This is a genomic window from Bacillus testis, from assembly GCF_001243895.1.
GTDB classification, from domain to species: domain Bacteria; phylum Bacillota; class Bacilli; order Bacillales; family DSM-1321; genus Bacillus_AD; species Bacillus_AD testis.
This window is the reverse complement of the sequence record NZ_LN851186.1, coordinates 2,676,924-2,907,609: the sequence shown is the minus strand read 5'-3', so window position 1 is coordinate 2,907,609 and position 230,686 is coordinate 2,676,924. Positions and strand designations below refer to the sequence as shown.

General features: G+C 43.6%; 223 protein-coding genes, 1 pseudogene, 3 riboswitches and 2 other annotated features. Of the genes and pseudogenes, 175 read left to right on the top strand and 49 right to left on the bottom strand.

Annotated elements, in window-relative coordinates:
- The first annotated feature begins 18 nt into the window (after window positions 1-18).
- From BN1765_RS19360 to cccA, 11 genes are all read left to right on the top strand, one after another.
- Window positions 19-162: a YqzL family protein gene (locus BN1765_RS19360; RefSeq protein ID WP_069203037.1), complete on the top strand. Its 144-nt coding sequence runs from the start codon at window positions 19-21 to the stop codon at window positions 160-162.
- A gap of 32 nt (window positions 163-194) precedes the next feature.
- Window positions 195-947, top strand: a complete 753-nt coding sequence (gene recO, locus BN1765_RS14530) for a DNA repair protein RecO (RefSeq protein WP_050615810.1) — start codon at window positions 195-197, stop codon at window positions 945-947.
- 402 nt (window positions 948-1,349) lie between these two features.
- The gene (gene glyQ, locus BN1765_RS14525; RefSeq protein WP_050615809.1) at window positions 1,350-2,240 is read left to right on the top strand and encodes a glycine--tRNA ligase subunit alpha; all 891 of its coding nucleotides are present in this window, start codon (window positions 1,350-1,352) and stop codon (window positions 2,238-2,240) included.
- On the top strand, window positions 2,233-4,305 hold the full coding sequence (gene glyS, locus BN1765_RS14520; protein ID WP_050615808.1) for a glycine--tRNA ligase subunit beta: 2,073 nt from the start codon (window positions 2,233-2,235) through the stop codon (window positions 4,303-4,305). The genes glyQ and glyS overlap by 8 nt, the downstream gene beginning before the upstream one ends.
- 396 nt (window positions 4,306-4,701) lie before the next feature.
- Complete coding sequence (locus tag BN1765_RS14515; protein ID WP_187119454.1) at window positions 4,702-5,337, top strand: transcriptional regulator CcpN; 636 nt, start codon at window positions 4,702-4,704, stop codon at window positions 5,335-5,337.
- A gap of 21 nt (window positions 5,338-5,358) precedes the next feature.
- A complete protein-coding gene (locus tag BN1765_RS14510; RefSeq protein WP_050615806.1) occupies window positions 5,359-6,174 on the top strand; it encodes a pyruvate, water dikinase regulatory protein in 816 nt (271 codons plus the stop codon).
- 288 nt (window positions 6,175-6,462) lie between these two features.
- A complete protein-coding gene (locus BN1765_RS14505) occupies window positions 6,463-6,921 on the top strand; it encodes a YaiI/YqxD family protein (protein WP_050615805.1) in 459 nt (152 codons plus the stop codon).
- 50 nt (window positions 6,922-6,971) lie between these two features.
- Window positions 6,972-8,786, top strand: a complete 1,815-nt coding sequence (dnaG, locus tag BN1765_RS14500; RefSeq protein ID WP_050615804.1) for a DNA primase — start codon at window positions 6,972-6,974, stop codon at window positions 8,784-8,786.
- A gap of 45 nt (window positions 8,787-8,831) precedes the next feature.
- Window positions 8,832-9,956, top strand: coding sequence for an RNA polymerase sigma factor RpoD (rpoD, locus tag BN1765_RS14495; RefSeq protein ID WP_050615803.1), 1,125 nt, complete (start codon window positions 8,832-8,834; stop codon window positions 9,954-9,956).
- Window positions 9,957-10,164: 208 nt separating this feature from the next.
- Window positions 10,165-10,701, top strand: a complete 537-nt coding sequence (locus BN1765_RS14490) for a hypothetical protein (RefSeq protein ID WP_050615802.1) — start codon at window positions 10,165-10,167, stop codon at window positions 10,699-10,701.
- A 154-nt stretch (window positions 10,702-10,855) separates the two neighbouring features.
- The gene (gene cccA, locus BN1765_RS14485) at window positions 10,856-11,233 is read left to right on the top strand and encodes a cytochrome c550 (protein ID WP_050615801.1); all 378 of its coding nucleotides are present in this window, start codon (window positions 10,856-10,858) and stop codon (window positions 11,231-11,233) included.
- 54 nt (window positions 11,234-11,287) lie between these two features.
- Here the strand turns inward: cccA and fosB are convergent, their stop codons facing one another.
- The gene (gene fosB / locus BN1765_RS14480) at window positions 11,288-11,704 is read right to left on the bottom strand and encodes a metallothiol transferase FosB (RefSeq protein ID WP_050615800.1); all 417 of its coding nucleotides are present in this window, start codon (window positions 11,702-11,704) and stop codon (window positions 11,288-11,290) included.
- A 154-nt stretch (window positions 11,705-11,858) separates the two neighbouring features.
- Here fosB and BN1765_RS14475 point away from each other — a divergent pair, with 154 nt between their 5' ends.
- On the top strand, window positions 11,859-12,566 hold the full coding sequence (locus BN1765_RS14475) for a tRNA (adenine(22)-N(1))-methyltransferase (protein WP_050615799.1): 708 nt from the start codon (window positions 11,859-11,861) through the stop codon (window positions 12,564-12,566).
- The gene (locus tag BN1765_RS14470; RefSeq protein WP_050615798.1) at window positions 12,563-13,681 is read left to right on the top strand and encodes a Nif3-like dinuclear metal center hexameric protein; all 1,119 of its coding nucleotides are present in this window, start codon (window positions 12,563-12,565) and stop codon (window positions 13,679-13,681) included. Before BN1765_RS14475 ends, BN1765_RS14470 begins: the two co-directional genes overlap by 4 nt.
- Window positions 13,682-13,857: 176 nt before the next feature.
- Here BN1765_RS14470 and BN1765_RS14465 read toward each other — a convergent pair whose 3' ends face one another.
- Complete coding sequence (locus tag BN1765_RS14465; RefSeq protein ID WP_050615797.1) at window positions 13,858-14,817, bottom strand: 4-hydroxy-3-methylbut-2-enyl diphosphate reductase; 960 nt, start codon at window positions 14,815-14,817, stop codon at window positions 13,858-13,860.
- A 113-nt stretch (window positions 14,818-14,930) separates the two neighbouring features.
- A complete protein-coding gene (vrrA, locus tag BN1765_RS14460) occupies window positions 14,931-15,737 on the bottom strand; it encodes a VrrA/YqfQ family protein (RefSeq protein WP_187119453.1) in 807 nt (268 codons plus the stop codon).
- A gap of 271 nt (window positions 15,738-16,008) precedes the next feature.
- Between vrrA and BN1765_RS14455 the strand changes: the two genes are divergently transcribed.
- Window positions 16,009-17,325 (top strand): DEAD/DEAH box helicase, encoded by a 1,317-nt coding sequence (locus BN1765_RS14455; protein ID WP_050615795.1) that lies wholly within the window; start codon window positions 16,009-16,011, stop codon window positions 17,323-17,325.
- Between the two features lie 17 nt (window positions 17,326-17,342).
- Window positions 17,343-18,236 (top strand): deoxyribonuclease IV, encoded by an 894-nt coding sequence (locus BN1765_RS14450; protein ID WP_050615794.1) that lies wholly within the window; start codon window positions 17,343-17,345, stop codon window positions 18,234-18,236.
- A gap of 147 nt (window positions 18,237-18,383) precedes the next feature.
- On the opposite strand, the gene BN1765_RS14445 is transcribed toward BN1765_RS14450, so the two are convergent.
- The gene (locus BN1765_RS14445; RefSeq protein ID WP_050615793.1) at window positions 18,384-18,641 is read right to left on the bottom strand and encodes a DUF2624 family protein; all 258 of its coding nucleotides are present in this window, start codon (window positions 18,639-18,641) and stop codon (window positions 18,384-18,386) included.
- A gap of 152 nt (window positions 18,642-18,793) precedes the next feature.
- Here BN1765_RS14445 and BN1765_RS14440 point away from each other — a divergent pair, with 152 nt between their 5' ends.
- From BN1765_RS14440 to BN1765_RS14430, 3 genes are read left to right on the top strand one after another with little or no spacing between them, the layout of a single operon-like run.
- Window positions 18,794-19,543, top strand: coding sequence for a metal ABC transporter ATP-binding protein (locus tag BN1765_RS14440; protein ID WP_390621208.1), 750 nt, complete (start codon window positions 18,794-18,796; stop codon window positions 19,541-19,543).
- Between the two features lie 34 nt (window positions 19,544-19,577).
- The gene (locus tag BN1765_RS14435) at window positions 19,578-20,420 is read left to right on the top strand and encodes a metal ABC transporter permease (protein ID WP_050615791.1); all 843 of its coding nucleotides are present in this window, start codon (window positions 19,578-19,580) and stop codon (window positions 20,418-20,420) included.
- Window positions 20,421-20,445: 25 nt separating this feature from the next.
- The gene (locus BN1765_RS14430) at window positions 20,446-20,856 is read left to right on the top strand and encodes a zinc uptake transcriptional repressor Zur (protein WP_050615790.1); all 411 of its coding nucleotides are present in this window, start codon (window positions 20,446-20,448) and stop codon (window positions 20,854-20,856) included.
- 42 nt (window positions 20,857-20,898) lie between these two features.
- Here the strand turns inward: BN1765_RS14430 and BN1765_RS14425 are convergent, their stop codons facing one another.
- Window positions 20,899-21,474 (bottom strand): 5' nucleotidase, NT5C type, encoded by a 576-nt coding sequence (locus BN1765_RS14425; RefSeq protein WP_050615789.1) that lies wholly within the window; start codon window positions 21,472-21,474, stop codon window positions 20,899-20,901.
- Between the two features lie 227 nt (window positions 21,475-21,701).
- Here BN1765_RS14425 and BN1765_RS14420 point away from each other — a divergent pair, with 227 nt between their 5' ends.
- Window positions 21,702-21,977, top strand: a complete 276-nt coding sequence (locus BN1765_RS14420) for a hypothetical protein (protein WP_050615788.1) — start codon at window positions 21,702-21,704, stop codon at window positions 21,975-21,977.
- 66 nt (window positions 21,978-22,043) lie between these two features.
- Here BN1765_RS14420 and ispG read toward each other — a convergent pair whose 3' ends face one another.
- From ispG to BN1765_RS14405, 3 genes are all read right to left on the bottom strand, one after another.
- On the bottom strand, window positions 22,044-23,168 hold the full coding sequence (gene ispG / locus BN1765_RS14415; protein WP_050615787.1) for a flavodoxin-dependent (E)-4-hydroxy-3-methylbut-2-enyl-diphosphate synthase: 1,125 nt from the start codon (window positions 23,166-23,168) through the stop codon (window positions 22,044-22,046).
- 173 nt (window positions 23,169-23,341) lie between these two features.
- Entirely contained in the window at window positions 23,342-23,650 is a 309-nt protein-coding gene (locus tag BN1765_RS14410) for a LysM peptidoglycan-binding domain-containing protein (RefSeq protein WP_050615786.1), read from the bottom strand.
- 428 nt (window positions 23,651-24,078) lie between these two features.
- Window positions 24,079-24,867: a DUF1189 domain-containing protein gene (locus BN1765_RS14405; protein ID WP_069203094.1), complete on the bottom strand. Its 789-nt coding sequence runs from the start codon at window positions 24,865-24,867 to the stop codon at window positions 24,079-24,081.
- Between the two features lie 262 nt (window positions 24,868-25,129).
- On the opposite strand from BN1765_RS14405, the gene BN1765_RS14400 reads away from it, so the two are divergent.
- From BN1765_RS14400 to BN1765_RS14350, 11 genes are all read left to right on the top strand, one after another.
- Window positions 25,130-26,773 carry a Na/Pi cotransporter family protein gene (locus BN1765_RS14400; protein WP_187119452.1) on the top strand — a complete coding sequence of 548 codons (1,644 nt, stop codon included), beginning with the start codon at window positions 25,130-25,132 and terminating at the stop codon, window positions 26,771-26,773.
- A gap of 141 nt (window positions 26,774-26,914) precedes the next feature.
- Window positions 26,915-27,397, top strand: a complete 483-nt coding sequence (locus BN1765_RS14395) for a DUF456 domain-containing protein (RefSeq protein WP_050616793.1) — start codon at window positions 26,915-26,917, stop codon at window positions 27,395-27,397.
- Between the two features lie 157 nt (window positions 27,398-27,554).
- Window positions 27,555-28,163, top strand: coding sequence for a superoxide dismutase (locus tag BN1765_RS14390; RefSeq protein WP_050615784.1), 609 nt, complete (start codon window positions 27,555-27,557; stop codon window positions 28,161-28,163).
- Window positions 28,164-28,339: 176 nt separating this feature from the next.
- Window positions 28,340-29,596 carry an MFS transporter gene (locus BN1765_RS14385; protein WP_050615783.1) on the top strand — a complete coding sequence of 419 codons (1,257 nt, stop codon included), beginning with the start codon at window positions 28,340-28,342 and terminating at the stop codon, window positions 29,594-29,596.
- Between the two features lie 314 nt (window positions 29,597-29,910).
- The gene (locus BN1765_RS14380) at window positions 29,911-32,007 is read left to right on the top strand and encodes a peptidoglycan D,D-transpeptidase FtsI family protein (protein ID WP_050616792.1); all 2,097 of its coding nucleotides are present in this window, start codon (window positions 29,911-29,913) and stop codon (window positions 32,005-32,007) included.
- A 195-nt stretch (window positions 32,008-32,202) separates the two neighbouring features.
- Window positions 32,203-33,162: a PstS family phosphate ABC transporter substrate-binding protein gene (locus tag BN1765_RS14375; protein WP_050615782.1), complete on the top strand. Its 960-nt coding sequence runs from the start codon at window positions 32,203-32,205 to the stop codon at window positions 33,160-33,162.
- 86 nt (window positions 33,163-33,248) lie between these two features.
- Entirely contained in the window at window positions 33,249-34,193 is a 945-nt protein-coding gene (pstC, locus tag BN1765_RS14370; protein WP_050615781.1) for a phosphate ABC transporter permease subunit PstC, read from the top strand.
- A gap of 1 nt (window position 34,194) precedes the next feature.
- Window positions 34,195-35,073, top strand: coding sequence for a phosphate ABC transporter permease PstA (pstA, locus tag BN1765_RS14365; protein ID WP_050615780.1), 879 nt, complete (start codon window positions 34,195-34,197; stop codon window positions 35,071-35,073).
- Window positions 35,074-35,140: 67 nt separating this feature from the next.
- Window positions 35,141-35,920 carry a phosphate ABC transporter ATP-binding protein PstB gene (gene pstB / locus BN1765_RS14360; RefSeq protein WP_230199592.1) on the top strand — a complete coding sequence of 260 codons (780 nt, stop codon included), beginning with the start codon at window positions 35,141-35,143 and terminating at the stop codon, window positions 35,918-35,920.
- A 477-nt stretch (window positions 35,921-36,397) separates the two neighbouring features.
- A complete protein-coding gene (locus tag BN1765_RS14355) occupies window positions 36,398-37,321 on the top strand; it encodes an ABC transporter ATP-binding protein (protein ID WP_050615779.1) in 924 nt (307 codons plus the stop codon).
- Window positions 37,318-38,262: an ABC transporter permease gene (locus BN1765_RS14350; protein ID WP_050615778.1), complete on the top strand. Its 945-nt coding sequence runs from the start codon at window positions 37,318-37,320 to the stop codon at window positions 38,260-38,262. Before BN1765_RS14355 ends, BN1765_RS14350 begins: the two co-directional genes overlap by 4 nt.
- Window positions 38,263-38,308: 46 nt before the next feature.
- Here BN1765_RS14350 and BN1765_RS20500 read toward each other — a convergent pair whose 3' ends face one another.
- Window positions 38,309-38,764 (bottom strand): endolytic transglycosylase MltG, encoded by a 456-nt coding sequence (locus BN1765_RS20500; protein ID WP_050615777.1) that lies wholly within the window; start codon window positions 38,762-38,764, stop codon window positions 38,309-38,311.
- Complete coding sequence (locus BN1765_RS14340) at window positions 38,764-39,123, bottom strand: hypothetical protein (RefSeq protein ID WP_050615776.1); 360 nt, start codon at window positions 39,121-39,123, stop codon at window positions 38,764-38,766. Before BN1765_RS14340 ends, BN1765_RS20500 begins: the two co-directional genes overlap by 1 nt.
- Before the next feature lie 434 nt (window positions 39,124-39,557).
- Here BN1765_RS14340 and BN1765_RS14335 point away from each other — a divergent pair, with 434 nt between their 5' ends.
- The 14 genes from BN1765_RS14335 (at window position 39,558) to BN1765_RS14275 (ending at window position 54,877) form a co-directional block, all read left to right on the top strand.
- The gene (locus tag BN1765_RS14335) at window positions 39,558-40,190 is read left to right on the top strand and encodes a hypothetical protein (protein ID WP_050615775.1); all 633 of its coding nucleotides are present in this window, start codon (window positions 39,558-39,560) and stop codon (window positions 40,188-40,190) included.
- Window positions 40,191-40,381: 191 nt separating this feature from the next.
- Complete coding sequence (gene rpmG, locus BN1765_RS19620) at window positions 40,382-40,531, top strand: 50S ribosomal protein L33 (protein ID WP_075050813.1); 150 nt, start codon at window positions 40,382-40,384, stop codon at window positions 40,529-40,531.
- 170 nt (window positions 40,532-40,701) lie between these two features.
- Window positions 40,702-41,274 (top strand): 5-formyltetrahydrofolate cyclo-ligase, encoded by a 573-nt coding sequence (locus BN1765_RS14330; protein ID WP_050615774.1) that lies wholly within the window; start codon window positions 40,702-40,704, stop codon window positions 41,272-41,274.
- Complete coding sequence (locus BN1765_RS14325) at window positions 41,261-42,049, top strand: DUF92 domain-containing protein (RefSeq protein ID WP_050615773.1); 789 nt, start codon at window positions 41,261-41,263, stop codon at window positions 42,047-42,049. The genes BN1765_RS14330 and BN1765_RS14325 overlap by 14 nt, the downstream gene beginning before the upstream one ends.
- 186 nt (window positions 42,050-42,235) lie before the next feature.
- A complete protein-coding gene (locus tag BN1765_RS14320; protein WP_050615772.1) occupies window positions 42,236-43,186 on the top strand; it encodes an L-lactate dehydrogenase in 951 nt (316 codons plus the stop codon).
- Between the two features lie 90 nt (window positions 43,187-43,276).
- On the top strand, window positions 43,277-43,456 hold the full coding sequence (locus tag BN1765_RS14315; protein ID WP_050615771.1) for a hypothetical protein: 180 nt from the start codon (window positions 43,277-43,279) through the stop codon (window positions 43,454-43,456).
- A 295-nt stretch (window positions 43,457-43,751) separates the two neighbouring features.
- Window positions 43,752-45,290, top strand: a complete 1,539-nt coding sequence (locus BN1765_RS14310) for a rhomboid family intramembrane serine protease (RefSeq protein ID WP_050615770.1) — start codon at window positions 43,752-43,754, stop codon at window positions 45,288-45,290.
- 93 nt (window positions 45,291-45,383) lie between these two features.
- Window positions 45,384-46,877: a spore germination protein gene (locus tag BN1765_RS14305; protein WP_050615769.1), complete on the top strand. Its 1,494-nt coding sequence runs from the start codon at window positions 45,384-45,386 to the stop codon at window positions 46,875-46,877.
- Between the two features lie 195 nt (window positions 46,878-47,072).
- Window positions 47,073-47,276: a YqgQ family protein gene (locus BN1765_RS14300; protein WP_050616790.1), complete on the top strand. Its 204-nt coding sequence runs from the start codon at window positions 47,073-47,075 to the stop codon at window positions 47,274-47,276.
- A gap of 13 nt (window positions 47,277-47,289) precedes the next feature.
- Entirely contained in the window at window positions 47,290-48,255 is a 966-nt protein-coding gene (locus BN1765_RS14295; protein WP_050615768.1) for an ROK family glucokinase, read from the top strand.
- A 334-nt stretch (window positions 48,256-48,589) separates the two neighbouring features.
- Window positions 48,590-50,482, top strand: a complete 1,893-nt coding sequence (locus BN1765_RS14290; RefSeq protein ID WP_230199533.1) for an LTA synthase family protein — start codon at window positions 48,590-48,592, stop codon at window positions 50,480-50,482.
- A gap of 289 nt (window positions 50,483-50,771) precedes the next feature.
- Window positions 50,772-51,038 (top strand) — a binding site (T-box leader).
- A 61-nt stretch (window positions 51,039-51,099) separates the two neighbouring features.
- Window positions 51,100-52,311 carry an MFS transporter gene (locus BN1765_RS14285; RefSeq protein ID WP_050615767.1) on the top strand — a complete coding sequence of 404 codons (1,212 nt, stop codon included), beginning with the start codon at window positions 51,100-51,102 and terminating at the stop codon, window positions 52,309-52,311.
- A gap of 470 nt (window positions 52,312-52,781) precedes the next feature.
- On the top strand, window positions 52,782-53,639 hold the full coding sequence (locus BN1765_RS14280; RefSeq protein WP_050615766.1) for a M14 family zinc carboxypeptidase: 858 nt from the start codon (window positions 52,782-52,784) through the stop codon (window positions 53,637-53,639).
- Window positions 53,640-53,773: 134 nt separating this feature from the next.
- Window positions 53,774-54,877 carry a YqgU-like beta propeller domain-containing protein gene (locus BN1765_RS14275; RefSeq protein WP_050615765.1) on the top strand — a complete coding sequence of 368 codons (1,104 nt, stop codon included), beginning with the start codon at window positions 53,774-53,776 and terminating at the stop codon, window positions 54,875-54,877.
- Between the two features lie 25 nt (window positions 54,878-54,902).
- Here BN1765_RS14275 and BN1765_RS19355 read toward each other — a convergent pair whose 3' ends face one another.
- A complete protein-coding gene (locus BN1765_RS19355; protein WP_069203036.1) occupies window positions 54,903-55,076 on the bottom strand; it encodes a DUF2759 domain-containing protein in 174 nt (57 codons plus the stop codon).
- 213 nt (window positions 55,077-55,289) lie between these two features.
- Here BN1765_RS19355 and BN1765_RS14270 point away from each other — a divergent pair, with 213 nt between their 5' ends.
- Together BN1765_RS14270 and BN1765_RS14265 are read left to right on the top strand one after the other, a co-directional pair.
- On the top strand, window positions 55,290-55,925 hold the full coding sequence (locus BN1765_RS14270; protein ID WP_050615764.1) for an MBL fold metallo-hydrolase: 636 nt from the start codon (window positions 55,290-55,292) through the stop codon (window positions 55,923-55,925).
- A gap of 152 nt (window positions 55,926-56,077) precedes the next feature.
- Window positions 56,078-57,199, top strand: a complete 1,122-nt coding sequence (locus BN1765_RS14265) for a class I SAM-dependent methyltransferase (RefSeq protein ID WP_050615763.1) — start codon at window positions 56,078-56,080, stop codon at window positions 57,197-57,199.
- Between the two features lie 107 nt (window positions 57,200-57,306).
- On the opposite strand, the gene BN1765_RS14260 is transcribed toward BN1765_RS14265, so the two are convergent.
- Both BN1765_RS14260 and BN1765_RS14255 read right to left on the bottom strand, forming a co-directional pair.
- The gene (locus tag BN1765_RS14260) at window positions 57,307-57,552 is read right to left on the bottom strand and encodes a DUF2626 domain-containing protein (protein WP_050615762.1); all 246 of its coding nucleotides are present in this window, start codon (window positions 57,550-57,552) and stop codon (window positions 57,307-57,309) included.
- An 86-nt stretch (window positions 57,553-57,638) separates the two neighbouring features.
- Window positions 57,639-58,340, bottom strand: a complete 702-nt coding sequence (locus tag BN1765_RS14255; RefSeq protein WP_050615761.1) for a helix-turn-helix transcriptional regulator — start codon at window positions 58,338-58,340, stop codon at window positions 57,639-57,641.
- 289 nt (window positions 58,341-58,629) lie between these two features.
- Between BN1765_RS14255 and comGA the strand changes: the two genes are divergently transcribed.
- The 14 genes from comGA to opp4A all read left to right on the top strand — a co-directional run bounded on the left by comGA (window position 58,630) and on the right by opp4A (window position 69,655).
- On the top strand, window positions 58,630-59,691 hold the full coding sequence (gene comGA / locus BN1765_RS14250; protein WP_050615760.1) for a competence type IV pilus ATPase ComGA: 1,062 nt from the start codon (window positions 58,630-58,632) through the stop codon (window positions 59,689-59,691).
- A complete protein-coding gene (gene comGB / locus BN1765_RS14245) occupies window positions 59,594-60,718 on the top strand; it encodes a competence type IV pilus assembly protein ComGB (protein WP_082195488.1) in 1,125 nt (374 codons plus the stop codon). The genes comGA and comGB overlap by 98 nt, the downstream gene beginning before the upstream one ends.
- A gap of 24 nt (window positions 60,719-60,742) precedes the next feature.
- Complete coding sequence (comGC, locus tag BN1765_RS14240; protein WP_050615758.1) at window positions 60,743-61,048, top strand: competence type IV pilus major pilin ComGC; 306 nt, start codon at window positions 60,743-60,745, stop codon at window positions 61,046-61,048.
- Window positions 61,008-61,481: a competence type IV pilus minor pilin ComGD gene (gene comGD / locus BN1765_RS14235; protein WP_082195487.1), complete on the top strand. Its 474-nt coding sequence runs from the start codon at window positions 61,008-61,010 to the stop codon at window positions 61,479-61,481. Before comGC ends, comGD begins: the two co-directional genes overlap by 41 nt.
- On the top strand, window positions 61,471-61,785 hold the full coding sequence (locus tag BN1765_RS14230) for a hypothetical protein (RefSeq protein WP_050615756.1): 315 nt from the start codon (window positions 61,471-61,473) through the stop codon (window positions 61,783-61,785). The genes comGD and BN1765_RS14230 overlap by 11 nt, the downstream gene beginning before the upstream one ends.
- Entirely contained in the window at window positions 61,760-62,221 is a 462-nt protein-coding gene (comGF, locus tag BN1765_RS14225; protein WP_147554207.1) for a competence type IV pilus minor pilin ComGF, read from the top strand. The genes BN1765_RS14230 and comGF overlap by 26 nt, the downstream gene beginning before the upstream one ends.
- Before the next feature lie 131 nt (window positions 62,222-62,352).
- Entirely contained in the window at window positions 62,353-62,736 is a 384-nt protein-coding gene (gene comGG / locus BN1765_RS14220) for a competence type IV pilus minor pilin ComGG (protein WP_082195486.1), read from the top strand.
- A 43-nt stretch (window positions 62,737-62,779) separates the two neighbouring features.
- Window positions 62,780-63,253, top strand: a complete 474-nt coding sequence (locus tag BN1765_RS14215) for a shikimate kinase (RefSeq protein ID WP_261797574.1) — start codon at window positions 62,780-62,782, stop codon at window positions 63,251-63,253.
- Window positions 63,254-63,282: 29 nt separating this feature from the next.
- A complete protein-coding gene (locus tag BN1765_RS14210) occupies window positions 63,283-63,462 on the top strand; it encodes a YqzE family protein (RefSeq protein ID WP_050615752.1) in 180 nt (59 codons plus the stop codon).
- A gap of 525 nt (window positions 63,463-63,987) precedes the next feature.
- Window positions 63,988-64,995 carry an ABC transporter ATP-binding protein gene (locus tag BN1765_RS14205; RefSeq protein ID WP_050615751.1) on the top strand — a complete coding sequence of 336 codons (1,008 nt, stop codon included), beginning with the start codon at window positions 63,988-63,990 and terminating at the stop codon, window positions 64,993-64,995.
- A 1-nt stretch (window position 64,996) separates the two neighbouring features.
- Complete coding sequence (locus BN1765_RS14200) at window positions 64,997-65,944, top strand: ATP-binding cassette domain-containing protein (protein WP_050615750.1); 948 nt, start codon at window positions 64,997-64,999, stop codon at window positions 65,942-65,944.
- A 1-nt stretch (window position 65,945) separates the two neighbouring features.
- On the top strand, window positions 65,946-66,908 hold the full coding sequence (gene opp4B, locus BN1765_RS14195) for an oligopeptide ABC transporter permease (protein ID WP_050615749.1): 963 nt from the start codon (window positions 65,946-65,948) through the stop codon (window positions 66,906-66,908).
- Between the two features lie 24 nt (window positions 66,909-66,932).
- Window positions 66,933-67,850, top strand: a complete 918-nt coding sequence (locus BN1765_RS14190; protein WP_050615748.1) for an ABC transporter permease — start codon at window positions 66,933-66,935, stop codon at window positions 67,848-67,850.
- A 14-nt stretch (window positions 67,851-67,864) separates the two neighbouring features.
- Window positions 67,865-69,655, top strand: coding sequence for an oligopeptide ABC transporter substrate-binding protein (gene opp4A / locus BN1765_RS14185; protein WP_050615747.1), 1,791 nt, complete (start codon window positions 67,865-67,867; stop codon window positions 69,653-69,655).
- Between the two features lie 50 nt (window positions 69,656-69,705).
- Here the strand turns inward: opp4A and BN1765_RS14180 are convergent, their stop codons facing one another.
- Both BN1765_RS14180 and BN1765_RS14175 read right to left on the bottom strand, forming a co-directional pair.
- Complete coding sequence (locus BN1765_RS14180; RefSeq protein ID WP_050615746.1) at window positions 69,706-70,500, bottom strand: YqhG family protein; 795 nt, start codon at window positions 70,498-70,500, stop codon at window positions 69,706-69,708.
- Complete coding sequence (locus tag BN1765_RS14175; RefSeq protein ID WP_050615745.1) at window positions 70,487-72,160, bottom strand: DEAD/DEAH box helicase; 1,674 nt, start codon at window positions 72,158-72,160, stop codon at window positions 70,487-70,489. The genes BN1765_RS14180 and BN1765_RS14175 overlap by 14 nt, the downstream gene beginning before the upstream one ends.
- A 275-nt stretch (window positions 72,161-72,435) precedes the next feature.
- Window positions 72,436-72,529, top strand: a riboswitch (glycine riboswitch).
- 3 nt (window positions 72,530-72,532) lie between these two features.
- Window positions 72,533-72,608, top strand: a riboswitch (glycine riboswitch).
- Between the two features lie 105 nt (window positions 72,609-72,713).
- On the opposite strand from BN1765_RS14175, the gene gcvT reads away from it, so the two are divergent.
- From gcvT to gcvPB, 3 genes are read left to right on the top strand one after another with little or no spacing between them, the layout of a single operon-like run.
- Window positions 72,714-73,814: a glycine cleavage system aminomethyltransferase GcvT gene (gene gcvT, locus BN1765_RS14170; protein ID WP_050615744.1), complete on the top strand. Its 1,101-nt coding sequence runs from the start codon at window positions 72,714-72,716 to the stop codon at window positions 73,812-73,814.
- Window positions 73,815-73,831: 17 nt separating this feature from the next.
- Window positions 73,832-75,178: an aminomethyl-transferring glycine dehydrogenase subunit GcvPA gene (gcvPA, locus tag BN1765_RS14165; RefSeq protein ID WP_050616788.1), complete on the top strand. Its 1,347-nt coding sequence runs from the start codon at window positions 73,832-73,834 to the stop codon at window positions 75,176-75,178.
- Window positions 75,171-76,634 (top strand): aminomethyl-transferring glycine dehydrogenase subunit GcvPB, encoded by a 1,464-nt coding sequence (gene gcvPB, locus BN1765_RS14160; protein ID WP_050615743.1) that lies wholly within the window; start codon window positions 75,171-75,173, stop codon window positions 76,632-76,634. The genes gcvPA and gcvPB overlap by 8 nt, the downstream gene beginning before the upstream one ends.
- A 62-nt stretch (window positions 76,635-76,696) precedes the next feature.
- On the opposite strand, the gene BN1765_RS14155 is transcribed toward gcvPB, so the two are convergent.
- A complete protein-coding gene (locus tag BN1765_RS14155) occupies window positions 76,697-77,038 on the bottom strand; it encodes a rhodanese-like domain-containing protein (protein ID WP_050616787.1) in 342 nt (113 codons plus the stop codon).
- A 361-nt stretch (window positions 77,039-77,399) separates the two neighbouring features.
- Here BN1765_RS14155 and BN1765_RS14150 point away from each other — a divergent pair, with 361 nt between their 5' ends.
- From BN1765_RS14150 to BN1765_RS14140, 3 genes are all read left to right on the top strand, one after another.
- Complete coding sequence (locus BN1765_RS14150) at window positions 77,400-78,236, top strand: lipoate--protein ligase family protein (protein WP_050615742.1); 837 nt, start codon at window positions 77,400-77,402, stop codon at window positions 78,234-78,236.
- Window positions 78,237-78,370: 134 nt separating this feature from the next.
- Window positions 78,371-79,396, top strand: a complete 1,026-nt coding sequence (gene splB, locus BN1765_RS14145) for a spore photoproduct lyase (RefSeq protein WP_050615741.1) — start codon at window positions 78,371-78,373, stop codon at window positions 79,394-79,396.
- Between the two features lie 281 nt (window positions 79,397-79,677).
- Window positions 79,678-80,556 carry a patatin-like phospholipase family protein gene (locus BN1765_RS14140; protein WP_050615740.1) on the top strand — a complete coding sequence of 293 codons (879 nt, stop codon included), beginning with the start codon at window positions 79,678-79,680 and terminating at the stop codon, window positions 80,554-80,556.
- 67 nt (window positions 80,557-80,623) lie between these two features.
- Here the strand turns inward: BN1765_RS14140 and BN1765_RS14135 are convergent, their stop codons facing one another.
- Together BN1765_RS14135 and BN1765_RS14130 are read right to left on the bottom strand one after the other, a co-directional pair.
- On the bottom strand, window positions 80,624-80,989 hold the full coding sequence (locus tag BN1765_RS14135; RefSeq protein WP_050615739.1) for an SA1362 family protein: 366 nt from the start codon (window positions 80,987-80,989) through the stop codon (window positions 80,624-80,626).
- Window positions 80,990-81,121: 132 nt separating this feature from the next.
- Window positions 81,122-82,069 carry a DUF1385 domain-containing protein gene (locus tag BN1765_RS14130; RefSeq protein WP_050615738.1) on the bottom strand — a complete coding sequence of 316 codons (948 nt, stop codon included), beginning with the start codon at window positions 82,067-82,069 and terminating at the stop codon, window positions 81,122-81,124.
- Window positions 82,070-82,294: 225 nt separating this feature from the next.
- On the opposite strand from BN1765_RS14130, the gene BN1765_RS14125 reads away from it, so the two are divergent.
- From BN1765_RS14125 to corA, 14 genes are all read left to right on the top strand, one after another.
- Entirely contained in the window at window positions 82,295-82,819 is a 525-nt protein-coding gene (locus BN1765_RS14125) for a YqhR family membrane protein (protein WP_050615737.1), read from the top strand.
- 149 nt (window positions 82,820-82,968) lie between these two features.
- Entirely contained in the window at window positions 82,969-83,415 is a 447-nt protein-coding gene (aroQ, locus tag BN1765_RS14120) for a type II 3-dehydroquinate dehydratase (protein ID WP_050615736.1), read from the top strand.
- Between the two features lie 2 nt (window positions 83,416-83,417).
- Window positions 83,418-84,479, top strand: coding sequence for a M24 family metallopeptidase (locus BN1765_RS14115; RefSeq protein WP_050615735.1), 1,062 nt, complete (start codon window positions 83,418-83,420; stop codon window positions 84,477-84,479).
- 18 nt (window positions 84,480-84,497) lie between these two features.
- Window positions 84,498-85,055, top strand: a complete 558-nt coding sequence (gene efp, locus BN1765_RS14110; protein WP_050615734.1) for an elongation factor P — start codon at window positions 84,498-84,500, stop codon at window positions 85,053-85,055.
- 210 nt (window positions 85,056-85,265) lie between these two features.
- Window positions 85,266-86,192, top strand: coding sequence for a stage III sporulation protein AA (gene spoIIIAA / locus BN1765_RS14105; protein WP_050615733.1), 927 nt, complete (start codon window positions 85,266-85,268; stop codon window positions 86,190-86,192).
- A complete protein-coding gene (gene spoIIIAB, locus BN1765_RS14100; protein WP_050615732.1) occupies window positions 86,189-86,704 on the top strand; it encodes a stage III sporulation protein SpoIIIAB in 516 nt (171 codons plus the stop codon). The genes spoIIIAA and spoIIIAB overlap by 4 nt, the downstream gene beginning before the upstream one ends.
- A 23-nt stretch (window positions 86,705-86,727) precedes the next feature.
- Window positions 86,728-86,931 (top strand): stage III sporulation protein AC, encoded by a 204-nt coding sequence (gene spoIIIAC / locus BN1765_RS14095; protein WP_050615731.1) that lies wholly within the window; start codon window positions 86,728-86,730, stop codon window positions 86,929-86,931.
- 21 nt (window positions 86,932-86,952) lie between these two features.
- Window positions 86,953-87,336, top strand: coding sequence for a stage III sporulation protein AD (spoIIIAD, locus tag BN1765_RS14090; protein ID WP_075050812.1), 384 nt, complete (start codon window positions 86,953-86,955; stop codon window positions 87,334-87,336).
- 23 nt (window positions 87,337-87,359) lie between these two features.
- On the top strand, window positions 87,360-88,628 hold the full coding sequence (gene spoIIIAE, locus BN1765_RS14085; protein ID WP_050615729.1) for a stage III sporulation protein AE: 1,269 nt from the start codon (window positions 87,360-87,362) through the stop codon (window positions 88,626-88,628).
- A 14-nt stretch (window positions 88,629-88,642) separates the two neighbouring features.
- The gene (spoIIIAF, locus tag BN1765_RS14080) at window positions 88,643-89,251 is read left to right on the top strand and encodes a stage III sporulation protein AF (protein ID WP_050615728.1); all 609 of its coding nucleotides are present in this window, start codon (window positions 88,643-88,645) and stop codon (window positions 89,249-89,251) included.
- Between the two features lies 1 nt (window position 89,252).
- Entirely contained in the window at window positions 89,253-89,921 is a 669-nt protein-coding gene (spoIIIAG, locus tag BN1765_RS14075; RefSeq protein ID WP_050615727.1) for a stage III sporulation protein AG, read from the top strand.
- Between the two features lie 12 nt (window positions 89,922-89,933).
- Window positions 89,934-90,506, top strand: coding sequence for a SpoIIIAH-like family protein (locus BN1765_RS14070; protein WP_050615726.1), 573 nt, complete (start codon window positions 89,934-89,936; stop codon window positions 90,504-90,506).
- A gap of 318 nt (window positions 90,507-90,824) precedes the next feature.
- Entirely contained in the window at window positions 90,825-92,003 is a 1,179-nt protein-coding gene (locus tag BN1765_RS14065; RefSeq protein WP_050615725.1) for an MFS transporter, read from the top strand.
- Between the two features lie 80 nt (window positions 92,004-92,083).
- Window positions 92,084-92,246: riboswitch (M-box (ykoK) riboswitch) on the top strand.
- A 216-nt stretch (window positions 92,247-92,462) separates the two neighbouring features.
- Complete coding sequence (corA, locus tag BN1765_RS14055; protein ID WP_050615723.1) at window positions 92,463-93,434, top strand: magnesium/cobalt transporter CorA; 972 nt, start codon at window positions 92,463-92,465, stop codon at window positions 93,432-93,434.
- 336 nt (window positions 93,435-93,770) lie between these two features.
- Here corA and BN1765_RS20805 read toward each other — a convergent pair whose 3' ends face one another.
- The gene (locus BN1765_RS20805; protein WP_390621206.1) at window positions 93,771-94,517 is read right to left on the bottom strand and encodes a methyl-accepting chemotaxis protein; all 747 of its coding nucleotides are present in this window, start codon (window positions 94,515-94,517) and stop codon (window positions 93,771-93,773) included.
- A gap of 985 nt (window positions 94,518-95,502) precedes the next feature.
- Between BN1765_RS20805 and accB the strand changes: the two genes are divergently transcribed.
- The 16 genes and pseudogenes from accB to BN1765_RS13960 all read left to right on the top strand — a co-directional run bounded on the left by accB (window position 95,503) and on the right by BN1765_RS13960 (window position 112,194).
- Entirely contained in the window at window positions 95,503-96,009 is a 507-nt protein-coding gene (gene accB, locus BN1765_RS14040) for an acetyl-CoA carboxylase biotin carboxyl carrier protein (RefSeq protein WP_050615720.1), read from the top strand.
- 13 nt (window positions 96,010-96,022) lie between these two features.
- A complete protein-coding gene (gene accC / locus BN1765_RS14035; RefSeq protein ID WP_050615719.1) occupies window positions 96,023-97,378 on the top strand; it encodes an acetyl-CoA carboxylase biotin carboxylase subunit in 1,356 nt (451 codons plus the stop codon).
- Window positions 97,379-97,402: 24 nt separating this feature from the next.
- Entirely contained in the window at window positions 97,403-97,813 is a 411-nt protein-coding gene (locus BN1765_RS14030; protein ID WP_050615718.1) for an Asp23/Gls24 family envelope stress response protein, read from the top strand.
- 461 nt (window positions 97,814-98,274) lie between these two features.
- A complete protein-coding gene (nusB, locus tag BN1765_RS14025; protein ID WP_050615717.1) occupies window positions 98,275-98,667 on the top strand; it encodes a transcription antitermination factor NusB in 393 nt (130 codons plus the stop codon).
- A 177-nt stretch (window positions 98,668-98,844) separates the two neighbouring features.
- Complete coding sequence (folD, locus tag BN1765_RS14020) at window positions 98,845-99,699, top strand: bifunctional methylenetetrahydrofolate dehydrogenase/methenyltetrahydrofolate cyclohydrolase FolD (RefSeq protein ID WP_050615716.1); 855 nt, start codon at window positions 98,845-98,847, stop codon at window positions 99,697-99,699.
- Between the two features lie 179 nt (window positions 99,700-99,878).
- Complete coding sequence (gene xseA / locus BN1765_RS14015) at window positions 99,879-101,234, top strand: exodeoxyribonuclease VII large subunit (RefSeq protein ID WP_050615715.1); 1,356 nt, start codon at window positions 99,879-99,881, stop codon at window positions 101,232-101,234.
- Window positions 101,227-101,460, top strand: a complete 234-nt coding sequence (gene xseB / locus BN1765_RS14010; RefSeq protein ID WP_050615714.1) for an exodeoxyribonuclease VII small subunit — start codon at window positions 101,227-101,229, stop codon at window positions 101,458-101,460. The genes xseA and xseB overlap by 8 nt, the downstream gene beginning before the upstream one ends.
- 6 nt (window positions 101,461-101,466) lie before the next feature.
- Complete coding sequence (locus BN1765_RS14005; protein ID WP_050615713.1) at window positions 101,467-102,360, top strand: polyprenyl synthetase family protein; 894 nt, start codon at window positions 101,467-101,469, stop codon at window positions 102,358-102,360.
- Window positions 102,361-102,650: 290 nt separating this feature from the next.
- Window positions 102,651-104,545: pseudogene (gene dxs, locus BN1765_RS14000) on the top strand (1-deoxy-D-xylulose-5-phosphate synthase); the annotation flags it as partial.
- Window positions 104,546-105,373, top strand: a complete 828-nt coding sequence (locus tag BN1765_RS13995; RefSeq protein ID WP_050615711.1) for a TlyA family RNA methyltransferase — start codon at window positions 104,546-104,548, stop codon at window positions 105,371-105,373.
- A 381-nt stretch (window positions 105,374-105,754) separates the two neighbouring features.
- Entirely contained in the window at window positions 105,755-106,204 is a 450-nt protein-coding gene (gene ahrC, locus BN1765_RS13985; protein WP_050615709.1) for a transcriptional regulator AhrC/ArgR, read from the top strand.
- A 19-nt stretch (window positions 106,205-106,223) separates the two neighbouring features.
- On the top strand, window positions 106,224-107,930 hold the full coding sequence (recN, locus tag BN1765_RS13980) for a DNA repair protein RecN (protein WP_050615708.1): 1,707 nt from the start codon (window positions 106,224-106,226) through the stop codon (window positions 107,928-107,930).
- A gap of 134 nt (window positions 107,931-108,064) precedes the next feature.
- Complete coding sequence (gene spoIVB / locus BN1765_RS13975) at window positions 108,065-109,357, top strand: SpoIVB peptidase (protein ID WP_050615707.1); 1,293 nt, start codon at window positions 108,065-108,067, stop codon at window positions 109,355-109,357.
- 260 nt (window positions 109,358-109,617) lie between these two features.
- Complete coding sequence (gene spo0A / locus BN1765_RS13970) at window positions 109,618-110,412, top strand: sporulation transcription factor Spo0A (RefSeq protein WP_050615706.1); 795 nt, start codon at window positions 109,618-109,620, stop codon at window positions 110,410-110,412.
- A 200-nt stretch (window positions 110,413-110,612) separates the two neighbouring features.
- Window positions 110,613-111,377 (top strand): hypothetical protein, encoded by a 765-nt coding sequence (locus BN1765_RS13965; RefSeq protein WP_050615705.1) that lies wholly within the window; start codon window positions 110,613-110,615, stop codon window positions 111,375-111,377.
- Window positions 111,378-111,465: 88 nt separating this feature from the next.
- A complete protein-coding gene (locus BN1765_RS13960) occupies window positions 111,466-112,194 on the top strand; it encodes a glycerophosphodiester phosphodiesterase (protein WP_050615704.1) in 729 nt (242 codons plus the stop codon).
- 98 nt (window positions 112,195-112,292) lie between these two features.
- Here the strand turns inward: BN1765_RS13960 and BN1765_RS13955 are convergent, their stop codons facing one another.
- Entirely contained in the window at window positions 112,293-112,538 is a 246-nt protein-coding gene (locus tag BN1765_RS13955) for a DUF2627 domain-containing protein (RefSeq protein WP_050615703.1), read from the bottom strand.
- 173 nt (window positions 112,539-112,711) lie between these two features.
- Here BN1765_RS13955 and BN1765_RS13950 point away from each other — a divergent pair, with 173 nt between their 5' ends.
- From BN1765_RS13950 to BN1765_RS13915, 8 genes are all read left to right on the top strand, one after another.
- The gene (locus BN1765_RS13950; RefSeq protein WP_050615702.1) at window positions 112,712-114,784 is read left to right on the top strand and encodes a sigma-54 interaction domain-containing protein; all 2,073 of its coding nucleotides are present in this window, start codon (window positions 112,712-112,714) and stop codon (window positions 114,782-114,784) included.
- Window positions 114,785-114,944: 160 nt separating this feature from the next.
- Window positions 114,945-115,850: a phosphate butyryltransferase gene (yqiS, locus tag BN1765_RS13945; RefSeq protein ID WP_050615701.1), complete on the top strand. Its 906-nt coding sequence runs from the start codon at window positions 114,945-114,947 to the stop codon at window positions 115,848-115,850.
- A gap of 82 nt (window positions 115,851-115,932) precedes the next feature.
- Window positions 115,933-117,030, top strand: coding sequence for a branched-chain amino acid dehydrogenase (gene bcd, locus BN1765_RS13940; RefSeq protein WP_050615700.1), 1,098 nt, complete (start codon window positions 115,933-115,935; stop codon window positions 117,028-117,030).
- Between the two features lie 128 nt (window positions 117,031-117,158).
- A complete protein-coding gene (gene buk, locus BN1765_RS13935) occupies window positions 117,159-118,244 on the top strand; it encodes a butyrate kinase (RefSeq protein WP_050615699.1) in 1,086 nt (361 codons plus the stop codon).
- 147 nt (window positions 118,245-118,391) lie between these two features.
- A complete protein-coding gene (gene lpdA / locus BN1765_RS13930; RefSeq protein ID WP_050615698.1) occupies window positions 118,392-119,813 on the top strand; it encodes a dihydrolipoyl dehydrogenase in 1,422 nt (473 codons plus the stop codon).
- 31 nt (window positions 119,814-119,844) lie between these two features.
- The gene (locus BN1765_RS13925; RefSeq protein WP_050615697.1) at window positions 119,845-120,837 is read left to right on the top strand and encodes a thiamine pyrophosphate-dependent dehydrogenase E1 component subunit alpha; all 993 of its coding nucleotides are present in this window, start codon (window positions 119,845-119,847) and stop codon (window positions 120,835-120,837) included.
- 12 nt (window positions 120,838-120,849) lie between these two features.
- A complete protein-coding gene (locus tag BN1765_RS13920) occupies window positions 120,850-121,833 on the top strand; it encodes an alpha-ketoacid dehydrogenase subunit beta (protein WP_050615696.1) in 984 nt (327 codons plus the stop codon).
- A 21-nt stretch (window positions 121,834-121,854) separates the two neighbouring features.
- Entirely contained in the window at window positions 121,855-123,159 is a 1,305-nt protein-coding gene (locus BN1765_RS13915; protein ID WP_050615695.1) for a dihydrolipoamide acetyltransferase family protein, read from the top strand.
- A gap of 316 nt (window positions 123,160-123,475) precedes the next feature.
- Here BN1765_RS13915 and BN1765_RS13910 read toward each other — a convergent pair whose 3' ends face one another.
- Genes BN1765_RS13910 through BN1765_RS13900 form a run of 3 tightly spaced genes read right to left on the bottom strand, consistent with a single transcriptional unit; the run spans window position 123,476 to window position 126,389 of the window.
- Window positions 123,476-124,321, bottom strand: coding sequence for an ABC transporter ATP-binding protein (locus BN1765_RS13910; protein WP_147554205.1), 846 nt, complete (start codon window positions 124,319-124,321; stop codon window positions 123,476-123,478).
- 11 nt (window positions 124,322-124,332) lie between these two features.
- Window positions 124,333-125,388 carry a FecCD family ABC transporter permease gene (locus BN1765_RS13905; protein ID WP_050615694.1) on the bottom strand — a complete coding sequence of 352 codons (1,056 nt, stop codon included), beginning with the start codon at window positions 125,386-125,388 and terminating at the stop codon, window positions 124,333-124,335.
- Window positions 125,388-126,389 carry a FecCD family ABC transporter permease gene (locus tag BN1765_RS13900; RefSeq protein ID WP_050615693.1) on the bottom strand — a complete coding sequence of 334 codons (1,002 nt, stop codon included), beginning with the start codon at window positions 126,387-126,389 and terminating at the stop codon, window positions 125,388-125,390. Before BN1765_RS13900 ends, BN1765_RS13905 begins: the two co-directional genes overlap by 1 nt.
- 322 nt (window positions 126,390-126,711) lie before the next feature.
- On the opposite strand from BN1765_RS13900, the gene BN1765_RS13895 reads away from it, so the two are divergent.
- From BN1765_RS13895 to BN1765_RS13875, 5 genes are all read left to right on the top strand, one after another.
- A complete protein-coding gene (locus tag BN1765_RS13895) occupies window positions 126,712-127,689 on the top strand; it encodes an ABC transporter substrate-binding protein (RefSeq protein WP_050615692.1) in 978 nt (325 codons plus the stop codon).
- Between the two features lie 473 nt (window positions 127,690-128,162).
- The gene (locus tag BN1765_RS13890) at window positions 128,163-130,031 is read left to right on the top strand and encodes a methylmalonyl-CoA mutase family protein (protein WP_050615691.1); all 1,869 of its coding nucleotides are present in this window, start codon (window positions 128,163-128,165) and stop codon (window positions 130,029-130,031) included.
- Window positions 130,032-130,100: 69 nt separating this feature from the next.
- Window positions 130,101-132,200 carry a methylmalonyl-CoA mutase gene (scpA, locus tag BN1765_RS13885; protein WP_082195570.1) on the top strand — a complete coding sequence of 700 codons (2,100 nt, stop codon included), beginning with the start codon at window positions 130,101-130,103 and terminating at the stop codon, window positions 132,198-132,200.
- Complete coding sequence (gene meaB / locus BN1765_RS13880; protein ID WP_050615689.1) at window positions 132,200-133,225, top strand: methylmalonyl Co-A mutase-associated GTPase MeaB; 1,026 nt, start codon at window positions 132,200-132,202, stop codon at window positions 133,223-133,225. The genes scpA and meaB overlap by 1 nt, the downstream gene beginning before the upstream one ends.
- A gap of 188 nt (window positions 133,226-133,413) precedes the next feature.
- Window positions 133,414-133,851: a BrxA/BrxB family bacilliredoxin gene (locus tag BN1765_RS13875; protein ID WP_050615688.1), complete on the top strand. Its 438-nt coding sequence runs from the start codon at window positions 133,414-133,416 to the stop codon at window positions 133,849-133,851.
- A gap of 49 nt (window positions 133,852-133,900) precedes the next feature.
- On the opposite strand, the gene BN1765_RS13870 is transcribed toward BN1765_RS13875, so the two are convergent.
- A complete protein-coding gene (locus BN1765_RS13870) occupies window positions 133,901-134,518 on the bottom strand; it encodes a zinc dependent phospholipase C family protein (protein ID WP_050615687.1) in 618 nt (205 codons plus the stop codon).
- Between the two features lie 212 nt (window positions 134,519-134,730).
- Here BN1765_RS13870 and BN1765_RS13865 point away from each other — a divergent pair, with 212 nt between their 5' ends.
- Window positions 134,731-135,717 (top strand): aromatic acid exporter family protein, encoded by a 987-nt coding sequence (locus tag BN1765_RS13865; RefSeq protein ID WP_050615686.1) that lies wholly within the window; start codon window positions 134,731-134,733, stop codon window positions 135,715-135,717.
- A gap of 32 nt (window positions 135,718-135,749) precedes the next feature.
- Complete coding sequence (locus BN1765_RS13860; protein ID WP_050615685.1) at window positions 135,750-136,262, top strand: L,D-transpeptidase; 513 nt, start codon at window positions 135,750-135,752, stop codon at window positions 136,260-136,262.
- Between the two features lie 193 nt (window positions 136,263-136,455).
- Here BN1765_RS13860 and prli42 read toward each other — a convergent pair whose 3' ends face one another.
- Complete coding sequence (prli42, locus tag BN1765_RS20595) at window positions 136,456-136,548, bottom strand: stressosome-associated protein Prli42 (protein ID WP_147554204.1); 93 nt, start codon at window positions 136,546-136,548, stop codon at window positions 136,456-136,458.
- Between the two features lie 269 nt (window positions 136,549-136,817).
- Between prli42 and mce the strand changes: the two genes are divergently transcribed.
- Both mce and BN1765_RS13850 read left to right on the top strand, forming a co-directional pair.
- Complete coding sequence (gene mce / locus BN1765_RS13855; protein WP_050615684.1) at window positions 136,818-137,240, top strand: methylmalonyl-CoA epimerase; 423 nt, start codon at window positions 136,818-136,820, stop codon at window positions 137,238-137,240.
- The gene (locus BN1765_RS13850; RefSeq protein WP_050615683.1) at window positions 137,237-138,787 is read left to right on the top strand and encodes an acyl-CoA carboxylase subunit beta; all 1,551 of its coding nucleotides are present in this window, start codon (window positions 137,237-137,239) and stop codon (window positions 138,785-138,787) included. The genes mce and BN1765_RS13850 overlap by 4 nt, the downstream gene beginning before the upstream one ends.
- 103 nt (window positions 138,788-138,890) lie before the next feature.
- On the opposite strand, the gene BN1765_RS13845 is transcribed toward BN1765_RS13850, so the two are convergent.
- The gene (locus BN1765_RS13845) at window positions 138,891-139,601 is read right to left on the bottom strand and encodes a hypothetical protein (protein ID WP_050615682.1); all 711 of its coding nucleotides are present in this window, start codon (window positions 139,599-139,601) and stop codon (window positions 138,891-138,893) included.
- 380 nt (window positions 139,602-139,981) lie between these two features.
- Between BN1765_RS13845 and BN1765_RS13840 the strand changes: the two genes are divergently transcribed.
- Window positions 139,982-141,100, top strand: coding sequence for a M20/M25/M40 family metallo-hydrolase (locus BN1765_RS13840; protein ID WP_050616785.1), 1,119 nt, complete (start codon window positions 139,982-139,984; stop codon window positions 141,098-141,100).
- Between the two features lie 396 nt (window positions 141,101-141,496).
- Window positions 141,497-143,203 (top strand): methyl-accepting chemotaxis protein, encoded by a 1,707-nt coding sequence (locus BN1765_RS13835; protein WP_390621204.1) that lies wholly within the window; start codon window positions 141,497-141,499, stop codon window positions 143,201-143,203.
- 54 nt (window positions 143,204-143,257) lie between these two features.
- Here the strand turns inward: BN1765_RS13835 and BN1765_RS13830 are convergent, their stop codons facing one another.
- The gene (locus BN1765_RS13830) at window positions 143,258-145,057 is read right to left on the bottom strand and encodes a S9 family peptidase (RefSeq protein ID WP_050615680.1); all 1,800 of its coding nucleotides are present in this window, start codon (window positions 145,055-145,057) and stop codon (window positions 143,258-143,260) included.
- Window positions 145,058-145,486: 429 nt separating this feature from the next.
- Between BN1765_RS13830 and BN1765_RS13825 the strand changes: the two genes are divergently transcribed.
- The 7 genes from BN1765_RS13825 to BN1765_RS13800 all read left to right on the top strand — a co-directional run bounded on the left by BN1765_RS13825 (window position 145,487) and on the right by BN1765_RS13800 (window position 151,268).
- The gene (locus BN1765_RS13825) at window positions 145,487-146,746 is read left to right on the top strand and encodes a DNA polymerase IV (RefSeq protein WP_050615679.1); all 1,260 of its coding nucleotides are present in this window, start codon (window positions 145,487-145,489) and stop codon (window positions 146,744-146,746) included.
- A 141-nt stretch (window positions 146,747-146,887) separates the two neighbouring features.
- Window positions 146,888-148,291 (top strand): NADP-dependent phosphogluconate dehydrogenase, encoded by a 1,404-nt coding sequence (gene gndA / locus BN1765_RS13820; RefSeq protein WP_050615678.1) that lies wholly within the window; start codon window positions 146,888-146,890, stop codon window positions 148,289-148,291.
- A 170-nt stretch (window positions 148,292-148,461) separates the two neighbouring features.
- Window positions 148,462-148,836, top strand: coding sequence for a hypothetical protein (locus BN1765_RS13815; protein WP_050615677.1), 375 nt, complete (start codon window positions 148,462-148,464; stop codon window positions 148,834-148,836).
- A 12-nt stretch (window positions 148,837-148,848) separates the two neighbouring features.
- Window positions 148,849-149,490, top strand: a complete 642-nt coding sequence (locus tag BN1765_RS13810) for a cobalamin B12-binding domain-containing protein (RefSeq protein ID WP_050615676.1) — start codon at window positions 148,849-148,851, stop codon at window positions 149,488-149,490.
- Window positions 149,483-150,235 (top strand): STAS domain-containing protein, encoded by a 753-nt coding sequence (locus BN1765_RS13805; protein ID WP_050615675.1) that lies wholly within the window; start codon window positions 149,483-149,485, stop codon window positions 150,233-150,235. The genes BN1765_RS13810 and BN1765_RS13805 overlap by 8 nt, the downstream gene beginning before the upstream one ends.
- Before the next feature lie 114 nt (window positions 150,236-150,349).
- Window positions 150,350-150,496, top strand: coding sequence for a hypothetical protein (locus tag BN1765_RS20125; RefSeq protein ID WP_154666092.1), 147 nt, complete (start codon window positions 150,350-150,352; stop codon window positions 150,494-150,496).
- A 160-nt stretch (window positions 150,497-150,656) separates the two neighbouring features.
- Window positions 150,657-151,268: a class I SAM-dependent methyltransferase gene (locus tag BN1765_RS13800; protein ID WP_050615674.1), complete on the top strand. Its 612-nt coding sequence runs from the start codon at window positions 150,657-150,659 to the stop codon at window positions 151,266-151,268.
- A gap of 61 nt (window positions 151,269-151,329) precedes the next feature.
- Here BN1765_RS13800 and zwf read toward each other — a convergent pair whose 3' ends face one another.
- Window positions 151,330-152,835 (bottom strand): glucose-6-phosphate dehydrogenase, encoded by a 1,506-nt coding sequence (gene zwf, locus BN1765_RS13795; protein WP_050615673.1) that lies wholly within the window; start codon window positions 152,833-152,835, stop codon window positions 151,330-151,332.
- Between the two features lie 264 nt (window positions 152,836-153,099).
- On the opposite strand from zwf, the gene rnz reads away from it, so the two are divergent.
- Complete coding sequence (gene rnz / locus BN1765_RS13790) at window positions 153,100-154,029, top strand: ribonuclease Z (protein ID WP_050615672.1); 930 nt, start codon at window positions 153,100-153,102, stop codon at window positions 154,027-154,029.
- Window positions 154,030-154,071: 42 nt separating this feature from the next.
- Here the strand turns inward: rnz and hemH are convergent, their stop codons facing one another.
- A complete protein-coding gene (gene hemH / locus BN1765_RS13785) occupies window positions 154,072-155,028 on the bottom strand; it encodes a ferrochelatase (protein WP_050615671.1) in 957 nt (318 codons plus the stop codon).
- A gap of 145 nt (window positions 155,029-155,173) precedes the next feature.
- Window positions 155,174-156,625: an N-acetylmuramoyl-L-alanine amidase gene (locus BN1765_RS13780; RefSeq protein WP_050615670.1), complete on the bottom strand. Its 1,452-nt coding sequence runs from the start codon at window positions 156,623-156,625 to the stop codon at window positions 155,174-155,176.
- A gap of 316 nt (window positions 156,626-156,941) precedes the next feature.
- On the opposite strand from BN1765_RS13780, the gene BN1765_RS13775 reads away from it, so the two are divergent.
- Window positions 156,942-157,427: a prolyl-tRNA synthetase associated domain-containing protein gene (locus tag BN1765_RS13775; protein WP_050615669.1), complete on the top strand. Its 486-nt coding sequence runs from the start codon at window positions 156,942-156,944 to the stop codon at window positions 157,425-157,427.
- A 176-nt stretch (window positions 157,428-157,603) separates the two neighbouring features.
- On the opposite strand, the gene namA is transcribed toward BN1765_RS13775, so the two are convergent.
- Both namA and proC read right to left on the bottom strand, forming a co-directional pair.
- Entirely contained in the window at window positions 157,604-158,620 is a 1,017-nt protein-coding gene (gene namA / locus BN1765_RS13770; RefSeq protein ID WP_050615668.1) for an NADPH dehydrogenase NamA, read from the bottom strand.
- A 187-nt stretch (window positions 158,621-158,807) separates the two neighbouring features.
- Complete coding sequence (gene proC / locus BN1765_RS13765) at window positions 158,808-159,650, bottom strand: pyrroline-5-carboxylate reductase (protein WP_050615667.1); 843 nt, start codon at window positions 159,648-159,650, stop codon at window positions 158,808-158,810.
- A gap of 106 nt (window positions 159,651-159,756) precedes the next feature.
- Window positions 159,757-159,978, bottom strand: a binding site (T-box leader).
- A gap of 212 nt (window positions 159,979-160,190) precedes the next feature.
- On the opposite strand from proC, the gene BN1765_RS13760 reads away from it, so the two are divergent.
- The 12 genes from BN1765_RS13760 (at window position 160,191) to BN1765_RS13705 (ending at window position 171,887) form a co-directional block, all read left to right on the top strand.
- The gene (locus BN1765_RS13760; protein WP_050615666.1) at window positions 160,191-161,156 is read left to right on the top strand and encodes an MBL fold metallo-hydrolase; all 966 of its coding nucleotides are present in this window, start codon (window positions 160,191-160,193) and stop codon (window positions 161,154-161,156) included.
- A gap of 225 nt (window positions 161,157-161,381) precedes the next feature.
- Window positions 161,382-162,176, top strand: a complete 795-nt coding sequence (locus BN1765_RS13755) for an SDR family NAD(P)-dependent oxidoreductase (protein WP_050615665.1) — start codon at window positions 161,382-161,384, stop codon at window positions 162,174-162,176.
- 49 nt (window positions 162,177-162,225) lie between these two features.
- On the top strand, window positions 162,226-162,732 hold the full coding sequence (locus BN1765_RS13750) for a hypothetical protein (RefSeq protein WP_050615664.1): 507 nt from the start codon (window positions 162,226-162,228) through the stop codon (window positions 162,730-162,732).
- 250 nt (window positions 162,733-162,982) lie between these two features.
- Window positions 162,983-164,704, top strand: a complete 1,722-nt coding sequence (locus BN1765_RS13745) for a pyruvate oxidase (RefSeq protein WP_050615663.1) — start codon at window positions 162,983-162,985, stop codon at window positions 164,702-164,704.
- A gap of 155 nt (window positions 164,705-164,859) precedes the next feature.
- Window positions 164,860-165,402, top strand: coding sequence for an RNA polymerase sigma factor (locus BN1765_RS13740; RefSeq protein WP_050615662.1), 543 nt, complete (start codon window positions 164,860-164,862; stop codon window positions 165,400-165,402).
- Window positions 165,378-166,694 carry a DUF4179 domain-containing protein gene (locus tag BN1765_RS13735; RefSeq protein WP_050615661.1) on the top strand — a complete coding sequence of 439 codons (1,317 nt, stop codon included), beginning with the start codon at window positions 165,378-165,380 and terminating at the stop codon, window positions 166,692-166,694. The genes BN1765_RS13740 and BN1765_RS13735 overlap by 25 nt, the downstream gene beginning before the upstream one ends.
- A gap of 250 nt (window positions 166,695-166,944) precedes the next feature.
- Window positions 166,945-167,700, top strand: a complete 756-nt coding sequence (locus tag BN1765_RS13730) for a threonine/serine exporter family protein (RefSeq protein ID WP_050615660.1) — start codon at window positions 166,945-166,947, stop codon at window positions 167,698-167,700.
- A 14-nt stretch (window positions 167,701-167,714) separates the two neighbouring features.
- Complete coding sequence (locus BN1765_RS13725; protein WP_050615659.1) at window positions 167,715-168,170, top strand: threonine/serine exporter family protein; 456 nt, start codon at window positions 167,715-167,717, stop codon at window positions 168,168-168,170.
- A 184-nt stretch (window positions 168,171-168,354) separates the two neighbouring features.
- A complete protein-coding gene (locus BN1765_RS13720) occupies window positions 168,355-169,551 on the top strand; it encodes a M20 metallopeptidase family protein (protein WP_050615658.1) in 1,197 nt (398 codons plus the stop codon).
- A 205-nt stretch (window positions 169,552-169,756) separates the two neighbouring features.
- Window positions 169,757-170,602 (top strand): aldose epimerase family protein, encoded by an 846-nt coding sequence (locus BN1765_RS13715; protein WP_050615657.1) that lies wholly within the window; start codon window positions 169,757-169,759, stop codon window positions 170,600-170,602.
- Window positions 170,603-170,874: 272 nt separating this feature from the next.
- Window positions 170,875-171,330 (top strand): helix-turn-helix transcriptional regulator, encoded by a 456-nt coding sequence (locus BN1765_RS13710; protein WP_050615656.1) that lies wholly within the window; start codon window positions 170,875-170,877, stop codon window positions 171,328-171,330.
- A gap of 44 nt (window positions 171,331-171,374) precedes the next feature.
- Window positions 171,375-171,887 (top strand): hypothetical protein, encoded by a 513-nt coding sequence (locus BN1765_RS13705; RefSeq protein WP_050616784.1) that lies wholly within the window; start codon window positions 171,375-171,377, stop codon window positions 171,885-171,887.
- Between the two features lie 112 nt (window positions 171,888-171,999).
- Here BN1765_RS13705 and BN1765_RS13700 read toward each other — a convergent pair whose 3' ends face one another.
- Together BN1765_RS13700 and BN1765_RS13695 are read right to left on the bottom strand one after the other, a co-directional pair.
- On the bottom strand, window positions 172,000-172,803 hold the full coding sequence (locus BN1765_RS13700) for a DUF6944 family repetitive protein (protein ID WP_050615655.1): 804 nt from the start codon (window positions 172,801-172,803) through the stop codon (window positions 172,000-172,002).
- 664 nt (window positions 172,804-173,467) lie between these two features.
- Window positions 173,468-174,952, bottom strand: coding sequence for an aldehyde dehydrogenase family protein (locus BN1765_RS13695; protein WP_050615654.1), 1,485 nt, complete (start codon window positions 174,950-174,952; stop codon window positions 173,468-173,470).
- Between the two features lie 238 nt (window positions 174,953-175,190).
- On the opposite strand from BN1765_RS13695, the gene BN1765_RS13690 reads away from it, so the two are divergent.
- The 5 genes from BN1765_RS13690 (at window position 175,191) to BN1765_RS13670 (ending at window position 180,586) form a co-directional block, all read left to right on the top strand.
- Complete coding sequence (locus tag BN1765_RS13690) at window positions 175,191-176,393, top strand: MFS transporter (RefSeq protein ID WP_050615653.1); 1,203 nt, start codon at window positions 175,191-175,193, stop codon at window positions 176,391-176,393.
- Between the two features lie 138 nt (window positions 176,394-176,531).
- Window positions 176,532-177,092 (top strand): GNAT family N-acetyltransferase, encoded by a 561-nt coding sequence (locus BN1765_RS13685; protein WP_082195483.1) that lies wholly within the window; start codon window positions 176,532-176,534, stop codon window positions 177,090-177,092.
- 312 nt (window positions 177,093-177,404) lie between these two features.
- Entirely contained in the window at window positions 177,405-178,661 is a 1,257-nt protein-coding gene (locus tag BN1765_RS13680) for a Y-family DNA polymerase (protein WP_050615652.1), read from the top strand.
- Between the two features lie 35 nt (window positions 178,662-178,696).
- Complete coding sequence (locus BN1765_RS13675) at window positions 178,697-179,026, top strand: YolD-like family protein (protein WP_050615651.1); 330 nt, start codon at window positions 178,697-178,699, stop codon at window positions 179,024-179,026.
- Between the two features lie 327 nt (window positions 179,027-179,353).
- Complete coding sequence (locus BN1765_RS13670) at window positions 179,354-180,586, top strand: GNAT family N-acetyltransferase (protein WP_082195482.1); 1,233 nt, start codon at window positions 179,354-179,356, stop codon at window positions 180,584-180,586.
- A 123-nt stretch (window positions 180,587-180,709) separates the two neighbouring features.
- On the opposite strand, the gene BN1765_RS13665 is transcribed toward BN1765_RS13670, so the two are convergent.
- Window positions 180,710-180,922 (bottom strand): CDGSH iron-sulfur domain-containing protein, encoded by a 213-nt coding sequence (locus BN1765_RS13665; RefSeq protein WP_050615649.1) that lies wholly within the window; start codon window positions 180,920-180,922, stop codon window positions 180,710-180,712.
- 400 nt (window positions 180,923-181,322) lie between these two features.
- Window positions 181,323-183,053 (bottom strand): ABC transporter ATP-binding protein, encoded by a 1,731-nt coding sequence (locus BN1765_RS20680; protein ID WP_050615648.1) that lies wholly within the window; start codon window positions 183,051-183,053, stop codon window positions 181,323-181,325.
- 214 nt (window positions 183,054-183,267) lie between these two features.
- On the opposite strand from BN1765_RS20680, the gene BN1765_RS13655 reads away from it, so the two are divergent.
- Genes BN1765_RS13655 through BN1765_RS13645 form a run of 3 tightly spaced genes read left to right on the top strand, consistent with a single transcriptional unit; the run spans window position 183,268 to window position 188,065 of the window.
- Window positions 183,268-184,716 (top strand): ABC transporter permease, encoded by a 1,449-nt coding sequence (locus tag BN1765_RS13655; protein WP_230199530.1) that lies wholly within the window; start codon window positions 183,268-183,270, stop codon window positions 184,714-184,716.
- Between the two features lie 14 nt (window positions 184,717-184,730).
- Window positions 184,731-186,206, top strand: a complete 1,476-nt coding sequence (locus BN1765_RS13650) for an ABC transporter permease (RefSeq protein ID WP_187119451.1) — start codon at window positions 184,731-184,733, stop codon at window positions 186,204-186,206.
- 50 nt (window positions 186,207-186,256) lie between these two features.
- Complete coding sequence (locus tag BN1765_RS13645) at window positions 186,257-188,065, top strand: ABC transporter substrate-binding protein (protein WP_050615646.1); 1,809 nt, start codon at window positions 186,257-186,259, stop codon at window positions 188,063-188,065.
- Between the two features lie 100 nt (window positions 188,066-188,165).
- Here the strand turns inward: BN1765_RS13645 and BN1765_RS13640 are convergent, their stop codons facing one another.
- The 3 genes from BN1765_RS13640 to BN1765_RS13635 form a co-directional block, all read right to left on the bottom strand.
- Window positions 188,166-189,521 carry a DHA2 family efflux MFS transporter permease subunit gene (locus tag BN1765_RS13640; protein ID WP_050616781.1) on the bottom strand — a complete coding sequence of 452 codons (1,356 nt, stop codon included), beginning with the start codon at window positions 189,519-189,521 and terminating at the stop codon, window positions 188,166-188,168.
- 33 nt (window positions 189,522-189,554) lie between these two features.
- Window positions 189,555-189,740 carry an LmrA/YxaF family transcription factor gene (locus BN1765_RS20800; RefSeq protein WP_390621202.1) on the bottom strand — a complete coding sequence of 62 codons (186 nt, stop codon included), beginning with the start codon at window positions 189,738-189,740 and terminating at the stop codon, window positions 189,555-189,557.
- Between the two features lie 785 nt (window positions 189,741-190,525).
- Complete coding sequence (locus BN1765_RS13635; RefSeq protein ID WP_050615645.1) at window positions 190,526-191,443, bottom strand: alpha/beta hydrolase; 918 nt, start codon at window positions 191,441-191,443, stop codon at window positions 190,526-190,528.
- 82 nt (window positions 191,444-191,525) lie between these two features.
- Between BN1765_RS13635 and BN1765_RS13630 the strand changes: the two genes are divergently transcribed.
- Window positions 191,526-191,774 (top strand): YqkE family protein, encoded by a 249-nt coding sequence (locus BN1765_RS13630; RefSeq protein ID WP_050615644.1) that lies wholly within the window; start codon window positions 191,526-191,528, stop codon window positions 191,772-191,774.
- A gap of 453 nt (window positions 191,775-192,227) precedes the next feature.
- On the opposite strand, the gene BN1765_RS13625 is transcribed toward BN1765_RS13630, so the two are convergent.
- Both BN1765_RS13625 and mciZ read right to left on the bottom strand, forming a co-directional pair.
- Window positions 192,228-193,148, bottom strand: coding sequence for an aldo/keto reductase (locus BN1765_RS13625; protein ID WP_050615643.1), 921 nt, complete (start codon window positions 193,146-193,148; stop codon window positions 192,228-192,230).
- A 59-nt stretch (window positions 193,149-193,207) separates the two neighbouring features.
- On the bottom strand, window positions 193,208-193,363 hold the full coding sequence (mciZ, locus tag BN1765_RS19615; protein ID WP_315969836.1) for a Z-ring formation inhibitor MciZ: 156 nt from the start codon (window positions 193,361-193,363) through the stop codon (window positions 193,208-193,210).
- A gap of 73 nt (window positions 193,364-193,436) precedes the next feature.
- On the opposite strand from mciZ, the gene BN1765_RS13620 reads away from it, so the two are divergent.
- Window positions 193,437-193,994, top strand: a complete 558-nt coding sequence (locus BN1765_RS13620) for an NUDIX hydrolase (protein ID WP_050615642.1) — start codon at window positions 193,437-193,439, stop codon at window positions 193,992-193,994.
- A gap of 55 nt (window positions 193,995-194,049) precedes the next feature.
- Here the strand turns inward: BN1765_RS13620 and BN1765_RS13615 are convergent, their stop codons facing one another.
- Both BN1765_RS13615 and BN1765_RS13610 read right to left on the bottom strand, forming a co-directional pair.
- Window positions 194,050-195,594 (bottom strand): solute symporter family protein, encoded by a 1,545-nt coding sequence (locus BN1765_RS13615; protein WP_050615641.1) that lies wholly within the window; start codon window positions 195,592-195,594, stop codon window positions 194,050-194,052.
- Window positions 195,595-195,597: 3 nt separating this feature from the next.
- Window positions 195,598-195,936, bottom strand: coding sequence for a DUF485 domain-containing protein (locus tag BN1765_RS13610; RefSeq protein ID WP_082195479.1), 339 nt, complete (start codon window positions 195,934-195,936; stop codon window positions 195,598-195,600).
- Between the two features lie 286 nt (window positions 195,937-196,222).
- Here BN1765_RS13610 and spoIIM point away from each other — a divergent pair, with 286 nt between their 5' ends.
- From spoIIM to BN1765_RS13550, 12 genes are all read left to right on the top strand, one after another.
- A complete protein-coding gene (gene spoIIM / locus BN1765_RS13605) occupies window positions 196,223-196,864 on the top strand; it encodes a stage II sporulation protein M (RefSeq protein ID WP_050615640.1) in 642 nt (213 codons plus the stop codon).
- 118 nt (window positions 196,865-196,982) lie between these two features.
- Window positions 196,983-197,462, top strand: a complete 480-nt coding sequence (gene fur, locus BN1765_RS13600; protein WP_050615639.1) for a ferric iron uptake transcriptional regulator — start codon at window positions 196,983-196,985, stop codon at window positions 197,460-197,462.
- 123 nt (window positions 197,463-197,585) lie between these two features.
- Entirely contained in the window at window positions 197,586-197,816 is a 231-nt protein-coding gene (locus BN1765_RS13595; RefSeq protein ID WP_050615638.1) for a YqzK family protein, read from the top strand.
- A gap of 6 nt (window positions 197,817-197,822) precedes the next feature.
- Window positions 197,823-198,716 carry a site-specific tyrosine recombinase XerD gene (gene xerD, locus BN1765_RS13590; RefSeq protein ID WP_050615637.1) on the top strand — a complete coding sequence of 298 codons (894 nt, stop codon included), beginning with the start codon at window positions 197,823-197,825 and terminating at the stop codon, window positions 198,714-198,716.
- Window positions 198,717-198,969: 253 nt separating this feature from the next.
- Window positions 198,970-200,157, top strand: coding sequence for a phosphopentomutase (gene deoB, locus BN1765_RS13585; RefSeq protein WP_050615636.1), 1,188 nt, complete (start codon window positions 198,970-198,972; stop codon window positions 200,155-200,157).
- A 14-nt stretch (window positions 200,158-200,171) separates the two neighbouring features.
- Window positions 200,172-200,984, top strand: a complete 813-nt coding sequence (locus tag BN1765_RS13580; RefSeq protein WP_050615635.1) for a purine-nucleoside phosphorylase — start codon at window positions 200,172-200,174, stop codon at window positions 200,982-200,984.
- Window positions 200,985-200,999: 15 nt separating this feature from the next.
- Window positions 201,000-202,304 carry a pyrimidine-nucleoside phosphorylase gene (locus tag BN1765_RS13575; protein WP_050615634.1) on the top strand — a complete coding sequence of 435 codons (1,305 nt, stop codon included), beginning with the start codon at window positions 201,000-201,002 and terminating at the stop codon, window positions 202,302-202,304.
- A 139-nt stretch (window positions 202,305-202,443) separates the two neighbouring features.
- The gene (locus BN1765_RS13570; RefSeq protein WP_050615633.1) at window positions 202,444-203,373 is read left to right on the top strand and encodes a LacI family DNA-binding transcriptional regulator; all 930 of its coding nucleotides are present in this window, start codon (window positions 202,444-202,446) and stop codon (window positions 203,371-203,373) included.
- Between the two features lie 195 nt (window positions 203,374-203,568).
- On the top strand, window positions 203,569-203,871 hold the full coding sequence (locus BN1765_RS13565; protein ID WP_050615632.1) for a PTS sugar transporter subunit IIB: 303 nt from the start codon (window positions 203,569-203,571) through the stop codon (window positions 203,869-203,871).
- 42 nt (window positions 203,872-203,913) lie between these two features.
- A complete protein-coding gene (celB, locus tag BN1765_RS13560) occupies window positions 203,914-205,200 on the top strand; it encodes a PTS cellobiose transporter subunit IIC (protein WP_050615631.1) in 1,287 nt (428 codons plus the stop codon).
- A gap of 32 nt (window positions 205,201-205,232) precedes the next feature.
- The gene (locus tag BN1765_RS13555) at window positions 205,233-205,532 is read left to right on the top strand and encodes a PTS lactose/cellobiose transporter subunit IIA (RefSeq protein ID WP_050615630.1); all 300 of its coding nucleotides are present in this window, start codon (window positions 205,233-205,235) and stop codon (window positions 205,530-205,532) included.
- A gap of 87 nt (window positions 205,533-205,619) precedes the next feature.
- On the top strand, window positions 205,620-206,708 hold the full coding sequence (locus BN1765_RS13550) for a DUF871 domain-containing protein (protein ID WP_050615629.1): 1,089 nt from the start codon (window positions 205,620-205,622) through the stop codon (window positions 206,706-206,708).
- 79 nt (window positions 206,709-206,787) lie between these two features.
- Here BN1765_RS13550 and BN1765_RS13545 read toward each other — a convergent pair whose 3' ends face one another.
- The gene (locus BN1765_RS13545) at window positions 206,788-207,195 is read right to left on the bottom strand and encodes a hypothetical protein (RefSeq protein ID WP_050615628.1); all 408 of its coding nucleotides are present in this window, start codon (window positions 207,193-207,195) and stop codon (window positions 206,788-206,790) included.
- 166 nt (window positions 207,196-207,361) lie between these two features.
- Here BN1765_RS13545 and BN1765_RS13540 point away from each other — a divergent pair, with 166 nt between their 5' ends.
- The 9 genes from BN1765_RS13540 to BN1765_RS13500 all read left to right on the top strand — a co-directional run bounded on the left by BN1765_RS13540 (window position 207,362) and on the right by BN1765_RS13500 (window position 218,031).
- A complete protein-coding gene (locus tag BN1765_RS13540) occupies window positions 207,362-208,534 on the top strand; it encodes a D-alanyl-D-alanine carboxypeptidase family protein (protein ID WP_050615627.1) in 1,173 nt (390 codons plus the stop codon).
- Window positions 208,535-208,647: 113 nt separating this feature from the next.
- On the top strand, window positions 208,648-208,998 hold the full coding sequence (gene spoIIAA / locus BN1765_RS13535; RefSeq protein WP_050615626.1) for an anti-sigma F factor antagonist: 351 nt from the start codon (window positions 208,648-208,650) through the stop codon (window positions 208,996-208,998).
- Window positions 208,999-209,000: 2 nt separating this feature from the next.
- The gene (spoIIAB, locus tag BN1765_RS13530; protein WP_050616779.1) at window positions 209,001-209,441 is read left to right on the top strand and encodes an anti-sigma F factor; all 441 of its coding nucleotides are present in this window, start codon (window positions 209,001-209,003) and stop codon (window positions 209,439-209,441) included.
- Window positions 209,442-209,453: 12 nt separating this feature from the next.
- Entirely contained in the window at window positions 209,454-210,212 is a 759-nt protein-coding gene (gene sigF / locus BN1765_RS13525) for an RNA polymerase sporulation sigma factor SigF (protein ID WP_050615625.1), read from the top strand.
- Window positions 210,213-210,427: 215 nt separating this feature from the next.
- The gene (locus BN1765_RS13520) at window positions 210,428-211,720 is read left to right on the top strand and encodes an NCS2 family permease (protein ID WP_050616778.1); all 1,293 of its coding nucleotides are present in this window, start codon (window positions 210,428-210,430) and stop codon (window positions 211,718-211,720) included.
- 135 nt (window positions 211,721-211,855) lie between these two features.
- A complete protein-coding gene (locus tag BN1765_RS13515; protein WP_050615624.1) occupies window positions 211,856-213,001 on the top strand; it encodes a GAF domain-containing sensor histidine kinase in 1,146 nt (381 codons plus the stop codon).
- On the top strand, window positions 212,998-213,627 hold the full coding sequence (locus BN1765_RS13510; RefSeq protein ID WP_050615623.1) for a response regulator: 630 nt from the start codon (window positions 212,998-213,000) through the stop codon (window positions 213,625-213,627). Before BN1765_RS13515 ends, BN1765_RS13510 begins: the two co-directional genes overlap by 4 nt.
- Window positions 213,628-213,752: 125 nt before the next feature.
- Window positions 213,753-215,021 carry an MFS transporter gene (locus BN1765_RS13505; protein ID WP_050615622.1) on the top strand — a complete coding sequence of 423 codons (1,269 nt, stop codon included), beginning with the start codon at window positions 213,753-213,755 and terminating at the stop codon, window positions 215,019-215,021.
- Window positions 215,022-215,277: 256 nt separating this feature from the next.
- Complete coding sequence (locus BN1765_RS13500) at window positions 215,278-218,031, top strand: dynamin family protein (protein ID WP_050615621.1); 2,754 nt, start codon at window positions 215,278-215,280, stop codon at window positions 218,029-218,031.
- A gap of 43 nt (window positions 218,032-218,074) precedes the next feature.
- On the opposite strand, the gene BN1765_RS13495 is transcribed toward BN1765_RS13500, so the two are convergent.
- Window positions 218,075-218,929: a manganese catalase family protein gene (locus tag BN1765_RS13495; RefSeq protein ID WP_050615620.1), complete on the bottom strand. Its 855-nt coding sequence runs from the start codon at window positions 218,927-218,929 to the stop codon at window positions 218,075-218,077.
- Window positions 218,930-219,191: 262 nt separating this feature from the next.
- Between BN1765_RS13495 and BN1765_RS13490 the strand changes: the two genes are divergently transcribed.
- Window positions 219,192-219,710 (top strand): DUF3231 family protein, encoded by a 519-nt coding sequence (locus BN1765_RS13490; protein ID WP_050615619.1) that lies wholly within the window; start codon window positions 219,192-219,194, stop codon window positions 219,708-219,710.
- A 202-nt stretch (window positions 219,711-219,912) separates the two neighbouring features.
- Here BN1765_RS13490 and BN1765_RS13485 read toward each other — a convergent pair whose 3' ends face one another.
- Together BN1765_RS13485 and BN1765_RS13480 are read right to left on the bottom strand one after the other, a co-directional pair.
- Window positions 219,913-220,791, bottom strand: coding sequence for a LysR family transcriptional regulator (locus tag BN1765_RS13485; protein ID WP_050615618.1), 879 nt, complete (start codon window positions 220,789-220,791; stop codon window positions 219,913-219,915).
- Window positions 220,792-221,535: 744 nt separating this feature from the next.
- Window positions 221,536-222,060, bottom strand: coding sequence for a metal-dependent hydrolase (locus BN1765_RS13480; protein WP_050615617.1), 525 nt, complete (start codon window positions 222,058-222,060; stop codon window positions 221,536-221,538).
- 252 nt (window positions 222,061-222,312) lie between these two features.
- Between BN1765_RS13480 and BN1765_RS13475 the strand changes: the two genes are divergently transcribed.
- The gene (locus BN1765_RS13475) at window positions 222,313-223,401 is read left to right on the top strand and encodes a citrate synthase/methylcitrate synthase (RefSeq protein ID WP_050615616.1); all 1,089 of its coding nucleotides are present in this window, start codon (window positions 222,313-222,315) and stop codon (window positions 223,399-223,401) included.
- A 167-nt stretch (window positions 223,402-223,568) separates the two neighbouring features.
- Window positions 223,569-224,300 carry a YqcI/YcgG family protein gene (locus tag BN1765_RS13470; protein ID WP_050615615.1) on the top strand — a complete coding sequence of 244 codons (732 nt, stop codon included), beginning with the start codon at window positions 223,569-223,571 and terminating at the stop codon, window positions 224,298-224,300.
- A gap of 37 nt (window positions 224,301-224,337) precedes the next feature.
- Here the strand turns inward: BN1765_RS13470 and arfA are convergent, their stop codons facing one another.
- On the bottom strand, window positions 224,338-224,490 hold the full coding sequence (arfA, locus tag BN1765_RS20120; protein WP_147554199.1) for an alternative ribosome rescue factor ArfA: 153 nt from the start codon (window positions 224,488-224,490) through the stop codon (window positions 224,338-224,340).
- 81 nt (window positions 224,491-224,571) lie between these two features.
- On the opposite strand from arfA, the gene BN1765_RS13465 reads away from it, so the two are divergent.
- The 5 genes from BN1765_RS13465 to lysA all read left to right on the top strand — a co-directional run bounded on the left by BN1765_RS13465 (window position 224,572) and on the right by lysA (window position 229,371).
- Entirely contained in the window at window positions 224,572-225,387 is an 816-nt protein-coding gene (locus tag BN1765_RS13465) for a stage V sporulation protein AA (RefSeq protein ID WP_315969835.1), read from the top strand.
- Window positions 225,368-225,790 carry a stage V sporulation protein AB gene (locus tag BN1765_RS13460; protein ID WP_050615614.1) on the top strand — a complete coding sequence of 141 codons (423 nt, stop codon included), beginning with the start codon at window positions 225,368-225,370 and terminating at the stop codon, window positions 225,788-225,790. Before BN1765_RS13465 ends, BN1765_RS13460 begins: the two co-directional genes overlap by 20 nt.
- A 21-nt stretch (window positions 225,791-225,811) precedes the next feature.
- Window positions 225,812-226,429, top strand: coding sequence for a stage V sporulation protein SpoVABEA (locus BN1765_RS13455; RefSeq protein ID WP_050615613.1), 618 nt, complete (start codon window positions 225,812-225,814; stop codon window positions 226,427-226,429).
- Window positions 226,374-227,855, top strand: coding sequence for a spore germination protein (locus tag BN1765_RS13450; protein WP_050615612.1), 1,482 nt, complete (start codon window positions 226,374-226,376; stop codon window positions 227,853-227,855). Before BN1765_RS13455 ends, BN1765_RS13450 begins: the two co-directional genes overlap by 56 nt.
- Window positions 227,856-228,051: 196 nt before the next feature.
- Window positions 228,052-229,371: a diaminopimelate decarboxylase gene (gene lysA / locus BN1765_RS13445; protein WP_050615611.1), complete on the top strand. Its 1,320-nt coding sequence runs from the start codon at window positions 228,052-228,054 to the stop codon at window positions 229,369-229,371.
- A 108-nt stretch (window positions 229,372-229,479) separates the two neighbouring features.
- Here lysA and BN1765_RS13440 read toward each other — a convergent pair whose 3' ends face one another.
- Window positions 229,480-230,355, bottom strand: a complete 876-nt coding sequence (locus BN1765_RS13440; protein ID WP_050615610.1) for a DUF1002 domain-containing protein — start codon at window positions 230,353-230,355, stop codon at window positions 229,480-229,482.
- Window positions 230,356-230,686: the final 331 nt, after the last annotated feature.

The window sequence follows — 230,686 nt, the reverse complement described above, 5'->3', positions numbered from 1 at the left end:
GATAAGGTGGGATTTGGTATGTTGGATTTTACCTGGAATATGTTTAAAGAGACGGGCAGTATTGATATGTATCTTCTGTTTAAAGAGATTCAGATTGATCATCATGGTCCTGTCGAAGAAGTTGCTGAAGATCTAGCAGATGTGAATTTTCCGATTTCCTGAGGTTCTTGACCGTCCGAAGAAGGTGACTTGTCTTGATGCAAAAATGTGAGGGCATTGTCATTCGCCGGATTGATTACGGGGAAAATAATAAAATTATCACCCTTTACACCCGTGAATGGGGAAAAATAGGTGTAATGGCCAGAGGAGCCAATAAAGCTAACAGCCGCTTTTCAGCAGTCACCCAGCTTTTTTACTATGGCTATTTCTTGGTACAGACATCTTCGGGGCTTGGAAGCCTGTCGCAGGGTGAATCGATTTCGTCGTTCCGCCACATCCGTGAAGACTTGGTGGCAACGGCCTATGCTTCTTATATTGTTGAATTGCTTGATAAGGGAACGGATGAAAAGAAGGTGAATCCTTATCTTTTCGAATTGCTTTATCAGGTGCTGAACCATATTGATGAAGGCTATGACCCTGAAGTAATTACCATGGTTTTTGAATGGAAAATGCTAGGGGTCTTAGGCATCCCCCCCATACTGGACCGCTGTGTGAATTGTGGGGAAACGGAAGGGGAATTTTCCTTTTCTGTCCGTGAAGGCGGTTTTTTATGCCATCGTTGCAGCCATATCGATCCATACCGGCTGCCCCTTTCGGCGAATGTGGTGAAACTTCTCCGCCTCTTTTATTATTTTGATCTTGCGAAGCTTGGAAAAATATCATTAAAAGAGGAAACGAAGCAGGAGCTCCGCCGCCTCATCGATTTATATTATGATACCTATTCAGGGATTACACTTAAGTCAAAAAAATTCCTGAAGCAGCTGAACAAGCTTGACGGGCTTATCTAAAAGCTTTGGATTAAGCTTGTTTTGCTTTCTACATAGAACATGCAATCTTTTTTAATATGACGCTGCCTTATTGACAACAGGGTTCTTTTTTGGATAAAATGCTAATATTAAAAAGTGTAATATTGCCGAGATGGAAAGTAGTATTTGTCTCCCTTTATAAAAAGCGAACCCGGGATAGTGGAAGCCGGGCTGTAAATAGGCGAAGAAGGCGTTCCGGAGCAAGCGTACTGTAACTAAAAGAGGCTGTTTCATCAGTGGAACGGCAATTAGGGTGGAACCGCGGGTTAACTCTCGTCCCTATGCTGACAGGCATAGAGGCGGGAGTTTTTTGTGTTTTCAGAAGGCTTTTAAAGCCTGCCCTAAAAAGTCAGCAATCGTTTTTATACTAATTGGAGGTGCACGATGAATATTCAAAATATGATTGTCACATTACAAAAGCATTGGTCTAATCAGGGCTGCATTTTGATGAATGCCTATGATACCGAAAAGGGTGCAGGAACGATGAGCCCCTATACATTCTTGAGAGCTATTGGGCCTGAGCCGTGGAGCGTGGCCTATGTAGAGCCTTCACGCCGTCCTGCCGATGGCCGCTATGGAGAAAACCCGAACCGGCTTTACCAGCATCATCAATTCCAAGTAATTATGAAGCCTTCGCCGGATAATATCCAAGAGCTTTACTTGGAATCATTGGCGGCGCTTGGAATCGACCCATTGAAGCATGATATCCGTTTTGTTGAAGATAACTGGGAAAACCCTTCATTGGGCTGTGCCGGTCTCGGCTGGGAAGTTTGGCTAGACGGAATGGAAATCACCCAGTTCACTTATTTCCAACAAGTAGGCGGATTGGAGTGTAAGCCGGTTTCTGTAGAGATCACTTATGGAATCGAGCGTCTTGCTTCTTATATCCAGGACAAAGAAAATGTATTCGACCTGGAATGGACAGAAGGCTTCACAGTAAGGGATATTTTTGGCCAACCAGAATATGAACATTCGAAATATACGTTCCAGACAAGCAACACTGAAATGTTGTTTGAACTCTTTAATATGTATGAAAAAGAAGCGCATGCGCAAATGGAACAGGGTCTTGTACATCCTGCCTATGATTATGTATTGAAATGCTCACATACCTTTAACTTGCTGGATGCAAAAGGGGCCATCTCGGTCACTGAGCGGACCGGATATATTGCACGATGCCGGAATCTGGCACGAAAAGTCGCTAAAACATTCTATGAAGAACGTGAAAAGCTAGGATTCCCAATCTTAAAAGGGAAGGGAGAAAACACTCATGAATAAACAAGACTTATTATTAGAAATCGGATTAGAAGAGCTGCCGGCCCGTTTTGTCACTGACAGCATCAAGCAATTGAAGGATAAGATCGAAAGCTGGCTGCAGGAACAAAATATTGCCTATGAAGAAGCGAAAATGTATTCTACTCCCCGCCGATTGGCGGTTCTCGTTACTGGCGTGAATGAAATGCAGGAAGACATGCATGAGGAAGCGAAGGGCCCTGCCAAGAAAATCGCCATGGACGCTGAAGGGAACTGGTCCAAAGCGGCTATGGGATTTGCGCGCGGCCAAGGCGCTACTGTCGAGGATATCTATTTCAAAGAAATCAAAGGCGTTGAGTACGCTCACGTTCAAAAATTCACGAAAGGCCAACAGGTGAAAGACCTGCTTGTCCACTTAAAAGAAATCATTCTTTCCTTATCTTTCCCAAAAAATATGCGTTGGGGCAATCATGATCTTCGTTTTGTCCGTCCGATTAAATGGATGGTGGCGCTATTCGGAAAAGAGGTTATCCCATTTTCAATTACTGACGTGGAAACAGGCAAAACAACCAGAGGCCATCGCTTCCTTGGAAAAGAGGTTACCATTGAAGAGCCATCCAGCTATGAGGATAAACTAAGAGAACAATATGTAATCGCGGATGCTAGCCTGCGCAAAGAAATGATCCTCTCTCAATTGAAAAAATTGGAAGAAGAAAATAATTGGGTCATCCCTGTAGATGAAGACTTGTTGGAAGAAGTCAATAATTTGGTCGAGTATCCAACCGCATTGTTTGGCTCGTTCGAACAGGAATTCCTGGAGTTGCCGGACCGTGTCCTGATTACCAGCATGAAGGAACATCAACGCTACTTCCCGGTCATGGACAATGAAGGGAAGCTGCTTCCTCATTTCATTACAGTACGCAATGGAAATGAAGATGGAATTGAAACGGTTGCCCGGGGTAATGAAAAAGTTCTGCGCGCACGTCTAGCAGACGCTGCCTTCTTCTATCGTGAAGATCAAACGAAAGATATCGACAGTTACTTGAAAAAGCTTGAGACGATTGTATACCATGAAGAAATCGGCACGCTTGCTGAAAAAGTAGGGCGTGTTAGACAATTGACGAATGATTTGGCAATTGCATTGAACGAAGACCAAGAAACAACGGCGCTTGCTGACCGGACTGCGCAAATCGCCAAATTCGACCTTGTCACTAATATGGTTTACGAATTCCCTGAATTACAGGGGTATATGGGGGAACGCTATGCGCGCATCATGAATGAAGATGAACGGGTGGCAGTTGCAATCAATGAACATTATATGCCGCGCCATGCAGATGATTCAGTGCCGGCAAGCACAATCGGAGCACTGGTCAGTGTTGCGGAAAAAATGGATACAATCGCTTCTTGCTTTGCAATCGGCATTATTCCAACAGGCTCTCAGGACCCATATGCACTAAGAAGACAAGCAAGCGGTATCGTCCAAATTCTGTTGGATAAAGACTGGGCTATCAAATTGGAAGAGTTAGTGGATATGTCTCTTGGACTTGTAGTGAAACAAGGCATCAATAAGAAAGAGGCAAGCGAAATCCGCGAAGATATGCTTACATTCTTTACTGCGCGAGTGAAGCATCTATTGGCTGATAAAGAAATCCGCCATGATTTAGTGGATGCAGTTCTATCCGGAGAAATCGGCAACGTTTCTGCTGTCGTTCATCGTGCGGAAGTTCTGGAGGAGGAAAAAGATCGCCCAGGATTCAAAGAAAGCATGGAAGCTCTAAGCCGCGTGATGAATATTGCGGTGAAGCTTGAAGGCGAACCGTCCATCAAACCTGAGTTGTTTGAGAATGACTTTGAAAAAGCGCTGTATGACAAATTTGTTTCCGTAAAAGAAGAATACCATTCAGAAAGCGATGCGCAGAAGCAATTCAATCTGCTTGCATCAATGAAACAGGAAATCCAGCCTTATTTCGATCATACAATGGTAATGGCGGAAGACCAAGAGGTCCGGAATAACCGCCTTTCTTTGATGAAGGAAATGAGCGATTTGATCGGCAGCTTTGCTTATATGAATAAGGTACTGTCTTTATAATTTTTTGAGATCAAGGGAAACTTTGAACGGCGGGGTTTTTAATCAATCCCTGCCGCTCATTAGTTGAACCCATCAGATTTTTGCTGGCATTTGATCTCCCGCTAACACTTTTTCGTTTCGCGCATCAGTTGAAGCGGGAATCTTTGGGCTAGTTAGAATGGGATAAAACCATAAAATACGCAGAAGATAAAGTGGATTTTGCGCGGTAGGGAGTTCATTCATCCTCCGCCTACCCCTCTTCGTCTTCTCTTCCGTGTTAAAGTGGGCGTCTCAGCGGCAGTTAGAACGTGATAAAAGTAAGATGTACAATTGTATGTCTTACTTTTTATTAGCTTATAAGTAAGTTATAATATTCACATATAGTATGTCTTACTTTTTGTATAATCTAGTAAGGTGGTGAGTACAATCGAACTGAATAAACGCCAAGAGACCATTCTTCAAATCGTTAAAGAAAACGGGCCGATTACAGGGGAGCATATAGCTGAACGGTTAAATTTGACTAGGGCTACACTACGCCCTGATTTAGCAATCCTGACGATGGCAGGTTTTCTTGAAGCCCGGCCGCGGGTAGGTTATTTTTATAGCGGCAAATCAGGAACACAGCTTCTTACGGATAATTTGGCGAAACTTTATGTGAAAGATTACCAATCGATACCGGTTGTTGTAAATGATAGTATTTCTGTATATGATGCCATCTGTATGATGTTCTTGGAGGATGTGGGGACCATGTTTGTAACCGACCAACAGTCATTGCTTGTCGGTGTCCTTTCCAGAAAAGACCTCCTGCGTGCCAGCATTGGGGGAAAAGACTTAAGCTCAATCCCTGTGAATATCATTATGACACGTATGCCGAACATCGCTATGTGCACAAAGGATGACCAATTAATAGAAGTAGCCAAAAAGCTTATTGAAAAGCAAATTGATGCTCTTCCTGTCGTAAAAGAGACAGAAGGCGGATTTGAAGTAGTTGGCAGAATCACCAAAACCAATATAACCAAAGCGCTTGTTTCACTGGCGACTGAAGAGTTATAAAGCCGTAGGGGGAGGGCATTTATGAGTGCATCTATTATTTATGTTGTTTCTGATTCTGTCGGCGAGACGGCGGAGCTTGTGACAAAGGCTGCTGTCAGCCAATTCATGAATTCAAATATAAACGTAAAAATAAAAAGAATACCTTATGTCGAAAATCCTGAACATATCGATGAAGTCATATCACTGGCTAAGTTGAATCAAGGAATTATTGCTTTCACATTAGTAAGGCCTTTAGACCGCGAGTATATGATCAAACGAGCAAAAGAAGAAGGGATTATCTACTACGATATCATCGGTCCGTTGATTGATATGCTTCAGGAAAAGTTCCAACTGGATCCGGTTTATGAACCTGGCCTTGTCCGGAAGTTGGATGAGGATTACTTCAAAAGAGTTGAAGCGATTGAATTTGCTGTTAAATACGATGATGGACGTGACCCAAGAGGAATTCTGCGCGCGGACATCGTTTTGGTAGGAGTTTCTAGAACGTGCAAGACGCCATTATCCCAGTATTTGGCCCATAAGCGCTATAAAGTGGCGAACGTTCCACTTGTCCCAGAAGTGGAGCCTCCGGAAGAATTGTTCCTAGTGGCACCTGAGAAATGCATCGGTTTAAAAATAAGCCCGGAAAAACTCAATAACATCAGGAAAGAGCGTTTGAAGACATTGGGGCTAGGCGACCATGCCATTTATGCGAATCTAGAGCGCATTAAGGAAGAATTGGCATATTTCGAAAAAATCGTTCATAAATTGAAATGTCCTGTTATTGATGTGACCAATAAAGCAATAGAAGAAACGGCTAATAACATCATGGATACAATCAAACGGAATAAAAAGTAAATGCTTTACGCTCAAAAGCACTTAGTGAGTGCTTTTTTAGCGTAGGAATTGTCCGTAGATTGTTGAAGTTAAACAAGATCGTCTATGGATTTTTGCTTTTTAATGTACTATAATGAAAAATTGTGATAAAAAGAATAAACAATAGGTTTAGACTAGCTCCAGAAGGAATAAACTATAATTATAAGAAAGTCAAGCGCGTTTTGTAAAAAAATTCGACATATGGCTGCTCTTTTGAAAGTAATTGAAGCAGAAGCAGGAAATTGAGGGAAAATGGAGAAATAAGAAGATATGATCAATAAACCATCTGTCTTTATAGATGCCGATGCCTGTCCGGTCAAAGACGAATGCATGTCGGTTGCACAAGAGCTGGGTGTGGCTCTTACCTTCGTAGCGAGCATTAAAAATAAGGTGAACGATGAAAAACATGCGAATTGGGTGTATGTTGATTGGGGCAAAGAAGCCGCCGATCTTCATATCATGAATTCCGCAGAGAAAGGGGATCTTGCCGTAACAGCAGATATCGGCCTGGCGGCAGCCCTTATCGGAAAAGGTGTATGTGTCCTTTCGCCTAAAGGCATTCTTTATGACGAAGGCAATATCGACAGGCTGCTCCTAATGAGGCATGAAGCTGCCAAAAAACGGAGAAACGGTGTATACTCAAAAGGGCCTAAAGCCTTTACGAAGGCAGACCGAAAAAACTTTCGTGAAGCGTTATTCAAAAATTTGTCGAAACTTGCAGGAAAATAAAAAGATCTATCGAATTATAGATTATCACCTAAAAGAAAAGGTGTAGTCAGATGTCAAATACCAGATTATCCGAAGAACAATTGAATAGTATCAGAAGTTCTGTAGATATCGTTGATGTCATCAGCGATTACGTACAGCTTAAGAAGCAGGGCCGCAATTATTTCGGACTTTGCCCTTTTCATGGTGAGAACACGCCTTCTTTTTCCGTGTCAGCTGATAAGCAGATTTTCCATTGCTTTGGCTGTGGGGCGGGAGGAAATGTTTTTACCTTTTTAATGGATATAGAAGGATATTCTTTTTTGGAGGCGGCCAAAGACCTTGCTGAGCGCGGCAATATCGCTTTGGACATTCAAAGCCCGGACACAGCCAGTCAAAGCCCGCAGCAGAGCGCTTCCAAAAAAATGATTGAAGCACATGAGTTATTAACTAAATTCTACCATCATTTGCTTGCAAATACAAAAGAAGGTGAGCCGGCTTTACACTATTTGCAGGAAAGAGGCTTTTCGAAAGAGTCCATTGAAAAGTTCTCCATCGGCTATTCCTTAAATTCCTGGGACTTTGTCCAGACGTTCCTGGGGAAAAGAGGTTTCGATGACGATATTCTCGATCAGTCAGGGATTATCGTTAGCCGGGATGATGGCAAAAGATTTGACCGTTTCCGCAACAGGGTGATGTTTCCGATAAAGGACCATCACGGGGACGTTGTTGCGTTTTCCGGAAGGGCTTTGGGAAATGACGAGCCTAAGTACTTAAACAGCCCGGAAACAGCTATCTTCAATAAAAGCAAGTTGCTGTTTAACTTCCATCAGGCAAGGGCGGCCATACGGAAGAAGCAACAGGCTGTATTATTCGAGGGGTTTGCCGATGTCATCTCATCTGCAGAAGCGGGGGTCGACAACGGAGTGGCTACTATGGGGACTTCCCTTACAGAGGAACATCTAAGCATCCTGAAGAGGAACTGTGAGGAAGTGCTGATATGCTATGACTCCGACAATGCAGGTTTTGAAGCTGCCAACAGGGCGGCTGAAATGATTGTGAAAAGTGGCCTCACTGTGAAAGTAGCGATTATGCCTGACGGCTTGGACCCTGATGAATATATCAAAAAATATGGGGCCAATAGTTTTATGCATGATGTGATTGGCGACAGCCATACTTATTTGTCCTTTAAGATGAAATACCTGCGCAAAGGCCGAAACATGAAGAATGAAGGCGACAGGATTTCATATATCGAGGAAGTCCTTAAAGAAATCGCCAAATTGCCCAATGCTGTTGAAAGAGAGCATTATTTGCGCCAAATTTCTTCTGAGTTTTCTTTATCGATGGACGCTCTCACCGAGCAGCAGAAGACCATTTTCCGGTCCGAGAAGAAAAGAGGAAATTTGCCGCAGACAAATCATCGCAATCAAGTGAGCGGCTTGGCCTTGCAGTATACGCAGCAAAAACTGCACCCAGCCCATATTAATGCGGAGTTGAAATTATTGGCCCATATGATGCAGGATAAGGAAACTGCCTATAAAATCCGTTCATTGATGGATGGAAATCCGTTCCACATAGATGAACATCAGGCCATTGTCACGTACCTTTTCGGTTTTTACGAAGAAAATGAAGAGTCGGATATCTCTCTTTTCCTTTCTTATATTCCCGACAAGCAGTTGCGTAAAGTTGTTTCCCAAATCCAAATGATGTCTGTATCTTCCGAACCATCTGACCAGGAATTAAAAGATTATGTTGGAGCCGTGTTGAAACAGCAAAAAATGTTAAAGATAAAAGAAAAACAAGACAATCAGGCCGAAGCAATCCGAATGGGCGACCATATCCTTGCTGCCAAGATTGGATTAGAAATTATACAAATGAAATCCCAATAAACAATACATCTAAAGCGGTTTGAAAGTTTGGAAGGAGGGGAACATATGGCTGATAAATCAGCTCGTTCCAAAGAGGTAGAAAATGAATTAACACTTGATCAGGTAAAAGAGAAACTGCTTGAAGCAGGGAAAAAACGTGGTGTCCTTACGTATGAGCAAGTAAGTGATAAATTATCGACATTCGAATTAGACTCCGATGCTATGGATGAATTCTTCGATTTCCTCGGCGACCAAGGCGTTGAAGTATTAGCTGAAGAAGACAGCGACAATGACCCGAACGTCAAACAATTGGCCAAAGAGGAAGAGTTCGATTTGAACGACTTGAGTGTTCCTCCTGGTGTTAAGATAAATGACCCTGTCCGTATGTATTTGAAAGAAATCGGACGAGTAGACCTTCTTTCAGGCGAAGAGGAAATTGCTCTTGCTGAGCGTATCGAAGAAGGCGATGAAGAAGCGAAACGTCGTCTTGCCGAAGCGAACTTACGCCTTGTTGTTTCCATTGCCAAGCGTTATGTCGGCCGGGGCATGCTGTTCCTTGATTTGATCCAGGAAGGGAATATGGGCCTTATCAAAGCGGTTGAGAAATTTGATTACCGCAAAGGTTTCAAATTCAGTACGTATGCAACATGGTGGATACGCCAAGCGATCACCCGTGCAATCGCTGATCAGGCGAGAACGATTCGTATCCCTGTGCACATGGTTGAAACCATCAATAAATTGATCCGTGTACAGCGCCAGCTTCTTCAAGATCTAGGACGTGAGCCTTCTCCAGAAGAAATCGCTGAGGACATGGATCTAACGCCAGAAAAAGTCCGTGAAATCCTAAAAATTGCACAGGAACCTGTCTCCTTAGAAACGCCAATTGGTGAAGAAGATGATTCTCACTTAGGCGATTTCATTGAAGACCAGGATGCTACATCTCCTTCCGAGCATGCAGCCTATGAGCTACTGAAAGAACAGTTGGAAGACGTTCTTGATACGCTGACTGACCGGGAAGAAAATGTGCTTCGCTTGCGTTTTGGCCTTGATGACGGCAGAACGCGCACTCTCGAAGAAGTGGGTAAAGTATTTGGCGTTACACGTGAACGTATCCGCCAAATAGAAGCGAAAGCCTTGCGTAAATTAAGACATCCAAGCAGAAGCAAACGCCTGAAGGATTTCCTTGAATAAAAGAAGCAACAAAGGTCCAAGCCTGTTTTTCAGTGCATGGGCCTTTTTTTTACCCCATTCACCCTAGCATTAAGATCTCCGCTTCAATACTGGAGCCAAGGGACGGAAGTTAGTCCACATTGCCTATTTACATCCCGCTCTCTTGAAAAATGGTCTGCTGCACCCGATATATGTAGAAAGACCCTATGGTGAGGATGTGCCCGGCCAGATGAATGAAACGAGAAAGAAAATCATACTGAATGAATTGAAATATTGGAAAAAAACAAAGATGCTTCCTGAGAAATACTGTGATTATTTAATAGCGCTTTATTCGGAAGGGGACGGCCAGGAAAAGAAACACCAGCTGCCCCAACCGGCAACGCTGCTGTTTGCCTTTATTGGGTTAATCTTTGTTGCAGTTGTAATTGTAAATTATTTTACAGAATTAGGAGGAACTTTGCAAATAGCCTTTTACCTATTTTGTATGTTGCTCTTGATAGGAATTATTTTTTTCAATCAAAACAACGGCAATTTAAGGACAGCCACCTTGTTGGCTTTAGCGTTTATCCTGGTTCTCGCAACTGTTTCAATGTGGAAGAAGCTTGCTCCCGGCAATCCGTTCATATTGTATCTTGGTTTGATTGTTAATTGCCTTTTATGGCTCTTTGCCGGGGTAAAGATGCGTAAGCTTTACTTCACTTTGGCCGGTTCATTTGGCATTCTTGTGGTTTTTTTCTATATATGTTCCTTCATTGGCATTGTTTAAATTCCCGGGTGTATTTTTGTATATTTGTCTAAATTCCGAAAATATTGAATAACTTTAGGGTTTAGGCTTTTACTAATTTCCATTTTAAAGTAAAATAGGTGTTGTTTGGTATTATCGTGAATCGTTATCGACGTACATAAGGGGAGGTAAAAGTATGAATCGCAGTCCAATTATTCCTTTTGTAATGATTATGGTTGCCGGGATTGTTTTGATTTTTGCTCTTTCATTCAAAGGGTTGGGCGACGCAAAGGATGTCGCTGAAGGGAAAGACGGCAAAAGTGGAGAAAAGACAGAAACGACCGCAAAAGCATCGCCTGAGGAATTTTACAAGGAAACATGCATATCTTGCCATGGGGACCAGTATCAAGGTGTAGTAGGGCCCGCATTGAAGGGCATTGGAAAAAATATGTCTAAAGATGAAATCAAGGATGTACTGAAAAACGGTAAAAAAGGGCCTAAAGGAGAAATGCCGGGCGGATTGGTTCCAGATGACAAACTGGATGAAATGACAACTTGGCTTTCTAAATTATAAGGCATGAAAAGGAGGCGGCTGATCATCGATCAGTCGCCTGTTTCGTACAGCCAATCAATCAAAAAAAAGCATGTTTGCTTGTTGGCTTTTATAATAGCTGATCCGATCAGTAAGGGTGCCGGTATGGAATTCAAATAAGTGACCATCCGGATCCCTGAAATAAATGCTGTCTTTTTCGAGCAAATGGCGCTTTCTGCCCTTTTCTATCACAGCGCCGTTCCGTTTCAGCTTTTCAGTGAATTCATCCAACTGGTCCTCGCAAATAGTGAAAGCAATATGCGTATATGTATTGGAGAAAGTTCTGTCCGGGAGATTTTCTTCGTTCAATGCCAGCCATAGGCCGTCTAAATCAAAGTAAGCCATTCTCGGGCCATGGACGATGAGTTTTGCCCCAAAGACATCCTGATAGAAGGCTATGCTTCTATTCAAGTCAGAAACTGAAACTGTAATATGGTTTATTTTATTTTCCATGTTTTAACTCCTTTTTCTTTTACAGTACGATAAGAGGCAAGATTGGTCAAAGCCTAGATTACAGGAGAAAAGGGGGTTTCAGCCAAACGTATTGCATAATGCCTGAATTCTTCTTTATACTGTAATAGTAAAGAATATGGAATAGGTGGTTTATATGAATAGCGAACATTTATCAAAACGATTACATACAGTAGTATCTTTTATACCAAAAGGCAGTGTTGTGGCCGATATCGGATCAGACCATGCTTATTTACCTTGTTATGCGGTGAATAAAGGAATTGCCAAAAGCGCAATAGCGGGCGAAGTGAGCGATGGCCCCTTCACGTCTGCGCAAAAACAGGTGAAATCTGAAGGGCTAGAAAAGGCGATTTCTGTGCGTAAGGGCGATGGCTTGGAAGTTCTTGCTTACCCTGGAGAGGCAACCTGCATTACAATTGCCGGTATGGGCGGCACGCTGATTTCCTCCATCCTTGAAAAGGGGAAGGCGAAACTGGAGGGAGTGGAAACGCTGGTTCTTCAGCCGAATATACAAGCCAATAATATCCGCGAATGGCTGTTGCAGAATGAATGGCAACTGACCCAGGAAGAGATATTGGAGGAAGACGGCAAAATTTATGAAGTCCTTGTAGCCAAACGGGGCAATCCTGAAGAGCCATACAGTGCAGCCCGTGAAATGGACATTCTGTTTGGCCCCTTCCTAATGAAGCAGCGTAACGATGTATTCCGGAAGAAATGGACCCATGAACGAAAGCATTGGCTGCAAATTATTGAACAATTGAATAAGAGCGGCAATCAAGAATCACTGCAGAAAAAGGAGCAGCTTGAACGATATATTCAATATGCAGAGGAGGTCCTACGATGAAAATACCTAACGGTTTTGAAGTCATTAGCGCATTTGAACAATTTTCCCCGAAAAAGTTGGCGATGGAAGGCGACAAAATCGGCCTGCAAATCGGCACGCTCAATAAACCGGTGTCGAAAGTAATGCTCGCCCTGGATGTATTGGAAGAAGTAGTCGATGAAGCAATCGAAACGAAAGTGGATCTGATCATTGCCCATCATCCGCTGATTTTCCGTCCTTTGAAAAAAATTGATACAAGTTCTGCTCCAGGCAGAATTGTGGAGAAATTGATTAAGCATGATATTACGGTTTATGCAGCCCATACCAATCTTGATGTTGCTAAAGGCGGCGTGAACGATTTGATCGCCGAGGCGCTTCAGCTAAAGGATACAGAGGTGCTGGTGGATACCCATCAGGTGGCTTTGAAAAAGCTTGCTGTATATGTTCCGCTTGAAGCGGAAGAAGCGGTACGCGAAGCGTTGGGAAGAGCGGGAGCCGGCGCGATCGGCCAATACAGCCACTGTTCGTTTTCAGCTGCAGGGAAAGGCCGTTTCCTGCCTGAAGATGGCACTGATCCTTATATCGGCTCAACGGGCAAACTGGAAACAGTCGAAGAAGTGCGGATTGAAACAATTTATCCAGAGGATATCGAGAAAAAAGTGCTGGCAGCGATGTTGAAGGCCCATCCATACGAAGAAGTTGCCTACGATCTCTATCCCCTTGACAATCAAGGCGAGGCTCTTGGGCTTGGACGGATCGGGTCGTTGGAAGAGGAAATGACACTCGAAGCATTCGCATATCGGGTAAAAGAAGCATTTGGCCTTCATGGGCTGCGTGTGGTCGGCAATCTAAAGGATAAGGTTAAGAAGGTGGCGGTCCTTGGAGGCGATGGAAATAAATACTTCATGACGGCCAAATTCCGGGGAGCCGATGTTTACGTAACCGGCGATATGTATTATCATACGGCGCACGATGCCATGATGGCCGGCCTGAATATTGTCGATCCCGGCCATAATATTGAAAAGGTTATGAAAGCCGGAGTAACAAAATACTTGAAAGAGTATAGTGAACAAGCCAAATGGGAATTGAATATTTTCCCTTCGGCCATCCATACAGATCCTTTTACGTTTCTGTAAATATAAAAGAGGCAGCTTCTCTCGGAGAAGCTGCCTTTTTAGGATGTGAAGAATGGCTGTCGACGGAAAATGAGGGAGTGATTCGAAAAGTCCGTCCTATATGAAATGTTCAGCTTCTTCTATCTTATCTATACACGAGTTACAAAAGGGCTGCTGGAAGCAACCCTTTTGAATGTTTATCTGCTTTTCGTTTTGCTATTAGGTCTTACCTTAGGCAAAATTTTGCTTAGCGGCGTGGATTTGACGCCTACCCATGTGTCGGGATCGGCAGGGTCGAACGCTTCCAGGTAAGCGATGACTTCCCTGGTGATAGGCGTTGGTGTGGAAGCCCCTGATGTAACAGCGACTGTCTCGATCTCTTTCAGCCAGTCAGGATTGATTTCCGATACGTCCGCGACACGATAGGCTTTAGTGCCGGCGATTTCTTCGGAAACCTGAGCCAAGCGATTGCTGTTGTTGCTTCGAGGGTCGCCTACTACAATTAATAGGTCTGCTTCGCCTGCCTGTTGGGCAACCGCTTCTTGCCTTGTTTGTGTGGCATTGCATATTTCTTTATGGATTTCTGTCTGAGGATATTTTTCATGGACGAATTCCATCAATTCCTGGACATCCCACTGGCTCATTGTTGTTTGGTTGGTTACAATGATTTTTTCGGACTGGATATTCAAGGCTTCAACATCTTCCCGGTTTTCGACCAAATGGACGATGTCGGGTGCTACGCCGACGGCTCCTTCTGGTTCGGGATGGCCTTTTTTTCCAATATAGATAATTTCATAGCCTTCTTTTTGCTTTTCCCGAATCAGATTATGCGTGGCTGTCACGTCAGGACATGTAGCATCTATTGCAACTAATCCTTTTTCTTCGGCAAGCTTTCTTACTTCGGGGGATACGCCGTGCGCTGTAAAAATAACGGTTCCTTTATCCACTTGATTGATAATATCAGATCTATTTCGTCCGTCCAATGTGATAATGCCGTCTTCTTCAAATGCATCGGTCACATGGCTGTTATGGACCAACATCCCGAGAATATAGATTGGACGCGGCAATGTTTTATCTAAAGCGGCATTGCGCGCGATGACCATAGCATCGACAACTCCATAGCAATAGCCGCGTGGCGATATCTTAATGACTTTCATAGGATCCTCCTTCGTGTGGGTACAACTCAAAACTATATATTTCATTATATAGAAGGATTAAAAACTTTACAAAGAAGTTACTGCATATAAGAAGGATGTGGCTTATTTATGATTTATTGTTGCGGGTAGAAGAGCTTTGGCCGCGATTCCCCCGGTATTTGCCCCTTAAAGTGGTTGGCAGCTTCCTTCTTTTTTTGGATATTTGGCTGAATATGCACCGCTTTTGGCGGTTTTGCCGCCTTCGGATGCGCTTCTGCTGGTGCTGCCTGTGATTCCTGCTTTACTTTTTCTGCCGGAGGGGTGGTGGTTGCCTCTTTCTCTGTGTCTTGAGTGGTTTCTTCCGGGTCAGTATTTTTCAGCCCCCGGAAAAGCTTCCACATGGAAGGGATATTTTTAACAAGCGGACCGTATTGTTGGACCAAAGGGGCAAAGGAATCGGCTGCCTGAAGCACCCGTTGTGTATTATTCAGCATATTCGTTAAGTTGCCGGGATCCATAATGCTTTGAAGAAAACCACCGCTGCTTGCAGCTGCTGTCCCTTGGGCTGCAGCTGCTGCACCTGCACCTCTGCTGCTATTGGAAGGAAGAGAGAACATCGATGGAGCAGGGGCTTGTTGTTTATTCGGTTTTTTCAGTATTTTAGAAAGCAATCCTTTTTTCTCCGGTTGGGGATTTCCCTGGCGCTGCATATACCCGTTAGGAGGATGCTGCATCGGCCTCTGCGACTGCCTTCGGCTCATAAAGGATTTCTTTGGCTGCCCCTGTGGCTGTTGTTGTCTGCTTGGGAACATTTGTCTGGTCTGCTGTGGAAAGCTTGGAAGACCGCCTCTAGGCCCTGGCTGTTGTGGGGGGCGGCCACGATATGGAGGAGCCTGATTCGGCATGCCTCTGCCCGCATTGAAATCCATCCGTCCATTCATCTGCTGCACCTCCTTCCTTCGGGTTAATTCTTTGCTGAATTTGAGTCCTTTTGCTGCTTGTATCGGCTTGTATTGGCTTACGCCCATAGAAACATCATTCTTATTCATAAGGTATGCAGAATAGTAAAAAGAGTCCATATTTCCTGAAGGTGCAATTAAAAGAATTTTCATAATGTGGATGGAATTGTTGAGTTAATGCAATAAAGAGGGTAAGATAAGACAAGCAGTAATAGTTGAAAAATGCAGAAAAACTAAGGAGTTAGTAACTAATATGGCAAACCAATTCGAAAGATTTTCCTTTCATCCATATATTTTAAAAGCGATTGAAGAGAGAGGGTTCACCAAACCGACAGACATCCAGGAACGCGTCATCAACGCAACACTAAAGGGGACGAGTATCATCGGACAATCCCAGACAGGTACCGGCAAAACGCATGCCTACTTGCTGCCGATCATGAATCGCCTTGAGAGCTCACGCGGAGAAGTGCAAGCAGTCATCACCGCTCCGACGCGAGAACTGGCCAACCAAATCTATCAGGAAGCACTGAAGATTGCCGAACACTTCCCTGAAGACGGAAAGATTACTGTGCGATGCTTTATTGGCGGTACGGATAAACAGCGAATGATCGATAAGCTTAAGCAGCAGCCTCAGCTCGTCATCGGCACACCAGGACGCATCAAGGATTTAATGAATGCCAATGCGCTTCAAGTTTATACGGCCAATACTCTTGTAGTGGATGAAGCTGATTTGATGCTTGACATGGGATTCATTGAAGATGTCGACTACATTGCAGCCCGCATGTCAGATAAATTGCAGATGCTTGTTTTCTCAGCTACCATTCCTGAGAAGTTGAAGCCATTTTTGCAAAAATACATGGAAAACCCGAAATATGTTCAGGTTGACCCCAAACAGGTTACCGCCCAAAAGATTGAACATGTGCTGGTGCCGCTTCGCCACAGAAATAAAGAAAAGATGCTGTATGATGTCGTTACGTCATTCAATCCATACTTGGCGATCATTTTTACAAATACGAAACAAACAGCCGACCATGTTGCCGATGATCTGACGAAAAAAGGATTGCGTGTCGGCAGATTGCATGGCAACCTATCACCGCGCGAGCGCAGAAAGATGATGAAGCAAATCAATGATTTGGAGTACCAATATGTAGTGGCTACTGATTTGGCTGCGCGTGGCATTGATATCGAAGGCGTAAGCCACGTCATCAACTATGAACTTCCTTCCGATTTAGATTTTTATGTCCACAGAGCAGGACGGACAGCAAGAGCCGGTTATTCGGGCATTGCAGCAACCATTTATGAGCTTTCTGATGAAGATGCTTTAAACAGGCTTGAGAAAATGGGCGTTACTTTCATCAACAGAGATCTTGTAAACGGCGAATGGGTGGAAATCGATGCCCGCAATAAGCGCCAAATCCGTAAAAAGAAAAAAGAAGAACTTGATGTGAAAGCGCAGGCGATCATCAAGAAACCAAGCAAGGTTAAACCTGGCTATAAAAAGAGAAAACAAGCCGAATTGGCTAAACATAAAAAACGCCAACGCCGGATCGAGGCGCGCAACAAAAAATAACATAGGGAGGGCATATAATGGTGAAAATCGGTTCTCATGTCTCTATGAGTGGAAAGAAAATGCTTCTTGCTTCTAGTGAAGAAGCAGCTTCCTATGGAGCGAATACCTTTATGATCTATACAGGCGCCCCGCAAAATACACGCCGTAAACCAATTGAAGAGCTGAATATCGAAGCTGGACTGCGCCACATGCAGGAAAACGGCATCTCTGATATCATCGTGCACGCGCCATATATTATCAATATCGGCAATACAATCAAGCCGGAAACCTTTCAGTTGGGAGTGGATTTTCTCCGTTCCGAAATTGAACGCACAGAAGCCTTGGGAGCAAAACAGATTGTTCTTCACCCCGGTGCCCATGTTGGCGCAGGGGCAGAAGCAGGGATCAAAAAAATCATTGAAGGTTTGAATGAAGTGCTAACAGGCGATGAGCAGCTTCAGATTGCTTTGGAAACGATGGCGGGAAAAGGGACCGAGTGCGGCCGGAGTTTTGAAGAGCTGGCAATGATTTTCGATGGAGTCACCCATAATGACAAGCTTTCCGTATGCTTTGATACTTGCCATACGAATGATGCCGGCTATCGTGTAGCGGAAGACTTTGATGGCGTGCTGAATGAGTTTGATAAGATACTGGGCGTTGACAAGTTGAAAGTGCTTCATATCAATGACAGTAAAAACGAAAGAGGGGCACGCAAAGACCGCCATGAGAATATCGGTTTTGGTTCCATCGGGTTTTCTGCGCTCCATAAAATCGTCCATCACCCACAATTGGCAGATGTACCGAAAATATTGGAAACGCCATATGTGGGAACGGATAAAAACAATAAAAAAGCACCATATAAACATGAAATTGACATGTTGAGAAATGGCGCTTTCCGTGAGGATTTAAAAGAGATCATCATGAATGGCTAATAGCTTACGAAAGGACAGGCTTTCCGTTTGAGGAAGGCTCTGTCCTTTTTTGGTGCGCCTGCTGGGGGGCAATCTTAAGAGGTAAAAGTCTGCACTTCAAGGCAGTAGTCTGGATCCTCTTAAGACAACGGTCTCTGTGTTGTGGCTTTATCGGCCAGTAAAAGAGAGGAACAGCTGTTCAATCTGTTCCGCCCGGTCTCTCCCTACAACCTCCGCAATCTGTTGGACGACCATTCGGCGCTGGCCGACATTGAAAAGATTATAGTTCTTTCCGCGCAGCAGCCGGCAAACCTGGTCAGCTTCTTCAGGCGTAAGAGTAACCCGATATTGATGGGCCAGGCTTAACAATTCATCTCTTTGAATTCCATTCAACTTCATGTTAATAATACTTTCAATTATTTTCACAACATCCCTCCTCGTACTTAACATATGAGAAGAATGGTTGATCGTGAACCGTAAATTGGTTGTTTGATGAAGAGCCTATTCCTTTTCTTTACTTCTAGCGGCAAAAAGAGTATACTACAAAAAGTAAATCGGAATGATTCTTAAATTAGGTGATAAATGTGAGTGATTTATTAATAAATATCCAAGATGTTTCTTATCGTTATGACAAGGAAACAGTGCTCGAAAATATCAATATCCAGATTACAAGAGGTTCGTTTCTTGCCATCGTGGGTCCCAATGGATCTGGTAAATCTACCCTGCTCAAGCTGATGCTTGGACTCCTTAAGATTCAAAAAGGGAAAATTGATCTGTTCGGAAAGCCGATTCAGCAATTTAAAGATTGGGAAAGAATCGGTTATGTCTCCCAAAAAGCCAACAGTTTCAACACCGGTTTTCCAGCCACAGTCTTTGAAGTAGTCATGAGCGGGTTAACCAAAAAAATCGGGCTATTTCATTTTGCACAAAAGAAACACAGGGAAAAAGCAATGGAAGCCTTGCGCTCGGTTGGAATGGAGCGGTTCGCCAACCGCAATATAGGTGAGTTATCAGGTGGCCAGCAGCAGCGTGTATTTATTGCCCGGGCAGTGGCCAGCGATCCGGAACTGTTAATTCTAGATGAGCCGACTGTTGGTGTCGATGCCAAAAACGAGAAATTGTTTTATGACATGATTGAGACGCTTAATAAACAGCACGGCATTACAATGGTGCTTGTTACACATGACCTAGAGGCGGTAAGCGATAAAGTCACACAGGTTGCCTGTCTGAATAAGCACCTTCATTTCCATGGAAACACGCATGAATACCAAAACCTTTCCGATGTGGAGCTATCTTGTTTTTATGGCAATGAAAAATTAAAATTTTAATCTTAATTGAGAGTGGATACTCGGGAGGTTTCCCATGATTACTAGTATGTTTCAATATGAATTTTTGCAGAATGCCTTTTTGACCGGCATTATCATAGGGGCACTCGCTCCATTGCTAGGCGTTTTTGTCGTGGTGAGGAGGCAATCATTGATTGCGGATGCATTAAGCCATGTGACGCTGGCGGGAATTGCCTTCAGTCTATTTTTGGAGAAAAAATTCTTTAATGCTCTTGGTGGTTTAAATCCATTGTATATGGGCATGACCTTCGCAACTGTGGGTGCGTTGTTCATCGAAAGGCTGCGCGCTGTCTATAAACATTACCAAGATCTTGCCATACCGATTATCATGTCCGGAGGCATCGGTATTACGGTCATTTTTATCTCGCTTGCAGACGGATTCAATACAGATTTGTTCAGTTATTTATTCGGCAGCGTGAGTGCAGTATCAAGAACGGATTTATATATTATTCTTGCAGTAGCTCTGATTGTTCTATTCTGTATTATTTTTCTGTATAAAGAATTATTTTTGCTATCGTTTGATGAGGATCATGCTAAGGCATCGGGACTGCCAGCAAAGCAGATTCATTTCATTTTTATCGTACTGGTCGCATTGGTTATTGCATCCAGTATGAGAATTGTCGGGGTTTTGCTTGTATCAGCGTTAATGACGCTGCCTGTGGCGGCATCCATGCGATTTGCACGCGGCTTCAAAAATATGATCATCTACTCTGTTCTATTTGGAGAGATATCTGTAGTAGGCGGGCTTTTTCTTTCCTTTTATCTCGACCTGGCCCCAGGCGGTACGATTGTGATGATCGCCATTGCCATTCTTTTGGCAGCAATCGGGTTTAAAAAATTAAAATTCCGGACTTCATAATTATTTATACTGGAGTGAATCAAGTATGAAAGTCGATGAAGCATTACATTTATTAAAGGACAGTGGCTATAAGTACACTGGAAAACGGGAAGAAATGCTGCTTCTTTTCGCAAATTGCGATAAATACCTTACGGCAAAAGATGTACTGGAAAGCATGAAAGAAAACCATCCTGGTCTTAGTTTTGACACCATTTACCGTAATCTGTCGTTGTTTGCCGATTTGGGCATTCTGGAAACGACGGAATTATCCGGGGAGAAGCATTTCAGATTCAAATGCAGCACGCATGAGCATCATCATCATTTCATTTGCCTAGATTGTGGGAAGACAAAAGAATTGGATACCTGTCCAATGGTCAGTATGAATGACGATTTGCAGGCGTATGATATTTCCGGCCACAAATTTGAGATTTACGGCCGTTGCCCTGATTGCAAATAAAAACGCTATGGAGAAGTGATCCTGCTTCTTCCATAGCGTTTTTTATTTGCCGGCAGCCCACTGCAAAACCCATTGATTGGCTTCTTGCCAAGAATGCACCCGGATGACTGTATCAGGTAGCTTGCCTTGGTTGTATGGTGTATCCAGAAGCAAGACGGGAATACGGCATTCTTCTGAAATAGCCACTGCATTATCAAATTTATCTTCAAAAAATAAATCGATGCGCAGCTGTTTGACAGCCTTGATTTTATTATGGGATCCAATTAAATCAATCGAGCTGTAAGGAATATGATGTTGCTTGAACCAATTTAATGTAATAGGCAATAAATATTCGTGGCGTGCCGAAATATAATGTAATTCTCCAAGATTGCTCCATTGCTGAAGTGTTTCGCTGGCGCCATTGCAGATTGGCGACTCCTGGTAAATAAGCCCTTCGTTGGTGCTGAACCAATCGGCTAGTTGTTGATCGCTGACCGGGACGAATGGTGTCAGGTCATACTCGGTAATGTCGTCAAGCGATAATTCCAGAGAGAAATCTTTATTTAAGAAAGGAATGATAGAGTCAGGCCGTGTAACAGTGCCGTCTATATCTACTCCAAAGTGTATTTTGGTTTTCAAATCAGCACCTGCTTTTTGTCAGTGTCTATAGCCCATTATAGAGGATCGACCAAAATTCTTCCAGTTATGAAGGCGGAACGGGAGAGGAAAAGATCGGGTATCTATTTAGAGAAATTATACTGAAATAAAGGTTTCTTTTACTTCTATTTAGTCTATATAAATAATAAGCATCCTGTGCATCATACATAGTAGTAAACCAAACTGGTCTCGATGGAAAGTGGGGAAAAATGATGGCAAACCATAGCAAAGCTCCATATAATGCACGTAACGAAGAAATTCATGAAGAAGTGACGAAATACCGTATAGAGGTGCGGCTTCTTGGATATGCAGCTCTCGCTTTCGCTGTTTTAGCATTCTTCCTATGGCCTTATGTTTTAGGAATAATAGCAATCATACTTGGTTTTGTGGCTCAGAGAAAAGGAGAGATTACCCTGGGTGCCTGGTCCATTGGATTGGCGGCTCTGGCAATCGTACTTAAAGTGTTTATCTATCCGATTTTTTAGCTCCCGTAATCGCCCGTTAGAATGCAAAAAAGAGCCTCCTGTCAGAAAAGGAGGCTCTTTCAATTCTTACAATTGTATAGGTGCAGTTTCTTCTTGTTCTTCTGCCGCTTTTTTCGCGAAATATTCTTCTGCTATGGCGTCGATTTCTTTTTTCAATTCTTCCACCATCACATCCTCAGGCACTTTGCGGACAATTTTCCCTTTGCGGAACAATAAGCCTTCTCCGCGGGCACCCGCTATGCCGATATCGGCTTCTCTTGCTTCACCAGGTCCATTGACGGCACAGCCAAGGACAGCAACCTTAATAGGCGCTTTAATGTGTGAAATGTATTCTTCCACTTCATTTGCAATTGAAATCAGATCAATCTCAATACGGCCGCAAGTTGGGCAGGAAATCAGTGTGGCGGCATTAGATAACAATCCGAAAGATTTTAAAAGCTCTCTTGCCACTTTTACTTCTTCAACAGGATCAGCGCTTAAAGAAACACGAAGCGTGTTGCCGATTCCTTTGCTTAGGATGGCTCCGAGGCCGGCGGCACTTTTTACGGTACCTGCAAACAATGTCCCGGATTCCGTAATACCAAGGTGCAATGGATAATCGAAAGCACGCGCTGCTTTGTCATATGCTTCGATGGCAAGGTTGACATCCGATGCCTTCATGCTCACGATAATGTCATGGAAATCAAGGTCTTCCAGAATTTTGATATGATGCAATGCGCTTTCTACCATACCGTCGGCTGTAGGATAACCGTATTTCTCAATGATATGGCGTTCAAGAGAACCGGCATTGACCCCTATTCTGATTGGAATGCCTTTTGCTTTTGCAGCACGGACGACAGCTTCCACTTTTTCACGGCTACCAATATTGCCGGGATTGATACGAATCTTATCTGCTCCGCCTTCAATGGCTTTCAAAGCTAATTTGTAATTGAAATGGATATCCACCACTAAAGGGATGTTGATTTGTTTTTTGATATCTGGAATAGCATTGGCAGCTCTTTCATCCGGGCATGCAACGCGGACAATTTGGCAGCCTGCTTCTTCTAATCGTTTGATTTGGGCTACGGTTGCTTCCACATCGTGTGTCTTCGTAGTCGTCATACTCTGTATGATTACTTGATTGCTGCCGCCGATCGTCAGATTGCCGACTTTGACCGGGCGGGTTTTAGTACGATGTATAAGTTCACTCACGTGTTTTCTCTCCTTTGGAAATGCAATTCTATATAGATTGTTTATTGAATCAATTGTTGTACATAACATTCTTATTGTATCAATCATTGTGAGTTTTTGACAACATTTTGAGCAGCCTGTAGGCCATGGACAAAGTTGCCGGCTTCATATAGACGGTGATGGTTCCTTAATAGTTACATATAAGCCGGAAATTTATACGTCTTACCAATCTGCAATTCCCTTGGAGATACGCCGCTGTTCAATTTTTCAAAATCAGCCATGATTGTTTCAATCGGTTTATTGAGGGTTCCTTCTTGGTCTTCCATGATGCTCAACAGGGTGTCGCCGGGCTGCACTTCCACTTCAATATAAGGGATAGATGCCATCGTTTCCTTTGTCTCCACGGAGGATGGCGATTTTCTGGGAAGCGTTCCTTTTGTCAAGTCTATGTAGGAACTATAAATAAACAAAAGCGCTAATCCTAGGAAAACCAATCTTTTCATTATGAAAGCCTCCCTGCTTGGCTTTATATCTTTATCTTATGAAACCGATTTAAAGAGTATGCCGAAAATTGGGCATTTTTTTGTGATGGCTTACGTTTATATTGGATGTGTGTATTTTCGTAAGGGGGATAAGTCTGTTGTTTTACAATTTGTCTAGTAGCGATCAAAGATAAGTTCGATATCAGAGGGCGCTATCCCTGCTTAAACGGGAAATGAATAAGGCAACTATTCAAACAGGCATTCTTTGGAGCATTGTAGCCTGTCTGGATTGTAGTATAGAGGTTTTTATGCAAAGGATTTTAATTTTTTAAGTGAATGCCAAAAATTCTCATTTCTGCGGCCAGGACCGATCTCTTTATCATAGGGGGAGTTTATTGAAATAGGAAAGAGCAAAGAAGCCGGTGCAGTTTAATGCACCGGCTTCTTTATTATGTAGCTGATTGTTGTTTTTTCTTAGGGCGGGGAATTTCCTTAATGACTAAATATACCATTGTAAGTGTGACAGCCCAACTGACGAACATACCGCCTATGACGTTTGTGCGCAGGAATGCCATAATGGTAAAGAATAAAGTCGGCAACGTGGTGCAGTAAGCTGTAATTCGCCAAAAATGCCTGTATTCCAGCTTCGGATTATAGGTACTGGCCATTAATTTGCCGAAATAGGCGATGATTGAAATCTCTATGAATTTGATTCCTGCAGCGAAGACATAGCTGATCAATCCAAATAGGGCTAAAATGATAATGAAAAAACCGCCCATCGAATCGAGGAAGCCTGCAATTTGCTTCTGGTCAATTGAAAATCCTTCAAAGAGTGTGTAAGGTTGGGTCTGCATATGGCCGTCCGAAACAATGACCATTTCTGAATCCAGTAAAGCAAAGGCGTTGGCCGATTGTGCCTCAACCATCCTGGCGGTCATTTTGCCGCTTCCATCAAAAAACACTTTAAAATGTTCACTTTCATGAATAATCGTCTTCCTATTATCCGTGACGAGTTTGCCATCTTTGATTTCAAAATAAGGCAGTTGGTGATCAATTACATCTTTAAAGGTATGGACTCCCTCGTTAACCATGGAGGCGGAGTAAATAAAGGAAGGGATGCAGGAAAGAAGCACCAACAAAAATACATATAGGATGGTTTTTCCAATCCCCTGAAAACGGAAGCGTGAAATCTCTTTTGGGGAATAAAGGCTTACCCAAAACTGTTTAAATATGTTCATTATGTCAGCACCTTGTATATAAGTATTCTTTTCCATTATTTTAGCTTTCTTATTTACTTAATTCAATTGTTTTAACAGAGGCTATACAGTAGTTTCTTCCTTTTTGTAATCTTTTCGTAATATAAAAACAGTAAAAAAGACCTTATGTAAAGCTATTGTAAAATTAATTCCCAATTACTTTACATAAAATATGGTTTTTTACATAATAAAAAAGTCTGGGTTTGTTGAATTATGTCGAATTTTTTGAGGGGTTGAACAGTAAGTGGAATTAAACGTACAAGAGATGTTATTTCAATTTCTAGGAGGGTTAGGGATCTTCCTATTCGGAATTAAGTATATGGGTGATGGCTTGCAAAAATCAGCAGGCGACCGGTTAAGGGATATCCTTGACCGTTTCACGACCAATCCCTTTATGGGTGTATTAACAGGGATTGTAGTAACCTGTCTGATCCAAAGTAGTTCCGGTACAACGGTCATTACCGTTGGTCTTGTCAGCGCCGGATTTTTGACGTTGAGACAAGCAATTGGAATTATTATGGGTGCCAACATAGGTACAACCGTTACGGCATTCATCATCGGTATCAAGATCTCCGATTACGCATTGCCGATCATTGCTCTGGGTGCAATACTTCTATTCTTTTTCAAAAACCGTAAAATCCATAATCTTGGGCAAATCGTCTTTGGTTTCGGTACATTATTTTTCGGGCTTGAGTTAATGGGTGACGGTATGAAGCCATTGCGTACACTGGAGGCTTTCCATGACCTGACTGTGAGCATGAGCGATAATCCGGTTTTGGGCGTAGTGATTGGGACCGTTTTTACTCTGATTGTCCAGAGCTCTAGTGCAACAATTGGAATTCTGCAGGAATTGTACTCGCAAGGCTTGATTGATATACAAGCTGCGCTTCCTGTGTTGTTCGGCGATAACATCGGAACAACAATTACAGCTGTCCTTGCGGCGATCGGCGCCTCTGTTGCAGCCAAGAGAGCGGCAGCTACACATGTATTATTCAATTTAATTGGGGCAGCTATTTTCATATTAATTCTCCCATTGTATACAAATCTGATTGAAGCCATCCAATCCGGCCTGGGACTGAACCCGGCCATGACCATAGCGTTCGCGCATGGCATTTTCAACATATCTAATACAGTGATCCAATTTCCGTTCATAGGGGCACTGGCCTTTATTGTTACGAAAATGATCCCTGGGGATGATGTGCTTATCGAATATAAAACAAAGCACCTTGATCCCATCTTTATCGAACAATCCCCAGCCATCGCCATCGGCTCGGCACAGGAAGAAGTCATCCGCATGGGGAAAATTGCGATCAAAGGATTGGAAGAGACGCAGGCATTTTTAATAACTAAAAATCAAAAGCATGCAGAGATGGCTAATCAAATTGAGGATGCCATTAATAATCTGGATGGGAAAATTACAGCTTATCTTGTTGCGGTCACTTCATCTCCTTTGTCGCCGCATGAATCAGAACGCCATGCTGTCCTTGTTGATACGGTCCGGGATATTGAGCGGATCGGGGATCATTTTGAAAATATCCTTGAGCAGATAAATGCGCAGATCAACGGTAAAGTCGTGATGACTGAGGAAGCAATGGATGATCTGAAAACGATGTTCACTTTGACAATAAAAACGGTCGAAGAAGCAATCGATGCATTAGACCATCATAACAAGGAGCTAGCGATTGATGTCCTGAAGAAGGAAAGAAGCATCGATGGATTGGAAAAATCGCTGCGGAAAAAATCAATCAGCAGACTTAGCGAGGGCGCATGCAGTGTCAAAGGCGGCATTATTTTTGTGGACATCATATCTAACCTAGAGCGGATCGGCGACCATGCAGTCAACATCGCTGAAACTGTGTTAGGCGACAGCAAATATAAATACAGATAATGAATATTTAGAGAAAAGAATCCTCCTGGCAGCAGGCGGATTCTTTTTTGGGTCGAATTGTATCCAAGTGGATGTTTAGGTTTAGAGGGAAACTGGTATAGAGTATAAAAGAAAATACTTTGGGTAGGAGAAAAGTCAATGTTGGATACGATTTATTGGATTATCATTGCAATAATGCTGCTGATCGGATTTGTAGGATTAGTCTATCCGGTTATTCCGGCGGTATTGTTTATCGCGGGCGGTATAATCCTTTATGGATTTTTGTTTACATTCGAACATTTTAATTCCGTTTTTTGGACGGTGCAGATCCTGTTTGTGATTTTGTTGTTTATAGCCGATTATGCTGCCAATTTATTTAGCGTAAAGAAGTTTGGAGGCAATAAGGCAGGTATTTGGGGAAGTACAATCGGTTTGTTGGTCGGTCCATTTGTGATTCCGTTTGCCGGCATCTTGATTGGCCCTTTTTTGGGGGCATTCCTGGCTGAGCTGATTGTGCACCGCACAGGTTTTAAGGATTCGTTGCGAATCGGCTTTGGCTCAGTGGTTGGTTTCATAACAAGTGTCGCTGCCAAGTTTGTGATTCAGGCCTTTATGGTTGCTTATTTTTTATGGAAGGTACTATAAAATATACTTGATAAAATTTTCAGAAAAAGAAAAGGGTTTAAAAAGCCTAATTATTTGAACGGAAGCTCTGTATTTGTTAATCTAAAGGTATAGGGCATAAACAGTGTGAAAAGCTGTATATGCTACTCTAACGGTTACATATAGGAGGAGATTGTCCATGTCTTTTGAATTACCACAATTGCCATATGCTTATGATGCATTGGAACCACACATTGATAAAGAAACAATGAACATTCACCATACGAAGCACCATAACACATATGTTACAAACCTGAACGCTGCATTAGAAGGCAACGAAGCTCTTCAATCAAAAAGCGTTGAAGAAGTAATCGCTAACCTTGATGCTGTCCCTGAAGAAAAACGGACTGCAGTGCGCAATAACGGCGGCGGACATGCCAACCATTCATTCTTCTGGCAAATTCTTTCTCCAAATGGAGGCGGAGAACCAAAAGGTGAATTGGCTGAAGCAATCAATAAAAAATTCGGCAGCTTCGAAAACTTCAAAGAAGAATTCGGTAAAGCGGCTACAACACGTTTCGGTTCAGGCTGGGCATGGCTTGCTATTAAAGATGGCGAGTTGGAATTGTACAGCACTCCTAACCAAGACTCTCCAATCATGGAAGGCAAAACACCATTGCTTGGATTGGATGTTTGGGAACATGCTTACTACCTAAAATATCAAAACCGTCGTCCTGAATACATCGCTTCTTTCTGGAACGTTGTAAACTGGGATGAAGTTGAAAAACGCTATCAAGCAGCTAAATAAGATGTGCTGAGAAAAAGGCGGGCTTTCCAATAAGCCCGCCTTTTTTTGCGTTCAATAGCAGCGTATGTAAATACAAGTTTTATACTAGACAAATATAACTAAGTATTGGTCTTGATTAATCTGCATAGCCCAAGTTCCTTTATCAAAAGCTAAACGGTATAAAGGAGAGTCGGAATATGATTGTACGTAAAATAGTGGGTGAAGCACCATTGACGAAGGATTTATTGCTTTTAATTGTAATAGGGGGGCTATATAGCATATCCGCTGCTCTTTCAAATACGTTTGTCAACATATATCTATGGAAACAGTCACAGAGCTTCTTGGAAATCGGATTGTATAATTTTTCGATCGTTATCCTACAGCCAATCACTTTTATCCTGGCGGGGAAGATGACGAAAAGCATGGACAGGGTAATAGTCCTTCGAATAGGGATTATTCTTTTGTCAGCTTTTTATTTATCGGTCCTTCTGGCCGGCGAACAGGCCGGCAACTATATCATTTGGCTAGGGGCGCTTCTGGGCATAGGGAGCGGCATGTATTGGCTCGCTTATAACGTTCTGACATTTGAAATAACCGAACCGGAAAACCGCGACTTTTTTAACGGTTTTTTAGGCATTATGGGTTCGCTAGGCGGGATGGCCGGTCCTCTGCTTGCTGCTTTTATTATCATGAAGGCGGCAGGGAATTGGGGCTATACCATTATTTTTGCGATATCGATGTTTTTATTTGCCCTTTCTGTCGTTGTCAGCTTCTTTTTGCAGAAAAGAGGGGCTGAAGGCAAGTATCATTTTGTGAAAATCGTGAAGGAGAGAAAAACCAACCGAAATTGGGCCCGTATTACAACCGCCCACTTTTACCAAGGGTTGCGCGAAGGAATCTTTGCCTTCATTGTTTCCATCTTTCTGTTTGTCGCAACGGGGACAGAAATGTCTTTGGGGACGTTTGGCTTGATCAACTCCGGTATCGGTTTATTTACATACTATGGTGTTTCTCGTTTCGTTAAGAAAGAGTTCCGGCTTACCGCCATCCTAATCGGCGGTATTGGTTTGTTTCTTTCTGTATTCCTTTTAGTATTCCATGTTTCTTATATGAGCTTATTGATATATGGAGCTGTGCTTGCCTTTTTTTATCCCTTGCTTCTTGTTCCTTATTTATCGTTAACATATGACGTGATCGGCAACAGCTGGAAGGCAGCGGAGATGAGAATTGAATATATAGTTGTCCGTGAAGTATTTTTGAATATGGGAAGGGTGGTTTCAATTGCTCTATTTTTGATCAGCATCTCTTTATTCCCGATCGAAAAAGTGTTGCCTTACCTAATTATCGTTCTTGGGACCGGCCATGGGCTTATCTATTTTTGTGTAAAAGGAATCCGTCTGCCGGATAAAGGGAAAGCGGCTTTGATTGAACCACTGCCATCGAAACGAGAGTAGCCGGCAAGAGAAACAGTGTTATACATTTTGCCAATAGTTAAAGTGAAACTTTAATCGGTGTTTTTTTTCCTTCCTCTTCACCGATTTTAGCTGAACCAATCGGATTTTTACTGGCGCTTTTATCTCCTGCTCATCCTTCTTTCTCTTCACTGCCGTATTGAAGTGGAAGTCTTAGAGCCAGGTAGAATGGTGTAATCGGTCGGCTTTGAATGAAGTTGTATTTTAAGCTAGAAAAATAAAGGGGTTTTATATACAATAGGAAAAGGATATCTAGTATTTACAAAAGAAGGATGTGTGCTCAAAGATTGAAAAAGATGAAATCCAAAAAGAAAAAAACGCACGTTCCTTTTCGCTTAAATATGCTTTTCTTTGTTATATTCCTTTTGTTTTCAGCACTGATTCTTCGCCTCGGTGTTGTCCAGATTGTATACGGAGATGATTATCGCCGGGAAATCGAACGCACGGAAGACGTAACCGTCAATAATCCGGTTCCCCGCGGCAAAATATTCGACCGCAATCAGAAGGTGGTTGTCGACAACACACCTGTCGATGCGATCACGTATACCCGTGTTCAAGGCACAACTACAGAGGAAATGCTTAAAACAGCTGAAGATTTGGCAAAAGTCATCCATATGGATACGAAAAAAATAACGGAGCGGGACAAGAAGGATTTCTGGATCCTTAAGAATCCTGAAAAAGCTCAAAAGTTAATTTCGGAGAAAGAATTGGAGAAGTTGACAGAAGAGAAAAAGGATAATAGCGAAATCTATAAAATCCAAATCGACCGCATCACGGAGAAAGACCTTGAAAGCTTTACAGAAGGCGACCTGCAAGTATTGGCCATCTATCGCGAAATGGCCAGCGCTAAGGCGTTGACTCCGCAAATCATCAAAAATAAAGACGTTACGCCACAAGAAGTCGCAATTGTTTCAGAAAATCTTGAGTCTCTCCAAGGGGTAGATGTGACGACAGACTGGGATCGCAAATACCTCTTCGATAAGACGTTGAAGTCTGTCATCGGCAAGGTGTCTTCGTCTTCCGAGGGCCTTCCGCTTGAGAAGCTCGCTTACTTTAAGGCAAGGGATTACAATAATAACGATCGCGTCGGAAAGAGTTATCTGGAAATGCAGTATGAAGATGTACTGCATGGGCAAAAAGCGAAGGTGAAAAATGTAACGGACAAGAGCGGAAACGTTTTGCAATCTGAAGTGATCACCGAAGGCCAGCGTGGGAAAGATCTGATCACAACTATTGATATGGATCTGCAGCTGGCTACGGAAAAAATCATTGAAGAAGAGCTGCGTTCCAAGAAAGCTATGGGAGGAACTTACCTTCTGGACAGGGCGTTTGTTGTGATGATGAATCCCAATACAGGTGAAATCCTGACAATGGCAGGCAAGCAATATGACCGTGATAAAAATGGAAAGGCTGTTTTTAATGATTTTTCATTAGGCACGTTCACTACTTCGTATGAAATGGGCTCTGTGGTCAAAGGTGCAACCGTATTGACAGGATACCAAACTGGCGCTTTGCGTCCGAATCAGTATATATTCGACTCACCTTTATATATTAAAGGGACACCTAAAAAAGGTTCTTGGAAAAACATGGGGTTAATCAATGATCTGACGGCATTGAAGCAGTCCTCGAACGTATATATGTTCAAAACAGCCATTGCGATCGGCGGGGGGCAATATGTCCAAAACCGTTCATTGAATCTTAATCTTGAGGCATTCGATAAAATACGTTATTTCTTTAATCAATTCGGGTTAGGTGTACGCACAGGAATCGATTTGCCGAATGAAATGGCGGGGTACCAAGGCACAAAAATGTCGGGTAAATTGCTTGACTTAGCAATTGGCCAATATGATACGTATACGCCGCTCCAATTGGCCCAGTATGTGTCTACAATTGCTAACGGCGGCAAGAGAATACAACCTCATATTGTCAAGGAAATTCGTGAACCATCCAATGATCCGAAACAGTTGGGGCCGCTGATCCAGTCCGTATCACCTAAGGTGCTGAATACCGTGGATATGAAAAAAGAATGGATCGAACGTGTTCAAACCGGCTTCAAACAAGTTATGCAGTCGCCAGGCGGAACAGGTTACAGCAAGTTCGGCAATGCCAGCTATAATATGGCCGGCAAGACAGGGACTGCGCAGGTCGCTGTCTATACTGGACCGAAAAAGGATCAATACCCGAATGTTTCGACCATGAATGTCACCATGATAGGGTATGCTCCGGCCGATAACCCGGAAGTAGCCATTTCAGTCGTGGTCCCATGGGCTTACCAAGGAAACACCGGCCATAGTATGAATATGGATATTGCGAAAAAGGTAATGGATAAATATTTTGAACTGAAGAAAGAACGTTCATCAGATAAAGAACAAACAGACAAAGAAGAAGCATAATCAACTGGCACGTCCTCCGAGGATGTGCCCTTTTTTATGCAGTTTTCCCGCTACCGCCCAGACTTATACACCATTTACAAAAGCATAACGTACATTTACACATCCTTAACATTCCTTTAAAACCAGTTTTACACTGCTGCTGTATCTTTAAGGTGTAAAGCAACCATAACGTAACCATTAGGAGGAATAAGCGAGATGAAGGGTTTAAAACATGTGGCATTATCAGCTGTGGCATTCGGGCTTTTGGCGTTTACTGCAGGCTGTGGATCAAATGCAGATGGTAAATCAGCGAATGGCAACAACGGAACATCCTTGTCGGGCGATGTAGCGATTGACGGCTCTTCAACTGTCTATCCGATCATGGAAGCTATTGCGGAAGAATACATGGCTGAACAGCCAAATGTTAAAGTATCTGTCGGTTTTTCCGGCACTGGCGGAGGATTTAAGAAGCTGATTGCCGGCGACACGGATATCAGCGATGCATCTCGTCCAATCAAAGATGAAGAAAAAGCCGGACTTGAGAAAAAAGCCATTGATTACACCCAGTTCGAAATTGCTTATGATGGATTATCTGTTGTCGTGAATAAAGATAATACTTGGGTAGACCACTTAACTGTGGATGAACTGAAAAAATTGTGGTTGAACTCAGGAAAGACAAAGTACTGGAGCGATATCCGCCCAGAATGGCCTAAAGAAGAAGTGAAGTTTTATGCGCCCGGCACGGATTCCGGCACATTTGACTATTTTGATGAAGTCATTCTTGAGAAAAAACAAATAGAAGAAAAAGCAACATTGTCTGAAGATGACAATACCATCGTTAACGGGGTGAGCGGCGATAAGAATGCAATTGGCTTCTTCGGTTTCGCGTACTATTACGAGAATAAAGACAAGCTGAAGGTTGTTCCAATCGATAGTGGCAACGGAGCGGTAGAACCCACCCATGAATCGATCAAAAATGGTTCATACGCACCTTTGTCACGTCCCCTCTATTTATATGCTGCCAATCAATCGGTGAAGGAAAAAGAACAAGTTGCAGACTATCTTGAATTCGCCTTAGAGAACGCTGGAGAGATGGCAGAGGAAGTCGGCTATGTTAAAATGCAGCAGGAAAAATATGATGAAGATCTAAAAAAGTTGGAGGAATTAAAGAAATAACATTCTCATGATCAGACAGGCTGGGAAGCAAGCGTGCATGTATGCATTCCCGGCTTGCCTTCCTTGGCAGAAAGGGGTCGTTTCATATGGCGCAACCCGCCGCACAAAAGATATCGGTCAGCCGATTAATCGAAGAAAAGAAACAAAAGAAAAAACGATGGAATGCAGATAAAGTGATTCCGATCCTTTTATTGGCCACTGCAACTATTTCAATGCTTACTACTATAGGAATCGTATTAACACTATTGTTCGAAACATTTGAATTTTTCACAAGGGTGCCGATCGTCGAATTCTTCACGTCAAGCAAATGGTATCCTTTTTCCGCAGCCGATCCTAGCTATGGAATCATGCCGCTCATCGCCGGGACGCTGAAGGTTACAGGCATCGCTACTCTGGTTGCTGTTCCTGTCGGTCTGGCGACAGCTGTGTACTTGAGTGAGTATGCAAACGACAAAGCACGGAAAATCATTAAACCAATTTTGGAAGTTCTCGCAGGCGTTCCGACGATTGTCTACGGGTTCTTCGCCCTTACTTTTGTCACACCTGTATTAAAACATCTATTTCCGTCACTTGAAGTATTCAATGCGTTAAGCCCTGGGACTGTGATTGGGATCATGATTACGCCGATGATTGCTTCCTTGTCCGAAGATGCGATGTCTTCTGTTCCAAAAAGCATGCGTGAAGGCGCCTACGCTTTAGGGGCGACTAGATTGGAAACCACGTTCAAGGTCGTTCTGCCGGCTGCTGTTTCGGGCATTATGGCTTCCATCGTCCTGGCGCTTTCGCGTTCCATCGGCGAGACCATGATTGTTTCGGTAGCGGCAGGAGCAACACCGAGCATGGGCTGGGACGTTACTTCCAGCATCCAGACCATGACCTCTTATATTGTCCAGGTTAGCACAGGCGATGCAGGATATGGGACTACGATTTATTACAGTATCTATGCAGTGGGGATGACGCTATTTATATGTACCTTGGCTATGAATTTATTGGCACAATTCATTTCCCGCAAGTTCAGGGAGGAATATTAAAATGAGGTTTCTAGACGAACAAACAGTTATGGGCAGGATGAGGAACCGGATCATGAAAAACAAGATCTTCAAAATGGCTTTCTTTGCAGCTACCATGTTTGGTTTACTTGTATTGGCCATCTTGCTGTACCGCATTTTCTCTCAGGGCATGAATCATTTGGATGGTTCATTTTTTCAACATTTTGCTTCCAGACGGCCTGAGGAGGCCGGCGTTAAGGCTGCTTTAACCGGTACAGTCTGGCTGATGATTATCGTTGCGCCTGTATCGATCATCCTTGGCGTCGGAACCGCTCTCTATCTGGAGGAATACGCAGGGGAAAATAAGTTTACCTCCTTTATCAAACTCAATATTTCCAACTTGGCCGGTGTTCCAAGTATCGTATTTGGTTTACTTGGCTTGACTATTTTTGTAAGAGCATTGGCTTTAGGCAATTCTATTATTGCCGCCGGTTTGACAATGAGTCTGCTCGTACTTCCTGTCATTATCGTGTCAGCTCAGGAAGCGATCCGTGCAGTACCGAAAGAATGGAAAGAAGCCTCATACGGAATGGGCGCCACTAAGTGGCAAACAATCGTAAAAGTCGTTCTGCCGGCTGCCGTGCCAGGAATTGCGACAGGTTCGATTCTCGCCCTTTCCCGGGCAATAGGTGAAACTGCGCCGTTGCTTGTTTTGGGTATCCCGATGTTTATCGCCTTTTTGCCTAAAGGGATTTTTGATACATTTACGGTCTTGCCGATGCAAATTTATAATTGGACTTCAAGACCGCAGGCCGAATTTCAGAATGTAGCGGCTTCAGGCATTATCGTATTGTTAGCTCTATTGATTATTATGAACTCAGTGGCCGTGTTGATCCGCAATAAATACGAAAAAAGATATTGATTTGAGAGGATGAGGGTAAATGAATGCAGTTATGGAAAAAAAGGTTTCCCTTGGGATAATTGAATCGATGGCTCCCGCTCCAGCTCCGTCATTGAAAAAAGTCTATGAAACAAAGCATTTGAACTTATGGTATGGAGACCATCATGCCTTAAAGGATATCAATCTTGATATCTATGAGAAAGAAGTGACGGCGATCATCGGTCCTTCGGGCTGTGGTAAATCTACTTATATTAAAACGTTGAACCGTATGATTGAAATGGTGCCGATTGTCAAGACATCCGGTGAAATCCTCTACCGCGAACGCAACATTCTGGATAAGGCATATGCGGTGGAAGAACTGCGGACTAAAGTGGGAATGGTATTCCAAAAGCCAAATCCGTTTCCTAAGTCCATTTACGAAAATGTCGTATACGGGCCTAAAATCCATGGCGTCAAGGATAAAAAAATCTTAATGGAAATCGTTGAAAAGAGCTTGCGGCAGGCCGCCCTTTGGGAAGAGGTCAAGGACCGCCTGCATGAGAATGCCTATGGTTTGTCGGGCGGCCAGCAACAACGCCTGTGCATTGCCCGCTGCTTAGCTGTGGAGCCTGATGTAGTCCTGATGGACGAACCAACTTCGGCATTGGACCCTATTTCAACGCTGAAAGTCGAGGAACTCGTCCAGGAATTGAAGAAGGACTACAGCATTATTATCGTAACTCATAATATGCAGCAGGCTGCCCGTATTTCAGACAAGACCGCCTTCTTTCTGAACGGCGAAGTGGTAGAATATAATGATGCAAATATTATTTTTTCCAATCCAAGCGATACGAGGACAGAGGATTATATCACGGGACGCTTCGGATAATAGAAGATAGAATATGAGCGCAAGAGAAACATTCGATCGTGGATTAACATGATTGAGGTATAAATGGGCCGATTTTGGCGAATTGGCGGAAGCATCACTGAAAAAAGCTTTCTTAGCCTTTGGAAAGCAGGCCAGTGAACGGGCATTGCAAATCCTTTAAGGCGATGAAAAGGTGGTTTGAATAGATCATAATAAACCCGAGGATAGAAGGTCTGCTCGGGTTTTAGCTTTTTAAAGAAGATACAAAGAAGCTATAAGTCTGAGGGCTTACAGGCAATTAAACCTCCAGCGGCATGCCAAAATGTAGGCATGTTGATATACTTACAGTAAATGTACGGAATAAAAAAAGTAAAAATTTGGATTTTTCCTTGTTTTTCGGGTAGAGATAGTGTTTACTAAGAAAAGTGAAGAGTGAAATATCTTTATATTCCGGCATTTTTTAAAAAAAGAGAAAGAGTATGGGAGGGTATTTAGTTAATGGAAGTAACGGTCAGATTGCAAAACGTTACAAAAAAAATCAAAAATAAAACGATTATTGATGATTTAAGCTTCGATGTATTTGGCGGAGAAATATTTGGATTCCTCGGACCGAACGGAGCGGGTAAAACGACAACCATCCGTATGATTGTCGGATTGATGAAATTATCGGATGGTGATGTCTTCATTTGCGGAGACAGCATCAAACATTCTTTTGAGAAGGCAATAGGGCATGTTGGGGCAATCGTGGAAAATCCCGAGATGTATAAGTATTTGACAGGCTACGATAACCTAAAGCATTACGCACGCATGTCGCCGGGCGTAGAAAAGTCAAGAATTGACGAGGTCATCGAATTGGTGGGCTTGAAGGCCCGGATCCACGATAAAGTCAAAACCTATTCATTGGGAATGAGACAGCGGCTTGGACTTGCGCAGGCATTATTACATAAACCAAAAGTGCTGATCTTGGATGAACCAACCAACGGTCTGGACCCGCAGGGAATCAGGGAAATAAGGGATTACCTGAAAGAGCTGTCGCGCAATGAAGGCATGACAGTCATTGTATCAAGCCATTTATTATCCGAAATGGAAATGATGTGCGACCGTTTCTGCATTATCCAAAACGGTAAATTGATTGATATACAGAATACCCATGAAGAAGAAGCCGAGACAACTGCTAAGATGCTGCAAGTGCAAGTGGATCCAGTTAAAAAAGCGTGTAAATTGATTGCGGATACTTTCCCTGATTATCATCCGGAAGTGGTGGATGGAGCTTTGCGCCTGCAAGTGACTTACGATTTGATTCCGGAAGTAATTAAGCTGCTCGTCATGGGCGATTGTGCTGTGTACGGAGTGGAGACGGTTACTATATCCCTGGAAGAGAAATTCCTTCAAATCACAGGAGCGGGGGGACAAATCCAATGAAGCTGATCCGAAATGAAATGATGAAAATCTTCAAAAAAACGAATACGTATATTATGATCGGCCTCGTTTTGGTGGCGCTTATTGTGGCCGGTTCTTTGATGAAGTATTATTCGAACACACAGGAACAAGAACCCGCCAGCCAAACAAACTGGAAGGAAAATCTGGCTGCGACCAATGCGGACTATGAAAAACAAATAAAAGAGACTCCATCGGCGGAGCACTATTATAAACAGGATATTGCTATTAATAATTATCGGATTGAGAATGATTTACCGCCAAACGATGATTACAATGTCTGGGCCTTCGTGAACTCCGTTTTGCCGATCATCAACTTCGTCGCCATCATAACCATCATCACAGCCGCCGGGATTGTTGCCAAGGAGTTTTCAACGGGAACCATCAAGCTGCTTTTGATCCGCCCTGCAAACAGAGTGAAGATATTGCTTAGTAAATATGGGGCCGTCATTCTATTCTCAATCATCATGTTTGTGATCACTTATGGAGCAGCGGTGCTTCTCGGTTTGATTTTGTTCGGAACGGGCGATGTCGGGCCCCATCTTTCTTACAGAGACGGCAGTGTAGTTGAATCAACACAGTTCGGCCATTCGCTGTCCGCGTATCTGTTGTCATCGATTAGCCTGCTCATGCTGACTACGATGGCTTTCATGATCTCGGCTGCTTTCCGCAACAGCTCGCTGGCAATCGGGATTTCCATCTTCCTGTTAATGGGAGGTTCGACGATTACACAATTGTTGGCAGCCAAGTTTGAATGGGCTAAATATATACTATTCGCTAATTTAGATTTGACTGCTTATATTGATGGAACCCCATGGGTGGACGGAATGACGATGACATTTTCGGTCATCACGTTAGTTGTCTATTTTGTTATCTTCCATCTCATCGCTTTCTTTGTTTTTACGAAAAGAGACGTAGCGGCATAATGGGAAAAAGCTGAACCCTTAGGCGTGAGCCTGTGGTTCAGCTTTTTTATTTAGAGATTGTTTTAGCAATCTGCTGCAGATTCATATCTTTTGTTAGGATATAGGTGCCTATTTGGATACGGGAAGAGAGGCCGTTACTCTCCAGGTAATGGATGAATGCAGAAGGGTCTTGGATGATTTGTTCCTTTTTTAAAATGTCGGCAATCTCTTCCGAAGACATTCCTGAAGAAATGGTCAACGTATAGGATGGAGGCCCCGTAACTGCTTGATCCGTTTTTTTAGCCTGTTTTGGAACCGGATTAGATACCGGAGAAGTATGGCTCGCTTGTTTACTTTCTTCTTTTTCCTTGACTAATGTGTACCCCCGTTTGCTGCTCTGTTCCTGCAATTGCTCCAAGCTTAACGGTTTTTCCTTCTTTTCGGAATCGACATGCATGGCCATCGTGAGAAAGGCGGCAGCCAAAAAACCGAGTGCTATCCCGCGTATAGTGCTTCTGGACATCAGCGATCCCCCATTTCCGCTGTCTGTAGGATCATACCTATCTCTTCTGTTGAAAGGGCGGAACGCTTGGATATTGCCTCGGGATCCAATCCTTGAGCATATAAGGCCAGTACCTGGTTCTTTAGGATTTCATTTACCTTGGACGCTGGATTTTTTATCTCGGCAGAGAATCCAAGCGAATCGGGAGCCAGGAGCTCTTCTTCAAGAATGCGCACTTTTTTCTTCAATTGATAAACATCCTGCATATGCTGAAGCGACAGTTCTTCCACGTTTTTCTCCAATTGTGAAACCCGGTCCGGAACAAAAAAAGAAATGATAAATAAAACAAGAGCAGTCGCTAATAGAATGATTGTTGCCATGAATTTTCCCCCATTTTTGTTGCAATGAATGCTATGTGAATCTCCTATACATATTTTAGGACAGAAAAGAAGAAAAAACATCCATTAAACACAAATTATGCAAAAGTAAGGGGCGAATGGGTGCAGAAAGTTGTCGAAAAGAGGAAGTTTGCCGTTTTTTCATCTTTCATGAAAAATTATTTAAGGGGAAAAAGCGATTCTGGCTAGTGTTAAAGATGTATGAACAATAATCGACAATTTGCGTTTATTGAACCGCCATTGCTTCAATGCTAACATAAAAGAAGGAAAATTATTGAAAATATACGTTCTTAAAACAGTGAACTTAAGAAAAGATCCCAAGCTGGCCCCTAATCGAACGACTGTCTGGCTTCCGCGCCTTTATTGGTGCTCCTTGCTTAATCCATATATAAGACTACAAAAAGGAGAGAATGGATATGAATAGCTTTGCAGCAGCAAATCAGCATAACCAAGATGCCGATTCCAATTCTGCGTCCACCCCGTCTTTGATCACAAGATTACTGTCCAATCCTATGCGCATTGGTTTATGGGATGAACAACAATTGACTTGGGAATATCCCCAAAATACCGACCAGCAGAATTCAACTTTATTCTCTGTTACAGCCATGAACAGTACAAAAGACTACGAAATCATCAAAGTACAATTGAATAATGAAAGCGCTTTAAAAAAGGAAGTGAAGATTATTGTCCAATACCATAATGTATTTGAAAAAGAATCGACTGCTTTTTACAGCCCAAAAGAAAATGCGATTATCTGCTTTTTTGAGAACCAGGTGACGATGCTCGGCGGCCATTTGAATGGAAAGGGGATGTCGCAATATTGCCTCCATGATATTCATGCCTGCAATTCCCTGAATTGGCTGGAAAGCTTGCGGCAAGGGTATCTGCCTTTATCCTGGCTGGCCAAGGGAGAGGTTGTCAGTACATTCGCCTTGGAAACTGAATTATCAGCACACCAGTCACTTGAGGGTGTTATATGGTCCTTTCATTCTACTTCAGAAGCCATCGTCCGCAGGTTAAAAAAAGAAACAATCCATAAATATATGTGATTGGCTATACCAATCAAGAAGCTGCTTTTTTTCAAGGTTCATGTCTTTTCCAGCTTGTTTTTCCGTTATCATTCCCTCAGAAAACATCATATTCGTATGAAAGCAAAATCATACTAGCATTTCATAAAAAAAAATGATATTATAGAAAAGTCCTATGTGAAGATGACTTGATGTTTGGAGGGAATTATATAATGCGCGTTAATATTACGTTGGCTTGCACAGAGTGTGGAGACCGTAACTATATTTCTAAGAAAAATAAACGTAACAATCCAGATCGCCTTGAGCTTAAGAAATATTGCTCTAGAGAAAAGCGTACTACGTTACACCGTGAAACAAAGTAAACAACAGGATTTGTCCTGTTGTTTTTTTTTTGCCTTTTTCAGACTGTAACTGTCCATGCCTAGGGCGCCTATTAGACCTAAAGACTCAACAGTAAAAGAATAGAACGTGTTATAGTAAAGAACAAAGAACAAATATGAAGTCTTGAATAGAATAAATGGAGTGTGCATATATGGATAAAAAAAGCATCCGCCAAGAAGCCATCAAAAAGCTGAACGAAATCCAGCATCATATAAGACAGGAGCAGAGTAAGCAAATTGCCCAGCAACTGTACGGAACGAATATATGGAAAGAGGCAAAAACGATTGGCATAACGGTTTCCACCAAAATTGAAATCGACACAACTGCATTGATTGAACAGGCATGGAAAGAAGGGAAAAAGGTCGCTGTGCCTAAATGCAACCCCGTAGACCATACAATGACCTTCCGTTTTTTAACGAATTTCAAAGAATTAGAAACCGTCTATCAGGGCTTGTTGGAACCTATAAAAGAACAAACGCTGGAAGCTACCCCTAGTGAACTGGATCTGATTGTTGTGCCGGGTGTAGCATTTGCAAAGAATGGGTACAGGATTGGCTATGGCGGAGGTTACTATGATCGATTCTTAGAAGGGTATAACGGTAAGACAGTTGCGCTTGCCACACCTTTACAGATCTATGCTTCGCTGCCTAACGAACCGTATGATATCCCGGTCCAAATGTTGGTTACACCGGAGGAGGTGCTGATACTGGATGCTGAGTTATAGTGCTGGCATTGTATTGATTGCATGTGCGGCGCTTGGGGGGTATGCCGTTTCTTCATTGACGAAGTCGGGAAGCATAGCCGCTTTTGCCGTTGGGACAGTTCTTTTCATCGGTTACCAATGGAACGGCCTGGTTATTCTGGGACTGTTTTTTGTTTCATCAAGCCTTTGGTCGAAATACAAGAAGCAAAAGAAAAAAAGTCTTGACCGGATGCTAGAGAAAGGCGATCGGAGAGACTGGGTCCAAGTGCTGGCCAATGGCTCCATAGCGGCTGTTGGAGCGTTATGGTTTGCCTTTAACCCTAGCGAAGCAGCCACTGTTTTTTTCCTGGCATCGGTTGCGGCAGCTAATTCTGATACTTGGGGTTCGGAAATCGGCGTGTTAAGCCGCGGTAAGCCGTTTCATTTATTGAAGGGAAAACGGGTTGAAAAAGGAACGTCTGGGGCTGTCTCCTTATTAGGGACCATCGCCTCGTTCGGCGGAGCCCTTGTGATAAGCTTGGCCGGCTGGCTATTGCTCCCGGGGATCGGCCTTGCAGAAACAGCTATTATACTATGTAGTGGTTTTATGGGAAGTGTGATAGATACATTGCTGGGAGGAAGCATACAGGCCAAATATAAATGTCCTGCCTGTTCCGAAGTAACCGAAAAAAGGGAACATTGCGGCAATTCCACCAATCTGGCTAACGGCTACCGCTGGTGCAACAATGATGTGGTCAATATATTATCTATCCTATTGAGCGCAATGCTTGCGATTCTTTTTTTAAATTTGCGGTAAAATATTCATCCAAAACACCGATAAATAGGATATTTTTTACTGATAATCCAAATATATCAATTAGTTTGTGAAATTTGTAACAAAATGTTTACATATAAAGCGCTTTCTTTTCACAAATAGGGCGGTGAATATATTAAACTGTTGCAGTAGGTTAAAATGTCGTTATTTGAAAGGATTGTATGTAATATGAAAAAGAAAGTTAACCGTGTCGTATTAGTTGGTACTGGATTCGTTGGAAGCTCATACGCTTTCGCTATGCTGAACCAAGGAATCACAGAGGAACTAGTACTTGTAGATATAAATAAAGATAAAGCTGCAGGCGATGCTATGGACATGAATCATGGTTTACCATTCGCCCCTTCAAAAACAAAAGTATGGAACGGTACATATGCAGACTGCAACCATGCTGACATCGTTGTACTTACAGCTGGAGCTAACCAAAAGCCAGGCGAAACTCGTTTGGACCTTGTAGCTAAAAACACAGCTATTTTCAAAGGAATCGTTAAAGAAATCATGGACAGCGGCTTTGACGGAATCTTCGTGGTTGCTGCTAACCCGGTTGACATTCTTTCTTATGCAACTTGGAAATTCTCTGGACTTCCAAAAGAGCGCGTAATCGGTTCAGGTACAATCTTGGATACTGCCCGTTTCCGCTATGAACTTGGAGAATACTTCAATATCGATACTCGTAACGTGCATGCTTACATCATCGGTGAGCACGGTGATACAGAACTGCCTGTATACAGCCATGTAAACTTAGGAGCAAAACCGCTTGCAAAAGCTCTTGAAATCAAAGAAGATTACAAACCGGGCGATCTTGATGAAATGTTCGTCAACGTCCGCGATGCTGCTTATAAAATCATTGACGCTAAAGGCGCAACTTTCTATGGAATCGCAATGGGTCTTGTCCGCATTACGAAAGCAATCCTTCAAGATGAGAACAGCATTCTTACTGTTTCTACATTATTGGAAGGCGAATATGGACATGACGATATCTACATCGGTGTTCCGTGTGTCGTAAACCGCGATGGAATCAGAGAAATTGTAGAACTTGAATTGAATGAAGAAGAAAAAGAAAAATTCGCTCATTCAGTAAACGTTCTTAAAAAGACAATGGCTCCTGTTCTTGAAGCATAATCATTAAGCAAAAAAGCCATCCGCTTATAATGCGGCTGGCGGATAAGAATCCCTCCTTTGTTGCACAATAGCAACAGGAGGGATTTTTTTATGATGCGTTTATTGAAATGGCTTGGAACGGCTCTGTTGGTGTTCGGCGCTTACAAATACCGCTACAAGCTGATGAACCGCTTATTGGGCTTTCAGCCGATAAGGAGCTATATTGTCGCTAAATCGATGAAGATGCCTTATGCCAGCCAATATATGATGCAGCGTTTATTTCGCCCTTGATTCGGGTATTCCGGCTATAAGCCGGTTTTTTATTTGTTTAATAACGCAGAATCCACACAATCATCCTCTAGTGAAACATTGATTGGTGAAGGGTTTCATTCTTCCGCCAGCATCGTAGGCGGTCTGGATAAATGTATTTCTTCATCATAAATTATTCTGTCAATCTAACCGGATTTTGATAAAGTATATAATAAGAGTGATTTTACTCTGAACCAACGATTTTTTGAGGCATAGATTGTTACATGAAGCCGGAAGTGCAGCAAGACAGATTGTTTAGGTGAAAGTAGGGAGTAGTGTGGGATTTAAAGAAGATTATTTGTTCTGGAAATCGATTAATTTGCTGATCAGGGAATATAATTACAGCCTGGTTACAATGTCGGATGATCAAAATGAGGTATGGCTGGAGCATAATGAAACGAGCCATGCCTATCCGGTCGTCAGGTTCATGAGATATGACTTTGACTGGGCTGCCGGATTAAAGAAAGATCTTAACCGCACGGTGATGAATGGAGAAAATATACGCAAACAATTATTCAAGCGGCCTATATCCGTCTTGAATGTATATATAACCCAATTCAAACCTGTGGATGAATATGAAATGTATATCGCTCAGCCGATCACCGTCAATAAAACAACTATTCACACCAGAATGGTTGATTCCGAGCATGCCAAAGAAGGTTTACAGCATGTCGGCCGTGAGCTGGGGATTGGCTTTTGGGCCAACGAAGAAATACCGGAAGATATTGAAGAGCAGGATATCATTGCCCTTAAGCAGAATGCCATTTCTTCCGGCATTGAACAACGGCAGACTGAGCAGAAGATGTTCCAATATGGAAAACCAATCTTTACAAAAGTCTTTTTAGCCATCCAGATTGTCATTTTTCTATTGATGGAGATATTTGGAAGTAGCAATTCGACGATTACTCTCGTGGAATTCGGGGCTAAGTATAACCCCTTGATTTTGAGCGGTGAATGGTGGCGCTTCATCACACCGATGTTCATCCATATTGGCTTTCTGCATCTATTGATGAACTCTCTTGCTTTGTTCTATATTGGCAGCGAAGTGGAACGCATATATGGAAGTGCACGGTTCGTGCTCGTTTATCTGTTTGCGGGCTTTGCTGGGGTTTTGGCGAGCTTCGTCATGTCCCCCACTTTATCAGCAGGGGCGAGTGGCGCTATTTTTGGCTGTTTTGGAGCGCTTTTATTCTTCGGGATTGTTAAGCCAAAGCTTTTCCTAAGAACGATGGGCATGAACATCATTGTGCTGATCCTGATTAATTTGGCGTTTGGATTCACCGTGTCAGGCATCGATAATTCCGGCCATATCGGCGGATTGATCGGCGGTTTTCTCGCTGCGGCAGCTGTCGGGGTGCCGAAGAAATGGAAAGCGGCTTATGCCATTCCTGCCATCCTGGTCATCGTGATAGGAAGTTTCTTACTGATGGACTATGGCTTTGACAAACAGAAACAAACCAGCCAGGACGTCCCATTGACGATGCTTGCACAGGAATATATCCAAAAGAAAGAAAATGATAAAGCGAAGGCAATTCTTGAACAGTCTCTGGAGCATGGGATGATTTCGCCGACAGCCGAATTTTTGCTTGGAAATTTAAGCATTGATGAGAAAGACTATGACCAGGCACAGGCGTATTATAAAAAAGCGATACAATTGAATCCCGATTTTCATCAGGCGCATTATAATCTGGCGCTAACGTATCTGCAACAGCAAAATATTCAGGAAGCGATCAAAGAGAGCGATGCAGCCCTAAAGCTGCAGCCGGATGAAGAATCATACCAGAAGTTGAATGAGCAGCTTAAAGAGCTGCAGTAATAAGTCTAAAGCCGAAAGAACGGGCGGGGATGTTCCTCTGCCCGTTCTTTCTATTTTTGTAAGGGCCGATATAAGGTATGTTTCCTTTTCTTTATGTCTAAGATTAACGATAGAAAGGAGTGTATTAGTTTGAATGACAGAAAGCATCCTGTTTCAACAAATATAGCAAATAATACTGCTTATCTGGATAGAGCCCTTGGAGTGGATAAAAGCTTTGATGTCATAAGGCTGGATGTTGTATATGCCGGCAGAAATATGGCCTTGTATCTGATCGATGGCTTTGTAAAAGACGATATTCTCCACTATCTGATGAAAATATTGCTTGAATTGAAAGCAGAAGATCTTCAGCCGGACCCGCTGGAGAAGCTATTGAAGACATATATCCCTTATGTGGAAGTGGAAGCGGTCGATGATCTGGATAAAGTGGCAGACACCGTTTTAGCGGGACCGACTGCTCTGATTGTGGATGGCGTAGATAAGGCTATCCTTATAGATGCGCGGACTTACCCAGTAAGAGGGCCCCAAGAACCCGATATGGAGCGGGTTGTCCGCGGCGCGCGGGATGGGTTTGTTGAAACACTGGTCTTCAACACGGCGTTGACGCGCAGAAGGGTGAGGGACAGAACGTTGCGCATGGAATACTTATCAATCGGACGGCGTTCCATGACCGATGTTGTTGTTTGCTATATTGAAGATGTCGCTAATAACGATTTTGTGAGGACAATCAAGAACTCACTTTCTAAGATTGATACGGATGGTTTGCCAATGGCAGAAAAAAGCATTGATGAATTTATCTCAGGGCGATATTGGAACCCGTATCCGATCATGAGGTATACGGAAAGGCCAGACACGGTTGCGGCCCATTTGTATGATGGCCATGTGATTATCTTCGTCGACGGTTCGCCCAGTGCCTTAATTACTCCTTCCACCTTTTGGCACCACTTGCAGCATGCAGAAGAATACCGCAATAAACCGCTGATTGGCGCTTACTTGCGCATGGTCCGATTCCTTGCTGTATGGGCATCGTTATTCATTCTGCCGCTCTGGTATTTTTTTGCCGAGAACCCGAATTATTTGCCTGGTGTCCTCTCCTACATAGGTCCGAAAGACATGGGCAGCATCCCGCTCATTGTGCAATTTTTATTGATTGAAGTCGGGTTGGATATGCTGAGGATGGCGGCCATACATACCCCGACTGCGCTTGGAACAGCACTTGGGCTTGTAGCGGCTTTGATGATCGGAGGGGTAGCGGTTGAGGTAGGATTATTATCAAATGAAGTCATCCTTTATTTATCATTGGCTGCAATAGGGACATTTGCTACGCCAAGTTATGAGTTGGGGCTGGCGAACCGGCTTGTCAGGCTGGGACTGCTTCTTGCGACAGCCATTTTCGGAATGCCTGGTTTGGTTATTGGGACTACATTTTACGTCCTTTCGCTCATCCAGATGAAATCATTGGGGGTTCCTTACTTTTGGCCGTTTGTGCCGTTTTCGTACAGGGCACTTCGGGATGTGATTATTCGGGCGCCGATTCCCCTCAAAAATCGCCGTCCGCGGGCTCTTCATCCGAAAGACCCCGATCGGTGAATAAGTTGCATGATACAGCCATTGGAATTACTCCCGATGGTTGTTTTTCTTGTGCAAGCCGCTAATAGCTTTGCGCCTTTTTCGAACAATCGAATAAGTGCGTTTTTTTTCAGATTTAAGTGGGTTTGCGTGCTTGTGGGATGGTCTGGTATCCGATATACTTTACCTGTAAACAAACAGGCGATGAGGGAAAAGATGAATACTATTTATGATATACAACAATTATTGAAGAAGTTTGGCACTATTATTTATGTGGGTGACCGGCTGGCTGACCTGCAGCTGATGGAGGACGAGCTCAAAGAGTTATACAAGTCGCAGCTGTTGCCAGTCCAAGATTTCCAAACAGCGTTGATGCTGTTGCGCAGAGAAATAGAAATCGAAAAAGACAAGAGAGTGTAAGGTGAACATCGACATGGAAAAATGGTTAATGGGTGTAGATTTAGGTGGAACAACCATCAAATTGGCTTTCCTAACGGCGAATGGCGAAATTTTACATAAGTGGGAAGTTCCCACGGATATTTCTGATCAAGGAAAAAATATAACAGCTGATATCAATACGGCGATGGAAGCCAAGCTTCATGAATTGGGTGAAGACAAAAGTAGGATTTTAGGAATCGGCATGGGTGCTCCAGGGCCTGTCAATGCTGAGAATGGCGTTATTTACGAAGCAGTGAACCTAGGGTGGAAGAATTACCCGTTGAAGCAAAGCCTAACAGAAAAAACAGGTTTGCCGGTCTGGGTCGATAATGACGCCAATACGGCGGCCATCGGCGAAATGTGGAAAGGAGCCGGAGCCGGTGCAAGCGATATGGTCTGTGTGACTTTAGGAACCGGAGTCGGCGGCGGAGTAATCGCCAATGGGATGATGGTTCAGGGAATCAGCGGAGCGGCAGGCGAAATTGGGCATATCACGGCCGTTCCGGAAAACGGCTTTGAATGCAACTGCGGTAAAACAGGCTGCCTTGAAACGGTCGCATCAGCCACAGGCATTGTGCGCCTTGCATTGGAAGACTTGAAAAACCATCCGGAGTCAAAGCTGACAGACCTATTGGGCGCAAACGGATCGATTACGGCCAAAGACGTCGTAGACTGCGCAAGGAATAAGGATGCCTATGCGCTTCATATCCTGGACCGAGTATCCTTTTATTTAGGCTATGCACTGGCGAATGTGGCAAACGCCCTCAACCCTGAGAAAATTGTTATTGGAGGCGGCGTCTCCAAGGCAGGCGATATTTTGTTGAAGGGCGTCGAAGCTTACTTTAGAAAATACACATTCCTCCGCGTCAGAGAATCAACGGAGCTAGCAATCGCCACTTTAGGAAATGATGCAGGCGTCATCGGCGCTGCATGGATGGTAAAAACCCATTTATTAGATTAAGGTATCAGAAAGGGACTGCTTTTCATATGGTAAAAGCAGTCCTTTTTTTATCCATTTTAACTGGCAGGGAACCTTCTGTTTCAATAGGAGAGTGAAGATACAAAAAGTGTAAGAGGGGAATCGGGCATAGTAACAATCCTGCTGGTTCGGCCCATAACCGGTGGTGATGAATGAATGAAAACCCCGCTGATTAAAGTTTCGCTTTATGCGTAAGGACATAATTTGATTTTTAAGACAAGAAGAAGTAAGATTTATCATATAATAAATGGTTAATATTTACTTTTTGTTTTCAAAAGCGGATAAGGACAAAGCTAGCTGTTAAGGGGAGGTAAAAATGAAGGGAAAAATGATAAGGCTTACGTGGCCGTCCAAGCGCATTTCATTGATGGCTCTGGCGATTATCATGCTGTGGCTCAAAACATACATCACTTATAAAATAAGCTTTGATATAAAAATCGAGAATGCTATACAGGAACTGATCCTGTTCATCAATCCATTGGCGTTTCTTATGATAGTCTTTGGGGGATCGCTTTTCTTTAAAAACAAATTTAAATCCGGTTATATTCTGGGCGCAAGTTGTCTTGTGTCTGCCATTCTATACGGAAATGTTGTGTATTACCGGGAGTTTACCGACTTCCTGACGATTCCGTTGCTCTTCCAGGCCAGTAATATGGGAGAGCTGGGAGAAAGCATTTTCCATCTGCTATCGCCGTGGGATATTTTATTCTTTTTAGATGTTTTTGTATTGGTGCTGTTAATAAAATGGAAGCCCGCCTTTGTGTCGGCTACGCCATATAACAAGCGAAAACAAAAGGTGTATGTGTTGCTCGTGGCCGCCATTTCTTTTTTGAATCTTGGCTTGGCAGAAACGGAACGCCCCCAGTTGCTGACGCGCACGTTTGATCGAGAAATGCTAGTCAAGAATATAGGAACCTACAACTACCATATCTACGATGCATTTCTTCAATCTAAGTCCTCGGCACAAAGAGCGTTAGCGGATGGCACTGAATTGGCTGACATCGAAAACTATGTACGAGCTAACTACAAACAAGAAAATCCGGCCATGTTTGGGGCAGCAAAAGGAAAAAATGTCATCATGATCAGTATGGAAAGCACGCAGAATTTTGTCATAAACGAGACTGTCAACGGCCAGGAGATAACCCCGTTTTTAAACTCGTTCATTAAGGACAGTTACTATTTCAATCATTTCTACCATCAAGTAGGGCAAGGAAAGACGTCGGATTCTGAGTTCATTGTGGAAAATTCGCTGTATCCATTAAGCAGGGGAGCCGTATTTTTCACAAATCCGAGAAATCAATACAGGGCCACGCCGGAAATCCTTAATGAAGCGGGTTATTCAACTGCCTCGCTTCATGCCAATAATAAAAGCTTCTGGAACCGGGATGTAATGTATGGATCGCTTGGATACCAACGATTTTATAATATTGAAGACTATACGGTTAACGAGGAGAACTCAGTTGGCTGGGGATTAAAGGATAAAGACTTTTTTGAACAATCTATAGAACACTTAAAGGAATTGGAAGCGAAAGGCAAACCATTCTACGCCAAATTCATTACACTTACCAATCATTATCCTTTCACACTGGATGAGAAGGATGCTTCGATTGCGCCCTATGACTCCAACTCAAAAACGCTTAATCAGTATTTTTTGACTGTCCGTTATATGGATGAAGCAATTGGGCATTTCATTGATTTATTGAAGAAGGAAGGGCTCTACGACAATTCCGTCATCATTTTATACGGTGATCATTACGGGATATCAGAGAACCATAATGCAGCTATGGCGCAATATTTGAATAAAGAGGAAATTACACCGTATGATTCTGCGCAGCTGCAAAAGGTCCCATTAATTATCCATATTCCCGGCCACAAGGGAAAAGTGATGACAGAGGTAGCCGGACAGGTAGATCTTAAACCAACCTTGCTGCATCTGTTAGGAATCCCAACGAAAGACAATATTGAGTTCGGCGCCGACTTATTCTCAAAGGACCGGTTAGGATTCACTGTTTTTCGAGATGGCAGCTTTATCACGGAGGACCTTACATTTACGAAAGATACTTGTTACAGCAATGTTAACGGGGAGCCGGTGGAGGATGCCGCTGCCTGCGGGCCATATGAAGAAAAAGCGAAGCAAGAACTCGAATTCTCCGACAAAATTATTTATGGAGACCTCCTTCGCTTCAATGAGAATGTAAAATCACCTTAAAGCGGCGATCATAAAACTATAGGATTTTGATTAAAAAATAAGAGCCATACTGCATCCTAAACGCAGTATGGCTCTTTAAAATTGTTTTACATTGGCATGCGCAGTTAATACTTAATGAAGAATAAAGTTGTATACTTTTTATTGAATCAATCCCCAGTTTGTTTAAGTACGTTTCTTCACAAACTTGGAACTGATTGTATACTTTTTATTCAATATAAGAATCTTACCTTAAATTTAAATAATACTTCTTTTATTCTGTTAATTACTGTATAATCACCCATAATATATAATAAATGCAATGAAGAGAAGAGTAAGTGTGTTCAAGCATAACAGAGAACTCCTGCTAGCTGAAAATGGAGGATGTAAAGGCACACCGAAACAAGTCTTGGAGCAATACATAGGATATTTCGTCTAGATATTGATTATGTGTCGGTTTCTCCCGTTATAGAGATAGAGTATAAACAGTTTTGTCGTACTCGAAAAGGTTTCTGTGGTAACACAGAAATAAACTGGGGTGGTACCACGAACTTCTAATATAAGGAGTCTCGTCCCCAAGGATCATATCCTTGGAGGTGAGATTTTTTTCGGTTTTAAACCTTATATTTAGGAGTGATAAGATGGAATGGAAAAACCCCCTTTTACTTTTATTTGGAATCGGAATATCAAATGTAGGTGCATGGGTTTATTTGATAGCTTTAAACTTAATTATATTAGATATGACGGGATCACCCTTAGCCATATCAATACTATATATTCTTTTACCTATCGCAACCTTATTTACAAATTTTTGGTCTGGAACTTTTATCGATCGATTAAATAAAAGAAACCTAATGATTTTTCTGGATTTAATTAGAGCGTTATTCATATTCACATTACCATTTCTAAATTCTCTTTTCCTGATTTACTTAGTAATCTTTCTAATTAATATAGCTAGCTCTATATTTGAACCAACTTCCATGGTCTACATGACTAAGTTAATTCCCAAGACGGATAGACAAAGATTTAATGCAATGAGAAACTTTATCAATTCATGTGGATTTATACTAGGACCTTCCATTGCAGGCTTTCTTTTTATTTTTGGTTCTCCTTACTTAGCTATTCAGATGAATTCTATTGCGTTATTTTTATCAGCAATAGTCATTCTACTACTTCCAAATGTGGAGATAAGGAAAGGAGATATCATATCAGAAAAGATTAATCTAGCATTAATTTATAACGACTGGAAAAGTATACTTAAATTTAGTCACACAAATATTCATGTGACCTTAGTTTATATTCTATTTAGTATAATTACAGTGTTTATGACTGCCTTAGATTCTTTGGAGGCTGCGTTCGCCACAGAAGTTCTATCTTTATCTGAAAGTACCTATGGATTTCTCGTTAGTATTGCGGGTGTTGGCATAATTGGCGGTTCATTAGTAAATGCTGTATTCGCCAATAAATTAAAATTAAATATTTTAATTGGACTTGGGGCGTTCTTTACTCCTATTGGCTACTTAATTTTTGCTTTTTCAGATGATTTCATAGGGGCATCTATTGGATTCTTCACTTTGACGTTTTTCTTATCATTCGCTAATATAGGTTTTTTAACTTTCTATCAAAACAACGTACCCGTAGATATTATGGGGAGATTCTCCAGTGTCTTTGGGATTTTGGAGGCTAGTTTAATAGTATTATTTACAGTCACAATTGGATTATCTGCTGAACTGTTTGAAATTCGTCCAATATACATCATAGGCTCCTTTGCTTTTTTAGTATTGGGGTTAATTATTAATTTTATTGTATCTGATAAGTCTAAAAGAAATTATTATGAACATGTAAAAGAATAATAAAAAAACATGTTGGAACAATAAATAAGTAGGTCCTTTTCTTAAATGGAGAAAAGGACCTTTTTTTAGTTATATCCTAGAAACTCTTCTTCTACAAACCTGCCCCATTAGCGACATAAGGAATGTTCTTCATATATAAACACCAACTTCACTATCATTTAACAGGAAATAAAAAATCAGGCATCAGAAAAGGTATACAACCAATTCAAGGATCATACAAATGGAAGTAAATACGGAATTACCGGCGAATTAGATTAAAACGAAAAAGGGATTTTGGGTGCCGAGGTTGGCGGATGGGAAAGGCTTGTTCATTTTAGGAACAAGTCTTTTTTAATCCCATTCTAGGAATCCTACTTCAAAAGCTGACACAACAACAGTAAGAATCCGATTGGTTCAACTCATAATCGGTGGAAAGAAGGCCATCAATCACAGTTTCACTGAATCTGAGAAAGGGGAAAGGTGAATTTGATATGCAGGGAGTTTACACATATGAGGTATTGCAAGAGGAAATCAGAGAGCTTATGGGGAATGTTCCTTCTATGGAATGCCGGGTGATTGGCAAAAGTGTCTTGAATCAAAATATATACGAGCTGCGCTGGGGAAGAGGAGAAAATATTGTCCATTACAATGCATCCTTTCATGCAAATGAATGGATTACCTCTGTGGTGTTGATGAACTGGTTGAAGCGCCTGGGCCAATCCAGCCAACTTATGCCCGGACTGCTCGACCAAATTCAGATTTCAGCTGTTCCAATGGTCAACCCTGACGGCGTCGAGTTGGTCGCTAAGGGTTCCCAAGTTACGGCCGGTATGAGCGATGTTGCTCGAATGAATGAATACAAGCCTGACTATAATGGCTGGAAAGCGAATATACGCGGCGTTGATCTGAATAAGCAATTTCCGGCGCATTGGGAGGAAAATAGAGAGAAAAGCTATTGCAGGCAACCGTATTATCGCGATTATCCAGGGGAGAAACCGCTGACAGAACCGGAAGCGATCGCCATGCAACAGTTAGTGGCAGGCAGTGATTTTCACCATATCCTGGCGCTCCATACTCAGGGGAAGGAATTCTACTGGGGGTATCGGGGATATGAACCGGAGGAAGCGGGTGAGTATGCATGTTGTTTGGAAGAGGCGGGTTGTTATAAAGCCATTCAGGATGTGGATAGTTCAGCTGGTTTCAGGGATTGGTTCATTTATCAATATAGGAAACCGGGTTTTACATTGGAACTGGGAAAAGGCATGAATCCGCTTCCGATGTCTCAATTGCCGGCAATCGAGAATGAGGCATTCCCTTTACTGGATAAAGCTCTCTTTCTAGGTAAATAGGTCCATATTGATTTATTTGCCCTTTACACCTTTTATAAACTGAATTTATTTACTATGATAGTCGTATGCAAAAGAAATTGTACCATGTAGTATGATCTCAATTGAGCTTTGCTGAAATATTGGGGTGAGAGTGTTTGAGGGAAAGTCAGGAAACAGAAACTGGCAATGCAAAGTTTTTGTTTTTATTTTTTTGTTTACTTGTTATCATTCTCGTTGGCTGTGAAGAAGAAGGAACCAATAAGGCAGTGCCTGAAGAAAAAAAACAGCAAGATGTAACAATTAAGCCCTTACCCCTGTCTGATGAGAAACATACTTTCCAAAATGCATACGGCTGGATTTCCGAGAATTCAATTCTTTATAGTGCAAAGGCTGGAAACAGGACGGTTATCATGACTTACGAGTTTGGCACCGGCAAGAAGAAAGAGATTTTTTCCACTACTGAAATGGTCGGTGGGGTTTCAATCTCGCCTAATAAGGAAATTATCCTTGTTTATATGCCGAATGGACAGAACAAAATGGGTATTCACATTCTGGAATGCAATGGAAAAGAACTGTATTCGTTTACAATTGCAGCCCATGAGCTAACCGTTTCATGGAATCCGTTTTCCGACAATATGATTTTGATTGACAGCTTCAATGAAGAGTGGTCATTCCAATCATATATTTGTTATTTCGAATTAGGAAAACTGGAGAAGGTTGCTTTGCCGAAACCTTTTGCACAATGGCAAAGTGCCCACTCTGTGGTGTATTTGGATTGGAATGAGGAAACCCCTCAGCTGACAACGCCGCTTAAAAGTTATGATTTATTGACGTCTTCATCTAAAGATCTCTATCAAGATAGCATAACATTCAGGGCGGAGAAAGAGATCCTTTTGACAATCAATCAGCACAAAGAGGACTCCATGGCCTTACAGTACGAATTCCATAAATGGAACGGCCAATCGTACAAAACGATGAAAGCGCCGGCAATCGGTTCTTATTCTGATTGGGTGATCCAACCGTTTGAATTGGTTGCCCCCAAAAATACGTTTATTACGTTCGTCCCGTATGAATCGGCTTTGGTCGATCAATATCAGAAACGGTACCGGTTAATCGCATTTAATTGGAAGACCGGCAAACAAGAAGTTCTGAAGGAACGGATTGATGCTGCTTCCATAGCATGTTCTCCGCAGGGAAATAAGTGTTTATACGGAAATAAACTCGAAAATAGTTTTGAATATAAAAAAATCTCCCCCTGATTGCAGGGAGGAGATTTTTTTGCATCTACATTTGAAGAGGCACTCCGTGTTTGATGGCAGTCATCAGCGCAAAAGCGCCAAAAATAAGAAAAGAGCCGACGGCAAATAGAATGCCAAGAATATTCTTTTGTTTAAACATGCGCAAAGAAGAAAAAGCTGCCAGTATAGCCACTAACGCAAAAATCACTACTAATCCCATTATGTCTCCCCCTTTTTACAATTTGGTTCAACGATGTTTATAAGATTTTCTTTTGATGTTCATGTAATCATCTACTATAATTTAGTAAAATAGCATTCGTACATATTTTAAATCTTTTTCTTATATTTGTCGAGAATTTCTAAATAAACGCTTTTGTGACAAATATGTAAATAAATGATAAAAGAAGAATATACTAAGAAAGTAGGGAATTTAATGAATTATTATCAATTGCCGCTCGGCCCGCTGGGAACCAATTGCTATATTGTTTCAAACGCCAAAAAAGAATGCCTAATCATTGATCCCGGTGAGGAAAGCCAAAAGATTATCCAGTATGTCAATACAAAACAATTGAAGCCTTTGGCTGTCCTGCTGACCCACGCCCATTTTGACCATATCGGGGCTTTAGATGAGGTAAGGAAAGCTTATAGCATCCCTGCATATGTACATAAGAAGGAAGCAAACTGGCTTGCCGATGCCTCATTGAATGGTTCCAGCCATTTTCTTATGGGCCAAAGCATTGTCCAGCAGCCGGCTGAAAAGATAATCACGGATGAAGGGAAGCTATCAATCGGGGATTTCAACTTTGCTATTTTTGAAACACCGGGGCATTCGCCGGGCAGCGTATCTTATTATGCAAAGGAAGACGGTTATCTGTTTTCGGGGGATGTCCTGTTTAAGGGAAGTATAGGGCGTACCGATCTGCCAGGAGGAAGCATGGATGTACTGATGCAATCCATCCATAAAAAAATTCTCGTCCTCCCTGAAGATACAATCATTCTGTCTGGCCACGGTCCGGTCACTCTGCTTCAGGATGAGATGGATGCCAATCCGTTCTTGAATGGTTTCTGATACGGCCAACTAGAAAAGCCTCCTCTGATGAGAAGGCTTTTCTGGGGGATATTCTACTTAATAATGGGAGGGGATATAGGTAAGCTACTATACAAAATATAGTATATATTTTCCAATATGTCAATAGTGAAAAACATTTATTAGGAGATTATATGGAAAATTATATAAAAAATGAAATCCTTAAAAATCCGGAAAACCGCATTACATATGCCCATTTTATCGAAATGGCCCTATATCATCCCATTTACGGCTATTATATGCAGAATAGAGCCAAAATTGGAAAAGGTGAAGATTTTTACACGAACAGCAATATGGGGAGTGTGTTCGGGGACGTATTAGGCAACTGGTTCTGCCGGCTTTTTAGAGACAATGATCTTCACCCCGCTATTTATGAATGCGGAGCGGGAACTGGAAAAATGGCCAATGATTTATTGAACCGCCTCAAAATGGTGGATCTAGACTTATATAATAGTCTGACGTATTTCATTATTGAAAAAAGCCCTTACCATCAAAAAATCCAATCCCAGCTCACAGCCGGCCATCCCCAAGTGAAAATCTTAGCAACCTTGCCTGAATCGGGATGGGAAGGCATCCTTTGGTCCAATGAGTATTTCGATGCTTTTCCTGTCCATGTAATCGAAAAGCAAAATCAGCAGTTATTTGAAATAATGGTTATGTTGGAAGGCGATCAGTTAAAAGAAACACGTCAACTGGCAACAGACAAGGAGATATACCGATATCTCCGTGACTATAATATTGTTTTGGGGGAAGGTCAGCGGATTGAAATTCCTCTTGCCATGGAAAAAGAAGCCCGCCGCATATATGGCCGATGCAACCGGGGCTTAGTCTTAAGCATCGATTATGGCTATCGCAATGAAGAATGGGGCCGCCCTGCCGCATACCGGGGCAGTTTAAGAGGCTACAAGAGACATATAATGCTAGATGATGTCCTCCAACAACCCGGCAGCATTGATATTACCTGCCACGTTCAGTGGGATACGTTGTTTTCACTCGGAAGAACAGCCGGTATGGACAATCATCCGCTGATGAACCAACAAGAATTTCTTCTTGCCAGCGGCATTTTGGAGCTGCTTGAAGAACAAGCAAGCGTAAGCAACTACAATCCTTTTTCTCCAGCCCATAAATACAACCGTTCAATTGCAGCCTGTCTTAACCCTGCCGGGATCAGCAATTACTTTCAGGTAGCGTTGCAGACGAAAGGCCTATCCACCGGCTGGCCTTTATTTGAACAAAGTATTTTTAACTCATTTTGATGATAAAAAGAGCTCCGAAGTTCCTGGATATACGTCCGGGAACGCCGAAGCTCTTTTTGGAAAATAACAAAGTAATAGACAAAGGTGTTTTGCAAAGTTGCCGATTCTTAATGTCCGCTTGCTCCGGGTACCATCATGAAAGTAGTCCAGTAGGTAAACCCTGCAAAGAATACAGTCAAATAGGCACCGAATACATAGATGTACATGCGCTCGGACAGCTTCAAATAACTTAGTAAAATAAAAAATCCCGTTTGACCGAAAAACAATAGTGAAGCTGTATACATGTCGCCCAAATAAAACATAACGGCAAAAATACCAGTCCAGAATCCAAGAACTCTGTACATGCGTTCCATCATGTATCCCTCCTTTGTCCCCAGCATGTTCATACGTACCAATTATAGTTTAAAATGTCTATAACTGTAAAGATTTGTTTTTGTTTCTAGTTTGTGACAGTTACACAGTAGCTGCAGCTTTCACACCCGGTTGTCATGTTTTCGGTTTCAACCAACTCAACAGCTTCAAAAACGGATGAGAACATCCCTTTCAGGAAGGCATTATGCATTCCGCATACAGAGTCCGATTGTTTGGAAGCCAGTTCCTTGAAGGGACAGTTGAAGATTTGAAAATGGATCTTGTTCTGTTCTTCATTTGCATGAAATTCAGGATAGAAGCCGGCCACAGTGGCTGCATTTCGGATGATCTTCATTTTTTCTTCAAAAGACAGCGTGTCCGCCTTCGCACCGCTTGTGTTTAATTCAGATTCAACCAGTTCTTTTCCGAAAGCTTTTCCAGTTTGGTATAAAGCCTCTTTGCCTGCATCTCCAAGTTTCATCATCGTTTCAATCGCTATTTTGGAAAGCAATTGATAATCGCGGTAGGGGAAGTGGAGCTGTATGACTTCGTTGGATAAGCGATATAAACGACTCGGACGGCCGCCTTTTCCGGTTTTTTTGGTTTCTGAGGTAAGCATATTGATATCTTCTAATTTAGATAAGTGCAACCGCGCTACATTGGGATGGATATTAAAATTATCCGCGATTTCCTGTACGGTTACTTCATTATGTTTTTTCGTAATATGCTGGTAAATATAATATCTAGTTGGATCGCTTAGTACATTTGTAATTTTTAATGTTTGTTCCACCAAAATCACCTCGGAATCATAATTAATACCATTGTAATACAGTTATTGTTGGTTTGGAATGTCATCCAAATAACAAGAAGAACGTTTTCTGAAAAGTTCACAAAGATGAAAGAAAATATTCGCCATATTGATAAGTAAATTTCGCAAACGGCTGACTTCTATATGCTTTTTGGCCGTAACGTGAGCATTTTGTGAAATCTTAAGTTTTTGCAAAAATAATTAAGATAGAGAAAGGATTTTGTATAGTACTGTCGAATTATGTTAAAAAGAGAAGGAGGTGAATTGAACAGTGTACAATACAGAGCAAATTGCAGAAGAATTATTGAAACGGGCGGTGGAATTAGGGGCTTCCGATATCCATATCTTTCCGAAAAACGGTAAGTCGCTGGTGCAGCTACGGGTTGACAACAAGCTTTTCCCGATTAAATGGCTGACGCGAGAGCAGGCAGAAAGGGTCATTTCCCATTTTAAATTTTTGTCCGGCATGGATATCGGCGAAAAAAGGAGGCCACAAAATGGGTCGATGAATTTTATGGTCCGTGAACAGATCGTCGGGCTCCGCTTATCTTCCCTGCCCGCTGCCGAAACCGAAACACTCGTCATCCGCTTGATCCCCCGCAAAAGCATCGTGCCGATCGAACGGTTGGCCTTATTCCCCGAAACAGCACGCAAAATCCTCGCCCTCATGAAACATTCCCATGGCCTTTTTATTTTTAGCGGCCCGACTGGATCCGGAAAAACCACTACCCTTTACTCCCTGCTTCATTATGCTAAAACCTTTATCCACCGCAATATCATCACATTGGAAGACCCCATCGAAAATGTTTCAGAAGATGTTTTACAAGTGCAAATCAACGAAAAAGCAGGCATTTCCTATTCGGTCGGCTTAAAGGCCGCCTTACGACATGATCCCGACATTATTATGGTCGGGGAAATCCGTGATGCCGAAACGGCAAAAATTGCTGTCCGGGCTGCGCTTACGGGGCACTTGATCCTCAGTACGATGCATACCCGGAATGCAGCCGGCGCTATTTCCCGTCTCCTGGAATTTGGTGTAGCGCACAGCGAAATCCAACAAACACTGATTGCCGTTTCCGCCCAGCGGTTGCTGGAATTGAAATGCCCCGTCTGTGAAGGAGAATGCTCGCCTTATTGCCACTACGGCAAACGTAACAAGAGGGCTAGCGTATATGAACTATTGCACGGCAAGGAATTATCAAGGCTCCTGGATGAAGGGGTGAAAGGGGAAGAACATGAATACACCTACCGGCTTCTGGAGGACGAGATTAACAAAGCCGTGGCACTTGGCTTTGCGCGGGAAGAAGAGTATGACCGCTGGGTTTATAAGTAACAAAGGAAAATGGAATAGAAAAGAACAATCTGTTTTTATACTTAAACTGGGCGAACTGCTTTCGGCCGGCTACCATTTATCGGAAGCGCTAACCTTTTTGCAATCGCAGGAAAAGGGGCCCAGAAGGCAAAAAGTCGAACAAAGCTTGTGTCAGTTGAAAAGCGGAAACAGTCTTCATGATGTATTGCTTCATCTTGGCTTTCACCCCCATCTATTGCAGTTTGTCTACTATGCCGAATATTACGGCGATGTGCCGAAAGCCCTTATGGAAGGAGGAGAGTTCTGGAGGAAAAGAAGCCAAGACCGTGAACAATTGATAAAGGTTTTAATGTATCCTATGATGCTTGTCATGATGGTAGTGATCATTGGTTTTATGCTGCAAAGCATGCTGTTGCCTAAGTTTCAGGCTCTATACGAGAGTATGGAAATGGCCCCTTCGTTAGCCATGAAAGTTGTCCAGGCTGTTTCCTCGCTCTCCGGCGTTCTTCCTTATGTCCTCAGTTTCATCCTTCTAGTTGCCGTTCTTTTTTATCAATTTTGGTTCAAACATTGGGAACCCTTGCAAAAAAAGAGCTTAATTCTTCGCATCCCCTTTATCGGGGCCTATATCCGCTTATATGATACCTATTATTTATCCTTTCAGCTCGGTGCTCTTCTGTCGGGGGGACTATCGATCAATGATAGTATTCACCTGTTCGCTAAGCACAACCAGCAGCCTTTCTTCCAGCATTTCTGCCAATATATTTACCTGGAGCTGGTTTCCGGGCAAAGCCTCGAGTCCGTCTTCAAAAATCATCCTTATTTTGAACCTTATTTGCCTGATGTCGTTGAAAATGGGCAGAAAAACGGAAAATTGGATCAAGAGTTATACCATTACAGCAAGCTGTTGATGGCACGCATAGAGCAAAATATGTCCCGGATGATTAAATTGGTGCAGCCGGTCCTTTTCATCTCTGTAGGCTTAATTGTTGTTGCCATTTACTTGTCTGTCCTCATGCCGATGTTTTCCATGATGGACCATTTATAGATATTAATATTGTGAGGTGCATGAATGAAACAGAAAGGTTTTACCTTAATTGAAATGCTGATTGTTTTGCTGGTGATTTCTGTATTGCTGGTCATTACAGTACCGAATATTGTGAAGCACCAAAAATCAATCCGCAACAAAGGTTGTGAAGCTTTTGTCAAGATGGTGCAGGCCCAGGTGGAAGCCTATCAAATCGATAATGAAACCATGCCTGCCAGCCTTGATGAATTGCAGTCCAAAGGGTATATAGAGAAAACAACCTGCCCGAACGGATCAAAGGTAGCAATGGATGCAGAAGGCAAGGTTACTGCAGATGCAGGGAAAAAATAAGAGTTGCCAAAATGGATATACATTGATTGAGATGCTGGTGGTGCTAAGCATTTTTATGTTGTTGATAGGCATTACTGTCACCATGCTCCCTAAACATAAAGAAAAAAGAGAAATGGAAGCGTTTCTCCGGCAATTCTCTAAGGATTATTATTTTGCCCAGTCTTATGCGATCGACCGGCAGATCACAATATCATTTCTCCTGGATTACGAACATCATCAATATTTTGCGCAAATAGACACGAATGAGCGGTTGTTCACCAAAAGTATGCCTGCTTATATAAAGGAACGTGACACCACCCTCGGCAGGCGCCTGTATTTTAATGCGGTAGGCCATGTATCCAAGTCCGGAACCTGGTTGTTTATTGGCAAACAATATAAATACATGTTTACGGTGATGCTGGGGAAAGGCAGGCATTATTATCGTGAATACTAAAGGGTTCATATTGCTTGATACGCTGGCCGCCTTCAGCATGGCACTGGTGGTCTGCCTGCTTTTATTGCCTATATTGGTGGATATCCAGCACAGGCGTGATGATTTGGACAAGGAGCGCATTCATTATCACGAACTGTATGACCGGCTGGAGTTCTATGCAAGGACAGGCACTGTTAAGGATTCTTCCTCATTTACCTTAACAGTTTTCCCTGAGGATTCTTCTTATATGGAAGGATGTATCGCTTATAAAGACAATAGGAAGAAAGATAAAAAAATATGTGACGTGGTCAGAAGGAAGCCATAGCGGCTTTACTTTAATTGAAATGTTGATTGCTTTGATGCTATTCATGCTTATCGCTTCATTGCTGTTGCAATCTCTGCTTGTCATCAAGCCGGGTTTCCAGCAAAAGAGAGGGCTAAATGCGCTGGAGTGGGAGCTTTTTCAAATGAATGTCCAAAGAGAAGTCAGGCAGGCTAGCAGCATTTCGGTAACGAATAATAAATTATATTTGATGGTTGACAGTGAAAAAGTGTCCATTGAACCATACGGGACAGTGATCAGAAGAAGAGTGGATGATAGTGGCCATGAATTGCTGCTTTATAATATCAGCAGTTTGCTAGTCTTTCAGAACGGCCAGGAAATTTCAATGGAGGTCACTGATCTTGTTGGCAAGACTCATCATGCCAACTTTTATCCCATTCTAACTGGCGCTAAAACGCCTACTTCAACACGGAAGTGAAGGTAAAGAAGTGTAAGTGGGAGACCAAGCGCCTGTTAGGACTCAGGTTGGTCCAACTAATAATTGGTAGGAAAGAAGGAAAATCCCCACCGATTAAAGCTTCACTTTATACATTGAATGAATAGAGGTTAATGATGGTTAAAGGAGATGGAGGATATGTTTATTTCCCTGTGCTTATTGTGATGGCGCTGTTCTTGGCGCTGATCGGGACAGAGTGCAATGAATGGCTGACAGAGAAGAAATTCACAAAAGAAATGGAAGGCAAGCTGCAAACAAACCATTTGCTTTCACTGGCTGTGTCTGATAGCGGAACGTATCTGAATGGCGACTTGGGCGTGGGGCAGGACGGCCTGCTGTATTACGAAAACGGGGATGTTTATTTCAGGATCGAAGAAAAGAGCGATGACATATTGCGGGTGCTGCTGTATGCAAGCGGAAAGAAAGGAGGGAAGGCAGAAGCAGCCTTCCGCTATAGCCTGCAAGAAAGCAAAATGATACAATGGGTAGAAAAATAAAGGCAGTGAAATAAAGTTGAAGACGATATTTTTAACAGGCTTTATGGGATCGGGAAAAACCACCTTGGGAAATTTGGTGGGGGCTATGCTGCAAATACCAGCGTATGATTTGGATTCACTAATTGTTGAAAAGGAAGGCAGAGACATTAATGCCATATTTGCCGAAGAAGGGGAAGATTATTTTCGCAAGGCGGAGAGTGAAGTATTGCGCACAGTGCCAATCGAAGATGCTATAGTCATGACGGGAGGCGGCTTGGTCATAAAGGAAGAAAACAGGAATTGGATGATGGAACATGGAACTGTGATTTATCTGCATTGTGAAATCGATGAAATCCATAAACGGTTAATGAATGATGAAAGTCGCCCACTGGGCAGTGGCAAGACAAAGGCTGAATTAACAAAACTTTTGATTGGCAGACTGCGAATGTATGGAGAAGCCCATTTTTCAGTGGATGTTACCCATCTTGCGCCTGAACAGGCTGCCGAACGAATTCTGGCGTGTATAAAGGGCGAGTAAAGGGCCCATACTGTTAAGGGTGATTATTCATGAAAACCAATGATTTTATAAAATTCCTAACACAACAATTTGTGCGGTATTTCAGCCAGTCAAAAAGCGTCCGCCATGAAATGAGAAAAGAAAAAAAAGAACAGCGAAAACCTTATCCTAACCAGCTATTCGGCATGGTTCCCTTTGCCATTATGATGCTTTTTAAAGGCAAGAAATAACGATAAAGCGCCCCCATTCTATCTATTAGAATGAGGGCGCTTTTCTGTATGCATAGAATTGACCGGACAAAAGAATGCTTTACAAGTGGGACAAAAAGTTATACATTTTTATTACCAAAAATTGTAATGATATTGTAAGAATATTGTGAATAGAATATAAAAAGGACGTCCTCAGCCAATAAGTGAGGGCGCGTGCCATTTTTGCAAGATCTGGATATTTGTTTCATTATTTTCTAAATAAAATTATATTTAAAAAATTAAGAATATATAAAATTTTATTGACAATAAAAGTGATAGGAGTGTAAAATATGTTAAGAATTAGTATATATTGTCACAAAAAGGGTCTTTTATCCTGTATAGAATAGAGTTTATCTCTTGTCTATGAACTAAATTATCAGAATATATACTTTTTTGAAAAAATATAAAAGGGTGAATCTCGGTATCTGATACAGAAAATTCAGTATATTCATCCTTATATTGGAAAGATTCTAAGGAAGAAATATAGATAAGGAGGGAAAAATAGTAGTGAATGCCGAACGCCAATTGCTAGAAATTAATCATTTACATACTAGTTTCCGAATTAAAGACACGTATTATGATGCAGTGGATGATGTGTCTATCTCTCTTTATAAGAATGAAATCCTCGCAATTGTGGGGGAATCAGGCTGTGGAAAGAGTACACTGGCAACTTCGATCGTAGGTTTGCACAATCCTCTCAATACGAAAGTCACCGGCGAAATCAAGTTCAAAGATATGAACTTGGCCAATTTAAAGGAAGATAAATATAATCGGGTACGCGGCAATGACATCGGAATGATTTTCCAAGACCCTTTATCAGCCTTGAATCCTTTAATGCGAATCGAAGATCAAATAAAAGAATCATTGATTTACCATACTAAAATGTCAAAATCACAACAACAAGAGCGAGTTATTGAACTGCTTAACCAAGTAGGAATACCTAATCCTCAACGTGTAGCAAGACAATTCCCTCATGAACTGTCCGGTGGTATGCGCCAGCGTGTCATGATTGCGATTGCCCTCTCTTGTAAACCTTCTATTATTATTGCCGATGAACCGACAACGGCATTGGATGTAACGATACAGGCGCAGATATTGGACCTTCTTAAATCATTGCAGGAAGAAACACAATCAGGGATTATCCTGATCACACATGATTTAGGTGTTGTGGCCGAAATGGCGGACCGGGTGGCGGTTATGTACGGCGGAGAAATAGTGGAAGAAGCGCCGGTGGAAGAGCTCTTTGGAAACCCGAAGCATCCGTATACAAGATCGTTGTTTAACTCCATTCCTCAGATGAACAGCGAGGAAGAGGAATTGAAAGTGATACAGGGAATAGTCCCTTCTTTAGCGAAAATGCCTAGAAAAGGCTGCCGTTTTTCTGCAAGGATTCCATGGATTCCTGAGAATTGCCATGAAGAAAGCCCAAAATTGCATGAAGTTGCACCAGGCCATTTCGTAAGGTGCACCTGTTGGCAGCACTTTCACTTTGAGGACGAGGAAGGGGCGCAATAAGATGAGCTTTTTAGAAATCAAAGATTTGAAAGTCCACTATCCGATCCGGGGGGGCTTCTTTAATACAGTCGTAGACCATGTGTATGCCGTTGATGGAGTCAATATGATTATTGAACAAGGGAAAACATACGGTTTGGTGGGAGAATCAGGGTCGGGCAAGTCTACAACGGGCAAGGCTATTATCGGCCTAGAAAAAATAACATCCGGCGAAATCATCTATGAGGGCAAGAATGTGGCCGGGAAAAACAGAGGTCGCAGATCCGCTTTCAATAAAGATGTCCAGATGATCTTCCAGGATTCCATGAGCAGCTTGAATCCTCGCAAACGAGTGCGTGATCTGATTGCCGAGCCGATCAGGAACTTCCAGCGGCTGAGCGACCAAGAAGAAAGAAAACGCGTACTGGAATTATTGGATATCGTTGGCATGCCCGAAGATGCGATGTATAAATATCCGCATGAGTTCTCCGGCGGGCAGCGCCAAAGGTTGGGCGTAGCGCGAGCCGTCGCTTGCAATCCGAAGCTGATCATCGCGGATGAGCCGGTATCGGCGCTGGATTTATCGGTACAAGCCCAGGTTCTGAACTTTATGAAAAATATTCAGCAACAATACGGTTTGAGTTACTTATTTATTTCGCATGATCTAGGCGTTGTAAGACATATGTGTGATTATATCTCCATTATGTATAAGGGGCGTTTTGTTGAAACGGGTACGCGCGAAGAGATTTATTCAAACCCGAAACATATCTATACACAACGGCTCATATCGGCCATACCTAATATAAATCCGCTTGTCCGAGAGGAAAATAAATCAAATCGTAGAGCTGTCGATGCTTTTTATCGGGAGAATGAACATTTATATTTTGATGAAAACGGAAAAGTGTACGATTTAAACCCTCTTACAAAGACGCATCATGTAGCGATAAAAGAATCGATAAAGGGGGCCATCTGATATGTGGAAAACGGTAGTCAGACGAGTGCTTGTTATGATTCCACAACTTTTTATTCTAAGCATACTGATTTTTGTTTTAGCAAAATTCATGCCTGGAGATCCTTTTACAGGGTTGATTACACCTGAAACAGATCCTGCTGTCATTGAAGAGTTGAAAGTGGAATCGGGATTTTATGATCCGTGGTACACCCAATATTTTCGCTGGATCAATAATTCAATCCATGGTGATTTTGGATTAAGCTACTCCTTTAAAGTAAGCGTTGCTTCGTTAATAGGTGATCGGGCGTTAAATACACTGTGGTTGTCACTATTGAGTGCGGTTTTGGTATATGCGATTGCGATTCCATTGGGAATGCTGGCGGGCCGATATCAGAATTCATTCCTCGATAAATTTGTAGTGTTATACAGCTATGTGTCTTACGCGATTCCTACTTTCGTACTTGGGCTAATTTTCTTATTCATTTTCGGCTATTCATTCGGTTGGTTCCCTACCAGTGGAACCGTCGATGTAAACGCTGATCCAGGTACTTTCTCCTATATGTGGAGTAAGTTTTACCATCTTCTCCTCCCAGCCATTACATTTGCTATTTTGGGCACGACTTCAATTATTCAATATTTACGTAATGAAGTGATTGATGCAAAAGGGATGGATTTTGTAAAGACCGCTCGCAGTAAAGGAATACCGATGAAGAAGGTATATTCAAAGCATATCTTTAGAAATTCTATCTTACCGATAGCGGCGTTTTTTGGTCTTACCATTACCGGACTGCTCACTGGATCTATTTTTATAGAAACCATTTTCGGCTACCCTGGCATGGGTCAATTATTCGTGAGTTCCATTACGAGCCGTGATTATAGCGTCATTACAGCCCTAGTCATGCTATATGGACTTTTGACTTTAGTGGGTAGTCTATTATCGGATATTATCCTGAGTATTGTCGATCCGCGCATCAGAGTTGAATAAAAGATAGATTGAGGGGTGACAGATATGAATACAAATGAAACTGAAATCATAACAGAGGCGGTTCCAACCGTTTCAATCAGTAATCCGCCTACAGGTTTCCGTGTTATTATGCGGGAATTTAAAAAAGACAAATTAGCGATGGCATCCCTTATTATTCTGGTTGTGCTTATAGTTGGCATATTCATTGGAGCTATGATGATAAACCAGGAAGAAGTGATGAAAGTCAGCTTGAGCGACCGTTATGCGGGACCTGGTGAAGGTTTTTTCCTTGGTGCTGATCAGGGCGGCCGATCTATTATGGGGCAATTGGTAATTGGAGCAAGAAACTCGATTGCAATTGGTTTTTCCATTACGATCTTGACGGCTATTATCGGAATTGCTTTCGGTCTGGTTACGGGTTTTTATGGAGGAATGATTGACAATATTTTGATGAGGATTAATGATTTTATCCTTGTATTGCCAACTTTAATGATTATTATTGTATTTGTTACAATTGTTCCCAAATACAATTTATATAGTTTTATATTTATCATGTCTGCTTTTTACTGGGTAGGGACGGCGAGATTAATCAGAAGTAAGGCCTTATCAGAGAGCAGAAGAGATTATGTGAGTGCCTCTAAAACAATGGGTACAAGTGATTTTGTCATTATTTTCAAACAGATTATGCCGAACATCAGCTCGTTGATCATTGTTGAGCTGACATTGAACTTTGCCGGAAATATAGGTATTGAAACAGGACTGTCCTATTTGGGATTTGGATTACCGCCCAATGTACCGAGCCTTGGTACGTTAATCAGTTATTCGACAAACCCTGAAGTCCTTTCTGGCATGTGGTGGATTTGGTTGCCAGCATCATTACTGATTCTTGTATTGATGTTAGGAATAAATTATGTTGGACAGGCGCTACGCCGTGCAGCAGATTCAAGACAAAGATTAGGATAAAAGGAGGAAATGGGATGAAGAAATCAAAATGGTCCATACTGTCGCTGCTAATGATTGTTATGCTTGTTTTGGGAGCATGCTCTGGTAACAGTACAAAAACTGGCAAAAAAGGAAATGAGGAAAAGGTTGATGCAGCTGCTTTCCCTTTAAAATCTGACAATAAAGATAAAGGCATTAAAGGGGGTACCGCAACGGTCGGCATTATTGCAAGTGCACCGTTTAAAGGAATTTGGAGCTGGGAATTATATGAAGATTCAGTGGATGCAGATATTTTGAGTTTTGCTAATAACACCTTATTTGATACAGATAAGGACTTTAAATTCACGGATACAGGCATTGGATCCATGGAAGTAAAACCGGAAGAAAATAAAGCAATCGTTAAGATCAAAAAAGATGTCAAATGGTCTGATGGGCAGCCATTAACAATTGAAGACGTTATTTTCCCGTATGAAATAATTGCTCATAAAGATTACACAGGTGTTCGTTATGACCAAGATTTGAAGAATATTATTGGTGCTGAAGAATATCATGCTGGTAAAGCAGATACAATTTCTGGCTTGAAAAAGATTGATGATCACACATTGGAGATTTCCTTCAAGAAAGTTTCTCCTGCAATCTATACAGGTGGAGATGGGATTTGGGGGTATGCGGCTCCAAAGCATGACCTGAAAGATGTACCAGTTAAAGATTTGTTGAAATCAGAAAAAGTACGTAAAACACCAGTTACATTGGGGCCTTTCAAGTTTGATAAAATTGTACCAGGTGAATCTGTTCAATTCGTAGCAAATGAAAATTATTGGAAAGGTAAACCAAAATTAGATAAATTAGTAGTGAAAATCGTACCGCCAGCATCTGCTGTTGCTGCTCTTAAATCAGGGGATATTGATTTTGCAGCTTCCGTTCCTACAGATGTCTATAAGTCGCTTAAAGCGTTGAGTAATACGGAGATCCTTGGACGTAGCGAGCTATACTACAGTTATCTTGGATTCAATCTTGGTAAATGGGATGCCGCAAAAGGTGAAAACGTAATGGATCCTAACGCTAAGATGAATGATGTGAAATTGCGCCAAGCATTAGGGTATGCAATGAATATTGAAGAAGTAAATAAACAGTATTACGATGGTTTACGCACGAGAGCAAATGCAATCATTCCGCCTGCATTCGCTACGTACCATGATAAAGAACTTAAAGGATATACGTACGATCCAGAAAAAGCTAAAAAATTGTTGGATGAAGCGGGCTATAAAGATGTAAATAAAGATGGCTTCAGAGAAGATAAAGATGGCAAACCATTTGAAATTAAACTGGCAGCAAGAGATAATAGCGAGGTTGCTGAACCAATCACTCAATTCTACATTCAAAACTTTAAAGATGTTGGGCTAAAAGTAACTCTTACGAATGGACGTTTGTTGGATGGAAACAGCTTCTATGATAAAGTGGAAGCGAATGATAAAGACATTGATATGTATATGGCTGCTTGGGGAACAGGAACAAACCCATCCCCTGCTGGCGTATATTCTAAAGATGCTCAGTTCAACATGATGCGTTATGTTGATCCAGAATTGACAACGCTATTGGAAGCAATCGATTCTCCTGAGGCAATGGACGCTTCTGTGAGAGCAAAAGCATTCAAGAAATGGGAAGAATACATGTTCGAGAAAGCACCAGTCATTCCTATGGATTTCAGATATGAATTGACAGTAGTCAATAAGCGTTTGAAAAATGTAGATATTGATTATGCAACTACAGACATTCTAGGCGCAAAATGGGAAATCACAAAAGAACAACCTGTTAAAGGCGAATAAGGCATGAAATAAAGAACCCTCAAGAATTTTTTGAGGGTCCTTTTTTTGTTTCACACTGCCCCCTCACTCAAATAAAACATCCCCCCATTAATGACGGATATATTGATATTGGGCTCATATTGCTGCCGCAGTGCTTCCTTTTCCAATTCATAGCTGGCATCCTGTTCTTCACGGTCTTCATAAAAATGGTCGAGCAGCCGTTGATCCGCTTCCCATTTTTGAATGGCGCGCTCTGCCCATTCGTGGTTTTCTTCTGCCAGCTGCATGCGGATATAGCGGTCGATCCGTCCCATTCCGCTTTTCGGCATGATAATTGGCGAAAGGGTGAATGAAAAATCAGGGATTTTGGGAGTCAGCTGGAGCTCCTTCAATTTCTGGTGACAATCATTGACCATCCGCCCGGTGAGCAGGTGGAGGCCGATGGAAAAGAGGACATCTTTTTTTCGGTCGCAGACAAACGATGCTTTCACATTAACCGCAAGCCATGGATGAAGCGGTGTTTGTTGCTGGGCTTGTCCGCTCGGAAGTTCGTATAGCCGAATATATTTTGCTAGGCTATTGGTTGATTGGAAAATCTGGTGCAGCCGCGGCGAACCGAAGTGTATCGTTTCGCCTTTGACGCCCTCCGGTACCTGGACAGGGTCTGTAATAAGGGTCAATGTGGCCGGGTTAGGAATGCCGCCAGTTTTTTCGAGATAATGCCAGTAAAATGGCCGATTCATCAGCGCTTTATCCAGTTCGATTGTTAACTGGACGGTCAAGTAGGCAGGATGGTTCACGATGATTTGTGCTCCGTTTGCTTCGAAATAGTTCATGAGGAATTGCCGGATTTCATGTTGCTGCACGGTGGTCACGCTCCTTCAGTTCTTGGGCCAATGCAATCATGCTGCTGAGATTTTCCATCTTTATTTTCATTTCGCCCTCGCTTTTTGAACCGCCAACGACGTCTTCAAGATATTCCTCGATGTTGCGGATGTCCAGCTTTGTAAGGATATCATCCAGCTGGCCGACGACTTTCTCGAATAATTGTATTTTTTCATATAGTAAAGTAAGAATATGGTCTTCCACTGTGCCTTCAGTCGCAAAGTTATAGATTAGCACGTCTTTTTCCTGGCCGAGACGGTGGACCCGGCCGATACGCTGTTCGAGGCGCATCGGATTCCACGGCAGGTCGAAATTGATAATAATATTGCAGAATTGAAGGTTAATCCCTTCGCCGCCGGCTTCTGTTGCAATCAGGACCTGAGCATGGTTTTGGAATAATTCTTTCATCCAATCTTTTTTGCCGCGCTTAAATCCGCCGCGAAAAGGCACAGAAGTGATGCCGTGCTGTTTGAGGTACCATTGCAGATATAATTGCGTGGCCCGGTACTCGGTGAAGATAATCACTTTTTCATTGCTTGCCTGGATGATTTCCAGCGCTTTCTGTGCTTTTGAATTGGAAGTGACAGCATTGGCCCGGTCAATGACAGCCTGGATGTTTTGCTGCAGCTCCTGGCTTGGCTGTTCTTGTTTTTTTAGCATATTTTGCAGGGTCAAAAAGACAGCTTCCCTGGAACTGCATGCTTCCCTCTGCAGTATGAGTGTCGAAAAACCACTGTTTACCTGGCCATTGACCCGGAAATGGGAAACAGCCTCATACAGTGCTTTTTCTTCATCCGTCGTCTTGATCAAAACTGTTTCAACGATTCTCTTGGTCCATTCGATGCCTGTTTCATGGCGCCTGTTGCGGAGCATGACGGCATTCACCAGCTCTTTCAGATGGGCATCATCATAGATTTCTCTTCCTTTGCCTTTGTACTGTTGCGCAAACATCGAAGAGTTGCCGAGGTGTCCTGGCTTCAGCAATGATACCAGATGGAAGATTTCATCCACTTTATTTTGAATGGGTGTTGCGGTAAGCAGCAAGCAGAATTTTTTCTTGAGATTCTGGACAAATTCATAGTTTTTGGTTTTATTGTTTTTTAGTTTATGGGCTTCGTCCACTATGACAAGGTCATATTGCTGCTTATAGATAATATCGCGATGCGGCTGTCTTTTGGCGGTATCGATGCTTGATACGACAACGTCGCATGATTCCCATACATAACTTTTGCGCTGGACGGCGGCCGGAATGAAAAACTTTGTATTCAGTTCAAATGCCCATTGGGAGACAAGAGAAGCCGGGACAAGGATCAATGCTTTTTTTACAAGTCCTCGGATCATATACTCCTTCAGAATTAAACCGGCTTCTATCGTTTTTCCAAGTCCCACCTCATCGGCTAGGATTGCCTTCCCGTTCATATTCTCTACTACTTGTCTCGCCACTTCCAACTGATGGGGAAGGGGCTTGAGCTGATGCAGATGTTCGGTGGCGCGCAACCCCTCGAATTCCGGTACTTGCATGCTATGTTCGGCTTCGAGGGCAAGATTATAAAATTCCCAGCTTGACCATGGCCCATCTTCCTCAAGGCGCTGCATGAAACCATCTTCCCACGATGCATCATAATTCACTTTTATATTCAATGAAAGCGCCTCCTTATTTTTATTGAGGATTTAAGATTGTAAAAAACGAACAAAAATCTATTTGCAAGTATAGAATGTAAGTTTTATTAAAAATGGCACAAGAAAGAATTGCATCCAAAATATAGTTAATGGTAGGATGGGTGTAAGAGAATAAGACTGAATGATTCGATTGTTAAAAAGGTTATGTTTCTTCGATCCTTTCAGTTGGATATGCTCTCTTGTTTTACGTTGCAGTATACATATAGTATGACCATTAATGGCATTAATATAAGCGATTGAAGGCAAGGGGAGAGACTGCGGACCTAGCAGCGCCGAAGGAGCAAACAATGTGGTTGTGAATCTCTCAGGCAAAAGAACTCTTGCTGGACGCGCCTCTGGAGAGCGTTCGTAAAGAACCACCAACGGGGACAGCCTTCAATAGGTAAACTCTCAGGTAAAAAGGACAGAGACCACCCAGTGTATAAGGGGGGGCTCTGTCCTTTTTGTATGCCTTGCGGAAAAAGGTGAAGCGATTACGATTAAAGAAAAAAGTCAATTATACAGGAGGTAGCGCATGTCTCACTTGAAGAAAACACCATTATATGATGAATACAAAACGCATGGCGCCAAAACGATCGATTTTGGTGGTTGGGATTTGCCTGTACAATTTTCAGGCATTAAAGAAGAACATGAATCAGTGCGCACGAAAGCAGGTTTATTCGACGTTTCCCATATGGGCGAACTCTTGGTAGAGGGTTCAGGCAGCCTTTCTTATTTGCAAAAAATGGCAACAAATGATGTTTCAAAGCTTAAGGATGGCAAAGCCCAATATTCGGCCCTCTGCTATGAGGATGGCGGAACAGTCGATGATATTATCATTTATAGAAGAAATGAAAATTCCTATCTGTTGGTCGTGAATGCAGCAAATATAGAGAAGGATTTCGAATGGCTGCAGGAGCATTTAGGGACTGATGTGAGGATCAGCAATAAATCGGAAGAAATCGCCCAATTGGCGCTGCAGGGTCCGAAAGCGGAAGAAAATTTGCAAAAAATAACTGAAAATACAGATTTGAAAGAATTAAAGTTCTTCAGTTTTAAAGAAGATGTATCCGTGGCTGGCGTTCCTGCCCTTGTTTCCCGTACCGGATATACAGGTGAGGATGGCTTTGAAATTTACTGCCGCAGTAAAGATGCCGTCCAGATCTGGAAAGCGCTTCTTGCGTTAGAGGAAGTGAAACCGATCGGGCTTGGAGCGAGAGACACGCTTCGCTTTGAAGCCGGGCTTGCACTTTATGGCCAAGAACTGTCCCCAAGCATTACGCCGATTGAAGCAGGGATCGGGTTTGCCGTCAAAACGGATAAGGAAGAGGATTTCTTCGGCAAGTCTGTGCTGAAAGAACAAAAAGAAAATGGCGCTCCAAGGAAGCTCGTAGGATTGGAAATGATCGGACGTGGCATCCCGCGCCATGGCTATAAAGTATTTTCCGGGGAGCAGGAGATCGGTGCGGTGACAACCGGTACGCAATCGCCCACGCTGAATAAAGCGGTAGGCTATGCGCTAATCGATGCAGCCTATGCTGAGATTGGTGATGTACTGACTGTCGAAATCCGCAATAAACGAATCGAAGCGAAGATTACTGGAACACCATTTTATAAAAGACCGAAGAATGCATAGGGGGACGTTAAGCCATGATTAAACATCGTTACTTACCGATGACTGAGCAAGACCAGAAGGAAATGCTTGAAGCTGTTGGCGTGTCGCATATAGATGAATTATTTGATGATATTCCGGAAAGCGTGCGGTTCAAAGGGGAATTGCAGATTAAAAAAGCGAAGTCCGAGCCGGCCCTCACAAAAGAATTGAGTGCGCTTGCCGCTAAAAATAAGGATACAAAAGCGTATGCTTCTTTCTTGGGTGCAGGCGTCTATGACCATTATGCTCCGATTATTGTCGACCACGTACTGTCGCGTTCGGAATTTTATACAGCATACACTCCATACCAACCAGAGATTTCCCAAGGTGAACTACAGGCCATTTTTGAATTCCAGACGATGATCTGCGAGCTGACTGGAATGGATGTTGCTAACTCATCCATGTACGATGGAGGAACAGCTCTGGCCGAGGCAGCCATGCTCAGCTGTGGAAGTACGCGGCGGAAGAAGATCCTTGTTTCTGCCGCTGTCCATCCCCAATACCGTTCTGTGCTGCAGACATACGCAAAAGGCCAATATATCGAGGTAGTGGAAATCCCTTATACGGATGGAACGACTGATACGGCAGCATTAAAGGAACAAATGGATGACGATGTTGCCGGAGTGATTGTGCAGTATCCGAACTTTTTCGGACGTCTGGAAGCATTGGATGAAATGGAAACTGCCATTCACGAACATAAAGGGTTATTCATTGTCTGCAGCAATCCGCTTGCGCTTGGCGCGCTCACGCCTCCCGGCCAATTGGGTGCGGACATTGTCATCGGCGATGCCCAGCCGTTTGGAATCCCGGCTGCTTTCGGCGGCCCCCACTGCGGCTATTTTGCGGTGACATCCAAACTTATGCGGAAAGTCCCTGGCCGGCTTGTCGGCCAGACTGTGGACGAAGATGGCCAAAGAGGATTCGTCTTAACATTGCAGGCGCGTGAACAGCATATCCGCAGAGAGAAAGCGACATCCAATATCTGTTCCAATCAGGCATTGAATGCACTTGCTGCTTCGGTTGCGATGACTGCACTCGGTAAAATGGGCGTACGCGAGATGGCCATCCAGAATATCCAAAAAGCCCATTATGCGAAACAAGCCATGAAGGAAAAGGGTTTGGATATCGTATTCGACGGCCCTTCCTTCAATGAATTTGTCGTCAAGTTGCCCACACCGTATGGGGAATGCAGAGACCGTCTCTTAGAAAAAGGCATCATTGCCGGCTATCATCTGGGAGAGGATTATCCTGAATTAAAAGACCATATGCTGGTTGCCGTCACTGAGTTGCGGACAAAAGAAGAAATCGATGCGTTAGTGCAGGAATTGGGGGATCGCCATGAATAAGAACAATCAGCCTTTGGTATTCGAATTGAGCAAAAGCGGGCGCACCGGTTACAGCCTTCCTGAAATGGATATAAATGCGCAAGCACTGGAAGAGATTATTCCGGAAGCGTATATACGCAAAGAAGCAGCGGATCTTCCTGAAATGGCGGAATTGGATATCATGCGCCATTATACAGCGCTCTCAAAACGTAATCATGGGGTTGACTCCGGCTTCTATCCGCTTGGGTCATGCACGATGAAATACAACCCGAAAATCAATGAAAGTGTTGCGCGCTATAATGGTTTTGCCCATATCCATCCGCTTCAGGATCCGGCAACCGTGCAGGGTGCTCTTGAATTGATGTACGATCTGCAGCAATCCCTGATTGAAATAACCGGGATGGATCAGGTAACATTGCAGCCGGCAGCCGGTGCACATGGCGAATGGACGGGACTGATGATGATCCGCGCTTACCATGAAAACAACGGCGACCATAAACGGACGAAAGTAATCGTTCCTGATTCCGCCCATGGAACGAACCCAGCCTCAGCTACAATTGCCGGCTTTGAAACAATAACGGTGAAATCCAATGAACACGGTATGGTCGATCTTGAAGATCTGAAAAGAGTGGTCGGGGAAGACACAGCTGCATTGATGCTGACGAATCCAAATACATTAGGTTTATTCGAGCAGCAGATTATCGAGATGGCAGAAATTGTCCATCAAGCGGGCGGTAAATTGTATTATGACGGCGCCAATCTGAATGCCGTGTTATCAAAAGCGCGGCCGGGGGACATGGGCTTCGACGTCGTCCATTTAAACTTGCATAAAACATTCACCGGCCCGCATGGAGGCGGAGGCCCAGGTTCAGGCCCAGTAGGCGTTAAAGAGGATTTGATGCCTTATTTGCCGGCACCGCTGATCGTGAAAGGGGAAAGCGGTTATGAGCTGGACAATGACCGCCCATATTCAATCGGCCGCGTGAAACCTTTCTTCGGCAACTTCGGCATAAACGTCCGGGCATATACCTATATACGTTCTATGGGGCCTGACGGATTGAGAGCCGTTACGGAAAATGCGGTATTGAATGCAAACTATATGATGAGAAAACTGGCGCCGTACTATGATCTTCCTTATGACCGCCACTGTAAGCATGAATTTGTCCTGAGCGGCCGCCGCCAGAAAAAACTGGGCGTGCGTACACTGGATATCGCTAAACGCTTGCTTGATTTCGGCTATCATCCACCGACCACTTATTTCCCATTGAACGTGGAAGAATGCATGATGATCGAGCCGACAGAAACAGAAAGCAAGGAAACGCTGGATGGCTTTATCGACACGATGATCCAAATTGCGAAAGAAGCGGAAGAAACGCCTGACATTATCCTGGAAGCGCCGCATACTACTGTCATTAAACGGCTGGATGAGACACAGGCAGCCAGAAAGCCGATCTTGCGCTATACGAAAGAAATCTGAATACAAGCATACAAAGAAAGAGGCAATCCTTAGGGAATGCCTCTTTTGGTTCATAAGCTCTATTATTTACGTTTGATTTTTCCTGTCCAATGTTTGAAGCCTTTTTCTAAATGGTACAAATCACGATAGCCTTTCTTGTATAACATTTGAGCTGCCCGCCCACTGCGAAGGCCGCTTTGGCAGTATAAGTACACAGGCTTGTCCGGACGGATTTCCTTCAAGCGTGTTTTAAGCTGCGACATAGGAATATTGCGGGCTCCCAGAATATGGCCGGCATCGAATTCATTCGGTTCGCGGACATCGATTAATTGAGCCTTACGGTATCCTTCAATGAACTGTTCCTGAGTCAATGTTTTAACGATGCGGCGCTGCATGAAATAGTTATAGGCAGCGTATACAATCATGGCTACAATGACTACGATTAAAAAATACAACAATGTGAAAACTCCTCTCAGACTAAAAACATACAGATAGTTCTATTATAATAGCCGAAACCTATAATATCAAAGAAATTTATTTTAGAGAGATTACATTGGAAAAGCTTTTCTTTTTCCAGTGTCACCCTTTTTTGCTATTCTTAATAAAGTGAAACGTGGATCGTTGGGGGAATCATTCATCCCCCACTGATCACCAATTAGAATAGGATAAAATGCGCCATGCATTTATTTGCACTCTTTCATTTGGCAGCGTTTTAATCCAGTCAATATGAGTAGAAGCATAGCTGTAAGATAACTGATTTTTTGCAGAAGGTAGGAACAATAAAAGATGACGAAAGAAAAATGGCTGTTTATCGATTCCGGCAACTGTTCGCCGGGATACAATATGGCAATGGATGAAATGCTGCTCCAATGGCACAGCGAAGGAAAAATACCTCCCGTGATCCGCTTTTACGGCTGGGATCCGGCAACTTTGTCTATTGGGTATTTTCAAAAAGCGGAAAAAGAAATCGACCTGCAAAAGGTCAAAGAGGCTGGCTATGGTTTTGTGCGCCGTGCGACTGGCGGCAGAGCTGTCTTGCATGATCAAGAACTTACATACAGTGTGATTGTCACTGAGGAGCACTCGAATATGCCGAAAAACGTAACGGAAGCTTACCGGGTGATTTCAGAAGGAATCTTAAAAGGTTTTATCAATCTAGGGTTTGAGGCCTATTTCGCCATTCCTAAAACGGAAGAAGACCACCAGCGCTTGAAAGATCCACGTTCTTCGATTTGCTTTGATGCTCCAAGCTGGTACGAACTGGTCGTTGAAGGAAGGAAAGTGGCAGGAAGCGCCCAAACAAGGCAAAAAGGGGTCATCCTTCAGCATGGTTCGATCCTTTTGGACCTGGATACAGATGCGCTGTTTGATTTGTTTATTTTCAAGAATGACCGCATCAAGGAACGGATGATGAACAGCTTCAGCAGTAAAGCGGTTGCCATCAATGAGCTATCGGCCCGGAAGGTTTCAATTGAGGAAGCGAAGGCAGCGTTTAAGGCAGGTTTTGCGGAAGGCCTTCAAGTTGAACTGGAACCATTCTTGCTCACGGAAGAGCAGGAGGCAGACATTCTGCGGCTCAGCAAGGAAAAGTATGAAAGCGATGCCTGGAATTTCATGCGATAAGCAAACCAATTAACGGCCCTTCCAGAATCTTGGATGCAATGGACTCTGTTTTTAGTGAAAGCTAAAAGTAAATCGGCGGGCTGGCAAATAGCTGTGCTGATTTGTGCTAATCACAAAGAAAATGGTGAATCAAGATGAAAGCTTTTATGCCTCAATTGGTTTATATAGAGCCGCAAGCGCTTGATTATCCCTTGGGCCGCGAACTCAAGGAGAAGTTCGAAGCTTTTGGTGTGGAAATAAGGCAAACCACTTCGCATAACCAAATCCGCGACTTGCCGGGTGATCATGAATTGCAGAAATACCGGGTGGCTAAATCTACGATGGTTGTCGGCGTACGCAGGACCCTTAAGTTTGACACATCAAAGCCTTCCGCTGAATATGCCATCCCTCTTGCCACAGGCTGTATGGGGCATTGCCATTATTGTTATCTGCAAACAACTCTAGGAAACAAACCGTATATTCGGACATATGTGAATCTGGATGAGATTTTCGCGCAGGCAGAAAAATACATCGAAGAGCGCAAACCGGAGATTACACGCTTTGAAGCAGCATGTACCTCTGATATTGTGGGGATTGACCACCTTACACATTCCCTGAAGAAAACAATTGAGTTTATGGGAAGAACGGAGTATGGAAGGCTTCGGTTTGTGACCAAATTCCATCATGTGGACCATCTTTTGGATGCGCGGCATAATGGACATACGCGCTTTCGTTTTTCAGTGAATTCCCGCTATGTCATCAAACATTTTGAGCCGGGTACTTCTTCATTTGACCAGCGGCTCGAAGCGGCGAGGAAAGTAGCGGATGCCGGATATCCTGTGGGATTTGTCGTGGCTCCCATTTACATGCATGAAGGTTGGAGAGAAGGATATTTGGAATTGTTTGAGCGACTTTCAGCATCTTTGAAAGATTTGCATTTGCCTAGCCTCTCATTCGAAATGATCCAGCACCGTTTTACCAAACCTGCCAAAAAAGTGATTGAGAAACGCTATCCCAAGACTAAGCTGGATTTAGATGAAACCAAGCGGAAATATAAATGGGGCAAGTATGGAATCGGTAAATACGTTTACCCTACCGATGATGCGAAGGAATTGGAAGAGACGCTTTCAAGTTATATCAAGCAATTTTTCCCGCAAGCGGATATACTTTATTTCACTTAAAAGAATTCTAGGCAAAAACCGGAAGTTAGCAGCTTCCGGTTTTTTCTGTATGGGGTGTCTACTTCCTAAAATGGAATTGTTCTTAATGGGAGAGGAAGGAGTTTTTCATCAGTATGTAAAATATCTATATATACTAGGACAATGGTGACCAACGCTAAAATAGAATACAGACGGTCCAGCTCGAATAAAGATGGAATAGAGTATTGCTTTAATGCCCTTGGACCATAAAACAGGATCTCTGCATAAACGAATGAAAACGTTTGGATTGCAGGAGGTGGATGATGGATATAGACGGTGTATTCTCTGGCGGAGGAATGAAGGCGTATGGACTGATCGGGGCCTATCAGGTGTTTGAAGAAAAAGGGTTGGAGCTGAGGAATGCAGCCGGCACTAGCGCTGGCTCCATCATTGCCGCTTTAGCGCTGGCTGGATATTCCGGCAAGGAAATGGAAGAACTTTTTTTGCCTTTGGACGGAGGCCGCCTTTTGGATGAACGGTTCGGTACCAATAATCCTTTATTGAAGTGGCTGTTGTTATATTGGCGGCTTGGCTTATATAAAGGAGACGCTTTGGAAGCCTGGATCGCTCGGTTACTTGCGGCAAAAGGCATTATTACATTTGCTGATCTTCCGGGTGGATCCCTTCGCATTGTGGCATCTGACATCACTAACGGAAAGATTGTCGTACTGCCGGATGAGCTTGAGAATTACGGAATCCAGGGGCAGGTTTACCCAGTAGCGAAAGCTGTCCGCATTTCCTGCAGCATTCCTTATTTTTTTGAACCGGTCAATATCGGAACAAAACGAAAACCGATATTTCTGGTGGATGGGGGAGTACTTAGCAATTTTCCGATGTGGCTATTTGACCGGGGGGATAAGAAGCCGATCAGGCCGGTGATTGGAGTACGTTTAAACGGAAACAAAGAAGAGATACCGCCGCGGGAGATCAAGAATGCTGTTTCTATGTTCAGAAGCTTGTTTGAAGCAATGAAGGATGCGCATGACAATCGGTATATCTCCCGTAAGCATGAAAAGAATATCATCTTTATTTCTTCCGACCATATTCCGAGCACTGAATTCGATTTGCCGCTGGAGGACCGTTTGAAGCTGGTGGAACTAGGAAGATATTCCGCTGAATCCTTTTTAAAGAAATGGGCATAAAGTGTCTGCTTCTTAGCTTAAAGCGGGTTTTAGCGTTAGTTAGAATAGAACAAAAAAATCGAGCTGTTTATGCTCGATTTTTTTTGCCTTTTTTGCCATCGATGACCGTTAAATGGGCTTCGGATTTTTTTCTGTTTCTTTTCGGATGGCGGGCAGAATAGTGGACCACGTTCGTTTTCTTTCCGGAAGCCGTACCTTTCTGTTTCTGTTGTAAATGTATCTTTGATTGCTTAACAGCCTTGTTATAGCTGCTTTGCTGCGGATTGGTGGATGCACTGTATTTTTTAAAAGCAAATATGACGATTGCCACTACAGCCACAAGTACCAAGATGGAAGTGATCATTCCTTGCGGGTTGGCAGAAAACTGGGTGTAGAAGCCGAATAAAGCCAATAGAATCAATCCGACGGCTATATAAGTAGACGGGCGTTTCATAATAGATGACCTCCTCAGTAGCTTGTTAAAAGCGTATTGGGAACAACCGGTGAAATCTATTTGGGGATGAGGAGGCATGGGATTGCCTCTTCATCTTATAAACGTTAAACAAAAGTATTCTCTATTTCAGTTTTACACTATACTCTCTTTTTTTAAACCTACTTTATTCTCTTCTTGCTCTAATACCAATAATTTCTTGAAGGAGGCAATCGCCACCTCTACTTGGTCATCCTTAGGTTCTTTGGTGGTAGCGAGCTGAAGCCACAGCCCCGGGTACCCTAGGAAACGAAGGACAGGGATATCCCGCATTTTATTCGTCAGTTGAAGAACTTCGAACGCTATGCCGAGTACAACCGGTATAAGCGCCACACGATCGACGACACGGAGCCATAAAGGGTCGGTAGGGACCAGCATATAGACAAATACGCCCACAAAAACAGTGAATAGAATGAAACTGCTGCCGCATCGGTAATGGAGGCGTGACTGCGCCTGTACGTTTTCGACCGTAAGCTCCATATTGTTTTCGTAGCAGTTGATTACTTTATGTTCCGCTCCGTGATATTGAAAGACACGCTTAATTAAAGGCGTCATGGAAACGAAATAAATATAAAGCAATAATAAGAGGAGCTTGAATACGCCTTCCACTAGAACCTGGCCAATGCTGGATTGGATGATTGGCCGAGTCGCTTCGGCCAGAAAGACAGGGATGAGCGTGAAGACGAACTTTCCAAATATAAAGGAGAGGACGCCAATCACAGCCACGCTGAGTACCATTCCGAATTTGGAAGCCGGTTTTTCTTCTACATATTCCTGCTCATCGGCTGGATCGACATCATACCGTTCTGACGAGAAATTAAGATGCTTCGATCCGTTGGCGCTTGAGTCAATAATCGCCGCAATTCCACGAAGAAAAGGGATTTTCTTGATGGTTTTCAGAGCGGGCTTAGGCGTGCGGGGCACATGGTAATAGTCAATGCTGCCGTCTTTTCTGCGGATGGCAGTTACAGTATGCTTCTTGCCGCCGAACATAACGCCTTCGATGACTGCCTGGCCTCCGTATACCGGTTTATCTTGGGACATATTATTATACACCAACCTATACTGAATTTTATGGATGTTTCTGTTTGCTCTAACTATACTCTTTTACCTTTGTTTTTTCAAAAAAATAGAAAATACAAACACCGGGTATATATCTATTTTACTGAAAAAGATGGAACTGTACTATTTAAATTTTTCGGGATGACGAATAGAATGAAGAAAATATTCCATTAACTAGGGGCATACTAAAGGGCGGAGGTGTTTAAAATGAGCGAACAACAAAATCACACAGACCAAAATCAACAAGAAAGACCGATGTCCCAAAAAACAAATGTAGCAATCATCGGACTTTTTGGGGGCTTTTTCTTTTCTGCTTTCGCCTATTTAGCTTATTATTTTCACTTTATGGAGGTGAAGCCCAATTTCTTGATCAGCGGATGGGTACCCGCAAGGCTGAGCGATGGTTGGGCCGGTTTTATCCTGACTGTTTTATTGTACGGTGTTTTGTCGATTGCCGTTGCTTTTTTATATTATTTCTTGCTCCGCAAAAAAGATCGATTGTTTGTTTCCATCGTCTTTGGAGCCGTGGTTTGGGGATTTGTCCATTTCGTGCTGCCGCCGCTGTTTCCTGATATGCCGCGGGTTCGGGAGTTGGACTTGAATACGTTTGTTACGACTGTATGTTTATATTTGGTGTATGGGGCCTTTATCGGCGTGAGCATTTCCTATGATGAAACGGAGCGGAGGATGAAGCAGGAATTGGAAGAGCCCTCACCCGAAGTCAAATCCTAGAGCCATGCTCCCCTTAAGTAGGTTGTTTTATGCTGCGGTTTGTAAACGGTCCATAAAGCATGTTGTATTCTTTTGAATTATGTTAAAATGTTGTTACTAAATATACAACCAGGAAAGGGAACCCTTTCTGAGCTGAATTGGGGTGGAGTATGGGAACAATCTTGCTTCTGAATGGCCCAAACTTAAACAGGCTTGGTAAACGCGAGCCGGAAGTATATGGCCATGAAACATTGGGCGACATCGAATATAAAGTTAAAACACATGCAAAAGCCCTAGGTTATGAACTGGAGTGCCTACAATCGAACCATGAAGGCGATCTTGTGGATGCCTTGCATAAAGCGGAAGATGAGGGTATAGCCGGCGTTATCATGAACCCGGGGGCGTATACGCATTATAGCTATGCGATACGCGACAGCATAGCCGGAATCTCAGTGCCGGTAGTGGAGATCCATATCTCCAATATCCATGCGCGTGAAGAATTCCGCCATACATCTGTCCTTGCACCGGTAACAGCCGGCCAAATACTGGGCTTCGGCAGCAATGGATATCTGCTCGCTCTGCAGGCATTAGATTTTATATTGAGGGGAGAAAAATAAAAATGGATAAAATCCAACGTTTACGCGAAACATTTGATCAAGCTGGAATAGACGGCATCTTAGTCACAAACCCTTATAATCTGCGCTATATGACAGGCTTTACCGGTACTGCCGGCGTAGCTCTTCTTTCGAGGGATAAAGCATGCTTTATTACTGATTTCCGTTATACGGAGCAGGCTGCCAAACAATGCACAGGCTATGAAATTATCAAGCATACCAAGTCCCTGCCGGAAGAGGTGGCTCACCAGGCCAAGGAAATGGGCATCAACAAGCTTGGCTTTGAACAGGATGTATTTACATATGCCTCATTCATTACATATAAAGGGTTATTTAATGGTGAACTTGTCCCTGTATCAAACCTGATCGAGAAATTACGCTTGATTAAGACTCCTTCAGAGATTAAGATATTAAAGGAAGCTGCAAAGATTGCAGATGCAGCATTTGAACATATTATAGGATTTATTCGTCCTGGTATGACGGAGCTGACCGTTTCCAATGAACTTGAGTTCTTTATGAGAAAGCAAGGAGCGACTTCGTCTTCATTCGATACAATTGTTGCTTCAGGTGTCCGGTCTGCATTGCCGCACGGCGTTGCCAGCGATAAGGTCATTGAAACAGGCGACCTTGTGACAATGGACTATGGTGCCTATTACAATGGATATGTATCCGATATAACACGTACGGTGGCAGTAGGCAAACCAAGTGATCAATTGAAAGAAATTTATGATATTGTCCTTGAAGCCCAATTGCGCGGCATGGCAGGAATCAAACCAGGCATGACCGGCAAGGAAGCGGATGCTTTGACCCGTAATTTTATTGAGGAAAAAGGCTATGGCCCTAACTTCGGCCATTCGACAGGGCATGGAATCGGATTAGAAATACATGAAGCTCCTGGTTTGTCAATGAAAAGCGATGTCATTCTTGAGCCTGGCATGGCTGTCACTTGCGAACCGGGCATCTATGTGCCTGGTCTTGGCGGAGTGCGTATCGAAGATGATACAATTATTACTGAAGAAGGAAATGAAGCCTTGACTCATTCAACAAAAGAACTTATTATACTGTAATTTTTGGGAGGAAAAACAATGATTTCTGTGAACGACTTTAGAACAGGCTTAACAATCGAAGTAGACAATGGGATTTGGCAAGTAATCGAATTCCAACACGTAAAACCAGGCAAAGGTGCTGCTTTTGTCCGTTCTAAACTTCGTAACCTGCGTACTGGCGCTATCCAGGAAAAAACATTCCGTGCAGGAGAAAAAGTAGCAAAAGCACATATCGAAAACCGCAAAATGCAATACCTATATGCAAGCGGCGATCAACATGTGTTCATGGATAACGAAAACTATGAGCAAATCGAATTGAGCGAAAAACAAATCGAGCGCGAATTGAAATTCCTTAAAGAAAACATGGAAGTGTACATCATGATGTACGGCACCGAAACAATCGGTGTAGATCTTCCAAATACAGTAACACTTGAAGTAACTGAAACAGAACCTGGCATCAAAGGTGATACAGCTTCAGGCGGCACAAAACCTGCCACTGTTGAAACAGGCTTGATCGTCCAAGTTCCATTCTTCGTGAACCAAGGAGACAAATTAGTCATCAACACAACAGACGGTTCCTACGTATCCAGAGGCTAAGAAAAGCGGAAGCGGCCGTTGCAGCTAGCCAATAAAGAAAAGCGGAAAACATCCGTTTATCTAAACATACTTATCGATGGATGACCCAGGGGTGAAAGCATATGCTTTCACCCTTTTTTGCGTTCCGGCTGTTCTTCCAAAAGTCATCAGTCATAAAGTGTACATGCCCGCATACATTGTAAGGACACACCGAATAAGGAGGAAGCTTGTATGCAATCCATTTATTCATTCCTGCCCCCAAAATTGTCCGAGCTATTGCAAGACTTAACTCCTGAGATGATCGAACGAATAGAAGAAATCCGCATCCGTATCAATCGGCCAGTGGAAGTATCTGACGGCCGGGATTATATGCTTCTTCCATATATTGTTGATGAAGAAGCGGCGAGCCAGCTTTTGAACCAGCTGACCCGTTTTTCTATGTACACAATGGAAGAAGAGTTGAAAAGGGGCTATATCACCATTGAAGGAGGGCATCGGATTGGCTTGGCCGGAAAGGTTATTTTGGACAAAGGCAGTGTAAAAGCCATTATCCATATTTCTTCTTTCAATATCCGTATAGCTAAGGAAAAATTGGGCTGCTCAGTACATTTACTGCCGTATTTATATAGGAATAGCTGGCAGAACACTATGATTATCGGTCCGCCGCAGACTGGAAAAACCACACTATTGAGAGATTTGGCCCGCATTGCGTCACAAGGCATGGAAGAGTGCCGTATTCCTGCCATTAAAACAGGAATTGTCGATGAACGTTCGGAAATAGCGGGCTCAGTCCGGGGGGTCCCGCAATTACAGTTCGGGCCCCGGGTAGATGTACTGGATGCCTGCCCAAAAGCGGAAGGCATGATGATGCTCATCCGGTCGATGTCGCCGGAAATTATTGTTGCCGATGAAATAGGCCGTGCCGAAGATGCCGCAGCTGTCCTTGAAGCGGTCAATGCTGGCATTCAACTGTTAATCACCATCCATGGCCATTCCTTGGAGGATGTGCTGAAACGCCCGACTATCCGCGCCATCATGGAGCTTCAAGTGTTCAGCCGATTCATTTTGCTTGGGAGAACAAGGAACGGCGGTTTTTCATGCAAGGTTCTTGATGAAAAGGGCGCGGAGATTACCATGGAAAGAAGTGTTCCGGGATGATCAAACTGATTGGCGCAGCATTTATACTGATTGCCACTACTTTTGTCGGATTCGACAAGGCACGGCATCTGAGCCTGCGGCCGCTGCAATTACGTTCTTTCCGCCAGGCTCTCCAGGCGCTTGAATCGGAAATCATGTTCGGCCATATTCCGCTCCGTGAAGCGGCCGTCCGTTTATCCAAACAGCTCCCGGCCCCGGTTTCTTTATTTTTCATTCATTTTGCCGCTAGGCTCCAAGAGGCAGAGATGACTGCCAAAAAGGCTTGGGACCTCAGCTTGAAAAGCATCGGAGGGCAGCTTACTCTGAAAGAAAATGAAATCGAGATTCTGTCGCAGTTCGGGGAAACGCTTGGCAAACATGATCGCTACCAGCAACAGAAGCAAATCCTTCTCACTATGTCTCATCTCGAGCGAGCTGAAGAAGATGCCCTTGCCACACAGGGGAAATACGAAAAAATGGCAAAAAGCCTTGGCTTTTTGGCAGGGCTGTTATTCATCATTTTATTAATGTAAACCACAAGCAGGAGGAAATCGAAATGGGCATTGAAGTTGGATTGATCTTTAAGATTGCCGGAGTGGGAATCGTGATTGCATTTATTAATACTCTATTAGAGCAGATCAATAAGAAAGAATATTCACAATGGGTGACTCTTTTCGGATTCATCTATATTTTATTCATGGTCGCCCAAATCATCGACCAGTTATTCGATAAAATCAAGTCCGTCTTCTTGTTTGGTTAAAAGGGGGGAGCCGCCATCGAAATATTAAAAATTGCCGGCATTGCCCTGCTTGCGACTTTCCTCGCGACCATCTTAAAAGAGCAGAAGCCCAATTTTGCATTTCTTCTGGTCATTTTTGTAGGCTGTACGATTTTCCTGATGCTCGTCGACCAGATTTACAGCATCATCCATATGGTGGAAGCGCTTGCTGAGCAGGCCAATATTAATATGCTGTACTTGGAAACAATCCTGAAGATTATCGGCGTTGCTTATATAGCGGAGTTTGCCTCGCAGATTACAAAGGATGCCGGACAGGGGACGTTGTCATCCAAGATTGAATTAGGCGGCAAGATCCTAATTTTATCCATGGCCATACCTATACTGACCGTATTGATTGAAACCATCCTGAATTTAATTCCGGCTTAACCGTTAGCAAAAGAGGTGAAGAAATGAAGCAATTAATCTTGGCAGTATGTATGGCTTTTTTCCTTATTGGCATTGCTCCCCTCATTGTACAAGCTTCACCGGACAACTACGCACCCACTCAAAGCAGTAGCAATCAGGACAACTCTCTGGGAGAGAACGGAAATAGCACAGAGTCCCCAGAAGAACCTTCTTCTGCAAATGTTTCGCAATCATTAATCAACAAGAGCCTGCAGCAAGTGAAACTGGATGATTTGACCGGCTTCTGGGATCAAATCATGGAGGAGTACGGGGGCTATCTGCCGGAAGGGCAAAAGGGAAGCCTGAAGGATTATCTAAGCGGTGAAAAAACATTTTCGCTTAAAGCTTGGGCCGGAGGATTCCTTAAATATATATTCCATGAATTGCTGGCTAATGGCAAACTGTTGGGAACATTGATTTTGTTGACTGTCTTCAGTATGTTCCTGCAATCGTTGCAGAACGCCTTCGAGAAAAGCTCAGTATCAAAAGTAGCCTACAGTATCGTATTCATGGTGTTAATCATTCTTGCGCTAAACAGTTTCCATGTGGCAATCCAGTACACAAAAGAAACGATTGATACAATGATTTCCTTTTTTATGGCGTTAACACCTTTGCTTCTGGCATTAATTGCGGCTTCAGGCGGGGTTGTGTCTGCTGCTTTTTTTCACCCTGTATTGATTTTCTTGATGAATATCAGCGGTCTTTTGATTGGGAAAATTATCTTGCCGCTTTTATTCCTGGCTTCTCTTTTGAGCATTGTCAGCGTCTTGAGTGAACACTATAAGGTGTCTCAGCTGGCTGGGATGATCAAAAATTGGAGCATTGGCTTGTTGGGAGCCTTTATGACCGTATTTCTGGGAGTCATCTCTGTACAGGGAGCTTCCACCGCCGTGGCGGACGGCATTACGATCCGTACGGCCAAATTCATAACAGGCAATTTCATCCCGGTTGTTGGCAGGATGTTTACGGATGCAGCGGATACTGTATTCAGTGCTTCTTCCCTCCTGAAGAACACGGTGGGAATTGCAGGGGTCGCCATCCTGCTGTTGATCGTCGCCTTCCCAGCCTTAAAAATATTGATCATCGCCTTCATCTATAAATTATCGGCAGCTGTCCTGCAGCCGCTCGGAGGCGGGACCGTCATTAAATGCCTTGATATTATCAGTAAAAGTATGATGTATATCTTTGCCGCTTTGGCGATTGTATCAGTCATGTTCTTCTTGAGCATCACCATCATCATCGCTGCCGGCAATGTCACATTAATGGTCAGGTAGGTGAATGGACGCAAATGGAATTTCTGACTGATTGGATAAAGAACATCATCATTTTTATTTTGCTTGCTACAGTGATGGACATGCTGTTGCCCAGCTCCGCCATGCAGAAATATGCAAAGATGGTCGTCGGCCTGCTGCTGATCACAGTGCTGCTTTCTCCTGTATTCAAATTGTTGTCGGCTAATTTTGATGAATTGCTTGCGCAGGCGACCCGTTCAGGCACTGTCGAAAATAATAAGATGGAAATAGCGCTCTCCGACAAGAAAAAAGAAATACAAGCTGCCAACAATGCATATATTTTAGATGAAATGGCTGTCCAATTAAAGAAAGAAGGAGAAGAGGAGTTGATTAAACAATACAATTACGAATTCAAGCATATAGACGTGTCCGTAAAGCCGGTCGACAACCCACAGCTTCCAAAGGATCTGGCTGGCATCAAAGTCGTACTGGCCCCTAACCGGTCCGGTGCGGTAGAAGCTGTCCGCCCAGTCGATATCGATACTGACAAGGATCCGGCAGATGAAAATGCTGTCCGTTCAGAAGCAATCAAGCAGTTCCTAGGGGAACAATGGGGAGTCGATGAAGCGAAAATCCAAATCGGTTTTGAAAGGAGGGACACATAGAATGAAAGGTGAGAACCCGTTTTCTAAATGGCTGAAGAAATGGACGAATCAAGATGATCAAGCAGGGAATGAAGGAAAGAATAAAAAGCCTTCCCTCTATGTCTATATGTTAATTGTTCTTGTCTTGGGTGTGGCGATCATGATGGGCAGTGAGATGCTGACCAAGAGAATCAACATCGCTTCTTCTGCTGATGCACTACCGGCGGTTGCTGGCGCCGAGCCAGAAAACGTAGAGACATTCGGCAGCAAAAATAATAAGGCAGATGTAACCATAGCTGATTATGAGCGCAGCTTTGAGACACAAATCAAGGAAGCTCTTGAAAACATAGCCGGTGTGAAAGATGTAAAGGTAGTCGTCAACGTCGATGCCACCGAGAAAAAAATATATATGAGGAATCATGTCGCTAAACAGCAAATTACAGAAGAGATAGACCGAGAAGGCGGCAAGCGGAAAGTGGATGATACATCGAAGGACGAGCAGATGGTCATCTTGAAAAATGGCGATAAGGAAGTGCCGCTTGTACAGGAAACGAAAAAGCCCGCCATTAGAGGCGTTTTGATTGTCGCTAAAGGCGCTGAAAATATAACTGTGAAAAAGTGGATTGTCGAAGCCGTGACGAGAGCGCTGGATGTGCCAAGTTATCGGGTGGCAGTCATGCCGAAAAAATAAGGAGGAATTAAAATGTTATTGAAAAAACAAACAGTTTGGCTTTTAACAATGTTAAGTTTGGTAATCGTATTGTCTGTGTATTATGTGACGACGCCGCCGAAAAAAGGAAATGAAATGGCAACGACCGTCCAAAAAGAAAAAGATGTGGTCAAAGAGGGACAAACGAATACAGTGGCTAAAAATGATACAAAAGAAAAGAGCGTCAGCAAACAAGTGGTTCCTGCCGGCGATGAAAAATTCGAAACCGTACGAATGGATATCCAAGACCAACGCAGCAAGCAAATTGAAGAACTGAATGCAAAATTATCGAATACAGAACTTTCAGCCGAGGAAAGAAATGAAGCGAAAAACGCCATCGACACGTTAAATACAAGAAGCGAAAAGGAAGAAATGCTGCAAGGGATGATCGAAGGAATGAATGGCACAAAAGCAGCGTTGGTCCGCACAGATAATGATAATAATGTCCAAGTATCAATCAAGACAGCTAAACATGACAAGACAACAGCCAATGAAATTTTCCGCCTTGTCGCCGGCGAAATGCCAACAGCAAATGACATTACAGTCGACGTGCAGCCAAATGAATAAGCAATATGACAAGGAAAGGCACACCATTCTATTTGGATGGTGTGCCTTTCCTTGTCTGTCTGCAGCTGGGAAGAATTTATGGCTTGAATTGAATTATTATTTAATATAGTTGACTTATTTCCCGGACGATACGATGATAGCTTTAGATAGTTTAGATGTATAAGGGCTGTTTTGAAGGAGAGGCCGGTCTAATGAAGAAGGGGCGGATATGTAAAAAGTCCAGCAAGTTGGGCTGGTATTTAAATGTCCCTGTTACTTGTGAAAACAGCTTGAAAAATAGATCAATCTGATGGAGACGGAGGAGAAGAGAAGGACATTATGCATAAACAGAAATTTGTATTCACAATGCTTTTGTTTAATATTTTCATTGTTTTTCTTGGAGTCGGGTTAATTATTCCCATTATGCCGACCTTTATGGAAGAAATGCACTTGTCGGGCAAGACGATGGGGTATATGGTGGCTGCCTTTTCGCTTTCGCAGTTACTTATATCCCCATATGCAGGGAGATGGATCGACAGCATCGGCAGAAAGAAAATCATTGTGATAGGGTTATTTATTTTTTCGCTTTCTGAATTGATTTTCGGCTTGGGCACCAATGTATGGGTGCTATACCTTGCCCGCATTCTGGGCGGAATCAGTGCCGCTTTTATTATGCCTGGTGTAACAGCGTACGTAGCGGATATCACAACGATTGAAGAGCGCCCGAAAGCGATGGGCTATGTTTCTGCGGCCATCTCCACGGGATTCATTATCGGCCCTGGAGTCGGCGGTTTCATTGCCTCATTGGGCGTCCGGGCTCCGTTTTTCTTTGCGGCTGCCATCGCTTTTGTTGCAGCAATGATATCGTTTGCCATTTTGAAAGAGCCGCTTACAAAAGAAGAGTTAAGGAAACTGTCAGAAGAGAGCAAGGATAGCCATTTTTTCGGCGAACTAAAAAAATCGTTCCAACCGTTCTATTTAATCGCTTTTATTATTGTCTTTGTGCTGGCGTTCGGCTTATCTGCCTACGAAACAGTTTTCAGTCTGTTTTCTGACCACAAATTCGGCTTTACGCCAAAGGATATTGCCACGATTATTACCATTTCTTCTATTGTGGGTGTGATTGCTCAAGTATTTTTATTTGAAAAAGTAGTTTTTGCAATCGGCGAAAAGAAATTGATTCAATTCTGTTTAATTATTGGCGCGATTTTTGCTTTGATATCGACAGTCATCGGTGATTTTTGGATTATTTTGCTTGTGACAAGCGTTATTTTCCTTGCATTTGATATCCTGCGCCCGGCGCTTACTACTTTTCTGTCCAAGATGGCAGGTAATGAACAGGGGTTTGTGGCAGGGATGAATTCGGCATACACCAGCCTTGGCAATATTGCCGGACCTACGATTGCCGGAATTCTGTTCGATGTGGACATCCATTTTCCTTATTTTTTCTCGGCTTTCATCCTTGTGATCGGCCTTGGAATTACGATGTTTTGGAAGGAAAGGAAGCTAAGCCGTTAATCTGCCGGTCTATGTATGTTTTCGAAGAAAAGAGGAGATTGACAGAAATGCATCCTTTTCTTATAGTAAGTATAGTTCAATAAGGTCTTCTGTTAGGTGAGGCTCCTGTATAGAGATATGCTGCTGCCCAGAAACGTCGAAAGACGCCAATGGGTCAACAGGGAAAATCGGAGTAAGGTTTTTCTTAATGTAGCTGGTCTTCCTATGCTATACAGTGCTAAAACTCGGCAAGGGGAGACATGTACAGCAGACTGTGCTTATATGCCCCTTTCTCTAAGAAAGGGGCTTTTCATTTTGGAGGTGAGGGAAGCATGAGCACTGACGATCCAAATCCGATAAGGACAAAGAGATACGGCGAAAGAATGAGGCAGCAAAAAGTGTTCCTGTTCCTCTTGTCTTTAAAAAGGGTTCACATTGATTTTTGATGCCTCGTCACATTAAGAAAACGAGGTGTAATAAATGATAAAAACCTATCTGTACCAGTCTGACCAACAACAGGTTATAACGAATATCAATTTACAGGAAGCAACGCGTCAATTGGATAATCCAAATAACCTGCTTTGGATTGACCTATATGATGTCGGCAATCAGGAACTGTATCAGATTGCACGGCTATTTGATTTTCACCAACTCGCCATAGAAGATTGCCTCCATGACAGTCCTCGGGCTAAGGTGGACAATTACGAGGATTACCAATTCTTTGTTTTCCATGCCCCGCAGTATAATGAAGAAAGCGATAATGAGATTACGACATTAGAGCTCAATGTCTTCTTCGGGCCCAATTATGTGGTGACCATCCATAAGCATAAATTGAAATGGCTGCGGCAAATGGACCTGATCTGTGCCAAAAGCAGCAAGTATCTGGATAAGGGGGCGGACTTTCTCCTGTATGCCTTGATTGACGGCATCACGGACGAATATTTCCCAATCCTAGACCGCATCAGCATGCGGATCGATGAGCTCGAAGATGAAATTTATGATGAAGAAGTCCGCGGCGTTACCGAGGAATTCCTGGCTTTGAAACGGACCATCATTCTGATCCGGAGAATCATCCTGCCGCAGCGGCGGATTTTCCTGACGGTTGACGGCAAATGGAAATTCGATATCCAGGAAGAAAATCTTCCGTTCTATACGGACTTGATCGACCATCTCGAAAGGATTGTCGACGCGACGGAGACGTACCGCGATTTGGTGAACAGTGCCCTCGATACGTACTACAGCATCATTAACGCCAAGTCATCGGAAAAGCTGAATGTGTTGACGCTTATATCGACCATTATGCTGCCTTTGACATTCGTCACTGGATTCTTCGGCATGAATGTTCCGCTTCCTTTTGAAGATTCGCCGTACACCACTGTGGTGATTTTGGTCTTGTTGATTGTGCTGACAATCGGCATGTGGCGTTATTTCAAAAAGAAGCAGTTGTTATGAACAGAATATAACGTAAAAAAGCAATGGCTGTCATTTTGACGGCCATTGTTTTTTATGCTTGGACGGGGATACTCTTACGTGCATTTACATGCGGGAAAACTCTCATCATGAATGAATGGATCGGTAAAAGACAAATCCAGTTAACAAACGGCAACGAGGATTCAACACACTGCATTAAAATGGAGGCCAGTCTGGGAAAAAAGTTGGATAACAAATATATTGGTGCTGACATATTTTATAACCGGTATCTCCCGTGGTGACGGAATTGGCCGTTACTTAAAGTATTCTTCCGCTTTTCTTTCACATTTAATCTTTGGCGACTGAATGATCATAGCTTCAATGCAAAATGAAAGACTCATCCTGCTGCAGGAGGGCCAGGCTTTTTATGGAGTTATCCGCCTCCTTGATTGATTTGGTCAATAGCTTTTGCTCTGACTTCTGCAGGGAAGTAAGAGAAGTTATTTCTTGAAGCTGTGCGTTTGCCTCTACCAAGATACCGCTGAATTGGTCCATTGCCTGGTCCACCAAAACAGTGGATTGTTGAATGTTCTCGATTAAATGATAAGACTCAGAGATTTCCGTTTGCAGCTGGCTGATTTGACTGACAATCATTGTGAATTGGTCTTTTGATTGGGATGCGAGCACTTGGTTGCCATCAACTGTTTCTGAGGCATCATGGATGCGCTGGTGTACTTCAAGGGTTTGTTCGGCAATGGTGGATAGGTTGTCTGATATAAATGCTGCGGTTGCTTGCGTTGTTTCGGCCAGTTTTCGAACTTCAGCAGCCACAACTGCGAAACCTTTCCCGCTTGCTCCTGCCTGGGAAGCTTCAATGGATGCGTTCAGTGCCAATAGATTTGTTTGCTTTGCGATTTGGCGGATCGTCAAAATGTAGGAGGATGCCTCTTCAACCTCTTTTGTTAATATGCCAATCTTTAAAGTGATATCTGCCACTTGGGAAGTGATTACCATCATTCTTGCTTGAAGCGACTCGATTGTTTCGTAGCCTTTGTAGGCACTGTGTTCTGTTTGGACTGCATTTTCTGCGATTTTTTTGGATAAATGGGCATATTTTTGAATCATTTTCCTTGTTTCTTGAATGGAATCACGCAGTTCGATCACAGCATTTGTCTGTTCTTGCGTCCCTTTTGCCAAGTCGGAGAGAGATAGGGCGATGCTGTCGCTGTGGTTTTGATATTCCTCGCTCTTCGAGGAAACAGTATTCATCATGGATGATATAACAGAAGTGTTGTTTTTCAGCACTCCTTGTGTCGTCTGTTGCTGTTTTAGGAGATGTTCAGTCTGCAATTGGACCGAAGTTATGTCATTTTCCATTTTCCTGGACATTGTCAATTGAAAATCTAGGAGAATGCTGACAAGTGTATGTAATAGGAAAATAGTCACGTAGTTTTTCAACTCGAAGGGTAGCACATCATGGTGGAGATATGTAAACAAAATCAATAAGAGCAACCCGAGGGCGAAGCCAAGGCGTAAAATGGTTTTATCCAGATAGATGGCGCAAGTGCCCAATACAAAATAGACCAGTAAAATGGCCGTCGGGGATACACTGTTTTCCATAATGAAAAAAATGACGATCGATACAATGAATGCGGCGACATAAGGAATCAATCGAATCGATTTCTTGCTGTAATGCATGAATGCTACAACTCCTACCCCCATGATCTCTCCAATGAGGATGGATAAAATGGTTTGTGCTTCTTTCTTCATGATTACGTCGACTGCAGCGGCAAGGATGACGGACAGTAGAGTGGCTTTCACCATTAGGCTGTTCTTCCTGATTAAGTCATTTCGTTTGATTTCTGCTAGAGTCAAAAGAGACCCTCCCTTTTAAATAAAATACATTTTTATGTATTTTATAACAATAATATCCATTTTAATAGATATCTAAGTAAAATAATAGAGTGCAAGATATTCCCTAAAGCACCATAAAAGAGTATGATAGTTAGTAAAAGTATGAATTCTATGATAGAGATTGTCTTTTTACTTGGCAGTATATTATGATATTAGAAGTTAGTCATAAAAAATTTAGGGAATGGGGTGCAGTACTTTGTTAAAAGTACAGGAAATCAGAGAAATCATTAAATTAATCGATTCTTCAAGTATCCAAGAGTTTAATTTCGAGCAGGATGGGACAAAAATCAAAATGAAGAAAGCGGCAAATGAAGTATCAGTCGTCCAACAACCAATCATCCAGGCAGCTCCAGTGGAAAATCCTGTTGTTCCGGCACAGCCTGCACAAGCCCAGCCGAAAGAAGCCGCACCATCACAACCAGCAGCTCCTGCCAATGAGGCATCTCCTGCACAAGACGAAAACCTACATAAAATTATTTCTCCTATGGTGGGGACATTCTACAGTTCTCCATCTCCGGAAGAGGCACCATATGTTCAAAAAGGAATGAAAGTAACCGAAGAAGGCGTAGTTTGCATTGTGGAAGCAATGAAGCTATTCAACGAAATCACTGCAGAAGTTAATGGGGAAATTGTTGAGATTCTGGTGAAAGACGGCCAACTGGTAGAGTATGGTCAGCCATTATTCTTAGTCAAAGCTGAATAAGGAGCTGGAACATATGATTAAAAAACTATTAATTGCGAATAGAGGAGAAATTGCCGTACGTATTATCAGGGCATGTAAAGAAATGGGCATTGAAACGGTTGCTGTCTATTCGGAAGCCGACCGAGATGCTCTGCATGTCCAATTGGCAGATGAGTCTTATTGCATTGGGCCGACTCTTTCGAAAGACAGTTACCTTAATACGATGAATATTATCAGTACAGCCAAATTGACAGGATGCGATAGCATCCATCCTGGTTACGGCTTTCTTGCGGAAAATGCCGATTTTGCCGAATTATGCAGAGAGTGCAGTATTATATTCGTTGGGCCGTCGCCGGAAGCCATTTCTAAGATGGGTACCAAAGATGTGGCGCGGGAAACAATGAAAGCAGCCGGCGTGCCAATCGTGCCGGGTTCTGAAGGAATCATCAAGGATGAAGAGGAAGCCCTTCAGCTGGCAGATGAGATCGGATATCCTGTTATCATTAAAGCAACGGCCGGCGGAGGAGGAAAAGGGATCCGCGTAGCGCGCGATGCTGACAGTCTAGTGAAGGGAATCCGCATCACTCAGCAGGAAGCAATGACCGCGTTTGGAAATCCGGGCGTCTATCTTGAAAAATATATCGAAGATTTCCGCCATGTAGAGATCCAAATTATGGCTGATAATCATGGGAATGCTATCCATCTTGGCGAACGCGATTGCTCCATTCAGCGGAGATTGCAGAAGTTGCTTGAGGAAACGCCGTCGCCTGTTCTGGATGAAGATATGCGCGCGAAGATGGGGGAAGCTGCCGTTAAAGCAGCCCTTGCTGTGGATTATTCAGGCGCAGGGACAGTCGAGTTCATCTATGACTACCGCAATAAGCAATTTTACTTCATGGAAATGAATACGCGTATCCAAGTAGAGCATCCTGTTACTGAGATGGTAACAGGAGTGGATTTGATCAAAGAGCAAATACGTGTTGCATCCGGAGAAAAACTCTGTTTAACTCAAGAGGAAGTTACTTTTAATGGATGGGCGATTGAATGCCGGATCAATGCGGAAAATCCTTATAAGAATTTCATGCCTTCCGCAGGCAAGATCCAGATGTATCTTCCACCGGGCGGCTTAGGCGTAAGGGTTGACTCTGCGGCATATCCTGGCTATACGATTCCTCCTTTTTATGATAGTATGATTGCAAAGGTCATCACTTATGGCAAAACACGCCAGGAGGCGATCGACCGCATGAAAAGAGCGCTGAGTGAATTTGTGGTTGAAGGCATTCATACAACGATTCCGTTTCATCTAAAATTACTTCAAAATGAAGACTTTGTAAGTGGTAACTTTAATACAAAGTTCCTTGAAATCCATGATATTATGGATTCAGAATGAGTAGTATAAATGGAGGTGTGTTGAATGGTTGAACAAAACAATATGTTGGAAATGACGCAAACGAACAGTTCGTTGGGTAAGGTGGAAATTGCACCGGAAGTCATTGAAGTGATTGCCGGGATCGCAGCATCCGAAGTAGAAGGGATTGCGCAAATGCGCGGAAACTTCGCAACCGGTGTAGTCGAGAAATTGGGCAAGAAAAACCATGGTAAAGGCGTCAAGGTTGAACTTTCAGAAGACGGCATCAAAGTAGAAATCTACTGCATGATCAAATTTGGAGTATCCATTCCAAAAGTGGCTCAAGAAGTTCAGGATAATATCCGCCAAGCTCTCATCAATATGACAGCAATTGAAGCGGATGAAGTGAACATTCATGTTGTCGGTGTGGTCTTTGAATCGACAAAAACAGAGCCGGATGTCATGCAGGAAATGTAATGAATTCCACGCTGCTTATCCTGAAGGGTAAACAGACTTTAGATTGAATAGGCCTTCTTAGCTCGCTGCTGACGCATTTGTCAGGCAGCGGGTTAGGAGGGCTTTTTTTGGGGCGAAGATAATCGGAGTTCCGGATAGTGCGGGTGATTTTTGTCTATAATGAAAGTAGGAATAGAGCAATTGAATGCAAATCGCTGCTTAAATACTTAAATTAACTGATTGTTTGTTCAATTTCTTAATATTGTTCGAAACACTACCTTTCAATGTTCGTTTATGCTATAGTTTACTATAAAGTGAAACTTTGTTAATCGTGGCCGGACAATCACGCTTAATAAGAGTCGAACGTAACGGAGACATGGGGGTAACCGGCTTTTTGAATCCTGCTAAGGGATGCAGGACTTTTATATTCCCATGCTGAGATAAAAAAATGTGAGCAAAGAAAGCGCTGAAGGAGTACAAAAATGAAACGTAGAACCGCACGAGAAAAGGCTTTACAGGCCTTGTTTCAAATAGATTTATCAAAAAGTGAAGTGGATGAAGCCATCGCGGCCGTCCTGGAAGACGAGCCTGGAGACGAATACCTGGACTTTCTTGTTAAAGGCACAGTTGAAAATATGGATAAAATCGATGAGATCATCAAGCGTAATCTGGAGAACTGGACAATCGGCCGATTGGGCAATATCGACCGCAATATCCTTCGCTTAAGCACATACGAAATGCTTAAGTCAACAGAAGTCCCTGTCAATGTGGTAATGGACGAAGGAATTGAAATAGCCAAATTATATGGTGATGATCAATCAGGGAAGTTTGTGAATGCAGTACTTTCCAAAATTAAAGCGAATCTGTCACTATAATAACCCTCTAAAGGCCTGGATGGGTCTGCAGGTTTAAGCATAACCTTGAGTATAACATATGGAAGAAGATTGGCAGCAATTCCCCTGAACTGACGAAAAGAGTCAGGGACCGGGCGGGTTCTGCCAGTTTTTTTATAGAATACATAAATCGTTGATCTTGAGGAGAGGAAGATTGGAATGACCGCTACTATAATTGATGGAACTGCCATTTCGAAGAAAGTCCGCGAAGATATTGCGACACAAGTGCAAGAGCTGAAAAACAAGGGGGTCACTCCCGGTCTTGCTGTCATTCTTGTAGGAGACAACCAAGCTTCAAAGACATATGTCGCAAATAAAGAAAAAACATGCCGTGAATTGGGCATGTATTCTGTGCTGCTGGAACTGCCGGAATCCACATCGCAAGAGGAACTGCTGGCACATATCAATGATTTAAACCAGGATGAAAAGATCCATGGGATATTGGTGCAATTGCCTTTGCCTGGCCACATAGAGGAAAAAGCAGTCCTTGACGCCATTCTTCCTGAAAAGGATGTAGACGGATTTCATCCGGTCAATATCGGCAGATTGATGACCGGCCAAGATACTTTGTTTCCTTGTACACCATATGGCATTATGGTGATGCTGGACCACATTGGGTGCAATCCGGAAGGCAAGCATGCGGTCGTTGTGGGAAGAAGCAATATAGTCGGCAAACCAGTTGGGCAGTTATTGCTTAACCGAAATGCAACCGTCACGTATTGCCATTCCAAAACGGCAGACTTGGCCAAATATACGAGCGATGCTGATATTTTGATCGCAGCTGTCGGTGTCCGTGACCTTATTAGAGCTGAACATGTGAAACCGGGCGCAGTTGTCATTGATGTCGGGATGAACCGCAATGAAGAAGGCAAACTATGTGGCGACGTAGCCTTTAACGACGTGAAAGAAGTGGCTTCTTTTATTACGCCGGTTCCTAAAGGAGTAGGGCCGATGACCATTACCATGCTGATGCATAATACCGTCAAGGCCGCAAAAAGAATCCATTCACTGTAAAGCAGCCATTCCAAAGGACAGGCAAGCGAGGATAAACACTTAAAGAAAACTGTCATTTTGTTTATAATAGCAATATGACAGTTTTTTTATCTTGGATGAAATAATTGCGCATGGAGTCAAACAGAATCCAATCCATTTCGCGCTAATGATAGATAAAGTGAACAGAAAAGGGGTTTCGTATGGCGATTGAGCGATATCTGACGGTTACAGCTCTGACAAAATATATCAAACGAAAATTCGATTATGATCCCCATCTTAGAGATGTATACATTAAAGGGGAGCTATCGAATGTTAAGCGGCATTCCAGCGGCCATATGTATTTTACGCTGAAGGATGAAAAGGCGAGGATTTCGGCAGTTATGTTCGCCAAGAGCAATGCATCCCTTCGATTCGTGCCGGAAAACGGCATGAAAGTAATCCTCCGCGGGGAAGTATCTGTATTCGAGCAGAGCGGCAATTATCAGGTCTATGCCAAGGAAATGCATCCTGATGGAGTCGGCGATTTGTTTGTCGCTTTCCAGCAATTGAAGGAACGATTGGAGAAAGAAGGGTATTTTTCTTCTGCACACAAAAAGCCTTTGCCACCTTATCCGGCTACAATCGGTGTAGTGACATCTCCTACCGGTGCTGCTGTGCGCGATATTATGACGACTTTGAAAAGACGTTATCCGATGGGGCGTGTGCTGCTGTACCCAGCTTTGGTGCAGGGGCAGAACGCAGCGGATTCGATTGTGAAAAGCATCAGACAGGCTAATGAAAATGAAGAGATTGACGTCTTGATCGTTGGGAGGGGCGGTGGATCAATTGAAGAATTATGGGCGTTTAATGAAGAAAAGACAGCCCGTGCCATTTATGAATCCCGAATCCCCGTCATATCTGCAGTCGGCCATGAAACAGATACAACCATCGCCGATTTTGTAGCGGATATCCGGGCAGCCACGCCGACTGCGGCAGCTGAGCTGGCCGTGCCGAACTATCTTGAAATGAAGAAAACATTGGATGCAACAATATCTAAAATAGGAACCCTGCTCGTGCACACAATCCAGCAAAAGCAGTCAGCACTGCAGCGTCTGGAAAAATCATATGCATTCCGCTATCCGGAAAAATTGTACCAGCAAAAGGCGGAACAATTGGATTTCTTGGCAGAACGCCTACTAAAAGAAGGTTTGCGCTTTTATCAAAAGAAAGAGGATCGTTTGAAGCGCACAGTAAACGTACTGAAACGCTTCCATCCGGTGCAGCAGGTCGAACAGCAGGTTGAAAGGCTGTCGAGAATCGATAAACAGCTGAACAGGAATATGAGAGATGTCATCCGGCTGAAACAGCAGGCTTTCAAGGGCACCATCAGTAAACTGCAGGTTTTGAGCCCGTTGAACATCATGGAACGGGGCTACAGCATTGCCTTCGATGAAAATGAACAAGTCATCAAAAGCAAGGATCAAGTAAAAGCTGGTGATTCGATTAACGTGATCGTGAAGGACGGACAACTGGTTTGTGAAGTAAAAGACTTAAAGGAGAGTGAATTCAATGGCTAAAGAAAAAGAAATCTCATTTGAAGAAGCAATGGAACAGCTGGAGCATATTGTTGAATTGCTGGAAGAAGGAGACGTTCCTTTAGAGGAAGCAATTAATATTTATAAACGAGGCATTGATCTGTCTAAAATCTGTAACGGCAAATTACAGTCCGCTCAGGAACAGCTAGTGCAAATCGTAGATGAGAATGGTGAATTGAAGCCTTTTCAAGTGAAAGAGGAGGAGTAATCGGCAATGAATACAGCCTCGTTTGATTTATTCATGGAGCAGCAAAAACAAAAGGTTGACCGAGCCCTTCTAGAAGAGGTCGACCGCATCAAGGCGCCCCAGGTCCTTAAAGATGCCATGAGTTATTCATTGAAGGCCGGGGGAAAAAGAATACGCCCTCTGCTTGTTTTTGCTGTACTAGATGCTTTTGGCAAAGAGCTTGAATACGGAATGAAAGCTGCTTGCGCCATTGAAATGATCCATACATATTCCCTGATCCATGACGATTTACCAAGCATGGACAATGATGTCATGCGCCGCGGTAAGCCGACCAACCATATTGTCTATGGTGAAGCCACTGCGATTCTTGCTGGAGACGCGTTGCTGACGCATAGTTTTACCCTGCTGACCGAAAACATGCCCAAAGGGATTACTGCTGAACAGAAACTTGAATTAGTTTCTGTCATTTCCTCCTGTGCAGGCGCTGGTGGGATGGTAGGCGGACAAACTGCGGACATGGAGGCGGAAGGTAAAGCCATTTCCCTTGCAGAGCTGGAATATATCCATGAACATAAAACAGGACGTCTGCTCTCGGCTAGTGTTTTGGCTGGCGCAATTTTAGCCGGTGCAACCAAAGAGGAAAAGGCAGCCCTGAAGGATTTCTCCCACCATCTTGGATTAGCTTTCCAAATCCGTGATGACATTCTCGATATCGAAGGCAGTGAAGAAGAGATAGGCAAACCGGTTGGCAGCGATGTAGCCAATCATAAAAATACATACCCGGCTTTATTGACCTTGGATGGAGCAAAAGCCAAGCTGCAGGAAGAAATAAGCGTAGCTTTGTCTGTTCTGAAAGAGCTGAATATGGAACGGGGCTTTTTATACGACATTACAAAACTCGTAGCTTTTAGAACCAAATAAATCTGCCAGCGGCCAATTCTTTCCTATCATCAGCGGAATCAACCGCTGATTTCCCATTTAATGCTTAGTGAACGGGATAAAGTGCTGAATTTGTAGTACAAGAGGATTTATGGTATATTGACGTAAAATATACTTATACTTGAGAGCGTTATGGAAAGTGGCGCGAATAGGCAGCAATAAGCGATTTGCGATTAGTGATGATCAGATAGGAAAGCCGTTATCACCTAAGTGCTAACGGCTTTTTGTAAAGAAAATCTACGGGCGAAACCGAAAGAAAGTGAGTGATCCTGTTGGATCTTCTATCAATAAAGGACCCTTCTTTTTTAAAAAATATGAATAAACAGGAATTGGAAGCGCTGAGCCAGGAAATACGGGAATTTCTTATTCAGAAACTTTCTGTCACCGGAGGCCATATCGGACCAAATTTAGGCGTTGTTGAATTAACGATTGCGCTCCATAGAGAATTCAACAGTCCTCAGGATAAATTCTTATGGGATGTAGGCCATCAATCCTATGTGCATAAAATATTAACCGGCAGAGCTGGCCAATTCGATACGTTGAGACAATTCAAGGGGCTTTGCGGCTTTCCAAAAATGGCAGAGAGTGAGCACGATGTTTGGGAAACCGGGCACAGTTCCACTTCTCTTTCCGCTGCGATGGGCATGGCGATTGCCCGCGATTTGAAAAAAGAAAAAAGCCATATTGTTCCGATTATCGGCGACGGCGCCTTGACCGGCGGCATGGCCTTGGAAGCACTTAATCATATCGGACACGAAAAGAAAGATATGATTGTTGTATTAAACGATAATGAGATGTCGATCGCCCCAAATGTAGGTGCCCTTCATAATGTATTGGCGTCTTTGCGCACAGCAGGGAAATACAACAGAGCGAAAGATGAATTGGAATATTTGCTGAAGAAAATACCGGCTGTAGGCGGAAAACTTGCCGCAACGGCAGAACGGGTAAAAGACAGCTTGAAATACCTATTAGTATCCGGCGTCTTTTTTGAAGAGCTGGGCTTTACGTATCTTGGTCCGGTGGACGGGCATAGCTATGATTCGCTGATTGAAAACATCCGTTATGCCAAGAAGACCAAAGGCCCCGTTCTTCTTCACGTAATCACGAAGAAAGGGAAAGGGTTCACGCCTGCGGAGCATGATACAGTTGGTACATGGCATGGGACCGGTCCTTATAAAATCGATACCGGCAAAATCATTAAAGCAGTCAGCAAGGCCCCTGCCTGGAGCTCGCTCGTAAGCGAGACCGTCCGCACATTAGCAAGAAAAGATGAGCGGATTGTCGCTATAACGCCGGCAATGCCGGTCGGCTCTAAGCTGGAGGGATTCGCTTCTGAATTTCCGGACCGGATGTTTGACGTAGGGATTGCCGAACAACATGCTGCCACCGTGGCGGCAGGGCTTGCGACCCAGAAGATGAAACCATTCTTGGCCATCTATTCTACCTTCCTGCAACGGGCGTATGACCAGGTCGTGCATGATATCTGCCGCCCTAACTTAAATGTTTTTATCGGCATTGACCGGGCCGGCTTGGTAGGGGCAGACGGTGAAACCCATCAGGGTGTATTCGACATCTCGTTCCTTCGCAGCTTGCCGAATATGGTGTTGATGATGCCTAAGGATGAGAACGAAGGGCAGCATATGGTCAATACGGCCATCAGCTATGATGACGGTCCGATTGCCATGAGATTTCCGCGCGGCAATGGTTTGGGCGTGGAAATGGACAAAGAGCTCAAGACGATTCCAATCGGAAGCTGGGAAGTATTGCGCCCAGGCAGGGATGCGGCTATCCTGACATTCGGAACTACAATCCCGATGGCGCTTGAAGCGGCAGAGAAACTTGAAAAACACGGTGTTTCTGTTCAAGTTGTCAATGCCCGATTCATCAAACCGCTTGATGAAAGCATGATGCATGATTTGCTGAAAGCGAATATCCCATTGCTGACAATTGAGGAAGCCATCCTTCAGGGGGGATTTGGCTCAGCTGTTATTGAGTTCGCCCATGACCATGGCTATCATTCGGCAGTAATTGAGCGCATGGGTATCCCTGATCATTTCATTGAACACGGAAATGTGGATAAACTATTGGAAGAAATCGATCTGACAGCAGATCAAGCTGTTGCTCATATTAAGAAAATGACACCGCAAAAACAAAAAAGGGCTTAGGTATGAAAATAAATAAAGAACGAATAGATGTATTGTTAGTTGAACAAGGGTTGGCTGAGACAAGAGAAAAAGCAAAAAGGGCTGTTATGGCTGGGTTGGTATACGCCAATGAAGAAAGACTTGATAAACCCGGCGAAAAGATTCCTGTGGATACACATCTGACAATCAAGGGTAAAGTGATGCCATATGTGTCGCGAGGCGGGCTAAAATTAGAAAAAGCGATCCATACGTTCGGCCTCAATCTCCAGGACAAAGTGATGCTTGATATCGGGTCTTCAACAGGCGGATTTACGGATTGCGGGCTGCAGAACGGCGTTAAAATGTCTTATGCTTTGGATGTCGGCTATAATCAGTTGGCATGGAAGCTAAGACAGGACAACCGTGTCATCGTAATGGAACGGACCAACTTCCGCTATGTGACACCGGCTGATTTAGCTGGAGAAATGCCAAACTTTGCAAGCATAGATGTTTCTTTTATTTCATTGCAGCTTATATTGCCTGTCTTGAAGACATTGCTTGTATCCGGCAGCGATGTCGTGGCTTTAATCAAGCCGCAATTTGAAGCCGGCAAAGAACAGGTAGGCAAAAAAGGAATTGTCAGAGATCCAAAGGTCCATCAAGAGGTCATTGAGAAGATTGTTGATTTTTCGCTGGCGCTTGGTTATGACTGTCTAGGCCTGACGTTTTCTCCAATCACGGGGGGAGACGGAAATATCGAATTTCTGATCCATCTGCATTGGGAAGGCGAAAAGCCTGCCGGCGAGAATAAGTCCGCCTTGCAGGCAAATGAAGTCGTCGCAATTGCGCACGCAGAACTGAAGAAAAAATAAATGCATAAAAAATCCCCAGGGTCTTTAGCCCTTGGGGATTTTATGCATGGTCATGCAAAAAAGAATACCATTTTTATCCCACTCCCAAAATGCGTAAAGGCGAAGAAGTGTAGTGGGAGGCCAAACACCAGTAAGAATGCGAATGGTACAATTAATACCCTGCCGAACAAAACGATTGTGCGGTTTTTAAAACTATTTTGATAAAATAAATAGAGGTTATAGTGCTCAAACAGTTATACATCAAAATTAAATTTTTATACAGATTTTCTGGAGTTAAACATGTACAAGATTTATAAAATGGTCTATGATTTGAAATATAGAAGTCTTATTCATAGTTGCATGTTTGAATAAGTCAAAATGCAGAAGTTACAGAGGTGGATTATGAATAAAGGACAACGGCATATAAAAATCCGAGAAATTATTGCACAGAATGATATTGAAACTCAAGATGAATTAGTTGATGAATTGAAAAATGCTGGATTTCATGTTACTCAGGCAACAATTTCCCGTGATATCAAAGAATTGCATTTGGTGAAGGTTCCATTGATGGATGGCAAGTACAAATACAGTCTGCCTGCTGACCAGCGATTCAATCCTCTGCAGAAGCTCAAAAGAACGCTGATGGACGCTTTCGTCAGAATTGATTCGACCAGCCACCTTCTGGTCATGAAAACACTCCCCGGAAATGCACATGCGGTGGGGGTTTTGCTGGATAATCTGGATTGGACGGAAATATTGGGCACCATCTGCGGAGATGATACATGTTTGATCATATGCAAAACGGTGGAAGATACTGAAGTCATTAAGAAAAGATTTTTAGAAATGCTATAAGGGAGAAGGGTGATTATCATTGTTAGTTGAGCTTTCCATCAAAAATTTCGCCATCATCGAAGAACTGACTGTTTCGTTTAATAGCGGATTGACTGTATTGACTGGTGAAACAGGGGCCGGGAAAAGTATTATTATCGATGCGATCAATCTTCTGTCTGGCGGAAGAGGTTCTTCGGAGTTTGTTCGGCATGGGGAAAATAAAGCTGAACTAGAAGGCATGTTTATCATTAACGATGATGACCATCCCATTTATGAAAAGTCTCAACAGCTAGGAATAGACGTATCCGAAGGTACCATCATCTTAAGAAGAGATATTTCGCAAAACGGCAAGAGTGTATGCCGCATAAATGGCAAGATGGTAACGATCGGCATCCTTCGAGAGATCGGAAGTTCGTTAATTGATGTCCATGGACAGCATGAACACCAGGAACTTATGGATCCCCATTTTCACCTCCCACTGTTAGATCAGTTCGGAGGGGAAGAAATCAAAAAAGCAATGGCTGAATATAGCAGGGTGTATGAAGAATACATAAGTGCCCAGAAACAATATGACAGCCTCAATCAAGATGAGCGACAAACTGTGCATCGTCTGGACTTTTTGAATTTCCAATATAATGAGATCCTAAATGCCAATTTGGTGCTTCATGAGGACGAAGAGTTAACGGAAGAAAAGAAGAAAATCAATAACTTTGAAAAAATATATTCAGGCCTACAATCAGCGTATCAGGCTCTGAGAGGCGAACAGAAAGCGCTCGATTGGCTATCAGTCGCCATGAATCATATGGATGATGTTGCGGAGCTGGATGACGAAGTAAAGAACATGTCGGAAAGCATCTCATCCAGCTATTATCTGCTTGAAGAAACATCGATTTCTTTGCGCAGCGCTTTTGAAATGCTTGAATTTGACCCTGAGCGTTTAAATATGATTGAAAGCAGGCTGAATGAGCTGAATGTCCTCAAGCGAAAATACGGAAAGACGATTGAAGAGATTCTGGAGTACTTCGCTGATATCGAAGCAGAAATAGAAACGCTGCAGAACAGGGAAACGCATCTGGCCAAATTAGAAGAAAAATTGAAGGAGTTAAAGGCAGATCTGCTTGTAGAAGGCGTCAATGTCTCGAAATTGCGCCAAACATATGCAAAAAAACTGACCGCAGATATCCTTCAGGAGCTGAAAGAGCTTTATATGGACAAAACAGTGTTTGAAGTTATGTTCCTGCAAAAGCCTTCTATGGACGAAGACCTAGCGCAGCGTGATATTAAGCGCAACGGAATGGATGAAATCGAATTTTACATTTCCACAAACCCCGGAGAGCCACTGAAGCCTCTTGCCAAGACAGCTTCCGGCGGAGAATTGTCCCGGATTATGCTGGCGCTTAAGAATATCTTCTCCAAGCACAGCGGCATCACATCCATTATCTTTGATGAGGTGGACACGGGTGTCAGTGGAAGAGTGGCCCAGGCCATTGCCGAAAAAATCTACCGGGTATCGGTCGATTCCCAAGTGTTGTGCATTTCGCATTTGCCTCAGGTGGCTGCAATGGCGGATACACATCTGTTTATAAAAAAACAAATCGAAGCCGGCCGGACCAAAACAAGCGTCCATCCTTTAGGATACGACGAAAAAGTCAAAGAAATCGCCCGCATGATATCGGGTGTAGAGATTACGAGCATAACGAAGAATCATGCGGAAGAATTGCTGGCGCAAGCCGAACAGTTAAAATGATTCCGCAGTAAAGCTATCCAATTCAGGATAGCTTTTTATTTTGCCCAAATTGTTATATTTGGCTGTTTCTAAGGCAACATTAAAGATGTAGCCATTTTAAGAAAAAAGGAATTGAAACGAGGAGAGTGACGTTTTTGAAGCGCAATGTAATCAGATTGATACTTGGCACAATCCTCCTTGTTTCGTTTATCTCAATAAGCATCAGTAAGCCTTATCAGCAGTTTTTCACAATTCCTGAGAAAATAACCCTTTTTGAAGGCCAATCATATGACATTCCGCGTACTTTCCCAGTCAGCGCATCCCTGACGAATAAAGACACTCTTTCCCTGAAGGAGACGGAACATACCATAACAATTGACGGCCAAACAGCAGGCACCAACCAGCTATTGTTGGATATAGCAGGTTTCCCTGTGAAAAAAGTAGACGTGGAAATCATGAACGATTTCAAAGTCATTCCCGGAGGGCAATCCATCGGAGTGAAGCTAAATACTGTCGGAGTGCTCGTAGTCGGTCATCATTTAATACAAACATCAAACGGAAAAAATTCACCGGGTGAAACAGCCGGTGTCAAAGTCGGAGATATCATTACAGAAATTAACGGCAATACGATTACAAAAATGTCTGATGTGGCACAGTATGTCCAACAGTCCGGCGAGGAACATAAGCCTATGGACCTGGTAATCAAACGGGAGAACGAAACGGTTAAAACACAGCTGATGCCGCAAAAAGACAAAATCGAACAAATCTATAAGCTTGGCCTGTATATCCGCGATTCGGCAGCTGGAATCGGCACCATGACCTTTTATCATCCGGATACCAAAAAATACGGAGCGTTGGGCCATGTGATCTCGGATTCGGATACAAGAAAGCCAATTGTCGTCAAAGACGGCCAAGTTGTTTCCTCGACTGTCACATCGATCGAGAAGGGGAGCAACGGGGACCCAGGGGAGAAGTTGGCCCGGTTCTCCGCCAACAAAGAAATAATCGGCAATATCCAGCGCAACAGCCCATTCGGCATTTTCGGGTCTCTAAAGAAGCAGGTTCCGAACGGCATGATGGATGAAGCAATCCCCATCACTTTATCCCATCAGGTAAAAGAAGGGCCAGCGCAAATCCTGACGGTTGTAGACGGGACAAAAGTAGAAAAATTCGATGTTGAAATCTTAAGCACCATCCCGCAAAAATTCCCGGCTATCAAGGGGATGGTCTTAAAAGTGACAGATAAGGAATTATTGAGGAAGACAGGCGGAATCGTCCAAGGAATGAGCGGCAGTCCAATCATCCAGGACGGCAAGCTAATCGGGGCTGTCACGCATGTTTTCGTTAATGATCCGACCAGCGGATATGGAGTGCATATCGAATGGATGCTGCATGAAGCAGGCATCAACATCTACAAAAAAAGCAATTCGGACCGCAAAGCAAGTTAGCAAGGCTTTTTTCTAAAGCCTTGCTTTCTTTATGCAATCATTCGGTCTTTTATAGGAAATATGGTATAATGTTCTAATATTGCAAAACATTGTCCATGCCATGCGAAAATAGTCGAAAATAGAAGTATCCAATAGAATAATCACATTTATGAACGTTATATGAATTTATTGGAAAATCCACAAGGAATTTTTTCTGCTATTGTCGAAATTCTCTGAGTAGATGATAATAGAACTGCAATTGGAACGAGGAGGAAAACTGGGTGAAGAAAGTCAAAGTATGTATTGTAGATGATAATAGAGAATTAGTCCGTCTTTTAGGCGATTATATTTCTTCTCAGGAAGATATGGAAGTGACAGGCATTGCTTACAATGGACAGGAATGTCTAAAAATGCTTGAAACGGTCCATCCTGATGTACTCTTGCTTGATATCATAATGCCCCATCTAGATGGTCTGGCTGTATTGGAAAAAGTACGGGACGGCAGCAGAAGCCATATGCCTAATGTCGTCATGCTTACTGCGTTCGGCCAGGAAGATGTAACGAAGAAAGCGGTTGAGCTTGGAGCAAGTTATTTTATCTTAAAACCTTTTGATATGGAACAATTGGGCGGAACAATCCGTCAAGTCAGCGGCCAATCTTCGCCTTCCAGCGTAAAGAATCCTTCTCACACCCATTACCGCAGTTCTTATGAACAGAAACCTAAAAACTTGGATGCCAGCATCACAAGCATCATCCATGAAATCGGAGTCCCTGCGCATATAAAAGGATATCTTTATTTGCGTGAAGCCATTTCGATGGTTTATAACGACATCGAATTATTGGGCTCCATTACAAAAGTACTGTATCCTGATATCGCAAAGAAATACAATACAACTGCCAGCCGTGTCGAGAGAGCAATCCGCCATGCGATCGAAGTTGCCTGGAGCCGCGGAAATATTGAATCCATTTCCTCGTTGTTCGGCTATACAGTTTCCATGTCCAAAGCAAAGCCCACCAACTCAGAATTCATCGCAATGGTCGCAGATAAGCTTCGCTTAGAGCATAAGGCTTCTTGAAAGGGTTAGGGGCTACAGGTTTCCCAAGGGCTTGAAGCCAATCTAATGAAGAATACGATAACCCACAAACGTTGAGCAAGTCCGCAGGCAAATGCTCGATTAAATGATAAACTTTTAGAAAGTGCCAATGAATATGCTTGGTGCTTTTTGTTTTACTTGAACAATTATGCGGATTATATGAACAAGGAGATATAGATACGATGACAATCATTGACTTAACATTTCCAAAGCAATTTTGCTCGGTTTCCCAGGAAGGCGAAGCGGAATTACTCGAAGAGGTACCGGCATCCGTGTTGCTCGATGATCAGGCAACCGCCTCCCTCATGGACAGGGTGAGCGACGCTTATGAAGCGACCAACAAGCTGTTGCCTGCTTCTGTATTGGGCTTATCTTTATTTGGTTTATGTGGGACCCAATTGTATGTGCTGGCCCGCTACAATTCTTTGCTATCGCTTAGTCTGGATCGCTTAACGCTTCAAATAGCATTATACAATCGGCAGATACCTTATATGGCATTCAAAATGAATAATCTTGCATTAGAGGCTTCTTTTAGCAAAACGGATATACTGGACCAGCTAACTGCCAGTGTAATAAATCCGGTGGGGAGAATCAGCCGGTTGGCAGGGGTGAAGTCCAGCCTCATTTATAACCAATATGGGGCAAGGATGAGCATGCTTGAGCAATCGTTCTTGCAACAGGAGAATTTGCAGGCGTATGCCAATCAGTTCATTGATTATCTGCAATGGTATAAGCAGATTCCTGGAACTTATTTTCAAGGCGGCATAAACCCTTTTATCCATACGCCTGTATATATCAGCCATCCATTTGTTGAAGGGGAACAAATGATGCTCCGATCCGCTTGTTGTATGTATCATTGTAGAAAAGGCGGGCAAAAATGTTATAATTGTCCGGCTTTGACGGCGGCAGCCAGACAGAAAATACGGGAAGAGATGCACCAATCCTAAATGGGGCGAAAAAGCGCCCCGCCGTCATAATGAATTGGGTGCCGTTCATATACATGCAAGGGAAGTGCCTAAAATAAGGAGGGGTTTGATGGGAAAAACGGCTATTTTTGCACATCGCGGTTCAGCAGGGACGCACCCGGAAAACACCATGATTTCGTTCGAGGAAGCAGTTGCCGCTGGAGCGGATGGGATTGAGCTGGATGTGCAGCTGTCGAAGGATGGTGTGCCGGTTGTCATCCATGATGAAAAGCTGAACCGTACGACGGATGGCAAGGGATATGTAAAGGATTTAACATGGAAGGAATTATCCTCGCTGAATGCCTCTGTTGCCCATAAAAAATTCGGTATAAACAGAATTCCTGCCTTAGAGGAGGTATTGCGATTTCTCAAAGGTACCAATCTTCAACTGAATATTGAGTTGAAAAATGGTGTCTTTCTCTATCCGGGAATGGAAGAAACGGTGATTGCCATGATCAGGTCCTTCAAGATGGAAGAACGCATTATTTTATCTTCGTTTAACCATTACAGCCTGGTCCATTGCTTCAGGCTCGCTCCAGAGATAGAGACAGCCCCCCTTTACCGGGATGGCCTGTACATGCCGTGGGTTTATGCCAGGGCCATCGGTGCCAAGGGCATGCATCCAAGCATAAAAGCAGCTCCCGAGCCAATCATTGTCCAGGCAATGGCTGAAGGGATTGCAGTCAGGCCGTATACAATCAACGATGAAGCTATGATGCGCTCATTATTCTCGATAGAGTGCAGTGCTTTCATCACTGATTATCCGAAAAAAGCGGTTCAGATAAGAAAGGATTATTGACTACATACATATCCTTTTTCTCCTCAATAAAGAAGCGGCTGGCGCTGTAGCCAACCGCTTTTAATATGCCAAATTCATAGATGCAAGTGTGGGAATCTTCATACATTCTTTCTGGTGCTGAATCGTTGCTGTACTTTATTGCGTTTCCGGTCGCGATGCAGAATGAATCCTGCGATGAAACCTATACCGCCAACCATCAGGATGAAGCCGCATAAGAATTGAAGCGTAAGGGAGGGAAATGGGCTTTTTAAAAGGCCAAAAACCATGTCTCTCATTAACTTTATACCTAAAGCGGCAAAAGCACCGGGAATAAATAAAATCAAAAAAGCCAGAAACCTCGCCAATATATACATCCCCTTTTTTTGAAGCCTACTTGTAGGATAGAATATTATAAAAATTTGTCAATAGCCTCTGTTTATCGTAGTATGAAAGCAAATGATGAAATCCTTTTCATGTTTGCTATGAAAGTTTTTGCATAATCGTTTTGCTAACCCATCTGAGAAAGGAAGGTAAATGAATGCAAAAAGTGATGATTGTTGGAGCCGGAAAAGGCGGGACAGCTATAATGAAATTGCTGCTTGAAATTGATTTTTTGAAAGTCGGCGCTGTTGCCGATATGAATCCGGAGGCCCCGGGAATGATTCTTGCCCGCGAACAGGGCATACCCCATGATGTAAACTGGAAAGCGCTGCTGGATGCGACTTTTGACACGATTATCGACGTGACAGGCTGCGAAGATACATTCCAGGAGTTAAGAGCGGCAAAGGATGCCCATACCGTTCTGATTCCCGGTTCAGTCGCCCTCATTATTTCCAAACTGCTCGAAGAGAAAGAAGCGTTAATCGACACGCTGAAAAAAGAATCCCACAGAAGAAATCTCATATTCAACTCCACGGATGAAGGCATGGTAGGCATCGATGCCAATAATAGAATTACCCTTTTCAATAGAAGCGCAGAAGCGATGATCGGTAAAACAAGGATGGAAGCCATCGGCAGACCAATCAATGAGATTATACATAATAGCCGGCTGCCGGAGGTCATTAAAACCGGGAGAATGGAAGCGAATAAAGAACAGGTACTAGAAAACGGCCTGAAAATCATTACCACAAGATTTCCCATGCTGAATGATGAACAGGAAATCATTGGTGCATTCGCTGTGTTTAAAGATATCTCTGAAGTGGTGAGCCTTGCTGAGGAAATCACCGATATGAAAGAGATCCAGACCATGCTCGAAGCGATTATCCAATCAAGTGATGACGCGATTTCCGTTGTTGATGAAAAAGGGCGGGGCATTATGGTCAATCGTGCCTATTCACGCATTACCGGTCTGAGTGAAGAAGAAATCATCAATAAGCCGGCCAACACGGATATTTATGAAGGCGAAAGCATGCATATGAAAGTCCTGAAAACAAGACGCGCTGTCCGGGGTGCCAAGATGCTCGTCGGCCCTAACCGCAAGGAAGTCATCGTCAATGTCGCACCCATTATCGTCGACGGCAAATTAAAAGGCAGCGTTGGCGTCATCCACGATATGTCGGAAATAAAGGAACTGACGCAGGAGCTCAATCGCGCCCGCCAGATCATCAGAACGCTTGAAGCTAAATACACATTTGATGATATTATCGGTGAATCTCAGGAAATGATGCTAGCGATCGAGCAAGGCAAATTAAGCGCAAAGACGCCGGCAACCGTTTTGCTTAGGGGCGAATCCGGGACAGGCAAGGAATTGTTTGCGCATGCCATCCATAACGAAAGCGACCGCAAGTTCAATAAATTCATCCGCGTTAATTGTGCGGCCATATCGGAATCACTTTTGGAAAGTGAATTGTTCGGCTACGAAGAAGGTGCATTTTCCGGAGCAAAAAGAGGAGGGAAAATCGGCCTGCTGGAAGAAGCGAACAACGGCAGCATCTTTCTGGATGAAATCGGAGAAATCAATCTCAACACACAGGTTAAGCTTCTGAGGGTATTGCAAGAGAATGAGATTGTCCGTGTCGGCGGCACCAAACCGGTGCCGATTAATGTCAGGGTAATTGCCGCCACCAATGTGAACCTTGAGAAAGCGATCATGAACGGAAAATTTCGGGAAGACCTGTATTATCGCCTAAACCGGATGCCTATCTACATTCCTGCTCTCAGACAACGAAAGGGTGATTTGCCGCTTTTGGTCAGTTATTTGCTGCGGAAGCTAAACCAGGAATACGGCAGGAACGTGGAAGGCGTAACAGAGAGGTTTTTGGAGAAGTTAAGCGAATACCATTTCCCCGGCAATGTGCGTGAATTGGAGAATATCCTTGGTAGGGCAATCATCTTCATGAAATATAACGAATCAATGATCGATCTTCACCATATCCCTGATTTTATGCATAAATTGCTGCCTAAACAGACAGAACCGGAGAATCATGCCATTGGATTTAGCGGCAAGCCTTTGCAGGAAAGAGTAAATCTGTATGAAAAAATGCTCATTGAGGAAGCGCTTGCCGAAGAGCAGGGCAATAAAACAGCCGCTGCTCGAAAATTAGGGATTTCCGTAAGAAATTTGTATTACAAAATCGAAAAATGGGAGCTTGAAGAAACTAGCATGCAATAATTTGCAGACTATGAAAGGAATTGCACGTTATTATATTGGTAACAAATGATTAAGCTTGCAAGATCCCTTGTGCTGACAACTAAGAATACATTTTTGTATGTTGGCATGAGATTTGCATATATAGTATTTGTCAACGTGAGGACAGAAAGGCCTGAGTAAAATGAATCTACAACAAGTAGTGGAACAAGCAGCCAAAAGCGAAAAAACGATAGTGGCTGTTGCAGCAGCGCACGACCAGGAAGTATTGGAAGCGGTTGTGCAGGCAATCGCTCTACAAATTGCCGATTTCAAATTATATGGAGATCATGATGCCATTGAACAAATGTTGGGAAGTATGGCGGATGATAGGGTGAAGGAGCATGTCATCATCATTCCTTGCAAGACAGCTGAAGAAGCTTCGCAAATGGCTGTCAAAGCAGTCCATGATCATGAAGCCCATGTGTTGATGAAGGGAAATGTCCCGACTGCCACCATTTTGAAGGCTGTACTGAATAAAGAATACGGTTTGCGGTCAAGCACAGTTCTTTCACATGTCGCTGCTTTTGAAGTGCCGGGATATGACCGGTTAATCTATGTCAGCGACGCAGCGATGAATATTGCCCCGGATCTTAACCAAAAGGCGGGAATTATCGTTAATGCTGTGAAAACAGCGAAGAAAATGGGTGTTGAAGTGCCGAACGTTTCATGCTTGGCTGCCGTTGAAACTGTCAATTCTGCCATGCAGGCCACGCTTGATGCGGCCGAATTGGTGAAGATGAATAAAGAAGGCATATTGGCCGATTGCATCGTGGAAGGGCCATTGGCACTTGATATCAGCATATCAGAGCATGCTGCTGCACATAAAGGGATTAAAAGTGAAGTGGCAGGCCGTGCGGACATCTTGGTGGTGCCAACCATTGAAGCGGGCAATGTCTTGTATAAATCACTAGTCTATTTCGCAGGTGCCAAAGCAGCTGCAATCATAGCCGGTGCCAAAGCGCCGATTGTATTGACATCCAGAGCCGACAGTGCGGAAACGAAGTTATATTCATTGGCTATGGCCGTTGTTTGCTCACAGAAAAAGTAAAATGTTGGTGGGCAGGGATTTTTATACATTGACCACCGATCATTAATGAACAGATTGCAAAGGGAACAGGGAGGAATTACACATGGAAATCTTTAAATATATGGAGAAGTATGATTATGAACAATTATTATTCTGCCAGGATGAACAATCAGGGCTGAAGGCGATTGTCGCCATTCATGATACTACGCTTGGGCCTGCTTTGGGCGGCACACGCATGTGGTCTTATAAGAGCGAGGACGAAGCAATCGAAGATGCTCTGCGCCTTGCTAAGGGGATGACTTATAAGAACGCTGCTGCAGGTTTGAATTTGGGCGGAGGAAAAACGGTCATTATCGGAGACTCGCGCAAAGATAAAAATGAAGAAATGTTTCGCGCTTTCGGCCGGTTTATCCAGGGCTTGAACGGCCGTTATATCACTGCCGAAGATGTGGGTACAACGGTGGCTGACATGGACTTGATCCATGAAGAAACCGATTTTGTGACAGGGATCTCTCCAGCGTTCGGTTCATCTGGAAACCCTTCTCCGGTGACGGCTTACGGCGTCTTCAGAGGAATGAAAGCGGCCGCCAAGGAAGCATTCGGCTCCGATTCGTTGGAAGGAAAAGTCATTGCCATCCAAGGGGTTGGTAACGTAGCATATAATCTATGCAAATACTTGACTGAAGAAGGGGCATCGATCATCGTTACGGATATCCATAAGGATGCTGTCAAACGTGCAGTTGACGATTTTGGCGCAAAAGCTGTCGACCCTGATGAAATTTACTCAATTGAATGCGATATTTATGCACCTTGTGCGCTTGGTGCAGTCATCAATGATGAAACGATTCCGCAATTAAAGGCAAAAGTGATTGCCGGTGCAGCCAATAATCAATTGAAAGACACAAGACACGGCGACTTGATCCATGAAATGGGCATTCTATACGCGCCTGATTATGTCATCAATGCCGGCGGTGTGATCAATGTAGCCGACGAATTATACGGATACAATCGCGAGCGCGCCATGAAGAAAGTGGAAGGCGTGTACCAAAATATTGAAAAGGTAATCAATATTGCTAAACGTGACGGCGTGCCAACTTATGTGGCGGCCGACCGGATGGTGGAGGAACGGATCGCCAGAATGCGCAATTCCCGTAGCCAGTTCCTTCAAAATCCTAAAAGCATTCTAAATATGAAGAAGTAAAAGCTATAAGGTAGACCTGCCTTCTTAATCGACAGCGAATAAAAAGATGCAGCCATTCTTTTTCAACCATCATTAAGCACAGTTAAATCATCTACATTTAGCTGTACCATTAAACGGAGGTTTATCAGTTGCAAGGTGAAAAAAAGCGGATTTTAGTGATCAATCCAGGATCCACGTCTACAAAAATCGGTGTGTATGACAATGAACTTCCGATTCTGGAAAAGACAATACGCCATGATGCGGACCGAATAAATGAGTTTGATAACATCATTTCCCAGTATGAATTCAGGAAGCAAACAATTCTTGAAGCACTCCACAATGAAGGAATCAACCTATCAAAACTGAGTGCCGTTTGCGGTAGAGGAGGATTGCTCCGCCCGATTGAAGGAGGGACCTATGAAGTCAATGACCTCATGCTGCAAGACCTGAAGGCAGGGTTCAATGGCCAGCATGCCTCCAATCTGGGCGGTATCCTCGCTTACGAAATCGCAATGGGGCTAAATATTCCAGCTTATATTGTCGATCCGGTTGTCGTTGATGAATTGGAACCAATCGCCCGCATCTCGGGATTTGCTTCCATAGAGAGAAAGAGCATATTTCACGCATTGAATCAAAAGGCGGTTGCCCGGCGGGAAGCAGAAAAGTTAGGGAAAAAGTATGAGGAACTTCGCCTAATCGTCGTCCACATGGGCGGAGGGATAACTGTAGGCATCCATCGCAATGGGAGAGTTGTGGATGTCAACAATGGTTTGCATGGAGAAGGACCGTTCAGTCCGGAGCGTGCAGGAACTGTCCCGGCTGGAGACTTAGTGAGATTATGCTTTTCCGGAGATTTTTTCCGCGAAGAAATCATGAAACAGCTAGTCGGCCAGGGCGGCCTTGTTGGCTATCTGGGCACTAACGATGCAATCAAGGTTGAAAAAATGATTGCCAAAGGTGATGAAAGAGCAAAACTGGTTTATTCAGCCATGGCCTATCAAGTAGCGAAGGAAATAGGCTCAGCTGCAGTGGTGCTTGAAGGAGATGTGGACGCCATCATCTTGACAGGCGGGCTTGCCTATGGAAAAAGCTTTATTGATGAAATAACATCCAAAGTCAACTGGATTGCCGACGTAATTGTCCACCCGGGAGAAAATGAATTACAGGCGCTTGCTGAAGGAGCATTGCGTGTTTTGACTGGCAAAGAAGAAGCAAAAATATATAAAATCGATTGAATAGTTTTTCACAAAGCAATTTTTTAGGTAAAATTATAGAAGTGCAGGCTAAGGCAGCCAGTAGGAACTTTATGCCCTTTTTAGGGAAGGGTGCTGGCTGCCTGGCGTGTATGTAAAAGACTCTCCCTAATTGAAGGAGGAACGAACATGGCGACAGAGTATGATGTAGTGATTGTCGGAGGCGGACCGGGAGGATATGTAGCGGCGATCCGCGCTTCCCAACTAGGGTTGAAAACTGCGATTGTTGAAAGGCAAAAACTTGGGGGAACATGTTTACATAAAGGGTGTATCCCGTCCAAAGCATTATTGAGAAGTGCTGAAGTATTTCAGCAGACGAAGAACAGCTTCGATTACGGAATTATTTCCTCTGATCCTTCCCTTGATTTCTCTAAAGTGCAAGAGCGCAAGGAAAGCATCGTATCTACTCTTTATAACGGTATCCAGCATTTGATGAAAAAAGGAAAAATAGATGTATACAATGGCATAGGCCGTATTCTGGGCCCTTCTATTTTTTCTCCTATGCCTGGCACAATATCCGTAGAGATGAACGATGGCAGCGATAATGAAATGCTGATTCCGGCAAATGTCATTATTGCGACTGGTTCAAGACCACGCACTTTGCCGGGGCTTGAACTCGATGGTACATATATAATGTCTTCCGACGATGCGTTAGCGCTCGAGGCCCTTCCCAAAAGCATTGTCATTGTCGGCGGGGGCGTGATCGGGATTGAATGGGCATCCATGCTCAATGATTTTGGTGTAGAAGTTACCGTCATCGAGTATGCCCCGCACATCTTGCCGACAGAAGACCAAGATATTTCAAAAGAAATGCAAAGAATACTAAAAAAGAAAAAAATCAATATTGTCACTAATGCCAAAGTCTTGCCGGAAACGGTAAATCTCAGTGAACAAGTCAGTATCCAGGCAGAAGTCAAAGGTGAATTGAAGACTTTTACAGCGGATAAAATCCTTGTAAGCGTCGGCAGACAGGCAAATATTGAAGGGATTGGCCTTGAAAATACCGAAATCCAAGTGAAAAATGGGTATATCGAAACCAATTCCTTCTACCAAACGAAAGAATCGCATATCTATGCCATCGGCGATTGCATAGGCGGCCTGCAGTTGGCCCATGTCGCTTCGCATGAAGGGATTGCGGCTGTTGAACATATCGCTGGCCAGCATCCTCATGAATTAGATCCTCTTCAGGTGCCTAAGTGCGTATACTCGCATCCTGAAGTAGCCAGTGTCGGATTGACGGAAGCTCAGGCGAGAGAGCAAGGATATTCTGTCAAGGTCGGAAAGTTCCCGTTCAAAGGAGTAGGCAAAGCCCTAGTCCTCGGCGAGAGCGATGGCTTCATTAAAATGATTGCTGATGAGAAAACAGATGACCTGCTTGGAGTGCATATGATCGGGCCACATGTAACGGATATGATTTCAGAAGCAGGCCTTGCTAAAGTCCTTGATGCGACGCCTTGGGAAATTGCCCATACCATCCATCCGCATCCGTCATTATCTGAAGCGGTGGGCGAAGTCGCCCTTGCAGTTGACGGCCTGGCAATCCACTCTTAATCTACTTTTCTCGTAAAAAGGAGGAAACACTATGGAAAATCGACACAAAGACCTTGGTCTTTCAAATGAAAAATTATTGCAGATGTATGAAACCATGCTTCTTTCACGGCGGATCGATGAGCGTATGTGGCTGTTGAACCGTTCTGGTAAAATTCCATTCGTCATTTCCTGCCAAGGGCAGGAAGCCGCACAAGTAGGGGCTGCCTTTGCACTGGATCCGGAAAAGGATTTTGCTCTTCCCTATTACCGGGATGTGGGCGTTGTTCTAACATTCGGCATGACGGCAAAGGAATTGATGCTGTCCGGTTTTGCTAAAGCGGAAGATCCCAACTCAGGCGGCCGCCAGATGCCGGGGCATTTCGGACAGAAGAAAAACCGGATCGTCACCGGCTCCTCGCCAGTAACTACGCAAGTGCCCCATGCTGTCGGATTGGCATTGGCAGGAAAAATGGAAGGAAAAGACTTAGTGACCTTCGTGACGTTCGGAGAAGGATCAAGCAATCAGGGCGATTTCCATGAAGGGGCAAACTTTGCCGGTGTCCATAAGCTGCCAGTCATCTTCATGTGCGAGAATAATAAATATGCGATTTCCGTACCAATCGAGAAACAGCTTGGCTGTGCCAAGGTTTCCGACAGAGCAATCGGATACGGAATGCCGGGCATCACGGTTGACGGCAACGATCCGCTGGAAGTGTATAAGGTGACGAAGGAAGCAGTGGACCGTGCCCGCAAAGGGGAAGGCCCGACATTGATCGAAACCGTTTCTTATCGTTTTACGGCTCATTCCAGTGATGACGATGATCGTGTATATCGTACCCAAGATGAAGTGACGGAAGCAAAAACCAAAGATTCCATTGTCACTTTTGCCGAGTATCTGAAGCATTTCGGCATCTTGACGGACGAAATGGAAATAGCGATGAACGACCGTATCATGAGTATTGTGAACGAAGCAACGGATTATGCGGAAAACGCTCCATATGCAGATCCGGAAAGCGCATTGAAATATGTATACGGTGAAGAGTAAGGAGGGAAAACAATGGCTGTTATTTCATATATTGACGCTGTAACAATGGCAATCAGAGAAGAAATGGAACGCGATGAACGCGTATTTGTATTAGGGGAAGACGTAGGAAAGAAAGGCGGCGTTTTCAAAGCGACGCATGGCTTGTATGAACAATTCGGGGAAGCCCGGGTATTGGACACTCCTCTTGCTGAATCAGCAATAGCCGGAGTTGGGATCGGAGCCGCTATGTATGGCATGCGCCCGATTGCTGAAATGCAATTCGCTGATTTCATTATGCCTGCTGTCAACCAAATCGTATCAGAGGCTGCAAAGATTCGTTATCGTTCCAATAATGACTGGACGTGCCCGATCGTCATCCGTGCGCCATACGGCGGCGGTGTCCACGGCGCTTTATACCATTCGCAATCAGTGGAAGCGATGTTCGCCAACACACCTGGCCTGAAGATTGTTATGCCTTCCACTCCTTACGATGTGAAAGGCTTGCTGAAGGCCGCAGTCCGTGACCCGGATCCCGTCCTTTTCTTCGAGCATAAGCGCGCCTACCGTTTGATTAAGGGAGAAGTGCCTACGGATGATTATGTACTGCCGATCGGCAAGGCAGACGTAAAACGCGAAGGCGACGATATCACAGTTATCACGTATGGCCTTTGTGTGCACCATGCCCTCCAGGCAGCCGAGAAATTGGCTAACGACGGCATCTCTGCGCATATTCTGGATTTGAGAACAGTCTATCCATTGGATAAAGAAGCCATTATTGAAGCCGCTTCGAAGACAGGAAAAGTCTTATTGGTAACGGAAGATAATAAAGAAGGCAGCATTATCGGAGAAGTCGCAGCAATCATCGCCGAGAACTGCCTATTCGACCTTGATGCACCAATCATGCGTTTAGCGGGCCCTGATGTTCCGGCAATGCCGTATGCACCGACTATGGAAAAATTCTTCCTTGTGAATAGTGATAAGGTTGAAAAAGCAATGAGAGAATTAGCTGAGTATTAATTGGAAAAGGGGGTTTCTTAATTGGCTATTGAAACAATGAAAATGCCCCAGTTGGGCGAGAGTGTAACAGAAGGCACTATTAGCAAGTGGCTGGTGGGCCCTGGAGACAAGGTCAACAAATATGATCCAATCGCTGAAGTGATGACGGACAAAGTGAATGCTGAAGTGCCATCTTCTTTCACAGGAATCATTAAAGAACTGAAAGCCGAAGAAGACCAAACATTGGCAGTCGGGGAACCAATCTGCACAATCGAAGTGGACGGGGGCATTGCTGCCGAGGAAACAAAAGCGGAGCCCGCAACTTCTGCAGCTGAAGAAAAAACAACACCTGTCAGAGATATGTCCGACCCAGGCAAGGGAGTGAACGCCGGCCGCTATTCACCTGCCGTCCTTCGCCTATCCCAAGAGCATGGCATCGACCTAACAACTGTAGCAGGAAGCGGCGCCGGCGGCCGTATTACCCGGAAAGACCTGCAAAAGCTGATCGAAAACGGCCAAACACAAAGCAATGCACAAACAAGTGCATCGACAGCAGCGTCTATACCAGCCAAACAGGAGGCTCGTTCTAGTGAAACTCCGGCAGCAAAAGCGCCTGCCCAACCAAAAACCAACGTTACAGCAGCTGCAGGCGATGTGGAAGTGCCGGTCACAGCAGTCCGCAAAGCGATTGCCCATAATATGCTGAAGAGCAAGCAGGAAGCTCCCCATGCCTGGATGATGGTGGAAGTCGATGCAACTAATCTGGTAAAATACCGCGATGCAGAAAAGGCAGATTTCAAGCAAAAAGAAGGATATAACCTGACTTATTTTGCGTTCTTCGTAAAAGCTGTTGCACAAGCACTGAAAGAATTCCCACAAATGAATAGCATGTGGGCAGGGGATAAGATCATCCAGAAACATGATATTAATTTGAATATCGCTGTAGCAACAGAGGATTCCCTATTCGTCCCTGTCATAAAACATGCTGACGAGAAAAGCATTAAAGGCATTGCACGTGAAATCACTGAGCTTGCCGGCAAAGTGAGAAGCGGCAAGCTGAAGCAGGAAGACATGCAGGGAGGAACCTTTACGGTTAACAACACAGGTTCATTCGGATCTGTCCAAAGCATGGGCATCATCAACCATCCACAGGCAGCGATCCTTCAGGTGGAAGCAATCGTGAAACGCCCAGTCATCATCGACGGCATGATTGCCGTGCGTGACATGGTCAACCTCTGCCTATCGCTTGACCATCGAGTACTTGATGGCCTGGTGTGCGGAAGATTCCTTGCCCGCGTTAAAGAAATTATTGAGGGTATGAATAAGGAAAACACATCGATCTATTAATGAAAAGGATTCTCTAGTCCTTCTTCAGGACAGAAGGGAGCCTAAAAAACGAGCATGCGATCTCTTGATTGCATGCTCGTTTTTTAGCTCAGCTGGTTATTGGCATAGTCTTTATAAAAAGAAATGGCCTGAAAACATAATATCAGTTGCGTTTCAGACCACTCAATAACTATTGCTTTTTAAAAACATAGATAAGAATGAGTACATTTAGAGGAAGATGATGGAGATTTTCCGACTCTTTGATTGAACATTGGTTTGTACATATCTTCTTTAACTTCCTGCGCTTATTAAGGCAGTTTTAGGATATAGGAAGAGCTTAATTGATATGTGCGTTTTTGTGGGAATATCCTTTGGAATCATTCAGAGATGTGATATAACGTCCTTTTCCGTAGGGAACACAAAGCGGCGTCCCGAAAATAGGGTCGGCTATGATTTGGCATTCCATGGCAAAAACCTGTTTAACAAGTTCACTATCAATAATATCTTCAGGTTTGCCTTGGGCGCATACGGTGTTATTTTGAATGGCGATAATATGATGTGCATAACGGCAGGCTAAATTTAGATCATGTAAAACCATCACAATTGTTCTTTGTTCCATTTGGTTAAGTTCGTACAATAAATCGAGAATCTCGATTTGATGGGTCATATCTAAGTAAGTGGTTGGCTCATCTAAAAGGATGGTATCTGTATCTTGAGCCAATGTCATGGCAATCCAGGCCCTTTGTCTTTGTCCCCCGGAAAGTTCATCAACCAGTTTATCCTTCAGATCATTCATACCTGTTGCTTCAAGAGCACTGTTAACCTTTTGCTCATCTTCCTTTGACCATTGATTTAGCCAGTTTTGATAGGGATACCGCCCTTGTTTAACAAGTTGAAGAACAGTAAGTCCTTCTGGTGCGTTAGGGGACTGCGGCAGAATAGATAATTTTTTTGCTACACTTTTAGTGGAAAGCTTATCGATTGCTTTTCCTTCCAACAAAACAGAGCCGCCTACAGGCTTCAATAAGCGAGCCATTGAACGCAATAAAGTGGATTTACCACAGCCGTTTCCGCCTATAAGGACGGTGATCTCCCCTTTAGGTATAGCGATATTTAATTCTTTTATAATAATGTGGTTCCCGTAACTCAATGTTAATTGGTTTGTACGGATGATTTCCGACATGTACATCATTCCTATCTGTTTTTTGCTTTAAATAAGAGATAAATAAAATACGGAGCGCCAATTGCCGCTGTAAACACCCCGGCAGGAACTTCCAATGGCGAAAATGCCGTTCTTCCAATTAAATCTGCAACCATAACGAGTATAGCTCCGATACAGGCGGCTGTTGGCAATAGCACGCCGAATGATGAACCGACAAGCCGTCTGGCAATATGCGGAGCCATTAAACCGACAAAGCCGATCCCCCCAGCAAATGCAACGGCCCCGCCAACTAAACAAGTACTAAGCAACAATAGAAGAAATCTGCTTTTTTCCACGGGATTTCCTACCCCAGTTGCTATTTCTTGGCCAAGTTCTTGAATATTGATTATACGTGACGCTATAAAAGCAACCGATAATAAAATAATAGTCCATGGCATTAGAATGGCTATTTGTTCCCACGAAGCCCCATTTACACTGCCTGTAATCCATACATTCGCATCACTTGCTCTATAAATAGGCCCCATCAACATCAAAAGAGTCGTTAAACCCTGCATAAGTGCCGAAATACCGATTCCAATCAATACAAGGCGAAAGGGAGCGACGCCATTGCGCCAAGCCAGTAAATAAACGGAAAAAGCAATAATGGCAGCGCCTAAGAAAGCAGCCAGCGGCATCCAAGCTATACTGACTGTCAATGAATGATTTTGATCGCTGAATAGAGCAAGGAATGCGACTACAAATGCTCCGGCTCCACTCGTTATTCCTATAATATCGGGCGAGGCTAAGGGATTCTTTACGATACCTTGCAATATCCCGCCTGCAACAGCCAATGCCATGCCGGCAAGCAACGCAACAATCACTCTGGGAAGCCGGAAATCAATTATCACTAATTTTTCTAGTTGTGTCCCGCCGCCAAAAAAGACATGCAAAACAGTGAATGGATGAATGTTCATGTCTCCTAAACCAATACTGGCAATGAAAATGATGGCAAGCAAGAGTAGAAGGATCATTATCTTGCTGATTGCCTGTACGTCTATCAAAAATGATACTTTTTTATTGTTTGATTGATAACTGTAGTATTTCTTCATTATTTATTGAACCCCCTTCTGGCTATAACAATAAAAAAGGGTGTTCCAATCAAGGCAGTCATCACACCTACAGGAATTTCACGTGGCATAATAATATACCTTGCAGCAATATCAGCCACAAGTAACAAAATGCCTCCAAGTAATCCTGAATAAGGGATGAGCCAGCGATGATCAATGCCAATCATTTTTCTCGCTATATGTGGAATGACAATCCCAATGAATCCAATCGGACCAGCAATGGAAACAGAACCGCCTGCAAGCAAGATGACGATAATAGCTATTGTCAGTTTTAGAAAACCAAGTTTGATCCCAAGCCCTTTTGTTACGTCGTCACCCATTGCTAAAACATTCATTTTAGCAGAAATAACGAGGGAGGCTAGCCATCCTATCAATAAATAGGGGAATACAGCACTCAAAATGTCTAAACTCCTGCCTTGGACCGAACCGGAAAGCCAAAACAAGACTTGATCGAATCCGGCTTCGTTAGTTGCTAACAATCCTTGGGTGAAAGAGGCAAAGAGAGCGCTTAAAGCTGCTCCGGCAAGAGTAAGCTGCATGGGAGAAGAGTTGTTCCCCCCATTGGTGCCAATCATATAGACAAGAATTGCCGAGATGGCTGCGCCAAGAAAAGCAATCCATGTGAATGTTTGTAAACTAGCGGAATGTATGAAGGTCACACTTAATACAACAGCAAATCCAGCACCGGCGTTTATTCCTAAAATACCAGGTGAAGCAAGAGGATTTTTTGTCAGCGTTTGCATTAAAACCCCTGTTATTGCTAATGAAGATCCAACTGCCGTAGCGATCAACGCACGCGGTAAACGAACAGATTCGATGATAATATGTTCATTGCTTCCATTGAAATGTGTAAATGCATGAATCGCCGTTTTAAAGGAAGTGTCACTATATCCATATACAATGCTCAAACCCATACATATCAAAAGGAGCATGAGTGTGAAAAGAAAGCCTATTATTTTTTGAGCATTCGTTTTAAAGAGCATAGTCTACCAACCAATCTTTTAGATTTTGATAAATTGAAACTTTGATAGGTGGGGGGCATTCAACCCCCACCTATCATTAGTTGAACCAATCGCATTTGTACTGTCGCTTAACATTTCTTCATATTCATTCTCGCGTTGAAGTGGGATTCTTAGCGCCAGTTAGAATGGCATAAACCGATATTAATGAAGACAGGTTGTAAAATATTGCAAGAGTTACGTTGACAAGTCTTTTACCATGTTTTAGTATTAGAATGTAATTGAGAATGAATATCAATATCATTTTCTAAGTAATATATTACCATACAACTCAGGGGGAGAAAAGATGAAAAAGAATATTCAGATAGTTTTATCTGTATTTTTTTTGATTGCTCTGCTAGCTTTAACGGGATGCGGCAAGGAAAAAAATGAAGAAAACGCAGCTGGCGAGAAAAGCTATACAGTGGAACATGCAATGGGGAAAACGAAAATAGTGGGAGAACCAAAAAAGATCGTTGTTCTGACAAATGAAGGAACGGAAGCATTGCTCTCCTTAGGAATTAAGCCTGTTGGTGCGGTTCAATCATGGGTGGGGAACCCTTGGTACGACCATATTAAAGATGACATGAAAGACGCAGAGGTTGTCGGGGTTGAACATGAAGTAAATCTTGAAAAGATTGCATCGTTAAAACCAGATTTAATTATTGGCAATAAAATACGCCAAGAAGCTGTCTATGATAAATTGAGTAAAATCGCTCCGACTGTATTTGCTGAAACGCTTAGAGGCGATTGGAAAGAGAACTTTGCGTTATATGCAAAAGCAGTTAATAAAGAAGAGCAAGGAAAGAAAGTACTTAGCGATTATGAAGAAAAAGTAGTAAATGTAAAAGAAGCTTTAGGGGATAAAGTAAATCAAGAAATTTCAATGGTTCGTTTTATGACGGGCATTACACGGATCTATTATACGGATTCTTTTTCGGGGGTCATTTTTGAAGAACTAGGATTTAAACGTGCCCCACAACAAGAAAAATTATTCAAAGAAGATAATAAGCTAGGAAAGCTTGCTATAGAAGTCGGCAAAGAAGTTATTCCTGAAATGGATGCGGATACACTATTTTATTTCACTTATACGCCTGAAGGCGACAATAAAGCCTTAGAAACAGAAAAGGAATGGATTAATGATCCTCTTTGGAAAAATCTAAATGCTGTAAAGAATAATAGAGCATACAAAGTAGATGATATCATCTGGAATACAGCAGGGGGCGTTTTGGCAGCCAATTTAATGTTAGATGAGATTAAAGAGTTATTTGCTAAACAAAATTAAAAAATAATTTAAAGCATGGTCACAGCAAAAAATGTAGTAGATTTGCAGTGATCATGCTTTTTGAAATGTTTTTTTAATAGTTCTTTATTGCAATCTTTTGCCGGTCCAGATCCTAAGGTGGCGCTAGCATAGTATCTTCGTTCATCTAACCCTTTCTCGGCTAAAGAGGGGTTCTCCACTTTCCTTTTTCCCATTACTATACTAAAATGGAAGCAATAGAGATTTATAGTTTTCCAGGTTCATCCTGCTTTAACAGGCGCAAAAATTGTCATTTTAAAACATGATGGCGGATTAGATAAGCGGGAGGCCAAGCGCCAGAAAGAATCTGATTGGTTCAACGAATGATCGTAGGGGATGATAAAAAAACGCCATCGGTCAAAATTTCACTTTAAGACAAAGGGAGGTGAAAGCTTCTTTCGCCATTTTCAGATAAATGAAAGCGTTATCTTAAAATGTGATAGAAGCGGTGCTTTATGAAAACGCTTGAGACGAAAGCTGCAGTGTTCCCATCTGTTTCAATGGAGGATTGGGAAAGAAAAGCGGAGAAGAGCTTGAAAGGAAAGCCGTTAGAGAAATTATATACCTCTACATACGAAGGGATTACCCTCAAGCCTTATTATGGGCAGGGGGCAACAGACAATGAGGAGCAGCCGGGCGAAGCTCCCTATACAAGAGGCATTACAGAGAATCCATACAGTGTCCAGCCTTGGAAGATGGTCCAACGCTTATCAGGGGACTCATGGGAAGGTTTCCTTCAGTCCCTGCAGGAAGCCGAGCATAGAGGGCAACGGACGATCGTTCTCGACGAGGAACAGTTAAATGGTGCACTTAAAGGGCAATTTGTAAGGGTTTTGAAGCTTGCCAATGAAAAAAAATATGACATTTTTATCAAAGACGTGAGTGATCTTGAGCCTTTGTTGGCGGAGTTGAAGGCAGCGAATATGGGCGAACTTGCGGATATGGAAGGGTATTTGGCAATCGATCCGATTCTGCAAGGGGCAAGCGCCGGAAAAGGGTTTGATGAGAAGAGCGATTATTTCGATGGCTGGTTCAAGTCGCTGCAGGAAATGCAGGCTCTTATGCCTGGTGTTAAGACGATTGCTGTTAATACGGAAGTCCTTCATAATGCCGGCGCCCATGCAGTCCAGGAATTGGCTGCAGGCCTAGCAACCGCATCTGAATATATCCATCAGGCAGCAAGGAATGGCTTATCTGCCGATTTTATTGCAGAGCATGCGGTATTTACATTTGCGATTGATTCCCGCTTTTTTATGAATGTTGCCAAACTTCGCGCCGCCCGCCGTCTATGGTCTTGGATGGGCGCAGAATTCGGCGGTGATGCCAGCCGCTTTAAAATGAATATCCATAGCGAAACATCATCGTTTACTGCCACTATGTTCGATCCGTACGTCAATGTGCTCAGAACGGCCAATCAGGCATTTGCAGCCGTTATTGGCGGAACGCAATCTTTGGAGGTCAGTCCCTATGATCGATTCCTAGCTCCACCTTCCGCTTTTTCCGAACGTCTAGCGCGGAATATCCATTTACTTCTTAAAGAAGAGACACAAGTGGATAAGGTAATCGATCCTGCCGGCGGTTCTTTTTATATTGAACGATTGACCGATGAACTGGCAGAACGAGCTTGGGAATTATTCCTTGATATCGAAGAACGGGGCGGCATTTTATCTGTGCTGAAAACAGGCTGGCTTCAAGAGCAGATCGCCAAAACACGGGAGCAAAAAAATAAAGATGCCGCCGTCAGAAAACAACATTTGATTGGCGTCAATGTGTATGCAGATGTTCATGAACAAGAGACATACTCCACTACCGTCGAAAAGCGCCACCATATGCCTTTTGGCGAGTTGCAGATTGAAGCTCTCAGACCAGTTCGCCTGGCTGAACCGTATGAGTTGCTGCGCTCGCATTCTGTCCATTATGCCAAACGGACCGGACAGCCGCCAGAAATAGGGTTGATATGCCTGGGATCTTTGAAAAGCTATAAAGGCCGGGCTGATTTCAGCAAGGAATTGCTAGCTACTGTAGCCATTAAAGGGACGATGAAGGAATGCGCAACGCTGAAAGAAGCCGATGATTTTGTCCAACAGTCCAACTTGAGCCATTTCATTCTCTGTGGAAGTGATGCCGAATATGAAGAAAAAGCGCTTGCATGGGTGGAGGCCATCAAAGAAAACCATCCACATGTCCGGCTTCTGTTGGCCGGAAAAATGGATGGCGGTGCCATGGAAGCTCTGCAATCGGCAGGATTGGACGGATGCATGGCAGCCGGATCTGATACGATTGAAGTAGCAGGGAAACTATTGAAGGAAATGGGGGTGATGTAAGTGGGCAAAAGACATACTTTCTCAAAGTCTATCCATTTTAAACGGCCAGACCGTAAAAGCCCGTTGACTATGAATGAAATGAATCTTGCATCATTTGAAACCAATGAAGAAATACGCATAAAGCCGCTTTATCATCACAGAGATATCGCAGGCAGTGAACAGTTAAACCATATACCGGGCCTCGCTCCCTATACACGCGGGCCTTATCCGACTATGTACGTAAACCGTCCATGGACGGTGCGTCAATATGCCGGTTTCTCGACAGCGGAAGAATCGAATGCTTTTTATCGGCGGAATCTGGCAATGGGACAAAAGGGATTATCAGTTGCCTTTGATTTGGCTACACACCGCGGCTACGATTCGGATCATCCCCGTGTTGTCAGCGATGTCGGAAAGGCCGGCGTTGCTATTGATTCAGTAATGGACATGAAACAGTTATTTAATGAGATTCCCCTTGATGTCATGAGCGTCAGCATGACAATGAATGGAGCAGTCCTTCCCATTATGGCTTTTTATATAGTTACAGCCGAAGAACAGGGAGTCAGCCCTGAGCAATTAGCCGGTACGATCCAGAATGATATTTTAAAAGAATACATGGTTCGCAATACGTATATCTATCCCCCGGAAATGAGCATGAGGATTATTGCGGATATTTTCAGCTATACATCGAAGCATATGCCTAAATTCAACAGTATATCAATATCTGGCTACCATATGCAGGAAGCGGGCGCTCCTGCGGATATCGAGTTGGCCTATACGCTTGCAGATGGGCTTGAATACGTCCGTACAGGACTAAAAGCCGGCATACCGATCGATTCTTTTGCTCCCCGCCTGTCCTTTTTCTGGGCAGTCGGAATGAATTATTTCATGGAAGTTGCCAAAATGAGGGCCGGACGCCTATTGTGGGCGAAGCTCATGCAGCAATTTGAGCCGAAGAACGAAAAATCGGCGATGTTGAGAACGCATTCCCAAACGTCGGGCTGGAGCCTTTCTGAACAGGATCCATTCAATAATATTACCCGCACACTCATAGAAGCCCATGCAGCCGCAATGGGGCATACCCAGTCGCTGCATACGAATGCGTTGGATGAAGCGATTGCATTGCCTACGGACTTCTCAGCGCGCATAGCCCGCAATACCCAACTGTATCTCCAGGAAGAAACGGGCATTACAGATGTCATTGATCCATGGGGCGGTTCCTATTATGTCGAAAGCCTGACGAATGAATTGATGGAGAAAGCATGGAAGCATATCGAGGAAATCGAATCGCTCGGCGGCATGGCAAAAGCGATTGAAACCGGCATCCCGAAAATGAGGATCGAGGAAGCGGCCGCCAAAAGGCAGGCTAAAATCGACTCCAAAGCGGAAACGATTGTCGGCGTCAATGCATACCGGCTTGAACAAGAGGAACAGCTCGACATTCTTGAGGTCGATAATAGCGCTGTTCGCGACAGCCAATTGAAGAAGCTATCTGTGCTGAAGGAAACCCGTGATGAATCCAGCGTTCGGATGGCTTTGGACAATCTCACAGAAGCGGCAAGGACAGGAGAAGGCAATTTATTGGACCTAGCTGTACAGGCTGCACGCGTGCGCGCAACATTGGGTGAGATTTCTTCGGCAATCGAGGAAGTATCGGGGCGCCATAGCGCAGTCATCCACTCCATATCCGGCGTGTATAGTTCCGCCTATGATGAACAGGAGGAAATCGCGGAAGTAATGGCAATGACCACGGATTTTTTGGAACAGGAAGGTCGGCGTCCGCGCATCCTGATGGCCAAGATGGGACAGGACGGGCATGACAGGGGTGTGAAGGTCGTTTCAACTGCCTATGCGGATCTTGGGTTTGATGTTGATATTGGCCCGCTTTTCCAGACTCCGGAAGAAACAGCGCGGCAGGCGGTTGAAAACGATGTCCATGTGGTTGGCATGAGTTCCCTTGCAGGCGGGCATAAGACATTGCTTCCGCAGTTGGTGGAAGAATTGAAAAAACGGGGACGGGAAGACATTATTGTCATCGTAGGCGGCGTAGTGCCGCAGCAGGATTATGAATTTTTGCGCAAGCACGGTGCGGCAGCTATTTTCGGACCGGGGACAGTCATCCCGGCCGCAGCCAAAACAATTCTTGCGGAAATCTATAAAGCACTCGGTTATGAGGAAGTGTCATCCTGATGAAAGAAAATCGGCCTACTTATGTGAAGAAACAGGCGTCTGCCATTGATATCGACGCCCTCTTTGCAGGCATTACCGGCGGCAATCGTACGATGCTTGCCAAAGGGATTACGTTGATTGAGAGCAATGCCGCACATCATTTTGCGCCGGCACAGGAATTGTTGCAGCGCTGTCTGCCTAACAGCGGACGCTCCATGAGAATCGGCATTTCGGGGGTGCCTGGCGCCGGCAAGAGCACGTTCATTGAATATTTGGGCACAGCTCTTTGTAATCAGGGACATCGTGTGGCGGTGCTTGCTATCGATCCTTCGTCTTCATTGACTGGAGGAAGCATCCTGGGAGATAAAACGAGGATGGAAAAACTTTCTGGATTGGAAGGTGCATTCATTAGGCCGTCTCCTTCAGAAGGGACACTGGGCGGCGTGCACCGAAAAACAAGGGAAAGTATGATTCTTTGCGAAGCTGCAGGCTACGATATCGTATTGATTGAAACGGTCGGCGTCGGGCAAAGTGAAGCAATTGTCCGCGGGATGAGTGATTTCTTTATGCTTTTAGCCATTACCGGTGCGGGGGATGAACTGCAGGGAATGAAAAAAGGGATTATGGAACTGACTGATGCAATCGTCGTGAACAAAGCGGATGGAGACAATATAAGAAATGCGAAGGCTGCAACAGCAGAATATAATAGAATCCTTCATTTTCTTCAGCCTGCTACTGAAGGCTGGAAAACAAAAGCATATGCCTGCTCATCGCTTGACGGGACAGGAATGGAAGAATTATGGAAAGCGGTTCTGCGCTTTTTTGAAAAAGGATCCAGCAATGGAAGCTTGGATCATCGCCGTAAACAGCAAACAAAAGAATGGATGAGGCAATCGCTCGCACATCGCTTGAATAACTGGTTTTATAGTAATCCAACGATGAAGGAGCTGCTTCCAACACTGGAGCAGAAGGTCATGGAGGGTGGACAGACAGTCTCTACAGCTGTTGAGGAAGCACTGAATCTGTTCAAATCTTCTCTTAAGTAAACACAAGAAAAAAGGGCTGGTAAATAGCCAATGCTATCTTTGCCGGCCCTTGAATGGGAGTTCGGGGTATCTAAGTTGTACCTGTATAATTCCCAGTTCAGAGAAATTTAAACATCTTAATCAGTTGTATATCTCCTTTTTCTTCTGATATGATGAATCTAATGCCACACTAGTAGGAGAGATGAAACATGAGTATGAATTTCAACTTTTTCATGAATGATGTAGTCAGACAGGCACGCGATGAAATCAAAGCGGCTGGATATACAGAATTAACTTCGCCCGAGGAAGTCGATGAAGCATTAAATAAAAAAGGAACAACTTTAGTAATGGTCAACTCAGTATGCGGTTGTGCAGGGGGAATTGCCCGCCCAGCAGCTGCTTATGCTGTGCACTACGACCGTAAACCTGACCAATTGGTAACAGTCTTTGCCGGGCAGGATAAAGAAGCGACAGAAAAAGCAAGAAGCTATTTCGGTGAATATCCGCCATCTTCTCCATCTTTTGCGCTGTTGAAAGACGGCAAGATCTGCACAATGGTGGAAAGACATGAAATCGAAGGCCATGACCCTGTTTCAGTTGTCAACAAGCTTCAGGAGCATTTTGATCGATATTGTGAAGAAGTATAATAGAATGTATAAAGCATTCCGTTTCTAAGAAAGCGGAATGCTTTTTTTGTTATTTTTTGGCTTCGTAATGCCGTTGCAGCAATAACCGGGATTGATCAATCGATGTTTCGATATAGCCGATGATCTGGTCAAATGTAAATACTTGTAGAGGTTTTTGGGATTGAGATTCATTGTACTGCAAATCTTCCTGTATGTATGAAAGGAAAGCTCTAGCTGCATGGGGAGAGACTTCCGGCAAGCTTGGGAGGTCCTGTTCTTTGATATTGAATGGAATTTCCCCCGCAGATAATGAATAATGCTCAGCCAGCTTGGCGTTCAAGAGATGGAAGTCGCGGTGATATTTTTCCGCAAGCGCACGATCGGCAATAATCCGATTACGCAGCCAGGGCATATAGAATCCTTTCAGCCATAGATCATCTGAAATGAGATGGGTGTAATATCCTAAGACATAGCTTTCATTATCTTCTTCTTGGCAGGCTTCGATAAAAGAGGAAAAGTCAATATGCCTTGTATAATCGTAAACCTCTCCCCTGTAATAATGCGATATTTCTTTATCCCTGGCTGCATCGGGAGAAACGCCGCCAATCATAAATGTTTCCTTGTTTTCGATAGGAAGCGTTTTTGCTAATTGCCTGGAAATAATATAATGCATGATTCTTGATCCCATTGATCCCCCTCCTTTGTTGCTATTATACAATATTTGCTAATCATGATGAGCATCCTATATGCTTAAAGTAGACATAGGGTCTAGTTAATAATGGCAGTTTCAAAAGAAAGATATTTCCTTGAAATGTAAAGACCGGGGTGCGATACTGTTAAGTGTCCATAACGAATCCATGGAAATCATGGGTTTTCTATAGAGAGTAGGTACAAGTATTTATGTTTAGGATCGGTTATCGAACCATCAAAACGGCTATTGGGGTAGCCATTGCTATCAGTATTGCACAGCTCTGTCATTTGAACAGTTTTCCATCCGCCGGGATCATTACCATACTGTGCATCCAGATCACGAAGAAGAAATCATTGCAGGCAGCATTCAGCCGGTTCTTGGCTTGTTTGATCGCTATGCTTTACAGCACGATTTTTTTCGAAGGGATTGCCTTTCATCCGGCAGTCATTGGCTTGATGTTGCTTTTCTTTATTCCGACGGTTGTAGCTGTCAAAGCGCAGGAAGGTGTGGTGACCAGTTCGGTTATTCTCCTCCACATCTATTCTGCGGGCCATGTGACTGTACATCTTCTATTGAATGAACTTGGATTGCTTGTTATCGGTATCACTGTTGCTTTACTTATGAATTTGTATATGCCGAGTGTAGAGGGCAAGCTCAAGAAAGCAAGGCAACAGCTGGAAGGGGATTTTTCCGTTATCTTTAAGAAGATGGCTCTGTATCTCCGCACCAATCGCAGCAATTGGGACGGCGAAGAGCTAATGAGGGTGAATGATACCATTTCCGAAGCGAAGATATTGGCGTTCAGGGATGTTGAAAACCATGTGACCAGCAAAGATGATCTTTATTACCAGTATTTCATTATGCGTGAAAAACAGTTTGAGATTGTGGAAAGAATGCTGCCCTTGGCGGCTGTATTGCCGAAAGAGCTGCCGTACAGCCAGGTGCTGGCCGATTTTATCGAAGAGCTTGCCGATCATGTCCACCCATATAATACATCACATATTTATTTAAGGAAGCTGGATGCTCTCATGGAACAGGCACAGCAGATGCCTCTCCCAGCAACCAGGGAAGAATTTGACATTCAGGCTGCTTTGATCGGCTTAATAAAGGAATTAGAAAAATACTTAATTTTAAAAAGCATTTATAAAGGTTTTTCCAGACAGAAAGGGTGCATGAAAAAAGAAGCGGTTACCTAAACTAAATGAAAACAGTTTAGGATGGGATTGTGTTGAAAAGAGTTATTGCTATATGCATACTGCTGCTAGTCTTTCCGCTTGTTGCCCAGGCGGCGCCCATCAAGCAACCATCATTGGTGATTGTCAATAAAGCCAATAATAAGCTTGCCTATTTCAAGGACGGGAAAATGATAGGGATGTATAATGTCGCCACGGGTAAAAGCAATGAGCTAACTCCGGAAGGCTTATTCACCATTGTAGTAAAAGCAAAGAATCCTTATTACCGAAAAAAAAATATACCGGGCGGCGATCCCAGGAATCCCCTTGGGTCAAGGTGGATCGGCTTCAATGCGCTGGGGACAGACGGACGTACATATGGCGTCCATGGCACCAATGCTCCTTGGTCGATTGGGAAATACATATCGAACGGGTGCATACGGATGAATAATAAGGATGTTGAGGCGCTATACGAAATTATTCCACTGGACTCCAAGATACTTGTCACGATGTCGAATAAGAGCTTCGTCCAACTGGCGAAGGAAAATGGGGCTATGCCAAAACTTTGATGGCTGGGGGGCTCATTAGTCCCCTAACAGTACCAATCGGATTCATGCTGGCACATGAACTCCCGCTTCCTTTTTTGTCTTCGCTGTCCTGTTGAAGCGGGAGTTTTAGCGCCAGTTAAAATGGCCCGTATATAAGCAAAGCCCGGCCGCTTCTTCAGGATAGAAGCGGCCGGGCTTTTTTTGATGAGGTCGTTTAGAAAAGAAAAGCTACCCCGGTTAGCAGGGTGGATAGCAGCATGATGAATATCATTACATACACTGCAATCTTTTGTATTTTTTTGCTCATAGCACTCTTCCTTTTTCTCTAGTGATTAGCTCCATTTTACATGGAACGGTACGAGAACACAAGATTTCTATAGCTGGATGGAGAGGAAAGAAGAGGCGGTACTGCCAAACCGCCGGGCATTGAAATGGAGGGCTAGCCTGCCCGAAAGATCGTTGAAAGCGTGTACAATACTTTTATATCTAGACGTTTTGGTTTACAATAAAAGTTAATAAATGAATTTTATGAAAATAAAATCTTTTAGGCTTTTACATAAGGATGGGGGAAAAGAAATGGTCGGATCAGTGGATCATATTGGCATAGCCGTATCATCGATTGAGCAGTCGCTCACTTTTTACCGTGATATCCTGCGGTTAAAGGTGGAGGGAATGGAAGAGGTCGCAAGCCAGGGAGTGAAGGTCTGTTTTTTGAATGCAGGCAATACCAGGCTGGAGTTGCTTGAGCCTTTATCCGAAGAGAGCACTGTAGCTGCTTTTATTCAGAAACGCGGGGAAGGCATCCACCATATTGCCTTGGGCGTTGAAAGCATCCAGGCGCGGATTGGCGAATTAAAAGAGCAGGGCATTCGAATGATCGATGAAAAAGCGAGGGCAGGAGCGCATGGCGCGCAAGTTGCATTCCTGCATCCGAAGGCTTGCGCCGGCGTCTTGTATGAATTGTGCGAGCATGAAACAAAGGGGGATGATAGCAAATGATCGATATTTACGAAAAAATCAACGAGCTTTATGATAAAAGAAGAGAAGTCGAGTTAGGCGGGGGCGACTCAAAAATCGACAAACAGCATGAAAAGGGCAAGCTTACAGCAAGGGAACGGATTGACTTGCTGGTCGACCCGGGTACATTTGTCGAACTTAGCCCGTTCATTGCCCATCGTTGTAATGATTTTGGGCTTGATCAAGTAGACGGGCCCGGAGACGGGGTTGTGACCGGCTACGGACAAGTGAATGGAAGGGATATCTATTTATTTTCTCAGGATTTCACGGTTTTCGGCGGGGCTTTGGGAGAGATGCATGCGAAGAAAATCGCCAACGTCATGGATCTTGCTGCCAAGAATGGCGCTCCCTTCATTGGCCTGAATGATTCCGGCGGTGCGAGAATCCAGGAAGGCGTTGTTTCTTTGGATGGGTATGGACAGATCTTTTACCGGAACAGTATCTATTCAGGCGTTATACCGCAGATTTCCGTTATATTGGGCCCATGTGCGGGTGGGGCCGTTTATTCACCGGCCATCACGGATTTTGTATTTATGGTGGAAAAGACCAGCCAAATGTTTATTACCGGCCCTAAGGTGATTGAGACGGTTACAGGGGAAAAAATAAGCGCAGAAAACCTTGGCGGCGCCAAAGTGCATAACAGCATCAGTGGAAATGCTCATTTTAAGGCGGGCTCCGAGGAGGAAGTACTGCAGAATGTCCGTACATTATTATCGTACCTGCCGCAAAATAATAGGGAAAAGGCTCCTATCAAAGAAATGGCAGACGAGGATGACTACCGGCCAGATTTGACGGATGCCGTCCCGATCGACAGCGTTCGGCCTTATGATGTCCGCGGAGTCATCGAGCAAGTAGTGGATGCAGACAGCTTTATGGAAATCCAAAAAGACTTTGCACGGAATATCGTGATCGGGCTCGCCCGCATTAAAGGGGAGGTTGTCGGTCTCGTTTGCAATCAGCCGAAATTCCTTGCCGGCGGATTGGATATCGACTCGTCGGACAAGGCAGCCCGTTTTATCCGCTTCTGTGATTCTTTCCAGATACCGATCGTTACGTTTGAAGATGTGACTGGTTTCTTTCCGGGCATCAAACAAGAACATGGCGGCATCATACGCCATGGAGCCAAAATCCTGTTTGCTTATTCAGAAGCGACTGTGCCGAAGCTGACCGTTATCCTCCGTAAAGCATACGGCGGCGCTTACGTGGCCTTAAATAGTAAATCAATCGGCGCCGATATCGTCTATTCATGGCCGAATGCTGAAATCGCCGTTATGGGTCCTGAAGGGGCAGCCAATATCATTTTTGCCCGCGAAATCCAAAATAGTGATAACCCTGAAGAGACAAGACAAAAGAAAATCCAGGAATATCGTGAAAAATTCGCTAATCCCTATGTCGCGGCCAGCCAAGGGATGGTCGATGATGTCATTGATCCGCGCGAAACACGCATCAAAATCGTTCAAGCATTGCAAATGCTACGGAATAAAGAAGAATCGAGACCGTATCGCAAACACGGAAACATCCCGTTATAAGGAGACCAAAAAAGCCAGATTCCTCAGGGATTTGGCTTTTTGGGGCTGGAATAATTCGGCGAATTTGTTTCCCGGCGGCAGTATAATCAAATAACCCTACTCTTCAGTAGGGCAAGGAAGGAATTAAATAATATTTGTTCTCAATTTTAGCGTATTCCTCAGGAGATATATTAAATTTATCGCAAATCGCTTCTAAAAATAATTGATCATCTTTGCTGGGATTATAATATTTTCCATTCTTAGTCATAACATTAAATAGATTTCGCGCGTATCTGTGTATATCTAAATCGTCGTATCCATTCACTTTTTCAATATACGAATTTACAGTGGATTGGTTAATAGTTCGTTTAAATTCAGTAGAGGAAAAAACGGTCTTTTTGTTTAATGAAAGGTGGCTGTCATAAGAGTAAATCGAATTTTTATATGGTAATGTACTATTATATTCAAACACATTATTATCGGATTGTCCGCTAATAATTAGATTTTTTTTGCTTAAGTCATCACCGTATCTGCTGGAATGATGATATAGAATAAAACGAAATTTTCTTGCAAACATTTTAAAAACTTTAAATTGATCAACAGCTTCCATGTTTAAAATTTTTGGGTCTAAGTCTAAATTCACATAGATTGTTTTCTTATTAATACTGACCCTTGGATTACTAAATAAATTTTTTTGGTAGTGTTTTTCAATTGTCTGTAGTGTAGATTGTTCAAGAATATTTAATTTTTTGTATAGGTTGTATGTAATAGAAGAGTCAGCAGAAAGTGTCATTACTAACAGTAGGTATAGTATAAGGATGCCTCTTTTTTTCATTTCATTCTTTAAATTCTCCTTTATGACTTGTACTACGAAAGTTCATTTTATTAAAAATTGTAGAGGGAAGTGTGTTGCGATTATGGCAATTTTATTAACGGTTTGTCGGACATAAAATAGTTCAATTAGACCAGAAAATGAAGTTTCGAGAATGTGCCTTGCAGTTACATCCTAAATAGCCTCTTACTTTATAAAGATGGAGTGTATGCAGTCCCCTTTTGCCCGTAAAAGGAGTACAATGAAGAAGCACCCATATGTCGACGGGCAAATTATGTTTTAGTGCCTATCCCTGATTATACCAGGGGGGTAAAAATGGATTTGCCACTTCATTAATAGAGTGGGTATACTAAGGAAGAGTACATAGTTGGAGGGAATAAATGATGATTAATAAACAAAGATTGCTTGATGAATTCTTGGAATTAGTCCAAATCGATTCTGAAACAAGACACGAAGAAAAAATCAGCAAAGTGTTGAAAGAAAAATTCACTGCCCTGGGCGTTGAAGTATATGAAGATGATGCTGCGGCTAAAACTGGTTTCGGGGCTGGCAACCTAATCTGCACATTGCCTGCCACAAAAGAAGGCGTAGATACTATCTACTTCACTTCCCATATGGATACAGTAGTTCCTGCCAACGGTGTCAAACCATCGATTGTGGATGGCTATGTTGTATCTGACGGTACGACTATTCTGGGAGCCGATGATAAAACAGGGCTTGCTTCTATGTTCGAAGCGATCCGTGTATTGAAAGAACAAAATATTGCACATGGTAAAATTGAATTCATCATCACTGTTGGTGAAGAATCTGGTTTGGTAGGTGCAAAAGCGCTTGATTCTTCTTTAGTAACTGCCAAATTCGGCTATGCATTGGATAGCGATGGAAAAGTGGGCGAAATTGTTGTTGCCGCACCGACACAAGCGAAGGTGAAAGCGACAATCAAAGGAAAAACAGCCCATGCCGGCGTTGCGCCTGAAAAAGGAGTAAGTGCCATCACAATTGCTGCCAAAGCAATCGCGAAGATGCCACTAGGCCGCATTGATGAAGAAACAACTGCAAATATCGGCCGTTTCGAAGGCGGAAAACAAACAAATATCGTCTGCGACCATGTGGAAATCCTGGCAGAAGCGCGCTCACTGGTCAACGAAAAAATGGAAGCCCAAGTGGCTAAAATGAAAGAAGCATTTGAATCCACTGCCAAAGAAATGGGTGGAGAAGCAATCGTTGACGTTGAAGTAATGTATCCAGGCTTCAAGTTTGGAGACGGAGACCATGTGGTGGAAGTAGCGAAGAAAGCCGCTGCTAAAATCAACAGACCATCATCCCTTCAACAAAGCGGCGGCGGCAGCGATGCCAACGTAATCGCAGGATTCGGAATTCCTACGGTCAACCTGGCTGTTGGTTACGAAGATATCCACACAACGAAAGAAAGAATGCCAATTGAAGAATTGGAAAAAGTAGCTGAAATGGTCGTAGCGATCGTTTCGATTGTTGCTGAATAAAAAAGGATTTCTGCACCTCTTCAAGAAGATGGCTAGCTCACCGGTTAAACGGTGCGCTCCTCTTCCTGAAGAGGTTTTTTGTTTTGCAGGAATAATGGTTGGACGGCAATTCCATGGATTCAAGCCGATTATATGAGTGATTTTATCCCTTTCTAACCAGCGCTAAGACTCCCGCTTCAAAAGATGCCGCAACGACGAAGAAGCGTAATTGGAAGATCAAGCGCCAGTAAGAATCTGAATGGTTCAAAGAATAATCGGTGGGGGATGAATGAAAACCTTTATCAATCAAAGCTTCATTTTATTTTTGTTCTAACTCGTATCACCCTTAACATTTTATACAAGTAGCCGAAAAATAAAGAGTGGTTTCCTTATTTTGGTTGCAATTTGTATGAAGAGGTGGAGACATTGAAAGAGAAATTTAATGTAAAAGGCTTAACAGTTAAAATCCTAATCGGCTTTTCCTCTGTATTTGTGATGATGGGGTTATTAGCAATTTATAATGTATATTCATTAAACAAGACGAATGAAAAAATGGCTGGCATAACTGATCAGCAATTGCCTTTACTGATCGCTGATGAAAACATCGCCTATAACATGACGGAGCGTACAGCTATGGTACGCGCATATTTATTATATGATAAGGAAGAATACCGGAGAGAATTCGAGAAAACGACTGAGGAAAGTATGGCCCTAGAAAGCACTCTGCGGAAACTGTCCGATTCTTCTAAGACAAATCAGTTACTGGAGAAGAAAAATGAATGGGATGAGTTATTAAAAAAAGTATTCATGGCATATGACCAAGGCAATAAGGAAAAAGCGAAAGAAATTATGTATGAAGAAGTGGGCCCATTGGAAAAAGAACTGATCGGCGGCTTTGAAAAAGTGGCTGCAGAACAGGGCAGTATCCTGGAAAGGCAAGGGAAGGATATTGTCGACAATGGCACTGAGAACTTATGGGTGATCAAGATTGTATCGATATTGACGATTGTGATTGGCATTATCATTGAAATAATGACGCTCAGAAGAATCACCAGACCGGTGATCATGGTTATGAACAGGATGAAGTTGATTGCCTCAGGCGATTTAAGCCAGGAAAGGATCGAAACGAAGCTGGGAGGCGAATTAGGACAACTCATTCATGCAACAAATGATATGAGAGATAATATGTACGGTATTTTACAGGAATTGGATGATGTGGCGGAAACTGTGGGCAAACAGAGCAAGGCGCTTCAGCATTCAGCTTATGAAGTGAAGGCAGGAACGGATCAAGTGGCGATTACGATGGAAGAGCTTGCTTCAGGGTCCGAGAGACAGGCGCAAAGGTCCAATCAACTGACAACGGCGGTAGGGACAGTCGATGCCAACATCCAAGAAGTCCGTGGGCATAGTATCCAAATGGAAAACTCGGTAACACAAATCTTCCATCTGACGGAAGAAGGAAAAGAGCGAATGGAAGCTTCCATGCAACAGATGATGAAGGTAGACGCGATTATAAAGGATGCTGTGGAAAAAGTAGAAAATCTTCAGATGCAATCACAGGAAATTACGAAAATGGTGCTGATTATTAAAAATATAGCAGAGCAAACAAATCTCCTTGCACTCAATGCTTCCATTGAAGCGGCAAGAGCAGGGGAACATGGAAAAAGCTTTGCAGTTGTGGCCAATGAAGTTCGAAAACTGGCAGAACAGGTTGCCGAATCAGTTGTTAGCATTACTAAAAATGCAAACCATCTCCATAATGAATTTTCAGATGTGACGCAAGTATTAAAGGGAGGCTATCATGAAGTCTCGGTGAATACCAGTCAAACGCAAGAGACAGAGAAGACATTCAACAAGATCAGCGCAGCTGTCACAGGCATGGTGGACACGATTGCTGTCGTTGCCAAAAACATCACTGATGTAGCAGACAAAAGCCATGAGATGAGCAAATACATAGAAGAATTTGCCTCCATAGCGGAGGAAACGGCGGCAGGAATCGAAGAGACAAGTGCATCGTCACAACAGACCAGCAGTGCAATGGAACAGGTATCAGCCAGCTCTGAATATCTGGCGGAATCGGTTGAACATCTGCAGGCCCGTATGCGCCAATTTAAATTAAAGTAAGAAAATAAGGGAAGACGCCAATCGTCTTCCCTTTGTTGCGCGGTTTGCTAAAATTTACACACGATTTAGAGTGTGTAGATGTTTTTCAAAGAAAGTAAGAATCCGATTATAGACGGCAATTTCATTTTCTTTTTTGGAGAACCCATGCCCTTCGTCTTCCAAAACCATGTATTCAACTTCCCGGCCTGCTTCTTTTAATGCCCGGACAATTTGGTCAGATTCCTTCTGCACGACTCTCGGATCATTGGCGCCTTGGATGATAAGCATCGGTCTGGTCATGCCGCCGATATAGGAGATAGGAGAAAATTCGGTTAGTTTTTCTTTATCGCGAATCGGATGCCCCACCCATTCATCCATTACCGGCTTCCAGTCTTCCGGTACCGAGTCAATGAAGGAAAACAGGTTAGAAGGGCCAAATAGATCCACCACCATACTGAAATATTCGGCGTGGCGCCCATGCAGCAGCAAGGACATGTATCCGCCGAAACTGCCTCCCAGCAAGATGATTTCTCCTTTTTGTGCATGCCCATTCTTAATCAACCAGTCCAGTGCTGCAATATTATCGAGTCTTGGGCCATTTCCCCATTCGCCTTCAACCATTCTCATGAATTCCAGGCCATAGCCGGTGGAGCCGCGGAAATTAGGGGCGAATATACTGTACCCATGGCTCAAGAAGAACTGGAACATGGCCCGGAAGGATTTCCGCTCCGCGAATTGTGGACCGCCATGCGGCCAGAAAATCAGCTGGCCATTGGCGGTATCTTCATTTGCCTTAAAAAAGAGTGCTTCAATTTCCAATCCGTCATAAGAAGAAAATTTGACTATTTCAGGTTCCACCAGATCGCTAGGATTGACTCCAGGAACTTTATTATGGGTGATTTCTGCCCATTTCTGGTCGATAAACGTATAGATGTTAGTGGGGGCAGTTGCGGTTTTGCCTAAAACATATAAGTTGCCTGATTCGGCCACTACCATTTTTTCAATGATGCTAAATGGCGTTTCAATCTGTTCCCAATCTTGATTATTCAGGTTGTAGGAATAGAGCTGGTCCTCCACACCTTTTTCGGTACTGATGTAAAGTTTTTGATTCTTTTTATCCAAGCGAAGAGAAGTGAAGCTTTCTTTCTCCAACTCTTTTAGTTTTGTAAAGGTGTGCGTTTCTAAATCATAGGATGCCAGATAGGAGTAATCACTGTCATAGTCTGTCAATAAATAAACCATATTCTCTGTAACAAACAGGGCTTCATTCGCTGTATGCTGGCGGTCGGTCTGAGGCGTCAGGCAAAATTCGTTATCGCCGTCTTTCATATATAACCGAGTATTTGTATTGCTAAAGTGTTTGTAGAACAGGTAACGCGTCCCTTCAGGGGAAACGTCCATCAATAAGGTGGATGCTTCTGTCCCCTGAATGATGGTGCTTTCCTTACCGGAGTCGAGTTCCAGGCAATAGATATTCAGGTAGGAAGGATTGCCTTTACTTGATGAATAATATAATTTGTTGCTTTCTTTGGAGAGAATCGGATAAAAGTTGCGGCAATTTTCATGATGGACGATTTCTTTTAACACACCGCCGTTTGGAGGCAGGGCATAAAGTTGTGTATTTTCATCTCCGTCTTGGTCAAAGCCAGCGATCATGAATTGCCCTTTTTTGTCATATATCAACTCATGGCAGCTTTGATTGATCGAGGTCAGCTGATAAGGGAAAGCATTAGGCAAATCCATTGCCCACAGATTGAAGTGGCCGTTAAGATTCATAGAGAAAACCAATTGTTTTTCATCAGGGCTGACCGTAAAATTGGCGATGGTAAATGTTTTGATGTATTGTTCCATGTCGGGTTTTGGGAATGTAATCACTTTTAATCGATCCTTTCTTTACTTAAATTCCTTGTTAGCTTGTTTTTAAGCAATTCTGCGTATTGTTTGATCAATGCCTGCGGATTCCATAATCCATTTTTGATCTGATCGGTCAACGAGGCGCATTCCTGGATGGCCGTTTCATATAATGAGATGTCAATCAGCCCGAGTTTCAGGGCTTCTAGAAATGTAAGGGGAAATCAAGCGCCAGTAAGAATACGGTTGATTCAACGAATGATCGGAGGGGGATGAATACCCTCCAAACAAAGACCAGAAAGATTTAGCAGAATATTTTAACAACATTTTCATATTACCATATTTTTCAAAGAGAGTATCCTTTTTATGCAGATTGATTTTTGGCATCAACACATATGTTCGTTTTTTGGTACACTAAGGATAAAGAGTTTGGACGAAAAGGAGGTGGCCTCCTTGGAGCGTATGTATCCTGTAAAAGGCCGTGTTATTTTACATGTGGATATGAACAGTTTCTATGCATCGGTAGAGGCCGCTCATGATCCTTCGTTGAAAGGGAAGCCGCTCGCGATTGCCGGCAACCCTAAAGAAAGACGGGGCATTATCGTTACCTGCAGCTATGAAGCAAGAAAGTTTGGCATCAAAACGACCATGCCGATTTGGGAAGCAAAGAAGCTATGTAAGGATCTCGTGGTCTTAAAGCCTGATTTCGATAAATACAGAGAAGCTTCCATCCGCATATTCGAAATGCTCCGCACCTATACGCCGATGGTAGAGCCGGTTTCCATCGATGAAGGGTATCTTGATATTACGGATTGCAAGCATTTGGGATCGCCGGTCCAGATCGCCGAAAGCATTCAAAAACGAATTTATGAAAATTTGGATTTGCCATGCAGCATCGGCATTGCCCCCAATAAGTTCCTCGCCAAAACAGCTTCTGACATGAAAAAGCCGATGGGCATCACCATTTTAAGAAAGAGGGATGTACCGTCTGTCCTTTGGCCGAAGCGGACAGCTGATATGCACGGCATCGGCGAAAAAACGGCTATGAAACTGGAAACGATCGGAATCAGGACGATCGGAGAACTGGCAAATGCGAATGAAATACAGCTGAAGAAGCTGCTTGGCATTAATGGCCTGAAATTGAAGGAGAAAGCCAACGGGATCCATCTTTCGCCAGTCGACCCGGAATCGATCTTTGATTTCAAATCGGTCGGCAATTCGACTACCTTGCCAAGGGACATGACAAACCAAAGGGAGCTATTGAAGATTCTCGACCAGCTGTCGTCCAAAGTATCCGCCCGTCTTAAGAACAAGCAGCTTCTCGGCACAAAGATTGGCATTACAATCCGGTATCAGGACCGCAGGACCATCACCCGAAGCCAGGCTGTACAAAACCCGTTTGTGGAACATAGCGAAATTTTCGAGAAAGCGCAGTTGCTTTTCAAGAAACATTGGAACGGCGATGCTGTCCGCCTCCTTGGCGTCACAGCCTATGATGTGGTGGAAAAGCAAGCTGCCATTAAACAGCTAGATTTGTTTTCTTTTGAGCAGGACGCTAAAAAGGAGCCTTTATTAAAGACAGTGGAAGAACTAAAGAAGAAATTCGGAAGCAATGTTTTTCTTGATTTGCAAGATAGAAAAGAAATTCAAACGAATAAAGGAAAGGCAGACACTAGTTTTAGCAAGGATGTTTTTGATGATTTTATGAAATAATGATAGATGTATGATTTAGAGGATAAAATGATATAAAATAAAAGCATGGAAAGGGTGTTGGCGGTTCAAAAAACCACCTGCATCGGTAGGGCAAATAATTGAATCAAAAATACAGCTGAAATACGGAAAGGACGTAACGATATGCAACAAATTGGTGTAATTGGTCTAGCTGTAATGGGTAAAAACCTAGCATTTAACATTGAAAGCAGAGGCTACTCTGTTTCTGTATTCAACCGTTCCCGCGAGAAGACTGACGACATGATGAAAGAAGCGGTAGGCAAGAATATTGTGCCTACATATACGATTGAAGAGTTCATCCAATCACTGGAGAAGCCGCGCAAAATTTTATTAATGGTCAAAGCGGGCGCAGCTACGGATGCGACCATCCAACAAATCAAACCATTGCTTGATAAAGGAGATATCGTAATCGACGGAGGAAACACATTCTTCCAAGATACTGTCCGCCGCAATAAGGAGCTAAGTGAAGCAGGCATCAACTTTATCGGAACCGGTGTATCCGGCGGTGAAGAAGGCGCTTTAAAAGGCCCGTCTATCATGCCTGGCGGACAAAAGGAAGCATACGAATTGGTTGCGCCGATTTTTAAAGAGATCGCTGCCAAAGTCGATGGAGACGCATGCACCACTTACATTGGTCCTGACGGGGCGGGCCATTATGTGAAAATGGTTCATAACGGCATTGAGTACGGTGACATGCAATTGATTTCAGAATCTTATTTTCTGTTGAAAAATGTTCTGGACCTATCGGCCGAAGAGCTGTATGAAGTATTTTCAGAGTGGAATAAAGGCGAGCTGGACAGCTATCTGATCGAAATCACTGCGGATATCTTCAAAAAATATGATGATGAAACAGGCAAGCCGATGGTCGATGTCATTTTGGACAGTGCCGGCCAGAAAGGAACAGGCAAATGGACAAGCCAAAGCGCGCTTGACTTGGGAGTGCCTCTTCCAATCATCACAGAATCAGTATTCGCCCGTTTCATTTCAGCAATGAAGGAAGAACGTGTCGCTGCCAGCAAAGTCCTTTCCGGTCCGGTGGCAAGCGAGTATAAAGGCGACCGAAAAGCATTGATCGAATCCGTGCGCAAGGCATTGTATATGAGCAAAATCTGTTCGTATGCCCAAGGGTTTGCTCAGATGCGGGCGGCTTCTGAAGAATATAACTGGGATTTGAAATATGGCGATATCGCGATGATTTTCCGCGGCGGCTGCATTATCCGCGCCCGCTTCCTGCAAAGTATCAAAGATGCATATGACCGCGATCCTGAACTGAAGAATCTATTGCTCGACCCTTATTTCAAGGGAATTGTCGAGCAATACCAAAGCGCTCTTCGCGAGGTCATTTCTTTGGCCGTTGCAAATGGAATTCCAGTGCCATGTTTCTCTGCTGCATTATCCTACTATGACAGCTACCGTTCTGAACGTTTGCCGGCCAACCTGCTGCAGGCACAGCGCGATTATTTCGGCGCTCACACGTATGAACGCACGGATAAGGAAGGAACATTCCATACGGAGTGGATGAAATAGTTCCTAAACTTTAGGCTATGGGGAAGACCCATAGCTTTTTTTCTTGTGTCCCAAACAGTTCTGGCTGATATTCTTTTCCCTAACTGTTATGATTATAGTAGAATAAACGGTTTAAAATGGCGGGTTATCCTTTTGTATTTTAATCAGGAAAAGGAATGGAGGAGGTTATATTGCAAGATACTGTGATACATGATTTGGCAACGAAATTGACGGAAGGCCTCTATGAGAATCACCCCGATTTGATTGAGAGATACGGGGAAAGGGGCAGACAGAAGTGCATAGAAGATAATGAACATCATTACAGGCACTTGGATACAGCCTATCAGATGGGGGATGCCAGCTTATTTACCAATTATTCCAGTTGGCTTCAAGGTTTGTTGTCAGCCCGGGGAATGGCACCAGTGTATTTGTTGGAAAATTTCGTAATGATGAAGGAATTGCTCGGCGGCCAAGTGCTAAGCCTGGACGAGGAACAGCGGAAGTTCTACTTGCATTGCTTGGATAACGGCATTGCCGTTCTAAAGGAAATGGAAGCAGCTTTCTAAGGAGGAATGGATATGCAAGACCAAACTGTAAAAGATTTCGCCGATCTCTTACTGGCTGGCAACCAAGATCAAGCTTATGAATTCATCAATAATCTTCCATACAGGCATTTGGTCGATCTATTGGACTCAGTCATTACACCTGCGCTGCAGTATATCGGAGATCTCTGGGAAAAAAATCGGGTAAGTGTGGCAGATGAGCATTTGGCTACAGCCATCTGTGATTTTATCCTGGCTAAGCTGCATCCCAAAACAGAAGGGTATAAGGGACAGACTGCTATGTTCATGTGCCTGGAAGGGGAGTCCCATTATATTGGCTTGAAAATGGCATCGATGCTTTTTGCCGAAAATGGATGGAGGATACGCTACTTGGGGCCGAATATGCCCGTTGAGCATGTACTGAAGCAAGTCGAGGATATCAAACCTGATGTAGTTTGCCTTTCTGTTACCATTGCTTATCATTTGCCTCGTATTGCTGCTTATTTGAAAGGGCTAGCATCGTTGTCTGAGCGCCCGGACGTGATCATCGGCAGCCGGTTGGCGCTTCAGCATGATTTCAGCCTGTATGGGGTGCAGCCTTCAAATGTGATGAAAAATCTGGGTGATGTTACACAATGGATGGCCGGATTGAAGCAAGGAGAGAGAGTAAATGTCTGAACAAGATATCATCCAAATGCCTGTCGCATATACTAAACTATCAAAGGATGGCCATATTATCGACTTTTCACTGGCCGCAGAGCGCCAATTTTATTTTCCTAATCATCATATTGCCGATATCCTTGATGAAGGCAGTTTTGCCAAGTTTAAAGCCCTGACGAGCGAACAAGATGAGCGGCCCTTTGAAGTAAATATCCACACACGGGAAAAAACAATTGCCCTTTTTGATGCCTATCCATCTTACGATCCAGAATATATACGGATTTGTTTCATTCCCAAGGATGACAAAATGAAGGTGATGGAAGAAAACTTCCGCGCCATTCGCAAGCGCCTCCAGGAAACAGATCTAGATTTATTCCATAAGAAAGAAGAATTGGAGGAAGTCTTGAACAAATTGGACCAATTGTCGGGACCATTTATCTCGTTAAGCTCCAGCTTTGCATTTGTACCCATTTTCGGTGATATCACCAGCCAAAAAATGAAGGAAATCACCAAGGCTGTCAGTATCCGTTTGTTTGAGGGGGAGTATGAAGCAATCGCCTTTGATTTTACGGCTACCGGTACAATTGATGAAGATGGATTGGCTCTTATCAATCAGCTGCTGCAAGTAATCAAAGTTATGGGGGAGGACACAGTCATAAATCTGATCGGGCTGAAAGCAGAGCATGTCAAAAACCTGCATGCTTTTCAGTTGAATGCAGAAGTGAATTATTATTCGTCATTCAACAAATTCTTAAATACGTAATTAGTATTGTGAAATAACTTTCTATTCTTCATAATAAATATAGACTCTTTGGTGGTATGATCCTTGTTTTTAACGGGAAAGAGAGCGTTATTGTCGTAAGGGAGAGTAAGAAAAATGAAAACTATACTTATTATAGCTGTTTCGCTGTTCCTGTTTTATGTGGCAGTAGAATCTTTTGTTTCCTTTTACATAAATAGATGGAAGGCGAAGGCCGATCAGGCAGGAGAGGCAGAACTAAATGACGAAGCAAATCCAGAATGAACAATTGATGCATGGCAGTTGACCCAACCAAACAAAGCAGCCGACAGCTGCTTTGTTTTGCGGGAAACCAGTGTGAATTTTATACCCCGAATGGTATTTTTGCGGATGCATGGCCCCAGTGGTATAGTGGAAGAAGGCAAAGAAACGGGAGGTCTTTTACATGTCTAAAGAACATTGGGATAAGAGATTTTCAGATCAGGATTTTGTATACGGGAAAAACGAAAATGAATTTTTGAATAAAATGAGCGGCATTCTTCCTGCATCTTCACAAGTAGGCTGCTTTGCTGAAGGAGAGGGCCGGAATGCGGTCTTTCTAGCGAAACAAGGACACAAAGTTACCGCTTATGACCATTCCCGGGTTGGCCTGGAAAAGACAAAAAAATTGGCCGAAGAAAAGGGCGTACATGTCGAAACGGTTGAAATGGACCTGACAGAGCAGAAGGTAGAAAAAGGCCAATTCGATGCAGCGGTCATGATTTTCGGGCATGTGCCTGAAAAGGATCAGCCTTTTCTATTCGACAGCATGATCGGTTCGTTAAAGCCGGGCGGCTATTTGATTGTTGAAGTCTACTCGAAGGATCAGCTGCGGTACAAATCGGGCGGTCCCGATTCAGAGAAGCTGATGTATGATCCTATCGATGTCCTTCAATGGATCAAGCCTTATACATGTCTGCATTTTTACTATGGGGAAGAAGAAGTGAACGAGGGCAAACGCCATACTGGCAGAGGGCATGTCATTCAGTTAGTTTTAAAAAAAGTGATTGAATCATAATAAGGTGAACAATCGAAAAAATGGCACTTCTCTTCTGGAGGAAGTGCCATTTTTGGTTTTTTTAACAGCTTTCGATTTCAAAATCCTCAATCGGCCACCACATATTTCCGTCTTTTTCAAGCAGTTCATCGGCTTTAGCAGGCCCCATCGATCCAGATGCATAGTTGGGGAAATCGGGTTCCGGATTCTCCTTCCAGATGCGCGCGATGGCATCCACGAATTTCCAAGACAGCGCCACTTCATCCCAGTGGGTAAAGTTGGTTGTGTCACCGACCATGCTGTCAAACAATAGTTTTTCATATGCTTCTGGTGTATTCATTTTGTCGCTGCTTTTATTGCAATAGTTCAAGCGAATTGGAGTAGTGCCATTTTTGCCTGATTTCTTAACATTCAAGTGAAGGGTAATCCCTTCGTCTGGCTGGATATGGATGACAAGCAGGTTTGGATTCAACTCTTCCTGCGGATTATAATACAGATTCATCGGTATATCCTTGAACTGTACGACAATTTTTGTTGATTTGGTGGCCATTCTCTTACCGGTACGGATATAGAAAGGCACGCCAGCCCAGCGGAAGTTATCGATTTTCAGCTTGCCGGCTACATACGTTTCTGTGTTCGACTGTTCATCGACCATCGGTTCCTCGCGATAGGAAGGAAGGGATTCGGAGCCGGCTGTTCCCGGTCCGTATTGGCCTCTGACAAAATTTTCAGCCAATTCTTCATCTGAATAGGCTCGCAGTGACCGCAGCACACGCACTTTCTCGCTTCTGATTTCTTCCGTCGTTAAACTGATCGGAGGCTCCATAGCCAATAGAGCTAGTATTTGCATCATATGATTTTGGAACATATCCTTCAAAGCGCCGCTCTTATCATAATAGCGCCCCCGTTCTTCCACTCCCAATGTTTCACTGGACGTGATCTGGATATTGGAGATATAACGGTTGTTCCATAATGGTTCGAACATGGCGTTCGAAAAACGAATCACTTCAATATTTTGGACCATTTCTTTTCCTAGATAATGATCAATACGGTAGATTTCATCTTCTTCAAACGAATTCCGTATCATATTGTTCAGCTCTTGAGCTGATTCAAAATCATGGCCGAACGGTTTTTCGATGATGACACGCTTATAGCCTTTAGTATCCGTTAAACCTGACGATTTTAAGTGATTGCTGATTAATCCGAAGAATTCAGGCGCCATCGCCATATAGAATAGGCGGTTTCCCTGTAATTGATATTTCTTGTCCATTTCTTCGGCAATCCGCTTAAGGTCTGCATATGATTCGGTATCCGATACATCATGAGAATGATAATAAAAATGTGTCGCAAAACGCTTCAGATCATCCAATTTGACATTTTCAAGCGCGGACTGGACAGAATCCATGATATTTGCTTGATATTGTTCTTGGGTCAGCGGGCGTCTCGCTACACCTATCACGGCAAAGTGCTCATTGATTTTTCCTTTCCGATATAAGCGGAATAAGGATGGATACAATTTGCGCATAGCCAAATCTCCGGTTGCTCCGAAAAGCATGATTAGTGATGTAGGTGGCTGTTTCGTATTCATGTTACGACCTCTTTTCTTAGGAATTCCGGTAAGCAGCATTCTTCGCTTAGCTACCAAATTGGCTTTATACGTTCAGTTTATTTGAAACATTCACTCATATTATATCGCTTTGGAAGCAGAAAAGAAATTTACATCCCTTATCTTTTCTTTGATACAATTATTTTGGCACTATAAAGTACCGCCATAAGGTTATAAAGCTTAAATAATCGTTTAAAAGGAAATAGTGGAATACTATAGAACGTTATTTAATCAGGGGGGTTGCATGTGAATTTTGTATTTTTGGGGACAGGGGCCGGCGTCCCTGCCAAAAAACGCAATGTCTCTTCTGTGGCATTGCAATTATTGGAAGAGAGAAAAGCGGTATGGTTGTTTGATTGCGGGGAAGCCACTCAACATCAAATTCTCCATACGCATGTAAAACCGAGCAAAATTGAAAAAATCTTTATCACCCATTTGCATGGTGACCATATATACGGGCTGCCCGGTTTGCTGAGTTCCCGTTCTTTTCAGGGCGGAATCAGTGATTGCACGGTTTACGGACCGAAGGGAATTAAAGCCTACATTGAGACCTCTCTTCAAATCAGCGGCACGCATCTGAAATATAAGCTGATCATCGAAGAGATTGAAGAAGGCTGTATTTTTGAAGATGATACTTTCATGGTGGAAGCGGCCAGACTGGACCATGGAATCGAATGCTTCGGCTTCCGGGTTGTGGAGAAAGACCGCCCCGGCGAGCTGATGGTGGACAGGCTGAAAACGCTCGGCATCAAGCCTGGCCCGATTTACAAACAGATTAAAAATGGCGAGACCGTGCAGTTGGAGGATGGCCGGATTGTCGACGGCAAAGAATTTGTCGGAGAGCCAAAGAAAGGGCGAGTCCTGACGCTATTAGGCGACACGCGCACTTGTGCAAATAGCAAAAAACTCGCCGAAGAATGTGATTATCTGCTGCATGAAGCGACATTTTCAGCGGACAGCGGGGACATGGCGTATGAATACTATCATTCAACGACTGCCCAGGCAGCGCGGACAGCTAAAGAAGCAGGCGCCGGCCAGTTGATTTTGACGCATATCAGTTCGCGTTATTTACCTGAGGAAATTCCTTTGTTGCTGGAAGAAGCCCGTGCTATTTTTCCTCAAACGATCATAGCGGAGGATTTTTTGCAGGTCGAATTGAATAAAGAGAAGCAATGAGTAAAAAACGCCTGCAGGGATGATGGCCGCAGGCGTTTTTTCTTATAGATATTTTTCGGCGATATGGACAAGGCAATCGATGAACAAAGGGTCATCATTAGCAGCGGGAAGGTAGTGGTATTCCTTGCCTCCTGCTTTGCTAAAGATGCTTCTGTGTTCGTCTTCAAGTTCTTCCAATGTTTCCAGGCAATCAGCTGCAAAGGCAGGAGCCATGATTTGAACATGCGTTTTTCCTTGCCCGGCCAGCTGCTTTAGGATATCTCCAGTTGAAGGAAGAAGCCATGGCTCCTTGCCAAACTTACTTTGAAAGCTCTCGACAATATCCAGATGCGGCAATTGTTTCTTCACTGCCTCTGTCGTTTTCCTGCACCGCTTGGGGTAATCATCGCCTTCGTCGGCATATCGCTGCGGGATTCCGTGATAGGAAAGAATAAGGGCATCCGGCTCGCCATATTTTTGGGTGCATTCTATACTTCTTTGGGAGAGAAGCCGGATGAAATATTCATTGTCCGGAAAGTCACGGACAAAGCATAATTCCGGCATGCTGCGCCAGGTTTTCAACACCCTGCAGACATGGTCGAATACGGATGCTGTCGTTGTGGAGGAATATTGCGGGAACAACGGCAGCACGATCAGTTTTTCCACTCCCCATTCTTTCAGCTCCGCAAGTTTGGATGTGATGCTGGGTTGGCCGTAATTCATTCCCAGCAAGACTTTGACGCCTCTATCTTTCAGTCTTTCCTGCAGCATGCGTTGCTGGTTGACGCTGTGAACCATGATGGGCGAACCAGCGCTGGTCCATATTTTTTTATAGAGGGCAGCTGATTTTTTTGGACGGGTACGCAGTATGATGCCATGAAGGATAGGCTTCCATTTATAGCCTGGCATATCGATGACCCGCCGGTCGCCCAGAAATTCCTGTAAGTAAATCCGGACATCCGATTCTGAAGGGCTTGCGGGCGTACCGAGATTCGCAAGTAGAATAGCTGTTTTTCTCATCCTGTAATGATTCCTCTCTTATGATTGATACCTTTATTTTATCTTATTGCAGGGCGGTGGCCGGTTGTAGATATTGCTTCTTTGTGAAGGGAATATATAGTGTAGAAATAAAGAAGGCTGGAGCTTTGTGCTCCAGCCTTCGCCCTTAATTGCTTGCGTAGCTGTATAGGGAATCTACGTTATAGCCTTTCTTTTGGTAATAATCGAGTATACCCATGTAGATGGCACCGGCCGCTTTTTGGCGGTAGTCCGGGTTGTTCAGCTTATCAAAATCTTCTTTACGATCCAGGAATCCAAGTTCAGTAAGGACTGCAGGCATCGAGTTTTCCCGTATGACGTGCAGATCTCCATTTTTGATGCCGCGGTCTTTCATATCCAGCGCTACAGTCAATCGATCTTGGATGAATTTCGCCAATGCCATGCTGTCGGCTACATGTGGATTATAGGCACTGGAAGAATAATAGTAGGTTTCGGCGCCTGTGCCTTTTCCAGCATTGGAATGGATGCTCACAAAAATGTTTGCTTTAGCCTGTTTGGCAAAGGCCACGCGATCCCTTAATTCAGGGAAAGTATCATTTTCACGCGTTAATTTGATATTGAAAGGCGTTTTTAGTGCGATTGCCTTTAATCTAAGTGCTACATCAAGGTTGATGTCTTTTTCTTTTACTTTGTTTAGCCCAATTTTTCCGGTATCCTTGCCGCCATGGCCGGGATCGATGACGATTGTTTGGGAAGAAAGCGGGCTTGATGGGGTACCGTCTTCGTTCGGCGTGTCATCGGCGCTTCCTCCTGTTGTTGGCAGAGGATTTACGGATAAATAGCTGTCAAGAACGAATCCGGTAATGCCGCTATCCGATTTGATATAGGTCCAACTGCCGGCTTGATAGGCTGTCGCCACCCGGTCCTGGATATTCAGTTTGCCGCTGATACTATAGTTTGTGTTCGGGCCTGTCCGGACATTTAAATTTGCAGTGTTTACATATTTCACTTTGTTGAAGGATACACTGTGATTGGTTCTGAGATCGGCATTGATCGCTCTCGCTAAGAATATTGCTGTCGTTGCCCGGTCGCTGGTTCGGTTAAAGCCGAATGTACCGTCTTCCACACCGGAGTCGATGCCGCGGTTTTTAATGGCTTGTGCCGCCCCTGATGAAGAATTGCCGAAACTGTAATCGAACGCTTTACAAATCATAATGGCCATTTCGCCGCGGGTTACGAGGCCGTTAGGTTTGAATGACCGATCGCTGTAACCGGAAATAATATTCTTGTCGACTGCTGACTGGATATAACCGGAAGCGAAATTGGCGCTGCCTACATCTTTGAATACTGTTTTTCTTTTGTTTCCGTTCAGGTTCAATACGCGGCCAATCATGGCAGTGGCTTCTGCTCTTGTTACATTGGCTTTGGGATTGAATTTGCCTGATATGTCTCCGCTTACTATTTTTCCTTGAGCAAGGTATGTAATTTCATTGAATGCTTGATGGCCAGCAGGTATATCGCTGAAGATTACAGCGGCATCTGCCTTGGAATGCCCGGCAATCAGGATGCCAGAAGCCATTACTAGCAGGCTGAGACATAGTTTCAATACAGCTTTCATTTATATATAATACCTCCCATACTTTTCATTAGTTTCCATTTTATCACAAATAACGACAACTTGATGGTAATTTTTTCCGATTCAGTCTATTTATCTGTCATTTAATTCCATTTTAACTAACACTAAGACTCCCGCATCAATGCGAGAGCGAGAATGGAAAATGCAAGTGGAGTATCAAGCGCCAGTAAGAATAAAGACGGGCAGTCGTGATTTTAGGCAACAGTAAATGTTATACTGGAACAATAGAGTGCTCCTGAATAGTCAGGAGAGGGGATGGACTAGCTGAAAGCCGTTTTAATCGATCAGGAGGGAAAATATGAAAAAACCAACAGAAGCAGAAGCCTACAAAATACTGCAGCAGCTCGGCATTTCTTATCAACGCGTAGACCATGAACCCATTTTTTCAGTCAAAAGGTATGATGCTGTTTTGCCCGGACCTCAGGTGAAAAATCTTTTGTTGAAAACAAAAAAAGGCAAAGCGTTTTATCTGGTTATTTTACCTGACGAAAAAAGTGCGGACTTGAAACAACTGGCAGCTGGATTGAATTGCTCCCGCTTGTCTTTTGCCACACCGGCAGAGCTAGATGATCTATTGGGTTTGCAGCCGGGAACGGTCACCCCGCTGGCCCTTGCGCACGACAGCAACCATCGAATTCAGGTGGTGATCGATAGCAGCATTGACCGAAATGATACCGTCGGCTTCCATCCAAACATCAATACGACAACGTTGATTCTATCCTTCAAAGATTTTGAGCGGTTTCTCGATTGGGCAGCGCATCCACCGCTATATAGTGCATTATAGTAACTCAAAAAAGGCAATCTTCCTTGGTTGGAGATTGCCTTTAAATATTTATCCATTCTAACTGGCGTTAAACTACCGCTTCAACACAAGAGCGAAAGACCAATAGGAAATCAAACGACAGGTATGAAAGATTGGTGAGTGATGAATGAACGCCCCCTAATCGCCCTTGAACGTTTTTACCAGCCTCTTTCGTATTGGACGGGAGGGGTGATTTCCGTATGCAATTCCGCTGCTGCTGTTCTCGGCCAATAAGGGTTTCGAAGCAGCTCGCGCCCCATGAAGATAAGGTCGGCACGGTTATTTTGAAGAATTTCTTCAGCCTGCACAGCTGAAGTAATAATACCGACGGCGCCGGTTGGAATATCCGCTTCATTGCGGATGACATCACTGAATGGAACCTGGTAGCCGGGGAATGCCTGAATCTTAGCGGGAACAACCGCACCAGAGCTGACATCTATCAAGTCGACGCCATCTTCTTTCATCCATTTGGCAAATGAGACATAATCTTCAGGGGTCATTCCTTCCTGATGATAGTCATTCGCCGATATACGGACGAATAGAGGGCCGTCCCATTCTTGCTTCACGGCCTCAATGATTTCCTTGACGAGGCGGTAACGGTTCTGTTCACTGCCGCCATACTTGTCTGTCCGCTTATTGGCAAGCGGGGACAGGAATTCATTCAGCAAATAGCCGTGGGCGCCATGCAGTTCAATAATGTCGAAGCCCGCTTCTTTGGCTCGCCGCGCTGCTGCTTTGAAGTCAGCAATTGTTTGGTTGATATCATCTACAGTCATAGCGGCAGGCGTTTTATAGGATTCATCGAAAGCCAAGGCGCTGGGCGCATAAATTGTGCCGTCCACTGTTGCTTTGCGTCCTGCGTGGGCGAGCTGGATTCCGGCCTTGGCCTCATTGCTGTGAAGGATACGGACAATATGAGATAGGCCTTCTATATGCTTGTCATCCCAGATGCCTAAATCCTGCGCAGAGATGCGCCCCTGTGGAGAAACCGCTGTCGCTTCCAGGATAATTAAGCCTGTGCCGCCTACAGCCCTGCTTCCGTAATGGACAAGATGCCAATCTTCCACAAAACCTTGTTCATTGGTTGCGCTGTACATGCACATCGGCGACATAACAATCCTGTTTTTTAATGTAACATCTTTAATAGTAAAAGGTGTGAATAGTTTTTTGCTCATTGATAACGCTCCTTTTGATAAACATGGAGAATAGAAAATGTTCTGCTGCTTCTTTAATGAATGCTAAGTTTTGTAGCAGCGTGTAAGTATGGAGACTTAGCGTTAAAGAGAACACTGGCTAGTCCAAACTTTTCCCTCTCTTATTCAGTTATAAACAAACGGTGCGATCTAGGCAAAAGAGAAGCACTTACAATTTTGTCAATTTTTCATCCATTTCCATCGCTAGCTTTTCACCCATCCGCTTCGATTGCTTGGCTGCTTCCGTAATGCAGTTGATGAAAGCCTGTTTGACCTCTTCGGATTGCAGGATTTTTATTCCCGCTTCAGTTGTCCCTCCCGGAGATGTCACCTCTTTTCGCAGTTGCCGGGGTGTTTTTGGTGAATTCTTCAGCATTTCCGCTGCGCCAATGATTGTCTGCAGGATTAAGTCTTTTCCTTGTTTTTGCTCAAGGCCGATTTCGGCAGCTGCGGCTTCCATGGCTTCGACAAGATAATAGATATAAGCCGGGCCGCTGCCTGATAAACCGGTCACGGCATCGAGCTGATCTTCATCCACAATTGATACCGTTCCGAATGTTTGCAGAAGCAAAATGATTTGCTGCAGTTGATCCGCGGAGACAAAACGATTATGTGCCAGGGCAGTAGCCGATTTGCCCACAGCAGCGGAGGTATTGGGCATACAGCGGACAACAGGATTGGCTTGGCCGACGATCCGTTCAATGCTTGTGATTGAAACCCCAGCGGCAACAGAAAGGATGAGCATATCCGGTGTGATCGATTCCCTTATCTCAGACAATGCTTGAAAAACGTCTTTTGGCTTGACGGCAAGCACGATGATATCCGCGCTGTCCATTAATTCTTCATAAGAGGAGGCAGGTGTTACGCCATACGTATCCTGCAAGAATGCCATTCGTTCAGGATTGTGGCGGTTCTTCACGAAAATCGATTGTGGCTGTACAATTCCTTGGGTGGCCATGCCGGAAATCATCGCCTCAGCCATAGAGCCGCACCCTAAAAAAGATAATTTCATTTGTTAATTTCCTCCTTTAAAAATTGGTTGTAAGTAAATAGCAGCTGTTGCCGCTGTAACCAGTAAAATCTGCGGATACTGAAAATATAAAAGCCCTTCGTCCTATAGAAAGGACGAAAGGCTTTGCTTCCGTGTTACCACCTTTGTTCATCCTTTCAGTGAAGCAAAAGGATGCACTCGATATCCTATATCGCCGGACGGACGTTCAGGTTTTCCTGAAAGCTCATGGGGCAGGTTCATAAATAGAGAGGATATACGAACCTTCCAGCCTTTGGGTTCATTTTCTGGCTATCATCTATTCATTACTATTCCCATTCATCGCTTTACTATATGAAAGGTTTTTTATCGATTATGAAGGAAGGCGGATAGGGTGTCAATAGCAAATGAAGCAATGTGGAAATCCATAGGTTAATTGGAACAACTCAGACGGAATATTGGAATAAAAATCCTGCAATTGCATGACTTTTTGTTTTCGTAGTAGTAAACTTATGATCATACATGAATTGTTATTCATAATTTATGATAATAAGGTGAGATAAAATGACAGAATGGAACAATGATCTTGCACGAATCGCCATCCCGACCCCTTTTGCTGTTGGAGATGTAAACGCCTTCGTTCTGAAAGGCGATGTATTGACCTTAATCGATACAGGGATCAAAACACCTGAATCAGAGGAAGCAATTAAGGCAGGTTTGAAAGCTCTAGGTTTAACAATGAGAGATATCGAACAAATCATTATTACCCATCATCACGTCGACCATGTCGGAGGGGTGGATTTTTTTCCGGAGAATATTCCTTTCCTCGGCCACACCAATAATAATCCTTGGCTTGAAAATAGCGAACAATTTACCGGTGAATATGTGGAGTTCTTTTTAGCGCTGGCAAAGGAAATGGGCGTTCCCGACAATTATCGTTCCCTATTCGGCAGGCTAAAGAATAATTTGAAAGTCCATAGCTCACGAGTCCTTACGGGAACGTTGAAGGAAGGCGATGAAATTCCGGGCCATCCTGGCTGGACGGTCCTAGAAACGCCAGGGCACGCAGAAAGCCATATCGTCCTGTTCAGAGAAGAGGATGGGGCTATGTTTGGCGGGGATTTACTGTTGGCGAAAGTATCTCCTAATCCATTGATCGAACCCCCGATGGAAGAAGGGCAATCGCGGCCAAAATCGCAGCTGCTATTGAATCAATCGTTGCGGAAAATCGCTGGTTTGCCGCTTGGCGTCGTTTATGCAGGACATGGGAATCCAATCACTGATCCTAAGCCTCTTATAGCTAAACGGCTACAATCACAGCATGAACGCGCTATGCGGGTCTATGGATATCTGAAGCAGCAGCCAACCACTGTATTCGAGATGACAAAGATCTTGTTTCCGAAGAAGTATGAAAATCAATTTGGCCTTACGTTGTCCGAAACGTTGGGACAGTTTGATTATTTGATGGATTCCGGCCTTATTTTCGGAGAAGAAACACCAGACGGAACTATTTACCATACGAAGCAGTAAAGATTGGGAAGTGCTCCTTCCGCCGGAGCGTTCCGCCAATTTAATGATGTGAAAGGTATGAGGATCGGAAAAGATGCGCCACGGCAGCAGGATTGCCGGAGACGCATTTTTTTGTTAGCCTGTTTTATTGAATCATGTAGAGCCGGAGATTCAAATAAGCTGTTATTTTAAGAGCAGAGGATGGTAAAATGGAAGAAGTACATAAAAGGCAGTTTTTGAGGTGAAATAGTGATACAGCTAAAAGGTAAAAATATAGTGATTACCGGCGCTTCTTCCGGTATCGGGGAGAGCCTTGCCTATAAAGTAGCAAGGGAGGGCGCCCGTCCGATTCTTCTTGCCCGTTCTGTTGAAAAACTGAAGGACATTTGCCGGTCGCTGAATGAGACATACGGAGCAGACAGCATCTGGTTCCAGTTGGATGTCGGCAATAGGGGCGACATCGGCCGGGTGTTCAAACAGATTGAACAAACTGTCGGGACGATCGATATACTTGTAAATAGTGCAGGATTCGGCATTTATGAGTATGTGGCCGATGCAGATCTAGCCGATTACGAAGAAATGTTTTCCGTCAATGTATTAGGTACGATTGCTTGTACAAAAGCCGTACTGCCGCAGATGATCGGCCGCAATTCAGGCCATATCATTAATATTGCATCGCAAGCAGGCAAGCTTGCTACTCCAAAGTCAAGCGGCTACTCGGCAACCAAGTTTGCCGTTCTCGGTTTTTCGAATAGCTTGCGGTTGGAGTTGATCGAAACAGATATTCACATTTCCACTGTGAATCCTGGCCCAATCGACACCAATTTCTTTGAACGTGCGGATCAATCCGGGACATACCAACAAAAAGCCAAGAAGATGATGATGAGCACAGACTATGTCGCCGGCAAAATCGTCCGGCTTATGCAGCATCCCAAACGAGAATTGAATCTGCCCCGTTGGATGAATATAGGGAGTGCGATCTACAATCTCATCCCCGGTTTCGTTGAGAAAATAGCAGGCAAAAAATTCAATATGAAATAATACTGCATGAGACCTCTTAAGCCTGCGGATGAACATAGAGGTGAAGTAGATGAAAAAGATAGCATGGGTAACAATGCTGATCCTTTTGCTGGCGGGTTGTTCCCAGAAAGCAGTCCACCGGGGCACTACAGGATTCATTACACAATTTGTCAAAGACGACCAAGTGCTCATCGGTGATGTAATCTATGAAATTGGCCATGATACCCAACTTCAGACAAATGAAGGAGAAGCACTGAAGAAAAATGACTTGCGGTTAGGCATGAAAATCCAGCCCTTTTACGAGGGTGATATAAGCCAGGCATTTCCAAGACGTGCTCGTGCCAAAATGCTCCAGGTCCAACAAGAACCGGCGGATCTGCAGGAATCAGCCATGATTGTCAATGTGCTCAGCCAGCTTAGGCATAATAAAGATGAACATTTTATCGTTACCAATGTCATCCATAAACCGGATGAGGATGCCTATGTCATGGATGTCATGAGGCGGTCAAACGTGGACATTGGTTTTAAGATTACGGTTGATGAACATAATTATGAAATTTTATTTATGGAAGCTTAATAGGGCCTATGCAAAGGAGGGAATGTGAATTCTCCTCCTTTTTTCGCGTAGCCCACACTTTGGGGTATTTGCTGTTTTCTTTCAGCAAAGCCTTGAAACGGATGATCCATGCCTTTATCCTTTCCTTATTTTGTCATATTAATATAGCTTATTTGAAGATTAAGATGTTGCTAGAAAGAGTGTTTTACTTCAAAGAGACTAGGGAACATAGTCATTAGATGAGCAATACAACGAGGGAGGAAAAAGCAATATGGGAAAAATGACAGCTGGCATGGCTTTAGTGAAAACGATGGAAGAATGGGGAATCGACCATGTATATGGAATGCCAGGAGACTCCATTAATAATGTGGTAGAGCAGTTGCGCAAGGAAGAATCCAACGTGCAATTCATTCAAGTGCGGCATGAAGAGACGGCTTCGCTGGCAGCGGCAGCCTATACAAAAATGACCGGCAAAATCGGTGTCTGCCTCTCCATAGCCGGACCAGGTGCTGTCCATCTACTTAATGGGATGTATGATGCCAAAATGGACGGAGTGCCTATGCTTGTTCTGGCTGGGCAAGTGGAATCGTCAACATTAGGAAGACAATATTTCCAGGAAATCAAGCTGGAGAGCATCTTTGAAGATGTATCCGTCTATAACCAACAAATAACGAGCGCTGAGAGCCTCCCCGATGTGGTGAACCAGGCAATACGTACAGCGTATGCTAAAAAAGGGCCCGCTGTCTTGATCATTCCTGATGATATCCCGACACATAAAATAGAGAAGGAAACGAACAATACCTCAAATGCCTATAGTATTCCGCACATCTTTCCCGAGGAAAGAAAGCTGCGGATGGCTTTGGAAAAAATAGAGAACAGCAAACGGCCTGTCGTGCTAGCAGGCTTCGGGGCCCGCTTTGCCCGCCAGGAATTAAAGCGTTTCTCGGAAACCTTCGGGGCGCCGGTTATAGTGACTCTTCCAGGTAAAGGCGCATTGCCCGACACGGATTTAAGCAATCTGGGCAATTTGGGGCGCCTTGGTACGAAACCGGCCTATGAGGCGATGGAGGAAACTGATCTCCTTATCATGATTGGAACCAACTATCCGTACCGCGACTATCTACCCCCTAACGCTGAAGCAATCCAGATTGACCTTAAACCGGAAGTCATCGGCAATCGCTATCCCGTCAACTTAGGATTAATCGGCGATTCCCGGGGGATTCTTGCCTGGTTCAATCAACACGGCAAGCCCACAACCAATCGCACATTCTTAGAAGCGTGCCGCAAGAATATGCAAAATTGGTGGAAGCAGATTGAAAAAGAGGAAAGCAATACAAGCACTCCAATCCAGCCAGAAGCAGTCATGCCGTATATTCAAAAATATGCCGATCCTAATGCCGTGCTTTCAGTGGATGTTGGAGAAGTGACGGTGTGGACGACTCGGCATTTCCGTGCAGTCAACCATACATTCGCTTTTTCCAGCTGGCTTGCGACAATGGGATGTGGACTGCCTGGGGCGATTGCCGCTAAAATCGCTTACCCCAACCGCCAAGCGATCGCTATTTGCGGAGATGGAGGATTTGCTATGGTTATGCAGGATTTCATCACTGCTGTCAAATATGACCTGCCCATCACGGTTATCATCCTGAACAATGATATGCTTGGCATGATCAAATCCGAACAGGCTGTTAAAGGCCATTTGGAATACGCGGTCGATCTTCAGGACTTTAATTTCGCAAAATTCGCCGAATCATGCGGAGGGGTAGGCTTCAGAGTCGAAAAATATGAAGAATTGGAGGGCGCCTTTTCGATGGCCAAACGGGCTGGACGTCCTGTGATCATCGACGTCCGCGTCCAAGAGAAACCGCCGCTTCCAGGGAAAATCCTATTGCCTGAAGCTATAGGTTATTCAAAAACAGCCATGAAGAAATTCTTTACGGAAGGATCATTCGATATGCCGCCGCTCAAGAAAAGTATAAGCCGTTTATTGTGAGTAAAAGTATAACAAGTAAAGCCAGATGCTTCATAAATAAGCATCTGGCTTTTTTTGATGCAAAATTGGCAACATTTTCTTATTTAATAAAAATATTGAAACTTTTTCCATATTCTGTAGTCTATATATTAACAGAGTTAGAGGGAGGCTTAAGGATGGATATTGAACAGCTGGCGGCCAAAGCGGCGAAGGGGGAGGATGAGGCCTTTCTTGCATTGCTTCACCATTATAAAGGAATGCTGTACAAAACAGCATTAGTCTATCTGCGAAACGAAGATGAAGCGTTGGAGGCCCTTCAGGAGGTGACTTTCCGGGCTTATAACCATATTCATACACTGAGAGAGCCGGCTTACGCCAAAATATGGCTGCTCCGCATGATGATGAACTATTGCCATGACCAGGCAAAGCGCAAAAAAAGAATGATTGTCAGCGAGGAGCTTGCCTATTCGATGTCCGGAAATATGTCCCACGAGCAGATGGAACTGCTCGATGCCATGGAAGCATTGGACCAAAGATCACAGGAAATCTTAATGATGAAATATTTTCAGGACCTGAAGATTTCAGAAATTGCAAACATATGGAAAAAACCGGAGGGGACCATCAAAACATGGCTGAGCCGTGCGTTGCGCTCCCTTCGTCTTTTGTTGGATGAAAAAGAAGGGAGGGAGACGCCATGGAAAAAGAAGAAGCACAGTTAAATAGAATGAAAGAGACATTGGACCGATGGGAAATCCCTGGAGAAAATCTTGACCAAGCTATTTTGGCAGGCTACCAGAAAGCCAAAAAGGAAAGGCGCAGACAAACAAGAAAAAAATACCGGCTTATTGCTGTATTGGCCGTCGCTTTCATTTTCCTTTCGTTTGTTTCGTCCATTTATCATTCCTCCGCATTTGCCGACTATCTATCGAAGCTGCCCGGCATGGAGCCATTTGTTGAATTCTTCCGTGATGACAAAGGGCTTACGGCCGCCGTAAAGAATGAGTATCAGGAAATGATCGGACTTTCTCAGAAAAAGAATGGGATTACCATGACGATTGACTCGGTAATCAAAGATGAAACCGGGATCATCTTCTTTTATTCGCTTGTTTCCGATACAGACCGCGGTCCGGTGGAGGTGGAAAATAAGGGATTATTGCATCCGGACCGTAAGGAATTCGAGAATTATTCGTTCAATATAGGGTACGATTTAGAAAAAATGGAAGCTGGCAAAAAGTATGCGGACAGCAAACATTATTTTTTTACTTCTCCCTTCAAAGACCATACTTTTCGTTGGTCTGTTGATGTAAAGGGGAAGGGCTACAGCGAACATTTTGAGTTTGCAATTGAACTTTCAAAAAGCCATGCAAAGCCTAAAAAATATCAATTGGAGAAGGAATTCAACTTCGCCGGCCAGCGGGTTCTTCTTCATTCTGTTTCTGTTTCCCCGATCCTGACTGATATCCACTTGGAGGCAGACAAAGGAAATAGCAAACGGATTCTCAACTATGGAGATATACATTTGGTAGATGAAAAAGGGGAGACCTGGGGAAAGGATCCAGGTGGCCTCATAGGACGGGGGAAGGCCTGGGGGAAAGAATATCATCGGTATTTGCAGAGCAATTATTTCAAGGAGCCAAAAAAGCTCTATCTGGTCATCACTAGAATGCAAGCGATTGATCGAGAGAAGGCGAATTTGCAGATTGATACAAAAACAAAAGCCATTCTTAAGGCACCGGATCAAAATATCAGAGATTTACAAGTAATAGGCGATACCATTTCGATGAAATACCTGTCGCCAAAGGTACTAAAAGAAGGAATCTCTTTCGGCCAAGTGTATGATGCGACAGGGAAAGAAATCCAAGTCTCATCTTCCTCCTCCAGTGTTGGTACAAAAGAAACGGATCTTTCCATCATTCTGGAACCTGGACAGACGTTCGTGAACCCATTAAATATCGAATTCGGCGGTTATCCTAGCTGGATCGAAGACTATGTGAAAATCCGGATTAAATAAAAAATGTAGATTGATGAGGGGGACGCTTGGGCCTTCTCCGGCATTCAGCATCTATTTAGGCTCTTGCTGATTGATTTTCTGTTTATTTATGGAACTTCTAAAAAGATCGCCAATCTACGATAACAGTTGATGTAAACGAAAAACGGCAGCCGCTCAATTTTGCCGTTTTCGTTTTTTATATTGCGAATAGGGGAAGAATTGCGGTATAACTAACACATACATATTGAGTTACGTTTAGAGAGGTACATGAATGGAGAAGCAATTGCAGTACGATGTTATGGAAGTCTGTTTGCTGGCGGGTAAAATATTGCTGCAAAGCGGAGCGGAGACTCACAGAGTGGAAGATACGATGATCAGGATGGCAAAAGCATTCGGCATCGCTAAGTGCGAGAGCTTCGTTATTCCGACCGGCATAATTTTTTCCGTTGGCGAGACCGAGGCGCACAAGACGAAATTGGTTCGTGTATCTGAACGAACGACAGATTTATTGAAAGTTGCACGTGTGAACCGTGTGTCCAGGGCAGTGAGCTCGGGAACCATGACACTCAGTGAATCACATGAGGCGCTTGAAGAAATAGAAAAATCTAAGTTTGCTTTCTCCGTTACCGTGCAAGTGCTTGCCGCAGCTTTATCAAGTGCTTGTTTCGTCATAATGTTCCAAGGTCATTGGTATGATTTTATACCGGCTTTGTTGGCTGGAGGATTAGGCTTCATCGGTTTTCTGTTTTTCAGTTCTTTGGTGTCGGTCAAGTTTATCTCGGAATTCTTGGCTGCAGTGATTATTGGGTTAGTTTCCTATCTGCTTGTCCAGATTGGGTTTGGCCATGAGATTGATAAGATCATCATTGGGTCGGTCATGCCGCTTGTGCCTGGGCTGCTCATCACAAATGCCGTCCGTGATTTGATGGCAGGGCATCTCGTATCCGGATTGTCTAAAGGGGCAGATGCATTTCTGACGTCGTTCGCAATCGGAGGCGGCATTGCCATCGCTTTAACGTTATTTTAAGGGGTAGGATAGGGATGGACTATTTAGCGCAGATTGTCACAAGTTTTATCGGTTCGGCTGGGTTCGGCATCATTTTTAATGTGCCACGGGAATCGATCGCCAAATGCGGGTTGGTCGGCATGCTCGGCTGGATTACCTATTATGGGCTCACGCAATACGGAATGAATATCATACCGGCGACAGCAATCGCTTCTACGTTGATTGCTGCCATCTCCCAATGGTTCGCCAAATTATATAAAACACCGATGATTATCTTTATCGTTGGCGGCATTATTCCTTTGGTGCCTGGAGGCATGGCCTATGATGCGATGAGGCATTTTGTCCTCAATGATTATAATATGGCACTGATGCTAGCAGCAAAAGCATTTTTGATTTCCGGAAGCATTGCTATTGGGCTGGTGTTTTCGGAAGTATTACATCAAATTATCATGAAGCTAATGCGACGTTTAAAACCGTCAAATGCAAATTAGGGCAGAAAGGCGGAAATTTCGCTTTCTGCCTTTTTGGCCTAGTTGTAGTTGAACCAATCTTTGTTTTAACTGTCGCTTGGTTTCCCACTACTATTTTTCTGCATTCGCTTTCCCTGTTTAAGTGAGGCTCTTAGCGCCAGTTGGGATAAATGATGCAAACTACATATCTTATGAGGTGATTTCCATGCAAAAATTCTTAGAGAGTGCACAGGCTATGAAAGATGAACTTATCCGGTTCAGAAGAACTCTCCATCAAAATCCGGAAGTAGGCGACCACCTGCCAAAAACCAAAGCATTCGTAATGGATCAATTAAGGGAATTTGGATATGAACCTATGGAAATATGCGAAAGCGGTATCGTTGCTTTGGCAGGGGGCAAGAAACCAGGCAAGACATTCCTGTTGCGTGCGGATATGGACGCATTGCCTATACACGAAGAAACCAATTATGAATTTAAAGCAGACAATGGATGTATGCATGCCTGTGGCCACGACTTACATACAGCTATGCTTTTAGGTGCAGCTAAGTTGCTAAAACAATATGAAGATGAAATAGAAGGAACGGTTAAATTAGTATTCCAGCCTAATGAAGAAGGCTTTAAAGGAGCAAAGGCAATGCTGAAGGCCGGGGTGCTGGAGAATCCTCGGGTGGATGCGGCAATGGCGATGCATGTACATTCAGGTACTCCTTCCAATGTTGTTTTATGTGGCTTGGGCACAAGTATCGCGGGTTGTACGATCTTTAGGATTACAGTGAACGGGACCGGCTGCCATGGAGCCATGCCTGAAACAGGGGTAGATCCTATTAATATCGCCGCCCACATCTATTTATCCATGCAGGAAATAACAGCGAGAGAAATTGCTGCAACTGAATCGGCTGTAATCACGATAGGGAAGTTTAAGGGTGGCGACACACATAATGTCATTCCTGATCAAGTGGTTATGGAGGGGACAATTCGTTATTTATCAAGAGATACCGGAGATTTCATTTTTAAAAGAATAGGTGAAATCGCAACAGCAACGGCACAAATGTTTAGAGGCGATGTCCAGGTTGAACAGCTGGCAGCTGTACCGCCATTGACCAACGACAAGGAGTTAGCGAATGAGGTTGCCGGGTATGTAAAAGAACTAGTCAGTGAAAAAGCGGTAGTCACATTTGAAGGAGCAGGAATGGGATCGGAGGATTTCGCTTCATTCGGATATGAAGTCCCAAGCGTTTATTTCTTATTAGGAGCAGGCACAAAAGAAGAGAATCCTCTATATGGATTTCCAATGCATCATCCCCAAGTCGTATTCAATGAGGATATTCTCGTTACTGGGGCAGCTATGCATGCGTACGGTTCGATTATGTGGCTGAAAAACCATAAGCAAGACCATAAATAAACAAGCTTACAAAAGCGTAGAAGAAGCAGGCATAGAAAGGGTGCCTGCTTTTTCTGGCTGGAGTGGAAAGAAGAAAAATGGATATCCTGTTACACCTTTCCCAACGAATCCGCAACAAATAGTGAATTTTTTCACATTTCATGAAAATCCATTCTTTAACGTGTATAATACGGTATGTACCAATTAGCACTTAGGAGGTAATGACGTGGTTGAGCAGCAAACGATGTCAGGTTATAGCGTTATTGTAATTACTGATGATGATACCCAGTCAAAAGCCGTTCTCTGTCCGGAAAGAGGAGGAATCCTTCTTCAATTGACTCTCCGGAATGAGGACATTCTATACTTGCAGGAAGAAACATTCATAGATGCAACAAAAAATATCCGTGGCGGAAATCCGGTTCTATTCCCGATATGCGGCCCGCTTCCGGACAACGAATATACGCTGGACGGTGTTACCTACACAATGAAACAGCATGGATTCGCCCGCAATAAAGCGTGGAAGGTGCTGTCGGCTGAGGGGACAAAGGTTAGCCTTGTCCTTGAAGATGATGAGGAAACAAAGAACCAATATCCATTCTCATTCCAGCTTATTTTCACCTATGAATTAAAAGACGGCAAGCTTCTGATCCACCAATCTTATGAAAATAAATCGGAACGGGCCATGCCTTTCTACGCAGGGTTCCACCCCTATTTCCTTGGCAATCACCATGCATCCAAATACAATATCCCGGCAGCGCGTTATTTGGATAATGAAGATAACAAGATGAAAGAACGGAAACAGCCCACTGCGGAATTGGCTATTGGCGATTCCAAAGTATACATGCATTTGTCTGATCCAGAAATGTGTATTAAGGAAGGAAAAAGAACTTTGCATATCCAATACAGCGAAGTCTTCCAAAATGGGGTGCTTTGGTCGGAACGCCCTGAAGAGTACATCTGCCTTGAACCTTGGATGGCCGGGCCGGGCACGTTTTCCAAAGAAGAGGGTGCCATCTACTTAGAACCAGGCCAAATTCTGAGAGCAGAGTGTGTATATTTTATAGAAAAATAAAGTGAATTTTGATCGGTGAGGGTATTTATTCATCCCTCACCGATCATTAGTTGAACCAACCGGGTTCTTACTCCGTTTGATCTCCCAATTACTCTTCTTTGTCATCACTCCCGCGTTGAAGTGGATAGGAGTGTAATCATTTTTAGAGTGTTTAGCACATTCAAATGGATATAAATGATGCAAATTCAAATGATTTTTTAAAAAATTATAAAAAAACAGTCATTAAAACACTCCTTTAGTGTAAAATTACACTAAAGGAGTGTTTTTTAGATATGAATCGAGAAGAATTTGTAGAATTGATTTCTAGAAAAATGAAGCTTGTCCGGACGGAACAGGGATTTTCACAAGATAAAATGTCGGAAATGATCGGGGTCTCGAAAAAGACGCTTGTCCAAATTGAAAAAGGAAGGGCAATGGCCAGTTGGACGACAGTGATCGCATTTTGTACTTTATTTCAACATAGTGAACTTCTCTCAACGGCCATTGGCGATGATCCTGTTTATTTTGTTCGACTAATTGCTAATGCCAGTGAAGGAATATCAAAGGAAAAAACACTAGGCGGAAAGGTTTGGTGGAAGGAAATTGAGAGAAGGGGGGATTTCCGGCTACAGCAAAATCTCATAAGCCAGCATTTTCGCATTTTAGATGAAGAACATTATCGATGGTTCAGCTCTTTTGATAAAGAGGATGCTCTGAAACGACTAAATGAATTAAGCAAAAGCCAGTAAAGAAGTGGAATTGAAAAAATGTCTGAAGGAAGGGTGCTATGGGCATGAAGGATATGAAAGTATATAATCTTATTTTTCCTATATGGTTTTTGTTGTTTTTCCCACCGGTTATTTTCTTCACGTTACTGGGGAATTATGTAATCGATTCCCTTGTCGTGATTGTTAGTTTCTATCTATTTAAACAAGCAAAGCATCAGCTGAATGTAAAACGTTTTTACAAGAAAAGCATATTGAAAGTTTGGCTGTTTGGATTTTTAGCCGACATCATTGGCGCTGCCATTATATTTGTATTTGGGATGAGTGGATTTCTCTTCGGTTTATCGAATGAATTAATGTCGGCGATTTGTTATGATCCGTTCAGCCACCCTGTAGCCGTACTTATTATTTGTGCCGCTATGCTTGTATCCGCACTGCTTATTTTCTTCTTTAATTATGCATGTACATTTAAACGTCTTATTGAAAATAAGAAAGAAAGGATAAAGGTGGCATTGACCATTGCTATTATTACCATACCATGGACCTTTTTATTGCCGACTAAATGGTTTTATGAAGGATGAGTGATCATCATCGTGCAGCTTTTGATAGAGGGGAGACTTGCTTTAATGAAACAGCACAAAGATATTGTATGGGAGACAGCAATGACTACCACTTATAGAAATGTTTGTTTTTTTAATTCGTAACATAGTTCATATATTGACCGTATGAGTGGGCATTTTTTTCAATGGTTTGGATGGATTTTTTTGCTGTCAAAGCATTCAGTTCAATCAAGGATGCCCCAACTTGGATCCAAGCACCGATCACTTGGCTCAAAACACCCTTCAGTTCTTCTTCTTCAAGGGCTAGGATAGCTCCATATGCTTCGATGAAGGCACCGATGCCAACCAGGGTAGATGCTAAGCCTTCATCCCTTTGGATTGGGGAAGGAGGTAATTGTGAGATGCCCTGTGCACTAATGAAGGCACCGGTTCCTTGGATAGCGCTCGATAAAGCATCGAAGGCAATGGTTAATTTCAATGCTTCATCAACGCCTTGCTCCTGGGCGACGCTTTGACCAGGAGTCTCTTCCGTCGGGATTTCCCCCATCTGTGCTCTGTCCCTTCTGCTTCCTTGATCAGTGAATGTATATCGGTACAGTATGATGCCTTCCTGAACAGCAATGGCAGTTCCTGCATTTCCAATAGCTTGAAGCCAATCACCCTTTATGATTTTGGCTTGGGCGTCAGAAGGTTCGACTGCATACAGTTGTTGGCTTCCTAATGCTTGAATGACATTCCCTATACTTTCGATTCCACTTCCGATTACAATCCCTTCCGCTCCCTGTGGGCTTCTTGTTATGAATACTTCTGTTAAGGCAAGCGCTGCAATGATGGTACCAATTGTTATTATGACTGAACCAGATAAGATTATATCTTCCCCTTGTGTTTCGATAAAGTTCTTTAATAGTTCTTCTTGGTTGTTTTCTGCGGACAACATGTACTCACCTTCTCCTTCGTTGCTATTATAGAGTATTCATTGTCGCTAAAAATGATTATTCTTTTGATTGACCTTCTCCAATTTGAAGGCTGTTTTTTTATCCGGATATAATCATATACTCCCGTTTTCTCAAGAGGAAAATATCAAAATACATGTATGCTGGTTACAGTTTCGCATAAGACATAAATGGATTCCTGATTTATTATGGCTGATAAGAAAACTGGCATGGCCTATTGGAGATGTTATTTCGTTATAGACGATGGGACAGGTAAAGCAAAAAAGAAACACAGCCCAAGCTTTTGCATGGGCTGTGTTTCCGGTATCTTAAGTTTGTACGTCGCTGAACGGCCGCTTCCGCTTTTCGTGTTGTCTAGCTGCAGGGCACAGCGACTAGCAAACTTCGCGTTTCTCTCTTCAATAAGTCAACATCGGCTCGTGCCTCGCCGTGTATCCTTTATTTTGAGAAGAAACACTCCAGTTTGTACGTCGCTAAACGTGCCCTTCCGCTTTTCGTTATTGTCTAGCTCCAGCGGCCAGGGACTAGCAAACTTCGCACTTTTCTCTACGATAAGTCATCATCAGCTCTCTATGTTCGCTGTGATTCCTATATCTCAAGAAAAGTACTCCAGTTTGTACGTCCCTGAACGGCCGCTTCCGCTTTTCGTTATTTCATGCCGATCCAGACGCTTTTTACTTCTGTGTAGTTGTTGAGGGCGTAGGAGCCCATTTCGCGGCCGAGGCCGGATTGTTTGTATCCGCCGAATGGAGAGGCGGCGTCGAAGGCGTTATAGCAGTTTACCCATACTGTTCCTGCACGCAGTTTGCCGGCGATATAGTGTGCTTTGGAAAGGTTTTCCGTCCATAATCCGGCTGCCAATCCATATTCCGTCGCATTGGCGCGTTCAATGATTTCATCGATATCGTCAAATGGCATCGCTGCTATGACGGGACCGAAGATTTCTTCTTTGGCAATGGTCATTTTGTCGTCAACGTCGCTAAAGATGGTAGGGGACACAAAGTATCCCTCCTCGCGCGGCACAGTGCCGCCCACCAGGACTTCTGCACCCTCGTCGACTCCTTTTTCGATATAGTTCATGACGCGTTTTTGTTGGATGCTGGAGACAAGCGGCCCCATTTGTGTGCCTGGATCAAGCCCGGCTCCTTGCTTGATGGATTTTGCATGCGATACCATATCTGCCACGACATTATCATACATTTTTTTCTTGATGAAAACGCGCGAGCCGGCACAGCATACCTGCCCTTGATTGAACATTACGCCATTCAGAGCGCCCGGTATGGCTTTGGATAAATCCGCATCATCAAGGATGATGTTCGGCGATTTGCCGCCCAGTTCTAATGTAATGCGCTTCAATGATTTTGCGGCGTTTACCATAATGCTCTTTCCTACTTCGGTTGAGCCGGTGAAGGCGATTTTATCTACCTGAGGATGGTCGACGAGTGCCTGTCCGGCTATTTCGCCCATGCCCGGTACAATATTGACAACGCCAGGAGGGAATCCTGCTTTGTCGATTAGCTCTGCCAGGTAGAGGGCGGAAAGCGGAGTTTGTTCCGCCGGCTTCAAGACGACTGTACAGCCTGTGGCCAAGGCAGCCCCAAGTTTCCACATGGCCATAAGGAGCGGGAAATTCCAAGGGATAATCTGCCCGACGACACCGACTGCTTCATGCCGGGTATAGTTGAAGAATTTGCCGCTGACCGGAATTGTCTGTCCGACAATCTTAGTGGACCAGCCTGCATAATATCTCATATGTTCAATTGCAAGCGGCACATCGGCATTGCTAGTTTCAGAAATCGGTTTTCCGTTATCCAGCGTTTCCAATTGCGCCAGTTCTTCTTTATGTTCTTCCATTAAATCCGCCAATTTGTACATCAGGCGGCTTCTTTGGGCTGCACTCATCTTTGACCAGTACCCTTTGTCAAAAGCAGTCCTTGCGGCTTTTACCGCGGCATCGATATCTGCAGCATCTCCTTCATATACATCCGCCAGTGTTTCGCCGGTTGCAGGATTCGGGGTTGAAAATGTTTTTTGCGATTTGCTTTCGACAAATTCACCGTTGATATACATTTTCTTTTTGCCGCTTAAAAATGCTTGTACGCTTTTTTTCACTTCACCTATTGCTTGGGTCATGCATGTACCTCCCTTATGGATTCAGTTTGGTAATGACTCTATGAAGTTTGCAAAAATTGTAAGCGATTTCATTACATATCTTTAATGATAGGGCTACTAGTTTCATAATTCAATCTATTTTATTCTTGTTTTTATGAGGAGTTTCGACTATTTTTTCTACTCTGTCTGTGCTACTATTTAGTAATACGAAATAATTGGATGCCGTTATTTTAATCGAATAAAGTGGGAGAGATGGATTGTGATTCACCAAGAAAGACTGTGGACAAAATCATACATTATGTTGATTGTGGGTAATTTGTTCACGTTTATGAGTTTTCAAATGTTAATACCGACATTGCCTCCATATATTAAATCAATAGGCGCATCGGAATTGGAAGTAGGGCTGGTAACAGCGCTGTTTTCCATTGGGGCAGTTATTGTCCGCCCTTTCATCGGTTTTATGCTTGAATACAAAGCGCGGCGCTTGCTGGTCATGGTCGGAGCTGTTGCTTTGCTGATCGTGACTTTGTTTTATCCGCTGACGAATATTGTCATTGTGTTGTTAGCCCTCCGCTTTGTACATGGGGTTGCTTGGGGCTGGTCAACGACGGCCAACGGGACGGCTTCCGTTGATTTGATACCAAATTCCCGATTGGGGGAAGGAACGGGCTATTTTGGCTTGTCCATTACGCTTGGAATGATTGTGGCTCCGAGTCTTGGATTGTTGCTGTTTCAAACAACGACCTTCACCAATCTGATTTATGTTTCAGGATTTTTGGGTGTGATTGCAATCATTCTTTTGGCGTTGGTTTCCTATCAAATGCCTGAATCAGTCGCCAACACTAAGCGGACGGACCTTTCTTTTTCATACACGGGTTCTTTGGTTGAAAAAGCTGCCTGGTTCCCGGCTGTGCTTACACTGCTTATCGCGTTCGGCTACGGCAGTATCGTCTCCTTTATTGTGATCTTCGGCAATGAACGAGGCATTGATAATATTTTTGTTTTTTATCTTGTTAATGCTGTTTTTGCTACGCTTTCCCGGCCGATTACTGGGAAATGGTTCGACCGCAACGGCCCCCGGGGAATTGTGCTGGTGTGTGCGGTTCTGACCTTCGCTGCTTTATGGGTATTGTCGTTTTCCCACAATAGCTTCCAAATTGGCATTGCCGGGGCGCTGCTTGGAATGGGGTATGGCTCCATCCTGCCGACACTGCAGTCATGGGGCTTGTCCATTACGCCCCCTAAACGGCGTGGAATCGCCAACGGCATGAGTTTTTCCGCCATCGACTTGGGCATCGGATTAAGCGGCCTGGTTTTCGGCTTTCTTGCTGGATATATGGAAATCGCGACTATTTTCCAAATTTCAAGTGCCTTTATCGTGCTTGCATTCCTGCTTGTATGGTGGAATCCACATGGACGGAAGGCTGCCAATGCGCCGGAGAAGTCGACCGTATCTTCATAATGCAAAAAACGCTCGTGTTGAACGGGCGTTTTTTTGTGGATGATTATACAAACGTATTCACAGGAAAGCTGGTTCTTTTTAAAGAAAATATGGTACGCTTGTACTAGATTTACTTGATAAAGGAGATTCCAGCAGATCATGATTATTGAACAAGCTACACCTGAACATGCAAGGGAAGCGGCTGTCCTTATCTATGACGCCATCCATGAAATCGCCCATTCGTTGACGGGGGAAGAAGAAGAACAAGCTGTATTGGCACAGCTAGAACGTTATTTTCAGCATGAGGGCAATCGTTTGAGTTATCAAAACTGTCTTGTGGCAGTAGAAGACGGCAAGGCTGTCGGCCTGATCCTTGTTTATCACGGCAGCAATGCTGAGGAGCTTGATGCTCCGATTCTTGCTTTTCTCGAGAAGAAATTCCCCGGACGGGCGTTCAAATTGGACCAGGAAGCGGATGCGGAAGATTATTATATAGATACGGTCAGCGTCAACCCAGCCTATGGAGGCAGAGGAATCGGAACGGCTCTGCTCAAAGCAGCCATGGAAAAAGGCCGTGCTCTTGGCTATGGCAGCATCTCGTTGAATGTGGATGAGGGCAATCCAGATGCAAGAAGATTATATGAACGAGTAGGCTTTAAAGAGAAGAAAAAAATAAAGATTGTTGACCATACATTTGCTTATATGGTTAAGTCTTTGTAAAGTGAAGCTTTGGGTATTTTATTATATCCGCCAGTTAGAACGGCGCAAAAAAGCACTGCCATCCGAAAAGGGGGCAGTGTTTTTTTGCTGTTTTTAAAGCCATCTTGGTGATGGAAGTGGGGGATACTCATTTAGACACATCCGTATAGAAAGTCTTATTATCCAATAAATTTAATCGGTGTGCTTTTCATTCATCCCCTCATCCGTAACAGCATAAGGGAGCTTGGAAAAAATTTTTTGTTGAATACGAACGTATATTCCCTTACTATTAAGGATATAATAATAACAGAACAAATGTTCCGGAGGAAAGCCATGGATTATAATACAATGCCGCATAACCATATACTTTGCGTGGATATGAAAAGCTTTTATGCGAGTTGCTCGGCTGTCATGCTCGGTTTGGATCCGCTGACATGCCATCTGGCCGTTGTCGGCAATAAAGAACGTACGGGCAGCGTGGTGCTGGCGGCTTCACCCATGATGAAGAAGGAATTTGGCATCAAAACGGGCGCTCGCATGTTTGAAATCCCGAATGATCCGCGTATCCAGATTGTGGAGCCGCAAATGGCGATGTACCTGCGTATGTCCACCGAGATTAGCCGCTTGTTCAACCGCTACGTTCCAAAAGAAGCCATCCATACGTACAGTGTTGATGAAAGCTTTTTGAAAGTGGACGGCACGCTGCCTTTGTGGGGGAGCGCCCAACAGATCGCTGCCAACATAAAGGATGAAATCGAGCGGGAGTTCCAACTCCCATGCGCGATCGGCATCGGACCTAATATGCTTCTGTCCAAATTATGCTTGGATCTTGAGGCCAAAAAGCACGGAATTGCCGAATGGACGTATGAAGACGTGCCGGCGAAACTTTGGCCCGTTTCGCCCCTTAGGGAAATGTGGGGGATCGGGAGAAGAGTGGAGAAGACACTCAATGGAATGGGTATTTTTTCAGTCGGAGATCTGGCTAATTATCCCCTTGAATTATTGGAGAAAAAATTCGGCATTATGGGCAACCAACTGTATCATCACGCCTGGGGAATCGATTTGTCCGAGATGGGCGCGCCGATTATGGAAGGCCAGATCAGCTTCGGCAAAAGCCAAATCCTCCTGCGTGATTATAAAGAAGAAGAGGAAATCAAGCATGTGATGCTGGAAATCTGTGAAGAGGTGGCCAGGAGGGCAAGGTCTTCACGAAAAGCCGGACGTACGATTACTTTGGGGGTCGGCTACAGCAAGGATGAATTCGGCGGCGGCTTCATGCGTTCGCGTTCGATTGAAGCGCCGACCAATATCACCATGGAATTGTATAAAGTCTGCCTGGATCTCTTCCATGAGCATTACCAAGGAAAGACTGTGCGCAAGCTTTCTGTATCGCTTTCCAACATAACGGAGGATGAATGCATGCAACTCACGCTGTTTGAACCGTCCAAACCGGCACAGCGCGAGTTGGGTTATACAGTCGACCGCATCAGGGGCCGGTTCGGCTCAAAGTCATTGCTGCGCGCTATTTCGTATACGGCTGCCGGAACGGCTGTATATCGAAGCAAGCTTGTGGGCGGACATAAGGCCTGATCGCTTAATTTGATGTGGAGAAGGGAATGTAAAGGATGATAAGAGACCGAGGCAGAATAAAATGGGTATCAATGATGCTGCCCGAGCATGTCGCCATGCTTCGCGAGTGGGCTGAAGAAGATACGTACGAGCAAAAGGCAGAGTTAGATGAACAGCAGATGGAGGAGTTGGATAGAGCGATTGCCGAAGCGATGGAATATAGTACGCCTGTTGTCGTTACCTATTTTCAAGGCAATAAGCACCGGTTCATCATGGGGAACATCCATCATGTGGATGCCGGGAACAAGAAGCTGCACCTGGTTGATTCGTTTGACGAGGCCCACTATATCGAGCTAGGTACTGTCGTCGATATTCGGCCGGCATAAAGGAAGGCATTTATCTGCAACCATCAAGGAAATAGGGGGGAGGTACGGCGGCCATATCATGCGTTGACCGGCCTTGGAGACGTTTGTTAAAATAAAAGTGAATAGAGGGATTTTTCTGAAGGTTGAGTGAAGCAGGGCAAAATTCGGCAATGCGGAAGAGATAGCCGGCAGAACTTCGCTGTCTGGCTTGAATAGCAAGGCTTGACGGGCAAACAAGCAGGCGTTTTTAAACGGCCTGTTTTTTTACCATATACAAAAAAGGAAAAGTCGCTCTCCAAAGAAAAACAGATCGACAGCATGGAAGCACGACAACTAGGAGGAACGATGATGAGTACGAAGCATCAGAAAAAAATAACGATGCGGCCGATTAAAGAAGAGGAAGTGGACCAGTTTTCCGATTTGATGAAGTACGTGTTTCAGGTTTCAAAGAAAGCGATGGATGATGAGAGGATGCTGATCAAGAAAAAAAGCCATCAGCTCAAGCCTGGCACGGCACTGGGATGGTTCGATGGAGACAAATTAATCTCACAGCTGGTAACCTTGCCGTTCCAGGTCAATATTCATGGAGAAATATATGATATGGGCGGTGTTACCGGCGTTGGCACCTATCCTGAATACGCCAACCATGGCCTGCTGCATGCATTGATGAAAGAAAGCTTGAAGAATATGAGAGAAGCAGGGCAATACATTTCTTATCTTTATCCGTATTCAATCCCTTATTACCGAAAAAAGGGTTGGGAAATTATTTCCGATATTATCGAATATAAAATCAAAGACACACAATTCACAACATATAAAGGTGTTTCCGGCTGGGTAGAACGTGTGGATAAGGACCATGAGGAAATCAAGAGAGTCTACAATGAATTTGCCCGGAAAACAAACGGGGCCATGATCCGTAATGAAACTGCCTGGAATGAGAAATTCAGGGAAGATTTTTGGGAAGAGAAATTCTCTGAAGGAGAAGTCGATTTGCAGAGTGCTATTTATTACAATGAGGATGGCCTTCCGTTCGGCTATATGTATTACCGTATAGTGGACGAAATTTTTTATATTGATGAAATCATTTATTTGGATGATGAAGCCAGAAGAGGTCTTTGGAACTTCATTTCCGCCCATATATCGATGGTCTATTATGTCTATGGCAAAACATGTGTCTATGAACCGATCGCTTTCCTCCTCGAGGATAGCGAGATCAAGCAAACCATTGCCCCTTATTTCATGGGAAGGATTGTGGATGTCGAGGAATTTCTGGCCAAGTTTCCATTCAAGCCGGCCGCCGGGAAAAGGGTGGCTATGACAATCGATGATCCGTTGCTCGAGTGGAATAGAGGCACATTCAATTTAATATGGGATGAAGAGGGAAAGTTGGAAATCACCCGTGTGGCCGATGGCGGGAAAGCTATCAAACTGTCAATCCAGACGTTGACAACGATGATGCTAAGCTATAAGCGCCCGGAATTCCTATGGAAAATCCGGCGTATCACGGGAGATGAAGAAAGCATCGCCTTGCTCGAAGCCATCATTCCGGATGAAGAACCTTGTTTCTTCGATTATTATTGATAACTGATCAGCTGCTAGGCGGGTCGATGAACGATAGGAAATCTTGTCTCTCTAGGTGACTTGATAGCGGAAAAGCAAGAAAAGGGATGGCATGGAAGCCACCCCTTTTCTTGCTGCAACAAGTTATTGCTCTTCGGCAGGTACGGCGCGTTCAACCGATTCGAAAACCCCTCTATGGGAGCCGTCGCAATAAGGCTTTCTAGCTGATTTTCCGCACCGGCAAAGAGAAACGACTTCCTTAGTCGGAAAGACATTGCCCTCGGCATCAATTACTTCAAAGTCCCCGCTTACCCGCAATGACCCATTATCCATTACTTTAATTTGCACTTTTGACATGATGATCGCTCCTTCCTTTTTTAATCCTACGTTTAATATCTGAAAATTACAACACGCAACCGGGAATTTTCCGGTTGATTCCTTTATGTTAATTATAAGGTAAGATTAGTTTTTATTTTATGAAAATTAGAAGAACAATAGAAATCGAAACACGATTATATAGTCGGCATGGAAGTAGGCAAGCACGAAGCCCTCAAAAAACAGTAAATCAGTAATCATACTTAAATGGTTGAATCTAAGGCTGTCACTTTGGCAGCTTGTTTCATTGGTAGATTTTCTATATTAGTTGCATCTGGATCGGTTCTTGGAGTGACTATTCCAGTTTCCAAAGAAAGCTGCCCCAAAAGTCGAGTTACCCTGACTTTTGGGGCAGCTCCTCGGGCTAACCTTTTGATTTCACTCAGGAATTAATGGCAACCCAGTGGCCGGCTGTCACTTCCACCAACTTGGAATTCTCTACATCATATTCTTTTCTGCTTGATTGATCTGCGCCTTCTTTCTTTTTTAGTGCTTCAATCGCAGGGTCCGGTATCGGAATCGAGGATAACAAGGATTTGGTGTAGTCATGCTGAGGATTGGCATATAACTCTTCACTTTCAGCCAGTTCAACCATTTTCCCCTTATACATAACGGCTACCCGATCACTGATATGTTTGACCATAGACAAATCATGGGCGATAAAAAGATAAGTGAGGCCAAGTCTTTGCTGTAAATCCTCCATGAGTTTGACAATCTGTGCCTGGATGGAAACATCGAGGGCAGATAATGGTTCGTCACACACAATGAAGGTTGGATCGACGGCCAATGCCCTGGCTATGCCTATACGTTGTCTTTGGCCTCCGGAGAATTCGTGGGGATATCTCATGGCGAATGAAGAATCCAACCCGACCATATCAAGCAATGCTTCCACTCTTTTCTTCCGGTCCGCTTTGCTATTAGCGATTTTATGGACATCCAGTGCTTCCCCGATGATATCCAATATGCGCATCCTTGGGTTGAGGGAGGCATAAGGGTCCTGGAAGATCATTTGCATATGGCGGCGCATCACCAACATTTCTTTAGGGGAAAAGCTGTTAAGAGCCATACCTTTGTAAAGGATATCCCCACTGGTAGGTCTATGTAATTGAAGAATGGAACGTCCTGTTGTTGATTTTCCGCTTCCTGATTCCCCTACGACTCCTAATGTTTCCCCGGCTTTGATGTTAAAAGAGATGTCATCAACGGCTTTTATGATATTTCCTTTGCCGATATCAAAGTATTGTTTAAGATGGCGCACTTCCAGCAATGGAGTACAGTCGTCTGAATTTCTGATTATATGAGGACCTGCTTTTGGCTTTTTCTTTTCATCCAATCTTGGAAGTGCTTGAAGCAATTTTTTAGTGTATGGATGCGAGGGAACTGAAAAGATTTCCCTTGTCGTACCGGTTTCGACGATCACCCCTTTCTTCATGACGGCAACTCGGTCGCACATCCCGGCAACCACTCCTAAGTCATGTGTGATCAAGATAATGGCTGTACCGAATTTCTCTTGCATCTCTTTCATCAGATGAAGGATTTGGGCTTGAATGGTGACATCAAGAGCTGTGGTCGGTTCATCCGCTATAAGCAAAGACGGCCGGCATGCCAAGGCCATCGCAATCATCACACGCTGTCTCATCCCGCCGGAAAATTCATGGGGATATTGTTCATAGCGGATTCCGCTGTCCCTGATGCCTACTAATTCAAGCATTTCGATGGCTTGTTTCCTTGCTTCTTTATTTGATATGTTTCCATGTTTTTTTAGGCCTTCCACAATCTGATTTCCAATTTTCATGGTAGGGTTTAGAGATGTCATTGGATCTTGGAAAATCATTCCGATGTAGCGTCCGCGAATTGATTCCATCTCTTTTTCGGAATATTGCCCGATGTCCTTTCCTTCAAATAGAACTATGCCACTTTTGCGTTTGGCGGTTACAGGCAATAATTGCATGATTGAGCGGGCTGTGACACTCTTGCCGCTGCCGGACTCTCCCACAATCCCTAATGTTTCACCTTTGTTGAGCGAAAAACTGATATTTTGTACAGCTTCGATTTCATGATCCTCATGTTCAAAAGAGACCGATAAATTCTGTACTTGTAATAATGAATCCATTTAATAACACCTGCCAACTCATAATAATAGTCGTAAAAACATACTTTATGGGTATATTTTCTAACTTTATTGACTTTTACCAACTGTTAAAATAAAATATACTATACCGGTCGGAAAAGTGCAATTTTTCATAACAATCTTTTTTTATCTTAAAATTGTTATGGGTTGTTGTTGCTAAAGGCCCATTAGTGATGATGAGAGGAGGATGGAATAATTGGCTAGTGATCCGTTGGGGAAAAGTAAGCGCTCTTTCGTTCAAATAATTGATTACACGTTCAGGAGAATGATGGCAGCTCCTCCATATAAGCAATTCCTCCTGTTGTTAGGGGCTCCTCTATTTTTAATTGTACTGCTGTACTACCTGTACCAAAGAAAAAAGGATGGATACTCAGAGCAGGAAAGCAAGCTGAAGCAATCGCTCATCGCCTCCGGTCAGCTCGATCAATTCAAGAAGGATTTTACTGACCAGCTAATAAGGAAGCGGCAGTTTTTTGGCAAGCAGATAGATGATGGTGAAATAGCAAAGGAAGCGGAAAAGCTTGCGCAGTGCAAATTAGAAGCATATGTATCCGAATTGGCTGTAGAAGTGATACGGAAAGAGACAGGGAAGAATAAGATGTCATTCGAAGATGCATTTTCTGTGTTAATAGAGAAAAAGTGGTTTTTCTGTTTATCCTTCATTCCCGGTTTGTTTATGTACTTATTACTATTCTTATATATGAACCCATATGTGAAGTATATAATGGAACGTTTGGTCATGACGGTATTTGTCGTTGTAGGCGTCTCCATTCTGGTATTCACAATTCTCTATATTTCACCATTCAATCCGGCCGCTAACATATTGGGGGAAACGGCAACAAAAGAGCAGATTGCTGCTTTTAATGCTTTACATGGTCTAGATCAGCCTTATTACATTCAATTATGGAATACGATTAAAGGTATTTTTACATTCGATCTTGGCAGTTCTTTTGCGGGTAATGAGGATGTCATTTCAACCATACTGCGCAAATTTCCGATCACGTTGACGATTACAGTCTGGTCATTGTTGCTTGCTGTAGTCATTGCGTTGCCATCAGGAGTTGTTTCGGCTGTCAGAAGGAATTCTATCTTTGATCACTCTTTCATGTTGATCGCGCTGCTAGGTTTATCGATTCCTAGCTTTTGGCAAGGGCTTATTTTCATCTTGGGCTTTTCTGTTAATTTGGAGTGGCTGCCTGCGACTTACAATTCACACAACTGGCTGTCATTGATTATGCCTGTTGTGGTATTGGGAACAGGATTGACAGCCGCTGTTGCAAGGATGACCAGGTCGTCCACACTTGAAGTCATTCATGAGGATTACATGCTGACAGCAAGGGCTAAAGGATTAAGCTCAAGAAGGGTGGTCATGAGGCATGCAGTGCCGAATGCGCTCATCCCGATCATCACTGTCATCGGCCTTCAATTCGGAGGTATGCTCGGTGGGGCAGCTGTCACGGAAAAAGTGTTCAATATCAGCGGTTTAGGCAGCTATATTGTCGACAAACAGTTCATTCCTGATGTGCCGGCAGTAATGGGTGCGGTCATTTATACAGCCATTATTATTTCAGTCGTCAATATGATGATAGATATTTTATATGCATTTTTTGATCCTCGTATCCGGCATAAGATGAAACAATACTAAAGCAGGTGGAGAAAATGAATAGTTTAAAAGCTTCACAGGAATATAGGCAGGCTAAGTTTGCCTGGGGTGCTTCCCTGATTCTTACAGTGGTTTTCCTGCTTAATGCCTATGATTTCAAAAGTATGGATGTCAGGGGTTTTATATTGGGGATGTTTGGCCTGTATGCTTTTTTTACTGGTGTACAGAGCGTGGTGCTGCGAAAGATCAAAAAGGATTTATTGGAAAAAGGAGATATTTCCGCCTTTACTAGGGGTATGGGCATGATCCAGCTAATGAGCATTTTCATAGGGAACATCTTCTTGGCAGCAGCCGCTTTATCATTGATTAAGAAAAAAAAGACCATCTATTATTCTCTTGGAATCTACATGTTATTGACTGATTGTTTTGTAATCGGAGTTTCCGCTATGAATCTATTCAAGCCATATGTATCAAATAGCTTCATGGCAGGGATGGGTGGCCTGGTTGTATTAACGGTATTCCATTTGTTGGCTATGTTTTTGCTCATGAGAGGAAGCCTGAACAAAAAGGCATCAATCGTTCTGGCTGTATTCTTGATTGCAGGTTCCATTTCCGGAAATCTGTTTTCTTTGGTATTGGGAATTACGCTAATTATAAAGATGAGGAATCAGCAATATGGTGTAAAGACACAATGGGAGTTGATATGGGAGCGGTTGGCAGGGCATTTCACTGCTATGCTGAGTTTATTTTTTATTATGTTTTTGTTTATGGTTTCGATCTGCAGCATTTTTACATTCGAGAAAAGTTTGGCAATCGATAATGACTATGGAGCTATTTTGCAGGCTCCCAGCCTAGTGTATCCATTTGGCACTGATAACTTTGGCAGGGATGTTTTCTCAAGGCTTGTATTTGGCGCCAGAATCTCACTTATTGTCGGTTTCATGGCAACTATTATTCCGGTTATCATCGGGGGCGTTCTTGGTGCCATCTCAGGATACTATGGAAGGCATACGGATAATATCATCATGAGGCTTCTCGATATTTTATATGCCATTCCAGGGATATTGCTGGCAATTACCATCATTGCCGCTTTTGGGGCAAATACAGTCAATTTGATCATTGCCTTAAGTGTAGGGGCAATCCCGACTTATGCAAGAACGATGCGAGCTAATGTTTTGCAGGTATCCACTTACGAATATGTGGAGGCTTCCAGGGCTCTCGGGGTTACAAATCGTGCGATCATCTTCAAACATATCATACCTAACTCTATGGCTCCTATGATTGTTAAGTCTACATTGACAATCGGGGCGGCGGTTATCTCCACCAGTAGTTTAAGTTATCTTGGGCTCGGAGTTGAGCCGCATATCCCGGAATGGGGAAATATTTTAAGGGTAGGAAGCGCTTATCTGGAATCACAGCCCTACCTTGCCATTTTCCCCGGGGTGGCCATCGTTTTATTGGTGCTATCATTCAATTTTCTTGGGGATGGTCTGAGGGATGCATTAGACCCTAAGCTTGATCGATCATCATAACGCAAAAACGTTAGGGGAATTACCAAAATGAACAATCTGGGGGAATTACAATGAAGAAAAAAGGAATTATATCTTTGATGCTTGGACTCCTATTGATATTGAGTGCTTGTTCAGTCAAGACCAAAGATGACGTGAGTGAAAAAGTCAATGACGGCGGAAAGAAAGAAGCTACCGAGATTGAGATATTGAGCATGAGCTCAAATGAGTCGGATGTAAATATCCTACGTGACCAGCTTGCCAAAAATGGATTCAAGGTAAAATTAAATCTACAGCCGGATTTTGGCAGCTTTAAAGCGCAGGAAGATGCAGGCAACTTTGACGTGTCAATGTCCAGTTGGACCACAGTCACGGGGAACCCGGATTATGCAGTCCGATCATTGTTCATCTCAGGAGGGGATTACAGCATCATTTCCGACTCGAAGCTGGATCAATTAATCAACCAGGCATCTACCCAAACAGCTGAGGATTATAAAGATACCTACAAAAAGCTTGAAGACCATTTAGTGTTTGAAAAAGCTTATATTGCACCTCTTTATATTTCCAATAAAAATCAGGCAATCAACACCCAGGTATTAAAAGAAAACTCTGTCCGTTTATCGAAGTCCCGGGCATTGGCATGGGATTCCATCGATTATGTTGATGCCTCCAAGCGGGATAAGCGGCCATTGAAGTTAACACAGGCAACGTCAACTTTAACGTCTTTAGATCCGATTAAAGGGAATGACGGTTCCATCAATCAGCTGAATACGAATATGTATGTGCGTTTGGTAAACCTCACAGACGATGACAAAATAACCTCTGACGCTTCTTTATCGCTAAATCACGCCATTGCCGAAGGAAATAAAGAATACTACTTTGTCCTGCGGAATGATATCAATTTTGCCAAAGTCGATGATAAAAAAGCAGTGGATTCAGGAGAAAGGGTAGGGGCAGAGGATGTAATCTTTTCTTTGAACCGTGCCAAAGATAAAAATTCTGTGCCAGACCACAGAACATATAGCCTTCACGAGCATATTAAAAACGTGGAGATTGTGAAAGACGTAAAAAAACTTGAATCTCTAAAACTATCCAATGGGGAAGGCACCGTTAAGGATGCGCTTAATAAAGGGCTTGAGAATAAGATATCTGAACTTGTCACCGATAAAAAGGATGCCGATCAGCAAAGCGGAAAATATCAAGTTGTAAAATTGACAACAACTGAGCCGTTCCCGCAAGTATTGAATTATTTGGCCCACCAATCTGCAGGAATCGTATCGAAGAAACAGGTTGAAAGTATTAATACGTATAAGGTCGCTTCTTTTGACGCTAAGAAAGATATCCCTTACGGAGACCAAAACACAGTGACCGAAGGAAGCCGATATAATAACACGCTTTATGCAAGCGGACCGTATATTATGCTGTATAAAAATGACTATGAAGCCGCGTTCCAAAAGAACCCCGCTTATATGGCCGGAACGGATGATGAACCGCATATAAATCAGGTCTCTGTCCGCTTCATTAAAGACCAGGATAGTGCATTTTCCGCATTGCGGAGTGGGGAAATCGATATGTTGTACGGTGTGCCGGAAACAAAGTTTGATATCTTAAAAGCAGACAGTAAGATGAAACTGCAAAGCGTACAAAGCAATGGTGTTTCCTACTTATTGTTTAATACGAAAAACCGCGAAGTCGCCAAAAGTGAGAATCTAAGAAAAGCTGTTTTATATTCTATTAACCAGAATGAGTTCATTCAATTCTATAAGGGCGATAAGGAGAAGGCCGTGTCAACTGTAAGCCCGTTAGTCGATACAGGCAATGAATTAAAGGCTGATCCTAAAAAAGTACAAAAATTCTTGAAAGAATATCAAGCTGAAAAATAATTTTGGTCATGAATATGACTATAAAAATAGAAGGAGCGGATCCATTGGATCCGCTCCTTCTATTTGCATCTAAAGAATTCCATTTTCTCGTTTTAGAAAATTACTCTGTTTTCTTCAAGAAGAACGAAAGTACCAGATTGACGATGGCCAATGCCAGACTGATTTTAAAAACAAAGGATGAACCAGCAGCTGCTGAAGCAGGTAATTGATTTGCGATATCGGCCAGGTAGCTGCTTTGTTTCGCAGAGAAGAGCGAAACCATGACGGCGATTCCGATTGCTCCTGATACTTGCTGGGATGTTTGCGTAATGGCAATGCCGTCCGGATAGAATTGTTTCGGCAATGCATTCAATGTGTTCGTTTGGACAGACGCAAGAACCATACCGATACCAAGCATCATAATAATATGCGTTACAACCATAATCCAAAGGGCGGTTTCTGTGCCGTACATAGCATAAAGACCGTAGCCGATGACAACCATGAATGTTCCTGGTGTAATCACGGCACGCGGACCGTATTTATCGAATAATTGCCCGATCTTCGGAGCCAGCACGCAATTCAACAAACTGCCCGGAAGCATGATCAAACCAGTCACAAAAGCCGATACAGCAAGTGCCATTTGCATAAACATCGGCAAAATAACAAGCATGGACAACATGTTCAGGAAGGTAATCATATTCATGCCAAGGCCCAATACGAACATTGGGTATTTGAATGCCTTCAAATTCAGCATCGGATGTTCCATCTTTGTCTGGCGAATGACAAATAAAAGTAAAGCAATCAATCCGACAACGATGGTTGCAAGTACAGTCGTGCTTGTCCAACCAAGATCGCCGGCGACACTCACGCCGTATACAACGCCGCCGAAACCGATGGTTGACAATACAACGGATAGAACATCGATGGAGACTTGGCGGATTTCATTGACATTTGGAATGAAGATATAGCCAAAGATTAAAGAGAACAGCAAGAATGGCAGCGTAAACCAGAAAATCCAATGCCAAGATAATGTATCTAGAATCATCCCTGCCAAGGTCGGGCCGAACGCTGGGCCAGCCAAGATGACCAAGCCCATTACACCCATTGCTGCACCTCGTTTATTCGGCGGAAAAATCGTGAAAATAACATTTTGTGTCAATGGTAAAATGATTGCCAGTCCAGCCGCCTGGATGACGCGCGCTGTCAATAAAACACTAAACGCCGGCGCCAATGCAGCAAGCACCGTTCCGATCATTGAAAAAAATAAAGACGCCAAGAACATCTGACGCGTTGTAAACTTTTGCATTAAAATGCCTGTCACCGGCACTAAAATCCCCAATGTTAAAAAGTATCCCGTAGCTAGCCATTGGATGGTTGTGGCATCCACTTCAAAAATATGGCTTAGTTCTCCCAATGCTATATTTAAAGCTGTTTCACTGAACAGTCCTACAAATCCAGCCACCAATAGGGCGGCCATAATAGGTCCTGTTTTGATTTGTTTATTCACTTTTTAAAACCCCTTCAATAAATTTGGTAATACGTTTGAGAGCACTCTTAGTGGTTCCGATGCTCTCTGTGTTAAGCAAAGTATTATGCCTCCTTCGATAGAAGCTGTCCTCATTAAAGATATAGAGGAGGTGGTCTCAGTGGGACAACCATCTGCCAACAGCTTATTGTAATAAAGTGAAACTTTGATCGGTGGGGGCTTTATTCAACCCCCACTGATTATTAGTTGAATCAATCGGATTCTTACGGGCGCTTGATCTCCCGCTTACACTTCTCCATTTCGCGCATCAATGGAAGTGGGAGTCTTAGCGGCAGTTAGAATGGGATAAATTTCCTGAATATTCAGATAGATATTACTGCAAGCATGCCGCGCTGGATCGCTTACCGATGCCATTTCACTGACTATGCTGCTAAACGTACAGCCGGTAATGGTGCCTCCATATCCAGGTTATTGATTCAATCGTGGCATTTGACGATTCTATTGGGACGGTTGTTTTGGAAAATCGATCTCATATCCGTTAAATCGTTTCGTTCAGCAGTAGAAATAAGCGATTTATATTTCTTCTTTTCCATTAGGTAAATGGGGGTACCGCAAAACGCATGGCATTTTTTATGGTTTTATTTAGCCTGTACCTTTTTCCTTAGGGGGAAAGCTTTGTCGCGATGTTGATTATCAGCGAGTTTGTATTCATTTCGTCAGTACACCTCCGCTATACTGACGGGTCTGTTTTTCACTATAACAAAAAAAAATCGCTTGATGTAAGTATTTTTTTTCTCTATATAGTACGATTTCACAATTTAGACACATTTTAAAGGTGGTGGCCAAACGACTTATCTCCTGCTATTATCGTTGTTTTTCTTCGTACATTATATGTAGATATTATTAGTTTCCCGGAATGCAAAAACACTTCGAACCAGTATAGAATAAGATCGAAGTGTTGCCGGTAAAATATTGCGTGATAATGGACGAATCCATTAAGCGTCTGTGGACGTTTCCATGTACTCCAGGAATTGATCGATGTATGTTTCGTATTCTTCCTGGTTTTCGTTAAAAGATTGAGCATGGCCGCCTTTTTCCGCCAGCCATAATTGTTTCTTCCCTGGTTTGGCTTCGTAAAGCGCCTGCGTCATGCTTGCCGGAATAAAAGCATCCAGTTTGCTGTGAATGAACATGACAGGGTGTACGATCTGCCGGACGGCATCGATCGGCGAAACATCCTGAAAACAATAGCCGTCGCGGATTTTAAGGAAGGCATTCCCGATAGGCATGACAAACCAGGAAGGGAGTGGCGTTTCCTCCCGCAAACGGTATAATACCTGCGCGCGCAGCGTTGAAAACGGGCAATCGGCAACATAGAAAGCGGCGTCATCCTTCACCGAGCCGCCATACAGCAAAGCAGTTACAGCGCCCATGCTTTCGCCGTGGATGCCGAAATAGACATCTTTTCCCTGGCGCTTTTTCAATTCATTGATGATTGCTTCCAAATCCCATTTTTCATAATAGCCATAGCTGCTCGATTTTCCTCCGGAAGCGCCGTGCCGTCTATGGTCATAGAGAACGGCGTTGAAGCCTTTTTTCAGGAACAGGTTCATGTACTTAATGGAGTTGTACTTGTTTTCCGTGATGCCATGGCAGAAAATCATCCATTTGTTGCTTTTATGCGGAGCGACGAATAGGCAATCTAATGAATAGCCGAAAGGGGAATCGACCGTAACGGATGTTTTCGGCAGTTTGTCAAATTCCTCTGCAATCCATCGTTTTGCCTTCATTTCCCTCGTTTTAATCAATTCATCCTCTTTCTTTTTCATAAACATCAGGATATTGGTGAAATAAATGCCGATTGCACCAATGGCAGCAAAGGCCAGGAGAAGGGGAAGGAACAGCTTTTTCATGAACGGACGCCTCCAAATCGATTATAATATGGAGTATTGTACCATGTTATAATATGACCATGAAAACTGAGGAGGCACACTTATGAAAAAGAACAAAATCCGAATGCAGCCAGCCGGCAAAAAAGAAGAGAAACTGACGCTTTCTTCCATGTTGGATCAGGATTTGGTCGCGCAATTGAAAAATAAACAAAAGGAATTAATGCAGGAAGAGCAAAGCAAACGGGAAGCGGAAGAGCAAAAGAAGAAAGAAGAACGCCGGCGGGAAGAAAAAAACAAGACATTTGCCGAGCTTTTAAGTGAAGACAAGCAGGACTGGCATAATTTTAAATAAAGTGAAACTTTGATCGGTGGGGGTCCATATTCATGCCCCCACCGATTATTATTAGTTGAACCAATCAGATTATTATGTTGAAGTAGGAGTCTTGGTTACAATCAATCAAACAGCCCTTTTTTAGTCTGGTCATACTGTATCAGACTTTTTATCGTAAAGATAATGGGTCAAGGATTAGCATTGGAAGGATACTTGCTGAGTTTTTCAGATATATTTTTTAAGATGGCATTTCTTTCTTTTTGACCCTTTAAAAAGGTGAGTAGATACCGAACGGAAAAAACTAGGATACCCAGAGTACAGTATGTTCTAATATAGAAGGTAAAAGGGGAAACGAATTAAGAGGATTTTTAAAACATGAAAAATTGTAAAAATAGATGGACTGAAAAAAGGGCGCTGCCTATTAGCCGAATGGGATAGGCAACGCCCTTTGTATACTTTCTTCTATTCTCTTTTTTAGGAACGGTGAGCGCTGTATTTGTTTTGCTTGGTCAAACTCTTCAAAATATCTAATTCGCGGTCAGAAAGCGGCGAAGCCTCGACGGCCTTTACGTTGCTGATGACCTGTTCAGGAGAGCTTGCGCCGGGAATGACAGCTCCAACCACAGGATGGGCAAGGACATATTGAAGGGCTACTTCCTGCAGGCTTTTTGCAGCGAACGCTTCCTTCAGTTTGTTTAATACATCTTCCAACTCTTGGTAGCTGTAATCGAGGTAGCCATTTTCCTGAATGTTCTCATTCGCTTTTTTTAGCATTTTGTCGCTGAGCATGCCTTTGGCCACAGGCCCGCGGGCGATAATGCTGACGCCTTTTTGGCTAAGGGCTTCCATCCATTCTTCAGGGCGGCGGTCGAGCAGGCTGTACTGCATCATGACAGAGACCAGCGAAGATTTGTCCAGGAATGTCTTAATTACATTCGGGCGGATGGATGAGATGCCGTAATGCTTGATGTATCCTTGTTTAACTAATTCTTCGAACGTATCTATGATTTCATCATGATTGTCCTCCATGGTGCCCCCATGCAGCTGGTACAGATCGATATAATCTGTGTTCAACCGTTTTAAGCTGGATTTCACTTCTTCCTGGATATACGCTTTGGAAGCATCCCATGTCCAGCTGTCTTTCTTCTTATTCCAACGGTTACCGACCTTTGTTGCAATCACCACTTTTTCACGGACCGGTTTAAGGGAAGAGCCGACGAGTTGTTCATTTAATCCAAAATCGTATAAATCGGCTGTATCAAAATAAGTAATGCCGCATTCTAATGCGGTTTGTATGATGCTTTCTGCCTTTTTTTCGTCTGTGCCGAGCGACATGCAGCCCAATCCCATTTCAGATACGAGCAAATCAGACTGTCCCAGTTTTCTCTTTTTCATTTTGATCACCTCTAAGAATGGTTTTCTTCTATTGTAAAGGATGTAGAGAGAAAAAAGTATTATTGTCCCTTGTCCGTTTCGGAAGCGGCGCCCTGGCAAGCGGCGATCCAATCGCTCACATATTGATAGCGCAAACTGTATTCTTTCAGCTTTTGCTGAATTTCCCACGCTTTCCCCGACATATGAATGCTTGTTATGCCAACCGTTATCTTCAATAACATGCCCTCCATTATTCCGTATGGTAAAATGTATGATAGGAAATAGAGCAGATAGAACGGAGGCTTTAAAATGAATAAATTCGAAGAAAAGACACTGTCCAGTGAAACGATCTATAAAGGCAAGGTGATCACGCTGCAGGTGGATGATGTTGCTTTGCCTGACGGGAAAACAAGCAAGCGCGAATTGGTGAAGCATCCCGGCGCAGTTGCCATTATAGCGCTGACAGATGATCACAAATTGCTGATGGTGGAGCAATACCGCAAAGCATTGGAACGTTCAATTATCGAAATTCCGGCAGGGAAATTGGAAAAGGGGGAAGAGCCGCTGCATACAGCCCACCGCGAGGTGGAAGAGGAGACGGGATACAGCTGTGACAGTATGGAAAAAGTCGTGTCTTTCTATACATCCCCCGGGTTCGCTGATGAAATCCTGCATGTTTTCGTGGCCAAAGGCTTGAAGAAGCTGGAAAACCCTGCAGCAGCCGACGATGATGAATTCGTTGAGTTAATGGAAGTGTCACTTGAAGAAGGGGAGCGCTACATAGAAGAACAACGGATCATCGACGCCAAGACAGTATATGCAGTCCAATATTTGCGTTTGCTGAATGCCTCACAATCAACTAAATAATACGAAAAGAGCCTGGATTTTCCAGGCTCTTTTCCATGTTATTTAATCTCCATTATCAAAGAGAATCCATCCCTGTATTGGATTTAACCAGTATTTCGTCATAGCTGGCATCTCCTTCAACGGGAGCAGCTTTGGAAGAAAAAATGGTGCCAAAATATCCAGCAAGGAATCCAAGAGGAATCGAGACGAGTCCCGGGGTGGTCAGAGGGAATAATGGATTCCCGACAAACATCGCTTTTCCTGCTTCAGGGCTGAATACATTCGGGCCAACGATTACCAGTCCGATTGCTGATATCAAGCCGACCGCCATCGCCCAGATAGCGCCGGTCGTATTGAATCGCCTCCAGTAGATGGTATATAGGATGACCGGGAGGTTCGCGCTGGCCGCCACTGCGAATGCAAGCGAAACGAGGAATGCCACATTCAGATTCTGCGCGAATAATGCCAGGATGATGGACAATACTGAAATGCCGATCGAAGCAAAACGGGCCATGGAAACTTGCTGCTTTTCTGTGGCTTTTCCTTTTTTCAGAATCTGGTTATAGAAATCATGTGAAAAAGCAGTGGCTGCAGTCAATACCAATCCGGCTACGACAGCAAGGATTGTAGCAAACGCAACCGCGGACACAAACGCGAATAGCATATCGCCCCCAAGCGCTTCCGCCAGCAAAGGCGCTGCCATATTTCCGGCTTTATCCGCAGCGATGATTTTACTATTGCCGACAAAAGCAGCCGCGCCGAATCCAAGGAAAATGGTCATAACGTAAAAAATACCGATAATCCAAGTGGCATACACGACGGAGCTTCTGGCAGTCTTGGCATCCTTGACGGTGAAAAAACGCACCAGAATATGGGGCAGACCAGCCGTTCCGAGTACGAGGCCCATCGTTAATGACAGGGTATCGAGCCCGACAGTATACTTGACGCCTGGATTCAGAAACGCTTCCTTAAGCGGAGTGGCGTCTTTCATGCGGTCAAACATATCCATGATATTGAAGTTGAATTTAGCGAGCACCATAATAGAGATGATAAAGGTTCCAGCCATCAGCAGGAGTGCCTTCACGATCTGCACCCAGCTTGTGGCATGCATCCCGCCAAAAATGACATAGACAGTCATAAGGATGCCTACGATCAGAACGGACGTCGAGTAGTTGATGCCCAGCAATAATTTAATGAGTGCACCGGCCCCGACCAACTGGGCAATCATATAAAAAATGGAGATAGTGATTGTATTGAAAGCTGCAAAGCCTCTTATTTTTTTGGCATTGAATCGTGCGGCAATCATATCGGCAAATGTGTATTTTCCCAGGTTTCTTAATGGCTCGGCAACAAGATACAAAACAACCAGATAGGCGACAAGAAAGCCGATGCTGTAAAAGAAGCCGTCAAAACCAGCCAGCGCTATTGTGCCGGCGATGCCCAAGAAAGAAGCTGCAGACATGTAGTCACCCGCAATGGCCAACCCATTCTGCCAGCCTGTCAGCCCTCCGCCGGCCGTATAAAACTCACTTGCATTGTTTGTTTTCCTGGAGGCCCAATAGGTAATGAATAATGTTACGGATACAATGCCGAGAAACATGATAAAGGCGGTAGTGTTCATAGATTATCTCCTTTGTTCTTCAATGATTTCATCGGTAAGCTGATCGAAGGCATTGGCTTTTTTGGAATAGATCATGCAGAATGACCAAGTCATGATGAATTGCATGAAGGCAAAGACCCAGGCCCAGGTAATGCTGCCAACAGCCGGTTTGGTGAGGATAGTCGTGTAGGATGTCATGATAGGGAGCGCGAAATAAAAGCAAAAGAAAAAAATAGTAAACGGAATAATGAATTTTTTCTTTTCATGAAGAAGTCTTTGGAAGGATGCTGATTGGACAATGGCTGCATATTTTTCCCGAGTTTGTTTTTTTGCAGGCGAATCTTTCCTATTAGGCATTTCCATGGCGAAAACTCCTCTCGATTAAATTGTGGGTACTTGCATGTTAAGCTGCGTTTCCTCCTTTTGGCCTGACATGTCAAAAAACAATATGTCAGAAAATTTAGATATCTGTATTATACATGACAGGCCTATTTGGGAAAAGATAAATAATCCATTTTTTTAATGAAAGGATTAACAACTTGTGGGTGCTGTATATAGGGAGCAAGCGGGGGGTATTCTTTTGCAAAAACGTCATATAAAGAGACTATTTCTCATAGAATCTAGTAAATGAATCGTAGGAGGCTTTAAAATGAAGAAACGATCTCCTTTACAAAACGCAGTAAATGCCCATATCCGCGACCATTCTTCGCTGTATATATTTATCATTATTCTGTTTTTGATGGGTGTCATCTGCGGTGCCATTATTGTTAATAGTCTGAGCATTACTCAAAAGGAAGACCTTATGTATTATTTATCCCGTTTTTTCGGACAAGTAAAAGAAGGAAATATAACGGCTTCCTATCATATGTTTAAGAGCAGTATATCTCATAATATTCAGTACATGGCGTTGATTTGGGTATTGGGGATTAGCATAATCGGCCTTCCGTTGATTCTTATTCTATTATTTCTCAAGGGAGTGGTGATCGGTTTTACCGTCGGCTTCCTAGTGAATAGCATGGGATGGGAAGGATTCAGGATTGCTGTGGTCTCTGTTCTTCCACAGAATATTATTCTTGTGCCTTTGACGATTTTTATCACCGTTGTAGCGCTGGCGCTCAGCATAAAAATGATCCAAAGGATTTTTTACAGGCAGGTCCGCATTCCTTTGAAACCGATTTTTTTCAAATATATCGCTTCATTCGTTTTGTGCATTCTTCTTATTTCTTGCGCCGGAATGATTGAGGCATATATATCTCCCGTCTTCATGAAGCAAATGGTGGGTTTGATTTAATAATTTATAATTATTATTATATGATAATCACTATTTATTCTAGAATATAATAATTCTATTTTGCTTCTTTTGGCCATTTTGTTATAATGTAAGATGAAAGTGGCAGGGAGGAAAAAGAATGGAAGAGAGAATCAATCGTATAAAGAAGCAATTGCACTCATCTAGCTATAAATTGACTCCTCAGCGGGAAGCGACCGTCCGTGTTCTCTTGGAGCATGAAGAGGATCATTTAAGCGCAGAAGATGTGTATCTCCTTGTAAAAGAAAAATCGCCTGAAATTGGTTTGGCGACCGTATATAGAACGCTTGAATTACTGACTGAATTAAAAATTGTAGATAAAATCAACTTTGGTGACGGCGTATCGCGCTACGACCTCCGCCAAGAGGGTGCCGCCCATTTCCATCACCATCTTGTATGCATGGAATGCGGTGCGGTAGATGAAATTCAGGAAGATCTTCTGGGTGAAGTCGAAATGGATGTTGAAAAAAGATGGAATTTCAAGATTAAGGACCATCGTTTGACATTTCATGGCATCTGTTATCGTTGCCAGGGAAAACAAGAGAAACCATCAGTGAACCATGATGCTGTTGAACGCTGAGCCATGAATTTCCATGGCCGCGTTTCGCAGCATCTTTTTTTAAAGTTTTTAGTGAATGGATGTATAGAATGGCGGCCTCGGGGCATAGATTGAAAGTAGCGATGCTCATAGGGAGGACAAGGTATGGGAATCTGGTTGAAGGCCATCATTCAGACACTAAAAGTATTTATTTTATTTGTCTGCTTTACTATTCTTTTCTATATAGGAATGGTATGGTTGAATCAGGAATATCAAGATTATAACCGTTATGATGAGCCGAACGGACATTCAATGAAAGTATCAAGCACAGAGGAAGTAAATGAAGATCCTGCATGGTTCGAGCGGTTAAAGCTTTTTTATTTAAACGGGGAGTAATGACAGATGGAAGATGCTTTGAAAGATTTTATGCATTTTTTAACAGTGGAAAAAGGATTGGCCAAGAACACGATCGTTTCTTACGAACGTGATTTGAAATCGTATATACGGTTTCTTGTCCATGTAGAGCAGTTGACAGATCTGAATGCTGTCAGACGAGGGAATATTGTTGCTTTTCTGTCCGGACTTAAGCAAGAGGAGAAGTCGTCGAAAACCATAGCGCGCCATATTGCGTCAATCCGTTCTTTCCATCAATTCTTGCTGCGTGAAAAGCAAACCGAACATGATCCTTCCGTCCATATTGATACACCGCAAAAAGAGCGCACACTTCCAAAGGTATTAAGCATGGAAGAAGTAGAAGCGCTGCTTGATGCGCCAAAAGGCACGGATGGATTCGGCCTGCGCGATCAAGCCATGCTGGAATTGATGTATGCCACCGGGATGCGGGTCAGTGAATTGATTTCCCTGGACGTATCGGATGTGCATGGGACAATGGGATTTGTCCGTTGCGTTGGAAAAGGCAGCAAAGAGCGGATCATCCCCATCGGAAAAACGGCATTGGCAGCTATTGACCGATATTTGGACAAGGGCAGACCGCTTCTTGCCAACCCGAAAAAATCTTGTGATGCCCTCTTCCTAAATCACCACGGTGGAAGACTGTCGCGTCAAGGATTCTGGAAAATCCTGAAGGGGCTGGCCTTGAAAGCGAATATAGAAAAAGAACTGACACCCCATACGTTGCGCCATTCTTTCGCTACACATCTATTGATGAATGGGGCTGATTTACGTTCGGTCCAGGAAATGCTAGGGCACGCCGATATTTCGACAACACAAATCTATACGCATATCACAAATACAAGACTGAAAGATGTCTATACTAAATTTCATCCGCGAGCCTAATAGTTTGCTAGATTGAAAAATCTATATGATGACGTTTTCAACTCAATGGTGTATGATGAGAGGGAACTACGAATGTTCTACTTTTATTATACCAATTTATAGATGTCTGACATCAGACCATCTTAAAATGTTGCATCTTATAGAAGAGTAAATCCTCCTCGATAGGGTAAACTTGTCAATAGAAGGTTTTATATTCTCATATAAGACAAGAGTGAGATAAATGGGATGCAAAAATGCATAGGAGGTAACAGGAATGAAGAACGAACATACTTTTAAACGGATTTTCTTAATTGTTATGGACTCAGTAGGTATCGGAGAAGCTCCGGATGCTGATAAATTTGGCGACAAAGGTGCGCATACATACCGTCATATTGCTGAAGCGATGAACGGATTGAACATGCCTAACATGGGTAAATTGGGCCTAAGCAACATCGAAGAAATCCCTGGTGTTGAAAAAGCTGCAAAACCGTTGGCATACTACACAAAACTACAAGAATCTTCAAATGGAAAAGATACAATGACAGGACACTGGGAAATCATGGGCCTTGATATCAAGACTCCTTTCCGCGTTTTCCCTGATGGTTTTCCTAAAGAATTGATTTCTGAGCTTGAAGAAAGAACAGGAAGAAAAATCATCGGTAACAAACCGGCAAGCGGTACAGGCATCCTTGATGAACTAGGCGAAGAACATATGAAAACAGGCGCTTTGATTGTTTATACATCTGCTGACTCTGTTCTTCAGATCGCTGCCCACGAAGGTATCGTGCCAATCGAGGAATTATATTCAATCTGTAAGATCGCCCGTGAAATCACATTGCGTGAAGAATACATGGTGGGCCGCGTAATCGCCCGTCCATTTATCGGAGAACCAGGAAACTTCACTAGAACAGCAAACCGCCATGATTATGCGCTTAAGCCATTCGGAAGAACGGTTATGAACGAATTGAAAGATAATAACTACGATGTGATTGCCATCGGTAAAATTTCTGATATTTATGACGGCGAGGGTGTGACGAAATCATTGCGCACTGTTTCCAACATGGATGGCATGGACAAATTGATGGATACAATCCGCATGGACTTCACTGGACTTAGCTTCCTAAACTTAGTAGACTTCGATGCATTATATGGCCACAGAAGAGATCCAATCGGTTACGGTAAAGCATTGGAAGAATATGACGCAAGATTGACTGAAGTGCTTGCAGAGTTGAAAGAAGACGACTTATTATTGATCACAGCTGACCATGGCAATGATCCAATCCACGCCGGCACTGACCATACGCGTGAATATGTGCCATTGCTTGCTTACAGTAAGAAGTTGAAAGATCCTAAGGAGCTTCCAATGAGCAAAACATTCGCGTCTATCGGGGCAACTGTCGCTGATAACTTTAATGTTAAGCTTCCTGAATACGGGAAAAGCTACTTGGAATTATTAAAATAAGGTGGAATATGACTATGTACGATAAAATCAAACAATCAGCAGACTATATCCTTGAACGCGCAAAGGTTAAGCCAGAGATCGGCATGATCCTTGGTTCCGGCCTTGGAGTTCTTGCTGATGAAATCCAAGATGCAGTTTGCATCCCTTACAATGAAATCCCGAACTTCCCTGTGTCAACTGTGCAAGGGCATGCCGGACAATTCGTCATTGGTACGCTTTCAGGCAAGACGGTTGCTGCTATGCAGGGCCGGTTCCATTTTTATGAAGGGTATCCTATGGAAATGGTGACCTTCCCTGTCCGTGTCATGAAGCTCCTCGGCATCGAGAAAGTCTTGGTGACAAATGCGGCTGGAGGAGTCAATGAGTCCTTCAAACCGGGCGACTTGATGCTGATTACTGATCATATCAATTTCATGGGCACAAATCCTTTAATTGGCCGCAATGATGAGCGTTTTGGCCCTCGTTTCCCTGATATGTCTACAGCATACGACCGTGAATACGTGCAAATGGCCCGCGAAACAGCGGCCGATTTAGACATGGCTATCCAGGAAGGCGTTTATTTCGGATTGACTGGCCCTACGTATGAAACGCCTGCAGAAGTAAGAATGGTACGTACATTGGGAGGGGACGCAGTCGGCATGTCCACCGTTCCTGAAGTAATTGTTGCCAACCATAGCTCTATGAGAGTTTTAGGCATTTCATGCATCACTAACATGGCAGCCGGGATTCTTGACCAACCTTTGAACCATGAAGAAGTCATTGAAACAACGGAAAAAGTTAAAAATGATTTTCTGCTTTTTGTAAAAGAATTGACTAAAAAAATGTAACGGCGGTGCATATAGATGAGAATGGTAGATCTGATAGAGAAAAAAAGAGACAACCAGGAACTGTCAACTGCAGAAATACAATATATAATCGAGCGCTACACAACCGGGGAAATTCCTGATTACCAAATGAGCGCTTTGCTTATGGCTATTTATTTCAATGGCATGACAGAACAGGAACGCGCTGACCTAACAATGGCCATGATGAAATCAGGCGATACAATCGACTTGAGCGCCATCGAGGGCATAAAAGTCGACAAGCACAGCACTGGCGGTGTCGGCGACACTACTACACTTGTGCTAGGACCGCTTGTTGCGGCAGTGGGTGTGCCTGTTGCCAAAATGTCAGGCAGAGGCCTTGGGCATACAGGCGGTACAATTGACAAGCTTGAAGCAGTCAAAGGCTTTTCTGTAGAAATTCCTAAAGAAGAGTTCATTGATTTGGTGAACAAAAATAAAATTTCGGTTATTGGCCAGACAGGCAACTTGACGCCAGCAGACAAAAAACTGTATGCACTTCGCGATGTAACAGCCACTGTCGACAGCATTCCGTTGATTGCCAGCTCCATCATGAGTAAAAAGCTGGCGGCAGGCGCAGATGCAATCGTGCTTGATGTAAAAACAGGCGCCGGCGCGTTCATGAAGACACCGGAAGATGCGGAAAAATTAGCTCAAGCCATGGTTAATATCGGGAATAATGTAGGCCGCAATACAATGGCCATCATTTCCGATATGAGCCAACCGCTTGGATTTGCCATTGGAAACGCGTTGGAAGTGAAGGAAGCAATCGATACATTGAAAGGCGAAGGTCCTGAAGACTTGGCTGAACTATGCTTGACTTTGGGCAGCTATATGGTGCTTTTAGCCAAGAAAGCTGCAACTTTGGAAGAAGCCCGCTCAGCATTGAAAGAAATCATCGCCAATGGCAAAGCACTTGAAACATTCAAGCTGTTCCTTGAATCTCAAGGAGGCGATGCATCACTAGTCGATGATCCGTCTAAGTTGCCGCAAGCAACCTATAAAATCGAATTGCCAGCCAAGAAAGACGGTTATGTAAAAGAATTGATCGCCGATGAAATCGGAACGGCGGCCATGAAGCTTGGCGCCGGCCGGGAAACGAAAGAATCGGTCATTGATTTGGCTGTAGGCTTGGTATTAAACAAAAAGATTGGTGATACAGTCAAAGCAGGAGAGTCCTTATTGACGATTCACAGCAATACAGAGCAAGTGGATGACGTGAAAGAAATGCTCTATAACAGTATCATCATTTCAGATGAACATGTAGAGGCACCTACTTTAATCCACTCTCATATTTCGAAGTAAAATGATGATGGCCGACCCAGAAACTGTAAAAATGGTTTCTGGGTCGTTTTTTTAGGTACGAAGCTTGCGGGGACTTTTCATTTTAAGGGAAAAAAGGTAGAATGAAAAGCATCGTAGGGAGAAAGAGGCATCTATATACATGAAAAAATCAACCATTAAAGATGTAGCGCGTGTCAGCAATTTTTCCATCGCGACAGTAAGCAGGGTATTGAACGGCAAAGGCAATGTAAGCCCTGATATCGCCAAGAAGGTATTGGATGCCGCTGAGCAGCTGCAATATATACCGAATCAATTGGCGAGAGGGCTGAAGGATCAAAAAACAAATCTTGTCGGTATTGTGGTGCCTGATCTGAAGGATCCTTATTTTGTGGAAGTTATTGCTTTGCTTGAACAAAGACTACAGCCCGAGAACATACAACTTCTATTGCTGCAGACTCATTATAATGAAAAGCAAGAAAAGGAAGCACTTCAGCAGTTGGAAGCAAAGCACGTAGATTCCATATTGATTTCCAGCGTCGGCGGCAATGATAAAGAGCTCGGCGAATTAGTTGTAAAAGGGATTTCTGTTGTCCTTTTTCATTCAAGAATAAAAGTGAATGATATTAAGATTCCTCAAATCACCGAAGATGAAGAGGCCAATGCAAGCCTGCTAACAGCGCAATTGCTTGAGGAAGGGCATCAGCTGATTGGGGTCATTAATGGCAGCAAGTCCTCACCGAATGCGATCGACCGCTATGTGGGATATGTGAAATCTATGTATACGGGAGGGGAGGTTCTCGATTCAGCTTATACCTATGAAGGGGACTATTCCATTGAGAGTGGAAGAAAAGCAGTAAAGCGTTTTCTGTCTCTCCCGAAAAGACCGACCGCCATTCTGTCCTTCCATCCGTATTTTACTATTGGCGCAATTGCAGAATTGAATCGCCAAAAAGTCCGCATTCCCAGAGATATAACCATTGCATCGCTGGGGAGCGACCCGTCATTTGCCATGCTTGGCGACAAAGAGCTGATCGTGCATGAATACAGGGCAGAGCTTGATGTAGAAGAAATATTGTTTCATTTGATATGAATAAGGAACACCCTCCCGGATATTGAGTAGCCGGGAGGGTGTTCTTTTTGCATTCTAAGAGTAAATCCGTATTAATAAATTTATTGTGTCTAAATTGTGAACTATTAAAGAAAACGTTTACTTATCTCGTATTCTATTGTAATATATTTTATGTAAACGCTATCAATTTAAAAATAGACTCGGAGGACGGAAAATATGAATATTATGTTAGTTTGTTCAGCAGGAATGTCTACAAGTATGTTAGTGACTAAAATGGAAGAGGCAGCTGCCGCGCAATCAATCGATGCAAAAATCTGGGCGATCCCGGAAGCGCAGCTTCAAGAAGATATTGACAAATGCGATGTTGTGCTATTAGGGCCTCAAGTCCGCTTCTTGAAAAGCAAAATTGAAGCCGTAGCCGCCCCTAAAGGTATTCCTGTGGAAGTAATCGACATGATGAACTACGGTGCAATGAACGGAAAAGCTGTTTTGGACCAAGCATTAAGCATGAAAAAGTAAACGACATCAACTACTTACTGATATCTTAGAGGAGAAATAAGGATGAATAAATTTATTCAGTTTCTGGAAAAGTACTTTGTGCCTTTCGCAGGTAAAATAGGAAGCCAAAGACATCTCGTAGCCATCCGTGATGGCTTTGTCGCTATTATGCCACTTATTATATTAGGATCATTTGCAACACTTATAAACGGCTTGCCATTTGAAGGCTATCAAAACTTCATGGTAAAAATTTTCGGAGAAGGCTGGACAGATTTAGGGGGGAACATATGGAAAGGTTCCTTCGCGATTCTATCCCTTCTTGTATCCATCGGTATTTCATACAATTTAGCAAAATCGTATAAAGTTGACGGTCTGTCGGCAGCGCTTGTTACCTTCGGCGCCTTGATTATCATGACTCCGGTAACAGCAACAGAAGGCGGCCTTGATTTCGGCTGGATGGGAGCCCAAGGGTTATTCGTTTCCTTGATCGTATCACTTATCTCGACAGAAATATTCCGCTGGTTGATCCAAAAGAATTTTACGATCAAAATGCCGAATGGCGTTCCGACGGCAGTTGCCCGTTCGTTTGCGGCCTTATTGCCTGCAACAGTCGTATTCGTGGTTTTCGCATTGATCTTCTTGCTGTTCACACATGCCGGAACATCATTGCATACAATCATTTTTGAAACAATCCAAAACCCGCTGACAGGCCTATCCAATACATTGCCTTCAGCAATCATCTTCTCCCTATTGATCCACCTATTATGGTTCTTCGGCCTTCACGGCACGAACATCCTTGGACCAATCATGGAAACGATTTATCTTCCATCAATCGAGAAGAATATTGAAGCATTCAAATCAGGTGTAGACGTATTTAGTGATCAGTTAGCTACCATTACAAAACCTTTCTTTGATGTCTATGTCCATCTGGGAGGCGCCGGTGCCACATTGGCCTTGATTGTTGCCATCTTCTTAGTAGCGAAAAGCGCCCAATACACGAGCATTGGCCGCGTGACTGCACCAGCCGGATTATTCAATATCAATGAACCTGTCTTGTTCGGTGTGCCAATCGTATTGAATCCAATCCTGGTAATTCCATTTGTCTTGGTTCCGATTGTATTGACATGTACTTCTTATTTCGCTATTTCGATGGGACTTGTCCCAAAAACAGTCGCACTTGTTCCATGGTCCATGCCGCCGATTATCAGCGGATATCTGGTTTCAGGGGGACACTGGCAAGGAATTGCCCTACAGATTTTCAACTTTATGGTAGCGGTTGCATTGTATATTCCTTTCGTGAAAGTACAAGACGATGCGGCACTTAAAGCGCAAAAAGCTCAAGCACAGTAATGATAAGAATAATAACAGGAGGCTATCCACCAATGGAAACCATCATTATGAATATCATCCTTCATAGCGGAAATGCAAGAAGCCTTGCTATGGAAGCAATAAAGGAAGCAAAAGAAGGCAACTTCGAAATTGCTGAAAAGCATATCGCAGAAGCTACACAATCGCTTGGTGAAGCACACCGTTCACAAACGGACTTAATCCAAGGAGAAGCGCGCGGAGAACAGTCGGAGATTTCTATCCTGCTGATCCATGCACAAGACCATCTGATGACAGCCATGTCCGTAAAAGACCTAGCAGCAGAGATGGTCGAATTATACAAACGAATAGCGTAAGAGCAGAATGAAGGGCGAAGGTTTGCATCTTCGCCCTCTTTTAAGAATAAATGTAATCATCGAAATAAGGTAACAGGGGTGTTAGCCATGAGAAAATTGGGGATATCTATTTATCCGGAGCACAGTACGCCAGATAAAGATAAAGAATATATTTCATTGGCAGCGAGATATGGATTTAAACGGATTTTTACTTGCCTTCTGTCTGTAAAAGGAAATAAGGAAGAAATCATCGAGAAATTTACAGATATTATCTCACATGCCAAAAAGGAAGGTATGGAAGTGATCTTTGACGTCGCTCCCCATGTTTTTCCTGCCATCGGGGCTTCCTATGACAACCTAGAAGTGTTTGCAAAGATGGGAGCAGCCGGAATTCGCTTGGATGAAGGATTTGGAGGTCAAAAAGAAGCGCTGATGACCCACAATCCATACGGGCTACAGATTGAAATCAATATTTCAAATGGAACGAAATATGTGGAGCAAATCTTAAGCTATGGCCCGAATACAGACAATCTGATTGGCTGCCATAATTTTTATCCTCAAGAATATACCGGACTGTCCTATAAGTATTTTGTCGAGACATCGGAATTGTTTAAGAAACATAATATCCGAACGGCAGCATTTGTTTCTTCAAAAGAAGCAACCTTCGGACCTTGGCCAGTGAATGATGGTCTTTGCACGTTGGAAGAGCACCGAAGATTGCCGATTGTCACTCAGGCTAAGCACTTGTTCGCTACCGACCTGATTGACGATGTGCTGATCGGCAATGCCTATGCTTCGGAGGAGGAATTGAAGCAATTGAGCTCGATTAATCCTAATAAGCTTGCATTCCGAGTGAATGTGAATGAAGAAACATCTCCATTAGAAAAGATCATTATTGAAAAAGAAGTGCACTTCAACCGCGGTGATGTCTCCGATTACCTGATCCGTTCCACTCAAAGCCGGGTGAAATATAAGGAAGAATCTTTCCCTAACCATGATACGGTTGACATCCAAAAAGGCGATGTGCTGATCGGCAATAATGATTTCGGCCAATATAAAGGAGAGCTGCAGATTGCGCGTCTTCCTATGAAGAATGATGGCCGCAAAAATGTCGTCGGACGAATCGTGGAAGAGGAAGTCTATCTCCTGGATTATATAAAACCATGGGATTACTTCGAAATGACAATAGAAGAGTGATTGTTTAGACAGAAAAAGAAAGCACAGAATCTTCTCTTTGTGCTTTCTTTTTTTATCTGTGACATAGTATGTTCGGAGGTTAATCGGTAGCGATTTGTTTGTAGACGGGTCCCAACATATCCCATACTTTCCGGTCGATATCGCTGCTCCCGGGCTCGCCGATGTCAATGACGCCTGTATGCTTCATCAAAGCATCAAGTGGCATTTCTAACAAAGATGGAAGGGGGAATTTTTTTAGAAAACCGGCTAGTTTATCCGGAAATACATGGCCGAAAATTTCAAGCGCCATCGAATAGTCGTGGATGGCAATTTCCCGACCGTACAAAGCAAGAAATTGCTTTTTCAGCGCTTTGGCAATTTCCAATGCGCCTTCGGTTTGCATGATGGCCCGAATAAGCGGCTCATCATTATTAATATGTATCGCTTTTTCAGTTAAAAAATATTGAATGCGCTCTCCTCTTACGATTACCTCTGACCAAGCTTCCATCGTAGCCACCTCCATGATCTATATATACCCATTCCGAAAACCTTTACATCTCCATCAAGTCTACATTTTTTCACACAAAAAAGATTGCTCCTTTCAATTGGAATAGTTTGTATAAAAATAAATTACTTGGAAAAAATACAGCTATAAAGATTAGGAGGGTTAGGCTTTGAGATTAAAACAAATAGTGTTGATATTCACCGTTACTGTATGCTTGTTGAGCTTTACAGCGCAACCTGGTTTTGCCGCAAAAAATGAAGTGAAGCTGGCAGATGAAGCAAAATCCGCCATCTTAATAGAAAGGGATACAGGGGCAGTCTTATTCGGCAAGAACGAACATGAAAAATTATCCCCGGCAAGCATGACGAAGATCATGACCATGCTTTTGATCATGGAAGCCATCGACAAAGGCGAACTTGGTTGGGATGAAAAAATCAGAACGAGTGAGTATGCCGCGTCCATGGGCGGCTCGCAGATTTTTCTCGAGCCAGGGGAGGAAATGACGACAACCCAGATGATGAAAGGTATTGCCATCGGCTCAGGAAATGACGCCTCTGTGGCTATGGCTGAAAGGCTGGCTGGATCGGAAGAGGAATTCGTCAAATTAATGAATAAGAAAGCCAAGCAATTGGGTTTGAAAGATACCCATTTTGCCAACTGTACAGGTTTGCCTGTCGATAACCATTATAGTTCAGCCTACGATATGGCCATGATGGGCAAAGAGCTTTTGAAATACAAAGAGATCACTAAATTCACGGGAACATATGAGGCTTATTTGCGCGAAAAGACGAAGAAGCAATTCTGGCTGGTGAACACCAATAAGCTGGTCCGCTTCTATCCGGGAGTAGACGGCCTGAAAACGGGCTTTACAAGCGAAGCGAAGTATTGTCTGACAGCAACGGCGAAAAAAGGTGATATGCGTGTCATCGCAACAGTATTCGGTGCGCCGAATCCGAAAGCAAGAAATGCCCAGGTGACACAAATGCTTGATTATGCGTTTGCGCAATACACCACCCATCCTTTATATGAGAAGGGACAGAAGCTGAAGGAAATCCTGGTATCCAAAGGGACCGAAAAAAGCGTGCCGGCGGTGACAAGCGAACCTATCTCCTTGTTGACGAAAAAAGGGGAAAGCATCAAAAAATACAAAGTGTCCGTTTCAACAACAGACAAAGTGGCTTCTCCGGTGAAAAAGGGTGATGTCATTGGTACATTAACAATCAAAAAGGATGGCAAGACAGTGGTTACATCCCCAGTGGTCGCTGCCAAAACGGTAGACCAGGCCAGCTGGTGGCAGTTGTTCAAAAAATCGATGGGACTGTTCACGCACGGCGGGAAATAACTCGAATTATGTGTAAGAAATGCGAAAGGGCACTAGTTTTGTCAGTATGAAGGAAATCCTTCCGGCTGTATCGAATTGAAGCAATACAGAATCAGGAAGGGAGCTGTACAAAGTTGAGCCTTACAGTGAATATGGAAGTGAAAGGGACAGTATTGTGCATACGGTTAGGCGGGGAATTGGACCACCATTATGCCGAAGACCTTAAAGAGAAAGCCTCCAAAACAATAGAAATGCATCAAATAAAGGATATCATCCTGAATCTATCGGATTTGACGTTTATGGACAGCTCTGGCCTAGGTGTCATACTCGGCCGTTACAGACAAATCAAGCAGCAGAAAGGCGAAATGATTGTGTGTGCGATTTCGCCTGCCGTCAAACGTCTATTCGAAATGTCGGGTTTATTTAAAATCATTCAAGAAGAAGAGTCGGAATACCAGGCTCTACAAAGATTGGGGGTTGCTTGATGATGAGAAACTCAATGACTTTACAATTTTCCGCACAAAGCCAGAATGAGTCATTTGCCCGTGTGACTGTCGCTGCATTCATCGCCCAGCTAGATCCGACTATGGATGAACTGACCGAAATCAAAACAGTCATCTCTGAAGCTGTGACAAACAGCATCATCCATGGGTACAACAACGATCCGAATGGTGTGGTGACGATAGAAGCGGCCATTGAAGATCAAGTGGTGGAAATCACGATTAGGGATGAAGGCGAAGGGATTGACGACATAGAAGAGGCGAGACAGCCATTGTTTACAACAAAGCCTGAATTAGAACGCTCAGGTATGGGATTTACCATCATGGAAAACTTTATGGATGAACTGGATATTGTCTCTCACAGAGGAGAAGGAACCATCATTCGCTTGAAAAAACATGTGGCAAAGAGCAAAGCTTTGTGTAAATAAGGAGACATGCGTATGGACGTGGAGGTCAAACACAATAAGAATGGCGCTCAATTAAAGGATAAAGAAGTAAAGGAATTGATTAGGCGCAGCCAGACAGGCGATCAAGAGGCAAGGGATTCTATTGTAAAAGGCAACTTACGGCTCGTATGGTCTGTTGTGCAGCGTTTTTTGAACCGCGGCTATGAACCGGATGATTTGTATCAGATTGGCTGTATCGGCTTGCTGAAGTCGGTCGATAAATTCGATTTGTCGTTCGATGTGAAATTTTCAACCTATGCCGTGCCGATGATCATCGGTGAAATCCAGCGGTTCCTCCGCGATGACGGGACAGTGAAGGTAAGCAGGTCCATCAAGGAGCAGGGCAACAAAATCCGCCGCGCTAAGGAAGAACTGTCCAAGGTATACGGCAGGGTGCCGACGGTGAATGAAATCGCGGAGTACTTGGAACTGACGCCGGAAGAAGTGGTATTTGCACAGGAGGCGAGCCGTCAGCCGGCATCCATCCATGAGACAGTCTATGAAAACGACGGCGACCCTATCACCCTCTTGGACCAGATTGCCGATCAAAGCGAAAATCAGTGGTTCGATAAATTGGCATTGAAGGATGCGATTGAAGAACTGGAAGAGCGCGAGAAGCTGATTGTCTATCTGCGCTACTTCAAAGACCAGACACAGTCCGAAGTCGCTGCGAGGCTATGCATATCGCAAGTCCAGGTATCTCGGCTCGAAAAGAAAATACTGCAGCAAATCAAAGTCCGTATGAACGATTGATTCATACGGGCTTTTTCCTGTGAAATCAAAATGGGTTTAGTGCGCCGATAAGTGGGGATGCTATGGAAGAAGGGAAAGTGAAAAAGACATTTTTAGCTAAAAAAGTGCATTTTTCTCTTGAAAAAACATTCATAAACGAATATTATTATAAAGGTTCGTTAAAAACATTCGTCATTTCTTTCCAGGAAGAAAGACATATTTTCGGAGGGCTTACTTTGTTAGATAAATTTTTCAACATTAAGCAACACGGTTCAACTGTAAAGACAGAAGTTGTTGCTGGTATTACAACCTTCTTTACGATGGTATATATCATTTTTGTCAATCCAGCTATCCTTTCATCAGTAGGTGTACCGTTTGACCAAGTGTTCATGGCGACAATCATCGCTGCGGTAACCGGTACGCTGATCATGGGGCTTTTGGCAAAATATCCGGTGGCAATAGCTCCGGGAATGGGATTGAATGCCTATTTCGCAACAGTCGTTGCCTCGCAGGGTTTAAGTTATCAAACAGTATTTGGCGCTATTTTCGTCGCCGGTATTATTTTTATTCTTATGAGCGTCAGCAACCTGAGACAAATGATTCTGGAAGCAATCCCTTCCACGCTCAAATATGCAATTACATCCGGTATCGGATTATTCATTGCTTTTCTCGGTTTCAAACAGTCCGGCCTGATTGTAGCTAATGATTCCACTTTAATTGGAATCGGTGATTTGACGGCTCCGGTTACCATCCTTTCAATCGTAGGATTGTTCATTACATTAATTCTGATGGTGAGACGAGTCCCGGGGGCATTGTTCATCGGGATGGCGGTTACGGCTGTCATCGCGGGAATCTGCGGCATGCTCCATTACGAAGGCGTTATGAGCCTTCCTCCTACTCCGGTATTTTTTGATATGGATATTGCAGGCGTGTTCACGAATGGGCTTTATGCCGTTATCTTCGCTTTCCTATTGGTGACTATCTTTGACACAACAGGAACACTGGTTGCGGTGACTGAACAAGCGGGACTTATGAAAGACGGCAAAATTCCGCGGGCAAAAAAAGCATTCCTTGGTGATTCGGTTGCGACAACAATCGGTTCAATGTTTGGAACCAGCCCATCAACTGCCTATGTCGAATCGACTACTGGCGTAACAGCCGGCGGACGAACAGGGTTGACAGCCGTAGTGGTTGCAGCGTTGTTCTTGGTGTCCATGTTCTTTTCACCGATTGTTGGAATGATTGCCAACATGGCAGCCATTACTGCACCTGTGTTGATCATTGTAGGCTGCTTCATGATGGAAGGTTTATCAAGAATCAACTGGCCATCATTCGATGATGCTTTTCCGGCATTCGTTACCATCCTGATCATGCCTTTAACATCCAGCATCTCAACGGGAATCGCCTTTGGCTTCATCACCTATCCGGTCTTGAAGCTGTTCAGCGGAAAAGGAAAACAAGTGCATCCGATCATTTATATCTTCGCTGTACTGTTCCTAATCCAGCTCGTATTTTTCCCGGCACATTAATGAAATAGTAAATCAGAGGGCCCTGGCAAATATGCCGGGGCTTTTTTTTGTGCGCGATTTCTTTTGCCGCAGAATGAATATGCGATACAATATTTTTATAAAATGGAATATTTTAATATAAAGGAAGTTATCTGTATGAATAACACGAGACGTAACGGCGATTATTTGAATCAATTGGAATTATATAAGGAAATTGCCCAAACGTTGAATCGCGGCTTTGATCTGTCAGTTACGCTGCATGAGGTCCTGAGTCAGGTCCTACAAATTACGGGCTTTACGTCCGGCTGGATTTTTCTTGAGAATCAAGAAGGAAAAATGGAGTTGGCGGCTGATTGCCGACTGCCGCCGGCGCTCTCGGAAGAAGACAAGGCATCGATGTGCTCTGAGGATTGTTATTGCATAGAACGTTACAAAGACGGCCGGTTAAAAACTGCTTTAAACGTGGTGGAGTGCAAAAGGCTTGAGGAAGCGATCGAAAAAAGGAAGGATACTTATGGTTTGACGCACCATGCATCGGTTGCTTTGCGTTCTGGCAATGAATTTTTCGGTATTCTCAATATTGCGGATGCGGGTGAACTCTTTTTCGGAAAAGCGGAACTGCAGCAATTGGAGGCAATCGCCCTTCAAATAGGGAATACAATCAAACGCATATTACTGACGGAACATCAAAGGATGGACGCCATCAGGCAAGAACGGATCCGCCTTTCAAGCGATTTACATGATTCGGTCAATCAATTGCTTTTTTCAATTAATCTGCTTGCCAAATCGGGACAGTATATGAGCGATATTCCTTCCTTGACGGATGCGATGGCAGATATTCAAATGATTGCCCAAAAGGCACAGTTGGAAATGAAGGAAATTATCTGGCGCCTACGGAAACAAGGATTGGAGAAGGATTTGGTTTCCCATTTGGAGCACTATGCCGGATTGCTCGGCATTCGTATGGAGAGCGAAGTAAAAGGGAGGAGCGCTCTCCCGTTTGAAGTCGAACACCAGTTGCTGCGGATTGGGCAGGAAGCGATCAATAATGTAAAAAAACATGCACAGACAGATGTAGTCAAGTTCAGCCTTCTTTTTACTGAAAGCGAAATAAAAATGGAAATCAAGGATTCTGGCTGTGGATTTATTGTTACGGAAATCGCTCCAGCTTATTCGTTAGGGCTTGAAAATATGGGAAGCAGGGCAGGGATTTTGAACGGCGAGTGCCGCATTATCTCCCAGCAAGGATCCGGGACAGCCGTTTCGGTCACAATTCCTTTGAAAGGAAGTGGCAATGAATGATCCGTATACTGATAGCAGATGACCATCCGATCGTACGCCGCGGGCTGGTTGCTTTTCTGCGGACCATAGAAGAATTCGAGATTGCAGCTGAAGCAGAAAACGGGCAGGCAGCTGTTGAGATGGAGAAACGTTTTGCTCCAGATGTAGTGGTAATGGATGTGAATATGCCGGTCCAGAATGGAATCGAAGCAACCGAGGAGATCATGCGGCGTAACCCGCAAGCCAAAATATTGATGTTAACCAGTTTCAGTGAGGAAAATCTGGTTATCCCAGCGTTAGAAGCGGGGGCAAGCGGCTATCTGCTCAAGGAAAACGATCCGCAGATCATCGCAGACGCCATAATTGCGCTCGCAAAAGGAGAGCAGACATTGGACCAGAAAATCACTAGGCATGTGCTGGCCCATATGCAAGGGAAATCCAAACAGCAACGGCCGCTCCTCACTGCCCGTGAGAAAGAAGTTCTAAAAGAAATTGCAGCCGGCAAAAGCAACAAAGAAATCTCGGCAGACCTGCATATCAGCGAGAAAACCGTAAAAACCCATGTCTCCAATTTGCTAAGTAAATTACAGCTGCAGGACCGGACACAAGCGGCCATCTATGCAATCAACAATGGGATGATCGGATAAGTCCTACATCTTTTGGCGGAGAAACCGCAGTCTGCGAATACATATAAAGGTGCAATAAAAATCATAGCAGGGCCTGATTTCCTTCATTAAGCCACCTACTATACTGAGTAGTAGGAGGGATAATCATGAAGAACAAAGGAAGGGCCGCATCCGGCAGGAAGGACAGCATTTATCACGACCGCAGGTTTCTCTATATATTGGCAGCAAATATCGCTTCGGCCATTGGATCGGGCATTACGATGATTGCGCTTCCATGGCTATTGATCTCCAAGCAAGACGGAAGCCAATTATTCGGATATGTTTCACTCATTTTGACAATCATCTCTTTTTTGATCACACCTTATATCGGCAAGCTGGTCGACGCTATATCGCGGAAAAAATTGCTTATGTACGGAGAGGCTACAGGTTTGCTGATCATTGGATCGTTTGCCCTGCTCGGATGGGCCGGTATGGACTATCAGACATGGCATTATGTAGCTATTATTTTTGCGGGGAATCTCTATAATACCCTTTTTTATCCGACGATTTTTGCTTTTACACAAGAAGTATTCCCAGAGAAGATGTATAAATCCTTGAATGGCGCGATGGAAGTGCAAGGCCAATTCAGCAGTATGGTAGCCGGAGGAATAGGCGGTATTATCATGTCTTCCTGGAAGCTGGAGTATATCCTATGCTTGGATGCGGCTACATACGCAGCCGCCATCTTTTTCTTTTTGAAAGTGAACTATAGGAAAAAAGCGATGGTTTCCCCGACTGGACAAAGGAAGGCAACGTTGAAAGAGGGATTCAGCTTTTTGTTGAAGTCGCCGGTCTTATTTGTGTTCTTGTTGGCGTCCTATATGCCATTCGTTGGAGTGATGGTGACCAATTATCTGTTCCCGGTATACTTAAAGGAAACGCTGCATGCAGGAGCATGGGCTTATGGTGTGGAAGGGATGGTCTATAGTATCGGAGCAGTCGCCGCCGGACTCGTAATCCCTGTTCTCTTATTGAAGGCCAGGGAAGAAAAAGTGATGGCAGGCGGAGTGTGGTGTTATTTTCTGGCGATAGGCTTCATTCTGTTCGCCAATCTCCCATCCTATTTAATCCTGATGTTTTTCATTGCGCTTGGGAATGCCGGCACTCGTGTGGCGCGCAATACATTCATTATGAAAGCAGTGCCTAATGCCATCATAGGCAGGGTAGATAGCATCTTTCGGCTGATCGGACTTTTGCTGCGTATCCTTCTGATCGGTGTTTTTACGAAGATGGTTTCTGTCGGATTCATCTCTTTTTGTTTCGTCATCCTTGCGTCCATTATGTTCCTTGCTTCTGTTGCGGTATGGCGGAGCGGAAAGGCGATGGAAGGGCAAGCGGGAAAAACAACAATGGCTGTTCAGCAACCGAACCTATAGTGTTAAGCAGGCTGTCCGCTCGAGAAGGGGACAGCCTTTTTGCATAGTTGTTTGAATTGCGTATATTTTCGTATTATTCCCTTCTATTACAATAATAGGCAGAGATGTTTTTTAAATGATAGCAAATTGAAAAGCGCAGGAATTAAAAGTTTGTTAGAATAGATATATAGGGTATATAAACTGCAAGTGTTGTGCATACATGGCATTTGATTTACATATTGTTATATTTACAAATAAATATAATAAGGAGATAACTATGACTATTGAGAACCATTTAAGTAAAAAAACATATTATGAAACACTACTGGAAGACCGGAACAGCGAAGATATTGTCAGAATCCTAGGCAACATGTTTCAGGAAGAGAATATGAAAGAGCTGGCGGACCTATCATATATTCGCTTTGCCCAGGGCGAGGTGTATTTTCACTACCATGATTACGAGGCAGCTGTATTTAAATGGGAGAATATCTCCAACGAATTGCAGCCATGGGCGCGCAAGAATGTCGGCGACGCCTATTTTGAACTTGGGCTTCTTCCCGACGCAATCGATACATATAAGTCAACCAAAACAGACCAATTGATTCTGCAAACGGAAATTTCGTTGAAGCTGTTTGAAATCTATATTAAAGAAAACAATCAAGAGAAAGCGGTCGATTACATTAAACAGGCTGTTTCGATTAACCCTGATTACCAGGATATCACCGATGTGGCCAGGGCTTTCTTTGAGCAAAACGGCGATTGGAAACATGCTGTGGAACTTGCGCTCAATGAAGCGGTCCGTACAGGCGCAGTCGACTGGTTCGATAAGCTGCATAGTTACGTAAGCGAAGGCCATACAGAGGCCATTGCCCCTGAGTACTTCTCATACGGCTTGGAAGTCCTGTATGGTCTGGATGCCAAACGCTTCGAGGACTTGACGGCAGCTTTGTGGAGAAGCTATCACCAGGGACCGTTCTTCCTGCAATGGATGAAGTCGTTGAACCAATTGCTGCAGACGCTCGATTTGAATCTATCCTCGTATTGGCGCGAGCTTTCCGGATTGTACCAAACAGCTTTCATGGAGCTTGCTGGGGGCCGGTTCGAATTGAAAGAAATCCGTGAAATCATGCCGGAGCTCTTGACCAATTGGGCTGCCATCACAGAACGAAAGCAAGCTCTAGCTGCCTATTCTGCTCTTTTGGCCTGGAATGAATTCTTCCCTGAGAGTATCAAGCCCGGGGATATCCAACGTGCGGAAAACCAAATTTGGGATTGCGCAAAGAACGCAGACTTGCTGGATGACAGCTTGCATCTGTTTGATTCCCTTGTGGCGTGGGCCAGCAAACAGGACGTGGAAGTCAGCGCGAAACTTCGCTGGTTCGTAGAAGAAATCCTTGATCTTAGCAAACAAAACATCTTGGTTGCAGGCGTGAACGATATCGGTAAATCCTCTTTCATTAACACTGTGTTGAAACAGGATCTATTCGATGGCCCGACTCGCAACACAATCCGCCTAAAAGATGGAGAACGGCCGCAATTGACATTCGTTTCCGAGCGCGACCTCCATTCAGAAACGATTGTTCCTGATGTATACGCAGTGTTGAATCGGCCGGAAAGCGCCGGGGCTAAGTCATTGACTGACCTTGCGATACCGTCCGAGGTGCTCGGCAAGAACCGGATTGCCATAATCGACACCCCGGGATTCAGGGGGCGCAAAGACGAACAGGAAGTCATCGAGTTCCTTCCATTGGCTGATTGCCTGCTGTTTGTCTTAGACGCCGAGGATCCTTTCACCGATCAGGAGCGGGATATTCTGTTGAAGATGACCGAACAGTCACCGTATCTGCCAGTGGCATTTGTCATCACGAAGCTCGACACCATCTATAACAAGAAGGAAGCCAAACGGATTGTGGATGAGACATATAACCGGATTTTGGAATATGTGCCGAATACGCAAGTGATCGCCTTCTCATCCAAATATGATATTGATGGACAGGATCAAGCAATCGAGTCATTGTTCCGTGCCATATCATCCACAGATAACCAAGCGGAAAAAAGAGCCGGGAAAATGCTTCAGGTCATCCGAAAAACGATCACATTCCTGCTTGAAAGCAGAGTGGAGAAAAAAAATAAATACAAACAGGGTATTGCCTGGAATCAGGACATGGTGAAAAAATTGACTGCTTCCATCAATCATGTACAGGACCTTGAAGCAGAAAGAAGTGAGAAGATCTGCAAGGATTACCACATGATCAAGGAAGATATGAAGGCCAGTATGATTAAGGACATCCCGGAAATGCTGAAGGGATGCTCGGAGCTGCTGAACGAAGATAGCGACTTCCGCAAAGTGCATCTGCAGCTGAATAATGAAATGAATATCAGAATACAGACATATATTGATGAAAAAATCCTTCCTAAGTACTATCACGAGATGGAAGAATGGATTTTACGTTCCAAAGATGAACTGATGCTTACAAAGCAGGAGCTTGATGAAATGGCAGGAAGCTTCAACTCGCTATATGGGGAACAGAAAGTTTCCTTTGCCTATGATTTCCGTATTCTGAATGATTGGCAGCGGGACATGAATCGGATGACAAGCGGTGTCAGACTTGAGGAAGAAAATATTCTTCTTCGCCACACTCCTTCTCAATTTATCTTGAAGAGTGCGGGTAAATTGTTCAATGCAATCGCCCAAAAAAATATGCTGTATAACCAATATAAGAAATTCATTGAAAACGAAAGCTATACAGAAACAACGAATAATATTGTTTCCAAGTTCATGCTTCCGTTCGAGGTATTCGAAAAGGCGATTGAAAGAGATTTGCACCTGTTCTTCAAGCCGCCAGTAGACATCTTAAACGGCCGAGTGGAAGAAGCGCATGCCCAAATCCGTGAGAAAGAAGAATTATTAGCACTAATGAAAGAAAATCCAGAAGTCTACCATGATGCAATCCGCTTATTTGAAGTCAGATTGCGCCAATATGAGTGGATGATGAGCGCAGTGAAGGAAATTTCCTATATTGCTCAATGAGAAAAAGGACTGAAGCCTTAAGCTTCAGTCCTTTTTTATACAATCAGGCATTCATATCCCCTATACCCGGACTATGCTCATTTGGCATGACAGGAAGTTCAGGCACTGGGAACCCTGCTGGCGGATCGGTCACAAGCAATTCACCTTGGTTGCGGCTCGGGGAAGTTCCTTGGAAGATTTCTCCCATCAAAGTGCCGTCCAGACGATAGTTGAACTGGGCATTATGATAGCCTAGGTCGACATATTTTCTGCATTCCGGATATTTATTCAAATCATAATTAGGTATCGGGAATAGTTTGCCCCAGTTGACGCCCAGTGTTTCCAGTGCTTTTGCGAAAGCATTTTGGTGGGCGTTGTCGCGGACCATCAAAAACGCCAATGTTTCCCGGAATGTTTTGTTGGAGCTCATTTCATAAATTCTTGATTTTTGAAGAACACCTGTGGATTCCAAGACCAGATTATTTAAAAGATCAGCGATTAGATTCCCGTGGGAGTATACCCATGAAGCATTCCATGGATTTCCGCCGGCATCTACAGGCAATGAGCTTTGGGCAGCCATAATGTAATGATGGGGGTTGGCGTGTTTGATTGCATCATCCAATGGCGCGCCGTCTGCGCCTGAATCGCCGGCTCCTTCTGCGCCTGATCCGTTCAGCAACTGGTTGATCGTTGTTTGCACTAATTCGACGTGGCTGATTTCCTCAAGAAATACACCGCGGATTAAATCACGGTATTTTTTATCTTTGCCTCGGAAGTTGGCACTTTGGAAAGAATATTGCATCATGGTGCGCATTTCGCCAAACTGCCCTCCCAATGTTTCCTGAATCACTTTTGCCGCTGCAGGATCTGGGCGATCCGGCACAATGACATTAATTAAGTCTTCCTTATAGAAATACATATAGATCCCTCTTTCATTGTTCTTTCAGTTATAGGATGAACGTGGACAGGAATTATATGCAAAGATATGGCATGAGCCGGATTGATCCTTGTTTTTACTAAAAGGAAAATGCCAGGATGGGATTGGCGATGTGAGACATATGCGGGCATCCTTTGGAACGTTTAAATCGATTTCCTTGCTTTTTAACTCATAAAATCTGCTCCCCAGGTGCAAAATAAAAACGGTTGACTAAACCAAATACAATTGTAATGGAGCGATTCTAATGGGCGTTATGAGCGGCAATCCTCAAAAGGAACCAATGCATTACGGGGAAGTATATGGTCTGTATACACAGTTGGTGACGGCTAAGGCTGCCCTGGATGGATACCAAGTATATTATAACCATACCGGCGATAAAGACCTGAAAGACTTCATCAGTGGAGTCATTAAGAACAGCATCAAACCTTCGATTGAAGAAGTCGAAAAGGTACTTTTGGCAAATGATGTTCCAATACCGCCTACACCTGCTGAAAGACCGAGCGTGGATATTGAGCAAATTCCAGCTGGGGCCAGATTGCAGGATGCTCAGGTGGCATATGCGATCGCAAGGGATATTGCGGCTGGATTGACTGCGATGAGTACATTGATCGGCCAGTGCATCCGTGAAGATATTGCTTTGATGCTCACACAACAGAGCGCCAAAGCATTGAAAGATGGAGCTGCATTGCTTCAGATCATAAAAGAAAAAGGCTGGTTAGTGCCTCCTCCGCTGCATATGGAAACAAAAAACAAAGTAGATTAAGTATTGCGAAAAAATGGCCGCCATTTCTAATGGCGGCTTCTTTTGTTTATGTTACTTAGTTATAATTGGTCGAATATTCTCATGTATGTATGTGATTTAACTGTTTACCATTATTCTGAAATAAGGAGGGAGCTAATGGATATTTCAAAAATGATAATCGTAGGTATGTCTCTAACCTTACCTGATTAAAATGACGAATTTGTCATATTCTGTACTGCCCAAGAAAACGGATAAAATCGTTTTGGATGCGATGCCGATGTTTCATGAGCGCATAGAAACGGGATTCGGGCAGCTGTATGCCTGACGGCGGCACCTCAAGTAAGCGGCCTTCCAATAGTTCTCTTCGGACGGTGGAAAGTGGCAGATAAGAAACGCCAAGACCTTCTTCGATGAATTTTTTTGTTATATGAATCTGGGAAACTTTCATGTACCGGGTTCCTGGATACATACTTTTGATTTGTCTTTTTAAACCGTCCCAATAGACAGGATGATTATCTGTAATCAACAGGTTTTTCGATAGTATATCTTCCTCATCGAGGGGAGGGGCAATCTCATTATCAATGCCATCATGTGGGACGATCAACCGTACATCTTCCGTAGAGACCAATTCATTGACCAGTGCCGAATGGCGTGCTTTTACGGAAGATATCCCTAAATCAATCTCATCATGCAGGAGTGCATCTTCCATCTCTTTTCCTTCAAGAACCTGTACAGACAATTCAATGGCAGGATGGCTTTCCATGAATCTTTTTAGGGCATGTGGAAGCACGGTATCTGCGGCAACTGGCGAAATGGCAAGCGAAAAAGAGGCTGTATATCCCAAGCTGAATGATTGTAGATCGGACAATCCTTGCTGGTAGACAGCGAGCAATCGTTCAGCGTGGGCCATATAGCGTTTTCCTTCCTCCGTCAATGTGACTTTCCTGTTTTCGCGGTTGAACAGTCGCACGCCAAGTTCCTTTTCTAGGTTATGGATATGCACAGTGACCGATGGTTGAGAAATAAAGAGGATTTCGGCCGTTTTGCGGAAATTCCCGCATTGTGCGGCGGTTAAAAACGTCTGCAGCCAACTGAATTCCATATGATTACCTCCAATTAATGATGAGAAACCGGTTAGGAACAGTATATTTTCAATATTCTATTCCTGTCTACTCTTTTATATAAGAGCGATAAACTATATTTGGCATTCATGGTGAATTTGCATGGAACGGGACAGAGGCTCTGCTATTGTAGTTAGGCAGATGGGTTTGCCGGCTATGCTTAGGCTAACGGAAACTCGCCGTAGTCTTTATAAAAATGGTATAATTTTCTAAAGTGAGGTGGATTACATGTTGAATATCGGCGACGTCCTTTTTCAGTTATTCGCGATATTAGTTCCTATCTTTTTTATCGTTTTGGTCGTATTTTTCGTTCGTTCTTCAAAAAAACGGAAAGAACAGTTGGATAGGATAGAAGAAAAAGTAGATAGAATGTCAGAGCAAAAATAGATTGATTTGCTCGGCTCTAAACGGCGGTTTTTATGCACTTATTGGCTTTTATGGCTAAGGCTGGCTGCTTCATTAAAACATTATTCCAGCAATTTTGGGGAATACCTAAAAAACTGGTACTACTGAAAAAGAGGGAATTTTAATAGAATACCTGGTGTATATGCAAAGCTCAGAGACAATAAGGACTCCGAGCTTTTTTGGGTTTTCTCCACAAAAACCGAATGATTTAACCGGAACATAATAGGGGTGGGATAGCGTTCAGAACCTGATTGGTTTGACTAATGGTCATCGGTTGGAGCGGATGAACCCCTCTAATCCATCTTTTTATTTTAGGTAGATCAGTATGGAAGATGGCCCTTATACGCTTCATAGACCATGTACAGCAAGACAAGCCATGAAAGGAGGAAAAGCATATTTTCGCTGGTTTTCCCGGTCCGGTAGAGATTGAGGCGTATTTTCCGTTTATGGAAGGGATACAGCAAGGGGACCCCTTGTTTGGAGCACATATCTTCAAGGACATGCAAGGTGTAGCCTACTGATAGGCCCAATAGGACACTGGAAGGAAAACGGCTATATAAAAAAAAGAAGAGGACGCAAAAAAGCAATGTATGCGTGAGGCCCCTATGGCCGAATAGGCCTTTGATAAGCGGCGATAATCCCAAAGCCACCCGTTTGCGGCCGATTTTCCTTTGCACACTGACCGTCTGCCCCATCTGTGAAGCAGGTTCATCAATATCGGGCAATACCGAACCGATGATGGTGCCAGCATAAAAAGCGAAATCGGTCGGAGCGGTCAGGCCTGTATAATGGACGATCGTCGCTGAAATCGCCAATGAAGAGACGATATGTGTTTTAAACATCATAGTATTTCCCACCTTTTCGTATATTTGTTATTCTACCATAGGATTGTCAGGCGAGCAAACGTTCGTATGGGTTCATTTGGAAAGGATGGATTGAAAAAGCTCTTCATAGATAAGATTCCGAAGGGTTTTTTAAAAACAACAAAATATTGTAGAATGATTATTTAAATTAATCAAATTATTTAAAATTATTTAATTTATTTAATGGATGGCCCTCTATATACTGAGACTATAAAAAGGGAGGGACGTGGAGAAATGATGAAACCAGGGTTGAAGGGAATTATTGCAGCGGAAACAGCAATCAGTTATATCGATGGCCATGCAGGGGAGCTTCTTTACAGAGGATACAGAATAGAAGAACTGGCGGAAAAAGGCACATTTGAGGCAACGGCTTATTTATTGTTGTTCGGCGAATATCCCGACAGAAGCCAAGTGGAATACATGGTAAATGAATTGAAGCGGCAAAGGGAATTGCCCGCCTATATGATGGATATGATCAAGGAGCTGCCCGGAGAAATGGATATGATGAGTGTATTGAGAACCATCATTTCAGCGGAAGGGACAGACAGGTACAGCTGGAAGCCAACTGTCGAGCAGGCAATAAGGCTCTGTGCCATCACTCCTGTAATCATCGCCTTCCGTAAACGGTATTTGGAAGGGAAACCGCTGGTCAGCCCCAATCCTAATATGAACCATGTCAGCAATTATCTATATATGCTGAATGGAGAAGAAGCGAAAGATCTACATGTCCATGCATTGGAAACCTATATGATCCTGACTATGGAACATGGCATGAACGCCTCTACGTTCTCCGCCCGTGTCACTTCTTCGACGGAGTCGGATCTGGTTTCTGCTATAAGTGCTGCCATAGGTGCCATGAAAGGCCCTCTCCATGGAGGAGCGCCATCAGGAGTCATCTCATTGTTGGACAGGATCCATGCTGCGGGCAACACAGAAGAAATAATTCGGGAAAAACTGGCCAAAGGGGAAAGAATTATGGGCTTTGGGCATAGGGTGTATAAAACGAAGGACCCCAGAGCAGTGGCGCTGAAAAAAACACTGATGGCTTTCGCCGGGGACGATGCTTGGTTGGACCTCGCCGTTCGGGTAGAGGATGAAACAATCGCTTTATTGCAACAGTTAAAGCCGGGGAGGAACCTCTATACCAATGTTGAATTTTATGCGGCTGCCATCATGAAGTCTCTCTCCATGGACAGCGGATTGTTCACTCCGACTTTTACGGCAGCGCGCATAGTCGGATGGTGCGCACATGTGTTGGAGCAATCGGAGAATAATGTGCTGTTCAGGCCGGAGGCTGCTTACATTGGCAACCATCATGCATAACGATTGTTTTGAAAAAGGAAAAAATGGGTAGTTTTCTAAAGGTACCATGAAAAGGGAACGGCCAATCGCTCCTTTTTCATTTATGAGGATGGTTGCGAATGGTGCAAATAACCCGGTTCCTGCGGTAATGCATTCAAATTCAATAGCAAAAACATAGGAGTGAGTCCATGGAAAGTGTAGCCCAGCATTGTTTACTGAATAAAGAAGATATGAGCGACAAACAATCCGTCCCTGAATGGCTTCTTAAAGAATACGAGACATTCCACAAAGTCGTGACATCCCCCACTTTCCCCTGCTATTTTGGCATGAGCGCCGAGCATAAAGGGGAGCTTCGTTATTCCTATATCAGCCATGATGACTGGTCTTCTCTGCCGAATACCCTAAATCAATTCATCACCCTGTTTGAGAATCAGAAGCGGTTGGTGCGGCATGGGCTGTTTGTTTTTGTGGAGCCTGAGAAAGAGGAAAAAAGCATCGATTATTACCGTTCTTATTTTTGGCGTATTCTACAGTATTTGCATGATCAGGATGAACAGGAATGGCCCGAAGATTATCCGACTGATCCAGATCATCATCTATGGGCTTTTTCCTATGGTGGCGAACCGTATTTTGTATTCGGCAATACACCGGCGTATAAGCAGAGAAAGACAAGGGACTTAGGGAAATCGCTTATACTTGGTTTCCAGCCGAGGCGTATTTTCGAAAAATTGGAAGGTACATCTCCTGGAGGTATCATGAGCAGGGAAAAAGTGAGGGAGCGAGTGGAAGTGTGGGACGGCATTCCAAAGCATCCAAATATCTCGCACTACGGCGATCCCGGACATCGTGAATGGAAGCAATATTTCATCGGCGACGATTGCGAGCCAATTACGGGGAAATGCCCGTTCCGACATAAATAGTTTGCCGTCAAGTTAGAATCAGAATCAATCCATAAAATTAGGCTCCTATTTTCCAATACGTTTTCGCGTTCTTGCGGGAATAGGAGCCTTTTCCTTTCTTATTTTGTTTTACGCGGGTTGATGAGTCAAACCCCCATGTTCTGCGGCTGGCGGTCATTTGTCCGATTGATTTCGCTTTCTTTTTCTTCATTAATAATCCCTCTTTTCTCGTATTGAATCCATTATATACCTTTTGATAGCCAATCGGAACCATGAAGTGAAGCGTTGAGAAATGCATTATATACCTAATCATTTTAAAACAATTGGGTTCTTTCTGCTTCCATATAAGATTAGATTGCAGTTTGGCAGCACGCTTGCCAAAAAAAGTGGGAATTATTGGAGGTTCCAGGACTGGTATGTTGTCCAGGCAGCTATTGCATACTATACCATGAAGCAATTACTGGAACGGGGTGAAGAGATGGATCAAGTTCTCTATATCCGTATGAGGCAGCGCGTCCAAGTGCAGGATAAGCGCAAGCTGTTGATCGGGGATATCGCACGATGCGTCGGACCAAAGGATATTGTCAGCCAGGCAGAGAGTTTGCCTGTCTACGAAATTTCCAAGGCGGACCGCAATATAATTGTGATTGACTTAATCATGGTGATTGATGTAATCCTGAGGTCGATGGGGAGTGTGGAGCTGCAGGCGGTCGGGCCGAACCAGACCATCATCCAAGTCAAGCCAAAGCAGAAAAAAAGCAATCCTCTTATTTTTGCGGTTGTGTGGTCGCTATTATTTGTGGGCGCCGGCTTGACCATCATGAATTTCCATGAAGATGTCAGCATGAGGGCTGTCCATCAGAAAATCTATACCATCCTTACCGGAAAGTTGGAGACAAAGCCGCTGGTTTTACAGATCCCCTACAGCATTGGCTTGGGCCTCGGGATGGTTCTGTTTTTTAACCATTTTTTCAAGAAGAGGTTCAACGAAGAGCCAAGCCCTCTAGAAGTGGAAATGTTCAACTATCAACAGGATCTCGATCACTATGTGATGGTCAATGAAAATAAAGAAAGCATGGTGGATTTGGATGATCCTGACGAGCGCTAGCCTGATATTCATTGGCTTTGCGGGAGGACTGGCAGTAGGTGCCGGGTTCGTGGCGTTCCTAACGGTATTGGGCGTCATCCCCAGGGTTACGCAACTGACTAAAACGGACCATAAAATCCATTACTATGAAGCTGCCGCCATCATCGGTGTGGTAGTGGGCAGTTGGCTCGATCTGCAAGAGTACATATTCCACTTCCCAGTGGTCCTTCTAGCGGTTGTCGGCACTCTTAGCGGCATTTTTAATGGCATGCTGGCGGCCGCTCTTACTGAAGTATTGAATGTGCTGCCTCTTTTAGCGAAGCGCATTGGCATCCAGCACCAGATTATTTATTTATTAATGGCGATTGTGATAGGAAAAATATGCGGATCATTGTTTCAATGGATTTATTTTGTCGATCTGTGATACAGGAAAGGAACAGCGCCCATGCAGAAAAAAAGGAAAGTGATACTCGTGACCGACGGCGATGAATATGCATCCCGCTCCGTGCAATTAGCAGCGAAGGCAGTGGGCGGGCGTTGTATTTCATTATCGCGGGGCAATCCTACGATGATTTCCGGCCCAAAGCTTGTGCGGCTGATCAAGAAAGCCGCCTCAGATCCTGTCCTTGTAATGGTTGATGACAGCGGATTTGTCGGATTGGGATATGGGGAAAAAGTGATGAAGTTTGTGGCCACCCATCCTGATATCGAAATACTCGGAGTGATTGCCGTTGCTTCGAAAACCAGGCAAAGAGAATGGACGCGCGTCGATGTCTGTATTGACCGCGACGGCCAGCTGACACCATATGGGGTGGATAAGTACGGCGTCCAGGAAATGGATATGGGAAGAATAACAGGGGACACTGTTTACAGTATTGATTCCTTGAATGCGCCGATTGTAGTGGGGATAGGCGATATAGGAAAAATGGCCATGAAGGACCATTATAGCGTAGGCTCGCCGATCACAAAGCTTGCCGTTGAACTTATTCTTGAAAGGAGCGGCTTTTATGACGACAAAAAGCGAAGAGAAAGTCCCGATACCGAAGAAACTGGAGCAGACTGAAGAATTCATGAAAGAAAGAGTCGGGCTCGGTGTTAGCTTCGACCTCGGTGTCCGGAAATTCCAGGTATTAAAGAAGGGTTTGAATCTTTATTATATCAATGGTTTATGCGATACCGAGTTTGTTATCGAATTATTGAAAGAACTAGTAGACTTGAATGAACATCAAAAGCTTAATACTCATATTTTCACGTTGATTGAAAATAGGCTCGTCAATCAGTCTGTGACCGTCATCAAAACATTGGACGAATTGGTGGACCAAGTGCTGACTGGCTTGGTTGTTTTCGTTCTAGAAGGGGAAGACCATGCACTCGTAGTGGATGTCCGAAGCTATCCGGGCAGGACGCCTTCCGAACCGGATACGGAAAAAGTCGTGCGCGGTTCACGTGACGGCTATGTCGAGAACATTATCATCAACACCGCTTTGACACGCCGGCGAATTCACGATGAACGCTTACGGTTCGAAATTATCAAGGTGGGGGAACGATCCAAGACAGACGTGGCAATCGGCTATATAAAAGACGTGGCCAATCCAAATTTGATTGAATCAGTCCGGAAAAAAATACAGGATATCAAGATTGACGGCTTGACGATGGCCGATAAGACAGTCGAAGAGTTCATGGTCAGGCAAGGGTATAATCCCTATCCGCTTGTAAGGTATACGGAACGGGCCGACGTGGGCGCTGCTCATTTGCTCGAAGGCCATGTGCTTGTCTACGTAGATACTTCCCCGAGTGTCATTATTACGCCAACGACTTATTTTCATCATGTGCAGCACGCAGAGGAATTCCGACAGTCGCCGGCTGTAGGGACATTTGTCCGATGGATCCGCTTTATCGGTATATTTACATCCATATTTCTTCTGCCGTTGTGGTATTTGTTTATCTTGGAACCTTCGATGTTGCCGGAAGGGTTGGCTTTTATCGGACCCAATGAACAGACCAATATGCCGGTCCTTGTCCAAATATTGATAGCGGATATCGGTGTCGAAATTCTGAGGATGGCAGCCATACATACGCCAACCCCGCTCGCGACCGCTATGAGTTTGGTGGCTGCAGTAATCCTCGGCCAAATTGCGATCGATGTCGGGATGTTTGTCGGTGAAGTGATTCTATATGTGGCTGCAGCTACATTAGGCACATTTGCTACGCCGAGCCTGGAACTGAGCGTGGCGAATAAGTTTGCGCGGCTATTCCTGCTGATTTGCATAGCCATCTTCAAAGCGCCTGGTTTTGTAGTAGGTACCACTATCTATCTTTTATTCCTGGTTGGGATCAAAGCCTTTAAAACCCCTTACCTTTGGCCGCTGATTCCATTTAATATAATCGCGTTCATACAGATTCTTGTCCGAAAAAGCATTCCTGGATCAAAAATCCGTCCGAGCATCGTCCATCCGCGAAACCGGTATAAGCAACCTGGAAAATCCTAACCTGCCCTTGATGTTAAAGTAGTATTGTGTTAATTTTAAAATGATTTAGACTTTGGTGGATTACAGTGTGAATGTATGCATGCATAGAATCCTCAGCCGAATGAGAATCTTGGAGAAAATCCGGATACCCATAGGGTTGTCCGGATTCTCTTCATTTAAATATACTACTTGGGTATCAAGAGAAGGGATGAACAGAATGTATTTATATGGAACCAGCAAAGTGAACGAGTATGGCCATTTGGAAATCGGCGGCAAAGATACGGTTAGCCTTGCAAAAGAATACGGTACGCCGTTGTATGTCTATGATGTCGCTTTGATCAGAGAAAGAGCAAGGGGCTTTAAGAAGACGTTCGAACAACTGGGCGTCCCTTTTCAAGTGGCTTATGCCAGCAAAGCTTTTTCCGCTATTGCCATGATACAGCTGGCAATGGAAGAAGGGCTGTCTCTAGATGTCGTCTCAGCAGGCGAATTGTATACAGCGATTGTGGCCGGTTTCCCGAAGGAAAAAATACATTTCCATGGAAATAATAAAAGCAGGGATGAGCTCGAAATGGCGGTCATCGAAGAAATCGGCTGCGTCGTTGTGGATAACGGGCATGAACTGCAGCTGCTTGAGGATCTGTGCGCCAAGCATGGCAAACATATGCCAATTCTGCTGCGTGTCGCCCCAGGCGTAGAAGCCCATACCCATGACTATATTGTAACCGGGCAGGAAGATTCCAAATTCGGCTTCCATATAGATAGCGGACAAGCGGAAGAAGCGATGTTGTTTGGTGAAAAGAGTGAATTTTTAGATGTATTAGGGTTACACTGCCATATCGGCTCGCAAATTTTTGAGACGGCTGGCTTTCTATTGGCTGCCGACAAGTTGCTTTCAATCCTGAAAGATTGGCATCAGCGCCATGGCTATCATGCCAAAGTCCTTAATCTAGGAGGCGGCTTCGGCATCCGCTATACAGAAGAGGACCATCCGCTGCCGGCATCTCAATATGTAGAGAAAATTGTGGTGGAAGTGAAACGTTTATCGGAAGAGTTGGGTCTTGAAGTCCCTGAAATCTGGATAGAACCGGGCCGATCCTTGGTGGGGGATGCTGGCACCACGCTTTACACAGTCGGTTCAACGAAAGAAATCCCCGGCATCCGTAAATATGTGGCGGTGGATGGCGGTATGTGTGATAACCTCAGACCGGCATTGTATAATGCCAAGTATGAGGCCGTATTGGCAAATCGGATGGAGGATGAACCGGAAGAAACGGTATCGGTTGCCGGCAAATGCTGTGAAAGCGGCGATATGCTGATTTGGGACATACCGCTTCCGAAGGTCAAAAGCGATGACCTGCTGGCTGTTTTCTGCACAGGCGCCTATGGCTATTCCATGGCGAATAATTATAACCGCATCACGCGGCCGCCGGTCGTCTTTGTGGAAAACGGGCTGGATCAATTGGTCGTCAAAAGAGAGACAATCCACGATATTGTTAGACTGGATTTGTCCCTGAGGGAAACAGTCATAAAATAAGAGATTAGGTGGAGGCTTCAGGAAGCGATATGCTGCTACTATTCTCTTATTCGTTTGATTTTCTGTAAAAAAAGAGCATGGAGAGTATTCTCTCCATGCTTTCCGGGATTAACTGAAGAAGGATTTGATGGCATCAATCAAGCTTGAAAAGAAACTTTTCAATTTATCAAGGAAGCTTTGTCCTTCTTCAGAACTTAGGTAGTTCTTTAATTTTTCCTTAGCATTGTTCAATTGATCTCCGACTTTGTCCCAATTGATATTTAGATCTTTTAATTTATTGAATAAGTCAACCAGGCTTTGTTTCTGGTTTTCCGTTAATTCGACACCGACATCTTTAGCGGATTGTTCAATGACATCCTTTGTTTCTTCTTCCGTTTGTGGCGGATTTTTGCTGATGTTTTCTTTGATTTTGGTTATTAAGGCGGAAGCCTCATCTGTACCGATTTGATCGCCAAGCTTAGCGGTTGTTACCATTTCCTGATTGGCTGCTTGCTTGACTTCCTCAGGGATTTTTTTGTCGGATTTGATTTCATAGGCTTTCATGATCCCTGTCAGGGCTGCTGTCCCAGATACATCAAATGGCGCGGTGACATAAATTTCAGCATCTTTTACTCCGGCAGTCGCCAAAGCATTGATATACATCTCGTCGGTTACCCAATCAATATGGTTTGTTTTGACGATTAATCCGGAATTTTTTTTGCCAAGTGTGATTTTGCTGGAAGAAATCGCTCTAGTTCCTATTAATCTCTTAGCGATGTAGTTTCCCAAGTATTCGTGCTCCTCAGCATTGGACACGGTGACCGTATCCACATCCGGGCTAACGCCCATTTCGTTCAATAATTGTTGTTTTTGCTGTGGAGACAGGTTTTCTCCTAGAGTAACGATTACGTCGCCGGCCTGTGCATCAGCGAACGCCTGGATCGGCATGATCATTAAGCTGCAGGCAATAAGAGCCAGCATTATTTTTCTGCTTAGATATTTCATAGTACAACCTCCTTACGGTTATTAGACGGATATTCTGTGAAAAAGGATTCATTTTTTTGTTTTTTTTGAATGCTCCTTATCGACTTCACAAGCACCTATTTAGCATAATGAAAGAAATCTGAGAAATCAATATGACTTGGGGCGTATAGATCATCGCCCTATCATTATGGTGTTGGAATTTTCTTGTAAAAACAGAAGATTGATGGGCTTATTTCTGTTATGATACTACTATTCAAGGAAAGACTCCAGAAAGAAAGAGGGAAGCTTTATTGAAAAAGAGAAATATCATTTTGTTTGTTGCACTTGCCGGTCTATGCATCGTTTGGGGTTG

What these genes read in the sequence shown, in the direction of transcription:
- BN1765_RS13725 (WP_050615659.1), top strand. Translation starts at nt 167,715, where the DNA reads ATGGACTATTTAGCGCAGATTGTCACAAGTTTTATCGGTTCGGCTGGG.
- spoIIIAC (WP_050615731.1), top strand. Translation starts at nt 86,728, where the DNA reads ATGGGCATTGAAGTTGGATTGATCTTTAAGATTGCCGGAGTGGGAATC.
- BN1765_RS13895 (WP_050615692.1), top strand. Translation starts at nt 126,712, where the DNA reads ATGAAAAAGAATATTCAGATAGTTTTATCTGTATTTTTTTTGATTGCT.
- rpmG (WP_075050813.1), top strand. Translation starts at nt 40,382, where the DNA reads ATGCGCGTTAATATTACGTTGGCTTGCACAGAGTGTGGAGACCGTAAC.
- pstA (WP_050615780.1), top strand. Translation starts at nt 34,195, where the DNA reads ATGAGGTTTCTAGACGAACAAACAGTTATGGGCAGGATGAGGAACCGG.
- BN1765_RS13680 (WP_050615652.1), top strand. Translation starts at nt 177,405, where the DNA reads ATGGATTATAATACAATGCCGCATAACCATATACTTTGCGTGGATATG.
- BN1765_RS13470 (WP_050615615.1), top strand. Translation starts at nt 223,569, where the DNA reads ATGGAAAGTGTAGCCCAGCATTGTTTACTGAATAAAGAAGATATGAGC.
- folD (WP_050615716.1), top strand. Translation starts at nt 98,845, where the DNA reads ATGACCGCTACTATAATTGATGGAACTGCCATTTCGAAGAAAGTCCGC.
- BN1765_RS13695 (WP_050615654.1), bottom strand. Translation starts at nt 174,952, where the DNA reads ATGACCCAAGCAATAGGTGAAGTGAAAAAAAGCGTACAAGCATTTTTA.
- BN1765_RS14420 (WP_050615788.1), top strand. Translation starts at nt 21,702, where the DNA reads ATGATGGCAAACCATAGCAAAGCTCCATATAATGCACGTAACGAAGAA.
- BN1765_RS13710 (WP_050615656.1), top strand. Translation starts at nt 170,875, where the DNA reads ATGAATCGAGAAGAATTTGTAGAATTGATTTCTAGAAAAATGAAGCTT.
- BN1765_RS14265 (WP_050615763.1), top strand. Translation starts at nt 56,078, where the DNA reads ATGGAAAATTATATAAAAAATGAAATCCTTAAAAATCCGGAAAACCGC.
- BN1765_RS13580 (WP_050615635.1), top strand. Translation starts at nt 200,172, where the DNA reads ATGTACGATAAAATCAAACAATCAGCAGACTATATCCTTGAACGCGCA.
- BN1765_RS13460 (WP_050615614.1), top strand. Translation starts at nt 225,368, where the DNA reads ATGATCCTGACGAGCGCTAGCCTGATATTCATTGGCTTTGCGGGAGGA.
- BN1765_RS13595 (WP_050615638.1), top strand. Translation starts at nt 197,586, where the DNA reads ATGGGAATCTGGTTGAAGGCCATCATTCAGACACTAAAAGTATTTATT.
- BN1765_RS14465 (WP_050615797.1), bottom strand. Translation starts at nt 14,817, where the DNA reads ATGAAAGTCATTAAGATATCGCCACGCGGCTATTGCTATGGAGTTGTC.
- BN1765_RS13515 (WP_050615624.1), top strand. Translation starts at nt 211,856, where the DNA reads ATGAATAACACGAGACGTAACGGCGATTATTTGAATCAATTGGAATTA.
- arfA (WP_147554199.1), bottom strand. Translation starts at nt 224,490, where the DNA reads ATGAAGAAAAAGAAAGCGAAATCAATCGGACAAATGACCGCCAGCCGC.
- deoB (WP_050615636.1), top strand. Translation starts at nt 198,970, where the DNA reads ATGAAGAACGAACATACTTTTAAACGGATTTTCTTAATTGTTATGGAC.
- splB (WP_050615741.1), top strand. Translation starts at nt 78,371, where the DNA reads ATGAAAGCTTTTATGCCTCAATTGGTTTATATAGAGCCGCAAGCGCTT.
- BN1765_RS14430 (WP_050615790.1), top strand. Translation starts at nt 20,446, where the DNA reads ATGAAAGTCGATGAAGCATTACATTTATTAAAGGACAGTGGCTATAAG.
- BN1765_RS20125 (WP_154666092.1), top strand. Translation starts at nt 150,350, where the DNA reads ATGAAAACTATACTTATTATAGCTGTTTCGCTGTTCCTGTTTTATGTG.
- glyS (WP_050615808.1), top strand. Translation starts at nt 2,233, where the DNA reads ATGAATAAACAAGACTTATTATTAGAAATCGGATTAGAAGAGCTGCCG.
- comGC (WP_050615758.1), top strand. Translation starts at nt 60,743, where the DNA reads ATGAAACAGAAAGGTTTTACCTTAATTGAAATGCTGATTGTTTTGCTG.
- spoIIM (WP_050615640.1), top strand. Translation starts at nt 196,223, where the DNA reads ATGAAGAAACGATCTCCTTTACAAAACGCAGTAAATGCCCATATCCGC.
- BN1765_RS14125 (WP_050615737.1), top strand. Translation starts at nt 82,295, where the DNA reads ATGAGCGAACAACAAAATCACACAGACCAAAATCAACAAGAAAGACCG.
- BN1765_RS13555 (WP_050615630.1), top strand. Translation starts at nt 205,233, where the DNA reads ATGGAAACCATCATTATGAATATCATCCTTCATAGCGGAAATGCAAGA.
- yqiS (WP_050615701.1), top strand. Translation starts at nt 114,945, where the DNA reads ATGAATCTACAACAAGTAGTGGAACAAGCAGCCAAAAGCGAAAAAACG.
- BN1765_RS14340 (WP_050615776.1), bottom strand. Translation starts at nt 39,123, where the DNA reads ATGGCAACAATCATTCTATTAGCGACTGCTCTTGTTTTATTTATCATT.
- dnaG (WP_050615804.1), top strand. Translation starts at nt 6,972, where the DNA reads ATGTCAAATACCAGATTATCCGAAGAACAATTGAATAGTATCAGAAGT.
- fur (WP_050615639.1), top strand. Translation starts at nt 196,983, where the DNA reads ATGGAAGAGAGAATCAATCGTATAAAGAAGCAATTGCACTCATCTAGC.
- BN1765_RS14030 (WP_050615718.1), top strand. Translation starts at nt 97,403, where the DNA reads ATGGTTGAACAAAACAATATGTTGGAAATGACGCAAACGAACAGTTCG.
- BN1765_RS13890 (WP_050615691.1), top strand. Translation starts at nt 128,163, where the DNA reads ATGAAAACGCTTGAGACGAAAGCTGCAGTGTTCCCATCTGTTTCAATG.
- BN1765_RS13670 (WP_082195482.1), top strand. Translation starts at nt 179,354, where the DNA reads ATGAGTACGAAGCATCAGAAAAAAATAACGATGCGGCCGATTAAAGAA.
- xerD (WP_050615637.1), top strand. Translation starts at nt 197,823, where the DNA reads ATGGAAGATGCTTTGAAAGATTTTATGCATTTTTTAACAGTGGAAAAA.
- BN1765_RS14320 (WP_050615772.1), top strand. Translation starts at nt 42,236, where the DNA reads ATGAAAAAGAAAGTTAACCGTGTCGTATTAGTTGGTACTGGATTCGTT.
- BN1765_RS14305 (WP_050615769.1), top strand. Translation starts at nt 45,384, where the DNA reads ATGTCTAAGATTAACGATAGAAAGGAGTGTATTAGTTTGAATGACAGA.
- BN1765_RS14450 (WP_050615794.1), top strand. Translation starts at nt 17,343, where the DNA reads ATGGTGAAAATCGGTTCTCATGTCTCTATGAGTGGAAAGAAAATGCTT.
- BN1765_RS13720 (WP_050615658.1), top strand. Translation starts at nt 168,355, where the DNA reads ATGCAAAAATTCTTAGAGAGTGCACAGGCTATGAAAGATGAACTTATC.
- xseA (WP_050615715.1), top strand. Translation starts at nt 99,879, where the DNA reads ATGGCGATTGAGCGATATCTGACGGTTACAGCTCTGACAAAATATATC.
- prli42 (WP_147554204.1), bottom strand. Translation starts at nt 136,548, where the DNA reads ATGAGCAAAAAAATACAAAAGATTGCAGTGTATGTAATGATATTCATC.
- namA (WP_050615668.1), bottom strand. Translation starts at nt 158,620, where the DNA reads ATGAGCAAAAAACTATTCACACCTTTTACTATTAAAGATGTTACATTA.
- BN1765_RS14315 (WP_050615771.1), top strand. Translation starts at nt 43,277, where the DNA reads ATGATGCGTTTATTGAAATGGCTTGGAACGGCTCTGTTGGTGTTCGGC.
- gcvT (WP_050615744.1), top strand. Translation starts at nt 72,714, where the DNA reads ATGTCTCACTTGAAGAAAACACCATTATATGATGAATACAAAACGCAT.
- pstC (WP_050615781.1), top strand. Translation starts at nt 33,249, where the DNA reads ATGGCGCAACCCGCCGCACAAAAGATATCGGTCAGCCGATTAATCGAA.
- BN1765_RS14405 (WP_069203094.1), bottom strand. Translation starts at nt 24,867, where the DNA reads ATGAACATATTTAAACAGTTTTGGGTAAGCCTTTATTCCCCAAAAGAG.
- meaB (WP_050615689.1), top strand. Translation starts at nt 132,200, where the DNA reads ATGAAAGAAAATCGGCCTACTTATGTGAAGAAACAGGCGTCTGCCATT.
- BN1765_RS13685 (WP_082195483.1), top strand. Translation starts at nt 176,532, where the DNA reads ATGATTATTGAACAAGCTACACCTGAACATGCAAGGGAAGCGGCTGTC.
- comGB (WP_082195488.1), top strand. Translation starts at nt 59,594, where the DNA reads ATGAATACACCTACCGGCTTCTGGAGGACGAGATTAACAAAGCCGTGG.
- BN1765_RS13875 (WP_050615688.1), top strand. Translation starts at nt 133,414, where the DNA reads ATGAGTATGAATTTCAACTTTTTCATGAATGATGTAGTCAGACAGGCA.
- BN1765_RS14210 (WP_050615752.1), top strand. Translation starts at nt 63,283, where the DNA reads ATGAAAACCAATGATTTTATAAAATTCCTAACACAACAATTTGTGCGG.
- BN1765_RS13900 (WP_050615693.1), bottom strand. Translation starts at nt 126,389, where the DNA reads ATGCTCTTTAAAACGAATGCTCAAAAAATAATAGGCTTTCTTTTCACA.
- BN1765_RS13730 (WP_050615660.1), top strand. Translation starts at nt 166,945, where the DNA reads ATGGAGAAGCAATTGCAGTACGATGTTATGGAAGTCTGTTTGCTGGCG.
- opp4B (WP_050615749.1), top strand. Translation starts at nt 65,946, where the DNA reads ATGTGGAAAACGGTAGTCAGACGAGTGCTTGTTATGATTCCACAACTT.
- BN1765_RS13905 (WP_050615694.1), bottom strand. Translation starts at nt 125,388, where the DNA reads ATGAAGAAATACTACAGTTATCAATCAAACAATAAAAAAGTATCATTT.
- BN1765_RS14490 (WP_050615802.1), top strand. Translation starts at nt 10,165, where the DNA reads ATGAATGAAACGAGAAAGAAAATCATACTGAATGAATTGAAATATTGG.
- BN1765_RS14505 (WP_050615805.1), top strand. Translation starts at nt 6,463, where the DNA reads ATGATCAATAAACCATCTGTCTTTATAGATGCCGATGCCTGTCCGGTC.
- BN1765_RS13620 (WP_050615642.1), top strand. Translation starts at nt 193,437, where the DNA reads ATGAATAAATTCGAAGAAAAGACACTGTCCAGTGAAACGATCTATAAA.
- efp (WP_050615734.1), top strand. Translation starts at nt 84,498, where the DNA reads ATGATTTCTGTGAACGACTTTAGAACAGGCTTAACAATCGAAGTAGAC.
- BN1765_RS14200 (WP_050615750.1), top strand. Translation starts at nt 64,997, where the DNA reads ATGAGCTTTTTAGAAATCAAAGATTTGAAAGTCCACTATCCGATCCGG.
- BN1765_RS13705 (WP_050616784.1), top strand. Translation starts at nt 171,375, where the DNA reads ATGAAGGATATGAAAGTATATAATCTTATTTTTCCTATATGGTTTTTG.
- BN1765_RS14375 (WP_050615782.1), top strand. Translation starts at nt 32,203, where the DNA reads ATGAAGGGTTTAAAACATGTGGCATTATCAGCTGTGGCATTCGGGCTT.
- BN1765_RS13610 (WP_082195479.1), bottom strand. Translation starts at nt 195,936, where the DNA reads ATGGAAATGCCTAATAGGAAAGATTCGCCTGCAAAAAAACAAACTCGG.
- BN1765_RS13950 (WP_050615702.1), top strand. Translation starts at nt 112,712, where the DNA reads ATGCAAAAAGTGATGATTGTTGGAGCCGGAAAAGGCGGGACAGCTATA.
- BN1765_RS14215 (WP_261797574.1), top strand. Translation starts at nt 62,780, where the DNA reads ATGGGATCGGGAAAAACCACCTTGGGAAATTTGGTGGGGGCTATGCTG.
- BN1765_RS14355 (WP_050615779.1), top strand. Translation starts at nt 36,398, where the DNA reads ATGGAAGTAACGGTCAGATTGCAAAACGTTACAAAAAAAATCAAAAAT.
- BN1765_RS14065 (WP_050615725.1), top strand. Translation starts at nt 90,825, where the DNA reads ATGCATAAACAGAAATTTGTATTCACAATGCTTTTGTTTAATATTTTC.
- BN1765_RS13735 (WP_050615661.1), top strand. Translation starts at nt 165,378, where the DNA reads ATGGAAAAAGAAGAAGCACAGTTAAATAGAATGAAAGAGACATTGGAC.
- cccA (WP_050615801.1), top strand. Translation starts at nt 10,856, where the DNA reads ATGAATCGCAGTCCAATTATTCCTTTTGTAATGATTATGGTTGCCGGG.
- BN1765_RS14410 (WP_050615786.1), bottom strand. Translation starts at nt 23,650, where the DNA reads ATGAAAAGATTGGTTTTCCTAGGATTAGCGCTTTTGTTTATTTATAGT.
- BN1765_RS14115 (WP_050615735.1), top strand. Translation starts at nt 83,418, where the DNA reads ATGGATAAAATCCAACGTTTACGCGAAACATTTGATCAAGCTGGAATA.
- BN1765_RS13565 (WP_050615632.1), top strand. Translation starts at nt 203,569, where the DNA reads ATGAATATTATGTTAGTTTGTTCAGCAGGAATGTCTACAAGTATGTTA.
- BN1765_RS13665 (WP_050615649.1), bottom strand. Translation starts at nt 180,922, where the DNA reads ATGTCAAAAGTGCAAATTAAAGTAATGGATAATGGGTCATTGCGGGTA.
- BN1765_RS13640 (WP_050616781.1), bottom strand. Translation starts at nt 189,521, where the DNA reads ATGGCCGCCCTATTGGTGGCTGGATTTGTAGGACTGTTCAGTGAAACA.
- BN1765_RS13475 (WP_050615616.1), top strand. Translation starts at nt 222,313, where the DNA reads ATGATGAAACCAGGGTTGAAGGGAATTATTGCAGCGGAAACAGCAATC.
- BN1765_RS14390 (WP_050615784.1), top strand. Translation starts at nt 27,555, where the DNA reads ATGTCTTTTGAATTACCACAATTGCCATATGCTTATGATGCATTGGAA.
- BN1765_RS14455 (WP_050615795.1), top strand. Translation starts at nt 16,009, where the DNA reads ATGGCAAACCAATTCGAAAGATTTTCCTTTCATCCATATATTTTAAAA.
- sigF (WP_050615625.1), top strand. Translation starts at nt 209,454, where the DNA reads ATGGACGTGGAGGTCAAACACAATAAGAATGGCGCTCAATTAAAGGAT.
- BN1765_RS13575 (WP_050615634.1), top strand. Translation starts at nt 201,000, where the DNA reads ATGAGAATGGTAGATCTGATAGAGAAAAAAAGAGACAACCAGGAACTG.
- BN1765_RS14295 (WP_050615768.1), top strand. Translation starts at nt 47,290, where the DNA reads ATGGAAAAATGGTTAATGGGTGTAGATTTAGGTGGAACAACCATCAAA.
- BN1765_RS13865 (WP_050615686.1), top strand. Translation starts at nt 134,731, where the DNA reads ATGTTTAGGATCGGTTATCGAACCATCAAAACGGCTATTGGGGTAGCC.
- opp4A (WP_050615747.1), top strand. Translation starts at nt 67,865, where the DNA reads ATGAAGAAATCAAAATGGTCCATACTGTCGCTGCTAATGATTGTTATG.
- BN1765_RS14280 (WP_050615766.1), top strand. Translation starts at nt 52,782, where the DNA reads ATGCAGGGAGTTTACACATATGAGGTATTGCAAGAGGAAATCAGAGAG.
- BN1765_RS14380 (WP_050616792.1), top strand. Translation starts at nt 29,911, where the DNA reads ATGAAATCCAAAAAGAAAAAAACGCACGTTCCTTTTCGCTTAAATATG.
- BN1765_RS13920 (WP_050615696.1), top strand. Translation starts at nt 120,850, where the DNA reads ATGGCTGTTATTTCATATATTGACGCTGTAACAATGGCAATCAGAGAA.
- BN1765_RS14135 (WP_050615739.1), bottom strand. Translation starts at nt 80,989, where the DNA reads ATGAAACGCCCGTCTACTTATATAGCCGTCGGATTGATTCTATTGGCT.
- spoIIIAB (WP_050615732.1), top strand. Translation starts at nt 86,189, where the DNA reads ATGATCAAACTGATTGGCGCAGCATTTATACTGATTGCCACTACTTTT.
- BN1765_RS14435 (WP_050615791.1), top strand. Translation starts at nt 19,578, where the DNA reads ATGATTACTAGTATGTTTCAATATGAATTTTTGCAGAATGCCTTTTTG.
- accC (WP_050615719.1), top strand. Translation starts at nt 96,023, where the DNA reads ATGATTAAAAAACTATTAATTGCGAATAGAGGAGAAATTGCCGTACGT.
- BN1765_RS13550 (WP_050615629.1), top strand. Translation starts at nt 205,620, where the DNA reads ATGAGAAAATTGGGGATATCTATTTATCCGGAGCACAGTACGCCAGAT.
- BN1765_RS13615 (WP_050615641.1), bottom strand. Translation starts at nt 195,594, where the DNA reads ATGAACACTACCGCCTTTATCATGTTTCTCGGCATTGTATCCGTAACA.
- BN1765_RS13645 (WP_050615646.1), top strand. Translation starts at nt 186,257, where the DNA reads ATGAAGAAAAAAGGAATTATATCTTTGATGCTTGGACTCCTATTGATA.
- BN1765_RS13810 (WP_050615676.1), top strand. Translation starts at nt 148,849, where the DNA reads ATGCAAGACCAAACTGTAAAAGATTTCGCCGATCTCTTACTGGCTGGC.
- BN1765_RS14190 (WP_050615748.1), top strand. Translation starts at nt 66,933, where the DNA reads ATGAATACAAATGAAACTGAAATCATAACAGAGGCGGTTCCAACCGTT.
- spoIIAB (WP_050616779.1), top strand. Translation starts at nt 209,001, where the DNA reads ATGAGAAACTCAATGACTTTACAATTTTCCGCACAAAGCCAGAATGAG.
- BN1765_RS14300 (WP_050616790.1), top strand. Translation starts at nt 47,073, where the DNA reads ATGAATACTATTTATGATATACAACAATTATTGAAGAAGTTTGGCACT.
- BN1765_RS13510 (WP_050615623.1), top strand. Translation starts at nt 212,998, where the DNA reads ATGATCCGTATACTGATAGCAGATGACCATCCGATCGTACGCCGCGGG.
- spoIIIAF (WP_050615728.1), top strand. Translation starts at nt 88,643, where the DNA reads ATGGAATTTCTGACTGATTGGATAAAGAACATCATCATTTTTATTTTG.
- BN1765_RS13675 (WP_050615651.1), top strand. Translation starts at nt 178,697, where the DNA reads ATGATAAGAGACCGAGGCAGAATAAAATGGGTATCAATGATGCTGCCC.
- spoIIIAG (WP_050615727.1), top strand. Translation starts at nt 89,253, where the DNA reads ATGAAAGGTGAGAACCCGTTTTCTAAATGGCTGAAGAAATGGACGAAT.
- vrrA (WP_187119453.1), bottom strand. Translation starts at nt 15,737, where the DNA reads ATGAATGGACGGATGGATTTCAATGCGGGCAGAGGCATGCCGAATCAG.
- BN1765_RS13545 (WP_050615628.1), bottom strand. Translation starts at nt 207,195, where the DNA reads ATGGAAGCTTGGTCAGAGGTAATCGTAAGAGGAGAGCGCATTCAATAT.
- BN1765_RS13760 (WP_050615666.1), top strand. Translation starts at nt 160,191, where the DNA reads ATGACAGAATGGAACAATGATCTTGCACGAATCGCCATCCCGACCCCT.
- hemH (WP_050615671.1), bottom strand. Translation starts at nt 155,028, where the DNA reads ATGAGAAAAACAGCTATTCTACTTGCGAATCTCGGTACGCCCGCAAGC.
- pstB (WP_230199592.1), top strand. Translation starts at nt 35,141, where the DNA reads ATGGCTCCCGCTCCAGCTCCGTCATTGAAAAAAGTCTATGAAACAAAG.
- BN1765_RS14385 (WP_050615783.1), top strand. Translation starts at nt 28,340, where the DNA reads ATGATTGTACGTAAAATAGTGGGTGAAGCACCATTGACGAAGGATTTA.
- BN1765_RS20680 (WP_050615648.1), bottom strand. Translation starts at nt 183,053, where the DNA reads ATGGATTCATTATTACAAGTACAGAATTTATCGGTCTCTTTTGAACAT.
- bcd (WP_050615700.1), top strand. Translation starts at nt 115,933, where the DNA reads ATGGAAATCTTTAAATATATGGAGAAGTATGATTATGAACAATTATTA.
- BN1765_RS14290 (WP_230199533.1), top strand. Translation starts at nt 48,590, where the DNA reads ATGAAGGGAAAAATGATAAGGCTTACGTGGCCGTCCAAGCGCATTTCA.
- BN1765_RS13850 (WP_050615683.1), top strand. Translation starts at nt 137,237, where the DNA reads ATGATCGATATTTACGAAAAAATCAACGAGCTTTATGATAAAAGAAGA.
- BN1765_RS14070 (WP_050615726.1), top strand. Translation starts at nt 89,934, where the DNA reads ATGTTATTGAAAAAACAAACAGTTTGGCTTTTAACAATGTTAAGTTTG.
- BN1765_RS14260 (WP_050615762.1), bottom strand. Translation starts at nt 57,552, where the DNA reads ATGGAACGCATGTACAGAGTTCTTGGATTCTGGACTGGTATTTTTGCC.
- BN1765_RS13845 (WP_050615682.1), bottom strand. Translation starts at nt 139,601, where the DNA reads ATGAAAAAAAGAGGCATCCTTATACTATACCTACTGTTAGTAATGACA.
- BN1765_RS20805 (WP_390621206.1), bottom strand. Translation starts at nt 94,517, where the DNA reads ATGATTCAAAAATATGCCCATTTATCCAAAAAAATCGCAGAAAATGCA.
- BN1765_RS13495 (WP_050615620.1), bottom strand. Translation starts at nt 218,929, where the DNA reads ATGTATTTCTATAAGGAAGACTTAATTAATGTCATTGTGCCGGATCGC.
- BN1765_RS14330 (WP_050615774.1), top strand. Translation starts at nt 40,702, where the DNA reads ATGGATAAAAAAAGCATCCGCCAAGAAGCCATCAAAAAGCTGAACGAA.
- BN1765_RS13625 (WP_050615643.1), bottom strand. Translation starts at nt 193,148, where the DNA reads ATGAAAAAGAGAAAACTGGGACAGTCTGATTTGCTCGTATCTGAAATG.
- BN1765_RS13635 (WP_050615645.1), bottom strand. Translation starts at nt 191,443, where the DNA reads ATGAAAAAGCTGTTCCTTCCCCTTCTCCTGGCCTTTGCTGCCATTGGT.
- glyQ (WP_050615809.1), top strand. Translation starts at nt 1,350, where the DNA reads ATGAATATTCAAAATATGATTGTCACATTACAAAAGCATTGGTCTAAT.
- BN1765_RS14140 (WP_050615740.1), top strand. Translation starts at nt 79,678, where the DNA reads ATGGATATAGACGGTGTATTCTCTGGCGGAGGAATGAAGGCGTATGGA.
- BN1765_RS19360 (WP_069203037.1), top strand. Translation starts at nt 19, where the DNA reads ATGTTGGATTTTACCTGGAATATGTTTAAAGAGACGGGCAGTATTGAT.
- BN1765_RS14150 (WP_050615742.1), top strand. Translation starts at nt 77,400, where the DNA reads ATGACGAAAGAAAAATGGCTGTTTATCGATTCCGGCAACTGTTCGCCG.
- BN1765_RS13775 (WP_050615669.1), top strand. Translation starts at nt 156,942, where the DNA reads ATGAAAAAACCAACAGAAGCAGAAGCCTACAAAATACTGCAGCAGCTC.
- aroQ (WP_050615736.1), top strand. Translation starts at nt 82,969, where the DNA reads ATGGGAACAATCTTGCTTCTGAATGGCCCAAACTTAAACAGGCTTGGT.
- BN1765_RS13745 (WP_050615663.1), top strand. Translation starts at nt 162,983, where the DNA reads ATGGGAAAAATGACAGCTGGCATGGCTTTAGTGAAAACGATGGAAGAA.
- spoIIIAA (WP_050615733.1), top strand. Translation starts at nt 85,266, where the DNA reads ATGCAATCCATTTATTCATTCCTGCCCCCAAAATTGTCCGAGCTATTG.
- BN1765_RS13925 (WP_050615697.1), top strand. Translation starts at nt 119,845, where the DNA reads ATGGAAAATCGACACAAAGACCTTGGTCTTTCAAATGAAAAATTATTG.
- BN1765_RS14270 (WP_050615764.1), top strand. Translation starts at nt 55,290, where the DNA reads ATGAATTATTATCAATTGCCGCTCGGCCCGCTGGGAACCAATTGCTAT.
- BN1765_RS14005 (WP_050615713.1), top strand. Translation starts at nt 101,467, where the DNA reads ATGAATACAGCCTCGTTTGATTTATTCATGGAGCAGCAAAAACAAAAG.
- BN1765_RS19355 (WP_069203036.1), bottom strand. Translation starts at nt 55,076, where the DNA reads ATGGGATTAGTAGTGATTTTTGCGTTAGTGGCTATACTGGCAGCTTTT.
- corA (WP_050615723.1), top strand. Translation starts at nt 92,463, where the DNA reads ATGATAAAAACCTATCTGTACCAGTCTGACCAACAACAGGTTATAACG.
- rpoD (WP_050615803.1), top strand. Translation starts at nt 8,832, where the DNA reads ATGGCTGATAAATCAGCTCGTTCCAAAGAGGTAGAAAATGAATTAACA.
- gcvPB (WP_050615743.1), top strand. Translation starts at nt 75,171, where the DNA reads ATGAATAAGAACAATCAGCCTTTGGTATTCGAATTGAGCAAAAGCGGG.
- nusB (WP_050615717.1), top strand. Translation starts at nt 98,275, where the DNA reads ATGAAACGTAGAACCGCACGAGAAAAGGCTTTACAGGCCTTGTTTCAA.
- BN1765_RS13870 (WP_050615687.1), bottom strand. Translation starts at nt 134,518, where the DNA reads ATGGGATCAAGAATCATGCATTATATTATTTCCAGGCAATTAGCAAAA.
- BN1765_RS13750 (WP_050615664.1), top strand. Translation starts at nt 162,226, where the DNA reads ATGAAAAAGATAGCATGGGTAACAATGCTGATCCTTTTGCTGGCGGGT.
- BN1765_RS13960 (WP_050615704.1), top strand. Translation starts at nt 111,466, where the DNA reads ATGGGAAAAACGGCTATTTTTGCACATCGCGGTTCAGCAGGGACGCAC.
- BN1765_RS14325 (WP_050615773.1), top strand. Translation starts at nt 41,261, where the DNA reads ATGCTGAGTTATAGTGCTGGCATTGTATTGATTGCATGTGCGGCGCTT.
- BN1765_RS13840 (WP_050616785.1), top strand. Translation starts at nt 139,982, where the DNA reads ATGATTAATAAACAAAGATTGCTTGATGAATTCTTGGAATTAGTCCAA.
- celB (WP_050615631.1), top strand. Translation starts at nt 203,914, where the DNA reads ATGAATAAATTTATTCAGTTTCTGGAAAAGTACTTTGTGCCTTTCGCA.
- BN1765_RS13480 (WP_050615617.1), bottom strand. Translation starts at nt 222,060, where the DNA reads ATGATGTTTAAAACACATATCGTCTCTTCATTGGCGATTTCAGCGACG.
- BN1765_RS14130 (WP_050615738.1), bottom strand. Translation starts at nt 82,069, where the DNA reads ATGTCCCAAGATAAACCGGTATACGGAGGCCAGGCAGTCATCGAAGGC.
- BN1765_RS14470 (WP_050615798.1), top strand. Translation starts at nt 12,563, where the DNA reads ATGAAAATACCTAACGGTTTTGAAGTCATTAGCGCATTTGAACAATTT.
- BN1765_RS13490 (WP_050615619.1), top strand. Translation starts at nt 219,192, where the DNA reads ATGGGCGTTATGAGCGGCAATCCTCAAAAGGAACCAATGCATTACGGG.
- mce (WP_050615684.1), top strand. Translation starts at nt 136,818, where the DNA reads ATGGTCGGATCAGTGGATCATATTGGCATAGCCGTATCATCGATTGAG.
- BN1765_RS13450 (WP_050615612.1), top strand. Translation starts at nt 226,374, where the DNA reads ATGACGACAAAAAGCGAAGAGAAAGTCCCGATACCGAAGAAACTGGAG.
- BN1765_RS13965 (WP_050615705.1), top strand. Translation starts at nt 110,613, where the DNA reads ATGACAATCATTGACTTAACATTTCCAAAGCAATTTTGCTCGGTTTCC.
- lysA (WP_050615611.1), top strand. Translation starts at nt 228,052, where the DNA reads ATGTATTTATATGGAACCAGCAAAGTGAACGAGTATGGCCATTTGGAA.
- BN1765_RS13455 (WP_050615613.1), top strand. Translation starts at nt 225,812, where the DNA reads ATGCAGAAAAAAAGGAAAGTGATACTCGTGACCGACGGCGATGAATAT.
- BN1765_RS13630 (WP_050615644.1), top strand. Translation starts at nt 191,526, where the DNA reads ATGAAAAAGAACAAAATCCGAATGCAGCCAGCCGGCAAAAAAGAAGAG.
- xseB (WP_050615714.1), top strand. Translation starts at nt 101,227, where the DNA reads ATGGCTAAAGAAAAAGAAATCTCATTTGAAGAAGCAATGGAACAGCTG.
- BN1765_RS13740 (WP_050615662.1), top strand. Translation starts at nt 164,860, where the DNA reads ATGGATATTGAACAGCTGGCGGCCAAAGCGGCGAAGGGGGAGGATGAG.
- BN1765_RS20500 (WP_050615777.1), bottom strand. Translation starts at nt 38,764, where the DNA reads ATGTCCAGAAGCACTATACGCGGGATAGCACTCGGTTTTTTGGCTGCC.
- fosB (WP_050615800.1), bottom strand. Translation starts at nt 11,704, where the DNA reads ATGGAAAATAAAATAAACCATATTACAGTTTCAGTTTCTGACTTGAAT.
- BN1765_RS13805 (WP_050615675.1), top strand. Translation starts at nt 149,483, where the DNA reads ATGTCTGAACAAGATATCATCCAAATGCCTGTCGCATATACTAAACTA.
- BN1765_RS13505 (WP_050615622.1), top strand. Translation starts at nt 213,753, where the DNA reads ATGAAGAACAAAGGAAGGGCCGCATCCGGCAGGAAGGACAGCATTTAT.
- comGD (WP_082195487.1), top strand. Translation starts at nt 61,008, where the DNA reads ATGCAGAAGGCAAGGTTACTGCAGATGCAGGGAAAAAATAAGAGTTGC.
- BN1765_RS13700 (WP_050615655.1), bottom strand. Translation starts at nt 172,803, where the DNA reads ATGTTGTCCGCAGAAAACAACCAAGAAGAACTATTAAAGAACTTTATC.
- spoIIIAE (WP_050615729.1), top strand. Translation starts at nt 87,360, where the DNA reads ATGAAGCAATTAATCTTGGCAGTATGTATGGCTTTTTTCCTTATTGGC.
- BN1765_RS13780 (WP_050615670.1), bottom strand. Translation starts at nt 156,625, where the DNA reads ATGAAAGCTGTATTGAAACTATGTCTCAGCCTGCTAGTAATGGCTTCT.
- comGG (WP_082195486.1), top strand. Translation starts at nt 62,353, where the DNA reads ATGATGGTTAAAGGAGATGGAGGATATGTTTATTTCCCTGTGCTTATT.
- zwf (WP_050615673.1), bottom strand. Translation starts at nt 152,835, where the DNA reads ATGAATACGAAACAGCCACCTACATCACTAATCATGCTTTTCGGAGCA.
- lpdA (WP_050615698.1), top strand. Translation starts at nt 118,392, where the DNA reads ATGGCGACAGAGTATGATGTAGTGATTGTCGGAGGCGGACCGGGAGGA.
- BN1765_RS13995 (WP_050615711.1), top strand. Translation starts at nt 104,546, where the DNA reads ATGAAAATAAATAAAGAACGAATAGATGTATTGTTAGTTGAACAAGGG.
- BN1765_RS13570 (WP_050615633.1), top strand. Translation starts at nt 202,444, where the DNA reads ATGAAAAAATCAACCATTAAAGATGTAGCGCGTGTCAGCAATTTTTCC.
- scpA (WP_082195570.1), top strand. Translation starts at nt 130,101, where the DNA reads ATGAATGAAATGAATCTTGCATCATTTGAAACCAATGAAGAAATACGC.
- BN1765_RS14475 (WP_050615799.1), top strand. Translation starts at nt 11,859, where the DNA reads ATGAATAGCGAACATTTATCAAAACGATTACATACAGTAGTATCTTTT.
- BN1765_RS14285 (WP_050615767.1), top strand. Translation starts at nt 51,100, where the DNA reads ATGGAATGGAAAAACCCCCTTTTACTTTTATTTGGAATCGGAATATCA.
- BN1765_RS14335 (WP_050615775.1), top strand. Translation starts at nt 39,558, where the DNA reads ATGAATAGCTTTGCAGCAGCAAATCAGCATAACCAAGATGCCGATTCC.
- BN1765_RS13485 (WP_050615618.1), bottom strand. Translation starts at nt 220,791, where the DNA reads ATGGAATTCAGTTGGCTGCAGACGTTTTTAACCGCCGCACAATGCGGG.
- BN1765_RS13910 (WP_147554205.1), bottom strand. Translation starts at nt 124,321, where the DNA reads ATGTCGGAAATCATCCGTACAAACCAATTAACATTGAGTTACGGGAAC.
- BN1765_RS14155 (WP_050616787.1), bottom strand. Translation starts at nt 77,038, where the DNA reads ATGATTGTATACGCTGCCTATAACTATTTCATGCAGCGCCGCATCGTT.
- BN1765_RS13465 (WP_315969835.1), top strand. Translation starts at nt 224,572, where the DNA reads ATGCATTATATACCTAATCATTTTAAAACAATTGGGTTCTTTCTGCTT.
- BN1765_RS14510 (WP_050615806.1), top strand. Translation starts at nt 5,359, where the DNA reads ATGAGTGCATCTATTATTTATGTTGTTTCTGATTCTGTCGGCGAGACG.
- BN1765_RS13500 (WP_050615621.1), top strand. Translation starts at nt 215,278, where the DNA reads ATGACTATTGAGAACCATTTAAGTAAAAAAACATATTATGAAACACTA.
- gndA (WP_050615678.1), top strand. Translation starts at nt 146,888, where the DNA reads ATGCAACAAATTGGTGTAATTGGTCTAGCTGTAATGGGTAAAAACCTA.
- BN1765_RS13650 (WP_187119451.1), top strand. Translation starts at nt 184,731, where the DNA reads ATGAATAGTTTAAAAGCTTCACAGGAATATAGGCAGGCTAAGTTTGCC.
- proC (WP_050615667.1), bottom strand. Translation starts at nt 159,650, where the DNA reads ATGAAATTATCTTTTTTAGGGTGCGGCTCTATGGCTGAGGCGATGATT.
- BN1765_RS14350 (WP_050615778.1), top strand. Translation starts at nt 37,318, where the DNA reads ATGAAGCTGATCCGAAATGAAATGATGAAAATCTTCAAAAAAACGAAT.
- BN1765_RS13440 (WP_050615610.1), bottom strand. Translation starts at nt 230,355, where the DNA reads ATGAAATATCTAAGCAGAAAAATAATGCTGGCTCTTATTGCCTGCAGC.
- BN1765_RS13800 (WP_050615674.1), top strand. Translation starts at nt 150,657, where the DNA reads ATGTCTAAAGAACATTGGGATAAGAGATTTTCAGATCAGGATTTTGTA.
- ahrC (WP_050615709.1), top strand. Translation starts at nt 105,755, where the DNA reads ATGAATAAAGGACAACGGCATATAAAAATCCGAGAAATTATTGCACAG.